The organism is uncultured Helicobacter sp. (assembly GCF_910577135.1).
GTDB classification, from domain to species: Bacteria; Campylobacterota; Campylobacteria; order Campylobacterales; family Helicobacteraceae; genus Helicobacter_C; species Helicobacter_C mastomyrinus.
The window spans coordinates 1-184,955 of the sequence record NZ_CAJTLL010000002.1; the positions used below are offsets into that span (position 1 = coordinate 1).

At 39.0% G+C, this 184,955-nt stretch carries 184 protein-coding genes, 3 tRNA genes and 1 pseudogene; 106 read left to right on the plus strand and 82 right to left on the minus strand.

What is annotated here, in order from left to right:
* The 5 genes from QZ289_RS00960 to accB all read right to left on the minus strand — a co-directional run.
* Positions 1 to 1,356: cache domain-containing protein (locus tag QZ289_RS00960; protein WP_295698156.1), on the minus strand; the 1,356-nt coding region annotated here is incomplete at its 3' end.
* 64 nt (positions 1,357 to 1,420) lie between these two features.
* Positions 1,421 to 2,587 (minus strand): UDP-4-amino-4,6-dideoxy-N-acetyl-beta-L-altrosamine transaminase, encoded by a 1,167-nt coding sequence (gene pseC, locus QZ289_RS00965; RefSeq protein WP_295698159.1) that lies wholly within the window; start codon positions 2,585 to 2,587, stop codon positions 1,421 to 1,423.
* Between the two features lie 5 nt (positions 2,588 to 2,592).
* A complete protein-coding gene (locus QZ289_RS00970) occupies positions 2,593 to 3,285 on the minus strand; it encodes a hypothetical protein (RefSeq protein WP_295698162.1) in 693 nt (230 codons plus the stop codon).
* Between the two features lie 47 nt (positions 3,286 to 3,332).
* Positions 3,333 to 4,697: an acetyl-CoA carboxylase biotin carboxylase subunit gene (locus QZ289_RS00975; protein WP_295698165.1), complete on the minus strand. Its 1,365-nt coding sequence runs from the start codon at positions 4,695 to 4,697 to the stop codon at positions 3,333 to 3,335.
* Between the two features lie 9 nt (positions 4,698 to 4,706).
* Positions 4,707 to 5,180, minus strand: coding sequence for an acetyl-CoA carboxylase biotin carboxyl carrier protein (accB, locus tag QZ289_RS00980; RefSeq protein WP_295698167.1), 474 nt, complete (start codon positions 5,178 to 5,180; stop codon positions 4,707 to 4,709).
* A 96-nt stretch (positions 5,181 to 5,276) separates the two neighbouring features.
* Here accB and dcd point away from each other — a divergent pair, with 96 nt between their 5' ends.
* Positions 5,277 to 5,843, plus strand: a complete 567-nt coding sequence (gene dcd, locus QZ289_RS00985) for a dCTP deaminase (protein WP_295698169.1) — start codon at positions 5,277 to 5,279, stop codon at positions 5,841 to 5,843.
* 346 nt (positions 5,844 to 6,189) lie between these two features.
* Here dcd and QZ289_RS00990 read toward each other — a convergent pair whose 3' ends face one another.
* The 10 genes from QZ289_RS00990 to QZ289_RS01035 form a co-directional block, all read right to left on the minus strand.
* Positions 6,190 to 6,585 carry a GtrA family protein gene (locus QZ289_RS00990; RefSeq protein ID WP_295698172.1) on the minus strand — a complete coding sequence of 132 codons (396 nt, stop codon included), beginning with the start codon at positions 6,583 to 6,585 and terminating at the stop codon, positions 6,190 to 6,192.
* 23 nt (positions 6,586 to 6,608) lie between these two features.
* Entirely contained in the window at positions 6,609 to 8,150 is a 1,542-nt protein-coding gene (locus QZ289_RS00995) for a DUF6056 family protein (RefSeq protein ID WP_367260589.1), read from the minus strand.
* 697 nt (positions 8,151 to 8,847) lie between these two features.
* Positions 8,848 to 9,219, minus strand: a complete 372-nt coding sequence (locus QZ289_RS01000) for a hypothetical protein (protein ID WP_295698175.1) — start codon at positions 9,217 to 9,219, stop codon at positions 8,848 to 8,850.
* A complete protein-coding gene (locus QZ289_RS01005; RefSeq protein ID WP_295698178.1) occupies positions 9,219 to 10,952 on the minus strand; it encodes a hypothetical protein in 1,734 nt (577 codons plus the stop codon). The genes QZ289_RS01000 and QZ289_RS01005 overlap by 1 nt, the downstream gene beginning before the upstream one ends.
* 1 nt (position 10,953) lies before the next feature.
* Positions 10,954 to 11,706, minus strand: coding sequence for a glycosyltransferase family 2 protein (locus QZ289_RS01010; protein ID WP_366141164.1), 753 nt, complete (start codon positions 11,704 to 11,706; stop codon positions 10,954 to 10,956).
* Complete coding sequence (locus tag QZ289_RS01015; RefSeq protein WP_295698181.1) at positions 11,703 to 11,951, minus strand: glycosyltransferase; 249 nt, start codon at positions 11,949 to 11,951, stop codon at positions 11,703 to 11,705. The genes QZ289_RS01010 and QZ289_RS01015 overlap by 4 nt, the downstream gene beginning before the upstream one ends.
* A gap of 59 nt (positions 11,952 to 12,010) precedes the next feature.
* On the minus strand, positions 12,011 to 12,961 hold the full coding sequence (locus QZ289_RS01020) for a hypothetical protein (RefSeq protein WP_295698183.1): 951 nt from the start codon (positions 12,959 to 12,961) through the stop codon (positions 12,011 to 12,013).
* Positions 12,962 to 13,073: 112 nt separating this feature from the next.
* Positions 13,074 to 13,403, minus strand: a complete 330-nt coding sequence (locus QZ289_RS01025; RefSeq protein ID WP_295698186.1) for a hypothetical protein — start codon at positions 13,401 to 13,403, stop codon at positions 13,074 to 13,076.
* A 324-nt stretch (positions 13,404 to 13,727) separates the two neighbouring features.
* A complete protein-coding gene (locus QZ289_RS01030; protein ID WP_295698188.1) occupies positions 13,728 to 14,705 on the minus strand; it encodes a glycosyltransferase family 2 protein in 978 nt (325 codons plus the stop codon).
* Positions 14,706 to 14,976: 271 nt separating this feature from the next.
* A complete protein-coding gene (locus QZ289_RS01035; RefSeq protein WP_295698191.1) occupies positions 14,977 to 16,182 on the minus strand; it encodes an HD domain-containing protein in 1,206 nt (401 codons plus the stop codon).
* Between the two features lie 211 nt (positions 16,183 to 16,393).
* On the opposite strand from QZ289_RS01035, the gene QZ289_RS01040 reads away from it, so the two are divergent.
* The gene (locus QZ289_RS01040) at positions 16,394 to 16,978 is read left to right on the plus strand and encodes a hypothetical protein (protein ID WP_295698194.1); all 585 of its coding nucleotides are present in this window, start codon (positions 16,394 to 16,396) and stop codon (positions 16,976 to 16,978) included.
* Between the two features lie 256 nt (positions 16,979 to 17,234).
* On the opposite strand, the gene QZ289_RS01045 is transcribed toward QZ289_RS01040, so the two are convergent.
* The 6 genes from QZ289_RS01045 to tig are packed head-to-tail and all read right to left on the minus strand — an operon-like array spanning position 17,235 to position 22,720.
* Complete coding sequence (locus tag QZ289_RS01045) at positions 17,235 to 17,513, minus strand: metal-sensing transcriptional repressor (RefSeq protein WP_295698197.1); 279 nt, start codon at positions 17,511 to 17,513, stop codon at positions 17,235 to 17,237.
* 14 nt (positions 17,514 to 17,527) lie between these two features.
* The gene (locus tag QZ289_RS01050; RefSeq protein ID WP_295698199.1) at positions 17,528 to 19,063 is read right to left on the minus strand and encodes a YifB family Mg chelatase-like AAA ATPase; all 1,536 of its coding nucleotides are present in this window, start codon (positions 19,061 to 19,063) and stop codon (positions 17,528 to 17,530) included.
* A 2-nt stretch (positions 19,064 to 19,065) separates the two neighbouring features.
* On the minus strand, positions 19,066 to 19,593 hold the full coding sequence (gene def / locus QZ289_RS01055; RefSeq protein WP_295698202.1) for a peptide deformylase: 528 nt from the start codon (positions 19,591 to 19,593) through the stop codon (positions 19,066 to 19,068).
* Positions 19,556 to 20,728, minus strand: coding sequence for a diguanylate cyclase (locus QZ289_RS01060; RefSeq protein ID WP_295698204.1), 1,173 nt, complete (start codon positions 20,726 to 20,728; stop codon positions 19,556 to 19,558). Before QZ289_RS01060 ends, def begins: the two co-directional genes overlap by 38 nt.
* A gap of 28 nt (positions 20,729 to 20,756) precedes the next feature.
* Complete coding sequence (gene clpP / locus QZ289_RS01065; RefSeq protein WP_295698207.1) at positions 20,757 to 21,347, minus strand: ATP-dependent Clp endopeptidase proteolytic subunit ClpP; 591 nt, start codon at positions 21,345 to 21,347, stop codon at positions 20,757 to 20,759.
* The gene (gene tig, locus QZ289_RS01070) at positions 21,347 to 22,720 is read right to left on the minus strand and encodes a trigger factor (protein ID WP_295698209.1); all 1,374 of its coding nucleotides are present in this window, start codon (positions 22,718 to 22,720) and stop codon (positions 21,347 to 21,349) included. The genes clpP and tig overlap by 1 nt, the downstream gene beginning before the upstream one ends.
* A gap of 73 nt (positions 22,721 to 22,793) precedes the next feature.
* On the opposite strand from tig, the gene fliI reads away from it, so the two are divergent.
* From fliI to QZ289_RS01085, 3 genes are all read left to right on the plus strand, one after another.
* Positions 22,794 to 24,173, plus strand: coding sequence for a flagellar protein export ATPase FliI (gene fliI, locus QZ289_RS01075; protein WP_295698212.1), 1,380 nt, complete (start codon positions 22,794 to 22,796; stop codon positions 24,171 to 24,173).
* Positions 24,174 to 24,310: 137 nt separating this feature from the next.
* Positions 24,311 to 25,477: a NifS family cysteine desulfurase gene (locus tag QZ289_RS01080; protein ID WP_295698215.1), complete on the plus strand. Its 1,167-nt coding sequence runs from the start codon at positions 24,311 to 24,313 to the stop codon at positions 25,475 to 25,477.
* A gap of 23 nt (positions 25,478 to 25,500) precedes the next feature.
* Positions 25,501 to 26,481 (plus strand): iron-sulfur cluster assembly scaffold protein, encoded by a 981-nt coding sequence (locus QZ289_RS01085; RefSeq protein ID WP_295698218.1) that lies wholly within the window; start codon positions 25,501 to 25,503, stop codon positions 26,479 to 26,481.
* Between the two features lie 671 nt (positions 26,482 to 27,152).
* Here the strand turns inward: QZ289_RS01085 and QZ289_RS01090 are convergent.
* Positions 27,153 to 28,994, minus strand: coding sequence for a menaquinone biosynthesis decarboxylase (locus tag QZ289_RS01090; protein ID WP_295698221.1), 1,842 nt, complete (start codon positions 28,992 to 28,994; stop codon positions 27,153 to 27,155).
* A gap of 84 nt (positions 28,995 to 29,078) precedes the next feature.
* A complete protein-coding gene (locus QZ289_RS01095) occupies positions 29,079 to 29,600 on the minus strand; it encodes a hypothetical protein (RefSeq protein ID WP_295698224.1) in 522 nt (173 codons plus the stop codon).
* Between the two features lie 250 nt (positions 29,601 to 29,850).
* On the opposite strand from QZ289_RS01095, the gene QZ289_RS01100 reads away from it, so the two are divergent.
* Positions 29,851 to 31,944: an RNA degradosome polyphosphate kinase gene (locus QZ289_RS01100; RefSeq protein WP_295698226.1), complete on the plus strand. Its 2,094-nt coding sequence runs from the start codon at positions 29,851 to 29,853 to the stop codon at positions 31,942 to 31,944.
* Positions 31,945 to 31,975: 31 nt separating this feature from the next.
* Here the strand turns inward: QZ289_RS01100 and QZ289_RS01105 are convergent.
* Positions 31,976 to 32,052, minus strand: a tRNA-Arg gene (locus QZ289_RS01105).
* 146 nt (positions 32,053 to 32,198) lie between these two features.
* On the opposite strand from QZ289_RS01105, the gene gap reads away from it, so the two are divergent.
* Positions 32,199 to 33,203, plus strand: a complete 1,005-nt coding sequence (gap, locus tag QZ289_RS01110) for a type I glyceraldehyde-3-phosphate dehydrogenase (protein WP_295698229.1) — start codon at positions 32,199 to 32,201, stop codon at positions 33,201 to 33,203.
* 10 nt (positions 33,204 to 33,213) lie between these two features.
* A complete protein-coding gene (locus QZ289_RS01115; RefSeq protein ID WP_295698232.1) occupies positions 33,214 to 34,470 on the plus strand; it encodes a glucose-6-phosphate isomerase in 1,257 nt (418 codons plus the stop codon).
* Between the two features lie 123 nt (positions 34,471 to 34,593).
* On the opposite strand, the gene der is transcribed toward QZ289_RS01115, so the two are convergent.
* Positions 34,594 to 36,069, minus strand: coding sequence for a ribosome biogenesis GTPase Der (gene der, locus QZ289_RS01120; protein WP_295698600.1), 1,476 nt, complete (start codon positions 36,067 to 36,069; stop codon positions 34,594 to 34,596).
* 125 nt (positions 36,070 to 36,194) lie between these two features.
* Here der and QZ289_RS01125 point away from each other — a divergent pair, with 125 nt between their 5' ends.
* From QZ289_RS01125 to QZ289_RS01135, 3 genes are all read left to right on the plus strand, one after another.
* On the plus strand, positions 36,195 to 36,791 hold the full coding sequence (locus QZ289_RS01125; protein ID WP_295698235.1) for a hypothetical protein: 597 nt from the start codon (positions 36,195 to 36,197) through the stop codon (positions 36,789 to 36,791).
* A 63-nt stretch (positions 36,792 to 36,854) separates the two neighbouring features.
* Positions 36,855 to 37,784, plus strand: coding sequence for a ribose-phosphate pyrophosphokinase (locus QZ289_RS01130; RefSeq protein WP_295698237.1), 930 nt, complete (start codon positions 36,855 to 36,857; stop codon positions 37,782 to 37,784).
* Positions 37,785 to 37,791: 7 nt separating this feature from the next.
* Positions 37,792 to 38,478 (plus strand): sulfite exporter TauE/SafE family protein, encoded by a 687-nt coding sequence (locus tag QZ289_RS01135; RefSeq protein WP_295698240.1) that lies wholly within the window; start codon positions 37,792 to 37,794, stop codon positions 38,476 to 38,478.
* Positions 38,479 to 38,774: 296 nt separating this feature from the next.
* Here QZ289_RS01135 and QZ289_RS01140 read toward each other — a convergent pair whose 3' ends face one another.
* The 9 genes from QZ289_RS01140 to rplI form a co-directional block, all read right to left on the minus strand.
* On the minus strand, positions 38,775 to 38,918 hold the full coding sequence (locus QZ289_RS01140; RefSeq protein WP_295698242.1) for a hypothetical protein: 144 nt from the start codon (positions 38,916 to 38,918) through the stop codon (positions 38,775 to 38,777).
* A 275-nt stretch (positions 38,919 to 39,193) separates the two neighbouring features.
* Positions 39,194 to 39,502, minus strand: coding sequence for a hypothetical protein (locus QZ289_RS01145; protein WP_295698245.1), 309 nt, complete (start codon positions 39,500 to 39,502; stop codon positions 39,194 to 39,196).
* Between the two features lie 59 nt (positions 39,503 to 39,561).
* Positions 39,562 to 39,843 (minus strand): hypothetical protein, encoded by a 282-nt coding sequence (locus tag QZ289_RS01150; RefSeq protein WP_295698247.1) that lies wholly within the window; start codon positions 39,841 to 39,843, stop codon positions 39,562 to 39,564.
* Between the two features lie 12 nt (positions 39,844 to 39,855).
* On the minus strand, positions 39,856 to 40,029 hold the full coding sequence (locus tag QZ289_RS01155) for a hypothetical protein (RefSeq protein ID WP_295698250.1): 174 nt from the start codon (positions 40,027 to 40,029) through the stop codon (positions 39,856 to 39,858).
* A 235-nt stretch (positions 40,030 to 40,264) separates the two neighbouring features.
* Positions 40,265 to 41,275, minus strand: a complete 1,011-nt coding sequence (locus tag QZ289_RS01160) for a L,D-transpeptidase family protein (RefSeq protein WP_295698253.1) — start codon at positions 41,273 to 41,275, stop codon at positions 40,265 to 40,267.
* Positions 41,276 to 41,298: 23 nt separating this feature from the next.
* Positions 41,299 to 42,204, minus strand: a complete 906-nt coding sequence (gene era, locus QZ289_RS01165; RefSeq protein ID WP_295698255.1) for a GTPase Era — start codon at positions 42,202 to 42,204, stop codon at positions 41,299 to 41,301.
* A 17-nt stretch (positions 42,205 to 42,221) separates the two neighbouring features.
* On the minus strand, positions 42,222 to 43,550 hold the full coding sequence (gene hslU / locus QZ289_RS01170; RefSeq protein WP_295698257.1) for an HslU--HslV peptidase ATPase subunit: 1,329 nt from the start codon (positions 43,548 to 43,550) through the stop codon (positions 42,222 to 42,224).
* A gap of 4 nt (positions 43,551 to 43,554) precedes the next feature.
* Entirely contained in the window at positions 43,555 to 44,106 is a 552-nt protein-coding gene (gene hslV / locus QZ289_RS01175) for an ATP-dependent protease subunit HslV (protein ID WP_295698260.1), read from the minus strand.
* Positions 44,107 to 44,134: 28 nt separating this feature from the next.
* Positions 44,135 to 44,581 (minus strand): 50S ribosomal protein L9, encoded by a 447-nt coding sequence (rplI, locus tag QZ289_RS01180; RefSeq protein WP_295698262.1) that lies wholly within the window; start codon positions 44,579 to 44,581, stop codon positions 44,135 to 44,137.
* A gap of 57 nt (positions 44,582 to 44,638) precedes the next feature.
* Between rplI and QZ289_RS01185 the strand changes: the two genes are divergently transcribed.
* The 7 genes from QZ289_RS01185 to rplT all read left to right on the plus strand — a co-directional run bounded on the left by QZ289_RS01185 (position 44,639) and on the right by rplT (position 49,797).
* Positions 44,639 to 45,322, plus strand: a complete 684-nt coding sequence (locus QZ289_RS01185; protein ID WP_295698265.1) for a M48 family metallopeptidase — start codon at positions 44,639 to 44,641, stop codon at positions 45,320 to 45,322.
* A 550-nt stretch (positions 45,323 to 45,872) separates the two neighbouring features.
* Positions 45,873 to 46,247 carry a preprotein translocase subunit SecG gene (gene secG / locus QZ289_RS01190; protein WP_295698268.1) on the plus strand — a complete coding sequence of 125 codons (375 nt, stop codon included), beginning with the start codon at positions 45,873 to 45,875 and terminating at the stop codon, positions 46,245 to 46,247.
* Between the two features lie 9 nt (positions 46,248 to 46,256).
* Positions 46,257 to 46,814: a ribosome recycling factor gene (frr, locus tag QZ289_RS01195; protein WP_295698271.1), complete on the plus strand. Its 558-nt coding sequence runs from the start codon at positions 46,257 to 46,259 to the stop codon at positions 46,812 to 46,814.
* 2 nt (positions 46,815 to 46,816) lie between these two features.
* A complete protein-coding gene (gene thrS, locus QZ289_RS01200) occupies positions 46,817 to 48,631 on the plus strand; it encodes a threonine--tRNA ligase (protein WP_295698274.1) in 1,815 nt (604 codons plus the stop codon).
* Positions 48,628 to 49,152 (plus strand): translation initiation factor IF-3, encoded by a 525-nt coding sequence (gene infC, locus QZ289_RS01205; protein ID WP_295698277.1) that lies wholly within the window; start codon positions 48,628 to 48,630, stop codon positions 49,150 to 49,152. Before thrS ends, infC begins: the two co-directional genes overlap by 4 nt.
* Positions 49,153 to 49,172: 20 nt before the next feature.
* Positions 49,173 to 49,367 carry a 50S ribosomal protein L35 gene (gene rpmI, locus QZ289_RS01210; RefSeq protein ID WP_295698279.1) on the plus strand — a complete coding sequence of 65 codons (195 nt, stop codon included), beginning with the start codon at positions 49,173 to 49,175 and terminating at the stop codon, positions 49,365 to 49,367.
* A gap of 76 nt (positions 49,368 to 49,443) precedes the next feature.
* Positions 49,444 to 49,797, plus strand: coding sequence for a 50S ribosomal protein L20 (gene rplT, locus QZ289_RS01215; protein ID WP_295698281.1), 354 nt, complete (start codon positions 49,444 to 49,446; stop codon positions 49,795 to 49,797).
* Between the two features lie 291 nt (positions 49,798 to 50,088).
* Here the strand turns inward: rplT and QZ289_RS01220 are convergent, their stop codons facing one another.
* The 3 genes from QZ289_RS01220 to argB all read right to left on the minus strand — a co-directional run bounded on the left by QZ289_RS01220 (position 50,089) and on the right by argB (position 53,218).
* A complete protein-coding gene (locus QZ289_RS01220) occupies positions 50,089 to 51,759 on the minus strand; it encodes a hydrogenase small subunit (protein ID WP_295698284.1) in 1,671 nt (556 codons plus the stop codon).
* A gap of 80 nt (positions 51,760 to 51,839) precedes the next feature.
* On the minus strand, positions 51,840 to 52,349 hold the full coding sequence (locus tag QZ289_RS01225; protein WP_295698286.1) for a hypothetical protein: 510 nt from the start codon (positions 52,347 to 52,349) through the stop codon (positions 51,840 to 51,842).
* A gap of 2 nt (positions 52,350 to 52,351) precedes the next feature.
* Positions 52,352 to 53,218, minus strand: coding sequence for an acetylglutamate kinase (argB, locus tag QZ289_RS01230; protein WP_295698288.1), 867 nt, complete (start codon positions 53,216 to 53,218; stop codon positions 52,352 to 52,354).
* Positions 53,219 to 53,283: 65 nt separating this feature from the next.
* Here argB and QZ289_RS01235 point away from each other — a divergent pair, with 65 nt between their 5' ends.
* The 7 genes from QZ289_RS01235 to QZ289_RS01265 all read left to right on the plus strand — a co-directional run bounded on the left by QZ289_RS01235 (position 53,284) and on the right by QZ289_RS01265 (position 61,636).
* Positions 53,284 to 54,213 carry a D-2-hydroxyacid dehydrogenase gene (locus QZ289_RS01235; protein ID WP_295698290.1) on the plus strand — a complete coding sequence of 310 codons (930 nt, stop codon included), beginning with the start codon at positions 53,284 to 53,286 and terminating at the stop codon, positions 54,211 to 54,213.
* Positions 54,214 to 54,356: 143 nt separating this feature from the next.
* Positions 54,357 to 54,854 (plus strand): PAS domain-containing protein, encoded by a 498-nt coding sequence (locus QZ289_RS01240; protein WP_295698292.1) that lies wholly within the window; start codon positions 54,357 to 54,359, stop codon positions 54,852 to 54,854.
* Entirely contained in the window at positions 54,851 to 56,179 is a 1,329-nt protein-coding gene (locus tag QZ289_RS01245) for a methyl-accepting chemotaxis protein (RefSeq protein WP_295698294.1), read from the plus strand. The genes QZ289_RS01240 and QZ289_RS01245 overlap by 4 nt, the downstream gene beginning before the upstream one ends.
* 185 nt (positions 56,180 to 56,364) lie before the next feature.
* On the plus strand, positions 56,365 to 56,862 hold the full coding sequence (gene luxS / locus QZ289_RS01250; protein ID WP_295698297.1) for an S-ribosylhomocysteine lyase: 498 nt from the start codon (positions 56,365 to 56,367) through the stop codon (positions 56,860 to 56,862).
* A gap of 140 nt (positions 56,863 to 57,002) precedes the next feature.
* Positions 57,003 to 57,170: a hypothetical protein gene (locus tag QZ289_RS01255; protein WP_295698299.1), complete on the plus strand. Its 168-nt coding sequence runs from the start codon at positions 57,003 to 57,005 to the stop codon at positions 57,168 to 57,170.
* A 200-nt stretch (positions 57,171 to 57,370) separates the two neighbouring features.
* Positions 57,371 to 58,501 carry an efflux RND transporter periplasmic adaptor subunit gene (locus QZ289_RS01260; RefSeq protein ID WP_295698301.1) on the plus strand — a complete coding sequence of 377 codons (1,131 nt, stop codon included), beginning with the start codon at positions 57,371 to 57,373 and terminating at the stop codon, positions 58,499 to 58,501.
* A 9-nt stretch (positions 58,502 to 58,510) separates the two neighbouring features.
* Entirely contained in the window at positions 58,511 to 61,636 is a 3,126-nt protein-coding gene (locus tag QZ289_RS01265; RefSeq protein ID WP_295698304.1) for an efflux RND transporter permease subunit, read from the plus strand.
* Between the two features lie 639 nt (positions 61,637 to 62,275).
* Here QZ289_RS01265 and purH read toward each other — a convergent pair.
* Positions 62,276 to 63,811: a bifunctional phosphoribosylaminoimidazolecarboxamide formyltransferase/IMP cyclohydrolase gene (gene purH / locus QZ289_RS01270; protein WP_295698307.1), complete on the minus strand. Its 1,536-nt coding sequence runs from the start codon at positions 63,809 to 63,811 to the stop codon at positions 62,276 to 62,278.
* A gap of 63 nt (positions 63,812 to 63,874) precedes the next feature.
* On the opposite strand from purH, the gene QZ289_RS01275 reads away from it, so the two are divergent.
* The 4 genes from QZ289_RS01275 to trxB all read left to right on the plus strand — a co-directional run bounded on the left by QZ289_RS01275 (position 63,875) and on the right by trxB (position 66,655).
* Positions 63,875 to 64,777 carry a 3'-5' exonuclease gene (locus tag QZ289_RS01275; protein ID WP_295698309.1) on the plus strand — a complete coding sequence of 301 codons (903 nt, stop codon included), beginning with the start codon at positions 63,875 to 63,877 and terminating at the stop codon, positions 64,775 to 64,777.
* A complete protein-coding gene (locus QZ289_RS01280) occupies positions 64,770 to 65,006 on the plus strand; it encodes a hypothetical protein (RefSeq protein ID WP_295698313.1) in 237 nt (78 codons plus the stop codon). The genes QZ289_RS01275 and QZ289_RS01280 overlap by 8 nt, the downstream gene beginning before the upstream one ends.
* Positions 64,999 to 65,637, plus strand: a complete 639-nt coding sequence (hisH, locus tag QZ289_RS01285; protein ID WP_295698315.1) for an imidazole glycerol phosphate synthase subunit HisH — start codon at positions 64,999 to 65,001, stop codon at positions 65,635 to 65,637. Before QZ289_RS01280 ends, hisH begins: the two co-directional genes overlap by 8 nt.
* Before the next feature lie 82 nt (positions 65,638 to 65,719).
* Positions 65,720 to 66,655 (plus strand): thioredoxin-disulfide reductase, encoded by a 936-nt coding sequence (trxB, locus tag QZ289_RS01290; protein ID WP_295698318.1) that lies wholly within the window; start codon positions 65,720 to 65,722, stop codon positions 66,653 to 66,655.
* A gap of 288 nt (positions 66,656 to 66,943) precedes the next feature.
* On the opposite strand, the gene QZ289_RS01295 is transcribed toward trxB, so the two are convergent.
* Positions 66,944 to 68,323: an MATE family efflux transporter gene (locus QZ289_RS01295; RefSeq protein WP_295698320.1), complete on the minus strand. Its 1,380-nt coding sequence runs from the start codon at positions 68,321 to 68,323 to the stop codon at positions 66,944 to 66,946.
* Positions 68,320 to 69,039 carry a 3-deoxy-manno-octulosonate cytidylyltransferase gene (gene kdsB, locus QZ289_RS01300; RefSeq protein ID WP_295698323.1) on the minus strand — a complete coding sequence of 240 codons (720 nt, stop codon included), beginning with the start codon at positions 69,037 to 69,039 and terminating at the stop codon, positions 68,320 to 68,322. The genes QZ289_RS01295 and kdsB overlap by 4 nt, the downstream gene beginning before the upstream one ends.
* A 343-nt stretch (positions 69,040 to 69,382) precedes the next feature.
* On the opposite strand from kdsB, the gene dapB reads away from it, so the two are divergent.
* The 32 genes from dapB to QZ289_RS01460 all read left to right on the plus strand — a co-directional run bounded on the left by dapB (position 69,383) and on the right by QZ289_RS01460 (position 96,952).
* Positions 69,383 to 70,150 (plus strand): 4-hydroxy-tetrahydrodipicolinate reductase, encoded by a 768-nt coding sequence (gene dapB / locus QZ289_RS01305; RefSeq protein WP_295698325.1) that lies wholly within the window; start codon positions 69,383 to 69,385, stop codon positions 70,148 to 70,150.
* 852 nt (positions 70,151 to 71,002) lie between these two features.
* Complete coding sequence (gene purF / locus QZ289_RS01310; RefSeq protein WP_295698328.1) at positions 71,003 to 72,400, plus strand: amidophosphoribosyltransferase; 1,398 nt, start codon at positions 71,003 to 71,005, stop codon at positions 72,398 to 72,400.
* Positions 72,400 to 73,362 (plus strand): TIGR01212 family radical SAM protein, encoded by a 963-nt coding sequence (locus QZ289_RS01315; RefSeq protein ID WP_295698331.1) that lies wholly within the window; start codon positions 72,400 to 72,402, stop codon positions 73,360 to 73,362. Before purF ends, QZ289_RS01315 begins: the two co-directional genes overlap by 1 nt.
* Positions 73,363 to 73,468: 106 nt before the next feature.
* Positions 73,469 to 74,473 (plus strand): DNA polymerase III subunit delta, encoded by a 1,005-nt coding sequence (gene holA, locus QZ289_RS01320; protein ID WP_295698334.1) that lies wholly within the window; start codon positions 73,469 to 73,471, stop codon positions 74,471 to 74,473.
* Positions 74,474 to 74,549: 76 nt separating this feature from the next.
* Positions 74,550 to 74,972, plus strand: coding sequence for a 30S ribosomal protein S6 (gene rpsF, locus QZ289_RS01325; RefSeq protein ID WP_295698337.1), 423 nt, complete (start codon positions 74,550 to 74,552; stop codon positions 74,970 to 74,972).
* A 17-nt stretch (positions 74,973 to 74,989) separates the two neighbouring features.
* Entirely contained in the window at positions 74,990 to 75,481 is a 492-nt protein-coding gene (locus QZ289_RS01330) for a single-stranded DNA-binding protein (protein ID WP_295698339.1), read from the plus strand.
* A gap of 27 nt (positions 75,482 to 75,508) precedes the next feature.
* Entirely contained in the window at positions 75,509 to 75,763 is a 255-nt protein-coding gene (gene rpsR, locus QZ289_RS01335) for a 30S ribosomal protein S18 (RefSeq protein WP_034587961.1), read from the plus strand.
* Between the two features lie 114 nt (positions 75,764 to 75,877).
* Entirely contained in the window at positions 75,878 to 77,920 is a 2,043-nt protein-coding gene (locus QZ289_RS01340) for a hypothetical protein (protein ID WP_295698348.1), read from the plus strand.
* Positions 77,921 to 78,017: 97 nt separating this feature from the next.
* Positions 78,018 to 78,284 carry a hypothetical protein gene (locus QZ289_RS01345; RefSeq protein WP_295698351.1) on the plus strand — a complete coding sequence of 89 codons (267 nt, stop codon included), beginning with the start codon at positions 78,018 to 78,020 and terminating at the stop codon, positions 78,282 to 78,284.
* 1,512 nt (positions 78,285 to 79,796) lie between these two features.
* Positions 79,797 to 80,849 carry a GDP-L-fucose synthase gene (locus tag QZ289_RS01350; protein ID WP_295698353.1) on the plus strand — a complete coding sequence of 351 codons (1,053 nt, stop codon included), beginning with the start codon at positions 79,797 to 79,799 and terminating at the stop codon, positions 80,847 to 80,849.
* A gap of 21 nt (positions 80,850 to 80,870) precedes the next feature.
* Positions 80,871 to 81,665, plus strand: coding sequence for a glutamate 5-kinase (proB, locus tag QZ289_RS01355; protein WP_295698355.1), 795 nt, complete (start codon positions 80,871 to 80,873; stop codon positions 81,663 to 81,665).
* Positions 81,662 to 82,570, plus strand: coding sequence for a methionyl-tRNA formyltransferase (locus QZ289_RS01360; protein ID WP_295698358.1), 909 nt, complete (start codon positions 81,662 to 81,664; stop codon positions 82,568 to 82,570). The genes proB and QZ289_RS01360 overlap by 4 nt, the downstream gene beginning before the upstream one ends.
* Positions 82,564 to 83,295 (plus strand): biotin--[acetyl-CoA-carboxylase] ligase, encoded by a 732-nt coding sequence (locus tag QZ289_RS01365; protein ID WP_295698360.1) that lies wholly within the window; start codon positions 82,564 to 82,566, stop codon positions 83,293 to 83,295. Before QZ289_RS01360 ends, QZ289_RS01365 begins: the two co-directional genes overlap by 7 nt.
* A gap of 9 nt (positions 83,296 to 83,304) precedes the next feature.
* Entirely contained in the window at positions 83,305 to 84,090 is a 786-nt protein-coding gene (locus tag QZ289_RS01370; RefSeq protein ID WP_295698363.1) for a ParA family protein, read from the plus strand.
* Between the two features lie 5 nt (positions 84,091 to 84,095).
* Positions 84,096 to 84,959 carry a ParB/RepB/Spo0J family partition protein gene (locus QZ289_RS01375; protein WP_295698365.1) on the plus strand — a complete coding sequence of 288 codons (864 nt, stop codon included), beginning with the start codon at positions 84,096 to 84,098 and terminating at the stop codon, positions 84,957 to 84,959.
* 78 nt (positions 84,960 to 85,037) lie between these two features.
* Positions 85,038 to 85,463 (plus strand): FoF1 ATP synthase subunit B', encoded by a 426-nt coding sequence (locus QZ289_RS01380; RefSeq protein ID WP_295698367.1) that lies wholly within the window; start codon positions 85,038 to 85,040, stop codon positions 85,461 to 85,463.
* A 9-nt stretch (positions 85,464 to 85,472) separates the two neighbouring features.
* Entirely contained in the window at positions 85,473 to 85,988 is a 516-nt protein-coding gene (locus QZ289_RS01385) for a F0F1 ATP synthase subunit B (protein ID WP_295698370.1), read from the plus strand.
* Positions 85,988 to 86,512, plus strand: coding sequence for a F0F1 ATP synthase subunit delta (locus tag QZ289_RS01390; protein ID WP_295698373.1), 525 nt, complete (start codon positions 85,988 to 85,990; stop codon positions 86,510 to 86,512). The genes QZ289_RS01385 and QZ289_RS01390 overlap by 1 nt, the downstream gene beginning before the upstream one ends.
* Before the next feature lie 21 nt (positions 86,513 to 86,533).
* Positions 86,534 to 88,048 (plus strand): F0F1 ATP synthase subunit alpha, encoded by a 1,515-nt coding sequence (gene atpA / locus QZ289_RS01395; protein WP_295698376.1) that lies wholly within the window; start codon positions 86,534 to 86,536, stop codon positions 88,046 to 88,048.
* A gap of 14 nt (positions 88,049 to 88,062) precedes the next feature.
* Positions 88,063 to 88,956, plus strand: coding sequence for an ATP synthase F1 subunit gamma (gene atpG / locus QZ289_RS01400; protein ID WP_295698379.1), 894 nt, complete (start codon positions 88,063 to 88,065; stop codon positions 88,954 to 88,956).
* Between the two features lie 18 nt (positions 88,957 to 88,974).
* The gene (gene atpD, locus QZ289_RS01405) at positions 88,975 to 90,375 is read left to right on the plus strand and encodes a F0F1 ATP synthase subunit beta (protein ID WP_295698382.1); all 1,401 of its coding nucleotides are present in this window, start codon (positions 88,975 to 88,977) and stop codon (positions 90,373 to 90,375) included.
* 14 nt (positions 90,376 to 90,389) lie between these two features.
* Positions 90,390 to 90,794 carry an ATP synthase F1 subunit epsilon gene (atpC, locus tag QZ289_RS01410; RefSeq protein ID WP_295698385.1) on the plus strand — a complete coding sequence of 135 codons (405 nt, stop codon included), beginning with the start codon at positions 90,390 to 90,392 and terminating at the stop codon, positions 90,792 to 90,794.
* Positions 90,795 to 90,798: 4 nt separating this feature from the next.
* Positions 90,799 to 91,362 (plus strand): MotA/TolQ/ExbB proton channel family protein, encoded by a 564-nt coding sequence (locus tag QZ289_RS01415; RefSeq protein ID WP_295698388.1) that lies wholly within the window; start codon positions 90,799 to 90,801, stop codon positions 91,360 to 91,362.
* A gap of 3 nt (positions 91,363 to 91,365) precedes the next feature.
* Positions 91,366 to 91,767: a biopolymer transporter ExbD gene (locus QZ289_RS01420; protein ID WP_295698604.1), complete on the plus strand. Its 402-nt coding sequence runs from the start codon at positions 91,366 to 91,368 to the stop codon at positions 91,765 to 91,767.
* A 2-nt stretch (positions 91,768 to 91,769) separates the two neighbouring features.
* On the plus strand, positions 91,770 to 92,462 hold the full coding sequence (locus QZ289_RS01425) for an energy transducer TonB (protein WP_295698390.1): 693 nt from the start codon (positions 91,770 to 91,772) through the stop codon (positions 92,460 to 92,462).
* Between the two features lie 20 nt (positions 92,463 to 92,482).
* Positions 92,483 to 93,739, plus strand: coding sequence for a Tol-Pal system protein TolB (gene tolB / locus QZ289_RS01430; protein WP_295698393.1), 1,257 nt, complete (start codon positions 92,483 to 92,485; stop codon positions 93,737 to 93,739).
* 61 nt (positions 93,740 to 93,800) lie between these two features.
* The gene (locus QZ289_RS01435; protein WP_295698396.1) at positions 93,801 to 94,271 is read left to right on the plus strand and encodes an OmpA family protein; all 471 of its coding nucleotides are present in this window, start codon (positions 93,801 to 93,803) and stop codon (positions 94,269 to 94,271) included.
* 18 nt (positions 94,272 to 94,289) lie between these two features.
* Positions 94,290 to 95,159 (plus strand): hypothetical protein, encoded by an 870-nt coding sequence (locus QZ289_RS01440; RefSeq protein WP_295698398.1) that lies wholly within the window; start codon positions 94,290 to 94,292, stop codon positions 95,157 to 95,159.
* The gene (locus QZ289_RS01445) at positions 95,156 to 95,725 is read left to right on the plus strand and encodes a peptidylprolyl isomerase (RefSeq protein ID WP_295698400.1); all 570 of its coding nucleotides are present in this window, start codon (positions 95,156 to 95,158) and stop codon (positions 95,723 to 95,725) included. The genes QZ289_RS01440 and QZ289_RS01445 overlap by 4 nt, the downstream gene beginning before the upstream one ends.
* Before the next feature lie 38 nt (positions 95,726 to 95,763).
* A tRNA-Sec gene (locus QZ289_RS01450) sits at positions 95,764 to 95,862 on the plus strand.
* 28 nt (positions 95,863 to 95,890) lie between these two features.
* Entirely contained in the window at positions 95,891 to 96,157 is a 267-nt protein-coding gene (fliQ, locus tag QZ289_RS01455; RefSeq protein WP_295698401.1) for a flagellar biosynthesis protein FliQ, read from the plus strand.
* A 3-nt stretch (positions 96,158 to 96,160) separates the two neighbouring features.
* Positions 96,161 to 96,952 (plus strand): UDP-N-acetylmuramate dehydrogenase, encoded by a 792-nt coding sequence (locus QZ289_RS01460; protein WP_295698403.1) that lies wholly within the window; start codon positions 96,161 to 96,163, stop codon positions 96,950 to 96,952.
* A gap of 172 nt (positions 96,953 to 97,124) precedes the next feature.
* Here QZ289_RS01460 and QZ289_RS01465 read toward each other — a convergent pair whose 3' ends face one another.
* The 7 genes from QZ289_RS01465 to mltG all read right to left on the minus strand — a co-directional run bounded on the left by QZ289_RS01465 (position 97,125) and on the right by mltG (position 103,357).
* Positions 97,125 to 98,288: a metallophosphoesterase gene (locus tag QZ289_RS01465; RefSeq protein WP_295698405.1), complete on the minus strand. Its 1,164-nt coding sequence runs from the start codon at positions 98,286 to 98,288 to the stop codon at positions 97,125 to 97,127.
* 181 nt (positions 98,289 to 98,469) lie between these two features.
* Complete coding sequence (locus tag QZ289_RS01470) at positions 98,470 to 99,024, minus strand: 2-oxoacid:acceptor oxidoreductase family protein (protein WP_295698408.1); 555 nt, start codon at positions 99,022 to 99,024, stop codon at positions 98,470 to 98,472.
* Positions 99,021 to 99,860, minus strand: coding sequence for a 2-oxoglutarate ferredoxin oxidoreductase subunit beta (locus QZ289_RS01475; protein ID WP_295698411.1), 840 nt, complete (start codon positions 99,858 to 99,860; stop codon positions 99,021 to 99,023). The genes QZ289_RS01470 and QZ289_RS01475 overlap by 4 nt, the downstream gene beginning before the upstream one ends.
* Before the next feature lies 1 nt (position 99,861).
* Positions 99,862 to 100,986 (minus strand): 2-oxoglutarate synthase subunit alpha, encoded by a 1,125-nt coding sequence (locus tag QZ289_RS01480; RefSeq protein WP_295698413.1) that lies wholly within the window; start codon positions 100,984 to 100,986, stop codon positions 99,862 to 99,864.
* A gap of 14 nt (positions 100,987 to 101,000) precedes the next feature.
* The gene (locus QZ289_RS01485) at positions 101,001 to 101,312 is read right to left on the minus strand and encodes a 4Fe-4S binding protein (RefSeq protein WP_295698414.1); all 312 of its coding nucleotides are present in this window, start codon (positions 101,310 to 101,312) and stop codon (positions 101,001 to 101,003) included.
* Positions 101,313 to 101,350: 38 nt separating this feature from the next.
* A complete protein-coding gene (locus QZ289_RS01490) occupies positions 101,351 to 102,307 on the minus strand; it encodes a malate dehydrogenase (protein WP_295698418.1) in 957 nt (318 codons plus the stop codon).
* A 120-nt stretch (positions 102,308 to 102,427) separates the two neighbouring features.
* A complete protein-coding gene (mltG, locus tag QZ289_RS01495) occupies positions 102,428 to 103,357 on the minus strand; it encodes an endolytic transglycosylase MltG (protein ID WP_295698421.1) in 930 nt (309 codons plus the stop codon).
* Between mltG and QZ289_RS01500 the strand changes: the two genes are divergently transcribed.
* The 10 genes from QZ289_RS01500 (at position 103,305) to QZ289_RS01545 (ending at position 112,597) form a co-directional block, all read left to right on the plus strand.
* On the plus strand, positions 103,305 to 106,346 hold the full coding sequence (locus QZ289_RS01500; protein WP_295698422.1) for a DUF3971 domain-containing protein: 3,042 nt from the start codon (positions 103,305 to 103,307) through the stop codon (positions 106,344 to 106,346). The genes mltG and QZ289_RS01500 overlap by 53 nt on opposite strands.
* 430 nt (positions 106,347 to 106,776) lie before the next feature.
* A complete protein-coding gene (locus tag QZ289_RS01505) occupies positions 106,777 to 107,007 on the plus strand; it encodes a FeoA family protein (protein ID WP_295698425.1) in 231 nt (76 codons plus the stop codon).
* Between the two features lie 16 nt (positions 107,008 to 107,023).
* On the plus strand, positions 107,024 to 107,695 hold the full coding sequence (gene nth, locus QZ289_RS01510; RefSeq protein ID WP_295698427.1) for an endonuclease III: 672 nt from the start codon (positions 107,024 to 107,026) through the stop codon (positions 107,693 to 107,695).
* A 57-nt stretch (positions 107,696 to 107,752) separates the two neighbouring features.
* Entirely contained in the window at positions 107,753 to 108,157 is a 405-nt protein-coding gene (locus QZ289_RS01515; RefSeq protein WP_295698430.1) for a chemotaxis protein CheX, read from the plus strand.
* 20 nt (positions 108,158 to 108,177) lie between these two features.
* Entirely contained in the window at positions 108,178 to 108,534 is a 357-nt protein-coding gene (gene fliN / locus QZ289_RS01520) for a flagellar motor switch protein FliN (protein ID WP_295698433.1), read from the plus strand.
* A gap of 27 nt (positions 108,535 to 108,561) precedes the next feature.
* Positions 108,562 to 109,479: a flagellar biosynthetic protein FliO gene (locus tag QZ289_RS01525; RefSeq protein WP_295698435.1), complete on the plus strand. Its 918-nt coding sequence runs from the start codon at positions 108,562 to 108,564 to the stop codon at positions 109,477 to 109,479.
* Complete coding sequence (locus tag QZ289_RS01530) at positions 109,479 to 110,240, plus strand: energy transducer TonB (protein WP_295698437.1); 762 nt, start codon at positions 109,479 to 109,481, stop codon at positions 110,238 to 110,240. The genes QZ289_RS01525 and QZ289_RS01530 overlap by 1 nt, the downstream gene beginning before the upstream one ends.
* A 165-nt stretch (positions 110,241 to 110,405) precedes the next feature.
* Positions 110,406 to 110,576: a hypothetical protein gene (locus QZ289_RS01535; protein WP_295698439.1), complete on the plus strand. Its 171-nt coding sequence runs from the start codon at positions 110,406 to 110,408 to the stop codon at positions 110,574 to 110,576.
* A gap of 1,462 nt (positions 110,577 to 112,038) precedes the next feature.
* A complete protein-coding gene (locus QZ289_RS01540; protein WP_295698441.1) occupies positions 112,039 to 112,434 on the plus strand; it encodes a hypothetical protein in 396 nt (131 codons plus the stop codon).
* A gap of 13 nt (positions 112,435 to 112,447) precedes the next feature.
* Complete coding sequence (locus QZ289_RS01545) at positions 112,448 to 112,597, plus strand: hypothetical protein (protein ID WP_295698443.1); 150 nt, start codon at positions 112,448 to 112,450, stop codon at positions 112,595 to 112,597.
* 103 nt (positions 112,598 to 112,700) lie between these two features.
* Here QZ289_RS01545 and QZ289_RS01550 read toward each other — a convergent pair whose 3' ends face one another.
* Both QZ289_RS01550 and thiC read right to left on the minus strand, forming a co-directional pair.
* The gene (locus tag QZ289_RS01550) at positions 112,701 to 113,000 is read right to left on the minus strand and encodes a YciI family protein (RefSeq protein ID WP_295698446.1); all 300 of its coding nucleotides are present in this window, start codon (positions 112,998 to 113,000) and stop codon (positions 112,701 to 112,703) included.
* An 11-nt stretch (positions 113,001 to 113,011) separates the two neighbouring features.
* The gene (gene thiC / locus QZ289_RS01555) at positions 113,012 to 114,376 is read right to left on the minus strand and encodes a phosphomethylpyrimidine synthase ThiC (RefSeq protein ID WP_295698449.1); all 1,365 of its coding nucleotides are present in this window, start codon (positions 114,374 to 114,376) and stop codon (positions 113,012 to 113,014) included.
* Between the two features lie 192 nt (positions 114,377 to 114,568).
* On the opposite strand from thiC, the gene QZ289_RS01560 reads away from it, so the two are divergent.
* Genes QZ289_RS01560 through QZ289_RS01570 form a run of 3 tightly spaced genes read left to right on the plus strand, consistent with a single transcriptional unit; the run spans position 114,569 to position 117,182 of the window.
* Positions 114,569 to 115,771 (plus strand): bifunctional 2-C-methyl-D-erythritol 4-phosphate cytidylyltransferase/2-C-methyl-D-erythritol 2,4-cyclodiphosphate synthase, encoded by a 1,203-nt coding sequence (locus tag QZ289_RS01560; protein WP_295698606.1) that lies wholly within the window; start codon positions 114,569 to 114,571, stop codon positions 115,769 to 115,771.
* 28 nt (positions 115,772 to 115,799) lie between these two features.
* Positions 115,800 to 116,705, plus strand: coding sequence for a response regulator (locus QZ289_RS01565; RefSeq protein ID WP_295698451.1), 906 nt, complete (start codon positions 115,800 to 115,802; stop codon positions 116,703 to 116,705).
* Between the two features lie 3 nt (positions 116,706 to 116,708).
* On the plus strand, positions 116,709 to 117,182 hold the full coding sequence (locus QZ289_RS01570) for a phosphatidylglycerophosphatase A (RefSeq protein WP_295698453.1): 474 nt from the start codon (positions 116,709 to 116,711) through the stop codon (positions 117,180 to 117,182).
* Positions 117,183 to 117,789: 607 nt separating this feature from the next.
* Here the strand turns inward: QZ289_RS01570 and ruvB are convergent.
* From ruvB to QZ289_RS01620, 10 genes are read right to left on the minus strand one after another with little or no spacing between them, the layout of a single operon-like run.
* Positions 117,790 to 118,863 (minus strand): Holliday junction branch migration DNA helicase RuvB, encoded by a 1,074-nt coding sequence (ruvB, locus tag QZ289_RS01575; protein WP_295698456.1) that lies wholly within the window; start codon positions 118,861 to 118,863, stop codon positions 117,790 to 117,792.
* Positions 118,863 to 119,660, minus strand: coding sequence for a 3-methyl-2-oxobutanoate hydroxymethyltransferase (gene panB / locus QZ289_RS01580; RefSeq protein ID WP_295698457.1), 798 nt, complete (start codon positions 119,658 to 119,660; stop codon positions 118,863 to 118,865). Before panB ends, ruvB begins: the two co-directional genes overlap by 1 nt.
* Positions 119,661 to 119,685: 25 nt before the next feature.
* A complete protein-coding gene (locus tag QZ289_RS01585) occupies positions 119,686 to 120,027 on the minus strand; it encodes an SMR family transporter (protein ID WP_295698459.1) in 342 nt (113 codons plus the stop codon).
* Positions 120,020 to 120,388 carry a multidrug efflux SMR transporter gene (locus QZ289_RS01590; RefSeq protein ID WP_295698462.1) on the minus strand — a complete coding sequence of 123 codons (369 nt, stop codon included), beginning with the start codon at positions 120,386 to 120,388 and terminating at the stop codon, positions 120,020 to 120,022. Before QZ289_RS01590 ends, QZ289_RS01585 begins: the two co-directional genes overlap by 8 nt.
* Positions 120,385 to 121,284, minus strand: a complete 900-nt coding sequence (gene lgt, locus QZ289_RS01595; RefSeq protein ID WP_295698465.1) for a prolipoprotein diacylglyceryl transferase — start codon at positions 121,282 to 121,284, stop codon at positions 120,385 to 120,387. Before lgt ends, QZ289_RS01590 begins: the two co-directional genes overlap by 4 nt.
* 2 nt (positions 121,285 to 121,286) lie before the next feature.
* On the minus strand, positions 121,287 to 121,604 hold the full coding sequence (locus QZ289_RS01600) for a hypothetical protein (protein WP_295698467.1): 318 nt from the start codon (positions 121,602 to 121,604) through the stop codon (positions 121,287 to 121,289).
* Positions 121,605 to 121,628: 24 nt separating this feature from the next.
* Positions 121,629 to 122,105: a hypothetical protein gene (locus QZ289_RS01605; protein WP_295698470.1), complete on the minus strand. Its 477-nt coding sequence runs from the start codon at positions 122,103 to 122,105 to the stop codon at positions 121,629 to 121,631.
* Positions 122,106 to 123,704 (minus strand): methyl-accepting chemotaxis protein, encoded by a 1,599-nt coding sequence (locus tag QZ289_RS01610; protein ID WP_295698473.1) that lies wholly within the window; start codon positions 123,702 to 123,704, stop codon positions 122,106 to 122,108.
* A gap of 18 nt (positions 123,705 to 123,722) precedes the next feature.
* Positions 123,723 to 124,295: a Holliday junction branch migration protein RuvA gene (gene ruvA / locus QZ289_RS01615; protein WP_295698476.1), complete on the minus strand. Its 573-nt coding sequence runs from the start codon at positions 124,293 to 124,295 to the stop codon at positions 123,723 to 123,725.
* 3 nt (positions 124,296 to 124,298) lie between these two features.
* On the minus strand, positions 124,299 to 126,164 hold the full coding sequence (locus QZ289_RS01620; RefSeq protein WP_295698479.1) for a hypothetical protein: 1,866 nt from the start codon (positions 126,162 to 126,164) through the stop codon (positions 124,299 to 124,301).
* Positions 126,165 to 126,240: 76 nt separating this feature from the next.
* On the opposite strand from QZ289_RS01620, the gene murJ reads away from it, so the two are divergent.
* Both murJ and cysS read left to right on the plus strand, forming a co-directional pair.
* Complete coding sequence (gene murJ, locus QZ289_RS01625) at positions 126,241 to 127,725, plus strand: murein biosynthesis integral membrane protein MurJ (protein ID WP_295698482.1); 1,485 nt, start codon at positions 126,241 to 126,243, stop codon at positions 127,723 to 127,725.
* Entirely contained in the window at positions 127,725 to 129,185 is a 1,461-nt protein-coding gene (gene cysS / locus QZ289_RS01630) for a cysteine--tRNA ligase (protein ID WP_295698608.1), read from the plus strand. The genes murJ and cysS overlap by 1 nt, the downstream gene beginning before the upstream one ends.
* A 474-nt stretch (positions 129,186 to 129,659) precedes the next feature.
* Here cysS and truA read toward each other — a convergent pair whose 3' ends face one another.
* From truA to hisC, 12 genes are all read right to left on the minus strand, one after another.
* A complete protein-coding gene (truA, locus tag QZ289_RS01635) occupies positions 129,660 to 130,418 on the minus strand; it encodes a tRNA pseudouridine(38-40) synthase TruA (RefSeq protein ID WP_295698484.1) in 759 nt (252 codons plus the stop codon).
* Entirely contained in the window at positions 130,418 to 131,437 is a 1,020-nt protein-coding gene (locus QZ289_RS01640) for an LptF/LptG family permease (RefSeq protein WP_295698487.1), read from the minus strand. Before QZ289_RS01640 ends, truA begins: the two co-directional genes overlap by 1 nt.
* Positions 131,430 to 132,098, minus strand: coding sequence for a prepilin peptidase (locus QZ289_RS01645; protein WP_295698489.1), 669 nt, complete (start codon positions 132,096 to 132,098; stop codon positions 131,430 to 131,432). Before QZ289_RS01645 ends, QZ289_RS01640 begins: the two co-directional genes overlap by 8 nt.
* A gap of 2 nt (positions 132,099 to 132,100) precedes the next feature.
* Positions 132,101 to 132,736, minus strand: coding sequence for a protein-L-isoaspartate(D-aspartate) O-methyltransferase (locus tag QZ289_RS01650; protein ID WP_295698491.1), 636 nt, complete (start codon positions 132,734 to 132,736; stop codon positions 132,101 to 132,103).
* Positions 132,736 to 133,473: a carbon-nitrogen hydrolase family protein gene (locus QZ289_RS01655; protein WP_295698494.1), complete on the minus strand. Its 738-nt coding sequence runs from the start codon at positions 133,471 to 133,473 to the stop codon at positions 132,736 to 132,738. The genes QZ289_RS01650 and QZ289_RS01655 overlap by 1 nt, the downstream gene beginning before the upstream one ends.
* Positions 133,463 to 134,512 carry a ribonucleotide-diphosphate reductase subunit beta gene (locus QZ289_RS01660; protein WP_295698496.1) on the minus strand — a complete coding sequence of 350 codons (1,050 nt, stop codon included), beginning with the start codon at positions 134,510 to 134,512 and terminating at the stop codon, positions 133,463 to 133,465. The genes QZ289_RS01655 and QZ289_RS01660 overlap by 11 nt, the downstream gene beginning before the upstream one ends.
* A gap of 114 nt (positions 134,513 to 134,626) precedes the next feature.
* Positions 134,627 to 134,711 (minus strand) — tRNA-Leu (locus QZ289_RS01665).
* Positions 134,712 to 134,759: 48 nt separating this feature from the next.
* Positions 134,760 to 136,625, minus strand: a complete 1,866-nt coding sequence (dxs, locus tag QZ289_RS01670) for a 1-deoxy-D-xylulose-5-phosphate synthase (RefSeq protein WP_295698498.1) — start codon at positions 136,623 to 136,625, stop codon at positions 134,760 to 134,762.
* Between the two features lie 17 nt (positions 136,626 to 136,642).
* Positions 136,643 to 137,464, minus strand: a complete 822-nt coding sequence (gene fliH, locus QZ289_RS01675; protein WP_295698501.1) for a flagellar assembly protein FliH — start codon at positions 137,462 to 137,464, stop codon at positions 136,643 to 136,645.
* Positions 137,451 to 138,482 carry a flagellar motor switch protein FliG gene (gene fliG / locus QZ289_RS01680; protein ID WP_295698503.1) on the minus strand — a complete coding sequence of 344 codons (1,032 nt, stop codon included), beginning with the start codon at positions 138,480 to 138,482 and terminating at the stop codon, positions 137,451 to 137,453. Before fliG ends, fliH begins: the two co-directional genes overlap by 14 nt.
* Positions 138,483 to 138,497: 15 nt before the next feature.
* A complete protein-coding gene (fliF, locus tag QZ289_RS01685) occupies positions 138,498 to 140,210 on the minus strand; it encodes a flagellar basal-body MS-ring/collar protein FliF (protein WP_295698506.1) in 1,713 nt (570 codons plus the stop codon).
* An 8-nt stretch (positions 140,211 to 140,218) separates the two neighbouring features.
* A complete protein-coding gene (gene hisC / locus QZ289_RS01690; protein ID WP_295698509.1) occupies positions 140,219 to 141,334 on the minus strand; it encodes a histidinol-phosphate transaminase in 1,116 nt (371 codons plus the stop codon).
* A 638-nt stretch (positions 141,335 to 141,972) separates the two neighbouring features.
* Between hisC and QZ289_RS01695 the strand changes: the two genes are divergently transcribed.
* From QZ289_RS01695 to QZ289_RS01810, 26 genes and pseudogenes are all read left to right on the plus strand, one after another.
* Positions 141,973 to 143,391, plus strand: a complete 1,419-nt coding sequence (locus tag QZ289_RS01695) for a phosphomannomutase/phosphoglucomutase (RefSeq protein ID WP_295698511.1) — start codon at positions 141,973 to 141,975, stop codon at positions 143,389 to 143,391.
* 2 nt (positions 143,392 to 143,393) lie between these two features.
* Positions 143,394 to 144,425, plus strand: coding sequence for a dihydroorotase (gene pyrC, locus QZ289_RS01700; protein ID WP_295698512.1), 1,032 nt, complete (start codon positions 143,394 to 143,396; stop codon positions 144,423 to 144,425).
* Positions 144,415 to 145,290, plus strand: coding sequence for a glycosyltransferase family 2 protein (locus QZ289_RS01705; protein WP_295698514.1), 876 nt, complete (start codon positions 144,415 to 144,417; stop codon positions 145,288 to 145,290). The genes pyrC and QZ289_RS01705 overlap by 11 nt, the downstream gene beginning before the upstream one ends.
* 98 nt (positions 145,291 to 145,388) lie before the next feature.
* Positions 145,389 to 145,550 (plus strand): hypothetical protein, encoded by a 162-nt coding sequence (locus QZ289_RS01710; protein WP_295698517.1) that lies wholly within the window; start codon positions 145,389 to 145,391, stop codon positions 145,548 to 145,550.
* On the plus strand, positions 145,531 to 145,593 hold the full coding sequence (locus QZ289_RS10435; protein WP_363322767.1) for a hypothetical protein: 63 nt from the start codon (positions 145,531 to 145,533) through the stop codon (positions 145,591 to 145,593). The genes QZ289_RS01710 and QZ289_RS10435 overlap by 20 nt, the downstream gene beginning before the upstream one ends.
* A pseudogene (locus QZ289_RS10440) lies at positions 145,580 to 145,666 on the plus strand (hypothetical protein); the annotation flags it as partial. The gene QZ289_RS10435 and the pseudogene QZ289_RS10440, both read left to right, overlap by 14 nt.
* A gap of 33 nt (positions 145,667 to 145,699) precedes the next feature.
* Positions 145,700 to 145,885 carry a hypothetical protein gene (locus QZ289_RS01715; protein ID WP_295698520.1) on the plus strand — a complete coding sequence of 62 codons (186 nt, stop codon included), beginning with the start codon at positions 145,700 to 145,702 and terminating at the stop codon, positions 145,883 to 145,885.
* A gap of 2 nt (positions 145,886 to 145,887) precedes the next feature.
* A complete protein-coding gene (locus tag QZ289_RS01720) occupies positions 145,888 to 146,076 on the plus strand; it encodes a hypothetical protein (protein ID WP_295698522.1) in 189 nt (62 codons plus the stop codon).
* Complete coding sequence (locus tag QZ289_RS01725; RefSeq protein ID WP_295698525.1) at positions 146,063 to 146,380, plus strand: hypothetical protein; 318 nt, start codon at positions 146,063 to 146,065, stop codon at positions 146,378 to 146,380. The genes QZ289_RS01720 and QZ289_RS01725 overlap by 14 nt, the downstream gene beginning before the upstream one ends.
* Before the next feature lie 45 nt (positions 146,381 to 146,425).
* A complete protein-coding gene (locus tag QZ289_RS01730; RefSeq protein ID WP_295698528.1) occupies positions 146,426 to 146,881 on the plus strand; it encodes a hypothetical protein in 456 nt (151 codons plus the stop codon).
* Positions 146,871 to 148,331: a glycosyltransferase gene (locus QZ289_RS01735; RefSeq protein ID WP_295698530.1), complete on the plus strand. Its 1,461-nt coding sequence runs from the start codon at positions 146,871 to 146,873 to the stop codon at positions 148,329 to 148,331. Before QZ289_RS01730 ends, QZ289_RS01735 begins: the two co-directional genes overlap by 11 nt.
* Positions 148,217 to 149,314 (plus strand): glycosyltransferase family 2 protein, encoded by a 1,098-nt coding sequence (locus QZ289_RS01740; protein WP_295698533.1) that lies wholly within the window; start codon positions 148,217 to 148,219, stop codon positions 149,312 to 149,314. The genes QZ289_RS01735 and QZ289_RS01740 overlap by 115 nt, the downstream gene beginning before the upstream one ends.
* A 118-nt stretch (positions 149,315 to 149,432) precedes the next feature.
* Positions 149,433 to 150,617 carry a glycosyltransferase family 2 protein gene (locus tag QZ289_RS01745; RefSeq protein ID WP_295698535.1) on the plus strand — a complete coding sequence of 395 codons (1,185 nt, stop codon included), beginning with the start codon at positions 149,433 to 149,435 and terminating at the stop codon, positions 150,615 to 150,617.
* Positions 150,607 to 151,404, plus strand: coding sequence for a glycosyltransferase family 2 protein (locus tag QZ289_RS01750; protein ID WP_295698538.1), 798 nt, complete (start codon positions 150,607 to 150,609; stop codon positions 151,402 to 151,404). Before QZ289_RS01745 ends, QZ289_RS01750 begins: the two co-directional genes overlap by 11 nt.
* A gap of 170 nt (positions 151,405 to 151,574) precedes the next feature.
* Positions 151,575 to 152,756 (plus strand): glycosyltransferase, encoded by a 1,182-nt coding sequence (locus tag QZ289_RS01755; RefSeq protein ID WP_295698540.1) that lies wholly within the window; start codon positions 151,575 to 151,577, stop codon positions 152,754 to 152,756.
* A 381-nt stretch (positions 152,757 to 153,137) separates the two neighbouring features.
* Positions 153,138 to 154,130 carry an alpha/beta fold hydrolase gene (locus QZ289_RS01760; RefSeq protein WP_295698544.1) on the plus strand — a complete coding sequence of 331 codons (993 nt, stop codon included), beginning with the start codon at positions 153,138 to 153,140 and terminating at the stop codon, positions 154,128 to 154,130.
* A gap of 13 nt (positions 154,131 to 154,143) precedes the next feature.
* Positions 154,144 to 154,374 carry a hypothetical protein gene (locus tag QZ289_RS01765; RefSeq protein ID WP_295698545.1) on the plus strand — a complete coding sequence of 77 codons (231 nt, stop codon included), beginning with the start codon at positions 154,144 to 154,146 and terminating at the stop codon, positions 154,372 to 154,374.
* Between the two features lie 48 nt (positions 154,375 to 154,422).
* Positions 154,423 to 155,628, plus strand: a complete 1,206-nt coding sequence (locus tag QZ289_RS01770; protein ID WP_295698547.1) for an aspartate kinase — start codon at positions 154,423 to 154,425, stop codon at positions 155,626 to 155,628.
* A 21-nt stretch (positions 155,629 to 155,649) separates the two neighbouring features.
* Positions 155,650 to 156,195 (plus strand): HobA family DNA replication regulator, encoded by a 546-nt coding sequence (locus QZ289_RS01775; protein ID WP_295698549.1) that lies wholly within the window; start codon positions 155,650 to 155,652, stop codon positions 156,193 to 156,195.
* A 9-nt stretch (positions 156,196 to 156,204) separates the two neighbouring features.
* On the plus strand, positions 156,205 to 156,825 hold the full coding sequence (locus tag QZ289_RS01780; protein WP_295698551.1) for a DNA polymerase III subunit delta': 621 nt from the start codon (positions 156,205 to 156,207) through the stop codon (positions 156,823 to 156,825).
* On the plus strand, positions 156,822 to 157,952 hold the full coding sequence (gene folP, locus QZ289_RS01785; protein WP_295698553.1) for a dihydropteroate synthase: 1,131 nt from the start codon (positions 156,822 to 156,824) through the stop codon (positions 157,950 to 157,952). The genes QZ289_RS01780 and folP overlap by 4 nt, the downstream gene beginning before the upstream one ends.
* Complete coding sequence (locus tag QZ289_RS01790) at positions 157,949 to 158,935, plus strand: hypothetical protein (RefSeq protein ID WP_295698556.1); 987 nt, start codon at positions 157,949 to 157,951, stop codon at positions 158,933 to 158,935. The genes folP and QZ289_RS01790 overlap by 4 nt, the downstream gene beginning before the upstream one ends.
* Before the next feature lie 83 nt (positions 158,936 to 159,018).
* Positions 159,019 to 160,320 (plus strand): TolC family protein, encoded by a 1,302-nt coding sequence (locus QZ289_RS01795; RefSeq protein ID WP_295698559.1) that lies wholly within the window; start codon positions 159,019 to 159,021, stop codon positions 160,318 to 160,320.
* A gap of 32 nt (positions 160,321 to 160,352) precedes the next feature.
* Positions 160,353 to 161,405, plus strand: a complete 1,053-nt coding sequence (locus QZ289_RS01800) for an efflux RND transporter periplasmic adaptor subunit (protein WP_295698611.1) — start codon at positions 160,353 to 160,355, stop codon at positions 161,403 to 161,405.
* A complete protein-coding gene (locus QZ289_RS01805; RefSeq protein ID WP_295698561.1) occupies positions 161,405 to 164,467 on the plus strand; it encodes an efflux RND transporter permease subunit in 3,063 nt (1,020 codons plus the stop codon). Before QZ289_RS01800 ends, QZ289_RS01805 begins: the two co-directional genes overlap by 1 nt.
* A 532-nt stretch (positions 164,468 to 164,999) precedes the next feature.
* Positions 165,000 to 165,950 (plus strand): hypothetical protein, encoded by a 951-nt coding sequence (locus QZ289_RS01810; protein ID WP_295698565.1) that lies wholly within the window; start codon positions 165,000 to 165,002, stop codon positions 165,948 to 165,950.
* A gap of 125 nt (positions 165,951 to 166,075) precedes the next feature.
* Here QZ289_RS01810 and QZ289_RS01815 read toward each other — a convergent pair whose 3' ends face one another.
* Both QZ289_RS01815 and QZ289_RS01820 read right to left on the minus strand, forming a co-directional pair.
* The gene (locus tag QZ289_RS01815; protein WP_295698567.1) at positions 166,076 to 166,435 is read right to left on the minus strand and encodes a hypothetical protein; all 360 of its coding nucleotides are present in this window, start codon (positions 166,433 to 166,435) and stop codon (positions 166,076 to 166,078) included.
* A gap of 9 nt (positions 166,436 to 166,444) precedes the next feature.
* Positions 166,445 to 166,747 (minus strand): hypothetical protein, encoded by a 303-nt coding sequence (locus tag QZ289_RS01820; RefSeq protein ID WP_295698568.1) that lies wholly within the window; start codon positions 166,745 to 166,747, stop codon positions 166,445 to 166,447.
* Between the two features lie 638 nt (positions 166,748 to 167,385).
* On the opposite strand from QZ289_RS01820, the gene QZ289_RS01825 reads away from it, so the two are divergent.
* Both QZ289_RS01825 and QZ289_RS01830 read left to right on the plus strand, forming a co-directional pair.
* Positions 167,386 to 167,628: a hypothetical protein gene (locus QZ289_RS01825; protein ID WP_295698570.1), complete on the plus strand. Its 243-nt coding sequence runs from the start codon at positions 167,386 to 167,388 to the stop codon at positions 167,626 to 167,628.
* 43 nt (positions 167,629 to 167,671) lie between these two features.
* On the plus strand, positions 167,672 to 168,433 hold the full coding sequence (locus tag QZ289_RS01830) for a hypothetical protein (protein ID WP_295698573.1): 762 nt from the start codon (positions 167,672 to 167,674) through the stop codon (positions 168,431 to 168,433).
* An 85-nt stretch (positions 168,434 to 168,518) separates the two neighbouring features.
* Here QZ289_RS01830 and QZ289_RS01835 read toward each other — a convergent pair whose 3' ends face one another.
* From QZ289_RS01835 to QZ289_RS01845, 3 genes are read right to left on the minus strand one after another with little or no spacing between them, the layout of a single operon-like run.
* Positions 168,519 to 169,301 carry an ABC transporter ATP-binding protein gene (locus QZ289_RS01835; protein WP_295698575.1) on the minus strand — a complete coding sequence of 261 codons (783 nt, stop codon included), beginning with the start codon at positions 169,299 to 169,301 and terminating at the stop codon, positions 168,519 to 168,521.
* A 4-nt stretch (positions 169,302 to 169,305) separates the two neighbouring features.
* Entirely contained in the window at positions 169,306 to 170,295 is a 990-nt protein-coding gene (locus QZ289_RS01840) for an iron ABC transporter permease (RefSeq protein ID WP_295698578.1), read from the minus strand.
* Complete coding sequence (locus QZ289_RS01845) at positions 170,295 to 172,490, minus strand: TonB-dependent receptor (protein ID WP_295698581.1); 2,196 nt, start codon at positions 172,488 to 172,490, stop codon at positions 170,295 to 170,297. The genes QZ289_RS01840 and QZ289_RS01845 overlap by 1 nt, the downstream gene beginning before the upstream one ends.
* 110 nt (positions 172,491 to 172,600) lie before the next feature.
* Between QZ289_RS01845 and QZ289_RS01850 the strand changes: the two genes are divergently transcribed.
* Positions 172,601 to 174,085 (plus strand): hypothetical protein, encoded by a 1,485-nt coding sequence (locus QZ289_RS01850; RefSeq protein ID WP_295698583.1) that lies wholly within the window; start codon positions 172,601 to 172,603, stop codon positions 174,083 to 174,085.
* The gene (locus QZ289_RS01855; RefSeq protein WP_295698585.1) at positions 174,082 to 175,119 is read left to right on the plus strand and encodes an ABC transporter substrate-binding protein; all 1,038 of its coding nucleotides are present in this window, start codon (positions 174,082 to 174,084) and stop codon (positions 175,117 to 175,119) included. Before QZ289_RS01850 ends, QZ289_RS01855 begins: the two co-directional genes overlap by 4 nt.
* Positions 175,120 to 175,139: 20 nt before the next feature.
* Here the strand turns inward: QZ289_RS01855 and QZ289_RS01860 are convergent, their stop codons facing one another.
* The 6 genes from QZ289_RS01860 to QZ289_RS01885 all read right to left on the minus strand — a co-directional run bounded on the left by QZ289_RS01860 (position 175,140) and on the right by QZ289_RS01885 (position 184,222).
* Positions 175,140 to 177,557, minus strand: a complete 2,418-nt coding sequence (locus QZ289_RS01860) for a tetratricopeptide repeat protein (RefSeq protein WP_295698587.1) — start codon at positions 177,555 to 177,557, stop codon at positions 175,140 to 175,142.
* A gap of 9 nt (positions 177,558 to 177,566) precedes the next feature.
* Positions 177,567 to 178,835, minus strand: a complete 1,269-nt coding sequence (serS, locus tag QZ289_RS01865) for a serine--tRNA ligase (RefSeq protein WP_295698588.1) — start codon at positions 178,833 to 178,835, stop codon at positions 177,567 to 177,569.
* A gap of 187 nt (positions 178,836 to 179,022) precedes the next feature.
* Positions 179,023 to 179,715, minus strand: coding sequence for a Bax inhibitor-1/YccA family protein (locus tag QZ289_RS01870; protein WP_295698591.1), 693 nt, complete (start codon positions 179,713 to 179,715; stop codon positions 179,023 to 179,025).
* 100 nt (positions 179,716 to 179,815) lie between these two features.
* Complete coding sequence (locus tag QZ289_RS01875) at positions 179,816 to 180,721, minus strand: methylenetetrahydrofolate reductase (protein ID WP_295698593.1); 906 nt, start codon at positions 180,719 to 180,721, stop codon at positions 179,816 to 179,818.
* 32 nt (positions 180,722 to 180,753) lie between these two features.
* Entirely contained in the window at positions 180,754 to 183,012 is a 2,259-nt protein-coding gene (gene metE / locus QZ289_RS01880) for a 5-methyltetrahydropteroyltriglutamate--homocysteine S-methyltransferase (protein ID WP_295698595.1), read from the minus strand.
* A 655-nt stretch (positions 183,013 to 183,667) separates the two neighbouring features.
* Entirely contained in the window at positions 183,668 to 184,222 is a 555-nt protein-coding gene (locus QZ289_RS01885; protein WP_295698596.1) for a hypothetical protein, read from the minus strand.
* Positions 184,223 to 184,955: the final 733 nt, after the last annotated feature.

Below are 184,955 nucleotides of genomic sequence, written 5' to 3' on the forward strand. Positions count from 1 at the left end.
TTGTTGAATGACTTCTCCTGTTTTACCACTTACATTTTGCATAGATGAAGTAATCTCTTCTACAGCTTGAGCAGTTTGCTCTAAGCTACTTGCTTGAGAGTTAGTGAGATTTGTGAGATTATTCACTGCTTCTTGGAGACTTTGTGCTTCTTTACTTAATGTATGAGCAAAGTTTGCAGAAGTGGTAAGCATTTTTCTAATTTCTTCTCCTAGAGTATTTGTAACAACTTCTACTCGTCCTTTTGCATCTTTTACTTCTGTGGTGAAATCTAACTTGGTGTAGGTGTCAAAGACCCTATTAATCTCATGTAAATTTTTCCCCACACCTGTCATAAGAAGTGTTAAAAGATCATTAATGATATCTCTTAATTCATTAAGTTGAGGATTATTCCCTCTAAGCTCAATAAGATTTTCAGCATAACCCTCTTTTGCCCTACCTATAACTTGCGCAGATTCTGCAATAAGCTTTTGGTCGGCCTCTAAACCTGCAATAATCTGTTCCGCATTGCCTTTGATGACACGAGCCATTTGCGCAAATTCATCTTTGCCTTCAAGTGGAGCAAGCTCGATACGATCATTTTCTCGATTAAGATATTTAAAAAACGATAGCATATTATGTTGCAAAATCTGCACACTCTTCAATAACGAGCGGTAAAAAAGTACCGCTATAGGCACAAACACAATCAAGAAAACAACCAAACCACTTATTATGGCTTCTTTTAAAGTATGACTAATAAGATTCATAATCACTGATGAATGTTGCTGTGCGTAATCTCCCAATGTATCCACATAAACGCCAGTTGAAAGCCAAATATTTTGTGTGTTAGGAATAAGCCTTGCATAAGCAATTTTGGGTGCATTAGTAAGCGAACCATCAGGCAAAGGCTTTGAGAATACATAATATACAAATTTCCCTTCAGGTGTCTGCGTTTTGGCACTCTCAAACAATTCTTTTACATAATATACACCATTAATATCTTTAGTATCATGCAAAGATTTGCCAATCAAATCCTTTCGTGTAGGGTGAGCCACAGATACATATTCCTTATAGGCAAAGAAATAACCTGACTTGTCACTTTCAAAGCGAAAGTCTTCAATAGCTTCAGCGATAAGAGCGATTTGCTCCTCCTCTGGAAGTCCTTTAACGCGTGAGCCAAGAGAAATTGCTAATGCATCGGTGGAGAGCTTAATCTTCTGTTCTACTTCTATTTGAATAATTTGCTCTAAATACTCAGCACTATACGTAGTTAATTTCTTTTCATCAATAAGAATAAATACTATAAGTGCTGCAAAACTTAATATGGAGCCAATAACAAGGATTGCGATTTTTGTTTTGAGTGACAATCGTTTAAACATTCTTGAGCCTTCCAGTTTGATTCAATGCTACTATCCTACATCAAAAAACTTAATTTAAATGAAACTATCCGCGCTCACCACACACATTATTCACAATATCTACAATATTTTGTGCCTCTTGCATACTTAAAGCCTGATGACAGGGAATAGAGATTTGGGAGAGATAGAAGCTATCGGCACGAGGCAAAGTCATATCACCAAAAAGCTTTCTATAAAGGCTAAACTGATAAATAGGCTTGTAATGCACCTGCACCCCTAAACCGCGCTCTTGCAATGCTTGGAAAATATCTTCCTTTTGACACCACAAATGCGGATAGAGCAAAATAGGATACAAATGATGTGAGCTAACAATATGCGGGGGTATAGATATCACGCCAAAATGCCTACTATGCTTAAAAGATTCATTATACAATGTTGCAATTTGATGACGATAAGAAATAAAGCTATCAAGCTTTTTGAGCTGACTAAGCCCAAGAGCCGCACCAAGCTCACTTAGACGGAAATTCATACCCATAAGCACACAATCATAATTCCATAAAGATTTTTTCTCTACTCCGTGAGAAAGCAAAAGCCGCGCATAATGCGCCAACTCCTCATCATCAGTTAGCACAGCTCCACCCTCTGCGGTCGTAATAGGCTTTAACGCGTGAAAGCTAAAGATAGTCGCATTAGCAAGGCAACCTATGGGCTTACCATTATAGCTCCCTCCTAGTGAATGGGAACTATCGGCAAAAAGCAGGAGATTATGCTTATCCGCAAGAGTGCGCAAAGATTCTATCTCTACACTTTTGCCACCATAATCCACACTTACAATCGCCTTTATATACTGCCTTTTAGGGTGGGAATCTAAAAGATGAGAGAGAGCCTTTTCATCAATATTACCATCATCTTTTATATCGCAAAAAATAGGCTTAATGCCCCACTGTAACATCATATTAGTCGTGGCAACAAAACTTATAGGTGTGGTAACAAAATATATCTCCTCATTATGTTTTATATGCCTTGTGTCAAGCAAATGAGGGAAATATTTATACATAAACGCTCCATAGAGAGCATAGAGTGCAGATGTAGCAGAATTAAAACTAATAGCATATCGCGCTTGACATCTCTTGCTTAAAGCAGATTCAAAGGCTTTAGTTATCTCACCTTGCGTGAGATAAGAGGAATGCGCAGCAGCGCATAGCGCGTCTATGTCATCTTGCTCAATACATTGTGTGCTATAAGGTATCATCGAATCTAAGACAAAAGCTCTTGCACTCGCTGCTTGTCAAGCTTATCTGCATTATGAGATACGCTAAACAAAGAGCCTAATCGCTTTAGGAAAGAGCTATTCGTACCTTGGGCGTGTTTAGCCGCATTGCTGCCCGCAATTTTCTCCGTATTTCCCTCTGCTTGTTTTTGCAAAGTTTGAATAGCATCTTTAATCTGCTTTTGCTGTTCTTTCAATGTGTCATAAAATTTCTGCGCGTCAGCTTTAAGTAACCTCATATTAATTTTTGCTACATTAAAGATAACCCTACCCTCGCTATCCTTGATATTTTTAGCAAATACATTGCTTCCTTCAAATGTTGCATTTTTGAGAGTAGATTCTATATTTTTTTGCAATGTGACCATCTCTTGCTTTATATCATCTTGGTCTGTTTTATCAAAAGTTTCTTTGTATTCTTGTGAAAGTTTAGTGATTTTTTCTGCATCAGATTCTATAGAGTTGAGCGATTTTTGGGCAACTTGTAATTTTCCAATATCATTATTTGTGTCTTTAATTTTTTGCGCATATAGATTATTTTTTATATCGTTTGTATCCACGCCTTGAGTAGCTTTTGTATCCGAGCTATTCTTGTTGATATTTTGAGTTTGTTTTGTTTCTTGTGTAGCTTGTTTTTTGAGATCCTCTTTGTTGATTTGTTGCGTTGCATTAGTGATTTTCACACTCCACTCCTCTCTTAACTTGAACAATAAGGCTATAAGCCCTATTATTACTCCATATCAAGCATATTTTGTTCCAAATACTTAGTGTGGATATTTGAGGCAAGGAAATCTTGATTTTTCATCATTTTGATATGAAAGGGGATAGTTGTTTTAATCCCCTCAATACAAAATTCCTTTAACGCCCTGTGCATACGATTTATGGCTTGGGCTCTATCTTCTCCCCATACAATGAGCTTGCCAATCATAGAATCATAATGCATAGGCACGACATAGCCACCATAAGCGTGAGTATCAAGCCGCACATTCGCCCCACCGGGTGATACCCATTTAGTGATTTTACCCGGACACGGATAGAATCTCTCTGGATCCTCAGCTGTGATACGACATTCAATAGAATGACCTTTGAAACTAATGCTCTCTTGACTAGGGAGCTTCTCACCTTCTGCAATACGAATCATCCATTCCACCAAATCAAGTCCGCTTACCATTTCACTCACGGTATGCTCGACCTGCAGACGCGTATTCATTTCCATAAAATAGAAATCCTCATAATTAGCATCAAGCAAAAACTCAAATGTCCCCGCGCCCACGTATTTAATGTATTGCGCTGCTTTAACTGCCGTCTCTAAAAGCCTTTTGCGCACTTCAGGCTTAAGCACCACTGCAGGAGATTCCTCAATGAGCTTTTGCTGTCTGCGCTGTGCGGAACAATCGCGCTCACCAATATGCACGACATTGCCGTGCATATCTGCTAGAATCTGCACTTCAATATGCTTAGGATTGCGGATAAATTTCTCCATATAGATTGTGCCATCGCCAAAGGCACTTACTGCTTCAGATTCTGCTGCAAGATAGAGATTTTTAAGCATTTCTGGCTTTTCCACCACACGCATACCTCTACCACCACCACCAGCAGCCGCTTTTAAAATCACAGGATAGCCTATCTCTTCAGCTATCTTTTGCGCCTCTTTATAATCTTTCAATGCCCCATCGCTCCCTAAAATCACGGGCACACCTGCTTCTTTCATCACATCTTTTGCCTTTGATTTATCGCTCATTAGCACCATTACATCAGCCGTTGGTCCTATAAACTCAATGCTATGATGAGAGCAAATCTCCACAAAATTTTGATTCTCACTCAAAAAGCCATATCCGGGGAAAATCGCATCAACCTTAAGCAATTCAGCTGCACTCATAATCGCAGGAATATTGAGATAACTCTCACTTGATTTTTCCCCTCCCACGCAGATTTTCGCATCAGCCACATCAAGATAATGCACATCTTTATCCGCAGTTGAATAAATCGCTATGGCCTCCTTGCCCATTTCTTGGATTGTTCGAATGGCACGAAGCGCAATCTCTCCTCGATTTGCAATAAGAATCTTCTGTATATGTCTTTGCTTAGCACTCATTACACTGCCTTAGAGCTTTTCAACTTTAATAAGATTTGTGCTAAATTCCACAGGTTGTCCATCACTCACTTCAATAGCCACAATCTTACAATCAAATTCCGCTTCAATCTCATTCATAATTTTCATTGCCTCAATAATCCCTACAGTTTGTCCCTTTTTCACCATATCACCGACATTCACATAAGGTGCTGCACCTGGACTTGGTGAGCGATAGAATGTCCCCACCATCGGAGACGTGATAAAATGTCCTCCCGTATCTTTTGCTACACTTGGCGCAGCAGGGGCAGATTCTGCAACTGCAGGGGCAGAGATGGGGGCAACAAGTGGGGTTTGTGCGCTCACTTGGGGTAAAGCTGTAGTAGTGTATGTAGTAGCACCTGCCTTTTGGAGTTTTAGCTCAAAGCCCTCTTGCTTGAGGCTAAATTTCGCTATATCGCTATTATCAAAAAGCTCCATAATTTTTTTGATTTCTTGCAAATTCATTTTACACCTTTCCTCTTTTTGGTAAAAATTTAATCTGCTATAATAACACGATTTTTTTTAAAATTAACAAAAATTTATACAAAGTGAGGCTTAAGTATGGGTTTAAAGTCGGATTTATGGATTAAACAAATGAGCCAAAAGGGTATGATTGAGCCATTTTGTGAAAAGCAAATAGGTAAAAATATCGTAAGCTATGGGCTTTCAAGCTATGGATACGATATTCGCGTAGGTAGTGAATTTATGATTTTCACCAATATTGGCGCGACACTTGTTGATCCTAAGTCCTTTGATGAGCGCAATGTAGTGGAGGTGAATGCTCAAGAAGCAGGATTCTGTCTTGTCCCACCTAATTCCTTTGCGCTCGCTCGTACGATAGAATATTTTAGAATCCCGCGCAATGTGTTAGCCATCTGCTTGGGTAAAAGCACGTATGCGCGATGTGGGATTATCGTTAATGTTACGCCATTTGAGCCTGAATTTGAAGGGCATATCACCATTGAGATTTCAAACACCACACCCCTACCCGCAAAGATTTATGCCAATGAAGGTATCGCACAAGTGCTATTTTTAGAGGGTGATGAGCCTTGTGAGGTAAGCTACAAGGACAAAAAAGGCAAATATCAAGGACAAAGGGGCATTACCCTACCTAAGGTATTAAAATAGATTTTGATAAAATCCTGCCATTGTATCACTTTAACTAAAGCCATTACACACTCTCAAGGCAAACTCTCCACTTGCCGCTTTAAAATTATTCTTTCTGCGCTATTGTAGTTTTACCGCCGCGTAAGACTTTTATAGAGGCATTCGCACTTGTACTAATCTACACTTGCAAAAGCCCTGCGGAACGCCTGAAAAATAAAACTAAAGCTGTGGTTTCACCTTATTCTTACCCTTGCGGGATTTTACCAAGTGAGGTATATCCTCGAACCGACCTCTTTAAGCCCTTCTCCCTTATAGAAAAAGGAATAATATAATTTCTAATCCAGCTCACATACTACTACATAGGTTTTCAATCTTTACCGTCCGTATTAAATACCCAAAGCCTACTCATCATAAAACCTACGCATACATACACTGCTCCGCCAATGATTTGAGAAAGATAGGGGTTAATGTCTAAGATTCTATAAGCAGCACTCATTGCCATTAATTGCGCTATATACGCCACTCCCATAGCAAAGCCAAATCGAGGCAAATCACGCTTATGTGAGGCAGGGGAGGCAAATGTAAAAGTTTTATTCAAATAATAAGAGAGGATAAAGCCTAGCGCATAGCCGATAATATTCGCCACTTCAGGGATAATCCCTAGCCACAAAAATGCAAATATTGCACCATAGCCCACGCAGGTATTTATCACGCCAATACCAAGATACATAATACCCGATTTTTGCCACGAATGCCTACTCATTCACGCTCCAAATCTCTTTTTACTTATTCTACTCTAAAGGCTTTAACTCCAAAATAATGAGCATAGGTTGTATTAGGCCACTCATTAGGATTATCCCCGGGATTGCCCCAATCGCTATATTGAGCATAAAACGATGTGAAAGTAGAGGCTTTGACTATCACTTCATCTTTGCCTTCACGCTTTTGTGTGGCGATAGAATCTAGCATCACATTCCATTTCAAGCGTCCATCAATATATGCGCCCAAAACATACGCGCCATACACGCAAGTAATGGCTATTAGAGCCACCTGAATACCTCTAATAAGCCGCGCAGATGAGAGCATACGCATAAATTGCTGATATATGAATATCACCATCACCGCCATAACAAGTACATAGGCTAGTCGCGCCCTACTAGGAATACCCACCTGAATGGTCGTGCCTACCAAAAGGATATACACAACAAACGCGCTCAATAATTTCACAAAAAGGGCTTGCATATCTGCCTTACCCTGCTTGTGATAAAAATATATCATACATACATAAAATCCTAACAAGAAGGCAAAATACAAGATTCCAACATAATCATAAGTCTCAAAAAATGGAAAAAGCCGTATGTGGTTTTTCACCACAGGTAAGAAAACAGCGCAACCTATCACTACAAGGATAATTTTATATATTTTCATACCCGCCCTGTATCGCTCAAACAGCACAAGTGCGAGAGGAATGCAAAGCATATAAGGCGTGAGGGAGAAAAAGGCTCGATAGGTTTTGCTTAAATGCGTGATTTGCTCTCCTAAGCTCATAGAGAGGATATCGCCTAACGTATAGATAGAATTCCGTCCCAAAAGATCCCACCACACCGCGATTCTCGCAGCGTGTCCGGGGCTAAGATAGAGTGCTAACCACCCTAAACCCAAAGCCACAAATCCCACATAATACCACAGCGGCAAACGCACACACTTATAAAGTGCATAGATAAAGAATCCTATATGCACCACAAGTGCAGTAATGCCCACCATCTCGCTACCCATACCTGCGATGAAGCATAGCAACATCAATGCGAGAGCTTTAAGCAATTCCTTAGATATGCTTGAATCTTTAGACAAAGATTCACAAGCCATATACCGCGCCCAAAACAAACGATAAGGGATAAAGCTATATACTAACGCACAATACGCCCACAAGTAGTTTAAGCTCCCCACCGCCCATAAGAAAATAGAACCAAATGCCGAGCAATACATCACAATAAGCAGAAGAACACTGAGTATCACCACATCATCAAAGCTTTGCGGCAAACGCGCAAAAATAAAGATGAAAAATCCAAAGATAAATGCCACCGCCACAAATGTATTAAGAATCACAAAATACGCACTAGGGGCGATAGCACCAATATATGCTACCCGCAACATTTCAAAGATTCTGCCATTCCAATTCATATAGCTACGCCAAGCACCCTTTAAACCCTCTGCTGCCACCCCTAAATCATCGCTTTGTGTGGGGAAAAGCGCATTGAGTGCTAATAAGAATCCACTAAAAACACAAAAGTATAGAATTACGCTTTTATGCCCCCCCCCCCCCGCTATTTATTAACTGCTTCATATATACTCCTTTTGTGATATATTAATGACAAGTATATCATAGAATCACTTTGCCAATGTGGATTATCACTCCCTGCAAGCGTAATACGAAATGTCTATCCACACTTGCATACAACGTAGCATACGAGCGAAGCTCTTATCCTTTGGCAAATCCCATAAAGACAAAGTTAGCTTCTAAGGTTTGGATTCTCTAGTCTATCCCATGCCCTTGCTGTTGCGATGTAATCGCCGCATTCGCACGAAGTGCTAATCCACACTTGCAAAGGGTCTTGCTTTGCAGATATAAAATCTGCTTCGCGCCTAAAGTTATTAACTTGATGACTAAGACGTTGTCTTATTCATCAAGTTAGTTTTTAAGGTAAAGATTCTCTAATCTAATAGTGCATAACTCTCTTCTCACCCGCTTCGTGGTACGTAATATCGGGAAAAAGGAGGCAGTAGTGCCTCCGCAGATGCGGAGCCAGAAGCGGATTAAGCGAGGCTCTCCCCTTGATTGCCAAAAAGAAGTTTAGAATATAGAAAAAAAAGAAAATAAACTAGAGAATCTATATCCCATTATTCCTAAATTAAAGGAGAGTTTCAATTTTTACTGCCCCACCCCCTGTGCTAAGAGAGGTTGGGGGATTCACATTTGTATAAAACACTAATCCACACTTGCAAATAGTGCAATCATAAATAGAATCTATAGTATCTTATGTGTAGTCTTAGACTTCACAACCACGCTCTCTAAGCCTCCACTTTCATATAATGGAGAGACATCATAATGATTTAAAGCACATTTATGCTCCCTATCTGTAATCCACTCTATCGCGCCATAACTATCCACTAAATTCGGCAAATCTGCACAAGATTCTATAAACATCACTTGATGAGTTTTAGGCAGATACGGCACAATGAGCGAGACATAATAAGTAGAGCCTTTTATAAACGCCACCGCAGGGTATGAGAGCTTTTGATATGCCTCGCTTGATACGAATCGATGATGATTGAGAGCGTCTATTTTATGCTTATTTAAAGGTATAATGCTTCCTATGCACCACATAGCACAAAGCATTATACCCCCCCCCCCCCGAGCATTGGCAGAGTATATTTACGCAAATAGCAAGATACAAGATTATACATACTTGCCAAGCTATAAACAGGCAAAAGTAGCAAGATAGGGAAAATAGACATAATATAGCGCAAGTCCTTATAAGGCGCGATAAAAGTCACCACAAAAGCCCAAACAAACGCACAAAGCCCCAAAATCAAGGCAAGTGACATAGGAGGAAGCACCTTGTTGGAATCTTTCATATAGGCAAGAAGCGTAGCGCGGTATTTGATAATTTGAGCTAAAACAAGACATATCCCACAAAAACTTATGCATATCACACCATAAGAAAGCTGTGTGCTTAATATATCAAAGAAACGCTGCGTATTTGCCCCAAAATGCTGCGCCACGTAGTCCATATTGAGCTTATCACCCACTTCCTTGCCCCTCCCACCCGTAAATGCCAGAAAATAGCGCGGATACAAAAGTGTGCTTAAAAGCATTGTATATACAAAAGCCGTGATAAAAAATAGCTTGTCTTTATATACTCTTGCCCGATACGCCCATAAAGTCGCTAAGGCATATATCATCACCACAAATATAGTGGCAAAATATCCACTCAAAAGTAATAAAGCCGTCACGCTCGATAATATCAGCACTTCATAAGAAAGCAATCCCGCACAGATAATCACCGTACATCCTATTACATAGGCTAACGCAAGCATTGCATAGAGTTTAAAAGCAATATGCAGTGTATAAGGAATGCTCCCTAGTATCTCACCTGCTTGTATATTATGCTTTGTATCAAATATAAGATAGCGTGGATTCCCATCTATATGTATCGCAAGGGGCGTAAATGCATCATCTAAGGCACTCTCTAAATGTATAGAATCTAGCATTGGATTTATGACAATATAAGGGCTATGGTCGCGGAAAATATGGCTTGGAAAGAGCATTTTGCCCTTTATCTCATAGCCCAAATACTTAGTATCTGTATCCACTTTATGAGCCACGATTTGCGCATATCTCACCTTATGAGTAAAGCACTCTAAGCTCACACAAAAGCCTAAAACCACGATAATACAAGCACTCCATATCGCAATAGGCTTTTTTACCTTATGCTTATAATTCTCACATTGAAATAAAGACGTGTTAAACAATGGCTTTTTAAAAGATTGCAATATACGCAAAAGCACATAGCAAAAAAGCAGAAAGCTCATTTCCTGCAAAGCATAAAGTCTTATAAAAAGCGTATTGTTGATACTCGCAGGATTCCAAAATGCCAAGCACAAAAATACTAAGATGAAGTAACTCTCCCCAAATAGCCGCCTAGCCAACACAAAAGCACACGCAAAGCCACAGAGCAAAAATACAAAATTTAAGCCTACACCCCTATAAAATGTCTGCTTCAAGTCGGTATGTATAAAGCCTATATGCCACAGACGCAGAAGCGAATAGTAGAGGTTTGTATGCGGGTCATCGCGGTTATTTACCCACAATCTTTTGACATCATTTAACGCGCCTTTGAGCGTGCTATCATTCCACAGGCTCATTTCCTGCATTTGCTCGGCAGTATAGATTGTATATGTCTCAAAGTCCTTACCCCAGCCATATTCATTATATTCTGCTAAGACAATAGAGAGTATCTCGTCCATATGTGCTATGTCTTTGTATTGTAGATAATACACCCTCAAACCACACGCTACAAGCAAAATCGCCACTGCCCCAAGTATAAGAATCTTTGATTTGGCTATCACATCAATCCTTAGTATCCCTTGGCTGCTTTTCTATATAGATAGGGCGAGATTTCACCTGCTCGTAAATACGCGCTATGTATTCGCCAATAATCCCTAAAATGATGAGCTGCACCCCTCCCAAAAAGGCTATCCACGCCACAAGTGATGTCCAACCAGCCACAGCATTATGAAAAATCAATGTGCTAATAATGGCATAGCAGCCATAGCCTAAACTTAAAACACTCATCACAAGCCCAAGCACAAAGGCAATACGCAAAGGCATAGTGCTAAAGCTCACAAAGCCTTCAATGGCGTATTTAAACAATTTCCAAAAGCTCCAGCCACTACTACCTTGTGTGCGGGGGATATATTCATACGCTAAACCTACTCTTTTAAATCCCACCCATTCAAACATAGCCTTTGAGAATCGATGATACTCACTCATCTTTAAAAGCGCATTGACTACCTGCCTATCCATAAGACGAAAATCCCTCACGCCAGATTCTAAACGCACCGCGGAGATGAGATTACTTAGCATATAAAAACACTGACTTAGCTTCGCACGGATAAAGCCCTCTCCTGTGCGCGAAATACGTCTAGCATAAATCACATCAGCCTTTTTACTATGCCATTTTGCAAACATATCCTTTAGCATTGAAGGCGGGTCTTGCAAATCCACATCAATAAGCGCCACACAATCGCCACTACTCGCCTGTAAGCCAGCATATATGGCACTCTCTTTGCCAAAATTACGTGAAAAATCAATGATTTTTATTTCGCATTCAGCAGGGGGGGGGGGAGCAAAAAAGCATTATTTTGCAAATCGCTCTTCATATTTTGCAATGCACATAGCATAGATAGGGTAGAATCCGTGCTACCATCGTTAATAAAAATACATTCAAATGCACTTTGAGGATACGTCTTTATAATATCTGCAAACACTACAAAAATATGCTCACAAAATGCAGAGAGATTCTCTGCTTCATTATAGCAAGGACAAATAAGAGAGAGCTTTGCCACTTTTGCCTCCATTGTCTTTTATCTCTAAATACAAATGGGCGATTATAGCAAATTTTCTATCAAGGCACTCTTAGGACATAAAAATGCAGCGGCAATCCATAAGCATTATGTGAAAGTATCATATCACCCTTTAAGATTCCTAGATACAACAGAGCAGATTTAAGAAATGCTTTTAATCCCAAAGGCGGCACATTATAGCCATACTCCGCGCTAAAGAGTAGCTCATACTTCTTGCTTATCGCTTCTTTGGTGATATATTGTGAAGCATAGGGGGTAAGTATCACTATATCCCCACTTTGCTTAGGCATAGCCTCCATACTTTTAAACACACTCCGCTCGCCCTCTTTAGCAAATGCGTGAAAACGCTCATCGACTTCATCGCTTGAGAGCAAATCAAAATCCCTCGCCCCATAGTGCTCAAGCCACTTGCCAAAGCTATGATACACCTCTACATTACTCACTCTATCCACAGATTCTAAATAAATTCTTGTTTGGGGGTGCTTATGTGTGTAATCACTCACAAATGCCAATGTAGCCTGAAAATTTTGCGGGACAAACTTATAATGCGCCCATAAATAAACCCAAGTAAAGCAGGTATTCCCAACAAACATAATGCCACATAAAATAAAGAGAGTCTTCGCCCATTTATCCCGCCACCACAGCAAAAAACCAGCCCCTATAACAACTAAGCCAAAAATATATGCAGGAAGCACATAGTGATAGGAAACAATCCTAAGAATCGCATATTCAAGGAGTAAAATCGCACTGCCCCAAATACTCGCATCAAACAATGGATTAAGGGGAGATTTCTTTAGCAGCACGGCATAGATTCTATACAGAAAGCCGCCAAAGGTAATACCATACAAAAATGGCTCACTGCATATATTGGTAAAAAGTGCCTTTGCAAATACAAGCAGGGCATTATAGGGACTTTTTCCGTAAAATCCACTCTCACCTTTTTGTATTAAAACAACCACCATATACACAGCAAACCATATAATTGCACCCACTATCAGTCCATAATCAAAGATTTTTGTTTGAATCTTGCAAGATTTTTTGCCTTTATGCATACAACATAAATGTATAAAACCAAAGGCACAAAGAAATGCAAAAGCGCTCTCTTTATAATACATTGCTATTAGCACATAGCGCCCCAGAAATAAGCGCGATATTTACATATATCTTGCGATGATTGCCTAATACAAAGGCATAGCACATCAAAAATAGGCTCAAAAAGACAAATTCCATACGTTCAGGCACAAAAAGCCGAAGCCACGAGCTAATAAATGCAGGGGAAAGAAGCAATAAGATAAGCAATATATCCACGACATAATATATTTTAGAGGAGTTAATATCTGCAGATTCTGTTATCTCGCGTAAAAACACTCTTAAAGCATAGCGCAATGCAAAGATAACCACCCACACGCAAAGGGCATTGAATGTATAAAACACATAGGCACTCGTGCCAAATAGTAGGCTTAGAATGTTTAATCCTGCCCATCTAACGGATAGAATCTCCCTATGCTAGGCTGGATAAAAAATCCAATGGGTTGATCTACAAAAAGTGTGTGAAGCAAAGTATGGTCATCAATGACGCTAAATCCAGATTATGCCTATACTATAGACACACAAAGGCAATAAAGGCTATTTGCCAATAGAGTGGAGCTTTAGCTAATAGCTGCTGCCCCCACCCCCACGTTATGGGTCATTTGAGTATTCATTATAAGCTCCTTTAATCTAAAAAGTTAGGAATGTATCTCAAATTCCCTTAGAAACTTATTTATTGTTTGATGTGTTTTTTTGTGGATTGGCAATCTCTTCTATAAAGTATCGTGGGCGCCCCTTTGTCTCTGCATAGATTTTGCCCACATACTCGCCAATCACCCCTAAACTCAAAAGCTGAATCCCGCTAAAAAAGCATAGTAGAATAATCGTTGAAGCCCAGCCATACACTACCCCATCGGTAAAAAGCTTTACATAAAGCGCATATAGCCCTAGCCCTAAAGAGAGTATAAAAAATGCAATGCCTAGCATACTCACTATTCTTAAAGGCATTACACTAAAGCTTGTAATGCCATTCCACGCAAAAGAGAGCATTTTAAACAATGGATATTTACTCTCCCCCGCCAATCGCTCTAGCCTATCGTACTCCACCCTATCGCTTTTAAATCCTAGCAAAGGCACGATACCGCACAAAAATGAATTCCGCTCTTTAAAGCTTAAAAGTGCAGAAATCGCACGAGATGAGAGCAGCCGATAGTCGGCGTGATTATAGGTGATTTTCACCCCCATAAACGCCATAAGTTTATAGAATCCTAACGCGCTATATTTTTTAAAAAAGCTATCTTTATTGCGTGATTTTCTTACCCCCAAAACCACTTCCACCCCTCTCTTAGCCTTTTCTATAAATGTATCTATCACACTAATATCATCTTGCAAATCACAATCAATACTCAAGGCATAATCGCATTTATCAGCCACATATTCTAATCCGGCTAAAAGCGCATTTTGATGTCCGCAATTTCTTGAAAGCTTTATGCCACTACTTGCAATCAAACCATTTTGCTCCTGTGCAAGAGATTGGAGAATCTCCCAAGTCCTATCCTTGCTTCCATCATCGACAAAACATATAAAGCTATCTTTAGCAATCTCGCCCTTTTGGGCTAAAGATTCTAAAATCGTGCTCATCTCTGTGTGTGTTTGCCTAAGCACCGCCTCTTCATTATATGCGGGTATCACAACACAAAGGCGCATTACACGCTCCTCTGCGGAAGCAAAAATTGCAAAATAATAGAAAAAGAAAAAAGATAATAAAGTCAATAAAGTAGAGAATCTTACTATTTTTTAACGGGGGGGGGGGTGATGAAAGAAGTGGCAAAGATATAATATGTCATTTTATCTCCTTATATTTTTGCATATTTCTATACTATGCACTGCTAAAACCTTTTGCGCCATTTATTCCCACAAGCGCTTTATCACACAAGAGCGGATTGTAATGCCTCTATACTTAGAAACTACTAAATCTCTATACAAAATCCCTAAAGAGCTTACCCACATCGACATTTTGTATCACCCTATGGGCGCATTTATCATAGATTCCTGCCGCACCACTGACCAAATCATCGCTAGAGATTCCGTGACTGATAGAAATTTTTGCCTCTAAATACGCGCTTAGATTATCAAAAATCTTTAAGAACTCCCCATATATGCCATTGTATTCATTAAGGTTAAAATTCTCCATTAGCTCCTCGCCACTTGTAGCGTTGTGTGGGAAAGATTCTATGATATAACGATTAGCAAACTCATTTTGTGTAAAATATCGTATATCCTCTGCGATATTAGGCGGGACAATAGCAAGAATCTTCTTTTGCACCGCCTCTTCCTCTATTTCTTTAATCAGTTTATCAAGCCCCTTAACACTGCGTTTAATAGGCGAGATAATATCACGTGTGAGTATCTCAGGTAAATCGTGGAAAAGCCCGCAAAGGAAGTGGTTAATACGCATTTTTTCACAGCAGCCTATATCAAGGCTCACTAAATACGCACTCAAAGCCACTATAAGCGTATGCCCCAGAACCGAAGTAGCAGGGATTCTAGGCGTTTGACTCCAGCGCTTTTGGAATCTAAGCTGCCCAAACATAGCTATAAGCTCTCGCACATTTTCATAAAGCATAATCTGCTGCATACCCGCTAGATGATAATGCTCCTCCACCTCCTTATTTAGCTCATTTCTAATATGCTGCACATCATACATATAAGGATTAAAATGATAGATAATATCAAACTCCCATTTAGAAGCATAATAATGCGAGGCTTTGAGAATCTGCCTTTCGATATTGTCTTTTGAGCTTATCAAATACTCTTTCATCAAAGGGAAAAATTCATAATTGCTCAATTCATCTTGCAGCTGCGCATATACAAATTCCACTAGCTCCTTATTATGCGAGCGGCGGAGCTGATGAAACACAGGGGGCTTAATATCTGTCAAAACAATACGTTCAAAAAATTCAAAGCAAAATTGCAATATCAACCTTTCCCAGTCAATGCTCACGCCGCGATTTTCCTCATACTTTGCCAAAATATAGGCAATCACAATTTTATGCGCTTGTTTATCAAGCTCTACAAGCTCCACAGGCGTGGCTTGGTCATTCCATCGGCGGATACTTGCCGCCACAAAGATTCGCTTCAGCAATGCTGCACTTAAACGCGGGGCTTTGTATTGAGAATCCATAGCATTCCTTTATGCAGAAAGTAAAATATGGCAAAATAATACTTTTTTCTTAATAAAATTCAAAATATCCAATGGTTTTTTGATGCTTAAGTATCTAAAAACGTTTTACCTTAAATAATCTAGCAAGCAACTTAAGCACTATAAATTCTGTGCTAAATGCCTCTACAAATTTGTAAAATTTTGATAATCAAGGGATGATCACAACCTTTTAATGATAACTACAACAATACCACCGGGACACTCACGAACTTTAATAACCAAACAAACACTCAAGCCGGAAATATCACAAATACTGGCACTCTCACTACTGGCTCAAACTCCGGCAGCAGAACCACGCTCACCAATAGCACGAAACCAATATAAAGACATTACCAATAATGCCGGTGGAGATATACAGAATCTCAATAATAACAACACATTTTGCACGATTACGGGCGAAAATAATGAAGGGACAATCACAAATATCAGCAATACCACGAATGGAACCATAGATTCTATAAGTAACCAAGGACATATCAAAGATGGCACCAATGATGGACATATTAAAGGATTTGTAAATGCAAATCCTAATCCCCAAACAGATGAAGGCAAACTTGATACATTTACAAATAATAAACAAATAGATAGCTTTGATAATCAAGCTGGTTCTGTGGGAACATTTACTAATGCTCAAAATGCAACTGTAACTCAATTTACAAATAGTGCTCAAGGAAACATAGATACATTAAGCAATAATGGAACACTTGTAGGATTTACAAATGCTGTTAATGGGCAGATAGGTTTGGAGGAGATTTAAGAAAAAACTAAAGGCTTCTTCAGTTTATACGAGGCTAAATAGCCTTGAACGCTTTAACGCTTTCTTTTTTCTCTTTTCTCTCGTGTTCCTCATTACCAGAGATATCTTACCTTTATCTCCATTTTTAGAGACATTATTTTACACATTTCTTTTTTTAAGGCTTATGGATTGCCTAAAAGTTTCTTTAAGATTTTAAAATCTCTAGTCTATCATTTCTGCGCTGTTGTATTTCACCACCGCAAAGGCATAATAGAATCTAGCTCATTCGTGAAAAATGCTCAATAGCCTTAGCAAGCTCATGTAGGGTCTTATCAATATCGCCCTTTTCATCGCATATACTATCGCGCACACAATGATTGATATGCCCTTCAAGCACGATTTGCCCAACTTTATGTATCGCGCTCTTAGCCGCATTAAGCTGGATAAGCACATCAGGACAAGGCGCATTATCATTTATCATTTTATCGATACCATTAAGCTGTCCTATCACTTTTTTTAATCGTTTATGAATATCTTGTGTAGAGTGTTCAGGCATATAAACTCCTTCGATTAGATTCTGCGATAGCTAAGGGCTTCGAGTATATGCGATTTATTAATCTCCTTTGTCTTAGCTAAATCGGCAATCGTGCGTGCAAGTTTTTTGACTTTATTTTGCGCACGATGTGAGAGGGCATATCGCTCACTTGCTTGATGGAGTAGCTTTAGACACTCCCCATCAAGCCGACAAACGATATCAATATCCTTTTCCTCAAGCTTACCATTTAGTGCCACTTGCCCCCTTGCCTTTTGCATAGTGAAAGCATCAAAGACCATTTTTTGCATACTTTGGGAATCTAACCCTGTATTTACCTCGCTCTTATCCTCTTCATTCTCATTCATTTGTATAGAAATATCGATTCTATCAAGCAGGGGCTGGGATAATCGCGCACGATATGCGTTAATCTCCCTATCTTGACAGCGGCATTCTTTAGTTTTGCTTAACTGATTCCCGCAAGGGCAGGGATTCATCGCAGCGACAAACATAAAACTTGTATCATACTCAAGCTTAGAATGCACACGTGAGATAACAAGCTTATTATTCTCAAGCGGCTCACGCAAAGATTCTAAAATATCACGCTTAAAATGAGGCAATTCATCAAAAAACAAAATGCCATTATGCGCTAGGGCAATCTCTCCGGGCTTGGCTTCAAATTGTGTTGCTGAGCCTAGAATACTTGATTTGCTTGCGCTTTGATGGGGATTGCGAAAGGGGCGTAAGGGCGTGTATTGTGCGTTTTGCTTATTGAGCGCTTGGGATTTTACATTCTCTATCATCTCTTGCAGGGAGCTTGGAGGCAAGATATATAAAAGCCGCTTGGCAATCATACTCTTTCCACAGCCAGGTGAGCCTTCCATAATGAAATTATGGAATCCTGCAGCAGCGATAAGTGCAGCGCGTTTAGCGATATTTTGCCCCTTGACATCGCTAAAATCATATTCAAAACTATCATTATAATAATATTTTTCCCCTTCAATCTCCATAGACTTAAAGCCCTTAAATGTCTCTAAAGTGGGCTGCATATTATAAGATTCTAAGGGAGCAGATTCTGGATTATTGAGTATATCTATTGCTTCTTTTAGATGTGAGATAAAATAAAAGTCAAGATTAGGAATAGGGCTTAGCAAGTCCTTTGCCGTATAAGGCACAAACACCCTTGCATTAGGATACAAAAGCGCAATATCAAGCAAAAGCGGAAAAATAGAATCAAGATATTTTACGCTCCCATCAAGCCCAAGCTCGCCAAAGGCAAACCATTGTGTATTATCCTGTGAAGCTTTTTGCAATGCAAGAGCGATAGGCAAATCAAAATGCCCTCCGCTCTTTGGCATATCAGAGGGCGAGAGATTGACATTAATCTTAAAAGGAGAAAGGGTAATGCCGCTATTAGTGAGGGCAGATTGGACACGTTGCTTAGATTCTTGTATGGAGCTATGGACAAGCCCAGTAATATTAAATTGAGGCAGACCCTTTGTGTAGGAGGCTTCCACCTCAACGATTTTTGCACTTGTGCCAAAACTTGTAGCACTAAGGATTGTTTGAACCACTATTAATCCTTAGGATTTTTGCACTTCTTTAATGCTTGTTCAAATTTTTTACGTCTCAAAATAGGAAGCTTATCGACGAAAAGAATACCATTTAAATGGTCTATTTCGTGCTGAATCGCCACAGCAAGAAAGCCCTCTGCCTTTAGAATCTTGTCATTGCCATATCTATCTTTGTAAGCAATGGATACTTTATTAAAGCGTTTCACATTTTCAAAAAAATCAGGCACGGACAGACAGCCCTCCTCCCAATCTATGCTTTCTTCTTGCACTAAAAATGTGGGATTAATAATTTCTAGCAAATCCTCTTTATGTTGTAGATTATCTTCCTCGCGTGGAATATTGATGATAAGAATCTGCTTTGACACTCCTACTTGTATCGCGGCTAAACCTACGCCTTTACGCTCCATCATCGTATCATACATATCATCAAGGAATGTATGGAGCTTTTCATCAAAATCCTTTATAGGCGTGGATTTCTCTCGTAACTTAGGATTAGGATAAGTCAAAATCGCCAAGGTCGCCAAGATCATCTCCGGGTATTTCAAAATCATCTTCGGAATCCGAAGAAACATTTTTCTTAGATTGCTTTTGAGTGATTTTTAGTGTTTCACCCTCCTTTATTGCTTCTTGTAAATGCTCTTTTGCCTCTTCTAGTAATATATCAGGGGTTTTATTTACATCAAGTGTTACGCCGCCCATAACAATTTGTAATTGCAATTCCATATCACCAATAAAAATATTTGTTTCTTTACATCTTCTAATGACATCTTCGCATAATTGCACCGCTCCTTCAAGCTGCACATTTTTGAGCAACATACCAAAGCGCCCCTCACCCAAATAAGACACAATATCCTTCGCACCAATATTTTTAGAAACAATCTTAGCAATATTTTTAAAGGCTGTTATAAGCTTATTCTTGTCATTAAGTTGCCTTGCAAATTCTTTAGAAGGAGCAAAAACTATGACTGCACAATGTCTAGGAAACTCTCTGCCATTCTTACATTCTGTTTCGATAGCCTGCATTAAAAATGATCGCGTATATATACCTAATATCGTATCATACATAGCTCCATTTTTGGCTAGAGAAGATTTATTATACATATCACGATAAGCACGTGATACATAATCTGCTTCTTTGACAATTTGTTTGTGGAATCCCCTAATCTCATTTATAAGCACTTTGATGGCATTTTGTGCGCCAAGCGGATTTGTGATTTCCGTAATTTCTGCTAAGCGGTCTTTTGTGTTGCTTTCCATAGCAGACATATGCTTACATAACACCAGCAAATGCTCTAACACATTTTTCAATGTAGCAAAATTGTCATTAAATATTTTCTCAAGCGCAATCAAACGCGAATCGTGATTGCTGCTCTCAATCATCGCTCTAATTTTTTCCCTTATATCTTCGTCTTGCTCTTGCGAAAGCGTTTTCTCAAAATAGGCTTCAAAATTTTCAGGTAATGGTAAAATCGCATCTTTTTCTAAAGCTTCTAATGCCTGTTTAGAAATAGATGTGAGTTTTTGTGTTGTTTCAGCTAGATTGACAGGAGCGTTTCCACCTTGTTTTTGCTGACCTTTCTTCATAATTCCAAGCTCTGTATCATCAAGCCCCCCAAAAAAATCATTATTCCCAATATCTAAGTCTAATCCATTTAGATCCATCATAGCACCTCCATAAATACTGACCTATTCATCATTTTAAACTTTTGGTTAGAATCTCATCAACCAATCCATATTTTTTAGCTTCCTCACCACTCATAAAAAAATCGCGTTCTGTATCAAGACTGATCTTTTCAACACTTTGTCCTGTGTTTTGTGCCATAATCTCATTAAGTGTTTGCTTTAAACGCAAAATCTCCTTTGCCTGAATCTCAATATCCGTAGCCTGTCCTTGTGCACCACCTAAAGGCTGATGAATCATAATGCGTGAGTTTGGTAGGGAAAATCGCTTCCCCTTTGTGCCAGAGCTAAGGAGGAATGCCCCAGCAGACGCGGCCTGTCCAATGCAAATTGTGCTAATATCAGAGCGAATATAGTTCATCGTGTCATAAATGCTAAAGGCGCTTGTAATCACACCACCGGGTGAATTGATATAAAAATTAATATCTTTATCGGGGTCCTCTGCCTCTAAAAAAAGTAGTTGTGCGACAATAGAAGAGGCTACGTGGTCATTAATTTCACCACTCAACAAAATAATGCGGTCTTTAAGTAGACGTGAGTAAATATCATAACTACGCTCCCCTCGCCCTGTACGTTCAATCACATAGGGAATATAAACACTCATTATGAATCCTTTTTGGCTGTTTTAGACTTTGAGTGAGATTCTGTTGTGCTAGCCGAATCTGCCTTTTTTGCATTATTTTTTCCACTTTCAAATTTTTGGTCAAGTAAGTATTGTAGCACTCTATCCTCAATCATAGTCATTTTAATTGCAGGGACAAGATTATTTTTTTGATAATGCTCTAATACTGCGCGTGGGTCCTGCCCCATCATCATCGCTTCATAATAAATAGTTTGCAGCACTTCATTATCATCAATAATAATATTATATTTCTTTGCTAAAGCGTCCATAATAAAGGTAATTTGCACACTTTTTTGCGCTTCATCACGTTGGAGTTCGCGCTGCCTCTTTGCTTCCTCTTCATTATTTTTAAGTTTTTCAAAAGATTCTGGTGCAAGTTTAGAGAGAGTGTTTCTAAAGAGTATGTCCATCTCTTGCTCTACAATTAGTTCAGGTAAATCAAAGGATATATTTTTTAGCAATGCCCCTATAAGTTGCTCTTTTAATTCCTTATTATAAAGCTCATTTTTTTGCTCCATTTCAAGCTGTGCTTTTATGTCGCTTTTTAGTGTCTCAAGCGTAGCTTCCTCTCCGGCAATACTCTTAGCAAAGTCCTCATCAATTTTTACTTTATCTTTTTGCAGAATCTTATGCAAGCTTACCTCAAAACTCGCCTCCTTACCCGCTAAATGCGCAGCTTGATACTCTGCTGGAAATGTAACCTGTATCGTGCGTTTCTCACCCTTTTTCATACCAATAAGCGCGTCCTCAAATCCCGGAATAAATTGATTAGAACCAATAACAAGATTGAAGTTCTCTCCCTTGCCGCCATCAAATGCTTTTCCATCAATAAATCCTTCAAAATCAATATTTGCTGTATCATCTTTTTGTAATGCCCTATCCTCTACTATTTCGCTTAAAGGCGCGCGATTTTTGGCAATTTCTTCCAAACGCTCATCTATTTGTGCTTTCGTAATAACCTTTAACTTCACTTCAGGCACATATTCCTCGACCTTATCAAGCTCAAATGTAGGCATTATGCTTAATTTAATTTCAAGTTCTATATCACTTTCACCTTTATCAAATTTAGAAATTATAGGATTGCCAATAAGCGCATTTGGGGCGATGCCAAGCTCCTTGAGTGCAGATTCTAATATATCTTGTATTGCTGCTTGTTGTGCATCTTGCTCAACCTGCTCTTTATAGCGTGTTTTAATGACTTTTGCAGGGACCTTGCCCTTCCTAAATCCATCAATCTTGACACTCTTTGCAATCTTTTTAACAACTCCTTCCATTTTCGTCTCGAGCACCTTAAGTGCAATTTTACCATCAACAATGGCATTAGCGTTGTTTGTGCGTTTTGTTGTGAAATTCATTAGGCTTCCTTAATCAAATAAAAAAGTATAATTTGGTATTCTATAATAAAAAATCTTAAAAGTAGGTTTTATAATGCCATTATCTCAAATCAAGCAAAAGCTCCAAAACAATATCAATCTTTCCCCAAGCTATGGACATTTAGTAAAAGTAATGCAAAATATGCTTGTAGCCGATGGAGTAAAACCATCTGTGGGAGATATTGTCAAAATTCTTCCTTCTTATAATAATAAACATTTTTCAAAATCCAATAAAGCCCATCATAATAAGCCAATTAAACAGCATACTTCTCTGTCTCGCACTCACAGCTTGGGTATGGTTATAGCCATTGAGGGAGAGCATTTTTTTATCAGTCCTTTTTCATTTACCGAGGGGCATAAATGTGGCGATAGAGTGGAGATTCTTAATCCGGGCTTACAAATCCCTGTAGGAAAGCATATTTTAGGGAGGGTTGTGAATCCGCTAGGAGAGCCTATCGATGGTAAGGGTGCGCTTAATGCCACAGCCGCTACACCGCTTATGCGCTCCCCCATTGGTGCGCTCAAACGTGGCTTAATCGATGAGGTGTTTGAAGTGGGCGTAAAGTCTATTGATTCTATCCTCACTTGTGGTAAAGGGCAAAAAATGGGCATTTTTGCTGGTTCAGGTGTGGGAAAATCTACGCTTATGGGCATGATAGTGCGTGGTTCAAATGCACCAATTAAGGTTATTGCGCTCATTGGTGAGAGAGGCAGAGAAGTCCCTGAATTTATACACAAGAATCTTAATGATGATTTGACAAATACCATTCTTGTGGTGGCAACTAGCGATGATTCCCCGCTTATGCGTAAGTATGGCGCATTTAGCGCAATGGCAATAGCCGAGTATTTTAAATCTCAAGGCAATGATGTGCTTTTCATTATGGATTCTGTAACGCGCTTTGCTATGGCACAGCGTGAAATCGGCTTAGCCTTAGGAGAACCGCCAACAAGCAAGGGCTATCCACCATCTGTGCTGACATTATTGCCTCAACTGATGGAACGTGCGGGCAAGGAAGATGACATAGGCTCTATTACTGCATTTTTTACCGTGCTTGTGGAAGGCGATGACTTAAGCGATCCCATCGCAGACCAAAGCCGCTCTATACTTGATGGGCATATCGTGTTAAATCGCGATTTGACAGATATGGGGATTTACCCACCTATCAATATTCTTGCCTCTGCCTCACGTCTTATTAATGACATCATTACACCCGAACATTTGCAGGCTGTGCGGAAATTCAGGCGATTATACTCTCTCATTAAGGAAAATGAAGTGATTATCCGCATTGGAGCATATCAAAAGGGATCTGATGCGGAACTTGATGAAGCCATTAATAAACGTCCGTTAATGGAATCTTTTTTAAAGCAAGAAATGGACGAAAAATGGGATTTTACATCTTCCTTACAAGAACTTTTGCATATTATGGGTGAATAAATAAATTATTATCTTTATTATATCTTTCTATATACATTAAATTAATTATAAAATGATAAAATCTAGCGCTTTCTTAGCAAGGTTAAAATAAACTTTACTTTTTAATACGATGTCAAACACAAACCAGGAGTTAAAGTATGAAAAGAGTCTATTTAGACAATAACGCAACGACAATGCTTGACCCAAGCATAAAAGCGCTGATGGAACCATATTTTTGTGAAAAATTTGGGAATCCAAATAGCCTTCACAAATACGGCACGGAAACCCACCCAGCTATCGCACAAGCTATTGAGTATCTCTACAATGGCATTAATGCCGCTGATAATGATGATATTATCATTACAGGCTGCGCGACAGAATCTAATAATTGGGTGATTAAGGGCGTATATTTTGACAAAATATACAATAAGAACAAAAATCATATTGTTACCACAGAGGTGGAACACCCCGCTGTGCGTGCTACTTGTGCTTTCTTAGAAACGCTTGGCGTGGAGGTAACCTATCTGCCTATTAATCAAAATGGCACAATCACCGCAGAGCAAGTGCGCGAGGCATTAAGAGATGATACCGCGCTTGTAAGCATTATGTGGGCAAATAATGAAACTGGGCTAATCTTCCCTATTGAAGAGATAGGTGCGCTCTGCAAAGAAAAAGATGTGCTTTTCCACACAGACGCAGTGCAAGCTATTGGGAAGATTCCCGTTGATGTGCAAAAGGCACAGGTGGATTTCCTAAGCTTTAGCGCACATAAGTTCCACGGACCTAAGGGCGTTGGAGGATTATATATCCGCAAAAATGTAGAGCTCACACCACTTTTACACGGAGGGGAACATATGAGGGGCAGACGCTCAGGCACACTCAACGTCCCCTATATTGTTGGTATGGGCGAAGCGATGAGACTAGCTCATCAATTCCTTGATTTTGAACTCACAGAAGTGCGAAGACTTCGTGATAAGCTAGAGGACGCGCTTTTATCTATCCCTGATGTGTTTGTGGTAGGCACAAGGGAAAATCGTGTGCCAAACACTACACTTATTAGTGTGCGGGGCATTGAAGGCGAGGCTATGCTATGGGATTTAAACAAAGCAGGGATTGCTGCCTCCACCGGAAGCGCTTGTGCGAGTGAAGATTTAGAGGCAAATCCTGTGATGGTAGCTATCGGCGCAGATAAGGAATTAGCCCATACGGCAATTAGAATCTCCTTAAGCCGCTTTACCACCAATGAGGAGATTGACTACACCATAGAAGTCTTTAAAAAAGCTGTGGAAAGGCTAAGGGCAATTTCAAGCTCATATAACGCATAAAACAACAAAAAAAGGAAAACAAAATGGCAAAAAATGATTTAATCGGGGGCGCACTTTGGGACGCCTACTCAAACAAAGTAAGTGAGAGAATGGATAACCCCACACATTTGGGGGTTTTGACACAAAAGGACGCTGATGAGCGAGGCGCGAAACTTATCGTAGCTGATTATGGCGCAGAATCCTGTGGCGATGCAGTGCGACTGTATTGGCTCGTGGATAATGATGATAGAATCATTGACGCGAAATTTAAAAGCTTTGGCTGTGGGACAGCAATCGCAAGTAGCGATATGATGGTAGAACTTTGTCTTGGAAAAAAGGTGCAAGAAGCAGTGAAAATCACTAATCTTGATGTCGAACACGCCTTGCGTGATGACCCTGACACACCTGCTGTGCCGGGGCAAAAAATGCACTGCTCGGTGATGGCGTATGATGTGATTAAAAAAGCTGCGGGAATCTATCTAGGCAAGGATGCAGAAGACTTTGAAGATGAAATTATCGTATGTGAATGTGCCAGAGTTAGTCTCTCTACGATTAAAGAGGTGATTAAACTCAATGATTTAAAGAGTGTTGAGGAGATTACTAATTATACTAAGGCGGGGGCATTTTGCAAAAGCTGTGTCAAGCCTGGAGGACACGAGAAAAGGGAATATTATTTGGTAGATATTCTTGCTCAAGTGCGTGAGGAAATGGAAAGAGAAAGTCTCAAAAATGTCGTGCAAAAAGGCGCGGAGGGGAATCTAGCCTTCAAAGAAATGACTATGGTACAAAAAGTAAAGAGTATTGATAAAGTCATTGATGATAATATCCGCCCTATGCTGATGATGGACGGAGGCGATATGGAGATTTTAGACATTAAAGATACAAGCGATGGGCATATTGATGTGTATATCCGCTATTTGGGCGCGTGCAGTGGCTGCGCGAGTGGGGCTACCGGCACACTTTTTGCGATAGAATCTGTTCTCCAAGAACAGCTAGATTCTCACATACGAGTGCTACCCATATAAGCTAAAATTCAATTAAGCATAGAAACCCAGATTTTTATGCTTAATTCGCAAGCAAAAAGCCAATTTTATTACACAAAAATAAAAATAGAGCGGTAGCTTCATTCCTCTCCATTCACAGAGAATAACTCACTTTTAAGATAATCTTATTTGACCTCAAAAACAATCCATTATTAATACTCTTCCAATCTCTCCACAAAACACGAAGCTTGTGTCCTTTATATACTTTTAGAGATGAAAGAGAGAGGTAATCACTGCAAAAAGATAAACCCCCGCCTTCCTCTGCTTTTAAAGATATGTTCTTTCCCTTATCGCATACTTTTTTAAAGGTCTTTTATCTTTAACCTACTTAATAGATAAGAAGATGGATATATGCTAAAAACAAAGTAAAAAATGATGCCTTCATAAGGACAAAATATTCTTAAAATATCTTATCAAGCAATAGCCATTGCTAAAATTTAACTCCTTTAAACCAATCCGCTAGACAAAAATGAAACTTGATTGTTAAATCAATAATTCTTATCTTTAATGGATTTTTTAAGCATAGATAATTTAAAGAATCGCGAAATATATCCTTGCAGAACTTCCTTCCTTCTACCAAGAGTGTATGGCATTTTAGTACGCATCAAGAGATAAAACTGGCTCAAATCCCACAATAATATAACATTAAGAATCTAATCTAAGATTCTATATTTTTCTAAAAATGCCTCATTTGTATCATCAAGCAAACCTTTCTCTTGCAATCGTTTGATGACAGCGGGATTGCAATTTGTATCCATAGGCCATTCGCGTAAATGTCTATCGCACTTGCCCTTTTGTGTCGCATCGATAAACACAAGGCTACTAGCAATGAGTATATCTCGCTTGGCATCGATATTATTCACAATGCGCCAAGTGAGCATATAGGGGTTATCGAGGGCATTATTTATAGAATCTACAAAAATCACTATACTTAAATGTGATTGTAATGTCTCAAAATATGCCATATTTGCCTTAAGTGCGTTAAAAATATTATCTTTTTTATCCACGCTAACAATGCAAATAGGATTAGGCGTGTGTGTGAAATACTGCTTCAAACCCTTTGCATTTGGGAATAAATGTGCGCATTTTTGCCATAACTCCTCATCACTTAAAGCTTTAAAATGTGGTTTGCTCACGGGGGTAATCGCCTCAATGCCTAGCTTGCCTCCGTGCGCAAATGTGGGGCTTGAATGATCGAGTGCATCGCAGATTCCCTCTGTAATCAGTAATTTATCTGGTGCAAATCGCTCTAACACATAAGTGCCAAAGGATTCATAATCTGTTAAATCTGGAGCATTTTCATCAACAAAAATGGCGTGTTTTACAAAACTCATCTGCCCTACACCCCAAAAATTGTGCATAATCTGCTGTGCGTGGCTTGGATATTGAGGCTTGATTTTTGCAAAAATAAGATTATGAAAAACACCATTTTCTGGCATATGATAGTCAATCAAGCCGTGTGCAGTAGTTTGCAATAATGGCAAAAATACGCGCTCTGTCAAATAGCCCATATATTTATCTTCAAGCGGAGGTTTGCCAACGATTGTGGCAGGAAAAATAGGTTTTTTACGCATTGTGATTGCGCTCACTTCAAGCACAGGATAAGGCTCAATAGGCGTATAGAATCCTGTATGGTCGCCAAATGGTCCTTCATCACGCATTTGTGTAGTATCTACCCAACCCTCAATTACAATATCTACATCATTTGGCACAAAAAGTGGATTAGTAATGCAAGGACAAAGCACAGGTTTTTTTGCTCGTATGAAACCATAAAGCATAAGCTCAAAAATCCCCATAGGCAAGGGAGCTTGTCCGCACCAAATATACAGAGGATCACCCCCAAGTGCAATACTCACAGGCATTTTTTGTCCAGCTTGTTTGTATTGATGAAAGAAATGCTGTGAATCTTTGTGAATCTGCCAATGTAGTCCTAAATGCGTCTCATCATACACTTGCAAACGATACATTCCTAGATTTTTCTGTGTGCCTTGAAGATTCTGCGTATAGACTTGCCCCATAGTGATAAACGCCCCACCATCTTTCTCCCAAGTCGTAAGAACAGGCAAATCAAAAAGATTCAGATTCTCCATTTGCACGATCTCTTGGCATAAACCGCGTTTTTTGCTGTATTTGGGAAAGGCATAGCGCAAAGTATAGAGCTCTTTTAGCTTATTAAATAACTGCCCTATGCCCTTTGGCGGAGTGAATGCAAGGAGATTACGAATATCCTGTGCAATTTGCGGTATGGGCTTATCTAAAAGCAAATCAAGCCTTTTTTGTGAGCCAAAAACATTCATTAACACAGGTATATCAAATCTCTTGCCGCTTTTAGCACATATAGGATTTGTAAAAAGAAGCGCCTTACTTGTAGATTTTTTCACTTCAATATAAGCAAGTTGGGGGATTTCTAAATAAATATCAAGGGGCTCATCAATAATTTTTAACTCATTATGAGATTGCAAAAATACAATGAGTTTAGCAGAATCTAAAGCCATTCAATAGCTCCATAAAATTGAGTGGATTTGGATAAAAGTGTAGATTCTGTTTTTACAGAATCTACACAGAGGCGATTGCAAACTTTAGAAATGCAAGCCTATGAGTGCTTGAATCGTGTGCATTTTAGCCTTTACGTTGCCTATTTCAAACTCTGGATTTTGATAAGTATAAAGCACACCTAAAGAAACAGGGATAAAATCAATCTTTAGCTTCAATCCTGCATTATAAGAAATAGTATCCTTAAAAAGTCTATTAAAACTTGAATAATTCACACCCACATAAGGAGTAAGACGTGCAACAATTAGCCCGATATTGTATCCCGCAGATATGCCATATTGGAAATTCGTAAAGCTATCAGTTGTGCTTGTTTTTTTGTTATAATCATATTTTATTTGTGGAGCGACAACAAAATCAAATGCTCCAAGCCATATACGACCGAATGCACCATAATTAGTTATGTCTTGTTTTGCATCACCATAAGAGAGCTTTGTCTGTCCTGCAAGTAAGCCAATCTCTGGGCTAAACTCAAATCCCATAATACTTGCGGCAAACATTTGCATACTTAAAACAGCCGAACCTAAAAAGCCAAATACAATTTTTTTCATTATAATCTCCTTGCATTGAAAAATTAAGGCAGTATTATAATCAAAATATGTTAAAAAAATATAAGCCATAATAAAATGACTTCAGGCATCACTTACAATCAGCATAATTTTTGTATTTTTAGATATAAAAACTGAAACGATTTTGCCATAGCTTATAAAATTGCTTTGCATAATCGCAATGGCAAACATTGCTTTAAAGCAAATTAAGCTAGAATCTTAAAATATTTTAAGCATTAAGACAGGAGGCAGTATGACGATTAATGATTCCAAAATGTATTTCAATCGGGAGCTTTCGTGGCTTAAGTTTAATACACGTGTACTAAATGAGGCTAAAAATACAAATATTCCACTCTTAGAGCGTTTAAAATTTGTAGCTATTTATGGCACGAATCTTGATGAGTTCTATATGATACGTGTGGCGTTATTAACACGACTCTATGCGAGTGGTATTACCGAAGTGGGTGCAGATAAACTTACCCCTTTGCAGCAACTTAAAAGCATACGAGAACAGCTTGATAAAGAAAAGAATGTGCTTGAGGGCATTTTCAAAGAAATTCAAGATGGATTAGCAAAAGAGGGTATGCACATAAAACGTGTCTCTCAACTCAATGATGAGCAAAAAAAACAACTCCACGAGTATTTTATTAATTATCTCTACCCTGTTATCGTGCCTGTGGTGGTAGATGCTACTCACCCATTCCCGCATTTAAATAACCTTAGCTTTGCCATTGCTCTACAACTAAAAAGTTTGCATAATGGCAGCCTCAAATTTGCAATGGTGAGAATCTCACGCTTACTTTCACGATTTGTAGAGATTGAAAGCGGCATATTTGTCGCCATAGAGGACATTGTAGGGGAATTTGCAAGTGAATTATTTGGGGATTATGAGATTATGAATTATGTCCCCTTTAGAATCACGCGTAATGCGGATATGGAGATAGAAGAGGAGGAAGCTGATGACTTTATAGAATTAATGAGTGAGGGGCTAAAAACCCGGAGGAAGGGTGAAGTGGTGCGGCTTGAAGTAGGCACAGATAAAGATACAAGCCTGCTTGATTTTATCAATTCTCATTTAAAAGTAGATAGCAAAGATATTTATATGTATCGCATTCCGCTTAATCTTAGCGGACTTTGGGAACTTGTAGGAAGCAAGGCGTATGCACATCTTACTATTCCGCCTTTCAATCCTAAGACCTTACCCCCCCTTCACAGCAATGTAGAGATTCTCTCCACAATGGAAAATCACGATATTGTACTTTTTCACCCTTATGAGAGCTTTGACCCGGTGGTGAATTTTATCCAAAGTGCGGCAAAAGACCCCGATGTACTATCTATCCGTATGACGCTTTATCGCGTGGGGAAAAATTCGCCCATCGTCAAAGCCCTCATTCAAGCTGCGGAGAACAATAAGCAAGTAACTGCACTTGTGGAGCTTAAGGCGCGATTTGATGAGGAGAATAATCTCCATTGGGCACATTCTTTAGAATCTGCTGGAGCCCACGTAATCTATGGTGTGCCGGGCTTAAAGGTGCACGCTAAAATCGCCCTTGTGATTAAAAAAGTAGGCAATACCCTCAAAGAATATGTCCATCTTAGCACAGGTAATTACAATCCTAGCACGGCAAAAATCTATACGGATATTTCGCTCCTTACTTGCAATAGCGCATTTGCAAAAGATGCCATAAAACTTTTTCACTCCCTCTCCACAGGCTCGTGCTATCGCACAAAGCTTGATTGCTTGATGATTGCTCCCACACAGATTAAAACAAAAATCCTAGAACTTATAGAAAATGAGATAAAGGCTGGAACTGAAGGACGTATCATTATGAAATGTAATGCGTTTGTTGATGTAGATGTAATACGCGCTTTATATCGTGCCTCAATAGCAGGGGTTAAAATCGACCTTATTGTGCGGGGTGTGAGTGCATTGCGTCCGGGAATCAAGGGTGTGAGCGAGCATATCCGCGTCTTTTCTATTGTGGGTAAATACCTCGAACACGCTAGAATCTACTATTTTAAACACGATAAAGTTGGAATTTACTTTGCTTCGGCGGATATTATGCCTCGTAATCTCGAAAGACGCGTGGAGATTCTCACGCCAAGCCTTAACGTAGATATGAGCAAACGTCTAATGGAAATCTTGCAAATGCAGCTTAATGACAATGTGCAAATGTATGAATTACAAAGCAATGGCGAGTATCACAAAGTACCTCATACAGATAAGCCATTTAGCTCACAGCTCGCCTATGAAGAGTATGTAAATGCTATTTATGGGGATTCTGTGCGAAATGATGAAGTAAGCAAGGCAAAGAAACTTGCTAAAAGAATGCTTAAAGAAAGTTGATTCCATCATTAAAAATTGAGAGATGAAGGAGTGGTGTCCCCAATGCGATTCGAACGCATGACCTCACGATTAGGAATCGTGTGCTCTATCCTGCTGAGCTATGAGGACAGACATAGGCTTAATATAAGCTAAAAGTTGGCATTCTACACTTTTGCGTGAGATAAATCAAGTCAAAAAGTGCCAAATAGGCATTTTTGTGATAGAATATATGTTTTTGCTTAAAATCAATGTTGATACGAGATGAAGGAGAAACTATGGCGATTAAACTAGCGATTAATGGCACAGGACGCATTGGGCTAAGTGCAGCTAGAATCATTGGTGAGCGCGATGATGTAGAGCTTGTGGCTATCAATAGCACGGCAGATATGGATACATTGGTACATTTGCTGCGTTATGATTCTGTACACAGAATCTATAAAGACGTGCAAAAGCTTAATGATAGCACTTTGCGTATTGGCAAGAGTAAAAATGTCAAACTCTTAAGCAATAGAGACCCGCTCAAACTTGATTTTGGTGAGGCAGTGGGGCTTTTGGAATGCACGGGCAAGTTTAATGCACTTGAAAAATCAAGTGTGCATCTTAAAGGCAAGATTCAAAGAGTGATTATCTCTGCCCCTGCTGATAATACGCCGACTTTTGTCTATGGAGTTAATCATAAGGACTATGCGGGGGAAAAGGTGATTTCAAATGCCTCCTGCACGACAAATTGTCTTGCACCCATTGTAAAGGTGCTTGATAGTGCCTTTGGTATTGAAAATGGCTTAATGAGCACAATCCATAGCTACACAAACGACCAGAATCTCCTTGATGTGAAGCATAAAGACTTGCGAAGAGCGCGTGCGGCGGCTCTCAATATGATACCTACAAGCACAGGAGCGGCAAAGGCAATAGGGCTTGTATTACCTCATTTAGCGGGTAAGCTTAATGGCATTGCTGTGCGTGTGCCTACACCTGATGTGAGCTTGGTAGATTTAAGTGTGAATCTTAACAAAGAAGTAAGCAAAGAGGACATAAATGAAGCCTTTTATCAAGCACAAAGTGGGCAAAGCATGGAGGGTGCAATGAAAGGGCTTATTCTTGTTGATGATGAGCAGAGAGTATCAAGCGACTTTATCGGCTCAAATGCAAGTGCGATTATTATCCCTGACAAAAGTATAGCTATTGGGAAAAGTGCGAAGCTTCTCGCGTGGTATGATAATGAAATGGGCTACACACATCGCCTTGTGGATATGAGTGCCTTTGTATGCAAGAATCTCTAAGGCATAGCTTGTGCTTACATTTTCATCACATTTTAAAGACATAGCCCCTAGCAAAGAAGCACAAGATAGACTTTTTAATGCGATATTGCAAGAGAGGCAAATGCAAAAAAGTGGCTACTATAATTTGCCTTATGACAATCAAGCCCTTGAAGAAGCATATCAATATGTGCGTCAAAATGAAGCCTTTTTAGATACTATCGCTCATTTGGTGATTATCGGTGTGGGTGGCAGCTCTCTTGGGCTAAAAGCCATAGATTCTATGCTGAGGCATTTGCCTTGCAGGAAAAAGCTAGATTTGATATTTTTAGAGCATACTGACCCGCTGCATATTACCCAAAGCCTCGAACATATTAGCATTCAAAATGCCCTTTTTATCGTTATTTCTAAATCCGGCACGACTATTGAAAGCATATCATTGCTCAAATATATGCTTGATAGATATGAGATATTGCAAAATGCCCAAAACAAGGCGCATTTGTTTGTAATTACAGATAATCGCTCTCCGCTTGAATCTTGGGCAAAGCAGCACAATCTGCATTGCTTTCATATCCCCCCAAATGTTGGCGGGAGATTCTCTATTTTAAGCGCAGTAGGTATAGTACCTTTAGCAATTTTAGGCTTTGATGTTGAGGCACTTTTGCGCGGTGGGAGAAATATGGCAGATGATTTTTTTGAACGCAGGGCAGAGCATATCTTACATAAAGCCCTTGTATATGCTACATACAGAGAACAAATCCCTATGAATGTGCTTTTTTCATACTCAAGCTTTTTTGAACATTTCAATGCGTGGTATGTGCAGCTATGGGGGGAGAGCTTAGGGAAAATTAATGTCCATCACCAAAAGATAGGATTAACGCCCATCGCGCTTATTGGCAGTATCGATCAGCATTCATTTTTACAGCTTATCGTGCAGGGCAAAGCAGATAAAAGCGTTACATTCCTAAGCGTTAACCCCGCACATAACCTTATACCCTGCATCCCCTCGCTTGAGCTTACATTTTTAGAATCTACTGATTTTGTTAATGGTAAAAGCTTTGCGACCCTGCTTAACAATCAGCGCATTGCAACTATGCAGACCATAGCAAATGAGGGGATTCTTACCGATTGCATTGAGGTGATGAGATTATGCGAGGAGAGTATAGGAATGCTGATTATGTATTTTGAGCTACTCACTTCTTGTATGGGAATCCTCTTTGAAATCAATACCTACGACCAACCCGGTGTAGAATATGGCAAACAAAGGCTTAAAGCCCTGTTTGACGTATAAGTGAAATATTTTTCTAATACATAAGATAATGATTCTGCTAAAAATTAGCATTATTTGCAGATTTATTTTGCATTTCAAGAAAATATAATAGCAAACCAAATTAAGATAAAGATAATAAATAAGCTAAAACCTTGTGTTTTTATCGCCTCTTTGGTATCTTTTGGGTGTTTTGGAGGTTTTATCATCTTTATCCTCTTGCTTTGATTTCACACTAAGATACAAAGGCACTCCTGTGAAATCAAAATGCTCCCTTAGTATATTAATCAAATATCGTTTGTAGCTAAAGTGCAAACTCTTTGGGCGATTGCTTATAAGGGCTATTCGAGGGGGCTTTATATCATATTGTGTCGCGTAATAAATCTTTACCAATTTGCCGTGATCGCTTGGGATATGATGCGCACTTATCGCCCTAGCTATCACATCATTAAGTGTGCTTGTGGGGATTCTATAACAAAATCGCTCATAGACTTTAAGAATCTCCATTTTAAGTTTATCGATATTGCGCCCACTAAGCGCACTTAGAGTAATCACAGGCGCAAAGGACAAAAAGGGAAAGCGATGAGTAAAAGCTCTCTTTATCTCCTCAAAACTCGCATATTTTTTATCCCACTTATTAAGCACTATAATCACCCCTAACGCATATTTAGGGATAAGAGAGCTAATCTTTTCATCTAATTCTACAAATGGCTCACTTACATCAAGCACCAAAATAGCGATATGGCTTTGAGAGAGTATGGTATTTGTTCTAAGAAGTGCAAATTTTTCAATTCCTTCAATCTTCCCCGCCCTGCGAATCCCCGCCGTATCGACAAACCTTATACTTTTCCCCTCGATATGCATCTCATCATCGACAGGATCAATAGTCGTCCCAGCCACCTCGCTTACCACACTGCGCTCTTTGCCCACAAGTGCATTTAAAAGTGAGCTTTTACCGACATTCACTCGCCCGATAATACCCACGCAAATGCTTTCATTTACCTCACTTTGAGGCTCTTGCAAGATTCCTAAAAATTCCTCTAAACTCTCATCTATCTCACCTTGCTTAAATTGCTCCCTTAGCTGATTTTCTACGCTTTGCTCTTTACTAAGACAAAGTGTGTCAAAAATATTTTCAAGCAAAGATGTTATGCCTCGATTGTGCTGCACCGAGATAAAGCACATATCTTGTGTCCCAAATGCGTTAAAATCCCACGCTCTCTGCTTAATCTTGTCATTATCAACCTTATTTATCACAAGCATTAAGGGCTTTTTGTGCTTTTGCAATGTGCGGAAATAGGCTATATCATCATCTTGAGGGATAGTGCTTCCATCAACCATATAGAGTATCATATCCGCCTCTAAAGCTGCCTTTTGGGAATGCTCACTCACTTTTGCAAAAAGTCCTTGTGTCTTTTCAAGCCCACCCGTATCGATAATCTCCACTTCCACACCACTAATGCTAAAAGAAGCCTTTTTCACATCACGCGTCGTGCCACTTATGGCAGAGGTGATAGCTAACTGCTGCTTAATGAGACGATTAAAAAGTGAGCTTTTGCCGACATTTGGTTTGCCCACAATCGCAATGCTTTTCATTAATATGTCCTTATGACTTATGATAATACTCAATTCTTAAAGGATACATAGCAAACAAAATGTATTTTTAAGAATCCTTTAATCAAATATTTTTTATAACGATATGTTAGCTAAAGTTGGATTTACCTTGATAAGATTCACAAGGAGATACTATGAAAAAAAATTGTTTTATAGTCTGCTTTTTGCTTTTTTGCATCGTTATAGCCGATGATTTGGAAGATAATGCCAACAAAGCAAACGCTAAAGAAGTATTTGTAGATGAGGGTATAGCCTTTATACTCCATAAAAATGATGCACAATTTGCTATGTTTGGAAATTCTTACGTGCTTATACCTCTCTCACAAGCTCTTAAAAACTTCATCAGTCAGCAAAATTCTAAACTTAAAATACGCACCTTGCGTTCAGGAAATAATACGACACAAATTTACAGTCAAGGTAAAGAGATTCTTTTTTATTATTCAGGCATTAAAGGTGCTGATTTATACAATAAAATTGCGCCTAAAAATTTTAAACTTATCCCTCAAACACACATTGATGAAAGCAATCCTAGTGAAACCACTTATTTTTATAAAATTGAGGGTTTTGATAAAGCCATTCTCCACTCTCCCTGCCACATCGTGCAAAATAAACATTTTATTCAAGATAGGGCAAGGGGTGAAATGCTTATTAACCCTGATAGTGATATTAATCCCAAACTTGCTAGTCAAAAACCTATTGAACTCATTTTAAAATGCGAGATTTTAGACTAAATAAGCCAAATATAAAATGAGATTGCTTATAATGCAGTCCAAACTTCACTTCAAAGGCACTCTATGCGTGGATTCAAAATCTTTAGCGGTTCAGCCCATACGCTTTTTAGTAATGAACTTGCAAAATATCTTGATGTCAGTTTATCCAAAGCTACGATTAATCGCTTTAGCGATGGTGAGATTAATGTACAAATTGGTGAATCTGTGCGGGGAAAAGATGTTTTCATCATTCAGCCTACTTGTGCGCCCACAAATGATAACCTTATGGAGCTACTCATTATCACTGACGCATTAAGACGAAGTGGGGCAAATAGCATTAATGCAGTGATTCCATACTTTGGCTATGCAAGACAAGATAGGAAAGCCTCTCCTCGTGTGCCTATTAGCGCAAAACTTGTGGCAAACCTCATCGAACAAAGCGGCGTTCATCGCGTGATTACGATGGACTTACACGCGGGGCAAATTCAGGGATTCTTTGATATACCTGTGGATAATCTCTATGGTTCGATTGTATTCGCAGATTATTTACGTGCGAAATCTTTTAAGAATCCTATTATCGCTTCACCTGATATTGGGGGTGTGGCAAGGGCACGATATTTTGCCGATAGGATGGGTATGGATTTGGTGATTGTGGATAAAAAGCGCGAGAGGGCAAATGAAAGCGAAGTAATGAACATCATCGGCGATGTGCAAGGCAAAGATGTGATACTTGTCGATGATATGATTGATACCGCTGGGACGATGTGTAAGGCAGCTGATATGCTGAAATCACGTGGGGCAAATAGCGTGATGGCTCTAGGCACTCACCCTGTACTTAGTGGTCCAGCATTTGAGAGAATTGCTAAAAGTGCACTTGATGAAGTGGTGGTTACAAACTCCATTCCCTTGCGTATCACTCACACTAAGGTCAAGGTTCTTAGCGTTGCCCCGCTTTTTGCAGAAGTAATTCGCAGAATCTACCATAACGAAAGCGTTAATTCACTCTTTATTTAAACAACAAATGGAACATATAGAAATTCTCACGCTCATAAGCATTGCATTTTTTGCTTCACTCGGGCACTGCGTGGGTATGTGTGGAGGAATCGTCTTAGCCTTTAGCGCACTCTATGCCCCCGCACAAAATACGACAAAATATGTCTTTCTCTCTCAAATCCCTCTCCAACTCCTCTATCATAGCGGCAAAATCACTACTTATTGTGTGCTGGGCTTTATCGCTGGGAGTTTGGGTTATTTAAGCGCACCAAATGAGACAATAAAATATGCTATTTTGCTCGTAGTGGGAATCTTGCTCGTGCTAGGTGGCTTGGGGATAGCACAATTTATACCTATTAAGCACTATTCTTTTAAGATTCCATTTTCTAGGAAAGTGCTTCATTTTATGCAAAATCTCCTCACCCAAGGCTCAAAATGGCGGTTATATATGCTTGGCTTATGCAATGGCTTACTGCCTTGCGGGATTGTATATTACTTCCTACTCACTGCCGCAGTAGCCGGAAATGGCATAAATGGCGCAATAGTAATGGGGATTTTTGGCGTGTGTGCGATGCCCTCACTCTTTATCTTAGGACTTGTGAGCGCGAGTGCGCAACGCAAACGGACTCTTTTTTTGCGTTTAAGCGGCATAGGTATGGTAATATTAGGATTCTATGAAATATATAAGGCACTCAAGGTATTTTATACTTTGTAGTTTTACTCATCTTTACTGACAGAAAAAACAAATCGTATAGCACACCCACTTCTTGAAGCATAACTTAGGGAGTGAGACAGCATTGAATGATTTATAGAATAGAGCAAGATTGTATATCGCCAAATCAATCTCTTGTTGATTATTAGGCTACCCACTTTTACACTTAAGCTCCTCTATCTTGTAGAGAAAGAAAAGTAAAATACATACCAAAACTATATTTGATAAATAAACTCAAAAATAGACAAACTTGATGCTCTTTATTGCTCATAAGCCTTTAAGCTGTGTTTTTGCTCCTTTTAATCTACCTTGCCCGAGCCAAGCACAGATACAGATTTAACACATAAAATCTTAGCAAGTTTAAGCAAAGCAGGGATTTGTGCTTCCTTTATCGCCTTTTCTAGCTTTTCACTCTCTGCCTTATCACCGCTCACAAGCAGCACAGTACTCTCACCTTTTTGCTATTATCTACAGCTACGGCGACATATTTCAAACTCTCATCAATCTCATATTTTTCACAAGTTTTGCTACCTCCTCCTTAATCTCCCAAAGGCTTACCATTTCGCCGACCACTTTTGCAAATCGCGAGTATCTATCCACGCCCTGCCAAGCGTAGGCAGTATCTCACATTGTAAAGTCCACATAGTAAAAGGGAGTTCAAAGACCTTAGCTTCTACACGTTCTACAACAAATAAAAACAGATATGCCGCATCAATGCCTAAAACAGCAGCATACCGATATTTTGGATAAAGTTATTTCCCGTTAGAATCTTCCCAAGCTCTCCCTCTTTAGCGTGGCATTGTATCAGTGCATTAAATGACGCAATAAACAAAGCCCCACCCATACTAAATAAGAAAATTATAATCACATAAGGCGCAAGTGAAGAGGAACTTAAAAGTAGCATACCTATCAAGCACACAAGTGCTCCACTAAGAGGGATAAACTCTGTTTCAGTATAATGCTTTAAGAATCGCCCTGCGATGACAGAGCCTATAATAATCCCAAAGCCCGAGCAGCCAATAATCATTTACACCTTAAAGGTATCAAGCTTTAAACATATCGCTTTCACATAGGCAGGGAAAGAAGCTAAAAGCAGTTCAAAAAAGACCAAAGATGAGATTTAAGTGAATCTCCTTTAAAATATGCCTCTCTATCAAAAGTCTTTTGCGTAGGTTGGGTTAATGTAAGCAAACGATCACATAAAAACACCTCAAACACCACATATAATATTAAGATAAAGCCAAGTGGTGCAACACTCTGTAATATATCGCCCTTTTGTGCTAAGAATCCTAACCCGCTTGAGGCAAACATTACTTCAAAAAATAATGAAAAGCAGCTCATACCCGCTAAAATCACTACTGCTTGCATAGCGCCATTGCCCTACACAAGCAAATCTTTACCCACCAAATCCTTAATAAAACCATATTTTGCAGGAGCATAAATAGCCGATTGTGCTGCCATAAGCAAAGTAGCCATAAACACCAGCCAAAAGAAGTAAAAACATAATGTAATCACAATACTTGGCAACAGCCCGACCCAAGCGCATAAACGCATAACGATATTTTTAGGAATTTATCCGCTATAAATCTTGATGGAGTAAAAAGAAAGATAAGAGGGAAAAAAATAAAGGTATTGATAATACTTTATAAGAAGTGTTAATTCGCTACCATCATATACTTATAAAATGTATTTTGAATGGGAATCTTATGTCCCAAATCCATGAAAACATAAAGCCTGTAATTTTCTCTAATTGAGATATCTTTATCTTTACGCAATTATCAAATTATGCTTATCGCTCACTTAGAATCTTTATTTTGCCATTTTCGACAACTACATACATATCTTTTTTGCCTAGGGAGTTAAAGCTTGGTTTGCCATTCAATGTTGCCTTATAATCTTGGATAAAACTTATGCGATACATATTGCGGTGTCCTTCATTAGGGTAGATGGATACATTGATGTTAGAAATACGGATAGTTTTTGTCTCATTTTTTTCAAATACATTCTTTTTGTGTTCACTAAATGTGCGGAAACTCATACCATCAGGACGATAAAAATCCTTTTCATCATAGAAACTAAGATAACTTGCCAAATCACCTTTTTGCCAAACATCTTTCCATCGATAGAGGCTTGAAAGCACGAGGGCGAGTTCATCTATACTAGCGGGTTTGAAGGTATCTTCATAGGTGATAAGCATTGTTTTTCGCCAATCAATGAGATTATCATATTTTTTCAGTAATTCATTATCAATAGCTATACAGCCCCGAGTATTTAACTCTTCTCTATCACCATTAAGTGGTAAGCCGTGTATCCATATCCCACCACCGGTTTTTTTGAGCGATTTATCATATACATTTGGATAGCTTGTAGAGAATGCAAGAGGTCCGTAATATTGGTTTAAGCCTGTTAAACGCGCGTCCAAGTCATACGAGCCTATGGGCGTTGTCAAATCACCCTCTTTTTTCTTATTGCCCTTGCCCTTTGCCACAAGTGCGCTTGAGTTACCCAGTTCCTTAAGCTTAGAATCTGTGAGTTCATAAAGTGCTAGTGATGGCGCAGATTTATTAGAAATAAATAAAAATTGCAAATCCTCAAAATAGCCATATTCTGTTGCGGTGTTTTTCAAATACTCTGCCCAATACTCCTTATTGAGCAAATAACCCTCAAGTTTGGCTTCTACCGCGCTTATGCCGTTTTGCTTATATTCATTGACTAATCCTACAAGCTGCGCATCAAGCCCATATAGATTCCCTAAACTGAAAATAGTTGCGCAGCAAAGCCACTTTTTTATGCCATTCATTGCTTCTTTTCCTTTAATTTCTTTCATATAAAATCATACCCTATTTTTTTTAATACATCTTTTTGCTTACTCCAGCCTTTATATACCACCACATCAAGCTTTAAGAAAATTTTTTTACCGCTAAAAAGCTGCATTTTTTGCCTTGCGTTTATGCCTAGACGTTTGATCCCACTGCCTCCCTTGCCAATCACCATAGCCTTTTGCTTTTCTCTTTCTACGATGATATGCGCATTGATTCTATCCTGTGTCTCTCCCTCATCAAAATGTTTTATCATCACATCAGCCTCATAGGGAATCTCATCGCTCATTTTTTCAAACAAACTCTCACGTATCATCTCTTTATAAATCTCCCTTAATGTGCTTGGAGAGAGTAGCTCCTCATCATAATAAAAAGGCGAATGTGGCAAATGCAGGGCGATATGACGGAAGAGCTGCTCCTTATCAAATGGCTTTTTCACACTAATAGGGAAGAGTGCTAGAAAATGCTTGCTATATGCCTGATAAGCAGCAATTTTTCGTAAAAGCTCATCTTTGCTGCAAGTATCTGTCTTTGTCAAAAGCAAAATATGCGCTATGTCCTCACTTAAAGATAAAAATTTCTCATAATGTGCCACATCATCGCTCACAGGTGCGAGATAAAGGGCTATGTCACAATCCCCCATAGCTTTGAGTGCTTGTGAAAGCATATATTGATTGAGCAGTCTTTCCTTATGATGAATCCCGGGTGTATCGACAAAGATTATCTGTGCTTGTAATGGAGGATAAGGCACGATGATTTGCATTTGTTTGCGTGTGGCATTTGCCTTATGCGATACAAGGGCGATTCTCTCTCCCAAGAGATGATTAAGAAGCGTAGATTTGCCCGCATTTGGCCGCCCAAGAACAGCTACAAATCCCGCACGTGTAGTAATATTTGCCTGCGTATTCATTGTCTTATTAAAGATTCTTAAAGAATATAACGTGCTAAATCTACATTTTCTACCAAATCTGCTAACGCCTCCCGCACCATTTCCGCATTTACCTCTATTTCCTTACCTTGATACTCATCTACATTAAAGCTAATATCCTCTAAGACGTGCTCAATAGTCGTATGTAGACGTCTTGCGCCAATATCTTCGGTGCGCTGATTAGCATTATGCGATAAACGGGCAAGTTCCCTAATGGCTTCATCGCTAAATTCAAGCCGAATATTCTCTGTCTCTAGCAAGAGTTGATATTGTCGCAAAAGAGAGCTTTTAGTTTGGGTAAGAATTTGATAGAGGCTTTCCTCATCAAGTGTGCTTAGTTCCACGCGTAAAGGGAATCTCCCCTGTAATTCCGGGATTAAATCACTTGGTTTGCTTACGTGAAACGCCCCTGCAGCGATAAACAAAATATAATCCGTCTTTATCTGTCCATATTTTGTATTGACTACACTGCCCTCAACAATAGGGAGTAAATCCCGCTGCACACCCTCTTTGCTAGGATCCTGCCTTGAGCTATCTTTGTTGCTTATTGCCACCTTGTCAATCTCATCGATAAAGATTACACCATTTTGCTCTGCACGTCTTAAGCCCTCCGCGCGAATGCTCTCCGCATCTAGCACAGATTCTGTAGCTTCATACATCAGGGCTTCTTTAGCCTCTCTCACGCTCATTTCTTTTTTGATTTTATCTTGCGTAACATTCAGCACCTTAAAGATAGATTCTTGCACTTTTATCATATCTGGCGGGAGATTATCATCGCCCATTGGAGCTTTCTTACTTATATCAATTTCAATCATCAAATCATCCACTTCACCCTTAATCACTTTTTGCTTCATTTTTGCAAAGCTTATTTCGTATTCATTTTTCTTGGCTTCACTCGCTCCGCTTGGCAATGGTGGCAAAAGCTTTTGCGTGATTTTTTCGATGATGTAATCATTGATTTGCGCTTGAGCCTTTTGCCTATGCTCATTCTCTACAAGATTCACACTCGCTAGGACCAAATCTCTTACCATAGATTCTACATCTCTCCCCACAAAGCCCACTTCAGTATATTTACTTGCCTCCACTTTGACAAAGGGTAAACCCATCATTTTTGCCATACGTCTGGCAATCTCTGTTTTACCCACACCCGTTGAGCCAATCATAAGGATATTTTTGGGCGTGATTTCCTCCTGCACTTCCTTATCAAGCTGCATACGTCTGTAACGATTCCTTAGAGCGATAGCCACCGCTTTTTTTGCCTCATTCTGCCCGATAATATAGCTATCAAGATATGCCACTATCTCTTTGGGCGTCATATTTTCTTTCATTATCTCACTCCGCTGGTAATTCTAGAATCTTAATATTTGTATTGGTATAAATACATAATTCCCCCGCAATACGCAAAGAATGCTCTACTATATCCTTAGGTGGTAACTCACTATGTGAATCTAGCGCACGTGCTGCACTCAAGGCATAGTTCCCCCCACTGCCAATAGCCGCTATTTTGCCATCTTCTGGCTCTACGACATCGCCTGTGCCACTTAAAATATAGATATGCTCCTTATTTAGCACTATCATCATTGCTTCAAGCTTACGCAAAAACTTATCCCTACGCCATTCCTTGCTAAATTCTAGCACACTCCGCACTAAATCGCCCTTACGCCCATCTAAGATACGCTCAAAGTTATCAAAGAGGCTAAAGGCATCAGCTGTGCTTCCTGCAAATCCGCTTAGAATCTGCCCGTTGTAGAGAGTGCGGATTTTTGTCGCATTGCTTTTTAAGACACAATTCCCAAAGGTAACCTGTCCATCTCCGCCAATAATCGCATATTGTTTGCCTTGATATTCACCCCTGTAACCAAGTATCGTTGTTGCTTCAAACATTCTCTATCCTTCATTTGCGCTTTAAGTGCTATTTAAGTGCTTCTACTACAATTTTAAAAGTGGCATTAATGCCGTGCCCTAGTTTCGCGCACACCTCAAATTCTCCTGTGTGCTTAATGGATTGAGGGATTTCAATATGCTTTTTATCGATATGAATCTTATGTGTGCTGAGTGCAGCAATGATTTCATCTTTTGTAATCGAGCCAAAGAGCGCATTATTCGCACCTACTTTTTTATGGATAATAGGTTTTAGAGACGTTAAACTCTGCTTTAACTGCTCCATTTGAGCGATTTCTAACGCTTCTAATTCTTGCTGTCTTTTCACCTGTGCTTTATATTTGTTAATCACCTCGTGCGTGGCGTGCTGCGCCTTGCCCTTAGCGATAAGAAAATTTTGCCCATAGCCATCTTTTACCTCTACTACCTCACCCTTTTTACCAAGCCCTTGGACATTTTCTAAGAGTAGCACTTTCATATTTTCTCCATATTTGGGTTATAATATCAAAAAATTATAGCTAAAAGTGGCAATATTATGTTAAAAGCGTTGCAAAAATCCTATCCTATCGCCTCTGCGATATATATTGAGCATAAAAAGATTGCTTATCCACGTATTGTAATCAAAGCGGATTTATCGCTATTTGTGCGTGTGCCGCTGCATTTTTCACACGCACAAATTGAATCTTTTATCTATGCGTATCATAAATGGATAGAATCTACCCTCCATAAACTTCACACACGCCATCTTGCCTTGCAATCCACTTTGTGCATACATTATCATCAAATCCCCATTTTTGGGGTGTGGCAGGATATAAACGCGCTTTTTGATACCCTCCGCACACCTCAAAGACAGCTTAAAGATATGCTAAGTGCATATATTATGCCTAAAGTAGCAGAATATGCCGCCTTAATGAGCTTAACATATCATTCTATCAAAATCACTTCTGCTACTTCACGTTTTGGGAGCTGCACTTATGATAATCGCTTGTTTTTTTCTCTTATGTTGATTTTTGCTCCAAAACATCTTATTGATTATGTCATCATACACGAACTCGCTCACATCACGCATAAAAACCACTCGCGTGATTTTTGGCATTTAGTGCATAGCTTTTGCCCTAATGCAAAATCCCTCCGCAGCTCCTTACGACAAGAAGCGAGAATCTACCCCCTACTTTTGCAAAAAATTGCTGATTTTACCTCACCTTATCAGCAAAATTAGATATTTAAAATCTTAAGTTTTAGGAAATTTTGAAAAAAGAGTTTTGCTTTTATCCTTGGTTATGGAATATTTTCAAGGTGAGGAATAAGCGATATTTGCGAACACAACTCATACTTTACTACATCTGTTTCTAGGCTCTATATTGCATTAATTTAAATATTGGGATTTAGCAATGAGCCAAGCTTAATAGATTCTCTAATGGCTTCTACGCTCTCATCAACGTGTTTTGCCACTACTTGCAAGTTAGGTAAAATACCATTTGTTAGATTGCTTGCTCGCTTTACATTTACAGCATTGACTGGAATAAGCTAGGATCTAGCAAGGCTACTCTCCTTGTTTTCTTGATACTTTTCCATAATATCAAGCTAAGCGAGAATCGCTTGCGCTTCTTTAGGTATTAAGAAAATATACAAATATACAAAGATTATCCATGGAATATTAAATTCTTAACAAAGCCTCACTTAAAGTTCTACAATCACAAGTTTGTTATAAGAATGTTTTGCTATAATCTTGCGCTTATTTTATGAATTACCTTGTTTATGGAGCAATTATGGCAAATGCTTTTTTTGTGATTCAAATTGTTTTAGCGGTGCTTATTACGATTGTAGTGCTTTTACAAAAAAGCTCAAGTATCGGGCTTGGCGCATATAGTGGCAGCAATGAATCTGTATTTGGAGCAAAGGGTCCTGCTGGGTTTTTAGCTAAATTTACAATGTTTCTAGGATTACTTTTTGTGCTAAACACCATCATGCTTAGCTATACTTACAATAAACAAAGCCAAAAGAGTGTGCTTGATAGCCTACCAAATGATACGCTTCTCGCCCCACCTGCAGCTAAACCTGATGACAAAAGCGCATTTATCGTAGATCAAAATGCCGCCCCATCTGCGCCATTACTCGCCCCAACACAAGATTCAAAACATTAAAGGAGCATTATGCTTAATGAGATTTATAACCATGCTAAATCCCATATGGATAAAACCATAGAATCGCTTCGCAGGGATTTTGCCACATTACGTAGTGGCAAGGTGAGTGTGAATATCCTCGATAATATTCGCATAGATTATTATGGCACTCCTACACCGCTTAACCAAGTAGGCTCTGTTATCGCTCAAGATGCCACTACCATTATCATTACTCCTTGGGAGAAGCCTTTACTAAAAGACATTGAAAAGGCTATCCAAGAGGCAAATATCGGTGTAAATCCAAATAGTGATAGCGAATGTGTCAAATTATTTTTCCCCCCTATGAGCAAGGAGCAGCGCATAGAAATCGCAAAAAATGCTAAATCTATGGGAGAAAAGGCAAAAGTCGCCATTCGCAACATTCGACAAGATGCCAATAATCACATCAAAAAACTTGAAAAAGACAAAGATATTACAGAGGATGAAAGCAAAAAAGCGCTTGAAGAGATTCAAAAACATACTGATGAGTTTGTCAAAAAATGCGATGAAATGGTGAAACACAAAGAAGAAGAGATAATGAAAGTATAAATATGAGTGAAGTTATAGGGTTCAAACACAAAGAAAACATTTATGACATCTGCACCGCTAAGGAATTAGGCATTAGTGGCAATGCAATACATTTTGACAATTCTAACGAATCTTTAGAAATTATCCGCCACTCCTGCGCCCATCTTATGGCTCAAGCCATCAAATCACTCTATCCTGAAGCGCAATTTTTCGTAGGACCTGTGGTTGATGAGGGATTTTATTATGATTTTAAGGTAGATAGCAAGATTGGTGAGGAGGATTTAGCACGTATTGAATCTGCTATGCGTGAGCTTGCCAAAAAAGCCTATCCTATTACTAAAACCACGCTCCCACGTGCACAGGTGGAGAAGAGATTTGCCAATGATGAGCTAAAACGTGCTGTAATGAGCCGCATTACAAGCGATGAGTTGAGCATTTACGCACAGGGGGATTTTGAAGATTTATGCAGGGGACCACACTTGCCAAATACTGCGCTTTTAGAGCATTTTAAACTCACAAAAATAGCAGGAGCATATTTAGGCGGCGATGAAAAGGCGCAAATGCTTACACGTATTTATGGAATCGCCTTTGCTGATAAGGCATCATTAAAAACTTATCTCTACCAACTCGAAGAGGCGAAAAAGCGCGACCATCGCAAACTCGGGCAAGAAATGGAACTTTTTACCTTTGATGAGGAAATCGGCGCGGGACTGCCTATTTGGCTACCTAAGGGAGCAAGATTACGTAAAAATATTGAGAATCTCCTCACAAAAGCCCTTATTGAGCGTGGCTATGAGCCTGTTAGAGGACCAGAGATTCTAAAAAGTGCCGTTTGGAAAACAAGCGGACATTATGCAAATTATGGCGAAAATATGTATTTTACAACTATTGATGATGTGGAATATGGCATTAAGCCTATGAATTGCGTGGGGCATATCAAAGTTTATCAAAGTGCTTTAAGGAGCTATCGCGATTTGCCTTTAAGATTCTATGAATATGGTATCGTCCATCGCCACGAAAAAAGCGGTGTATTACACGGATTACTCCGTGTGCGTGAATTTACACAAGATGACGCACATATTTTTTGCAAAACAGAGCAAATTTGCGCCGAAGTCAATGACATCATCGCCTTTTGCAAAAGCATTATAAACGCCTTTAATTTCAGCTATGAAATGGAGCTTGCTACTCGACCAGAAAAATCCATAGGAGATGAGAAGGTGTGGGAGAGTGCAACACAAGCGCTTAAAGATGCATTAGAGCAAAATCACATCGCATATCGTATTGATGAGGGTGGCGGGGCATTCTATGGGCCAAAGATTGATATCAAAATCACTGATGCCATTGGCAGAAAATGGCAATGCGGGACAATACAAATTGATATGAATCTGCCAGAGCGTTTCAAGCTTAGCTATACTAATGAGCATAATGAACAAGTGCAGCCTGTAATGATTCACCGCGCTTTGCTTGGCTCATTTGAGCGATTTGTCGCTATTTTGACAGAGCATTTTAGCGGTGAGTTTCCACTTTTTATTGCGCCCACACAGGTGATTCTTATCCCTATTGGCGATGCACAGCTTGAATATGCTAAGATATTGCGACATAAGATTCTTGCTCAAAGTGAAGCTTATGCTGAAATCATCGATAAAAATGAGAGTTTGGGTAAAAAAGTGAGACTTGCTGAAAAACAGCGAGTGCCGCTTATTGTTGTCATTGGAGCAAAGGAAGTGGAAAGCAAAGTGCTTGCGATTCGAGATAGGAGGGAGAAAACACAATATGAACTCCCAGAAGAGGCGTTTATCGCTATGTTGCAAACAAAAATAAGAGAGGTTAGTTTTTGAACAAAGAAGAAACATTGCTAAATGAAGAAATAGACTTTAAAGAAGTGCGCTGTATAGGCGATGATGGGCAGGTGTATGGGATTATATCTTCCGCAGAGGCATTGAATCTTGCTAATCAAGCAGGGCTTGATTTAGTGTTAATCTCTCCCAATGCTAAACCGCCTGTGTGCAAGATTATGGATTATGGCAAATATCGCTATCAAGCCGAAAAAAAGCAAAAAGAAGCGCGTAAAAAGCAAAAACAAATCGAAATTAAAGAAATCAAGCTTTCAACGCAAATCGCGCAAAATGATATTAATTACAAAGTCAAGCACGCCATTGAATTTTTAGAATCTGGCAAACACGTGAGGTTTAAAGTATTCCTCAAGCAGCGTGAGTTGGGCATTCCCCAAGCGGGTATGGATACCCTACATAAAGTCGCAGCAATGCTTGAAGACATCGCCATAGCAGAAAAAGAGCCAAAGCTAGAGGGCAAATACCTCAATGTGCTTTATGTGCCAAAGAAAAAAGACAAACATTAATCTTATGAAAGGAGAAAATAATGCCAAAGATGAAAACAAATCGCGGTGCAGCTAAACGTTTCAAGTTCAAAAAAAATGCTTTCAAACGTGGTAGTGCATTCAAAAGTCATATTCTGACTAAGAAATCACCCAAACGTAAAGCTAACCTTAATGCACCAAAATATGTTCACAGCACAAATGTTGATTCTGTAAAAAGCCTACTTTGTATGGCTTAAGAATCCCACTCCCCATCATATAAATATGGGAAAGAGAAGCGAAAGCTTACACCTCAATTAAGGTAAAGGAGATAAAATGAGAGTTAAAACAGGTGTTGTTCGACGAAGAAGACATAAGAAGATTTTAAAACTTGCTCGGGGCTTTTACAGCGGCAGACGCAAACATTTTAGAAAGGCAAAAGAGCAGTTAGAACGCAGTATGTGCTATGCTTTCCGCGATAGGAAGCAAAAGAAGCGCAATTTTAGACAATTATGGATTACGCGTATTAATGCGGCGTGTAAAATGAATGGTATTAGTTACTCGCGCTTTATGTATGCTCTTAAATGCGCCAATATCGACCTTGATAGGAAGATACTTGCAGATATGGCGATGAATGACATCAACGCATTTAACGCTATTGTGGCAAATGTGAAAGATAAAATCAAGTAAAATTATGTCATAAGGTCTGCTTTTTGCACCTTATGACATAAATCACTATGACTCGTTATTATAATTTTGCTACTACATAGCATTACAAATAACACTAGGTGCTATCTGCCATCTTTATCTCCATCTAAAATCCCAATCTGAATCAAAGATTACCTTTTTATTAAAATGCTTTAGCGATTGCATTTCTATCACAAAGTATTTTTCCCTAAAACAATAGCTTCCCAAAATGCCTAAATACGCCTATGGCTAAGATTATTTTATCCATCAAGTGAGTTTTTAAGATTTATATCATTAAACCACTTCAAGCCATTGGGGTAAATAGGTATAGAATCTATCTTGGATAAGGATATGATGAGCCATATCACCTTTGAATGCCACCTGCCCTATGTTATGGGCTTTAGCAAGGGTAGTAAGAGCGGTAGATAGAATCTCACACATTGAGCTTACTGCGCCATAGGCTACCCCCTCGATTTCTAATCCTCCTAAAAGGTAGCACAAAGGCAGTCGCAAAGATTTATCAATATCGATTTGACACATTTGTGTGCCGCTTAGTTTCATATCGAGTTTGCTTATATGGGGGAAAAGATAACTTTGCGCAATGTGGAGCATATCAAATGTGCTATGCGCTTTACCAAACATTTGCGCGATAAGGGGCAGAATATCACTCAAATTTTGTGAGAGTTCTAAAGGATTAGATTCTGTAATTTGGCATATATCTGCAAGATTCCTTGCTGTGCGCCATTTGCTGTAATTTTCTACAAGCCTTGCTCCAAGCTTATTTTTCCCACTAAGATGTGCTAAAAGTGTGGGAAAATGTGCCTGAAAGCTACAATCAAGCAGATTTTGCGGAATGGCAGAATCTGTGGTTTGTATGTAGATTTTTGTGGGGGCATTGCTTTGCCATTCCAAGATAAGTGTATTGCTATCTGTTTCATCATCAATATTGTGTATATGAGGGAGGTGTGAAAGGGTTTTACGCGTTGTGATATAAGCATTTACGTTATTTAAAGGCTCTTCAATACGCCCAAAGCTATCCCAAAAATTTGGCTCACTACACGCGATACAGCCGTGTCCTGCGCGCACAGGCCAACTTGTCTTTGCATTAAATTTCACTTTCGGGCAGTTATTAGCGACATAGGGTCCCTTGCAGCCGACCTTATAGAGACAATAGCCATCTTGCAAATGCGGGTCATCAAAGCTTTCTACAAAATCCCCCGATTCAAACTTTGCCTTTCTCTCGCACATATCGTGTAAATTCTTACCATAGCTCCATAAAGGGCGATTGAAATTATCAAGTTCAGGGAGTTCATCAAAGAGGATAAAATATATCAAAGATCCGATAATATTTGCTTCACTTGGGGGACAGCCGGGGATGTTCACTACCTTTTGAGATAAAAATGTATCTATGCCTACTGAAGATGTGGGATTGGGAAGAGCAGCTTGCACGCCACCAAAGCTACTACAAGTCCCTACGGCAAAGATTGCTTTTGCTTTACTTGCTACTTCTTTGCTCTCCATCTCTCCTGTAATGCTATCCGCCCCTGAAGTCATAAAATAAGCATTCTCATCAAGTGATACGCCACCCTCAATAACGAGAATAAAATCCTCATCTAATGTGTCGTGGAGAGATTTTTTTGCCCCAAAGCCTACCGCGCCCATAATGGTCTCGTGATACTCTAGGGAAATATATTCAAGTAATAAGGATTCTACACCGGGCTTATCTAATCGCAAAAAGCTCTCGCTACAGCCGGTACATTCTGCCATATGGAGCCATATTAGGCGAGTTGGTGGCTTGAGAGAAAGGATTTGGACGCATAATTCTATACATTCTTTGGGTATGCCAATGAGTGTGCAAATCTGCCCTATCCATTCCTTATTTACGATATATCGGGGTTCTTTATATTGAGATTGAATCTCACTCAGACGTTGCTCCAGCCGCTCAAGCATTTGAGTTTTATCCATACAATATTCCTTTATTGAGATGGCATTATTCTATCGTATATCTTTTGAGATATGAATAAAGGCGCGCTATGAAACTATTTTTATTGCTTCTTTATATTTATTAACTTTACACGAGATTTACTTGCAGGCTGCTCCATACAATACTTTTCTTGATATGTTAGAAGGCGCAGATTCTCTTTGCTGAGCTGATAGTCTTTATCAAACTTTTTACGCACAATTTGCTCAATTATATCGCGCTCATCTCCTGTATCATCTTGAAATAAATCAAGCACAAGTGCATAAAGCTGAATATTATTTGAGATACATTCAATCGCGTATTGCCTTTCTTGAAGGAAAAGTTGCTCATCTTTAGCATATTCTTTGAGCTTGATAACAATATGATTAAAAACGCGTTGCACAAGATGGGGTTTGAGATATTGTGCTAGTATCTTTGGTAGCTCATTAAGCAATGTCTCTAAACGCTCCTTTTGCATAAAAAGCAGCACAGGCAAAAGCGTGATAATATCCTCTGTATTCTTATCTACCGAACGAGATTCTAATTTGAGCCATAGACGTTCGAGCAATCCGTATTTATAAGATTCTAATGTCATTTTTACGCCTCTTGTATGGAGTCATAAATCTCTGTGCCAATGCCCTGTGTGGTGAAAAGCTCTAAAAGTAGCGAATGCTCCACGCGCCCATCGATAATATGTGCCTTTTGCACACCATTTTGCACACAATCCACACAGGCCTCAAGTTTGGGTATCATACCGCCGCTTATAACGCCCTGTGCTACAAGGCTTTGAATCTGTGAGGGCGTGAGTGAGGAAATAAGCTCTTTGTTATTATTCAAAACACCTGCAATATCGCTTAGGAAAATAATCTTTTGTGCCTTAAGTGCCTTAGCAATATGACAAGCGGCAATATCAGCATTGATATTATAGCCCAAATGCCCCGCACTCTCGCCTGTGGCAATAGGGGCAATCACAGGCACAAAGCCATCATTAATCACTTGCAATAAAAACTCCGGATTCACATTTGTAATCTCGCCTGTGTAGCCAAGTGCGCCATTATCCTTTGCTTGTGCTTGAAGTAAGTGTGCGTCCTTGCCACTCATACCCACTGCCTTTGCCCCGTGGAAGTTAAGAAAAGCTGTAAGCTCTTTATTAATCTCCCCGCTTAACACCATCTCCACCACGCGCATAGAATCTGCACAAGTGATACGATAGCCATCTTTAAAGCTACTTTGTATGCCTAGTGTATCGAGCATTTCATTAATACGTTTGCCCCCACCATGCACGATGACAGGCTTTAAGCCAAGCATATACATAATAACAATATCAAGGGCAAATTTTTCTTTGAGTTCAGGGCTGGTTTGTGCTGCACCGCCATATTTAATCACAATGATTTTGCCACGAAAGATTCGAATAAATGGAAGAGAATCTAGTAATATCTTCACAACCCTTGCATTTTTTTGCATAAAACTACCCTTGATAAAAATTAAAATGTGCTATTATACTCAAATTCTATATAAAAGGAACAGGTATGAAAATAGTAATACTTGATGCGGATACTCTAGGTGAATACGATTTAAGCGAGATAAAAACACTAGGCGAGGTAACAAGCTATGGCTTTAGCAAAAAAGATGAGGTGCTTACGCGCTGTAAAGATGCAGAAATAATCCTTACTAACAAGGTCGTGCTTGATGAGAGCATTCTCTCTGCTCTTCCTAGCCTTAAGCTTATTTGTATTACTGCCACAGGTATGAATAATGTCGATTTGGATTGTGCCGCTAAGAGGGGTATAGAAGTAAAAAATGTCGCAGGGTATTCTACAAGCGATGTCGCACAGCACACAATGAGTATGGTGCTGCACCTTTTAGCAAAGCTAAGTTATTATGATGAATACTGCAAAAGTGGGGAATGGGCTAAGAGCCCCATTTTTGTGCATATTAATGGCGGATTAAAAGAGCTAGAGAATCTGCAGTGGGGGATTATTGGCTTTGGGAGCATTGGGCAGAGGGTGGCATACCTCGCACAAGCCTTTGGTGCAAAAGTAAGCTATTATTCTACAAGTGGTAAAAATACGCAAAGTAGCTTTGAGCGCAAGGAACTCGATAAGATTCTCTCCCAGAGTGATATTGTCTCTATCCACGCTCCACTTAATCCTAGCACAAAAAATCTTATCAATCGCACAAATTTGCCTCTCTTAAAAGATGGAGCGATACTTATTAATGTCGGTCGTGGTGGGATTGTCAATGAGGAGGATATGGCTGCATTCCTTAAGGACAAGGATATGTATTTTGGCACTGATGTGCTAGAAGCAGAGCCAATGAGAGTAGGACACCCATTTTTAGATAAAAGCATTGCTACAAAGCTACTCATCACACCGCACGTAGCGTGGGCGTATGATAGGGCAAGAGAGCGATTGCTCGCGCTCACGGCAAAAAATATTCGCGATTTTTTAAATAAGTAAGTAAAATTTTAAGCTAAACATCAAAGTATTAATGAGAATTAAAACTAGATAAGATATTTTTTAATTAAACAAAACAAGGTATCATAGCAGAAATTAACTTTTTGGATAGATTTTGTTTGCTTGAGATGTTTAAAGGAGGTTGAATGAGCAAGGAGAAGTTAGTTAGTGGGTTTTTGGTATCAAAAACAGATACAAAAGGCAGGATAACTTATTGCAATCGAGCATTTATTGATATTTCAGGTTTTTTAGAAAGTGAGCTTTTGGGCAAGCCACACAATATAGTGCGACATACAGATATGCCCCGCACCATTTTTGCCTATCTTTGGAGAGAAATTTCATCAAAAAGAGAAGTAAATGTATATGTCAAGAATCTTGCTAAAGATGGGGGCTACTATTGGGTTTTTGCCAATGTAACACCCTCACTTGATATATTTGGGAACACTGTAGGCTATTATTCCGTGCGCAGAAAGCCTAGAAAAGAAGGGCTTGATGCTGCTGCGAAGCTCTATCAAAAGATTAAAGAGGCGGAATCTAATGGCGGTATAGAATCTGGCTTAAAGTTTTTCCATAAATACTTTGAGGACCTAGGAGAGAGCTATGAAAACTTTATCTTGCGTTTGCAAGTAGGAGGCAAGCAATGATAGTAGCTATTTTAAGCATTATATGTGTCCTATTATTAGGCTATATTTTTATTCTCAAAGCAAAAATAGCACGTGAGAAGGTATCCATAGAAAAGATTACGCGTCTTATTGATCAGGTGTTGAAAGGAAATTTTGAGCCACGTATAACCAATATTGGAAACACACGGCTATGTTACATCTCTAGAGGACTAAATGAGTTACTTGATAATTTGGAAACATTTCTTAGGGAAAATAATATTGTGATTCAAAAATCCTCTTCCATAGGCGAATATAGACCATTTTTGACCGGTGGTATTTTACCTAACTTGCAAGTAGTGGCAAAACACGTTGATGAGAGCGTAGAAGCCATTAGAGAATCTATCAAGCTGGGCTCATTTAGAGAAATAAATTTGACACTGAGCAATATCAACAACAACTTGAAACAGCAAAAATTTGTGCAAAAATCTTTCCACAAAAGCCTTTTGTATTTGCGTGATATTTCAAGCAAAATTACCTCTATGACAGCAAATTCCGAAGAGGGCTATAATAAAATAAGCACTTCAATGCAAGTCTTAGAAGATACACAGCAGCTTATAAGCGCAAATGATAATGCTGTGGGTGGGCTAAGTGAAAGAAGTCAAGAGATAAGCTCTATTATTGGTGTTATCAATGAAATAGCAGATCAAACAAATCTATTAGCCTTAAATGCCGCTATTGAAGCTGCACGTGCAGGAGAGCACGGACGGGGCTTTGCGGTGGTAGCTGATGAGGTGAGAAAACTCGCAGAAAAAACACAACATGCCACAAAAAATATATGGACACAAGTCAATCTCTTCCAGCAAACGACTAATGAAATTTATGAAAATTCTCAAAAAATGCTTGACCAAATGAATGAGTTTAGCGCTATGATTGGGGGATTTGAATCTATGTTTAAAGACATCAGTCAAACTTCAATGCAAATTGATCGTTCTGCAAAAACTATTAGTGCCCGCTTGAATGGCAATAGCTTGATGGTTGATCACATTATTTTCAAAAGCGATGCATACGATAAGGTATTGAAAGAAGAAGATAGCACAGCATTAGCAGATGGTATTAAAGAGATTTTCTCGCAATGGTATGAGACACGAGGCAATCCAAACTATGCAGGCACAAAAGCATTAGAGAATATTGTTAATTTCCATAATGAGCTTATTAAGGCAGCAGAAATTGGCGTAGAAAATGCACAGAGTTGCTATGGTCAAGAATGTCAAATCACCTGCGTAGAATCTTTTAGAACAATGGAAAAAATGAGTGATTTGCTCTTTGCAGAAATTGATAATCTAGCTAAAACTTGGGAAAAAGAATAGGTTACCATTTTTTGTTGGTAAAGATTATATGTTTTAGGCTTTATTAGCCACTTTAATAAAGCCTTTAATTTGCACGTATTTATTTAATCCCATTAAAAATATGGTAAATAGTTGCATATACAACTATTTACAAAATCACATTACAATTCCCATCTTTAGAGCAAAAACCACAAAAAGGAGTTTTTATGCCATTACTTGATAGCTTTAAGGTCGATCATACGCGTATGCCAGCTCCAGCAGTGCGTTTGGCAAAGAGTATGCAAACGCCAAAGGGCGATGTTATTAGCGTTTTTGATTTGCGTTTTACTCGCCCAAATTGCGAGATTCTAAGCGAAAAGGGAATCCACACAATGGAGCATTTGATAGCCGGATTTATGCGTGAGCATTTGAATACTTCACGAGTAGAGATTATTGATATCTCACCAATGGGCTGTCGCACAGGATTCTATATGAGTGTGATAGGTGCACCAAGTGAATATGATGTCAAAGATGCGTGGGAATCGAGTATGCGTGATGTATTGCGCATACGTGATGAAAAAGATATCCCTGAACTGAATATTTATCAATGCGGCACTGCCAAAATGCACTCTCTCAAAGAAGCACAAGAAATTGCTCAAAATGTGCTTGATAGAGGTGTAGGGGTAATGAATACCCAAGAGCTACTTTTAAAAGATTTTGCATAATTAGTACAAGGTAATACCTTATAAGGTGAAATCTTCTCTCGCTGCTCATATATTTATTTTTTACAATAAATATGATATGGAGAGAAGCCTGACTTTTACACCTCCTATAGGTTTTACATTGCGTCTTAAAGCTTTTTTAATTGAGAATCCATACAGACCCGCTTGATAAACCAAAGCAAATGCGGTTTTATCCTAGCGGGATTTGTCCTTTTGCAAAGGGCTGTATGGCGGCAAAGCGTGGACTCACACTCCGCGCAAATATTAACTACGCAGTGGTGAAGCCACCATCGCGCAGGAATGATGGATGAGAGATTGTATACCTTTAAACTCACTTGATAAATCCCGCAAAGGGTAAAATTAAGCAAAGCACAGTTTTAAGTGTATTCTTTAGGCGTTAGCAGAGGCTTACCTCTGTAACAAGACCTTTATAGCGGCTTTAACCGCAACAGCAAAGGAATAATAGACTAAGGAGTCTATTATTCAAGATTATGCTTATTAAGGAGACATAATGCGAGTAATACCCATATCATTAAATATTATTCCCATATTTCTAGTTCTTGGTATTTTTGTAGGTTGCAAAGATTCTCAGCAATCAAGACAAGCATCGGTATTAAAGGTCAAGACACAGACTATTGCCTATAAAAATACAAATCTAAACTTTGAATATCCAGCAAGATTAAAAAGTGTGCAAAGTGCAGGAGTATATGCACGAGTGCAAGGCACACTTTTAGCAAAAAACTTTAAAGAAGGGGATATTGTCAAAGAGGGACAATTGCTTTTTAAAATAGATCCCGCTCGTTATCAAGCAAAAGTCGATCAAGCAAAGGCTCAAAGGCAATCTGCAGAGGCAAATTTCATTAAGGCAAACCGTGATTGGCAACGTGTGGAAAAACTCTATAAACAAGGCGTTTATACCATTGACCAATATGACACTTCACGTGCGAACTTCCTCTCCGCTCAAGCCAATGTTGCAAGCACACAAGCAGCCCTTGATGATGTAAATATCGATTTGGGCTACACAGATGTGATAGCGACTATTAGCGGACGGATTGGTATGCGTAGCTATGATGTGGGGAATCTTGTCGGTGGAAGTGGTCAAGATGTGCTTACAACCATTACGCAACTTAGCCCTATATATGCGGAATTTTCCATTCCCAATACGGATTATTATCTGATGCGCGGCTTAGAAAATAGCCGCATACAAGTGGAATATGTGCTTAATAATGGGCGTGTGTATGACAAGATAGGCAAACTTGATTTCGTCGATAGTGTGCTTGATCCACAAACTTCTGCTATTAAAGCACGCTCAATCGTAGATAATGAAGATTATAAGCTTTTACCTAATGAGTTTGTAAGAGTGCGTCTTAAGGGGTTTGAAGCACAAAATGCCATTACTATACCAGAAAGCGCACTTTTGCAAGATACGCAAGGAAGTTATGTTTATGTTATCAAAGATGGCAAAGCAAAAATAGCTCGTGTGAGCTTAGGGCAAAGAGTTGATACGCATATATTGGTTAATAGCGGTCTCAAAGAAGGTGATGTTTTGATACTCAATCAACTCTCTAAAATTCGCGATGATAGCCCAGTAACTCCTGATAGCGATTCTCAAAGCGGCACAGAAAATAACGCACAAAATTAGGAGCATAATATGTCAAAATTTTGTATCAATCGTCCTATTTTTGCAATGGTCATATCCATTGTTATTACACTTGTTGGGGCTATTTGCATTACTATTCTACCTGTCGAGGAATATCCACAAGTAGTGCCAAATGAAATTATGGTGCAAGCCACTTATAGTGGTGCAAGTGCTGAGGTAGTGGCAAATACAGTAGCCAGTATCCTAGAGGATAGTATTAATGGTGTGGAAGGAATGCTTTATATGAAATCCTCTTCCACTTCAAGTGGGGTAATGAATCTTAGTGTATTTTTTGCCAACGATACTGATGCAGATATGGCACTTATTAATGTAAATAACCGCGTTCAAACCGCCCTCACACAACTCCCAACAGATGTACAGAGAGTGGGTGTTACTGTGAGGAAACGCTCTTCTACTTTACTGCAAGTATATGCGGTATTTTCGGATAATCCTGCACACGATATTACTTATGTGGCAAATTATACAATTTTAAATATTATTAATGAACTCAAACGCGTTCAGGGTGTGGGTGATGTAGCTGTTTTTGGCTCGAGGGATTATTCTATGCGCATTTGGCTTGATATTGATAAATTATCACAAAATAATCTTACGCCTGCAGAAGTGGCACAGGTACTTTCTGAACAAAATGCGCAATTTGCGGTAGGTTCATTTGGTAAAGAGCCCGTAAGAGGCGATATTGCCTTTACTTATTCTATTACCACACAGGGGAGATTTGTTAGCGCAGAGGAGTTTGGGAATATCATTGTGCGCTCAAATGCTGATGGCTCAGCATTGCGTTTAAAAGATGTGGCAACAGTAGAGCTAGGAGCAAAAGATTATAGTGTAAGCCCACTTTTTAATGGCAGAAATGCCCAAGCTTTTGGTATTGCCCTTCAGGCTGGAGCAAATGCACTTGAAGTAGCCGAAGGTGTTGAAAAAAAGATGCTAGAGCTATCAAAAAGCTTTCCTAGTGGAATGCAATATAAGATTGCTAATGATAATACAAAATTTGTGAAAATCTCTATTAAAGAAGTGGTGAAGACATTTATCGAGGCTATTGTGCTGGTAGTAATTATTATGTATTTTTTCTTGCAAAATTTCCGTGCAACTATTATCCCTGTGATAGCTATTCCTGTATCGATTATTGGGGCTTTTGCAGGTATATATGCGTTAGGATTCTCAATCAATCTTCTTACACTTTTTGGGCTTATTTTAGCTATCGGTATTGTGGTTGATGATGCCATCATTGTCATTGAAAATGTGGAGAGAATCTTACACAATGAGAGAGATGAGAATGGTGAAAAATATTCTGTCAAGGCAGCTACGCTAAAGGCTATGGGGGAGATTCAAGGACCTGTTGTCGCTATTGTGCTAGTGCTTTGCTCGGTGTTTATTCCTGTGGCATTTATCGGTGGCTTTAGTGGAGCGATTTACAAACAATTTGCCATAACCATTGTAATTTCGGTGATTATTTCAGGGTTTGTAGCACTTACCCTTACCCCCGCACTTTGCGTATCAATCTTGAAAGCTAAGGAGCCTAAGCCTTTTTATCTTGTGCGAAGATTCAATGAATTTTTTGATTGGCTAACACATAAGTTTGGCGAACAAATTGGCAAGGCATTACGGCGCGGTTCGTTGCTTTTGTTATGTTTTGTAGGTATTTTGGGGGTTACTTGGGGATTACTTGCTAAACTGCCTACCGGACTTGTACCAAGTGAAGACAAAGGCATAGTGATGAGCTTTATTCAGCTACCACCAGCTGCCTCACTATCCCGCACAATAGAAGAAGGTAGAAAAGCCTTGGCTTTCCTAGAACAAGAACATGGAGTAGAACAAAACTTCCTTATTGCTGGTTTTGATATGCTTGCAAGTGCTGCACGTTCTTCAGGTGCGGTTATTTTTACCTCATTGAAAGATTGGAGCGAGCGCAAAGAGAGCGCATTTGAAATTGCACAAAAAACAATGGGTGCTTTTAATGCTAGTCTTGACGCCTTTAGCTTATCAACGACGCCTCCAGCTATTATGGGATTATCAACAGTTGGCGGCTTTGAGCTGTATATACAAGATAGAAGTGGGGGCACCATTAGAGATTTGGAGAAATATGCTAGCTTATTTGTAGCCGAAGCAAATAAACGAGATGAACTTGTGGGTGTAAGAAGCCTCTTTAGCGCAGATATTCCACAATATTACTTGCAGCTTGATAGAGAGAGGGCAAAGGCTATGAATGTTAATATCAATGATGTTTTCACAACCTTGCAAAGCACACTTGGGCAATATTATGTCAATGATTTTAATCTCTATGGCAAAACCTATCAAGTCAATGTGCAAGCTTTGAGTAATTTTAGAGAAATACCTGAAGATTTAAGCCATATTTTTGTGAAATCAGGTAATGGCGACCTAATTCCCATAAGCGCGCTTGTAAGATCTGAGCGTGTGATTGGTCCTGATATTGTGGATAGATTTAATCTCTTTACAAGTGCAAAAATTATTGGTAACCCCGATGAAAGCAAGGGATATTCAAGTGGTGCTGCATTAAGGGCAGTTGAAGAAGTGGCAAAAGAGGTGCTGCCTGATGGCTATACCATCGCATATAGTGGCACAAGCTATCAAGAGAAAAATGCAAGTGGCACAGGCACAATCGCCTTTGTTTGTGGGCTTATTTTTGTCTTTTTGATTCTATGTGCGCAATATGAGCGGTGGCTTATGCCTCTCTCTGTGCTAAGCGCAGTGCCTTTTGCAGTTTTTGGTGCGGCAGCAGCTACGGCATTGCGTGGGTTGAGTAATGATATATATTTTCAGGTAGGGCTTGTTATGCTTATTGCCCTATCGGCTAAAAATGCGATTTTGATTGTGGAGTTTGCACAGCATTTACACGAAAAAGAAGGTAAAGGCATTATAGAATCTGCCATAGGTGCGGCAAAATTGCGATTCCGCCCTATCATTATGACTTCACTTGCTTTTAGTATTGGGGTATTGCCCCTAGCCCTAAGCACAGGGGCAGGAAGCGCAGCTAGACACGCTATCGGCACGGGTGTGATTGGCGGTATGATGGCAGCGACATTTATCGCCGTATTCTTTATTCCGCTCTTTTGGAGCTATATCGCACGCCTCTCTCATTGGTTGAAGAATAGAAAATGAGATAAATTAGATATTAAAACATTTATGTCAATTTTAATATATAGCTTCATAAGGCAATTAAGCACAAGGTGCTATGCCTTATGATAATAAAGCAAGAGAATATATGTTTTTATTCTAGCTGTTGTATTTCACACTATATGAGTTGAGTATTTGTTAGGATTTTTTGTATCTTATGAAGCTTTGATATGATACACAAGAACTTTGTTGCACGTTTTGGTTCTCCTATCCTACTTTCGCGTGCCATCTCTCCTACTTTTTTATTATATTCATACCCTCTATTTGCCTTAATCTAACAGATTCTTCATATCCTCATTCCCAAAAATCTTGCAAAAATAGACAATCCACACAAATAGCAATCACACCACAGAAATTAAAAACTAAACTTAAATCCATCTTTATAAATTATTTATAGACTATGATTTATCAATAATAATGGCTAAAAAACAGACTCGCATATGTAGTGATATAAAATGCAAGAACTTAAATTGTTTCCTGTATTTAGATTTCTATTTGTGTAGTTCTCTACGCTATTATAAAACTGCTGCGTAGTCTTATAAATGCAATTAGCCTCCTTTAACCAAGTTATCTTGCTTCTCAAGTCAGTTTCAAGGATATAGTTTCTATAAACTCATCCCTTATTTAATGCAAAAAGTGCCGTGTGTGCGTGAAATACATACTTATACCATATTCATCACAGGCTTTAATCACCTCATCATCTCTTATGCTCCCACCGGGCTGGATAATCGCGCTCACGCCATATTGATGAGCTATATCCACACTATCACGGAATGGAAAGAATGCTTCAGAAGCGCATACGCAGCCTTGCAAGTTTAGATTCATATCCTTTGCCTTTGCCATTGCCGCCCTTGTAGCATCAACGCGGCTTGTCATACCCATACCAATACCTACTAGCGCACCATCTTTGACATAACTCACGCAGTTTGATTTAGTAAGGGCTGCGATAATATAAGCGATTTTTAAATCCGCCTTTTGTGCTTTGCTTGCTGCCTTAGTACTCACAAGTTGGGCAGAATCTACCTCATCATCTCTTACCACATCGCTTTCTTGTAGCAATAATCCGCCCTGTATGTGCTTAAAATCATAGTTATCGTGTGGCAGGCTAAGAAAGGCATTATTTTGCGTGAAAATCTTTGTGCGCTTTTTACTTTCAAAAATATGAAGCGCCTCATCGGTTATATCCCCGGCTATTAGCACCTCTACAAAGATTTTGTTTATCTCTTCGGCTAAAGCCTTATCTATCACGCCATTGATAGCCACCACACCACCATAGGCGCTTATGCTATCACACGCAAGGGCTGCTTTATAAGATTCTAAAAGTGTATCTTTAAGCGCGAAACCGCAAGGATTGCCGTGCTTAATGATACACACGGCTTTTGCTTCATCCTCAAAGCTCGTGGCGATTTTGAGCGCGGCATTCATATCATTAAGGTTATTGAAACTTGGCTCACCTTTTTTGATGATAAAATGCTCGTGCCAAAAGCCATTAAACCCATATAATGCGCCCTTTTGATGAGGATTTTCCCCATAGCGCGTTTGCATAATCTTTTGCCCCTCTATAAACACTTTCTCCCCAAAGCCATCATTAAAACGCTTATTCATATAGTTAGCTATCATACTATCATAGGCAGCGGTATGCTCATAGGCTTTAATCATCATTTGCTGCCTTAGAGCGAGCGAGTTTGCGCCATTACGTAAAGATTCTATCACTTTTGCATAATCATTTTTATCTGTTATGACTAGCACGTGGGCGTGGTTTTTCGCCGCGGCACGCACAAGTGTAGGACCGCCGATGTCGATATTCTCTATAATCTCGCTAAAATCTACTGTGCGCTCAATGGTTTGTTTAAAAGGATAGAGATTCACACATACAATATCGATAGGCTCTATATCGTTATCTTGCGCACTTTGCACATCATCTTTATTATCTCGTCGGTAGAGTATCCCCCCGGCAATCTTTGGATGCAAGGTTTTTACACGTCCATCAAACATCTCTTTACTCTGTGTGTATTCGCCCACATCAATAGCGTTGATACCCGCTTTCTCTAGGAGTTTGAGTGTCCCACCTGTGCTAAGAATCTTATATCCTAAAGCACATAAATCCCGCGCAAATCCCTCAATACCCTCTTTATCACTCACGCTCAACAACGCATACATCTTTTGTCCTTATTTGGTAAATTTTGATAATATTGTACCCATATTTTGTAAGAAGGCAGCTAAATGATATGCGTCTTTGATATTGAGAGTATCCCTGATTTTCATCTTTTGCGCGATAGCTTTGGCTTTGAAGGCTCGCCTTTGCAAATCGCACAATCTGCCGCAGAGGAGCAATATGCAAAAAATGGCAGCTCCTTTCTTTCCCTTTGCTTTCATCGTGTTATTAGCATTGGTAGCGTGATATGCGATGATTTTGGACGATTTGTGAAGGTAGGGCATTTTGGCACACATTTTTTAGAATCGCTCCCCCATTCATTAGATTCCATAGATTTCTTAAGCAGTGATTTTTTAGACACATTAGAAAAGACACTTTTAAATGAGTTTTGGACATTTTTTAATAAAAACAATCCAAGACTTGTGAGCTTTAATGGACGGGGCTTTGACATACCTACAATGCTTTTACGTGCTATGCGTTATGACATTAATGCGTGGGCGTATTACGAGCAGGATAATCCTACACATAACAAAAGTAAATGGGAGAATTACCGCCAACGATATAGCGAAGTCTTCCATACCGATTTGCTTGATAGTTTGGGGAATTTTGGCGTGGTGCGCTCCTTAAAGCTTGATAATATATGTAAAATGCTTGGTTTAGTGGGGAAATATGATATGAGCGGAGAGCAGGTCTTTGACACCTATATCAACGCTCAAAGTGCTAAAGATAAGCTCACCGCACTTGAGACTATTAACCACTACTGCCATAGCGATGTGCTAAATACCTATTGGCTTTATCTCAAATACGAACTACTAAAGGGGCATATTATAGAATCTGATTATTATCATATACTGCAGGAGTTTTTAGCCAATTTTCCTGCTAATAAGCCTTATTCACAGGTTTTTAAAGATACATTAGAGCGGCACATCACTAAATATACGCAAGATTCTACAAAGGATAGTGATGGATAGCCCATATATGAGTAAAAATGGTGAAATCACCTCTAAAGCACAGCTGATTACAGAGATAGAATCTTTACTGAATGCTATCCCTGCAAAATCCCACACTACACTCTCACGTGTGGTAATGGATAGCCTCTCCTGCCCTGATTTAGAATCTATCCGCGATAACCTCATAGCAAAAAGCCACGATACCATAGCAGAAAATAAACAATGGCTTTTGGGATTAGCCAATGATTAAAATAGGTATTATTAACTATGGTGTGGGGAATCTAGGCAGCGTACAGAATGCCTTTGCGCGTATTAGCTCATTTAGCGATGTGGCTTTGTTTAATGTGTGTATAGAATCTACACCCGATAGGCTAAAGAAATATGATAAGCTTTTACTACCCGGTGTAGGGGCGTTTGGCAATGCTATGGCGCATTTGAAACACACAGGGCTTGATGAGGCGATTATTGATTTTGCACGGAGTGGGAAGCATTTGCTAGGGATTTGTTTAGGGTTACAGCTACTTTTTGAGAGAAGTTTCGAATTTGGCGAACACAAGGGGCTTGGGCTATTAGAGGGTGAAGTCGTGGGCTTTAGCAATATCGCACCGCTTAAGATTCCGCATATTGGCTGGAATAGCTGCCACTTCACCTATCAAGCGCGAGATTCTAAGCTATTTTGCGGTATAAATGATAAGAGCTTTTTGTATTTCATCCATAGTTTTCATATTAAGGCAAGGGAGGAGGATATTTTAGCTTATTGTGATTATGGCTATCCTTTTGGTGCTATTGTTAATCAAGAGAATCTCTTTGGGATTCAGCCTCACCCTGAAAAAAGCCATAATGTAGGCTTAAAATTGCTTGCAAATTTTATTAATTTATGAGAAAATAATGCAGTATTTACCTTTCAATATTAAATTAATAAGTTTTAATAATGGAAAATTTTTATAACTTATAGGAGAAAAGATGATTAATTTAGCAATTATTGGTGGGGGTCCTGCTGGACTTAGTGCGGGATTATATGCGACACGTGGCGGAATTAAAAATGTAGTGCTTTTTGAGAAAGGAATGCCCGGTGGGCAAATCACAGGGAGCAGTGAAATAGAAAATTATCCGGGTGTAAAGGAAGTAGTAAGTGGTATGGACTTTATGCAGCCGTGGCAAGAACAGTGCTTCCGCTTTGGATTACAACATCAAATGAGCGAAGTAGTGCGTGTGAGTAAAGAGGGAGATATATTTCATATCCATCTCTCCAGTGGCAAGGTAGAGGAAGCAAAGGCGGTGATTTTCGCCGCTGGTGGTAGCCCCAAAAAAGCTAATTTGAAGGGTGAAAGTGAATTTTGGGGGAAAGGGATTAGCACTTGTGCTACTTGCGATGGATTTTTCTACAAAGACCAAGAGGTTGTCGTGCTAGGCGGTGGCGATACGGCGCTTGAAGAGGCAGTATATCTTAGCCGTATTTGCTCCAAGGTACATTTAGTGCATAGGAGAAATGAGTTTCGCGCCGCACCTACTACGATAGAGCACGTAAAGAAAAACGATAAGATTCGCATTATCACCCCTGCCATCGTTGAGGAGATTAAGGGAGATTCATCAGGCGTTACAAGTGTGCTTATCAAACATACAGATTCAGGGGAAAATGAGGACATACCCGTGATGGGAATCTTTATCTTTGTGGGCTACGATGTGAATACAGCCACTTTAAAACAAGAGAATGGTTCAATGCTCTGTGAATGCGATGAATACGGAAGCATTAAAGTGGATTTATCAATGAGGACAAGTGTAGAAGGACTTTTTGCTGCAGGAGATGTGCGCACACAGGCTTCTAAACAAGTCGTATGTGCCGCCGCAGATGGTGCAACAGCAGCATTACAAGCCATTGCCTATTTAGAGCATAAATAACATTTGATTTCTAATCAAATGGGATTAGAATACTGGGGTAAGTGAATATACTGCGGAATAGAAGCGAGGACTATTTCGCATTTTGTTCTGCAAACTAAGCTTTTATCTTCGCCAACGATAAAGCAAATATTTACAAATTCGAGCCAATCTGCAGTATTTGCTTACCCCTAAAACACCAAAGCATTAATCCAATATTTGTAAAATATTCGCTTAGAATTCGTGCATATACCTTTGCCTCTATAACGTATGACAACAGCATAATACACAAAAATCTAAGTCTTTGGGCTGTTATGAACCACGTTTCAAAACTAATGCTCCACGATACATCTCATACACCACCACGCCAAGCACTACAATGCTTGAACACGCCAAAGAAAGCGGATAGGAAAGCCACACGCCAAACACTCCATAATAATGCGACAGCACAAAAAGAAAAATGATTACAAAAACAAAGTTATAGGAAATGGTGATAATAAATGAGCTTTTAGGGCGTTGAATAGACTGAAAAAATATCGCACTCACTATATTGACACCTAAAAATATATAACCGATAAAATACACTCGCATCGCTTCAAGCGTAGGCTCAAGGATACTCTCTTGCCCCTCTTTAAGGAAAAGCCGCACCAAATGTGAATCTACACTCATAAACAAGCCATACACCACCACGCCCATAATTGTGGCAAAAATCACACCAAAGGCATAAATACCTTTCACGCGCCTCATCGCCCCCGCCCCGTAGTTATAACTTGCAATAGGCTGAATCCCCTGCGAACAAGAAATCAAAATCGTAATACACACCACCCCCACATACATAATAATGCTATATGTGGCAAGATAGCTCACGCGTATATCCTCCGTATCTGCCAAAGCCTTTAGTGTGTGGTTAAACACGACCATCACAAACGCTACGCTAAGTTCAGCTATGCTTTGAGGCACGCCATTTTTCATTGAAGCAAACACCGCATTGATATGGAATCTTTTCACCAAATAAATGCGCCCTTTTTTACGCACAAAGTGGCTAAGTAGGATAAGCATACCCAAGCTATGCCCTAAAATCGTAGCTAAAGCAGAGCCAAATATGCCCCACTCAAGGACAAAAAGAAAAATATAATTCAAAACAATATTAGAAACAGAGCCTACAATCATTGCTACCATCGCTAAAACAGGGCGTTTGTCATTAATGGCAAAAACATCAAGCAAAGGGTGCAGCACGATAATCACAGAGCCTAGAAAAATCACCTGTAAATATTCCACCACATAGGGCAGCACTCGCTCACTCGCCCCAAGCGCGATAGATATTTGCTCGACATAGATAAAGAGTATTCCGCCAATGATAAGAGAGGAACTCATAGCAAAGTAAAACACGGAGCTAAACATCAGCCTCGCGCGATGATCTTGCCCCTTGCCTAAAAAATATGCTGCTATGGAAGCCGCCCCCATACCAAAAAGCAGCTCAAAGGCAATCAGCACAGGAAATACAGGCCAACACAGCCCAATAGCAGCCAATGCGTCCTCGCCCAGCTTCTTACCTACAAAGATTCCATCAAATGTAGAATATGTAGAAAGCGCGAGCATAGCGCACAAATTAGGGATAAAGAAATAAAAAAAGAGACGATAGATAGAATCTTTACTTAAATTAATCTTCTCATTAACGCTTATCACACTCATACAAACCGCTCCAAAATCCTTTTATAGTCTGCTTGTGTGTCAATGCCTATACTTTGTGTCTCCACTATGGCTAAGGCAATAACTTTGCGATGATACAAAGCTCTTAACTGCTCTAATTTCTCAATCTCTTCCAGTGGACTTTTAGGCAGGGTGCAAAATGTCTTTAGACTTTTAGCACTATATCCATAAATCCCCAAATGCCCTAAATATAGGATATTTGCTAATGTTTCACAATCCTTATCGCGGCAAAATGGAATAGGAGCGCGGGAGAAATATATCGCCTCATTATGAGCATTTAGCACGACTTTGACAAGATTAGCATCTCCTATATCATCCTCATTTATCACCTTTGCCAATGTCCCCATAAAAGGCTTTTTATGCTCCATTAAATGCCGCAATGTCTCTATCACATTATGCTCTAAAAATGGCTCATCAGCTTGGATATTAATCACCACCTCATCATCGGCTAATCCTAGCTTTATTGCTGCTTCCGCACATCTATCCGTACCGCTACTATGAGCTTTATCAGTTATCACACATTCTATCTTATGTGCCCTACATACAGATTCAATTTGCGCATCATCACAAGCGACCACCACATCATCTATTTGCTTTGCATTGAGTGCTGTCTGCACCACCATAGGCAGCCCATTTATATCACATAGCACCTTTTTTGGGAATCTTGTAGATTCTAGCCGCGCAGGGATTATTATCATCAAATCCTCCTTTGGGTAAAATAAGCAAGATTCTAGCTAAAATCTTTCAATCAAATAAATGCTTTTGCTTTCTCTTATAACCTCCACTTACCTATGTTTTTTATCCCTATACGCAAGTTATTTAAAATCTCTGTGCTCATTTTGTTGTTCAAAGCCATAAACTCTCACTAGTCAAAAATCTTATATTACAAATTTGCAATACTAAGATTTATTGCCAAAAAAGATTAAAATTTTTGTTATTTTTTATTCACCTAAGAGATATTTTTGTAGAATTGCTTATTGTTAAATATAAATGATAAAAATATTTATGATCTAAAATTTAGAGATTTGAAAAGGAGTATTTATGCTAAAAGTAGGGATTTTTGGAGCGACTGGGCGCGTGGGGCGGCTACTTATTGAAGAGATTTTAAATCATAAACATTTCGCTCTCTCAAGCGTGTATGTCCGCAATGAATTACAATATTCACTCCCCTCTAGCACTATGGTTACGCGTGATTTTGCCATATTTGTGCAATCAAGTGATGTGGTTATTGATTTTTCCTCTCCAGAGGCTACAAAAACCTTGCTTGAGGCAGCTATTGCTGCTCCTACGCCACTTGTCATAGGCACAACGGGACTTGATAGTGATACACAGCATTTACTTGAGGAAGCCTCGCACACAATGCCTATTTTGTATGCAACCAATATGAGTAAGGGCGTGGCGGTGCTAAATAAGATTGTAGGACTTGTGGCAAATACGCTCAAAGAAAGCGATATAGAAATTTGTGAGATTCATCATCGACATAAAAAAGATGCTCCTTCCGGGACAGCTTTAACTCTCGCTCAAACCTGTGCTAGCGCGCGCAATCTTAAGCTTAGCGATGTACGTATCAGCGGACGCAATGGTATGATAGGCGAGAGAAGCAAAGATGAAATTGCCGTGATGAGTTTGCGTGGGGGTGATGTGAGCGGACGACATACGGTGGGATTCTATCTTGATGGCGAATATTTAGAACTCACACATAATGCGACTTCACGGCTTACTTTTGCTAAGGGGGCGCTTGATATGGCAGGATGGATAGTGCGACAGGAAAATGGCTTGTATAGTATTCAAGATGCTCTTTGTCTGTGAGATGATTTACCATTGTTACGCTATTTGCAAGTGTGGATTGGCACTTCGTGTAAATACATTTCACGTCGCATAATCTTACGCACTTAAGATAAAGCCTTTCGTGTGCGCCTAAAGGATTAGGGTTAAACTAAAGCTAAAGTCTTATTATTCAATTCATTTTGGTAGCCTCATATACCTTTGCTATTGTGTCAATCTATGTTTGAAAAAATTCTTGTAAAGCAAAAAAACACAATAAAACAAACAGTAAAAATTTTATTTCCTCTCAAGTAAAATGCTCATCTCATTCCCCTACCCCCTCTTAGCCACAGGTAGCAAAAAATCTTACTGAGATTCTAAGATGTAATATGGGTTAGCATTTTGCATAAATGCGAAGCTAGTTTGTTAGATTACCTACTCGCTCCCCTTGTATTATTTGTAGATATATCCCCATTCCACACAAAAAGAGCAAGCACTTTGTTTTAAAGGGGAATACAAGATAAATGCAACCTTTACATACAGACAGAAAAAAGAATGCTTTGCTTATTAAAGGGATAACTCTCTTCTTTAATTGAGTGAAGGTAAGGTAGTCTCTACCAAAAAAGGAACAGAAAGTGATGCGGTTATTCCAGAGGGGGGGGGGGAAGCGATAAAAAAGTGAAAAACAGGAACAGCCCTAGCTTCCCTCTCTCTTTATATATAGGGGAAAGTTGTCTCCTCTAGTCTCTCATATAACAAACTCAATATCTACAAATGTATCACACACAAGGCAAGTTTTAAAAGGTAAAGAATCCTAAAAGTTTTATAAAATCGCGTGTTAGCTTTGTTTCTATACAATCACATACCAAAAACACAAAGTAAGGACAAACTTTAGGTATGGAAAGTTGGAATGAAGAATGTGCTGTGGTGGGCGTGTATAATGTCAATAATGCGAGTGTTTTAAGCTATTATTCACTTTTTGCAATGCAGCACAGAGGACAAGAAGCAAGTGGAATCGCCGCAAGTAATGGCACAAAAATCACTACAATCAAAAATACAGGGCTTGTAACAAAGATTTTCACTCAAAGGCAATTAGACAAACTACAAGGGCGCTCGAGCATAGGGCATAATCGTTATTCGACTGCAGGGGAAGATTCCATCAATGATGCCCAACCTATCTTTGCTCGATATGAGCTAGGGGAAATGGCTATCGTTCATAATGGGAATCTTACCAATGCAAAAGCTGTGCGTAAAAAGCTTATTGAAAATGGAGCAATTTTCCAAAGCCACCTTGATACCGAAAATCTCATACATCTTATCGCACAGAGTAAAAAACAATCTCTTACAGATAGAATCATTGACGCCCTAAAATGCGTTGATGGGGCGTATTGCTTTATATTTCTCTCTCGCACAAAAATGTTTGCTATCCGCGACCGTTATGGATTGCGCCCTTTGAGCTTGGGGAAGATTCAAAACGAGGATGGCAGCACAGGCTATGTAGTAGCAAGTGAGAGCTGTGCGTTTGATTTGATTGGGGCGGAGTTTGTGCGCGAGATTAAGGCGGGGGAAATGCTGATTTTTGATGGGGCGTATGCGCTCAAAGATACGCAGCCTAAAAGCATTCAAGTTTTTGAGCCAAATCCTCACCCTTGCGTATTTGAACACGTCTATTTTGCTCGTCCAGATAGCAATATCTTTGGTAGCAATGTCTATAAGGCGCGCAAACAAATGGGTATTGAGCTTGCTAGGGAGCATAAGATTAAAGCGGATATGGTAATCCCTGTGCCAGATTCTGGCGTGGCAGCGGCACTTGGGTATAGTAAGCAAAGTGGCATTGACTTTGAGCTAGGCATTATCCGTAATCACTATGTGGGGCGGACATTTATCGAGCCCACACAGCAGGAGAGGGAGCTGAAAGTGCGGCTCAAGCTTAATCCTATTAGAGAGCTGATTGCAGATAAAGATATTATTGTGATTGATGATTCTGTCGTGCGTGGGACGACAAGTAGGCAGATTATTAGAATCTTGCGTCAGGCAGGGGCACGGAAGATTCACTTACTTATTAGTTCTCCACCTACTATATCGCCCTGCTTTTATGGTGTGGATACGCCGCATAAAGAGCAGCTAATATGCGCAAATAAGAGTATTGAAGATGTGCGTAAATACATTGGGGCGGATTCTCTAGGATTTCTCTCTATTGAGGGCTTAGTGCGAAGTATAGGGGGGGAGAACAAATCGTGGTGCAAGGCGTGTTTTGATGAAAACTATATTGATGAATACACTAGGGGCTTGTGATGCGGCTTATACTAAGCGTAGGGCGGTATTTTAAAAGACGTTTTGGCACAAGGGTGCGGAAAATCCCTATATCTCTGCAAGGCTTTACCTGCCCTAATATCGATGGGAGCTTGGCAAAGGGCGGGTGCATATATTGCGATAATGAAAGCTTCTCTCCAAGCCTCATAAAGATAAATAAAGGCTCTCAAGTAAAGATGAATTTCTCCCTTAACTCCAATCCACTTTTGCCCAAGCAGCTTAAGCAACTAGAGGAGCAATTCTTTTGGCACGCGGAATTTCATCAAAGAAAATTTGGCATAAGTAAGTATATGGTATATTTTCAGTCTTATACAAATACTTATGCGCCCTTTGAGACGCTTAAGACTCTCTATGATAAAGCATTGAGTTTGCCCAATGTCGTGGGGCTGAGCATAGGCACACGTATTGATTGTGTGCAGGATTCACTCCTTGAGCTTTTGGGCGAGTATGTCAAAAAAGGTAAAGAGATTTGGCTAGAATATGGGATACAATCTGTGTATGATAAGACTTTAGAAATTACCAATCGCGCCCACAGCATTGCTCTGGCTAAAGAAATGTTTGCTAAGACACGAGCAAAGGGTGTGAAAGTCTGTGCGCACTTAATCTATGGCTTACCGGGTGAGACGCCAGATATGATGCTACACTCACTTGATAGCGTGCTAGAATGGGGGATTGATAGCATTAAGATTCACCCCCTGTATGTGGTGAGCGGCACTCGCCTTGCTCAGCTTTACAAAAATGGCGAGTATGAGCCTATTAGTATTGAGACTTTTAGCGATTTGATTGTCAAATCTTTGCAGAGGATTCCCCCTAATATTGTCGTGCAGAGAATCAGCGCGGGGGCACACGATGATACACTCCTTGCACCTATGTGGTGCTTTGATAAAAATATTCAAATGCGCTATATCCGCGATAGGCTAAGGGCAGTAGGGATAGAGTATTAAAACAAGGAATGAGCCTATACACAAGCCCTTTAAGCAAAAAACACATTATAATGATTAAACAAGCTAGTTTATAATTTAGCCTCATAATAAGGCAAAAAGGATTGCTATGTATAAATCACAGCTTGATTCACTCCTTAAGGCTTCAAAAGCCCCACGCATAAGCTTTTTATATGGTGATAGCTTTTTGGTAGAGTATTATAGTAGGCTTATCGCCTCTGCTCTTATGTGTGAGGAAAAAAATGTGTTTTACTTTGATGAATACAATGCCACACAAATAAACGCTCTCCTTTCACAAAGCTCACTTTTTGGCACACGCTCACTTGTGGTGCTTAAAATCAATGATAAAATAAATAAAAAAGATATTGAACTTTTTTTGCAATCTCTTTTTCATAATACACAAAATGCCCTTATTATCGAGTATTATCAAGGCTCAAAGTCCCCAGCAGATTATGCTAAAAATTCCAAAATATATGCTGGATATTTTAAGCACCCTAAAATGCCCAAAGATGACATTATAGAAGTGCGCTTTTACGAGCAGACTTTACACGAATGTATGGATTTTATGCGGCAAAAAGCTAAAACAATGTCTCTAAAAGCGAGTGATAAGGTGCTTCACCAAATCCTTAGCCTTCAAAATAATGACATTGCCCTTTCTTTGAATGAACTAGAAAAATTTGTTATTTATACTGATGGTAGGGAAATTGAGCCAAGTGATGTGAATCTGCTTTGCGATGGGGTGGCAAGCTTTAGCATAAGCGAACTATGCCACACTCTAATGGAAAAAAAGCCTTTTGTGGAAATGCTGCATAGCATTTATGAGGAAGGCGTGAATGAAATTGCGATGATCAGCGAGATTCAAAGATTCTTCTATCAACTCTTTTTATTTTATGCATTTATTAAGGCTAATGGTAGAGCAGATGAAAGAGAAATCCTAGGTTATGCCCCACCAAAACATATAGTAGAGCCATTAGTGCGGCATTGCATTCGCTTTAAAGAAAATGAGTATATTGCCATTTTTGAGCTCCTCTCTGCGTGGCGATATGAAGTGAGTAAGGGCAAATCTAAGCAGTCTATGAGTGCTTTAATCAAAATTCAAGAATTAATAAGATAGAATCCGTGCTTCTAACCCTTGCTCTTTTATGCTAGATTCTAGCGCGGAAAGGGCGACTACACCAAAAGGAGAAAGAATGAAATTTTATGAGACGATGTTTATCCTCAAACCTACGCTTGTAGAAGAGGAAATCAAAACACGTATTGATTTTTTTAAAGAAGTCATTACAAAAAATGGCGGTGAGATTGAAACCTGCCTTGATATGGGAACGCGCAATCTTGCTTATGAGATTAAAAAGAATAAACGTGGATACTATTTTGTCATCTACTTCAAGGCACAACCAACCCTAATTAGAGAGCTTGAGCGAAATTATCGCATTAATGAAGAGATTTTGCGCTTTCTTGTAGTGAAATATGAGAATAAAAAAGAGCAAAATGCGTGGCAAAAGCTCGTAGATAGGGCAAATAACAAGCCTGAAGCAAAAAAAGAGCTTAAAGCCTCTAAGGCTAAAAAAGAAGAGACAGCAGAGGCACAGGAGCAAGATTCTCAAGAATCGTAAGCAAACAAGGGAATGAGATGTATAACAAAGTGATTATGATGGGGAATCTTACGCGAGATGTGGAATTGCGATATTTGCCTAGTGGAAGCGCTCTAGCGACTATTGGCTTAGCGAGCAATCGCCGATTCAAAAAGCAAGATGGCAATATGGGTGATGAAGTATGCTTTGTCGATGTGAAGCTTTTTGGTCGTAGTGCAGAAGTGGCGAATCAATACTTGCGTAAGGGCAGCAAGGTGCTGATTGAAGGACGATTAAGCTTTGAAAGTTGGAATGACCAAAGTGGTGCAAAACGAAGCAAACATACGATTATTGCTGAAAGTATGCAAATGCTAGATTCTAAATCTGCAAGTGAGAATAGCGGCTACGCCCCCTCATCATATAATCAACCCAATCAACCTATGCAGTCTGCACAACCTCAAGCACAGAGCTATGGTGGGAATGCAGGAGTAGAGAACTACCCCCAAAATATCCCTGAAATCAATATTGATGAAGATGAAATACCCTTCTAGTTTTCACACATTTTACAAGGAGCAATGATGGAAAAGAAAAAATACTCAAAACGATACTGCCGATATACCGAGGCTAAACTTGAATTTATCGATTACAAAGATGTGGAAATGCTTAAGCATTCATTGTCTGAACGATACAAAATTATGCCAAGACGTCTTACAGGCAACACAAAGCGATGGCAAGAACGCGTAGAAGTAGCCATCAAACGTGCTAGACATATGGCACTTATTCCTTATATCGTGGATAGAAAAAAGGTTGTCGAGAATCCTTTTAAAATCTAAGTATTTCAATGGGCGCTAGTATACCGATACTTAAGCCCTTTTGTCATTACAAGCGTTAGTGAAGTAATCCATAAGTGATATTTTCTAAGGGTATGGAATTCTAAAGGATAGAAAATGTGGGGTAAAAAGCTCTTTATTCCCTTTATCTTATGCTTTATTGCCATATTGGGAATCTTTATATGGGCGTTTGATGCAGACAGGATAAGCCAAGAAGTGCTTGACTTATTTCCGCGGAATGAGAGCAAGGCACTCATTGAAGCGCATAGATATTTTGCAAGCTCCAAATACATACCTGTAGCTATTGAGGGAGAATCTACGCAGGAGGTACTAGAGGAGATAAAGGCATATCTTTTGGCTATGCCTCATATCACTTCTGTGATAGCAGAGGAAATTCCGCTCTCTTATCAGCTTTATGACTTTCTATCGCATAATGAGAAATATCTCCTCGCCCACGCACATATAGATTCGCAACCATCTTCCACAGATTCAAAAGATGCAAATGAGCAAAGCCCAGATTCACTCTCTGCACAAAGCGCAGCGATTTACGCACCGCTTTTATCATCTTTTACCCCCTCACCCGATGAGGCAAAGCCTATTTACGCAGGAGATAGGGGCTTAATGCTCCTTGCGGAGATAGATAGCCTCGAAGACAGTGCCCTTAAAGATACCCTAGCGCACTTTAAAGAGCTAAAAACACATTACCCTTCTATACATTATTTTTCCACAGATTTTATGCGCGTAGAGAATCTAGGCTTAATTTTGCAAGAAGTGAATTTCCTCTTAGGCTTTGCCTCGCTTGTGTTTATTATCTTATATTTTGTGATTATCCGCATACCTCTTTTGACATTCAACACAATTTTTACACTCATTTTTGCAAATACGATTGCCATTTTGCTCACACTATGCGTGTATCCAAAGGTTACCATTATGGCTTTAAGTTTCGGTATGGGGATTTCAAACATCGCTATTGATTATATGATGCACCATCATTTCTTTGGGCTATACACTCACGCTCCCTCTTATGCAAAGCATTCACCCTTAGCACGTCCAGCCTTCAATCGCCCTGTGTTTTATGGGTATTTCACGACGATGATTGGCTTTGGGGTATGCTTATTTATCCCCTTTCCACTTTTGGCTCAACTCGCGCTCTATGCGATGATTTCACTCACTATCTCCTATGTGAGTTTTGCCTTTATTTATCCACGCATAGGCTTTAAGCCCCCTCGCCTTTTTGATAGCATTGCTAGACTTAGGAAGCCCTGTGTGCCAAGCATAGTGTTTTTAACTCTAGCCTGTGTAGGCTTTATCTTTGCATTTAGCACATTGAAGCTTGATTTTGACCTCTCCAAGCTTGATTATCAAAACAAGTCTATGCTTGATGAACGTGCCTTTTTTGCGAATATTGAGGATAAAGATGAAGTCAAAGTGCTGCTATTTTCGCAAGAAAGTGATGGGCTTATGCTCTTTACACGTGGGCTGCTTGAGCATATAGGTGCGGTGAAATTTTATGCTAATGCAGGTAAATCGCCATTAGAGCAATACTATTACCTCGCCTCTATGTCAAAGGCGCAATTTGCGACAATGCGGGCACTTTTTGATGAACTTAAAACGCAAGGGATTCTATCACCACTTATCGCACAGTTATGGAATCCTGCAGAGATAGCAAAAATTACAGAATCTCGCATAAACTTTGATGAACGACCCTTGCAGGACATTATGGATAGTTTAGCAGATAGTATTTATCAGCCTATGCTGATTGTGCTAGGTATCGCGCTTATGGCAATGCTATGTGTGTTAGCCTTTAGTGTGCGTGGGGCGTTTATAAGCGCAGTGGGCTTCGTGCTTTTTCCCTTGAGTATGGCATTAAGCGTTGTGGCAAGCCATAGTGAGTTTAATATGATGCACCTTTTTGCCTTGCTGATTTTAGTAGTAGTAAGCGTGGATTATGGTATTTATGCGATTAAAGAGGGTGAAAGCCCACGCACAACACACGCGATTTTATTTTCCGCATTGACTACGGGAGTGAGCTTTGGGATTCTCATCACTTCGCACACAAAGGCGCTTAATTCCTTTGGGGAGGTCATATTCGCCGGTATGGGCTGCATACTAATCCTGCTTTTATATAATACTTCCTATCAGCAAACAACAAAAGATTAGTAGCAAAATTAAGAAAAAGACAAAAAGGACAAATAAGCAGAGCAGAAGTCGAGCAGGATAGACAGACGTATATAAATCTCAATATAAAATGAGCAGTTTGTCATTTATAGAAAATGGGATTATAGCTGCCACGAGGACAAATATAGCAATAACGCGCAGTTTGATTGACAATATTTCATACAAGATATTTGGAGTGCGCGTAAAGTCTTTGCCAATCGCCCTCAAGTATAAATGGATTATTCATCGCTCATCTCCTTACGGGTATGCAAAAGGTTGTTATCTTGACATTCGCCCTACAAAGAATCACTTTGGCACAAGCTTTTTAAATACTAACTGGGGGGGGGGCAACATATATTCAAGCTAATGCGACCCTCTTAGAAAATATAGCAGATAATTCTATGGGCTCTCTTTATGTGCTTTATGGTAGTGGAGCATTTCGGCTTGGGGTGATAGCGACCCTATCGAGCCAGACGCGTGAAAAAAGGCATTAAAAGCTTTTTCAAAGAATGCTAGTATTTTAGTGTATCTGTGGGGCAAGCGGATAGGATATGCTTTAACGCACATCGGGTATTCAAGCCACAAACCATTATCGGTACTTTAGACCAAATCGATATTGTAGAAATGAACTCTATCTCCAACGAGCTTACTACAATTGAATATATCACGCATAAAAATGGCAAAAACACATATTGATGAGAATCCTGCATTCTTTACCTGATAAAATCCAAAACTAGGGCTATGCAGGGCTATTTAAGTTTATAAAAAGATAAACTTTCTAAAACTTATAATCTTTGCTTTCGTAAATGAGATATGCCTCCTCATCTGCATAAAACTAAAGAGAGTTTGCTCAATTGCCTCTCTCTTAAATACTACTATGGAAAACGATGTATCGCTCAAATCAAGCCACCCTACAGACTACCCTCCCCCTCTTTAAAATTTTAGACTAGAGAATCTCTACCTTAAAAACTAACTTGATGAATAAGACAACGTCTTAGTCATAAGTGCGTCCTTTTGTCCTCAAGGGCTATCGCCCTTTGCGAGATTAAATCCCTTCGGGATTGAATGGTGCGAAGCAGATTTTATATCTGCAAAGCAAGACCCTTTGCAAGTGTGGATTAGCACTTCGTGCGAATACGGCGATTACATCGCAACAGCAAGGGCATAATAGACTAGAGAATCTCTACCTTAGAAGCTAACTTGATAACCAACCAAAGTGCGATTATAAGTGTATCCTTCAGGCGCGAAGTGGAGATTTGACTGCACACGAAACAGCACTACGCGGTAGCTTTAGCTACAACAGCGCCACCATAATACATTACAAGAATCTATACATAATCTTTGAAGCCCAAAACAAACAAAGATGGAGAAAGTGAGTAATGAAGCAGTGTTTCTAAGGGAGTAGCTCCCTTAGGAGTGCCTGCCTTTTAAAAAATAAAAGGAGGTTGCAATGAGTAAGATTGTAAAAATCTTGGTTAAAAGATTGCTATCACGCCCATTAATACTCAAGTGCTTTTTACTTGTAGCTTATAGAGTGTCACCGCAGTCATTATGTAATCGGGTTTTACTTAGATTTTCTTCTTGCTGTAGTTTGGTAATACGATACAAAGATGTATACCCACCAAAAAAAGAGGGGGTACCCCGCCCCCACATACTCTCTTTTTAATCTCGCATTGAATCCGCCTTGCCTTAATCACACCAACGCGAGATTCTTTATAAACATTGCTTTATTAAAATTGTAGATTTTTTATGTTTTTCTTTTTTTTGTTTTATCAAACACCCATCTACACGTTTAAAAACGAGTTAAGTTATACAAATGAAATAAAAACTTAGATAAGTTAAGTATAATACATATTTCACATAAAGACAAGGACATACTATGCACAAGGATTCTAGAATCTATATTGCAGGACACAAAGGATTAGTAGGCTCAAGCATTTATGACTTGCTTCAATCTCAAGGCTATACCCATCTCTTAACACAAACACGCAAAGAATGTGATTTGCTCTCATCTTATGATGTGGAGGAGTTTTTTAGCAAAACTCGCCCTGAATATGTTTTTTTATGTGCAGCAAAGGTGGGAGGTATCTCTGCAAACAATACTTATCGTGCAGATTTTATCTATGAAAATCTTGCCATTCAAAACAACATTATTTTCAATGCTTATAAATATGGTGTCAAGAAGCTCCTTTTTCTAGGCAGTTCTTGTATCTATCCTAAAAACGCACCTCAACCGATGAAAGAAGATGCCCTCCTCACAAGTGAGCTTGAATACACCAATGAGCCATACGCAATCGCTAAAATTGCTGGATTAAAAATGTGTGAAAGTTTTGCGCTGCAGTATGGCTGTGATTTCATCTCTGTAATGCCTACGAATCTATATGGCAATAATGATAATTTTGACCTAGAAACCTCACACGTGCTTCCCGCACTCCTGCGTAAGATTCACTTAGCTAAGCTTCTTTATCTTGGGCAAATAGAGCAGGTAGAATATGATGTGAGCTTACAGGGCAAGGCATTGGAGGATTATCTTAGCTCTTATCATATTAGTAGCAAGAGTGTAGCTATATGGGGTAGTGGCAAACCTCGCAGAGAGTTTCTCCACGTGCAGGATATGGCAGAAGCCTGTGTGTTTGTAATGAATAATGTATCTTTTGGTGCTCATCTCTCATCCCATACATCGCAAATCCGCAATACCCATATAAATATTGGCTATGGCACAGATATTAGCATTATCGAGCTTGCTTATCTCATCAAGGAGATTGTAGGATTTGAAGGTCAGCTTGTGTTTGATAGCTCAAAGCCCGATGGCACATACCAAAAACTAATAGATTCTAGTAAGCTCCATCAGCTTGGCTGGAGGGCAAAAATCTCTCTTAAAGAGGGTATACGGAGCGTTTATGAACACTATCTTCATACGCATACCTTATAGATTCTGCTTAAGGAGTATGATATGCAAAAAACACGGATAGTCCTTAAAGTGGGGAGTTCCAATCTCTCTAATGGCAAAATTATCGACAAAGCCCAAATCAAAGCATTAGCGCAGATTATTTATGAACTAAGAGAATGCTTTGATGTGATTTTGGTAAGCTCTGGTGCGATGGCAAGTGGCTACACAGCATTGCAAATTGATAAAAACATTATGCACAACAAACAAGCTCTTGCAAGTATCGGGCAGCCGCTATTAATGGAATCTTACCGCGAGGCTTTTAGGGAATACAACATCTATGTGGCGCAGCTACTTTTGGTATGGCGGGATTTTGATTCTCGCAAACATACTGCCTTTGCGCAAAATACGATTGATACATTGTTAGCACATAATGTCCTGCCTATTATCAATGAAAATGATACGATTGCCACAGATGAAATGATTTTTGGCGATAATGATAGACTAGGTGCGTATGTGGCGCATTATTTTGGGGCGAAACTACTTGTCATCCTAAGTGATATTGATGGCTATTTTGATAAGAATCCTCATCAGCACACAGACGCAAAGATTATCCCTATTGTGCATTCTATTCCGCAAGAGGCATTGCAGGAAAGTCATTCACCCCATGCGGGTTTTGCCACAGGGGGAATTGTTACAAAACTTTTAGCCGCAGATTTTTTACTTGGGCACAAGGGTATGATGTTTTTAAGCAATGGGCGCAAACTAGATGTGTTAAGAGACTTTCTTTTACATCATAATCATCGCTGTGGGACACTTTTCTGCCCTGCAGAGATTCAAAACATAGAGGGAATCTTGTGAAAATTGTATGTGCGGGAACACCGGAATTTGCCACAGATATTTTTCTGCTCATAAGCAAACATCATAAAATACTTGCGCTTATTTGTCAGCCTGATAAGCCCTTTGGACGCAAAGGAGAGTTAAAAGCCCCGCATACAAAAGCAATTTTTGCCCCTATGGGTATGGAAATCCTGCAGCCTACATATATTGATGATGCTTTTAGTGAGTATATTAAGAGTTTAAAACCTGATATAATCCTTGTAGTAGCGTATGGGAAGATACTCCCACAGCATTTTTTAGACATCGCGCCTTGCATTAATATCCACGCTTCTATTCTGCCCTCTTGGCGTGGGGCAAGTCCTTTGCAACAAATGATTCTCTCTCAAATGCCTTATTTTGGTGTAAGTGCTATGTATATGAATGAAAGGCTCGATAGTGGGGAGATTCTAGGCATATCTTATGTAGAAAATACACAACAAAATATTATTGAGCTTTCACAACAACTTGCATTTCACGGGGCAAATCTCGCCCTCTATGTCCTTAAACATCTACAATCCATTGAGCCGCTTAAGCAAATTGACGCAGATTCAAGCTATTGCGCTAAGATTAAAAAATCTTGCGGTTGCGTGCAGCTTGATTCTGCGCTTGATGTGTATTGTGCGTATTTAGCATATTGCGTATGGCCCCATATCTTCATACAAAGTGCAAATGGCTATACACTCAAATTCTTTGATATAAGTCTTGAAGAATCTACACAAACACACAAAGTCGGTGAAATACTGCATATAGAATCTACATATATTATAGTAGGTTGCGCACGTGGAAGTTTGCGCATAGGGAGCGTGCAACAAGAGGGGAAAAATAAACTTCAATCCCCGCTTTATCTACGTGGCAAACATCTTAAAGTAGGTGATGTGCTATGCTAGATGAAATAAAACAAAAGCCTTGTTTTGATGAGACATTCATTACCACCCTAAAAACAAATATATACCATTTTGATACACTGCCCTCTACGCAAACTTATGCCATTGAGGCGCTTAAAACTCATTCGCTCACAGCACCATTTTGCATTCACGCTACACATCAAAGCGATGGCATAGGAAGTAGAGGTAATCAATGGGAGAGTATGTCAAATGCACTTTTATTTTCTTTTGCCCTGCCCCTTAAAAATCTCCCACAGGACTTAAGGATAGAATCTAGCTCTATTTTTTTTGGTGTGATAATGCGGGAATTTCTCGCTTCGCTTGGCTCACAGGTATGGCTCAAATATCCTAATGATTTATATATAGGGCAGCATAAAATAGGGGGGATTCTCACACAAAAAGTAAATGATTGCCTTGTGTGTGGCATAGGGATTAATATCTACCCTACTTTAGAATCTCCGCAATCACCACATCAGCACAATTATGCCACTTTAGAAGAACCCATAAGCCAAAATATACAGCCTGTGCGCTTTTTAGAGCGTTTTTTTGAGAGCTTTAAAAAATTTATATTATGGAAGCAGATTTTTAGTATTTATAAGTTAGAATTTCACAAAAATAACTCTTTCTTTTTTCATCTTGATGAGAAAAAGATTTGTTTAAAAGATACTATTCTCAATGAGGACGGGTCTTTAAGCATTAATGGACACAAAATTTATAGTTTACGATAAGGAGAGATGATGTGCAAAATCATAACTATAGCTAATCAAAAAGGCGGTGTGGGTAAAACGACAACAACGGTTAATCTCGCAGCTTTCTTAGCCTCTGCAAACAAACGTGTGCTTGTGATTGATTATGATCCACAAGCTAACGCAACTACGAGCTTTGGTATCCGCCGCAATAAGATAGAATCCGATATTTATCACGTGCTTACAGGCTCAAAAAAACTCTCTCAAATTATATTAAAAACAGATATTCCCAATCTTGACATTGCGCCCTCAAATATTGGTTTGGCAGGTATTGAAAAAGAGTTTTATAACAAAAACAATGCAAAAGGACGCGAATTGCTTTTAAGTAAAAAAATCGAAGAGATAAAAGAGCAATATGATTTTATCATTATTGATTCTCCTCCTGCACTTGGTTCTCTTACCGTTAATGCACTTGCAGCAGCAGATTCTGTTATCGTGCCTATACAATGTGAATTTTTCGCTCTTGAGGGATTGGCACAGCTGCTTAATACAGTCAAGCTTATTAAAGATACGATTAATCCAAAACTTAGCATTCACGGCTTTTTGCCTACGATGTATTCAGGGCAGCACAATCTCTCAAGACAAGTTTTTGATGAGTTAAAAGAGCATTTCAGCAAAGAACTATTCAAATATGATGATGACTTTATCATTGTGCCTCGCAGTGTTAAACTCGCAGAATCGCCAAGTTTTGGCAAACCTATTATGCTCTATGATAACCGATCTAATGGAAGTGTAGCGTATGAAAATCTTGCACGTGCAATCTTGCAAGGAGCATAAAAATAATGGCTAAAAAAAAGCTAGCGATGGGGAGGGGACTGGGGGCGATACTTTCCGAAACGGCGGAAGCATACGAGCAAAACTTAAGTGATAATTCATCACTCGTATTAGAGCTTGATGTGGATATTATTAAGCCAAATCCCTATCAGCCGCGCAAAACCTTCAATCTCCAAGCCCTACAAGAACTTTCGGAATCTATTAAAGAGCACGGATTATTACAACCTGTTGTTGTGTATGATAATGGCGATGGAGATTATATTCTTATCGCTGGGGAACGCAGACTCAGGGCGTCAAAACTCGCTGGTTTAAACAATATTAAAGCAATTATCGCTGAAATAGATTTCAAACGTATGCGTGAGTTAGCTATTATCGAAAATATCCAACGTGAGGAGCTCAACCCTATTGAGCTTGCCTTATCTTATCAAGAGTTGCTTCAAGAATATGGCATTACACACGAGGAGCTTTCTAAACGTATCGGCAAATCACGTACGCAAATCACAAACACCTTACGCTTATTGCAACTAAGTGAGGAAGTGCAGCAAATGCTTATTGAAGACAAAATCTCGCAAGGACACGCTAAAATGCTTGTTACCCTCGATGAGGGAGAACAAAAGCTTATAGTGGATTCTATCATTGGGCAGAAACTCAATGTGCGTGATACCGAAATACTTATTAAAAATATTAAAAATAAGGGTAAAAAGCGTATCAAAAAAGAACATATAGGCAATATCAATACCCAGCTTCTCCAAGCATTACAGGATAGTTTTAAAATATTAGGAATTCAAGCACATATTAATACATCAAAAATCACACTTTCCTTTGAGAATGATGCGGAAGTTACCGCCCTGATAAAAAAAATATCAAAATGATATGTGCTTTAAGGTTTAATATATTTTAACTTGTTAAAATACTTGCGGTTTTCATAGAATATAAATCAAGGAGAGCAAATGAGTATCACCCTCAACCCCTACCTTATGCTACTCGTTTTTATTACTTTTATAGTCCTAATCTATTTACTAAATCAGTGGCTTTTTAAGCCTATGTTTATCTTTATGAATGATCGGGATAGCTTTATCGAACGTGAAATCTCAAGCACTCAAGGGCATAGACATGACATTGAACAAATTGAAGGAGAAATTCAAAAAACCATTAGCACAGCGCGTAAAGAGGCAGCATATATTTTAGAAACAGCGACAAAAGAAGCAAAAGCTACTTATGAAGAAAAAATTAATGCAAAAAAAGCCGAGCATGAAAGCAAGCTTGCGCAATATAAGAAAGAATTAGAAGAACAAAAATCGCAGCTTTATGCAGAACTACTTGAACAACTTCCTGCTTTTAAAACAGCATTAAATACAAAGCTTAAGCAAATTTAGGGGGATATAATGAAAAAGACTTTATGTGCAATTATATTTTTAGTTCTGCCTTCTTTTCTCCTTGCTTCTGTGAGCATTGAACAGAGCGATTTTGTCGAACGTGTGATTAACTTTGTGATCTTTATAGCAATTTTATGGTATTTTGCTTTTGATCCCATTAAGGGGATTTTTATCAATAGAAAAAATGCTATTGCTGCTCGTCTTCAAGAAGCCCAAGACAACCTCCAAAAAGCAAAGCAAGAAAAGGAAGCGGCTCTAAAGGCTTTAGAAGAGAGTAAAGAAAAAGCTAAAGATATTATTACCGCTGCTAAGCAAGAGGCTTACTTGGTTGAACAAAAATATAATGAACAAATCAAAAAAGATATAGAGACACTCAAATATGCTCTAGAATTAAATATTGAATTTGAACAAAGAAAAGCCATACAAGAAAGTGTAAATAAACTACTTGATGAGCTTATAAAAAGTAATGATATTGCTCTCAACAAAGAAGAATATATCAATATCATTACAAAAAGGATTTCATAATGCTGTATATTATCGCTAAAAAATACACACAAGCGCTTATGGATTCAGATGTAAATCTCGATGAAACACTCCATATTCTTAAAGGTTTCTCTCTTGCGCTAAAAGAGAAAAAATATGCAGATATTATTGTCTCGCCATTTCTAAGCAAAGCTCAAAAGGAGCAGCTTCTGCTAGACAATATAGGCAAAATAGATACAAAACTCGAAAATTTCTTTCGTCTTTTGGCAGAGGCGGATAGAATCTTACTTATTCCATATATTAGCAATGAACTTGAAAAACGCTTACTTGCACGCAAAAAAGAATATGCGGCTACACTCACAAGTAAAGAGGAGCTTGATACTAAAACGCTAGAAAAGATTCAAATTGCTTTAGCCAAAAAGCTCGGTGTCAAGTTAAGCATCAAGCAAAAATTAAGTGGGGTTGAAGGCATTAAACTAAGTGTTGAGGATTTAGGTATGGAAGTATCTTTTTCCAAAGAACGTTTTAGTAGTAATTTGAAACATCATATCCTCAAAGCACTTTAATTTAATTTAAAAGGAGAACCAGTGGCAACAAAAATTAAAGCAGAAGAGATTAGCTCGATTATCAAAGAGAGAATTGAAAGTTTTAATATCAATATTGATATTAGTGAAACAGGTAAGGTCATTGCTTATGCCGATGGAGTGGCAAAAGTTTATGGACTTAATAATGTAATGTATTATGAAATGGTAGAGTTTGATACAGGCGATACGGGTATTGCTTTTAATCTTGAAGAAAGTAGTGTGGGTGTTGTGGTGCTTGGCTCTGGACGCACTATCAAGGAGGGAACTTCTGTTAAACGTCTTAAAAAACTAATGAAAGTGCCTGTAGGCGATGCGGTAGTTGGACGTGTTATTAATACGCTGGGAGAACCGCTTGATGGCAAGGGAGCTGTGGAAGCAAACGAATACCGCTTTGTAGAAGAAAAAGCACCTGGCATTATGGCACGTAAGTCTGTGCATCAGCCACTTCAAACAGGGCTAAAAGCTATTGATGCTCTCGTGCCAATCGGCAGAGGGCAAAGAGAGCTTATCATCGGGGATAGGCAAACAGGAAAAACAACAGTTGCTATAGATACTATTATCAACCAAAAGGGTCAAGATGTTGTTTGTATTTATGTCGCTGTGGGACAAAAAGAATCTACGGTTGCTCAAGTTGTACGCAAACTTGAAGAACACGGCGCTATGGAATATACCGTTGTAGTAAATGCTCCTGCATCATTCTCTGCTGCTATGCAGTTTCTTGCACCTTATACAGGTGTAACCATTGGTGAATATTTTAGAGATAATGCGCGGCATGCACTCATTATTTATGATGATTTGAGTAAACACGCTGTAGCATATCGAGAAATGTCGCTTATCTTAAGACGCCCACCCGGACGCGAAGCATTCCCCGGTGATGTGTTCTATCTCCACTCTCGTTTACTTGAAAGAGCTGCAAAACTTAATGATGAACTAGGAGCAGGATCTCTCACTGCATTACCTATTATTGAGACACAAGCAGGGGATGTGGCTGCTTATATTCCAACCAATGTAATTTCCATTACCGATGGACAAATCTTCCTTGAAACAGACTTATTTAATTCTGGTATCCGCCCTGCTATTAATGTGGGCTTATCTGTTTCGCGCGTGGGTGGTGCAGCACAAATTAAAGCTACAAAACAAGTAGCAGGGACACTTCGCCTTGATTTAGCTCAATATAGAGAACTTCAAGCATTTTCACAATTTGCTTCTGACCTTGATGAAGCAAGTCGCAGACAACTTGAGAGAGGGCAAAGAATGGTAGAGATTCTTAAACAACCTCCCTATTCTCCTCTTGCCATAGAAAAGCAAGTGATTATTATTTATGCAGGTGCTAACGGATTCCTTGATAATATTCCTGCTAACAGAGTGGTTGCATTCGAAACAGAGCTATATCCATTCCTTGAGGCAAAGTATCCTAAAATCCTTGAAGATATTAGCGCAAAAAAGGCACTCGATAAAGATATTGAAGTTGAATTAAGCAGGGCCCTTGAAGAATTTAAAGCAAACTTCGGGGCATAATAAAGGAGTAAGTTATGGGAGGCAACCTTAAAGATATAAGGAAACAAATCACAAGCGTTAAAAATACGCAAAAGACAACTAAGGCAATGAAGCTTGTCTCTAGCTCTAAACTCAAAAAAGCTGAAGAATTAGCAAGACGCTCTAAAGCTTATGTGAAGCAGCTTGATGCAATTTTCAACGACATAATAGCAAGGATTCAATTACGTGGGCTTGATAGTATCAATAGCCCCTATTTTGCAAAATCAAAAGATCGTCAAATCAAAAAGCTTGATATTATTTTTATTACAGCCGATAAAGGTCTATGCGGCGGATTTAATACCACTACTATTAAAGAGGTTATGCGACTTATGGAATCATACAAGCAGCAAGGTGTCAAAGTGCGACTAAGAGGTATTGGTAAAAAAGGGATTTCTTTTTTTGCCTTCAATGATATTGAAGTCCTTGACAAAATCGTAGGTTTAAGCTCAATGCCTACTTTTGAAAAGGCTGAATCTTTCATTAATGGCGTAGTTGAAGATTTTTTAAATGATGCAACAGACGAAGTCATAATTGTGCATAATGGTTTTAAAAATATGATTTCTCAAGAGCTAGAAACATATGCCATTTTGCCCTTGACTATCAACACTCAAGAAATTACCCAATCTTCTATACTGAACATTGAGCCAGAAGATGAGGAAGATGTGATACTTGATGAGCTTGCAAAAAAATACATTCAATACAATATGTATTATGCTCTTGTAGATTCACTAGCAGCTGAACATAGTGCGAGAATCCAAGCTATGGACGCTGCGACAAATAATGCAGGAGATTTGGTCAAAAGCCTCACAATTTCACTCAATAAAGCACGGCAAGAAGCTATTACAACAGAACTTGTTGAAATTAATGCTGGTGTTGAAGCCATTAAATAAACTTACAAAGGAGATTAAATGCAAGGTAAAATTACACAAGTAATGGGTCCCGTGGTAGATGTCGAGTTCGACTCTTATCTACCGATGATTAATGAAGCCATTGATGTTGTTTTCAACATTGAAAGCAAAGAGCATAAGCTTGTCTTAGAGGTTGCCGCACACCTTGGGGATAATCGTGTCCGCACAATTGCTATGGATATGACAGAGGGGCTTACACGCGGACAGGAAGTGAAAGCTCGTGGAAAAATGATAGAAGTGCCTGTGGGAGAAGCAGTGCTAGGTAGAATCTTTAATGTTACAGGCGATATTATTGATGGTGGTGAACCTCTTAATAGCGATCTTAAATGGGGAATCCACAGAGAAGCACCGACATTTGAGCAGCAAAGCACACGAACAGAAATGTTTGAAACAGGCATTAAGGTAGTTGATTTGCTCGCACCTTATTCTAAGGGCGGTAAAGTTGGCTTATTTGGTGGTGCTGGTGTGGGTAAGACTGTCGTTATTATGGAGCTTATTCATAATGTGGCTTATAAGCATAGTGGCTATTCTGTGTTTGCTGGTGTTGGTGAGCGCACAAGAGAGGGAAATGACCTCTATAACGAAATGAAAGAAGGTGGCGTTTTGGACAAAGTGGCACTTTGCTACGGACAAATGAATGAGCCGCCGGGTGCAAGAAACCGCATTGCTTTCACAGGTTTGACAATGGCAGAATATTTCCGAGATGAAAAAGGACTTGATGTGCTTATGTTTATTGATAATATTTTCCGCTATGCCCAGTCTGGTTCCGAAATGTCAGCACTCCTTGGGCGGATTCCATCAGCGGTGGGCTATCAGCCTACACTTGCAGGGGAAATGGGTAAATTACAAGAGCGTATTACCTCTACTAAAAAAGGCTCAATCACATCAGTTCAAGCTGTGTATGTCCCAGCCGATGACTTGACTGACCCAGCTCCTGCATCTGTGTTTTCACATCTTGATGCAACAACGGTGCTAAATAGAAAAATATCCGAAAAGGGTATTTATCCTGCTGTGGATCCCCTTGATTCTACTTCTAGAATCCTTGACCCTCAAGTGGTAGGAGAGGAGCATTATAAAATTGCTACAGGCATTCAGCAAGTGCTACAAAAATATAAAGACTTACAGGATATTATCGCTATTTTGGGAATGGACGAACTCTCTGAAGAAGATAAGCAAATCGTGGATAGAGCAAGAAAGATTGAAAAATTCCTCTCTCAACCATTCTTTGTGGCAGAAATCTTCACAGGTAGTCCAGGTAAATACGTAACGCTTGAAGAGACATTAGAAGGCTTTAAGGGTATTTTAGAGGGTAAATATGATGATATTCCTGAAAATGCGTTTTATATGGTAGGTAATATTCAAGAAGTCTTGGAAAAGGCTCAAAAACTCAAAAGTGCATAGGGGATAAAATAGAAATGGAACATCTCACATTAAACATTGTAACTCCCTATGGGAGTATCTATAATGATGAAGTCAAGTATGTCATCATACCCGGTAGCGAGGGAGAATTTGGCGTTTATCCCGGACACTGCAATCTTCTCTCTTTGCTCAAGGTTGGAGTTATAGAATTCGAAAGTATGGATGGCGATAAGGGGCTTATAGCAATTGATTGGGGACACGCACAAATCTCTACCAAGGAAGCAGGCACTGATGTAAAAATCATTGCTGATGGTGCAGTAGCCATTGCTGGTAATACAGAAACTGAAATTGCTTCAGCTATTGATGAAACAAAAATGCTTCTAGAAAAAGCCTCAAATGACCGCACACTAGTTAGTATCGTCGTTTCACGTATTGAAAATATAGCTAAAAATAGAATCTAACAATATGGATACGATCAAAACTTTCTTTGAAGAAAGCACAATAACAACAATTATTGTGCTTGCGTGGCTTTCGCTTTACTTTCTTGCTACACTTTGGATTTACATCTACAAAACTTTTAGTCTTAATGATTGGCTTTCAGCAGAAAAATATCATCTTGATATGCTTTTAGCTAAAAGTATTCTTGTGCCAAAAAATACATTTATCAACGCTTTACTTGAAGCAAATGATGGGCGTATTACGCGAGAAATTTTGCAAATATGGAAACTTAAGGCAACGCAAAAAGCAACTTCTTCTCTTGTATTCTTAAATGTTATTGCCTCTACTGCCCCATTTATAGGTTTATTTGGCACGGTCGTGGAGATTCTAGAAACATTTAGTGTGCTTGGCGGAGGGAATGTTTCCTTTGATGTGATAGCTCCTGTGATTTCTAAAGCCTTAGTAGCTACTGCTGCAGGGATTCTTGTAGCCATTCCAGCTTATTCATTTGCCCTACTTCTTAAACGCAAGTCTTATCACATTATCACCTGCATTCAAATGCAAATTGACCTTATGCTCTCTCACAAGTAGGCTATTATGCACGATGATTTTGATTGGGAAGAAAAGCCAGAGCTTAATATTACACCCCTTGTGGATATTATGCTTGTGCTTTTAGCTATTCTTATGGTGAGCACACCCACTATTACCTATCAAGAAGACATCACGCTTCCCAAAGGCTCAAAAACAAAAAAGATAGCTAAAGATTCTATGCTTGAAATTCGCATAAGCGCAAATAGAAAAATCCACATACGCGACAAAGTATATGAGTTTAAAAATTTTGCAGATAGTTTTATACTTTTTAGTAAAAGTTTTGATAAGGATACAAATGTTTTTATCCGTGCCGATAAGAATCTCAAATATGAAGATATAATCTATATTCTCAAAACTGCCAAAGAAGCTGGGTTTCTTAAAGTATCTCTTATTACTAGTAGCTAACAATGAATAATACTCTCTTATTTATCACTAGCGGTATTATTTCTTTTTGTATATATTTTCTTATCCTTGTTTCGCTTATTTTTACTTTCTTTTATTCTAATCCCACACATTATTCTTCTCTTAGAGAATCTGCCATTTCACTTAATGCTATTAGTATCGAAGCTATCATTGATGATAAACCCACACCAAGTGAAAGTAAAACACCAACCCTTAACAATCCTCTAGCTGGTTCAGGCATTAAGGATATGTTTGATAAAATCGATAGTAATGTGCCCTCGCAAAATGCGCCCATAGGGGATAATAGAGAAAAAATAGAACAAAATGCTAAAGTTGAAAAAATCAAAGAATTACAATCAAGCGCAGAAACACTACAAAATAAGCTTAACGCCCTAAGTAATCTGACCATAAGCACCAATAGCGCGCAAAACGATGGGGAATATGATGAATGGTATGCACAAATTGAAAAAATAATGCTGCAACAATGGCAAAAAACATTTTATGTCGAAGAAAAATTGCAAGCCTTAGTGCATATTAGCATTGCAGACAATGGCAATTTTAGTTATAAAATTGTAAAATACTCTGGCAATGCAGTTTTTGACGATTCACTTAAAAGTATGCTTGAGGAATGCACACATTTACACTTTCCTCCCCACCCAAAGGGCAAAAAGGAAATTGCCACAACTTTTAAAAATTAGATTTGCATAAAAGGAGTCCTATGAGAATTATCGTTTTGTTTTTATTGTTAAGCTTCAAGTGCCTTGCTATTGATGCAACCTTAGAGATTGTGAAAAACACAAACAAAATTCCCTACATTATCGTTGAAAGACTAGATACTGATAATGCCGATTTTGGCGCAAAGATTCTTAAAATGCTTGTTGCAGATTTAAAAGTAAGCGGACATTTTCAAGTTCAAGATGGGGGTGTAAAAAAGCCTGCAGATATTAATTACAAAGAATATGCCGAACAAAAAGTTGATTTGCTTGCACAATTTAAGGTAAGCAAATCTTCCAATAACCTAACAGCTACTCTTTTTCTTTATGATATCAACACTTCAAAACTCGCATATACCAAAGATTATAGAGAAAATGAACTCAAACGTTTTCCTTTCATTGCTCATTCTATGGCGATTGACGCAAACAGTTATATTCAAGCACCAAGCATCCAGTGGATGCAACGTCTTGTAGTGCTTTCTCAATACAACACTCCAGGTAGCAGTGAAATTCTCATCGCTGATTATACACTCACCTATCAAAAAATAATTGTCAAAGATGGCTTAAATATTTTCCCCAAATGGACAGATTCTAAGCAAGAGAGCATCTATTATACCAAATATCTTGAAGTGCCCACTATTGTAAAGCATGATCTCGCTACCGGACATATTGAGCAACTTGTAGGGAGCGAGGGCGTAGCTATGGTATCTGATGTGAGCAAAAATGGAGAGAATCTTATCCTTAGTCTCTCGCCCAATGGGCTTTCGGATTTGTATCTCTATAATACCAAAACCAAAAATTTACGCCGTCTAACAAACTATTCGGGTATTGACGTTGATGGTAAATTTATCAATAATGAAAAGGAAATCATTTTTGTCTCCGATAGACTTGGTTATCCTAACATCTTTGTAATGCGTCTTGATGGAGGAGGAATAGAGCAGGTTGTTCTGCACGGACGTAATAATAGCGCTGTTAGTTCCAATGGTCATTATGCCGTCTATACAAGCCGAGAAACAAATAATGAGTTTGGTAGCAATACTTTTAATCTCTATCTTATTTCACTTGCTCCGGGTTCAAACTATATCCGCCGCCTCACAGCAAGTGGAAAAAATCAAATGCCCAAATATTCGAGTGATGGGGGGAGCATTATGTATTTAAAGCACTACAAAGCTCAAAGTGCACTAGGGATTATTCGCGTGGATTACAACACAAACTACTTTTTTCCTCTTAGCAAAATGAAAATCCAAGCTTTCGATTGGTAAAAGCTATATATTTACTTTTGTAGCTTAAAATAATTTTCATATCATTTTTTAAGGAGTTAAGATGAAAAAATATCTTGCAATAGGCGTTTTGGCTGCTCTTATTTCGGTTGGTTGTTCAGAGCCAGAAGCAGCTGATACAGGAAGCGGAACATCTGCTAGTAGTGGCTCAGATAACTTTGTAGATTTAGCCGCTGGAACTGCTGAAGGTTATGCAAAAGTATTGTTTGATTTTGATAAATATGATATTCGTGCAGATATGGAAGAACGCGTTACAAATAGCGCTACTGCACTTAAAAACACAGGCGCAAAAGTAGTACTTGAAGGGCACACTGACTCTTATGGTTCAGATGCATATAACTACGCACTTGGCACAAAAAGAGCAAATGCTGTCAAAAACGCACTTACTGCGCGTGGCGTAAATGCTTCTCAAATTAAAACCGTAAGTTATGGTGAAAGTAAGCCTACTTGCACAGTTGATACTCCGCAATGTAATCAAGAAAATAGACGCGTTGAATTTAAACTTTCTAAATAATGCTAGGGGAGGCACGGATTGATAAAGCGTTATATCATTCTGCCTTTTATTGCCTTATCCCTTAGTGCAAATGAACCCTCTGCTTTTGAAAAGCAGAGCGGTGCTACAAAAAACGATATCAAAACCTTACAGAATCTTCTCTCCCGGCTTCAGCAAAAAGTTGATAGTGTTAGTCAAACTCAAGAGGGTATTTCTAGTCTTTATGAATCCCAAAGTGCAAAGCTACAGCAACAAGTCATTCAAATAACCCAAACCACAAAAGATATTGAATCCTTAAAAGCACAAATTGAACTTTTAGGACAGCTCAAATCACAAATTGACACCAATACGCGCGAGATTCAAACACTCAAAACTCATCTCAAAGAGGTCAATGAGAGTCTCACAGCACTTAATCAAACTATTCTTAAAGAACTAAAGCAACTAAGCAATACGTCTACACAAAATCAGCCTCCTGCAGCGAAAAACACTCCTACTAAACCTGCCACTACAACACCTAGCTTCACTAAAGATAAAACAAAAAAAGCAGAAATTTTTACTCAAGCACAGACTCTATTTAAAAAAGCTGAACATGAGGCTGCTAGGATACGTTTTGAATGGCTTATCCAAATTAATCACAAAAAAGCAGAAAGCTACTTTTATTTAGGTGAAATTTCTTTTGCAAATAAAGCCTATAATACCGCCATCAAACACTACAAGGAAAGTGTGTTGCTTGATGACAAATCTTCTTATATGCCTACACTTTTACTTCATACGGCTCAATCTTTCAACGCTATCAAAGATACAAAAAACTATAATAAGTTTTTAGATTCTTTGATAAACCATTACTCCACAAGTAAAGAGGCACAAGAAGCTGAAAAACTTAAAAATCAAAACAAGGAAAAGAAATGATTACACAAAATAAAATGGTAAGTATCGAATATGAAGTGTTAAATCACGCCGATAATACTCTGCTTGATTCCAATAAAGGTGGTTCACCCCTTGAATTTCTTATTGGTTCAGGGCAAGTAATTAGCGGACTTGAAAATGCTCTTATGGGTGCAAAAATAGGTGATAATATCAAGGCTACTATTGAGCCTAAAGATGCTTATGGTGAATACCAAAGCGATTTTGTGCAAGAAGTGCCAAAAGAGCAATTTGAAGGCATTGAGCTAAAAGCAGGTATGACGCTTTTTGGACAAGGCGAAGATGGGCAAACCGTGCAAGTAAGCGTAAAAGACTTTAATGATAAAGTAGTAATTATTGATTACAATCATCCTCTTGCAGGGAAAACATTGCAATTTGATGTGAAGATTCTTGATGTGCGTGAAGCCACAGAAATGGAGATATTGCAAGGCGGAGCTGGCGGAGGCTGTGGCTGCGGTAGCGGAGGTGGCCACGGGGGAGGAGGCTGCTGTGGTGGAGGTGGACATGCACACGGCGAACATAATGGCGGAGGCTGTGGCTGCGGTCATTAATGCCATTTAGAATCTAGCAATAGCTAGATTCTAATATAGGGAGGGCAAATATTTCTGGTGAATATCTTGGGCTTCAAACCCATTGAAAGGCTAGGTGTCTAGTCTTTGGGGAGTTCGATTCTCTCGCCTTCCTGCCAAATGCTAATTTATTTATGAGGATTCGATATGGAAGCACAACTTATGGCACTTGCAGTTCAAACTTATAAACTCACTCTTATTCTTTCGCTTCCAATGCTTTTAGCAGGGCTCATCGTGGGGCTACTTGTGAGTATTTTTCAAGCTACCACACAAATTAATGAAATGACACTCACCTTTGTGCCAAAAATCCTTGCTGTTGTCGCTGTAATTATATTTGCAATGCCGTGGATGGTAAATATGATTACAGATTATACTCGTATGCTTTTTACAATGATTTCTAGCATTAATTTTTAGTTTATGCACACTAGAGTTATCAATTTTGCTACCTACTCAAGCCTAAGGATTGGCTCACCCCTTGAAGTCCATCTCATACAAACTCCCCAAGATGCACTTTATGCATTTTCTCATAATATGCTACTTATTGGTAAAGCAAACAATCTCCTCATCTCCCCTCACGCAGCAAATCTTGCTATGCTTGATGAAAATTTCTCCTATCTCACAGAGGAAGAGACATATATCGAAGTAGGCGGTGCATATAGCTCAAATGGTATTTTCCGCTATTTTAAATCTCATAATCTCATGGGAGTAGAGTTTCTCCAAGCCTTACCGGGTAGTTTAGGAGGGCTTATCAAAATGAATGCAGGAATGAAAGCCTATGAAATCGCCCAAAATCTTATGGAGATTAATGTCAATGGCACGTGGCATAAAACCTCGCATTTTCCTATGATGTATCGTAATAGCGGCATAGAGGGCGTTATCCTCGCTGCAAGATTCCATAAGATTGAAGGGTTTAATCACACACTTCTAGCGCAATGCAATGCCCTGCGCAAACACCACCCTAAAGAGCCAAGCTGTGGCAGCTGCTTTAAGAATCCTAAAGGTGATTATGCTGGCAGACTTTTAGAATCTGTAGGCTTAAAGGGGTATGCTATTGGCGATGCTGCCTTTAGCGATAAGCACGCAAATTTCCTTATCAACAAAGGCAAGGCGACTTTTGATGACGCCCTAGCCCTTATCGCCCTTGCTAAGAGGCGCGTATTTGAATCAAGCGGCATTATACTTGAATGTGAAGTGCAGATTTTGCAATGAGGTGAGGGATTTATTATTTCTACGCTGTTTCGATGTAAATCGCTGCGTAGTCTTGTTCGCGTGGAATGAATCCACGCTTCACGCCATTCAATCCCATACACCCGTAAGCGTTTATCCACACCCGCAAAAGGGATTTAATCTCACAGTAGCAAAGGCATAGTAGAATAGAATTTTAATGAGGGGGTTGCAATTCAAGTAATGTAATCTCACGCTCACTGCCTATACGCATAGGGGGTCCCCAGAATCCTGTGCCTTGCGAGACATACACTTTTGTTTGGTGGAGATTCTCTAACGTGTGTAAGCCAGAGATAAAAGGCTGCTGCAAAAGCATAGCAAGAGAGAAGGGGAAGATTTGCCCTCCGTGCGTATGTCCGCTCACTACTAAATCCACATTATCATAAGGGGCTTTAAGATAGCTAATCACCTTTGGTTGATGTGAAAGCAGTATGGTGGGAAGGCTAGGGTCAATATCTGCAAATGTGGCTTCAATATTGGGTTTTAAATATTCCACATTACCACGCCACCCCATGAAGTCAGCTATCCCTGCAATATTGAACGTATTATCAAATGTGTAGCTTTGATTGATAAGTATATGGAATCCTAAGGATTTAAGCTTAGCAAGGATATTTTCTACATCGTGAAAATATTCGTGATTCCCCAATACATAGAAAATCCCGTCATTTGCCTTGAGATTGGCTAACTCATCTACGGCTTTTTCCACATTTTTAAGCGGTGCATCTACAATATCGCCTGTGAGGAAAATCATATCCGCTTCAAGTGCGTTTGTCATCTCTACAATTTGCTTAACTTTACTCTCCTCCATTAACCCACCGATATGCACATCGCTTAGCACAGCTATTTTAAAGCTCGTGCTAAGCCCTTCAATTTGTATGACTTTATGGACAATATCAGGCTTTCTTGTACCATTATAAGTGCCAAAAACAAGCATAATGAGGCTTAAAATAAAAATACCAACCTTTGCCCTATGCCTCCAGCGAGAACGTGCGGATTTTGTGCGTAGGGTCATAATGATAAGAGAGCAGCATTGATATAAAAAGGCAGCCATCGCAAATAAAAAGGTAATGCCTAAACAAAGTGAAAGCAGGAAGTAAATGGCCTGTGGCACATTGGCGCTATCGCGTAAAAAGAGATAGGCAATGCAGTAAAGGGTATTCAAACAAGTAAAGACTTTCCATACCAAACGTGCAAAGGGCTTAATAGAAAGCGATTTAAGTAATGCTTTATAAATGTAGATATGAAGCACGATGAATACAAGTGAGCCTACAAAGGGGAAAATGGCATTTTGCATTTGCGCAAATTGAGGTATATCCTGCATATATGTTCCTCACACAGAAAGTTTAAGCACAGCCACACAAAGCAATGCTATGATAATATAAATAATCCCTTTAAGTTTTGGTTAATCTTTAAATCCACTTACAAGCATAGCAAATCCCCGTAGATTCCTTTAATAAAGGATACCCTATAAAGGGCAATGAGTATATGGGGCAATAATAACCTTAAGCGTTTAGAGCTTCTTTGGCGTATTTTTCACCTAGTTCAAAAGCCTTTTTGTTTGCCTCCTGCACTTTAGCAGGGACTTTTTCTATCATCGTCTCAAAGACTAAATCCCTATCTACGCATTGAGTGAAAGCCGTAGTAATAGCAAGGGCTACGACAGATTGGGTTACGACATTACCTACTTCTTCTTTGGCAATGGTGATAATGGGGATTTCATAAATCTTAAACTTCTTTTTGTCCTCTTCACTAGGGCGCACGAGATTTGGTTCTACAACAATCACACCACCCTCTTTCACGCCACTCTTAAAGGAATCATAGCTCACTTGAGCGGTGGAAAGCATAAATTCAATTTCCCCTTCATTGGCATAAGGATAGAGAATCTCCTCATCACTTAGCAAAATATCCACCTTTGTGGGTCCTCCACGCACTTGGCTTGTGTAAGTAGCTGCTTTAACACCATAGCCCTTGTCTTTAATCTGGGCTTCAGCGAGAATCTCACCCGCTAGGAGAACACCTTGCCCTCCTACTCCTGTAAATCGTAATTGATGCATCATTTTGTGCTTCCTCCTTTGGCTTTAGCTTGAGCTTTTGCAATCACGCCATCATAGGCTTGTGTGTATTCTATTCTGTCTGTTTCGTGTTTTAGCACACCTGTGGGAAATTTACCCACGCGCTCTTCGGGCGGGAGTGTGTCAAATTTATTTTTAGAAACAATGCGAGATTCTATCCATTTGAGCATTGAAGTCGCTTCTCCCATTTTGTTTTTTCGCCCTAGGTTAATGTGGCAGTTGCTATGAATATCAAAGAAGCTAAAGCCCTTATGTGTGAATCCCTCCATAAGCACCTTTTCAAGCTTCTTAGGATTAAGCACACTCTCTCTTGCGACAAAACTCGCTCCTGCTGCGCTTGCCACCTCGCAAGGGTCAAAGTTAGGGTCAATATTGCCATATTGAGCCGTAACTGTCCAAAAATCCTTTGGTGTAGTAGGGGAAGTTTGAGAATTAGTAAGCCCATAAATAAAGTTGTTAATCATCACAAGATTCAAATCCATATTGCGTCTGCAAGCGTGAATGGTGTGATTACCCCCAATTGCCATAGAATCCCCATCACCAGAGATGACAATCACCTTTTTATCAGGATTAGCAAGTTTAATGCCTGTGGCATACGCCATTGTCCTCCCGTGTGTAGTATGCACGGTATTACAATTCACATACGAACTAAACCGCCCAGAGCAGCCAATACCGCTTACGATACATACATCATTCATATTCCACCCAAGCGCGTCAATGGCACGTATAACACTTTTAAGAATCACGCCATCTCCACAGCCCCAACACCAAAGTGTAGGCATTTTATCCATTCGCAAATATTCTTCGTAATTAAAAGCCATCTTACATCTCCTTGATTTTTGTGATAATCTCTGTGGGTGAGATACTGCGCCCATTTGCCTTGCCCAAGAAAGTAACATCTCTTTGCATAATACGCTCAATCTCTTGCTTATACTGCCCTTTGTTTAGCTCAATAACAAGAATCTTTTTGAACTTCTCACCCAGTGCTTTAAGCTGCTTAGCAGGGCTAGGCCAAAGCGTAATGGGGCGGAATAGCCCTACTTTAATGCCATTTTTACGCAAGTTGGCAATAGCCTCTTTGACAGAGAGAGAAACAGAACCATAAGCGATAATCACAATCTCTGCATCATCAAGCTGAAATTCCTCATATTCAACAATATCATCTATATGAGATTCTATTTTGTTAAAGAGTCGATCGATGAGGTTTTGAGAGAGTTTTTCATCTTCAGTGGGGAATCCACTTCCGCCGTGATGAAGCCCTGTAATATGGTATTTGTAGCCTTTAAAAAATGGATTAAGAATAGCAGCTTCATCTTGGGGTACTGCATAGGGCTGATAATCCTTAGGGTCGCCTGTGAATACTCTGCGATTATAGATAGTTGGCTCAATGTCCTTAAAATCCGGAATAAGCGTTTTACCATGCATATGCCCGATAGTCTCATCAAGGAGCAAAAATATAGGGGTCATATATTTTTCGGCTAAATTAAAAGCGCGGATAGTTTGCGTATAGGCTTCTTGGAGATTCCCAACAGCAATAGCAACAGAGCAGAAATCTCCGTGGCTTGGCGATTTAGCCTGATTTATATCACCTTGTGATACACGTGTGGGTAATCCCGTAGAGGGTCCTCCACGCATTACATCAACAACAACAAGCGGAATCTCCGCCATAAAGCCATAACCAATTTGCTCAGATTTGAGTGAAATGCCCGGTCCAGATGTGGCTGTCATAGCCTTTACACCAGTCATTGAGGCGCCTAAAGCCACAGCAATACCGCTGATTTCATCTTCCATTTGAATGAATTTCCCCCCGATTTTTGGCAACTCCACGCTCATTTCGTGAGCGATTTCACTTGATGGCGTAATAGGATACCCGCCAAAAAACCGACAACCAGATTCTATCGCAGCGAGTGCGACAAGCTCATTTCCTCCTGTAATTAACTCACGCATATTCTCTCCTTATATTATATTGCCATAAATTTATTTTCTTTGATTTTTGCCGCTCTCTCTTGCGCTTCTTTGCTGACTTTAGCAAATGTAAATTCTGTCTTGTCAGCGACAAAAATAGCAAAATCTGGGCAATGTAGCTCACATTCCCTACAGCCAATACAACTTTCTGGATATGCTACGGAGATTATCTTGCCTAAAATTTTGTGTTCGTCCTTTCTCATACCTAACACTCCGCTTGGGCAAAGCGATACACATACATCACACGCCTTACAACGTGTCTCATCAATCCATACCGGCACATTTTGCGGTGCTTTTTTAATTCCCATTTTCCCTTCCTTTCTTTTGTTTAAGATTAACGCGTATCTTAGATTCCCTCTTTTAACAATCCGTTATTTTTAAGAATCTCAACTTGTTTTTTAACACCCTGTGCGGAAATACTTAACATTTCCTGCTCTTGCTTATTAAGTGATAATTCTACAATATGCTTTACTCCTTTTTTGCCAAGTTTGATCGGAAGCCCGATATAAATATCTTTTATACCATATTCTCCCTCTGTATATACGCTACATACGAGTGTATCATCATTAGATGTAGCAAGATGCTCAAGTATTTTCACCACCCCACTAGCAGGAGCAAAATAGGCACTTCCTTTTTGGTAGCAACTGACAATTTTCGCACCACCCTGTTTTGTTTCCTTTAATACAGATTCGCGCATAGCCGGAGTGAGTATTTCATCAAGACTTTTGCCATCACACATAGAGTGTCGCAACAGCGGCAACATCTCATCATTATGTGCGCCTATCACAAAAGATTCAATATGTTTATTGAAGTCATCAAGAATCGCTTTGCTCTCATAAGCAAGTCTAGCCCCATCAAGTAGTCCTGCCATACCAAAAACACGGCTTTTATCAAATCCGCTCCATTGCTTTGCCACAAGACACATTACATCAAGTGGATTGGATACAACAATAAGCATTGCAGATGGTGCTACTCTAGCGATATTTTGGGCAATCTCTTGCATAATGTGAGCATTTTTAAGCAACAAATCATCACGACTCATATCTGGTGTGCGTGGGAATCCCGCACTGATAATAACAACTTCACAATCTGCAAGCTCTTCATAAGATTCGCAACCCTTAACACACACAGGAATATCAAACATCGCTGCAGCTTGAGATATATCAAGTCCAACGCCCTTACAATGAAGAGAATCAATACTAAAAAGAAGGAATGTTTTTGCAACTTGTCGCATTGCACCTAAAAACGCGATATGAGAGCCGACATTGCCAGAACCACCTACAATACCAACCTTATTGAACATCTATTCCTTCTTTCCCTAAAAGACAAAAATTTGTTTTGTTTTATTATAGAAACATAAAAGTTAAACAAAAATTTTAACTTGCTAACTATGAAACAATTTAACTTAAAAGCAAATTAAAAATTAAAAATGGCTTCGATGTTCTTCATAAGTTTTACTAAATTTATGTGTGCCTGTGTTTCTATCTCGCACAAAATAGAGATAATCTACTTGCGCGGGGTTAAAAACTGCCTCAATAGCCTGTAAGCTGACACTTCCTGCAGGATAGGGTGGCACACCTTTGTATTTATAAGTATTATAAGGGCTTGTATCATTGCGGATTCGCTCGGGTGTTACTTTACTATGTGAATACTGCCCGTAATTAAGAGAGCCATCCATCTGTAAGGGCATATTTTTTTTCAAACGATTAAAGACTACGGCAGCTACAAGGGGCATTTCTTCATTATTTGCTGCTTCTTTTTGTACCACAGAAGCGATTGCCACTTTTTGAAACCATTCTTTTTGATTATATGCTCCAAGGAGTTTAATGGCATTCTGCTCGTGTTTTTTTATAGAAGTTTCATAAAGAGTGAGCATCATCTCATCTTCATTCATACCGATAGGCAGCTGATAGGTATCGGGGAAAATCACGCCATCAGGATATGGAAAATACTTGTCGTAGGCTGTTTGTAGCTCACCAATGGAGAGATTAAAAGTCTGTGCTAAAACGCGGATAAAAAAATACATCGTCTCACCCGGAATCAAAGTAACTTCCTTTGTCGCAGCCTTTGAGCTAACAAGAGCCTTAAAAAAAGCACCCTTAGGCAATATCTCATTTTTCATATCAACGAATCCACTTTGAGGCTGTCCTAAAAAATGGATAAAAAGCGTATCGAGCTTATTGAAATGCCCTCCATTGTCATTTAAGTATGCTATAATCTTATTCAGTGAGCCTTTAGGCAGATTTAGTATTCGTTCAGTTTGCACGGGTTGAAGCAAATAAAATAAAACGGTTATAGCAATGATAAAAATAAAATCTAAAAATATTGCAAGTATTTTTGTTTTTTTGGGCATTGTACTTACACTCTCTGTAATGGGATATAAGATTCTCTCCAATGGTGTCTATAGTCCTTCACTCACGCTTGGAAAGATTCAGATTGATGGATTGTATCTTAGATTAAATAACAAGCTGATTTTGAGTATTAATGAAATCAATCTCTCAGCATTGCAAGCCTCTCAGGCATTAGAAGAGGAAGATGAAGAAGATGATATAAATGCTGATGAGGTGCTTACTTGGATTAAGCGATTTTTATTTGTGCTTTCATACTTTGAACAAATTGATATAGAAAATATTGTTTTAAATGATAATCATAAACGCAGTGTGCATTATGACGGGGTGGAATATAGCATTAACACGCCAAAGGTTCTAGCAAAATTTGCAGTTGAAAACGATAGTAAAGCAACACAATTGCATATTACACAGCTTGAAATTATTCGATTTGGCATACAAATACAAGGCAACCTTTCTTATCAAGGTGTAAAAAAAACTCTTGAGATGGATATAGCTATTTCGCCTAAAGAACACACTAATGATGTAGAGCAGCCTACTCTCTATATACGTGCCATTACAGATTTTTATAAGATTGATTTGGAGGCTTCATCATCACATCTTTATAATCTTGAAAGCATTAAGCCCTTTATCACAAAGCTCAAAAATAAGACACTCAATGATTGGCTTTTTAAAAATGTGCATTATGATGTGTTAAAACTTCACGCTTTGCGGTTTCAAAGCACATTTGATAAATATTTTTTTACCAAACTTCAAAAAACACTCGAGCTTGATTTAGCTATAGAATCTCCTAAAATATATCTTGCTCCTCATCTTCAGCCTATTACAGCTACACGTATAATCGTATATATGCGTGATGAGAACTTGCATTTTTTACCCAAAGAACCATTTTTTGCAAATACTAACCTAGAGGATTCTAGCGTTACAATCAGCAATATCTTTACACAACCGCTTGGGGTTAAAATCTCTATTGCTTCACAAAATGCAGCCCTTAGCGATGAGCTAGCCAAACTTTTAGAAGTATATGATGTGAAGCTTCCTATAAGAAGTGTAGATTCTACCCTAAATGTTAAACTTGATATCGATGTGCAAAATAACAAAAAAGGCACAAATGTATGGCTCAATGGCAATATTGGTGCTCCACATACAACTTTAGTTCTAGGGAATCAAAGGCTTATACTCCATAATTTACAGCTTGTCTTGGCACATAAAGCCACTCAAGGATATATACAGATTCTCAATACCAAAGTTGATTATGCTAAAAGCATACAGGGGACATTGAATGTGTTATGGAATCTGCAAGATTCTACATTAAATGGAAATTTTTTAATCGATAAGTTTGCGCTTAATTCTACTGCATTTACCCACAATATAGAGACGCTTAAAATTCCCGAAGGAAGCGATGAACTGACACAGCGGATTATTCAAGCTATTTATGAAGATTCTAAAAAAGGTATGAGTGAGGATATTTTACACATTGATGCCAATGAACTTAAAAAAATTACATTTACAGGCAATCTTGGTGGGGAACATAAAAATATCACTCTGCCTGATTTTGGACTCAATATAAATATAGGCGATAGCAGTATATTTGAATTAAGCGATATAGCTAAGATATATCGTTATTCGCCTATGTTACGCTTTTTTGAAATCCCTAAGGGCTATATAAAAATACAAACCAAAGATTTTGAAACATTTGCCATAAATGGAGAGGTAGAGGATCTAAAATATCCCCTTTATGATAAAACAGGAAAAAAACTAAGCCATTATGTACTTGAAGGCGTGATTAACCCAAAGGGCATATTTATTGGCTCACAGGATAAAAAATTTCGTTTTATTAAAGAGGGCAATATTGTCAAACTCATATTAGATGGCTATAACTTACGTATCGATGAGGTGTTTTCAAGCTCTGTCCCTCTCCTTGCTCAAATCAATCAAGAAAATGAAGTAAAAGAATCGCTCACGCCAGAGCAAAGACAGGAGCAAGAAGCATTTTTAAGGGCTAAGCAATCTTATGAGCAGAAAAATAATATCTCCCCTCATATTACCTATGTCGAAGCAGCTAATATGGACTTTTATTTACAAGATTATATGATTCCATCAGACTTCGCATCTATAGCTATACGCGATGGTGTGATACGTGCGGATATTACCTATGGTAATGGTGTGGCAAATGTCGATATGGCATATTCTCAGGCTAATTTACGACTAAGTAACTTTAGCGATAAATTTCTTAATCAAGTATGGCAGAGAGATATTTTTAGCGGAGGGCTTTTTAACTTTAAGGGTGTTTATAATGATGGAGCATTAAAAGGGCAAATTAGTGTGCAGAATACAACATATAACGATTTATCTATTGTGCAAAATATCTTAGCGCTCATTGATACTATTCCAGCATTGCTTACTTTTAGAAAGCCCGGACTTGGTGCTAATGGCTATGAAATCAAAAAAGGCACAATAGATTTTATGATTAATAATGAATTTTTGGTGCTTGAGAATATCGATTTAGTAGGTAGCTCTATTGACGTAGAGGGCGGTGGATTGGTAAAGCTTAATACAAAAGAATTAGATGTAGTACTTAAGGCTTCTACACTCAAAAGACTAGCAGATATTATTGATAAGATTCCACTTTTTGATTATGTGATTTTGGGAGATGATGGGAAATTTGCCACAGGGATTGTAATGAAGGGCACATTAGATAACCCTAAGAGCGAAGTGAGTGTGGCAGAGGATATTTTATTTAGCCCATTTGAAATGGTAGGGAGAATCTTAAAGCCTGTGGATAATTTTTTAGGTAATCTTTCAAATGCGCTCGAATCAGGCGTAGAATCCCTACCCGTACCGGAAAAAGAACGAAGTATAAATATACCCGATACACCTATGGAACCTGAACAAGATTCTCAAAAAATAGATACACAACAGCCAGCTTTAGAGGAAAAAGAGTTAGATTCCTTATTGAATGAACCCAATCTACCACAAGAAGAGGAAGAATAGGACAAGCTGTTTTTGGATAGAATCCATTATGCCTTTGCTATTGTGCGAATCGCACCGCATTCGCACGGGGTGCTAATCCACACTTGTAAAAAGGGGTCGTAAGATTACCCGCAATTACCCCTAATAAATGGCAAAGCCGCAAGGACAAAGTAAAACTTCCTGTAAAACTAAGGCTTTGCCTTAGTTTTACTTTGTAGGATTTCATCATGCGCACAAAGTATTCGTTGGATACCCTCCCGCTCGACACTTGCAAACTCATTTTCTAAGGCATAGAATCTCTAATCTATCCTATTTTCTTTTTTCTATAAAATAATGTGGGGGTGGGGACGAGAGAGATATCCAACAAGCCAACCTCGCATACCAGTAAAATTATGTAGTAGCGATAACCACAATAGTGTAAAATACGATAAAAATATGTAAAGGATATACTATGACACTCTATGATTGTGCATTGGGAAGTAAATGCAGGATTCTTGATTGCAAAACACAAGATGAAGCCTTAAGAGATAGATTTATCTCTTTTGGGATTACAAAAGATAAAGTATGTCAGGTGCTAAGCCATTCTATTGGGCGTTTAGCAGTGGCAGTGCTGATTGAAGGCACACGGGTGGCTTTGCGAGACAATGAGGCAAAAATGATTATTGTTGAGCCACTTAAGTAATGCTAGGGGTTATGTAATGGCAGATTCTAAAACAAAAGCAACATTTAAAAAATGCAAGAAAAAAGATGTGCAGACTATCAAAGCACTCTTTTTAGAGCATTATGCTAATGCAAAAACAGAGCTTGTGTATCATAATTTATATGAATTACTTGTTTGCGTAATGCTTTCAGCTCAATGCACCGATAAACGTGTGAATCTCGTTACCCCTGCACTTTTTGCAGCATTTCCTAATGTAGAGAGCTTAGCAAAGGCGGATATAGAAGAGATAAAAGCACTGATTAAATCTGTTTCGTTTTTTAACAATAAAGCAAAACATCTTAAGGCAATGGCAAATCAGGTGATGAATGAATTTAATGGGGCGATTCCTACGACACAAACAGAGCTAAAGAGTCTTGCAGGTGTGGGGCAAAAGACAGCCAATGTCGTGCTAATAGAATTTTTAGAACAAAATTATATGGCGGTAGATACGCACGTATTCCGTGTGTCTCATCGCTTGGGCTTAAGCGGGGCAAAAAGTGCAAAGCAAACAGAAGAAGAACTCACACTTTTGTTTCAAACACACCTTGCTACGCTTCATCAAGCATTTGTGCTGTTTGGGCGATATACGTGCAAAGCATTAAAACCGATGTGTGAAGAATGTTTTGTGAGTGCATTTTGTCAAAACAAATCAAACTTCAAGCCCGCTTGAGACAAAATATTATATAATACATAACATTTCATTTTACGACATTAAAGGTGGTAAGCAATGGATATTATTCATAATAGTTTTTTTGATGTTGTGCAAAATAGCATTAGTAAGACACCTCGCGATTCTATTATGCCGCTTAAAAAGGGATATTTAAGCAAAATTAGTATGCTTGGGACACATAATGATGTATTTTTGATTTTCAACAAAGCCTTTTTACGACTTTTTTGTGCTGCGTTTTTGAGTGATGAGAATCCTGATGAGCAAACACTTGAAGATATGGCAAAGGAACTAGCCAATCTTGTTGTAGGGAGAGCAAAAGTGATGACACAAGAGGTGGGAAAGAATTTTAATATCTCTACGCCTGATTATTTAGGACATCGTCTAATTAAAAATTATGATAAGGGGCTACATTTTCGATTAGGAGCAGGACGATGCAGTATTTATATGCGGCGAACATATTAAACAGAAGATAAGGAGTTGCAATGGCGGGAGAAAGCATTTTAGATAAACAACGTATCCATACAGCTAAGGAAATAGAGCTCGCTACATATCTTGAAGATATGATGAAAAATTATAGTGGGCTTTTAGATATGGGGGTGTTATTCAATGCTGAACTTGGCAATGCAAAAATTTCTTTAGGAGAGATTTTACGTTTTGAGAAAGGCTCTATTATCGATCTTGGGAAACCTGCAGGTGAAAGCATAGAGATTTTTGTAAATGGTCGTATGGTGGGTAAAGGCGAAGTGATGGTATATGAGCGCAATCTTGCCATTCGTATTAATGAGATTTTAGATTCAAATGCCATTGTATATTATCTCACACGTGAGTTTCAAGTGTAGATTCAAAAAATAAGCAAGGATATTACTATGAAATGGCATATTGTATTTTTATGTTATATATGTATGATACAAATGCTCTATGCAGATATAGAAGTGCGTAATATCGAGCTAAAACAGAAGGGTGAGACATTAGAGATTTTTCTCAACCTTTCTAGTGTATATGAGAAGTCTCCATATCTTACCCAACAAGATGGCTATAAGGGCGTAATCTTCCCAAATCTAGGGGCAAAAGCATATAATGAAAGTTTTAAGAATTTTTTTATAACCCAAGTGCAGATTTTTAATATACAAGAAAGCCTCTATATACTTGGTGTAGGCGATACACGATTTATTGATGTAAATGTAAGTAAAACGCCTCATATTTTAAAAATTGTTTTTCAAAGAGTTACTCCTCCTCCAAGCGAGATTGATAAACTACTGCAAACATCTTATTCATCACAGATTCCAAATATCAATATAATCCAGCAGCCTATTACCCCTACACCTCCGATCTTAGACATAAAAACTGATAGTCTAATGAATATACTACCCTTCAAAAATGATTTAGGGCTCGATACGTGGCGGTATGTAGCTGTGCTTGGAGTAATGGCTTTTTTAGTGTTAATATTATGGATAGTCAAACGCTATGTCGTGCATAAAAAACAATTTAGTAGCTATTTTGATACCCTTGCGTATAAAAAAGATGTATTTGATCCAACAAAGATAGAGGTTATCTCCCAAAAGCATATAGATTCTAAAAATAGAATCCTCACCATACAATCAAATGGTTATCGTTATCTAATACTCATTGGAGCGACAAGCACGACACTTATTGATCGTTATCTTATTCCTCAAAACATCACTCACGAGGAAAAGTCACGTTTTGATGATCAATTTGCCAAACTCTTAGAACAAAAGCAAGAGCGGCTTTCTAAGTATCTTCACAATAAGAGCGATAAGCTATAATGGCGCAAACATACCCTATCATCTTGCGGTATAGGCATTCACATTTGTGGTTATGGCTGCTCATTTCTGCCATTATACATATACTTATACTGATTTTACTCTTTGTGCGCTTTGAATCTATGCAGTTTAAGAAAGGCGCATCGCAAAATCCACATATGAAAGTGGCGGGATTCCAAATTCTAGGAGGGAATGAATACCCCCAAGAATCTCAAGAACCCAATATGCCATCTCCCGCACCTTCTGCTTCTCCATCTGCAAAATCACAAATAAATAAGCAAATGGGGAAAAACTTTGACTTACGATCTTTAAGCCTTTATGATGGTAAGAGCAGAACACCACAAGATAACACTGTTAGCACATCAAGCCATATCAAAGCTCTAGCAAAATTCCCAAGAGTGGATCATATCACCAAAAGAGATATTGAAGATCTTTATGGAGAGGAATTTGGGGATTATGGAATAGCTGAGCAAGAGTTTTTAGTGAATAATTTACGAGATATAGGGCGCATTACGCAGCGGTATTTGCAATATCCACCAAGTGCTGCGCGGCTAGGGCAACAGGGCGTAAGTGCAGTGGAGTTTTACCTCCACCCTAATGGCGATATTAGCGGATTAAAAGTGATTGTCTCGAGTGAATATATGCTTTTAGATCGCAATAGTGAGCGCACGATTGAAATTGCCTATAAGGATTACCCACACCCAAGCACAAAAACCAAAATCCGCATTTTTGTAACCTATGGATTATATTATTATGGATACTAAATTGCTTATTTGCCAATATATAACACATATTGATACATAAATATTAAGTGGCTAAATAGCGAAAATTTCATAAAAACCCTTTTTATTTTTGACACTCTCTTTTGGTTTAATTTTAACGCAAAAGGAAAGAGCATAAAAAGGATTCTATTAAGTGGAGCAGTAGTAATGCTCTTAGCAGGTTGTAGAGAGGATAAACTCGCACGAGAAGATATTGTATGTGTATTTGATAATGCTTATAATAGGGATTTTGGTGGCACAACCCCAACACAAGAGAGCGTGTTTAGTTGCACCAATAAAGCAGGAGGAAAGGATAAGCGATGTCTTAGAAGTAGATAAAAGTGATAAAGACAGGAAAGATATAAATAAAGTCTATTTTAAAGATGGGTTAAGTACAAAATACAAAAGAGGAAGCTCTCTTTGAAAATAGTAAATTTTCTAAAGGAGTGGTAAATGGCAAAGAAGAATATGCAAATTATACTACATATGCAATCAAAAACATTGTTCCCAAAAATAATTTTATGGCAAGGGAATCTCTTGCCATAAAATTCCTATGAGTAAATAACTTCCAATTTCCCTATATTTTACGCTATAACCCCTCAACAATACTAAAAGAGCATTACTTACCATAGGCTTATTATTATCCATAAGCATAAATACCATTAAGGCAAACTTACCTGTTATAGATATAGGCTCTATCGCTCAATCTATTTTGCAATATTCGCAAATGGTGCAAGAATTTGTCAAATATGAAGCAGAATTAAGAGCTTTGGGCATAGGATCCAGGGAGAGTAGGCAGTATTTTACAAGGTTTAGATGATATAGGTAGAGACCTTACAAGCGACATTGATAGCCTTAATAAAGAGCCAAATGAATTTACAAAGATACTTGAAAACGAGTGAGATTGTCAAAGCACCTCAAAGATTCTTGCGGTTGATAGCTGCATAATAAGCTAGAGTTTTAAATATACACAAGGAGTGAGAAATGAATAAATATATAATTATGGGGGGGGGGGTATTAGCTATCTGTAGTCTTGTCTTTGTGTCATTGTTTTTTGTAGTAGTATGCCACTAATGAGTGGTGATGATGTGAATTTCTACGCACAAACTTCTTTTAGGTAAAGATGTCTGGCACGGGCTTGATACAAATAACGGACGTTTTTTCTCTTGCGGGGTTTAATTTAAATCTCATTACATATTTTTCTACAAATCCTTATGCTCTTATGATAGGCAATGCTCTTGTATCCTTTCTTATTGCTTGGTGTTTTTATCATTTAGCCTCTTGTATAGGATTATCGGGGTATTGGGTACTTACAAGCTTTATGGCTATAGTTTTAAATGTAAGCTTTGTCAAAATGATGACGCAAACGCTCTTTATGCTACTTTTTTCTGCACCTATTAAGCTTTAGAATCCTCGCAAACAAAGCAATCTGCAAGTGTTTATATCTTTATAGCATTACTGTGTGCTAATACTCGTATTTACCTGAAAGAAGTCTCCTTTATCCTTATTGGTGGATTTGGATTTTCTATTGCACACTAAGCTTCTATACTAAGAAGCTAAGCAGATTAGAGCTTATTTTTACTTGTTTATATATGCTAAGTGCGGTAATATTTTTAACTCTATCTGTATATTACAGGCTTTGCTCAAAGCAGTTATGCCCAAATGGGGGGGGGGTGTTTTCTCCATTACGCAGCTTGATGGTATTACTTTTTGCCTTTCCTTTTGTAGACATATTGCTTCCGCTTATGTGTGTTTATAGAATCTACCACATAGTCCGTAGGGGCGATAGCATAGCAGTATTTTGGATAGCATACTTGGCATTGCTTTATGTTATGTTGTAGCATTTTTTATTTTAGGTATGGCAAGTTTTCACTACTTTGTCCCTGCAAATGTGCTAAAGTGCTTATATATGCTCTTTTTCTGGAATCTCTACAAAGAACATATATTGCATAGTATCATCACAAAGTGTATTCACACGCTATGTGCTCTTATTTTTGTTCTTAATGTATTACCCCAAAGCTTACATTATTATAGTTTTAATAAGATTCAAATGCACAATTACGAAGTGGCATTGCATTTTTTACCGACTATGCTACTACATCAGCACAAAAACCAAAAGTGCATTTCTATGGATTTTATGATAGTGGATATAATCAGTGGGCGTATGCAGCCTATTATACACTTTTATCTCTATTGAAGGGGAGATAGAATTGAAGCCACAAAAAGCGCTATCTCTGCTTTTTGTGGCTTTGGGTGATGTGTTTATTGATGATAAAATAGCAAATACATCGCTCTCACAATATGAAATTCTCTTTGAAAGTAAACATTATAGCTCTATATACCCCATTACAATCTTATGAGCTTAGGAGCATATCTTTTGCAATACATAGGTATAAGCCATACTCTAAGCAATAAGGGCAATATCTTTAGGCTGCCTCAGCAGGTTTATGTTCTTAAAGTTTCTTAGTCTTGTAAAAAATCTTTTAGAATCTCCGCGTGAAGCACGACTTCGAATGTGAGAATCTCATATTGCGCGAGATTGTGCCGCGTAAAAGGGTCATTTTGAGAAAAGGTTATTGCCTCATCTTTACTTGCAAATTTACCGATGATAATCCCGCCATCTTTTGGGATTCTAGGACCTGAAGCAAGTAAAAAGCCCTTTTCATAGCCCATTTTAAGATAAGTGCGATGTTCATCTAATCGCTTAAGGATTTCCTCAAATGGCTGTGTATAATGCACGAGACAGACAAAAAGCTGTGGCATATTTTCTCCTTTTATTGATTTGAAGCTAGGGGTGGCTTTTCGCCCTCTTTATAGTTTTTGAAAATATCTTGGGTGATTTTATAGCTGCAAAATTTTGGTCCACACATAGAGCAAAATTCCGCGTCTTTAAACACTTCTTGGGGCAATGCCTCATCGTGAAATTCTCTCGCTCTCTCCCCATCTAATGCTAATTCAAATTGTCTATTCCAATCAAAGCTATACCTTGCATCACTCATCGCATCATCTCTATCTCTTGCACCCACTCTGCCTCTTGCAATATCTGCGGCGTGTGCAGCAATTTTATAAGCGATAATGCCCTCTCGCACATCATTTGCATTAGGTAGTCCCAAATGCTCCTTTGGCGTTACATAACAAAGCATTGCCACGCCCTTCCACGCAGCTACACACGCCCCAATTGCACTTGCGATATGGTCATACCCCGCAGCAATATCTGTAACAAGCGGTCCTAGCACATAGAAAGGTGCCTCATTGCAAAATTGCTTTTGCAATTCCACATTGCGTTCAATTTGATTAAGCGGGACGTGTCCGGGTCCTTCTATCATCACCTGCACGTCAGCATTATAGGCTCTTTGTGCAAGTTCGCCTAGCACTTTTAGCTCGGCAAATTGCGCTTCATCACTCGCATCAGCCAAGCAGCCCGGACGCAGAGAATCCCCCAAAGAGAGACTCACATCATATTCTTGACAGATTTTTAGAATCTCATCAAAATATTCATAGAAAGGATTCTGTTTATGATAATGCAACATCCACGAAGCCATCAAGCTCCCTCCACGACTGACAATACCCATTTTGCGTTTTGCTACAAAAGGCATATGCTCTAGCAAAAACCCACAATGAATCGTAAAGTAGCTCACTCCTTGCCTCGCTTGTTTTCGCAGCACTTCTAGCATAGTGTCAATATCAAGCTTTAATACATCATTTTGCACATCATGCAAGATTTGATACATCGGCACTGTGCCAATAGGCACACTTGAAGATTTGATAATCGCCTCTCTAATCTTATCCAAATCCCCACCAGTGCTTAAGTCCATCACCGTGTCCGCACCATATTTGATGGCTGTTTGTAGCTTTGCCACCTCATCATCAATATCCTCTACAATCTGTGAAGAGCCTATATTTGCGTTAATCTTCGTGCGTGTGGCTATGCCAATCCCCATAGGCACAAGATTTCTGTGATTAATATTTGCAGGGATTATGAGCCGCCCACGTGCGACTTCTTTGCGGATTAGCTCTGCCTCTAGATTCTCAATATTTGCAATATAATGCATTTCCTCTGTAATAATGCCATTTTTTGCGTAATAGAGCTGTGTGGGAATGCTATCCTTAGTGCGTTTTTGCACCCATTGCGCTCTCATATAAAACCTTTATTATGAAGTAAATTTGTTTGTTAAAGTATGGTGTTATACTAATGAAACTTACAAAATATTAAAGAAATTCTTTAAAAAAAGTTAAACAATATGGAAATTTAAGTAACAATTTTTAGTTTATTTTTTATTTTCTAGTGTTAAAATAATATCTTTACTTTGAATAAATCTATTTAGGAATTTATCTTGGATTGGGAAAAAGTTTCACTCATTATGATGGCAGCGGGCGATTCTACGCGGTTTTGCAAGGATTTATCTTGTAAAAAACAGTGGCTTCGCATAGATGAAGAGCCATTATGGCTTGTGGCTACTCGCAAAATACTGCACTATGCTTTTCATCAAGTGTTTATTACTGCCTCACCTGCGGATTATGCGTATATGTGCAGTATGTGTCCTAAACATATAGAAGCAAAAAGTCGATTCTCTATACCTTGCAATATCGTGCAGGGAGGAAATACACGTACACAATCATTGCGTAATGCCTTGCAATGCGTCGATACACCTTTTGTTTTGGTAAGCGATGTCGCACGATGGAATACCCTTGAAGGTTTGCTTGATATGATGGAAAATGAGATAAACCAAGATTCTACAATAGATTGCGTTGTGCCATTTTTGCGCGTGGCTGATACGACTTTTTATCAAGGTGATTACCTTAAAAGAGAGGATATAAAGCTAATCCAAACGCCGCAGTTAAGCAAGGTTAGCATTTTGAGAGAAGCGCTAAAAGATGAAAATAAAGACTTTAGTGATGAGAGTTCAGCGATTCACGCTTTAGGTGGCAAAGTCGCCTTTGTAGAGGGCAGCCCATTGATGAATAAAATTACCTTTGGCAGCGATTTATCCTTTCATATTGCTAAACTCGCACCCCCTAGTTCAAAAACATTTGTAGGACAGGGCATTGATGTGCATATGTTTGAAGATTCTAAACCTATGTGGCTAGGGGGTATAAAGATAGAATCTCCCTTTGGCTTTAAAGCACATAGTGATGGAGATGTTGTCTTACACGCACTTTGTGATGCGATTTTGGGTGCGATTGGTGGAGGTGATATAGGACAGTGGTTTCCCGATACAGATATGGCGTATAAGGGGGCAGATTCTAAAATACTTTTAAAGCAAATTTATACCTTTGCTCAAAGTGTGGGGTATGAGCTACATAATGCAGATATAAGTATTATGGCGCAGATTCCAAAACTCGCTCCCTATAAAGAATCTATGCGTCAATGTATAGCAGATATTTTGCAAGTGCCTCATAGCCGCATTAATATCAAGGCGACCACGACAGAGGGCTTAGGTTTTGTAGGGCGTAAAGAGGGTGTATGCGCTCAAGCACAAGTAAGTATGGGATTTGTCCATTGGGGGCATTTTGTATTAAAGGAGGAATTATGAATAAAATCTATCATAAAGAGGAGTGCGTATGAAAGTGTTAATTATTGAAAATGAAATTTACTTGGCACAAAGCATTGCTAATAAGTTAAGCGATTCTCGTTTGGAGTATATCATAGCCCATTCACTCAAAGAGGTGCAAAAAGACCATTATGATGTGATTCTCGCGTCATTTGGCACCATTAATGAAGGCTATACTGAACTCAGCAAGGCATATTCACAGGCGATTATTATTTTGATGATTGCATATATCAATGATGATACAGTGATTAAGCCATTGCGTAATGGCGTTACAGACTATATTGTGAAGCCTTTTATTGTAGATGAATTGATACGCAAGATTACACATTATAGAACCTATCGAGAGATCAATGAAGAGATTGGATTTTATAGAAATTATTTTAGTTTCATTGAGCGTGAGCTAGGCACACCAGAGCTATTTTTATACAATCCTCCTTTTGTGATTAAGAGCAATGCCCAACGAGGGGCAGATATTTATGCTATGCGATACGCACGGGAAAAACATATACAATTTCATTTTTATTCCCTTAAAGAAGAGATGTGGAAAAGTATTTTTCGTGTGCCACCAAAGAAAAACGAAATCTATTACATTACCAATCTTGAAGAGCTCAAAAAGAGTGAGCGAAAGGACTTTTTAGAAGTAGCCCTCAAATACAATGTAATTGTCTCTATTGTCTCGGGTGAAAAAATTGCCTTTCCTCAAGTGATTGATATCACCCGTCAGACCAACAATATGGAGCTAGGCGGGGAGATTCTCTCTGTAAAAGAATATGAAAAACTCATTATTAGCAAATACGAAAATCGCTATCCTGATATTGAACTAGCCAAAAAGCTTGGTATGAGTCGCAAGAGCCTATGGGAGAAACGTAAGAAATATGGCATTATCCGCAAAAACAAAAGCACTCCCCAAGCCTAAACAATGAAAAACCATAAGCTTATCAAAGATTTGTTTTTAAGCCTTTTTTATAGTGGCTATTCTCCTAAGGCTCCTGGAACGGCAGGAAGCGCACTTGCTACGATACTAGGTGCGCCCATTTTGTATTATTCGCAAGAGAGTTTGTTTTTACTTAGTGTTTTCATAGGGCTTGTGGCAATCAAGCATATTGATTTATATGAAGAGCGCACGAATACACACGATGATAAAAGTATAGTGATTGATGAGCTAGTGGGCGTATGGATTGCTATGTCAATGATTGGATTTGGGCTAATAGAGATTCTTGCGGCTTTTGTGCTATTTAGAATCTTTGATGTTTATAAGCCCTCACTCATTGGTAGAATTGATAGAGAATGCAAAGGAGGGCTAGGTGTAGTGGGTGATGATGCCCTAGCTGGCGTATTAGCAGGCATTACGGGTATTTTATTATTTTTGCTTATAGAAAAACTATCTTTTTGATACAAATAAGCATATCCAAAGCTTACAATTTAAAGCAAAAGTCCCTATGCAGCTCCTAAAAGGAAGAAGTACATTTAAAATCTTAAGCCATAGGAAAGACTATAGGATAACTCGCATAATATCTACCACAAGAGATAGGCTTATTTCATTGTTTAAAAAGGTATATACAGGTAGTTATCACTACCCTCTACTCTATACCTGTAAAATCCCTTAATTTTTGTCTCAATAAACAAACTTGTGTTTTTTTGAGTAAAAGTCTCTATCTATGCCTTTGCTGTTATGACATAATCGCCGCAAAGGTCTTACTTCGCGTGGAATGAAACCACAACCGCAAGGTCTGCTCGGCAATATATGTCTCACTCCCCCTTATATATCCCCCCCCCCTCTACGATGCTTTAAGAGGTTAGCATTATCGTGCGATTTATTTTATGCAAGTGAGGATATACCTCACTTGTGGGGAAAATAGAGAATCTATACTATTTATTCTTTTGCCACCGCACCTTACTAAAAACTACGTTTTTGCCGCATTTACATTATGTATTAACGCACACTTACAACATTTCTTGGCTTATGGTAAAACCGCGAGCTATAAAAGCATTTCAAAATCTCAAAACAATGTTTTTTGCGTAATTGATGGAATCTGCAAAAGCTCATAAGTCTTAGCAGTAGCCACTCGTCCCTTTGCTGTGCGTTCTAAATACGCATTGACCAGCAAATAAGGCTCTATTACATCTTCAATAGTCGCCTCATCTTCACTCATAGCTGCTGCGATGGTATTTAGCCCTATGGGTTTGCCTTGAGCCTGTGCTAAAATACGCAAATAGCGTAAATCTAGCTCATCAAAGCCTAGCTCATTGACCCCAAGCTCATTAAGCGCATATCGCACACATTCAAGGCTAATCTCTCCCTCTTTAGCATAGATTCCCACCTCGGCGAAATCCCTTACCCTACGCAATAATCGCAAAGCAATGCGAGGTGTGCCTCTTGAACGTCTGGCTATCTCATTTGCACCATCTTGTGAAAGTGCTTTTTTGAGTTTTTTTGCGGCGATACAAAGGATACGTGCAAGTTCCTCTACCTCATAAAATTGCAATCGAAAGCTCATACCAAATCTATCGCGCAAAGGATTTGAAAGCATACCTGCACGTGTTGTTGCACCAATAAGCGTAAAAGGGGCAATATCAAGTTTTATAGTTTGTGCAGCAGGTCCAGAGCCAATGATTATATCAAGGCGAAAGTCTTCCATTGCCGGGTAGAGAATCTCCTCAATCGCAGGGCTTAAGCGATGAATCTCATCAATAAATAAAATGTCATTTTCATTAAGATTGGTTAAAATCGCCGCTAAATCACCGGCTTTTTCAATCATAGGTGCGGCACTCACCTTGATACTACTTCCCATTTGATGAGCGATGATATGGCTTAGTGTCGTCTTACCTAGTCCGGGTGGTCCAAAAAACAAAATATGATCCAAGCACTCACCACGTTTCTTACTCGCTTCAATGGCAATTTTGAGATTCTTTTTGATCTTTTCTTGTCCAATATATTCTTCCCATACGCTTGGACGCAAAGAGGATTCTTGTGTGGCTTCAAAGTTAAACTTCTCTACCTCAACGATACGATTTGTCTCTCGCGTATCACTTTTACTTTGAATCTCTGTCTTTTCAAGGGCAATTTTTTCCATTATGAGTAACTCTCCCCATCGCTTGGGAAGGCTAAAGATTTTACATCATTAGCATACGCTTTTATAGCCGTTTTGAGCATTGCCTTGCCATCGCAGTAGCGGCGCACGAACTTAGGCCTAAAGCTATCAAAAAATCCAAACGCATCACTCCATACGAGAATCTGTCCATCACATTCTACCCCCGCGCCAATGCCTATGGTAGGAATCTTTAAGGCTTCTGTAATCGCACTTCCACAAGGCTTACTCACACCCTCAATGAGGATTCCAAACGCACCGACTTCCTGCATAGCTAAAGCTGTTTCTACCAACTCTGTGCTTTGTGCGCTATCTTTACCCTTGACTTTGAATCCTCCATCAAAGCGCATAAATTGCGGCTTTAACCCGATATGTGCCATCACTGCAAACCCTTCATCGCATAATGCCTTGATGATAGGGAGTTTTTCCATACTTACTTCAAGTTTAATAGCATCTGTGGAGGTGTGTTTATAGAATCTTAGCGCGTTTTTGAGAGCTACTTTTGCAGTGGTATAGCTCCCAAAGGGCATATCCGCGATGGCAAAAGAATGCTTAATGCCTCTGCACACGGCTTTTGTGTGATAAATCATCTCTTGCATACTTAAGCTTAAAGTATCACTCTGCCCTCCAAAGCTCATATTAAGACTATCCCCTACTAAAATCACATCAACTTCCCCATCAAAAATACTCGCCATCAATGCATCATAAGCCGTAATAGCTGTGATTTTCTCCACACCCTTTTTTGCCTTTAGCGCAGTAAGGCTTAATTTCTCATCAAGCATTCTCTCCTCCTTTCAATTCCACACTCTAAGATTCACAATGCAATAATACCACGCCACATACTACCATAACAATGCCTATATATCCTAGAGTGCTTAATCGCTCTTTAAATAATATATAGCCTCCTAATGTCGTGCCAATAATACCTATCGCGCCCCAAGTCGCATAAGCTACGCTTAAAGGCAAAACTTCTATGCTAATGGCTAAAACGCTAAAAGCAGCCCATACCATTAAAATACACATTGTAGTATAGCCCTTATGTGTAAAGCCTTGCGATTTTTTCAAAAGCAAATTTGCCCCAATATCAAGCAACGCAGCGATTAAGACACAAAGCAAAGCAAGTAATTTGCGATTAAGTAAGTCACTCATCATTTTCCTTTTTGTAAGAATCTGTACTTTTTATCTCTGCGTAATTAATGAGTAAAATCCCGCTAAGAGCAAGTAAAATCCCTAATTTTTCATAGAGTGAGAGTGTCTCGCCAAAGTAAAAAATCCCTATGAGTGCCACACATATCCCGCCAAGCACTTCCCAAATTGCATAGGCTACGCTGATAGAGAGGCGTTTGAGTGAAAGTGCCATAAAATAATAAGAGAGGACAAGCAGCACATACATACCTATAATGCCCAAGATTCTATATCCCTCCGTGAGAGTGCCTTTAAGCAAAGTTGTAGCTAATACTTCAGCCAAAACCGCACAAAGAAGCAATACGTAGGCTCTTTTTAAACTCATTTTTGCCTTCTTTGTTTGCTATGTTTGCGCTGCTTTATGCCTTGAGGCAATGGCGGGAGAGAGGGCTTTTGTATGTATATAAGAAGCAAAAGTAAGCCACTTATAGTTAGCATCACGAGGCTTAAAATCTGCCCCATTGATAAGCCAAACGCATAATAGCCCATCTGCACATCTGCCTCTCTAAAATACTCACACACAAATCGCGCGATAGCATAAAGTGCCGCATAAGCCACAAGAAGCAAACCGGGCTTCTTTATGAAACGTAGCAAACATATAAGGATAACAAAGACTACAATCCCCTCGCTAAAGGCTTCAAAAAGCTGACTAGGATAGCGTAACTCTCCATTGACAAGTATGCCTATGCTTTTCCCAAAGCTCCCCTCTGACACGAGGCGTCCAAACAACTCGTGATTAAAGAAATTTCCCAAACGTCCAAACACATAGCCTAATGGAATAGAAATAGCGGAGAGGTCCATAAATACCCAAAAAGGCTGTTTTTTAAGATAGCAAAATAAAATCGCTGCTATCACAAAGCCACTTACCGCGCCGTGATAACTAATCCCGCTAATCCCTACAAACACCCCATCAACATAGGGATTAAACATCTGCCAAGGCTGCATGAGGTATTCCCACCGCTGCGGTGAATAAATCAACACATAACCGATACGTCCACCTAAAATCACACCCACTTCCACCCAAATAAAAAAGCTATCAAGATTCTCTTGTGTAACAGGAAAGCGCTCATTGCGATATTTTACAAAAGCTTTTGCGATAAAAAGTGCAATGAGCATAGCACTCACATACATAATGCCATACCAATGCACACTTATGCCCCCTAATTCAAAGGCAATAGGGTCTATATAATCATAGATTCTATTCCACACACTATATTCCAAACCTATTCCTCCATAATCTTAATTTTAAATTCATCGACCATATCTACCTCCTCAAAGAGCATAAACAATCGCAAATCATCAACAACAATTTCAATCTGCATTTTATCGACATCTCTTAATTTAAATAAATATCCAAACATATAAGAACTTAGCGGATAAGCTCCGACAAAATAAATACGTAATATATTATCCTCTGTTACAAATTGTGGAATAAGATTCTCAAGCTCAATTTTAAAGGTCAAAAACGCATCATAACTCTTTAGTTTTCCTACGCTTCGTATCACTCGTAAATCATTGATAGTCTCAATATTTAACGCCATCTCTATCCTTTGTGCGAAAATATATTATAGCAAAGCTTCTTTGTAAGAGATTAAACCAGGCTTTTCTAGTGGAAAGCGAATTTTTACTTCAGCCATAGATTTGCTATGATGTATTTTTGTCCGCCATTGTGCTTTATAAAATCGCATTATACGCTTCCCCCTACCCCCAATTACCCTTTGTATGGGTGTTTTGACAAAATGATAGCAAGGCTTAAAAGGATATGAAAATATAATCAATATATGCGTAGCCCTTATATAAAGCGTGCAAGATATAAAAAATTGCTTATGAGTGATATATGATGGTGCCTTATCCCTAGTAAAAAGGTGCATTTTATCTATACGTATAATGTGGTGCTCGATGATATTATGCAGACTCTCGCACAATACAAGTTCAAAACTATCCACACAAGTAACATAAGGTTTCAAACGAGATTCTATCCACAGAAGAAAGGAAGGGATAGCCCCAAAATGCGCTTTAAAATCTATATAATACATTCGCATTTAGGCTCTAAACTTCATAATAGCATTATTGAGTTCCTTTACTTTTTGGGACATATCATTGGCTACTTTTTGGACATTATGCCCCACACTTTGGGTAGATTCTGAAGATTTGACAATCTCTTGCATCATCTCCGCAAGTTCTTTGGTGCTTTGAGCAATGGATATATTAATATCTTTAAGACAAATGGAATTTTGCTTTGTCGTATCAAGCTTTTTATGTGTGTGATGTGCTTCATCAATAAGCGGCGCTGTCTTATCTGCAATATGAGCCATATCTTTTGTTGTCTCTTTAATTGTCTCTCCTACATTATCAACGCTCTGGGTTACAAGATTCACATTTGTAGCAATTTCACTAAGAGATTTCTGTGTTCGCTCGGCTAACCTCCTTACCTCATCAGCCACCACCGCAAAGCCTCGCCCGTGCTCTCCTGCACGAGCTGCCTCGATAGCGGCATTAAGGGCTAAGAGATTGGTTTGGTCGGCTATATCACTAATGATAGAAAGCACCGATTTGATTTGCTCTGTATGCTCTATAAGCTCCTCAACACTTCCTAAAATCCCCTGCTGATTTTGAGCAGAGAGGGTAATAAGGTTAATAGAATCTTGCAAGTTCTTTACAAATTCATCTAAAATTGCTTCTGTTTGGGCTATATCATCTCCGGTAGCATTGGCAATTTCTTCAGCATTATTTAGTTTTTCGCTGACGCTATGGGCTAAAGCATTGACTTTATCAACAAGCTCAAATTGCTCATCAGCATTCTTTGACAGCACATTTGACATATCAAGCAGTCCACTGCAAGTTTGCATATTCTCTTCGCTCACGCGCTTACTCACAGAAATAGTCTCTTGAATGGTTTGAATAAATTTATTCACATAGCCTGAGGTAATACCCACCTCATCATTACTCTTAATAGCAATACGTTTGGTTAAATCTCCGCTTCCACCTTCAGTAAGCTCCTTTGCCATATCTCGCAAACGATTAAGAGGCTTTATAAGCTCTTTTTCAAAAAATATATACAATCCTAAGAGCATTAACACTCCCGCTACAATCATTGTAAGTAAAAGATAGTTCTCGCTTACTTCAATTTGCTCATAAAAGCTTTCTGTGGAAATTTTTAGCTCAAGAACACCTAACACATCACCTTCTCGCAATATACCATCTTGATGGCAGGTCATACACGATTCATCAGCGATTAATGGCTTTAAGAGCGCTACTTTATGTGTATTGCCTTCATATACTTCTGCAAATTGGGCTGTTTTGTTGGCAAATACCTCCATCACTTTTGGGTCATCACTTACATTATCTGCCATACCAAACAAATCAATCACATTTTGAGATTTATGAATCTTAAGATGAAGCACGCCGGGTATCTTACTTGCATTAGCAAGTCCCGCATCAATCATTTCTCTCGTGCCTATATTCATACTCATACGCACTGTTTGAAAGATAGAATCTCCAAGCATTTGCGCACTTCTCTTACCTTCTTTGACAGCCATATTTTGATAGCCTAAAGAAATAATGCCATAGAGCACGCTAAAACAAATAATAATGAATATCAGCAGTGTAAAAAGCACTTTAGAGCGAAATGTTTGCAGCATTCTAAAACCTTTTTTGACTTAAGCTAATCGTTTAAGAGCCTCCCTGACAGCCTCACTCACGCTAGAGGCATTCACACTCTCAAGCACCTTATTAATCTCACTTTCTTTGAATCCAAGTGAGCGCAACGCCAAAAAGGCTTCGTGCTTGAGAGTGCTTTGCTGATTCTGTAATAATTCTGCAAAAAATCCTGCCACATCTACCATAATCTTCCCCGCACCCTTTTGCCCAATACCAGGTACTTTTTTGAGTGCGTCAATATCTTTATTGGCAATAATATTAGCAAAATGCGCAGGGGTATAGGTAGAGAGTATAGCTAATGCCACCTTTGGACCCACGCCATTTATTTTAATTAAACGCTCAAAAGTTTTTCGCTCCGTTTCTTCCATAAAGCCAAAAAGCAAATGCGCGTCCTCGCGTATAATGTGTGCACAGATAATTTTTACTTCTTTTTGCGGATTGTTTTCTATCTCTGCCCTTAATGCAGAAGTGGCATTAAGAGACATTTGCACCCCATAAATTACCCCTCCTACATCAATTTCAACAAACATTGGCTCCAATTTATACACAACACCCCTTAACCCAACAATCACTTTCTACTCCTTAATGTCTTCATACTCATCACGTGGTATTTTTTGCAACTTAAGTTGTTCTTTATTAATACCTATATATGTCTCCTCACCATCATTAATAAGTAGCATATCCTTTGCTTCAGGGAAAAAGCTTTCATAAGTGATTTCATTTTCTTTCTGCCAAGGCACATCAAGCATAATAATGGCATTCTGCGTTTGCTTATCAAGTTTCTCTAAATGAGCATTGAGCTTTTTGCTCTCCTCTTGCAAAACAAGTAGTCTATCTTTCAAATATTTTGTGCGACGTAGCAATACCACATATTGCGCCACACTTTCAGTGATATTACGCTCATTAGGCTTACGATTACGTTTATTTTCCTCCATAATAACCTTAATCTTTTCCACCACAGGCTTTGTTTTACGCACAAGGGCTAAGTCTTTATTCAACACATTCAAAATGGTATTCATTGATTGAATATTTTCCTTAATGCGAGCATTAATATGCTGCATTCCTTCTTTTTCTTTTGAAGAAGCTCGAGAAGAAATCATAAAACGATTTTCACCACCACTCATATTTTTAATATGCACTTGATGAGATAGAGTAATTTTAGTATGTGAATGGAGATTATTAATCTCTACCTCCCTAGCCATTACATTCCCTCCATTAGCCTGCTCAATAAATATCTTTTGAGCATCTACTTCACCTAATTCTAAACGATTAATATGGATTTTCTCCCCAATAGCCAAACCCTTGTGCATATCAATACTGATTTCATCAGCCTTTATGGTAGCACTTTGATGGGTTTGTCCATTAATCTCTACCTTTTTTGCTATCACCTTTGCATTTTCTGCAACACTCCCATAGATTTTAACCTCTTCTGCCTCGAGCACTATACCCGCACCTATAGCATCAACATTAGAATCTGTACAAGCCACTTCTACTATAAAACCTTTTTTATCCCCTCCAAGCAATGAACCATTTTTACGCAAACTTACTTCAGGGAAGTTAAAATCCGTAAGGATTCTTAGCTCTCCTTCCCCTACGGCGACATAGCCATCTTGTAAGGCATAATACGCTATTGCCTCTTGTGTATCCTCACTTCTAAAATCACTTTCTTTGAATCGTAGTTTCACTTCTGGTATCCCAGCCTCTTGCTTTTTTACATGGATATATTCTCCTTTAAGATTACGTCCACTCATACCTTCTTGTGCTTTCATACTTAAACCCACTAAATCACCACTTTTTGCCGCATATGAGGCAAATTCTAACCGCTGCTCGTGTGAGGCATTCCATTCATCTTCAAGGACAAATTTAAACGCACAATCCACATTTGGGATAAACCCTCCTGCTTTTGCAATTACTATACGTCGCGTAGATTCTATCTTGCCACTAATAGAGAGAGAATTGAGCAATTCTTTAAGGGATTGGATTTCTTCTTGGGTATCCTTGTCAAAAAGCCTTATGATAATATGCTGGCGAATCTTCTCTCGTGTGATTTGTGCATATAATTCATTAAAAAATGCATCATCATCACACACTTCTAAACCCGCCTTAAGCTCCAAGCTTAATTCATAGCATTCGCTATCCATATGCAGCGCAACAAATGGGGCTAAATCACCCTCTTTAATCCCACGCAAGACAATGTCATACACTTGCCTAATCTCAAAGGTATTGTCATTATATTGTGCTTCATTTCCCAGAATCTTCGTGCATTCCTCTTTAGAGAGCATATTAAAGTCTTTCTTTTTCTCGCCACGATAGAGTGTGTTAATATGTAATATATCAAAGCTTACCATTTGCTCTTCAATCGCATAGGTATCGCATATTTTTTTAAGCTCAACATTGACATCAGTGCAGGCTTTTATAGAAACTGGTTCAAAGAGTTGCATAAAACACCCCATAGCTTAAAATTTGTCTATTATAGCTATAATTCTACAACTTTTCATCTTTAAAACAAGGTAAAATGTGATTAAAAAGGCATTTTTAACAAATAGCAGCGGGATTTTACTCTCTCGAATTGCCGGATTAGTGCGGGATTTATGCACAGCGAAAATACTGGGGGCAGGTGTATATAGTGATATTTTCTTTGCTGCTTTTAAGCTTCCTAATCTCTTTAGACGAGTTTTTGGTGAGGGGGCTTTCACACAGAGTTTTTTGCCTAATTTTATCCATAGTCGCAGGAAAGGAATGTTTGCCCTCATTACATTTCTTATTTTTGCATTCTTTATACTTATTCTTTCTATGTTTGTGATGTGCTTTAGTGGATTTTTTACCAAACTCCTCGCCTATGGCTTTGATGAGGCGACTATAAACCTCGCTAAACCCATCGTAGCCATTAATTTTTGGTATTTAGAGCTTGTTTTTATCGTTACTTTCCTCTCCTCACTTTTGCAATACAAAAATTGCTTTTGGGTCAATGCCTATAACACCGCACTTTTAAATCTCTCAATGATAGCCGCCCTATTTTTAGCCCACGATAAAGATTCTATGCAGGTGGTGTATCTACTAAGCTATGGCGTGATATGTGGCGGGATAGCGCAGATTCTTTTACATTTTTATCCGCTTTATCGCTTAAGATTTTTTAAGCTCTTATGGGTAGGCGTGATTGAATTCTGGCAATGGTTTAGCGCCAAAGAGACAGATTCTAAGATAAAAGTGCGGATTGCTCAAGCAAAGCAAGATTTAAAAAGTTTTTTTAAACAATTTTTTCCTGCTATGCTAGGTAGCTCCACTGCACAACTTGCCTCTTTTACAGACACACTGCTTGCCTCATTTCTTGCTGCGGGGAGCATTAGCTCACTTTATTATGCAAACAGAATCTTCCAATTCCCCCTAGCCATCTTTGCCATAGCCATATCCACCGCACTTTTCCCCCTCATCGCAAAAGCGATTAAAAATCAGCAAAACGCACAAGCCCTTAAAGCACTAAAAAAATCATTTTGGTTTTTGTTTATTGTGCTTTGTATGTGCGTGGTTGGGGGCATTTGGCTAAGTCCTGAAATCATTAGCCTCTTATACCAATGGGGGCAGTTTAGCGCGGAAAACACGCTCATTGTATCGCAAGTTTTTAGCGCATATATGATTGGCTTAGTGCCTTTTGGTTTGAGCAGAATCTTCTCTCTGTGGCTTTATTCCTATCAAATGCAAGGCAAAGCTGCAAAAATTTCAGCCATATCTTTGCTGTGTGGTGTTGGATTTTCACTTATCCTTATGCACCCCTTTGGTGCGATGGGCTTGGCATTAAGCGGGAGTTTGAGCGGCTTTGTGCTTTTTATTCTTACCATTAGAATCTTTGGCTTCAAGCGATTCTTGGATATAATAAACCACAAAAAAGCGTGGCTACTCCTTATTGGCATTATCAGTATAGAATCTTTACTTTTATATTGGCTCAAGCCCTATGTGAATGATTTTGTGCAGACATTTCATATTTTTGTGAGGAATTTAGTATGATTACCCTTTTTGATAGCGCGAAAAAGCAAAAAGTCTCTTTTGAGCCTATATGTGAAAATCAAGTGCGACTTTATGTATGCGGTCCCACGGTTTATGATGATGCACATTTAGGGCACGCGCGAAGCTCCATAGCCTTTGATTTGTGGCGGAGGTTGTTTATCTTTCTAGGCTTTGAAGTGATTTTTGTTAAAAACTTTACTGATATCGATGACAAAATCATTAAAAAATCCCTCCAAAGCGGTATGAGTGTAAATGAACTCAGTCAAAAATATATCCATTCATATCTTAAAGATATGGAGGCACTGGGCGTTTTACGTGCGGATATAGAGCCAAAAGCCACGGAAAATCTCCCTCAAATATGTGAAATGATAGAATCCTTACTTGCTAAAGGCTATGCATACACAGGAGAACATAATGATGTATATCTAAGCATTCATAAAGATTCGCTTTATGGCTCACTCTCCCACCGCAGCGAAGATTCACACAATCAAAGTCGTATCCAAAACGCACAAGATAAGCTAGAGATTAATGACTTTGCATTATGGAAAGGCTACAAGGGCGAAGATGATATTGCCTATGAAAGCACTCTAGGCAATGGGCGTCCAGGGTGGCATATAGAATGCTCGGCGATGGTTGAAAGATATCTTGCCTATAAAGACAAGCCCTATGCGATTGATATTCACGCCGGTGGAGCGGACTTGCTTTTTCCACATCACGAGAATGAAGCCTCGCAAACACGCTGCGCCACAGGGCGAGAGATTGCTAAATATTGGCTGCACAATGGCTTTGTCAATATCAATGGCGAGAAAATGAGCAAATCACTTGGCAATAGCTTTTTTATCAAAGACGCGCTCAAAACCTATGATGGCGAGATTCTGCGCAATTATCTTTTAGGGGTGCATTATCGCTTGGCACTCAATTTTAACGAAGAGGATTTATTGCAAAGCAAAAAGCGATTAGACAAGATCTATCGCTTAAAAAAACGTATAGAATCTGCTCATCCAAACACAGAGGGTAATCACACAGAGGATTTAAGCCATCTCTCTAGGCTTAAAACCATCACAAAAGATGCCGATAAAGCCTTTTTACACTCACTCATTGGGGCATTAAGCGATGATTATAATATTTCAAAGGCACTTAGCATTATTGAAGATATGCTCTCTCATAGCAATGATATGCTTGATAAGAATCCAAAGGACAAAGCCCAAAAGCAAATCATTAGGGCAAATCTTGCGTGCGTGGAGTTTTTACTAGGATTAGGTGGCAAGGTGGCACAAAGCTACTTCCAACTTGGGCTTGATGAAGCGACAAAAGCACATATAGAATCACAAATCGCCAAGCGTCTTGAAGCCAAAAAGGCAAAAGACTATGCCTTAGCTGATACAATCCGCGATGAGCTAAAGAATCAAGGTATTGAGATTATGGATACCCCCTCTGGCTGTATATGGGAGAAGGTGTAGATAAAGGATAGATGAAGATTCTCTATTTTATTATCCCTTTGCTATTGCGATGTAATCGCCGCATTTGCTCGGAGTGCTAATCCAAACTTGCAAAAGGTCTTGAACATAAAGAGCTAAGCCTTTTATTTCCACCTGAGGGATAAAGCAAAACTCCAATTTCGCCTTGTTTTGCCCTTGCGGGATTTCATCAAGTGAGATTCTAAGGTTTAGAATCTATTATGCCCTTGCTGTTGCACTTTGTGCCGCAAGGGTCTTGCAACTCAAAGCAAAGCTTTTTGTTGCGCCTAAAGGACGCACTTATCATCGCACTTCATTTGGTTATCAAGTGGGTTTTTAAGGTTTAGAATCCTAAGTCTATCTATAACCCCTACTCATATTTACCCATTGTAAAAGACGATAATATAAAAATATTTTTTTCTCAAGCCTTATTAGCATAACAACTTATAATATCTAATCTACACAAACTACATATTCTCACAAACCTAAAGAGTGTGAGCAAAGTTCATCATACCCCACACCGCAAAGATATAAGCCTTGTGGTGAGATGGGGTAAGCATAATGCTGCTTTTGTGCTAAAAGCTGCTCTTGCAAGTGTTGCATACTCATCTCTCCTCTACTCACGCTTAAAGCCGCGCCTACCATAAGCCGCACTTGTGAACGCAAAAATCCATTCCCCCGCACATACACGACATCTATGCTCTTATAGCGATAATATTTTATATCAAAGATAGTCCGCACATTACTTTGTGTAAAAGAGCCATTTTTTTTAAAATACAAAAAGTTGTGCTCCCCTTTAAAACAATGCAAAGCAGCGATAAAACGTGCCATATCGCCTATTTTTTGATGTGTCACATAAGATGAGGCAAAAGGAGGAGGAAAAGTGGGAGAGAGTAAAAAACGATATGCCCTCCATTTGGCATCAAAGCGAGGGTGGAAATGATGAGGCACTCTTTTAAGTGAGCGTATCATAATATGCGGATAAAGCTTTGCATTTAAAAGTGAGAGCAAGAAGGCAGATTCATATCGATGCAAATGTGAGCTTTTGAAGCTAATCACCTGCCCTGTGGAATGCACACCCTTATCTGTGCGTGAAGCCCCTAGAATCTCCCCGCTAATCCCTACACGTCCTAAACCCTCTTGCAATGCACCCAACACACTTTTTTTATGCTTTTGCAAGGCAAATCCGCTAAATGCGCTCCCATCATAAGCTATCACGGCTTTATAAGTGTGCATTAATAAAACTTAGCAATAAACTTTTTATACAAAAAAAAGCCCAAAGCAAACCACACAAGTGGTATCAATACCATACCTGTAAGTGGAAAATGCTCTGAGGCAATATATACAGCAATAAAATAAATTGCTACTGAAGCAATAACATAAAAATATGATTTATTAGAGCTAAAGCGAGGATTAGCAATACCAAAGAGTGGAACAAAAAAAAGTGAAACCAAAGGAAAAAATGATACAGTAATAGCTTGAGTAAGCTTACGCGATTTTTGAGTAGTGTTAGAATAAAACGCATCGTGCCAATACTCAAATAAATCATAGCCCCTAAGTTGTGGTTCTCCCACATTTTGCCGCACACTCATCTCCTCATAATCGACTCTTTTAATCTCTTCAGGAGCGGCAAAATATGCGCTGCCTTGCGTTAAATGAAGTTCAAAAAGCCCTTGATTATTACTTGTCTTACCCGATTGCGCGATAATAAAAGTATCACCCTCAAAACCATTTTCAGAAAATAAAATAAGATTCTTATACATACGATTTTGCACGCTATCGACATACACAAGCCAATTTCCTAGCTTTTGCCCAAATTCACCGGGCTTGATATTTACATCAATATCTGCTCTTTTTTTTGCCACAAAGTTTTTAGAAGCGCTATTGGCAAGGGGCAACATAACTAAAGAGAATATAAGTAGAATCATAGTAGCAAGGAGCGTAATGGGCAAAAAAAATCTCACTATATCTAAAGGTTTGCTCCCAAGCGAAAAACACACCATCAGCTCATATTCATATGCTAAACGCGATATGCCAAGCACCACAGAAGCAAAGAAAGTAATAGGGATAATAAAAAATAAACTGCTAGGTATGAGATATAAAAATAATGTGCCCAAATCCAAAAAGCTCATTTTCACCACATAGGTGCGTCCTGCGATATCAATCAAAAGCACCACAGAAGCAATAAAAAGCAGCACAAAGAAAAATGGAAAAAAAATCTGTGCAAAAGATGTGAATAGGTAACGTTTAAGCATAGAGTAAATCCCCATAAGAGAGCCACAGCATTTGCATTATCGTGCCTACAAAGATAAAAAAGCAAAAAGGAAGCTTAAGATGAATAAGATTCCTTTTATACCATATCGCCAAAAATAGTGCATACACTAGAGCAACTATACTTCCTAAGAATACGCTCACAAAAGCACTTAATGCACCAAAAGCAATACCCAAAGCACTTAGCACAACAATATCAGCCTCCCCAATAATATCCTTATGCATAAAAGATTGATAAAGAATCTTAAGGGTAAAAAACACACCCCCCACACCAAAGCCTAGTAGCACCCTTTGCATAAAGCTTTCATACACAATACTGCTTTCTAAAAATGCATACACAACACATACAAGCAATAGCGAAAAATTCAACATATCAGGCAATGCAAGGCATTTAATATCAATCAATCCTAATAGCAACAAAAACATCAATATCACATACGAAGCACCTATATCCTGCCACACAAGAACAAAAAAAGAACACACACACAGCACAAAAAAGCAGATTCTATAATACCACGATGAAAAGACAAATGACAAAAGAGTCCGATATTGTGCCTGATAGTCGATATAAAGAGCCATTAGCACTACCCCAACAAATCCATAGCATAAAGAAAGAGCTATAAATATGGGTATTGCCTCTATCATAGCTACCTCACAACACCATCTTTTACATCAACGAAAAGACATTCTCCCAAACATTCAGCACTGCCCAAAACACCATTATGTTTTCTAAAACGTTTAACTATCTGTTTGCCACCCTCCAAAACAGGAGCAACTAGCACTCCACCATCTTCAAGCTGGTCGATTATCATCTGTGGAATGGCACTAGCACAAGCTGAAAATAAAATCGCATCAAAAGGCGCATATTCTGCCCAACCCCTCTGTCCATCATCAAGTTTGATGAAAATATTATGCACTTGCAATGCCTGAAATCTCTGTCTAGCTTGTGAAAGTAGCTTATCAATACGTTCGATACTAAATACACGGCGAAACAAATAAGAAAGCACCATCGCCTGATAACCGCTTCCACAGCCAATTTCTAATACAGAATCTCCACCATTAGGAGCAAGATACTCTGTCATTTGCGCTACTGTGAGCGGAGAACTGATATATTGAGATTCTGCCATAGGAAGAGGCTTAATGTCATAAGCTAGATGCTGTGCAAATCCTGTGGGAATAAACCTTTCCCTATCAACAGCACAAATTGCTGTAGCGACTTTTGGCGAGAGAGGGAAAATCTTTTGAATCTCATTGCACATTGCTCGAGCAGCAAATTTATACATTAATTTATCTTTATATTGGTATTGATATATTTTCTCATACGTGAAGTCTCACTAATATCGACTTCACACGCCACAAATGGCTTCTTGTCATTTTTATACACAATGCCATAAGGTGTGATAATCGCGCTTCCCTTTGCCATTACATCATTAGCACTATTGCTTGCCATTACAAAAGCTTGATTGGCTATTGCTAAAGCTGTGGAGAGCACTTCAAAGTGATTTTTACGTGCTTTAGCCCATTGCGCAGAAACAAATATAATATCTGCTCCTTTTATCTGCTCCCATAGCTCTATAAAACGCAATTCAAAGCAAATGAGAGCCGCACATTTGATACCATCAATCTCAAAAATGCTTATCTCTTCTTTATCCCCCGGGCTAAAATGCAGTTGCTCATCACCGAGCAAAAAAAGCTTATTCTTGCTTTGCTTATGTATCATCTCACCCTTATGAAATACCTTGAGATTATTGAAAAATTTTTTATTTTTCTCCTCAATCATTGTTATAACCAATGTATTTTTATATTTTGCACTGCATTCCAAAAGCCGCTCGGTAGCAAGCTTTGAAAATGTGCTTGCCTCACTCATTTTTTGATAAGCAAATCCGCTTAGCACCACTTCAGGCGCGCAAACAATCGCGTCCTTACCACATTGAGCTACAAACTCTTCTACATATTTAAGATTCTCTATAAAGTCCTGCCCTGTCTTCATCTGCATACAATATAATTTCTTAGAAATCATCAAAATTAATGCTCCCTTTTGAATAGTTTGTTACCTTAGCTTCGAAAAAGTTTGTCTTTTGATCATTGAAGTTAGCAAACTGATCTACCCATTTAATAGGATTCTTAGAATGATAAATAGGCTCAAAACCTACTGCTTTAAGACGAGTATCAGCTAAAAACTGGATATATTCACGTATAATATCTGCAGTTAATCCTAGAATCTGCCCTTGTGTGATATATTCACCCCAGCTTGATTCTATATCCACAGCTTTTTTAAACATCTCTATGACCTCTTCTTCAAGCGCGGGGGTAAATAAATGCCCCTCCTCCTTGCGCAAAGCATTAATCATATTTTGAAATAAAAGCAAATGCGTTACCTCATCGCGTTGGATAAATCGTATCATTTGTGCAGAACCTAGCATTTTCCCGCTTCGCGCTAATGTATAAAAATATGAAAACCCACTATAAAAATAAATCCCCTCTAAAATTTGATTAGCAAACATCGCTTTGAGTAAATTCAGCTCATTTGGATTCTTGGCTAACTCAATATATACATTTGCGATATTATCATTCTTGCTTCTAAGCTGCATATCCACACGCCACATATCATAAATCTCCTCCGTGTTTGCCGAGATAGATTCTACCATTACCGCATAACTTTGAGAATGCAAAGCCTCCTCATAAGCTTGCCGCACGAGGATAAGATTAATCTCTGGGCTTGTGATATAGGGATTAACATTATCAATTAAATTATTTGTCTGTAATGAATCCATAAAAATAAGTTGCGCCAATGCCCTATCATAGCCGAGCTTCTCTTGTGCGGTTAACCCACCATTGTAATCACGTTTGTCCGGATTCATATTCACTTCTTCAGGAAACCAAGTATTAGCAAGCATTACTTTCCATAGGTTATAAGCCCACTGATATTTGATTTTATTAAGTTCAAACATACTTGTAGGATTACCGCCAAAGATACGCCTTTCATTCACACTCTCTGTAGATTCAGGGTTATAAATAAGCTTACGTGCAATAGGCTGAAGAGCTTGTGCTTTATTCATTGAAATAACCTTTAAAAGAAGAAAAATAGAGCTACAATTCTATTTATTTCAGGCTTAAATTCTAATTTGAAAAGCAAATTGAAATGAGAAATTTAAAAATATAGAGAGAAGCGATGGTGCGGGAAAGAGGACTTGAACCTCCACGCCTTGCGGCGCCAGATCCTAAGTCTGGTGCGTCTGCCAATTTCGCCATTCCCGCAAGAAGATAGAAACAAAGTGTGGATTTTACTTATTTAATCTTTAAACTTTACTTAGAATCTAGCCATTGCGTGATAGCTAGAGTAAGTTCTGCTGTGCCTAAGCCCAATGTAGATTCTATAATATCACTCTTGCCGTGTGGGACAAACTCATCTTTTATCTCAAAACTTTTAAGTGATATGCCCTGTATGTTTTCATCAGCGATACATTCTAAAATCGTGCTACCAACTCCACCCATATAATAGCTATCGCTAAACACACACACGTGCTTGTGATTTGCAAGTAATTGAACTAATGTTTGCCTATCAAGGGGCTTTACAAAACGCAAATCTAGCAAACTTGGCTTATAGCCCTCTTTTTGCAATGCTTTGCATACTTGATATGCCCTCCCCACACCATTACCATAGCCTATAAGCAAGAGATTTTCCCCATCTATTAACAACTCCGCCTTCCCTAGCACAAAACTACTTGCGCTAAAAATCCCATCATCAAGCACAAATTTACCACGTGGATAGCGAAAGGCGCAAGGCGAGGTATTATGGTGATAGGCAAAATCCACAGCCCTTTGCAAACTTGCATTATCACGTGGAGCAAACAGCACCATATTGGGGATAGGACGCAAATATGCAATATCAAAAAGCCCCTGGTGTGTCTCGCCATCTTCACCTACAATCCCTGCCCTATCGATACAAAACCGCACAGGTAAGCCTAAAATCCCTACATCATGGATTATTTGGTCATAGGCTCGTTGCAAAAATGTAGAATATATCGCTACAAAGGGCTTAAAGCCCTCTTTTGCCATTGCCGCCATTGAGGTAACCGCGTGAGCCTCACAAATGGCTACATCGATAAATCTTTTTGAATCTTTTTCTATAAGCTTATCTAGTCCTGTGCCACTTGGCATAGCAGCAGTTACACCCACGACTTTTTCATCACTCATATAAGTTGCTAAAGATTGGGCAAATATCTCTGTGGGCGATGTATTTGCCGCTTTTTTAAGCAAACAGCCTGTGCTGATATCAAAGGGACCTACTCCGTGCCATTGCTCAAACCGCCCTTCTGCAACATCATATCCCTTGCCCTTTAGTGTTTGTGCGTGGATAATCACAGGCTTATTCATATCCTTAGCCTTTTGTAAAGTAGTAAGGATAAGCTCCATATTATGCCCATCAATAGGACCAATATAATCTAGCCCTAATTCCTCAAATAAGATTCCCGGAGTAATAAGTTTAAGCGATTCTTCAAATCGTTTAGCCAAATAAGTAGCAGAATCTGGCATTTTAGTGAGGATTTTCTTTATGCTTTGGCGCGTTTTTTGATACAAAGGAGAGGTAAGAATCTGCGAGAGATAATTACTGATTGCCCCAATAGGCTTAGAGATACTCATTTCATTATCATTAAGGATAATTACCATCGGGTATTTCTTATCCCCTAGCTCGTTTAGTGCTTCATATACAAGCCCCGCGCTCATTGAGCCATCGCCTATCATCACAACAGGCATTTTCGTATTTGCACCCAAACTCCTTGCTCTCCCTACTCCCACAGCTAGAGAGATAGAAGTTGAGCTATGTCCTGCGATGAAATAATCACTTGAAGATTCTCTAGGATTGCAAAATCCGCTTATCCCGCCAAATTGTCTTAAGGTATCAAAGTCTTCCCACCTACCTGTAAGGAGCTTATGCGCGTAAGCCTGATGAGATACATCAAAGATAAAGGGGTGTTCTCTCACATCAAAAATTGTGTGCATACCCACAATCAAATCCACCGCCCCAAGTGTCGAACTCAAATGCCCTCCATTAGAGCTTACCACCTCTAAGATTCTCTGCCTTAAAGAAGCAGCAAGTAATTCAAGTTGGACAACAGAGAGAGTATTTAACTCTTCAAAAGCATAGCTTTTAACCAATTCATAAGTCATATAGCCCCTCACTCTCTTTAATCGTGCATATTTTCAAGCACAGATTGCTTAAGATTCTTATATCGAGACATAATCGTGCCATCGATATTACCGCTATCGCTCACAATCACCACACCTCCCAATGATACGGCATTATCGGCGATAATCTCCACCTTTGCATTATCCTTTAGCTGCTCTTTAAGAAAGATATAATCATTAGGATTAACTTTAATTTTAATATTTGTCGCATCCATAATAGAGTTTAGCAGTTCTTTAGTGAGATTTAAAGCTATCTTTTGGGAATTTTCACTCACTTCATTAATGAGCACTTCTTTAGCAATATCTACCGAAATCGCGCTTAATTCCTTTTCTAAATCCTCTAAATGCTTTTGGCTTGATTTTAAGGCATCTTCAAGGGTAATAATAGAATCTACTAAAATCTTTTTTTGGGCATTCACTTCAGCAAATAAATCTTCTTTTGCCTTCTCCTCTGCTTCTCTATATCCATCTTTATAGCCCTCATCTCGGGCATTTGCCACACGCTGCTCACTCTCTACTTGGAGCTTTTCAAACTGAATTTGTAGCTTTGCTAAAGAGCCGGAGAGTTCATCAGTTTTTTGCAAAAGCCGCTCCACAAGCTCTTGCTCTAAGGTTGCAATTTTTTGCACACTTGTTTCTATGGTATTTTGAATCTCATCTTGATTATGTTTGAGAGTAGAATCTTCTATATTAGCATTCTGATTTGTATCCCTGCCTACCTCAATCATATCAGATGTAATAGTCTTAAATTCATACTTCTTAATATTATGATTCTTAAGTCGCTCTTGACCAATGATATTCTCTTGATTAAGCAATGACATCGTCTTGCTCTCCTAATTGAATTAAGCCCTGTTCTGAGAGGGTTTGCACCACTTCTACGATTTTTCTTTGTGCCGCTTCCACATCTCGAACCTTCACAGCACCCAAAAATTGCATTTCCTCCATAAACGCCTCACTCGCACGTTGAGACATATTCCCCATAAACTTTTGCTTGAGATCATCAGCAGCCGATTTAAGCGCAAGCGTAAGATCCTTTTTATCCGCAATTTTAAGAATCTCTCTAATAGCATTATTATCAAGCTTGCTAATGTCTTCAAAGGTAAACATCATCTCTTTAATTTCAATAGCAAGCTGCTCGTCGATTTGCTCGATATGCGCAATTGTCGCTTTTGCTGCCTTTTGTCCTAAGCGGTTAAAGATTTCTGCCACAGAGCGAGTGCCACCCACTTCAACCTTGTAGCTTGTAAGAGATTCTAGCTTGTTCTCAAGCACCGCACTCACGCGTTTAACCACACTTGGGGAAATGTCCCCAAGATTTGCCATACGAATAGCCACTTCAGCACGCAAGTCATCAGCAAAATATCCCAATGTCTCTGCAGCACCACTTGCATCCATATGAGCCAAAATAAGCGCAATAGTTTGAGGGTGTTCGTTAATAATAAAATCTGCAAGCTGTTGAGGGCGAATCTTGGAAAGATAGGCAAAATTCTTTTGAGACTGCATTGTCTTGGCGAGTTTGTCTAAAATCGCTTTTGCCGCTTCTGGTCCTAAAGCCTTCATCAATAAGTCACGTGCGTAGTCCATACCACCGGAATTGATATATTGATTAGATTGGAAAATCACATAAAATTCTTCTAAGACAGCTGCACCAATGGTCTTATCTATACCGCTTAATTGGGCGATTTGCTTACTTACTTCAGTAATAGCATCAATATCAAGATGATGAAAAATCTCCGAAGTAATGTCATCACCTAATTGCACAAGTAAAATGGCGATTTTCTCTGACATAGATAGCTCATCATATTGTGCTCTTTGACGGGGGCTAAGTGTAATTGCCATATCTACTCCTCTTGCTTATTTTTGCCCGATACCTTCACTCATATCAAGCTCGTCTCTAATCAATGTTTGAAACAATGCTGCAATTTCTTGCGGACGCTCTAAAATCACATTGCGCATTTTCTCAAGTAACACTTCATACTTGATGTTATCTTCATCAAAGCTTGAGCTAATACCAAGCTGGTCTTCCACACGCTTACGCAATTCACTGAATCTATTGACATCATCTTCATCATCATCAATTTGCATAAGCGATTCTATATCGTCATCTTCTTCCTCTTGCACTTCTAACATACGTTCTGCAAATGGTGCAACGATTTTTTTATAGAATATGAATATAATAACCGCAACAATAACATATTTAAGCAAAGGCATAAATGGGCTTAAATATCGCTCTAAATTATTTGCAAATACTTCCCACTTATCTTTTGGATGATAGTGAAGCTGTGTCATTTTAAAAGGCATATTAATCACTTCTACTTGGTCGCCTCGTGCCTCATTATAACCAATAGCTTTTTTAATCCCTTCTAAAAATTTGTCCATATCTTCTTGTGGGCGAGGAGTATATTCTAATGTAGGCTCACCATCTTCACCTATCACTTCTTTATACGTGCCATCAATCATCACAGAAGCACTCACACGTTTCAATACTCCATATTGTTCTTTAATATCACTTACAGTTTTGCCTATTTCATTATTAACAACAACTTCACTTTCTTTCTCCCACTCCATCATTTCATCATCTTTAAGCCCTTGCACTGGACCAATATTACTTACCACACCGGGCACACCGCCAATTTGAGGCGGACGGAATCCTTTGCGTTCCTTCTCATACTCTCTCGTGCTACGGACAACAGGATTATCATCAAATCTTTCCTGTGTGGATTTGCGCACACTGAAATCAAAGTCCATTGTTACCTGCGCTTGTACTCCATCGCCTACACTTGGCTGTAAAAACTTAATAATTTTTGCTTCTAAAGCATTTTCTGCATTCTGCTGGAATTTTCTTTGAAACGCTGCCTGCTTAGCTATTGCATTTTGTTGAGTTGCTTCATTATCCTCACCTAATAGCTCACTATCTTGATTGATGATTTTTACAGCCTCTGGTGTGAGCCGCTCTACTGCCGCACTCACAAGATGTTTAATCCCTATAACCTGCTCAGGAGACAGAAACATATTATCACGAACAGTAACCTTCACCGAAGCTGATGGTGGATGTCCTCCTTGCACGAAGAGCGATTCCTTAGGCATAGAAATATTGACAATCGCCTTTTCAATAGGATTAAGACTCTCAATCGTCTTTGCAAGCTCATTTTGTTTAGCGATAAGATATTTCATATCTTGCGTGAAAGGTGTTTCTCCTACACTATTTTCAAGCAAAATATCAAAACCTACATTCTTGCTTGTTTTAGGCAATCCAATAGAACCCATAGCAATCCGCTGCTCATAGACTCTATCTTTTGGCACAAGGATAACGCTATCATTTGGAATCTTATAGGGAATCTTCTCTTGCTGTAATTTTTGAAGGATTGTCGCACTATCCTCTGGATCTAGATTACTAAAAAGCACTTCATAATTTTCATATTCATTTCTTGTCTGCACAGGGAAAAGTATGAGATAAGTTAAAAAACCAATAATCACAACAAGAGTAGTAAGAATAATAATACGCTGCTTTTTATTAAGTTTGTTTAAAACTCGCGTTACTTGTTCAAAAATTAGTTTTAAATCCACAATTGCCCCTAGTTATGAGCTTTTAAGTATGTTTGTATCATCTCAAGGACACGTGTATTTTGCCACTGCATACCAATAGTAATACGAAAAGCACTTAACCCATACGAATGCAAATCACGCACAATTACACCCTTTTGCAGCAGCCATTGGCATAAATGTGTAGATTCTATATCTTTATGCGAAAATGTGATGAAATTCCCATAAGAAGGGATAAAGTCTATCCCATTTTCTTCTGCAAATTGTTCATATCGCAACATTTCTGTAGCATTAGATTCTATACACTGCCTTACAAACACATCATCTTCTAGGGCGGCAATAGCAGCGCACAAGCTTAGAGTCGTGATATTAAATGGCGGACGCACCTTATAGAGCATAGAAATAATAGATTTATTTGCAATTCCATATCCTACACGCATACCACCCAACCCATACGCCTTAGAAAATGTCCCTAGATAAATCACATTGCTAAAACGTGCGATAAGCGCAGCTGGTTCAAAGGCTTTTACACTATCTTTGAATCTTGCAAATTCTTGATACGCCCCATCAATCACCACAAGCGTATCTTTATCGATTTTACCGATAAAGTCCTCTACTGCCTGTGCGTCTAAACACTCACCTAAAGGATTATTTGGCACACAGAGAAATATAGCACTCACTCTTTTACCTTGAGCCCTTGCCACATTATAAAGCTGCATAAACTCATCTAAATTATGCGCATCACTAGGAGTTTTGCAAATCTCCACACCTACAAGTTTTGCATACACTTCATACATTGCAAAAGTCGTCTTTGCCATTAGCACACAAGCATTTGTGTGATCCAAAGCCTGCATACAAAAATCGATGATTTGATCACTCCCCGCACCAATAATAATCTCTTTTGAGTCTATATTAAAGCGTGAAGTAAGAGCTGCTTTTAGCGCATACATAGAATCATCAGGATATAAATATGCCTTAGAGGCATTTTGCTCTAAAATTTTTATAACTTTAGGCGATGTGCCATAGGGATTTTCATTACTTCCTAACTTAATCACATCTTCTTGTTTAATGCCATATTCACGCATTACAAGCTCAATAGGCTTCCCTGCCTCATAAGTTATAACTTGCTCTAATGTCTTCCTAAACACACCCTTTCCCTCGCGTTTAAATAACTTTTAATTTTTTAGATTTGAAATCGCTCATTCTATCTCAAAAGACTTAAAGATTCTATTAAACCTATGCTATTACACTTTGTGCCACACAGTCCTATAATAGGGGAGTAAAACCTCTATATATGCCTAAATAACGCACTTATAACTAAAGCTAATGTTTCATTCAATCATATTGCTTTCTTTGCTGTTGCACTTAAGCGCTACATCCGCACGAAATATTCGAGGATATGCTTCTCACTCCCCTTAAATATATCGCTCGCCGGATTACCCTTCATCCCCTACACCGCTTTAAGTAGTTTGCACTTCGTGTGATTTAATTTTATATGAGTGAGGATATGCCTCACTCATGGGGAAAATAAAGAATCTTTAGTCTATTATGGCTACGCTGTTGTAGCTAAAGCTACCACGTATTCTTGCTTCGCGCCTGAACTTATTAACTTATTAGGTAGTGTAGCTACTCATAAGTTAAATTTTAAGGTAAGGTATAGATTCGCTCATCCATTATCACTACGCTTACGCCTTATAAGGATTCTTTCCCATTCCCCAATCCTTAAAGCTTACCCTTTTAATAAATTTGATACAATGGCGCATCGATTCCACACACAAGGCATAATATGCAGCACATTTTTCGCGAGTATGATATACGAGGCATTTTTGGAGAGGATTTAACACACGAGATAGTTTTTGGCATAGGGCAGCTGCTTGGGGCATATATTATAGAATCTAAGCTCTCCCCATCAATACATATCGGCTATGACGCACGGACACACTCACCTACACTTTTTACGTGGCTCAGTGAGGGCTTTAGGGCAGCGGGGATTGAAGTCTATATGCTTGGGCTTATACCCACACCTGTGGCATATTTTGCCACTTTTAACACCATCAACTCTATCACTTGTCCGCATTCTGTGATGATTACAGGCTCACACAACCCCCCACAATACAATGGCTTTAAAATCACCATTAATCGCGCACCCTTTTACGGAGAGCAAATCCGCGCACTAGGGGCAAAATTAGCACATATACTCCCTCATATCTCTCTCCCTAAAGATACAAACTCCCCGCAAATAGTGCAAATTAACGCAAAGGAAGCCTATATTCATTATTTAAGTGAGCATTTTGCCCATCTTAAAGACTTCCCCTACCCTGTCGTGTATGATTGTGGCAATGGCGTGGCAGGCGTGGCGATTACACAAATTTTAGAAAATCTTAATATCCGCTACACACCGCTATTTTTTGAGCCAGATGGCACATTTCCTAATCACCATCCAGACCCAAGCGAAGAGGAAAATCTTACCCAGCTCAAAGCAAAAATGGCACAAGAAGAGATCCCCATCGGTATAGCCTTTGATGGCGATGCGGATAGACTAGCCTTGCTTACAAGCGATTATCATTATAAGGGCGATGAATTAGCGATTTTGTTTGCCAGAGAGATGAAGGCACGATTTTTAAGCCCTATTGTCATTGGCGAGGTGAAATGCTCTCAAGTGATGTATGATGAGATTAATAAAATCGGCAAAGCGGTGATGTATAAAACCGGGCACAGCAATCTCAAAGTAAAGCTAAAAGAGCTAAACGCCCATCTTGCCGCAGAGATGAGCGGACATTTGTTTTTTAATGATAGATATTTTGGCTATGATGATGCCATTTATGCCTCATTTAGAGCTTTAGAACTATTTTTGCATTACACGCCGCAGGAGCTAGAATCTCAAATGGCGCACTTGCCTAAACTTTATAGCACTGATGAAGAGAAAATTCCCACCACCGAGGAGCAAAAGTTCACTCTTATCGAGGGGCTAAAAAATGTGCTAAAAAATCCACCTAAAGACTTTCCACCGCTTAAAGCCATTATTGATATTGATGGATTGCGCGTTGTGTTTGAAAATGGCTGGGGATTAGTAAGAGCGAGCAATACCACACCCGTGCTTGTTACGCGATTTGAAGCCACAAGCAAAGAAAATTGTGAGCTATACAAAACTAAACTTCTTGCCCTGCTCACAAATCAGCAACTAGCAAACCAACAAAAAGGATAAATATGCCCCCTAGCCTCATACTTCACAATCCTATGGATATGCACCTGCACTTACGTGAGGGCGATATGCTTGCCTCTGTCCTACCCTTTAGTGCACAGCCCTTTAGTGCCGCAGTGGTAATGCCTAATCTCAAAACACCCATTACCACCACTGCTCTAGCCCTTGCCTATAAAGAGCAAATTACCGCACTTAATCCCCACTTCACGCCATTAATGACTATCTTTCTCACGCCCGAGCTAGATAAAGCAGAGCTTATGAGGGCAAAAGCTGCAGGCATTAAGATTCTAAAACTCTATCCCAAAGGGGCGACCACACAGAGTGAAGGCGGTGTGAAAGATATACTTTGTGAGAAGACATTAGAAATTTTTGCTCTTGCAGAGGAGCTAGGCTTTATCCTCTCTATACACGGGGAAAGCAATGGATTCTGTATGGAGAGGGAGGCTGAATTTTTGCCCATTTTTGCTCATATCGCGCAAAATTTCCCTAAAATGCGCGTGATTATCGAGCATATGAGCGATAGGCGCAGTCTTGAATGTATTGAAAAGTATGATAATCTCTACGGCACACTTACCTATCATCATATCAGTATGAATCTTGATGATGTATGCGGGGGAATGCTTAACCCTCATCATTTTTGCAAGCCTATGCTAAAGACAAAAAAAGACCAAGAAGCTCTCCTCTCTGCTGCATTGAGCGCACATAGGAAAATCAGTTTTGGCAGTGATAGCGCACCGCATTTAGAGAGCGCAAAACTTAGTTCAAAAGCAGCTGCGGGGATATTCTCTTCTCCTATTGTGCTTCCAGCATTAGCAGCACTTTTTGAATCTCATAATGCTCTAGATTCCCTCCAAACCTTTCTTAGCGATAGAGCCATAGAAAATTATGGCTTAAGTGATTTTGTGCCTAAAGCCATTACATTAGAAAAAGCTCCTTATGATGTGCCTTGTGCCATTGATAGCCCATTGGGACGCATTATCCCTTTACGTGCAGGAGAGAGCCTTTTATGGCGCATTAAGGCAGATGATGAGTGCTAATCTGCCTTGTGTGAGTATTATTACCATTGTTTATAATGATAGAGAACATATCAAAGATACAATGGATTCAGTTATCAGCCAAGATTATCCTATGATTGAATATATTATCATCGATGGAGCAAGCACTGATGGCACAAAAGCATTTATAGAATCTTATATTGCCTCTATGTGTGATATAACGCTTAAAGATACACAAAGATTCTATATGGAAGCCACCCATCGCACAAAAGCGCATTTCACCTTTAAATTCCTAAGCCAAAAGGATAAGGGAATCTATGATGCGATGAATAAGGGTATTGATTTAGCCACGGGAGAGTGGTGTAACTTTATGAATTGTGGGGATAGATTCTACGCACACACCACTATAAGAGAGCTTTTTGAACGCTACTTATTAGACAGCGGGGGGGGGGCATATAATATTATCTATGGCGATACACACATCATCTATGATAATTCCCACTCAAAAATCCTTTATGCACATAATACTTCCCACAAATATCACCATCGCTTTATTCATCAATCCGCCTTTATTGCTACTTCATTAATGAAACGCTTTAAATACGACACAAGTTTCCAAATCGCAGGAGATACGGACTTTTTCACCAAAGCCTATAATGCCAAATATACATTTATCCACATTCCTGTGATTGTCTCAAGCTTTGAAGTCATAGGGATAAGCTCACAGCTCTCTATGCAGATGTTTAAGGAGGATTGCAAAATCGGCTATAAATACAATCGCCTTTTCCCTGTGTTTCTCACCCTCAAATACATTTTTTATATTATCCCTAGGGTATGTATCCGCAATGCAGTCCCCACAAGATTCCGCAATCGTGCGAGAATCTTGTTCAGCAAAAGACATAGCTAAGTTTATGTGGCACTCGCGCAACTTGCTATTCCTAAGGTATGCTATAATCTTTGCTTTAAGATTCCTTAACCTACCCTAGAAAATAAGTAGGAGAGATGATGAAAGAAATAAAAATCCATTTTTGTGATTTTGGCGATATGGAGGGGATTGCTAAAAAGATTATCAATATCTTATCCTCGCATTTTGATGTGATACTTGATAGCAAGAATCCCGAAGTATCTCTTTTACTCTGTGTTTGGCGTGGAGCATATCCATTATGATTGTGTGAGGATTTTCTACACAGGAGAAAATCCTCACACCTAATTTTAATATATGCGACTATGCCATTGGGTTTGAGCATATTCAATTCCTTGACCGCTATATACGCTATCCACTCTATCTCTTTTATGAAGCAGATTTTGAAAAAGCCTTGCATAAACACGAAAACATATCTTCAAAAACGCTTCAAAACAAAACACGATTTTGCAATTTCATCGTCAGCAATGGTAGGGCTGACCCCTTGCGAGAAGCTACATTCCGCGCACTCAATGCTTATAAAAAGGTAGATTCAGCAGGAAAATACCTCAATAAATATCGGCGGAGCAATCAAAGATAAATTTGCCTTTCAACAGCAATGCCTTTTTTCACTTTGTTTTGAAAACTACCCCGGGCTACCTCACTGAAAAGCTTACCCAAGCTGCTGCCGCGCAAACTATCCCTATTTATTGGGGCGATACGCATTTGCAAGGCAATATAGAATCTAGCGGGGGGGGGGGTAAATACAAAAGCTCTTGTGTATGCGCATAATTTTCACAACACCCAATCCCTCATAGAATATATACGCCATATTGATACTAATGATGAAGCCAAGCTTAATATGCTTAAAGAACCACTTTTTTTAGACGCAGGGCATAAGGCATACTTTGATAAGACATTGCAAACATTCCTTCTCTCCATTATGGAGCAATCCTATGAAAAATCCTTTAGAAGAGGCAGAGCCTGCTTAAGACTATTTGAAGAGCAAAGGTACAAAAATTATATGCGCGTGCTTGGGATATTTAAAAAGGCAAAGCAACACTTAGCTGCCCTTAAATCTTATAAGTTTATATAAAACTTTTGCTATAATCTCCCCTTTATTTCACTTGCAAGGTTTGATATGACTACCACGCCAATAAGTGCCATTTATGGCGATACACTTTTTTATATCAGCGAACAGCACAGCAAGATTCCACATATTAAAAGTAATCCCGCGTATCGTATGCCCTTTTGCCACCAAAGTGTATTTGTTAAAACCTCACTCCTAAAGAAATATCATTTTGATACAAGCTTTAAAATCTGTGCAGACAATGCCTTTTTCACAAAGATATACAATCAAGGAAGCCGTTTTTACTATGTTGATATGATTGTGAGTGTTTATAATATCTATGGCATAAGCTCTAAGCCAAGTTGGCAATTTTTCAAAGAAGAATTACGTATCATCTCTGCGCACAATCCATATCATATTCCTATTTTTATCTGCAAATACGCATTGTGTCTCATAAAATATACCATCAAAATGCTTTTACCCACAGCCATATCGCATAAGATTCAAAGTATCTACCATGCTAAATAACCCCCTTATCTCTATCATTATCCCTGTGTATAATGTCGGAGCATATATTGAGCGATGTTTGCGCTCTTGTATCAATCAAACTCTATATGATATTGAAATCATTATTGTAGATGATTGCGGGAGTGATGATTCTATACATATTGCTACCCAGTATGCCCTATTGGATAAGAGAATCCGCATTGTCCATAATCCGTGTAATCTAGGACTATTCGCCGCGCGTATCACAGGAGAGAGGATAGCCAAAGGACGATATATACTGCCTGTTGATGGAGATGATTATATCAGCCTCCATACTTGCAAAATACTCTACAAAACACTTTATACTATCACAAACGCGCCCATTAAAGCCCTAAAGCTTATAAAAAATGAACGGGGGGGGGGGCATAAGATGAATACCCCCATTATCTCGCTTATTATCCCTGTGTATAATGTCCGTCCATATATATCGCGTTGCTTAGAATCCTGCATTAACCAAAGCCTAAAAGAGATTGAAATCATTATCGTAGATGATTGCGGGAGTGATGGCGCAATGGAGATTATCAAAGCTTATGCGACATTAGATTCTCGCATTAAAATTATTCATAATCCACAGAATCTAGGGACTTTTGCTGCACGTATCAAAGGGGCAAAAGAAGCAAGGGGGTTGTATCTTAGCTTTATTGATGCTGATGATTATATAGACTTATATACCTGTGAAAAAGCCTATCAAAGAATCTTGCAAGAGGCTCAATGCACCTCTTACTCCCCTCAAAATATACAATCCTATGCCCCCTACCCCCTGCAAGATTCTCTCCCTGATATTGTCTTTTTTGGTATGCGCTTTGAACCAAGAACCTTTAGGCGTGTTAGTCCTCCTGTGATTACAAAGACACTCTACGAAGAGGAGGTGCTTAGTGAAGTCTTCGCCCATTGTGCCACACCTCCGTGGCACATATGTGCGAAGCTTTATAAAGCTTCGCACATAGTGCACGTCATCGATTTTATCGTAGCACATATGGGCGAGAATCCTCGCCTTACTATGGCAGAAGATGTGTTAAAAAGCTTTTGGCTATGTGCTTTAGCACAAAAAAGCATAGGCATTAAAGATAAACTCTATATCTATTGTGATAGCGCTGCCTCTATCACACGTAAGACCGACATTGCCACACGTGATAAAAAAATCGCTGATATTTCCTGCGTGATTAATGAGTTAAAAAAACTTAACCAAATACCGATTCTCAAAGCAAATCCTGCCTTTATCCCCGCACAAACCCACGCAATCAATATCCTAAAAAGTGTGCGAGAATTAGAATATCGCTATGATGGGCTATTAGCTAATGGGGGGGGGGGTATAAGATGCTTAATTCCCTACCTCAAAGCCTGCATTCGCTCTCTTGCCTTTCATCGCAAATGGCAAACCTATGTGAGAATCCTAGCAGCCCTCCTCACACTGGGCAAAATCAAACTCTAAGCAAAATCTCTATCATTATCCCTGTATATAATGTGCAAAGTTATATATCGCGTTGCTTAGAATCCTGCATTAACCAAAGCCTAAAAGAGATTGAAATCATTATCGTAGATGATTGCGGGAGTGATGATTCTATACATATTGCTACCCAGTATGCCCTATTGGATAAGAGAATCCGCATTGTCCATAATCCGTGTAATTTAGGCACTTTTCACGCTAGGGCAAGGGGTATCCTAGAGGCAAAAGGTGAGTATTGTATGTTTGCCGATCCTGATGATTATCTGGCTCTAAATGCCTGTGAAGTAGCCTACCATACGATAGAAGAAAAACAAGTAGATATAGTGCATTTTGGCATAGACTATAAGCCTAGAGAGCTTAAGCGCATTAAGCCCATCGTGCATAAAGGAAGGCTTGAGGGTGAGGCTATGCGCTACTTTTTAAGTGCGGGGAATAATACACAAAGCCTTTGTGATAAAATCTACCCAAAAAAGATTTTACTCCAAGCCCTGAAATCCTGTGAGTTTGCCCCTCCGCTCAATATGCTTGAAGATGGGCTACTCGTGCTAGTAGCAAGTCTGCACTCTCATAGCTATTATGGAATCTCCCAAAGCCTCTATACCTATTGCCATAACCCCCAATCCATCACTAAAGACAAAAGCCCAAAGCGATTAGCGCAAAAGCAATATTTTTTAGACAAGCTTTTGCATATCACTTCACATTTATGCATACTCTACCCCCATCATCACGCACTTATTTACAAGTATCAACGCAAAGTCGCCTCCACATTAATGATAGAAAGCAGGGATTTTAGCTCCTTTGAACTCTATGCCTCTATGCAAATTCTTAACAAACACGGCTTTAGCAAAACTTGCGATATCCCCCCTTATGTGAAAAGCACTATCCTATCGCTTCTCTATGCTTTCAGGTGGCAAAACTGCGTTCGTCTTTTTGTCTTTATCTGCAGCTTTGGCAAATGGCGGTTATAAAACAAATATTAAGTAATCCTACTTTATAATCCTATCCTCATCTTATCTTCTTAAGGATCTTTATCTTATGTCAGCAAATCCCATCACGCTACATTGCCTTATGTAGAAAAGGGCAGATATGTCGCCTAGAATCTCCCTTATTATCCCTACCTACAATGCCAAAGATTATATAGCCATCTGCTTAGAATCTTGTATAAACCAAAGCTTTAGGGATATTGAGATACTTATTATCGATGATTGCGGGAATGATGGGGCAATAGATATTGCAAAATCCTACGCTAAGCGCGATTCTCGCATTAGAATTATCCGCAATTCTCAAAATCTAGGCACTTTTGCTGCACGCATTGAGGGTATCAAACACGCCAAAGGAGCATATATCTGCTTTATAGATGCTGATGATTATATAGAATCTAAAATGTGTGAAGTCCTAGAGCAAACACTATTAGCGCACAAAGAGCCTGATATAATCCACTTTAATATACACTATAAGGGCAATAAAAAGACTTCGCTTCTGGCAAATGCTGCACATAAACTACGCTATATCCTGCCTATTGGGCTCTATCTCAAGCCATTAAGCAATACAAACATTGCTTATAATTTTTTCCTCAAAAACTATCATTTTCCTAAATTCACACTTTGGGATAAATGCTTCAAAAGCACTCTATTAAAGCAGACTCTACCACTTATACAAACCTATATCCCGCTAAAGCTTATTATGGCAGAGGATATGTTGCATTTTTTTATCATCAGCCTCTTGGCTAAAAGCTATGTGGGTATCAACGCACGACTCTATGTGTATTGCCTCAATCATATCTCTATCACGCAAAATAAAGCCAAAGTAGAGAAAAAAATCCTTGATATGCGCCATATTATCCAAGCTCTACATACTCTTGCAAAAGAGCTTGTAGCGCATAATCCTCTCGCACCTAAAATTGCCAAAATAATGGGGAACAATCTCGGCTCACTTATGATTTTAGAATCTCGCTTTTACACTCCGCAACACTATGGAATGAATAATAAAATAAACAGGGGGGGGGGCAAAGCAAACATCGCTCCTAGATATAATACGTACTCATCTATCACCCCTTGTAGAGCAAAACCTTATTGCTCCCTTAAAGCCTCTGCCATTTTACACAGGCATTTGTTCGCCCTATATGCTTTGCTGCATACTATCCTTGCAGTATTGGAATCGCTGCCTTACTTATATCCGTCTAAGTGTATATATCCTAAGCTTTACACATATCAAGCTCTAAGCACCCCTACCCCTCATTTTATTCTCTTAAGGCAGTCAAATGCCGCCTAGAATCTCCCTTATTACCACTGCTTTTAATGCTGCTTCTAGCATATCCTATACACTCGATTCTGTGCTATCGCAAAAATATAATGATTTTGAGCATATTATTATTGATGCTAAAAGTAGCGATGAGACCTTGCAAATTATAGAATCTTACCGCCCACGTTATGAAAAAAGGGGCTTGTCCCTCATAGTCATAAGCCAAAGCGATAAGGGTATATATGATGGTATGAATAAGGGCTTGAAATACGCTAATGGCGATATTATAGGCTTTCTTAATGCTGATGACTTTTTTGCTTCAAATGATGTCTTAGACTTTATCGCTTGGGGATTTGACAGACCCGATAATGTGCAAATTATTTATGCTAATATCACATATATTAATGCACACCATAAGCCCCTGCGCCCCCTTAAAGGCAAACCATTTAGCCGCCTTGGCTTTATGTGTGGATTCCACCCGCCCCACCCTAGCTTTTATGCTAAAAAGCGACTTTATGAGCAGTATGGCAATTTCAATCTCAAGTTCAATATTGCTGCAGATTATGAGCTTATGCTGCGGTTTTTATATAAATATGCGCTAAAGAGCTTTTATATCGATAAATGCTTTGTAAAAATGCGCGTTGGCGGGGCTTCAAATGTGAGTTTAAAAAATATATTTAAAGCAAACTTGCAATGCGCCCAAGCGTGGAGGGAAAACCACCTAAGCACCCTGCCACTTTTTATCTTGCTTAAGCCACTCACTAAGCTTAAAGATAGACTAATTATGCTCTTTAGAAGCAACGGGGGGGGGGGATAGAGTAGGATTTATTGCCCTTTGGTATTTTACTTTCTATCGTTCATTTTTATCGATTTTTTCTCCCTCTCTTTTTTCTCAACTCGCACATCCTTACTTTGCCCTATTATCGCTTTTCTCTTATCCACTAGGTGTTTTCACACCCGTTGCCAAAAGCCCTTTAAGGCTGCAATATGCCTAGATTTTATCTTTTGGGGGCTTGCGATTGCCCTAATCCTAGTGCGATAAGCAAGGCTCAAATCACACTTTGGGAAAAGCAAGGCATTATCACCTATCTAGGGGAAGCCCACGATGTCAGGGAATTTATAGAATCTAGCTCTTGTATTGTGCTGCCAAGCTATAAAGAAGGTGTTCCGCGTGTATTGTTAGAGGCTATGAGTATGGGGAAACCCATCATTAGCACTAATGTCCCGGGCTGTAAAGAATGTATCGCTCCACCGCTTAAAGTCTATAAAAACCTCCTTATAGGGCAAAATGGCATACTTATCCCGCCTAAAAATACTCAAGCCCTCATAACAGCTATGAATCTCCTCACCCCCACACGTATAAAAGAAATGGGTAAAAGGGGGAGAGACTTTGTCAAAAAACGTTTTGATATACATAGAATTATCTCACATTATCTTTGCACCACAGCCCATATTATGAATGATAAGCCGCCCAAAGCCAACTCACAAGATTCTAAACCTATCCTTGCCTTTGTGAGTAATACCTCCTATGCGATGTATAACTTCCGCTTACAAGTCCTAAAATCCCTGAAAGATAGAGGCTTTGACATACACATCATCGCCCCTTTTGATACAAGCACCCCCAAGCTACAAAATGAGGGCTTTACTACACATCATTTCTCTATAGATTCTCGCTCACTTAATCCTCTCAAAGATATACGCACCCTCTATCACCTCACCCATACTTTACGTGCACTTAAGCCTCAAATAGTCTTTAACTACACGATTAAACCCGCTATTTATAGCTCTATGCTTTGCAATACTCTAAAGATTCCCAATATTGCTATTATCACAGGGCTAGGCTATGCCTTTATCGAGGGTGGCATAGGCAAGAAAATACTGCATTCCATCGTGTGTAAAATGTATCGCTCTGCCCTCAAAAAGACATATCAAGTATGGTTTTTAAATACTGATGATATGCAGGAGTTTTTAAACCATTCTCTTATCAAGCAATCTCAAGCCTTTTTGCTTGATAGCGAGGGGGTGGATTGCCAATACTTTACTTCCTCACAATGCACCAAAAATAAGCAAGATTCTAAAGAAATGGTGTTTTTACTCATAGCGCGAATGCTGTGGGATAAAGGTGTAGGTGAATTTGCAGAAGCAGCAAAGATAATGCAGGATAAATAATAGACTAGAGATTCTAACCTTAGAATCTCACTTGATAACCAAACGAAGTGCGGTTATCAAGTGTATCCTTTTGTCCTCAAGGGCTATCGCCCTTTGCGAGATTAAATCCCTTCGGGATTGAATGGTGCGAAGCAGATTTTATATCTGCAAAGCAAGATCCTTGCGGCGATTACATCGCAACAGCAAGGGCATAATAGACTAGAGAATCTCTACCTTTTAAAACTCACTTTGCAAGTGTGGAGTGAGAAGATAATCCAGCGAACACTTCGTGCGTATGATAACCAAATCAAATAAGGCAAGTTGAATAGGTTTAGATTCTATAATCCCACCAATATTACAATTAAGAGAAATATTTCCAAACATCATTTTCAAGGAGCAGCAATGCAAGATATAATCATACAAAACAATCAAACTTTCATCTCAAATAAAGACAATCTTAGAATATTTTATGATGTGTATATGCCCTCTCACAGCTTAGAATCGCCTATCGTGGTGCAAATTGCGCACGGTATGGTGGAGCATAAAGGGCGATATGAATGGGTAGGCACACATTTAGCAAAGGCAGGTTATGTAGTGGTGATCAATGACCACAGGGCGCACGGGAAAAGCATAGATTCTACTTGTGCGTGGGGCGATATAGGCAAGAGCACTCAAAGCAAAAGCACTCAAGAGACACAAGGAAAGCAAAGCGGTATGCACTATGCAATAGATGATATGCATCAGCTTACATTGATTACAAAAGAGCGATTTAAACCTAGCAAATATGTGCTGCTGGGGCATTCTATGGGTTCTTTGCTTTCACGTGGATATATCAAGGCTTATTTATACGAGCTAGATGCCTTGATACTTTCAGGTTCTCCTGCATATAATCCGCTTGTGGGCTTAGGCAAGGCTTTAGCACAGATTCTATACAAATGCAAACTCCACACTTGGGGCAAACATTTCATCAATTCCCTCTCTTTTGGCAGATTCAATAAGCCATTTTTGCATAATAAAGATGAGGATTGCGCTAAGGGCGGATTTGCGTGGCTGTGCCGTGATAAAGATGTTATAGCAGCGTATAGAGCGGATAACGCGTGTAGCTTTGTTTTCAGCCTGCAAAGCTTTATCGCGCTTTTTGAGCTTATGCAGGAAGTGCATATCACGCACAATCTTAAAGGGGAGCATTTCCCTATATTGATTATAAGCGGGAATTGCGATAGTTGCGGGGATTTTGGCAGAGGAGTGGAAAAAATTGCCAAACAATATCAAAAAAGCGGTTTTGATGTGGAGCTAAAGCTTTATGGCGGTGCAAGGCACGAGATTTTAAATGAAATTAATAAAAAACAAGTGCTTACTGACATTATAGGCTTTATACAAAAGACTTTGAGCTAAGTCAAGGCAATATATGAGCTTAAGCAATGTCTATCTTTCCACTTACATCATTTTAAGGATAAGCTTTTTTTACCAAAAAAAGGGGGCGGTATTTTTGCTTGTTATCCTCGATTGGTATTTTGTTCCTGCAAACATACATCCCTGCAAGATTACTTCACCTATCTTAGAGATAAGCAAAATCTTGCTTACACTCGCAAAGCTAAGAGGTAATGAAACAAGGGGATATAGCAATATAGAATCTTAAGCAAGAAGATTCTATGATTAGGGCTTTATTTTACTTCAAGGTATAGATATGCTTATTGTGCAAAAATATGGCGGCACAAGTATGGGGGATTGTGATAGAATCCGCAATGTCGCCCAACGTGTCATTCAAAGCAAAGTACAGGGAAATACTCTTGTGATTGTTGTATCTGCGATGAGCGGAGAGACTGATAGACTTATTGGCTTTGCACAGCACTTTACGCCCCTCCCAAACACAAAAGAAATGGATATGCTTTTAAGCTCTGGAGAGCGCATTACAGCTGCACTTCTTGCTATTGCCCTAGAATCTATGGGGGTGAAAGCTATTTCCTTAAGCGGCAGAGGGGCGGGGATTATAACCGATAATTTTCACACAAAAGCACGTATTGAATATATCGACACAACAAAAATCTTTCACTTTCTTAATGAAGGCTATGTCGTGGTTGTAGCAGGATTCCAAGGTATCTCTACCAATGGTGAGGTAACCACACTAGGACGTGGCGGGAGTGATCTCTCTGCTGTGGCATTAGCCGGTGCGCTCAATGCTGATAAGTGTGAGATTTATAGCGATGTTGATGGTGTTTATACCACAGACCCACGCATTGTCAAAGAGGCAAGAAAGTTAGAAAAAATTAGCTATGATGAAATGCTAGAGCTTGCCTCTATGGGCGCAAAAGTCTTGCTTAATCGCTCTGTGGAATTAGCAAAAAAGCTTAATGTTAAGCTACTTTGTGCGAGTTCATTTACCCAAAGCGAAGGCACACTTATCACTAAAGAGGAGGATATAATGGAAAAACCTATTGTAAGTGGCGTAGCACTCGATAAGAATCAAGCACGAGTAAGTCTTGCTGATGTGCTAGACCGCCCGGGTATTGCCGCAGATATTTTTGGGCTTTTGGCAGATAATAATATTAATGTTGATATGATTGTCCAAACTATTGGACGTGATGGTAAGACAGATATTGACTTCACTATCCCCAAAACAGAAATAAGTCTAGTGCAGCAAGTTTTAGAGAAATTCAAAGATGATTTTGGCAATATCGAATATGATAACAATATTGCGAAAGTCTCTATTGTGGGTGTAGGTATGAAGTCCCATTCAGGAGTGGCAAGCACGGCTTTTAAGGCATTGGCAGAGGATAATATCAATATTATGATGATAAGCACGAGCGAAATTAAGATTTCTATGATTATTAGTATCGAATTTGCCCAAGAAGCCGTAAGAAAACTCCATAGTGTATATAAACTTGAGCAGTGATTGATACCCAAAAGGGCAAATATGCAAAACATTAACGATTGGCTTTTAGATACCATACGTGAAGATGAAAAAAAAGGTGTGATGTGTGGCTGGATAGAGGAAAAGCGATTTTTATTTTTGCGTGATATGGCACGTGTCATTTCACATATTATGAATGGTGGTAGCCTCATTGTCCTCACAGATGAAGCCCGCAAGTGGTTTGGTGAATACATTATCCAACATATCAATCAACCACACAAAGGACGACCATTTTTCCCTATTATTCAAATTAAACATTTGCACGATATGATAGATTCTAATGCACAAGGTGATGTGAGAGGATTTAAACTCATTAGTAATATGCTTGATATGATGTATGCAAATTATAGATTCTGGTATATTGGCAAAAAAAATATGCGCGCAAGCTTTGCCAAAAGCTATGGTGATGGGTGGTATTGGATATTTGATGAAAATGATATGTTTAGCCCTACTGATGAGCATTTAGATTATAAGCTTATTAGTCTTTTTAAACTCTTTGACAGAGCGATTCTAGCGGCTATGCTGAATAAAATTTCACTTGATATATAAGGGGCTTCAATGATAGGACTTATCCATATCACACCCCTTATGGACGAGCTCATAGAGGATCTTATAAACAATCGCGACCCGCAATATTACAAGATTTTTAGGGAAGAAGATTTAAAAATTGATATTGCCAAAGAAATAATCGCACAAAGCTATCTCACTTATGAGCAGGAAATGCTTATTGTCATTGCTGCAAATAAATACAATATCGCCGCACAAAACGCGCTTTTAAAAATTATTGAAGAGCCACCAGAGAAAGTGCAATTTATCATCATCGCTAAAAATAAAAATGCCCTTATCCCCACTATCCGCTCTCGTATGCGTCTTATAGTACATAAACACAAGGCATTTATCCCACCCTTTGAGCTCGATGTCAAAAAGCTAAGCTTAGAATCTATCTATACATTTTGTAAGCAAAACGATAGTGCTAATCACAGCAAGGAGGCTATTAAACTGCGGATTCAATCTTTGCTTTTTGCCCTTTTTGAGGCAAAGATTACACTCACACAAAAAGAGCTTTCTTTGTTTGATAAAGCCATAGCGCTTAATCAAAACGACGCCACAGAGAAGCAAAACTACATCTTTTTGCCCCTCCTGCTTAGAATCTACCAAAAACAAAAGGGTAAAAAATGATAGTCAAAAGGCTAAATATTGCCTCCATTCCACAAGCGATACAATCCATGGGAACAGACACTATGGGACAAAAGATTATGAGTAAAAAGGCGCAGATTCTTGCCTTTGAGATACGCAATTTAAGCTTTGAAGCGGCAAATATCCTTAAGCAAGAAGCTTTAAGTGTAGGTGGGGAATGCGCCACACCAAGAGGCACTATCACACATAAAGGAGAGCATATCGCCCTGCTTTTTGGCACACAAGCCCAATTTGCAAAATTACTCCCTAAACTCGCCCTGCAGCCCTTTGGACTAAAATCACTTAAAAAGACATTAGAATCCCATTTACGTCCATTCCATCATACGCCTGAAATAATGGCGATTGTGAATGTTACGCCTGATAGCTTTTATGCTGCCTCAAGGCAAAGTCCGCAAAGCGCAATACACAGAATCTGCTCACTTTTAGAAAAGGATATAACTTATATTGATGTTGGTGCGGCAAGCTCCCGCCCGGGGAGTGAATTGCTAGATTCACAAGAGGAGATAGCCCGTCTTAAGCCTGTGGTAGAATATATTGTCTCCCATCATCTCTATGATAAAAAATGCTTTAGTATAGATACTTATAATCCCAAAACCGCTGATTACGCCCTTTGCAATGGATTTAGCATCATTAATGATGTGAGTGGATTTAGCCATAATGATATGGCAAAAATTTGCGCTAAGCATAAAGCTAGGGCGATTTTAATGCACACTAAAGGCACACCTAAAATAATGCAGAATCTTACTCATACCTACACGCATTTATTTGATGAGATAGATAGATTTTTTATCGATAAAATCGCTACTTTTAAAGACGCGGGTGTGGAGGATATAGTCCTTGATATTGGATTTGGATTTGCTAAAAATAAGGAGCAAAATCTCGCTCTTATCAAACATTTATCACATTTTTTACATTTTGGACTGCCCTTGCTTGTAGGGGCTAGTCGTAAAAATACCATAGGAGAAATCACAGGCAAAGAAGCAGAAGAGAGACTTTCAGGCACACTTGCCCTGCATTTATATGCCCTACAAAATGGGGCAAGTATCTTACGTGCGCACGATGAAGACGCGCATATTGATATGTTAAAAATACATAAGGCAATGCAATGAATATACGAGGTGATATAACGCTCATCAAGGCATTTTTACTGCGACACGGACATACCGAGCAGGAATTAGAGAATCTTGAACGTGATGAGATGATAAACCTCTATGAGAAGGACACCCGCACACAGACATTAAACTTCTTACACTTTATAGACGAAGATTCTTATGCTGTAAAAAGCACACTTGATGAGGCGGATATTGGGGATCTTAAAACGCAAGTGCGTGAAAATGCGGATAATACTTTTATGCTGATTGAACTCATAAGAGAAGGCTTTAATCACTTTAGCTATAGCGATATTGCTGATATTTTAACTATGAATGTAAAAAATATATCTGTGCATAAATTACAGAGAATCTTGCGTATTGCTTATCGTGAATTTCAAGAAACACTTTTAGATCAAATCGCTAAACACCTCAAAGGAATGCCTATTGAAGAATATAAAACTATATTAAATTTTTATGAAAAAAACCGCGATGACATCGCACGATTAAAAAAAACTATTGCTGAACTCACCGATGAAACAAAACGACGGCAAATTGTGGATATGGCGCGTTTAAAACTGCTTGTTGTAAAAGATTTTATGCCAAAAAATATTTTTAATGAAACCTACAAAGAGTATTTAAACAATATCCCCGAGAAACTTAATCTTGTAGCTGAAATCCGCCAACTCACGGGTATGTACTCTAAAAATTACCTCAAAAATATCCCTTATGAAGAACTTGAAATCTTAAAAGAGAGAATCCTTGAAGATAAAAGACGAGATGAACGTGATCAAAAAGTCTATGCCCAATATATTCAAATGCTTGAAGAATCTATGTATGGGAGCGATGAGCAGGAATTTAGCAGTGCCTGTATTAAGATTATCACAACCTCTAACCAAGCCCAACTGGCTATGGTTATGGATTACCTCAGTGCAAAAAATCCTGTGTTTCTTAACCGGTTTGATAGTCTTCTACGGGATTTTAAAAAGAATCTTAAGCATTAAAACAAAAAGACAAGGATATTATTATGCAATTAAAAGCATATTCTTACAATACGCTTTGGCAACCAAAACAAGGATAACAAATAATGAAATATATCTGTGCCCTTATGCTCTCTCTTAGTATAGCATTGGGGGATTCTGAATTTGTAGATTTCAATAGGCTTGAAGAGGAATTTCATATCCATAAGCCCACAATTAAGCAGGATATGAGTATTGATGAATTTATTGAACGCATAGAGCAAAACTCTACTTATCTTGCTAAATCCCGTGCGATGGCGCAAAGTCTCCTTTATGAAGGGAAGGCAAATCGTGCGTGGAATAGCCCCTATATTGACGCGGAAGTTACTCGTGTAAAATCCCCAGCTGGTGGCACACAGCCTGAAAGTCTTATTTTATTTATGCTTGCTCCACGATTGCCGTGGGTGAGCTACACTCTCTCTCAAAGCTATCAAAACAAAATTCTAAGGCAAGAAAAATCCTATGAGCTAACCAAGCGTCTCGCCCTCATTAGTGCAAAACGTCTCTACCTAGACTATCTAGTCCTGAATGAGCAGCATCAAATCTACACCACACGTTATGAAAATGCCAAAAACCAGCTTAAAATCTCGCAAGTGCAATATGAAGCAGGACGTATCAGCAAAGCCCAATATCTCTTTTTCAAAAGCGATTTTCTCTCTACCAAAGTCGCACTCAAAACCTCTTACACAGAAATGCTTAACACCCTTAATGCTCTTAAAGTCATACTTGGCATCACAACTCAAGATAGCGACTTACACATTAATGGCTTAGACTTTGCATTCTTACATTCAATTGATACTCCCTATCTTGAAAAAAATTTAAAAGAAAATCTCTATTTGGATATTATTGCCCTTGATATTAAAGACTATCAATATAGTGCCAAAATCGCCTCGCAAAGCCGATTTGATAGCTTTGAAATCGGGGGTGGGATTAACACAAGTGAAACAAGCAATGGTGTGGTGTTTAAAATCAAAGTTCCCCTACCACTTACGACTAAATACGGCAATCAAAAAGCTATGTATCTTGCCTTGCAAAGCGGCGCTATACGTGAGAGCGAAATCTTAAAGGATTCACTATTAATGAATGCAAAATCCTATCTCGAACAGCTTGATGTGAAACAAGAAATCATCGCTTTAGCTAAAGATGATGAAAATAATCGTGCAGAACTCAGTGAAACCTCACGTATTGGCTATGAAGCGGGGAAAATCAGCGCATTTGAATATCTAAGTGTTAAAAATGAGCATTTAGACGCGATGATAGCTACCACACAGGCAAAACGTGATTACATATCTACACTTGCCAAACTAGAAGAGACATTAAGCTCCGTGCTGAATCTCCCTCTAACCTCATCTACAAAGGAAAAATCGTGAAAAAAACTCTATGGTTTGCTCCCTTCATCTTTATGCAATTTGCCCTCTGCTTTGAAGAGATTGTCATTTCACTTGAGGAAATTAGCAAAAATGGTATTAAAATGATTCCCCTTAATCAAGCCTTTAACACCAAGGGTGTGCCATTTAACGCTCTCATTGACTTTGATGATAAAAGCTCTACCACACAAAGCTCAAGTTTTGAAACCATTGTTGTAAATATCTACAAACGTGAGGGCGAACTCGTCCAAAAAGGAGATTTAATCTGTGATATTAGCTCAAATGAGCTAAGTGCACTCTTTTTTGAGCTTACCAATACGCAGGAGCGATTAAAAATTGCCGCTGAAAATGAAGCTAAAGACAAATCGCTTTATAAAGCAGGAGTGATCTCCAAGCGCGAATATCAATTAAGCTATCTTACAATGAATGAATTGCGCTTAAAACTTAATGAGATTAAATCAAAGCTTGATTTACTCGGCATCGACCCTAACTTTATCAAAAATGGCTCTCAAGGCAAATACGGCTTCCCTGTGGTGGCAAAGGCTTCAGGGATTCTATCCGTGGCTCCAAAGCAAAGCGGTGAGAAAATCGAAGCCTTTACCCCTTATGTGAGAATCTCAAAAAATACCGATAATATGAGCAATAATCTCCTAGGACGTATTAAAATCCCCCTCCACCTCTCGCATCATATCCAAAAAGGTGCTCCTGTCTTTGATGATAATGGCAACAGAATCGGTGAGATTGAAACCTTATCCGTGGTGATAGATAAAATCTCAAATACCATTCTTGCTACGGCAAATATCCGCAATACCAATCTCAAAGTGGGTGAAATGCTAGAGGTATATATCGATGGATTACTGCCTAAGGGGACGATTCTCATCCCTTCATCGGCTGTTATCAAAAATGGCAATGACTACCTTGTGTTTGTCCAAAGTGCTAAGGGCTTTAAACCTACCAAAATAGAAGTCGTTGAAGAGCGCGATAGTAGCTTTGTGATTAACCCTAAAGGATTAACTAATCAAAACAAGATTGCCACAGGCAATATCATTAGTCTTAAAGGCATAATGGACGGACTTGGGAGAGAGTAATGCTATCTAAAATTATTGAATCTGCCCTCCGCCAACGTATGATTGTTATCTTGAGTGCAATTATGCTTTTTATATTTGGTGTGTATTCATTTTTTACCATTCCCATTGATGCTTTCCCTGATGTCTCCTCCACACAGGTAAAAATCGTCCTCAAAGCCCCGGGTATGGCGCCAGAAGAGGTAGAAAATCGCGTTGTGCGTCCTTTAGAGCTAGAATTACTTGGTTTGCCTAATCAAAAGAGTTTGCGCAGCCTCTCAAAATACGGCATTGCCGATATTACTATTGATTTTAATGATGGCACAGATATTTATCTCGCGCGTAATATGGTCAATGAAAAGCTCTCTACCACTATGGGCGATTTGCCCTCAGGCGTAAGCGGCAGCTTAGTCCCTATTGTAACGCCACTAAGCGATATGTTTATGTTCACTCTTGAAAGCGATGGCTCTATAAGCGAGGTGCAAAAGCGCCAACTCCTTGATTTCACTATTCGCCCGGCATTGCGCAATATCAAAGGCGTGGCGGATATTAACCGCTTAGGCGGGTATGCTAAGGCGATTGTAGTCGTGCCAGATTTTGATGATATGGCACGACTTGGGATCACTATTAGCAATTTAGAAGAAGTACTTGATGCGAATCTCAAAAATGATGGCGCTGGGCGGGTATCACGCGATGAGGAGAGCTTTATTGTGAAGATTCAAACAGGCGCGATGGATATCCAGCAAATCAAAAGTATCCCTATTATTACAAAATATGGCTATACGCAGATAGGTAACTTTTGCGATGTGGTAGAGCATCATATGACACGCCTTGGGCTCACTACCATTGATGGCAAGGGTGAGACCACACAAGGCTTAGTGCTATCGCTTAAAGGGGCAAATTCACGTGATGCGATTAAAGATATAAAAGTCAAAATGGAGGAGTTAAAAGCAGAATTACCAGAGAATCTAGAAATGCGTGTATTCTATGACCGCTCAGAGCTGACACAAAAAGCTGTGAATAATGTGATTAAAACACTTGCAGAGGCTATTATTTTGATTGTGGTTTTGCTCTTTTTGTTTCTAGGAGATGTCCGCGCAGCTGTGGCTGTGAGCGTTATCCTGCCTCTTGCTATTGCTGTGGCTTTTGTGATGATGCGCTATTATGGCATTTCGGCAAATCTTATGAGTCTTGGGGGTTTAGCTATTGCAGTGGGAATCTTGGTAGATTCTGCTGTGGTTACCGTTGAAAATGCCTTTGAAAAACTAAGTTTAGCTAAAAACTCACATAAGCTCCACACGATTTATCGCGCCTGTAAGGAAATCTCCGTATCTGTTTTTAGCGGAATCCTTATTATCATCGTCTTTTTTGTCCCTATTCTCACTCTTGAGGGGTTAGAGGGCAAGTTCTTTGTCCCACTTGCTCAAACGATTGTATTTGCCCTGCTTGGCTCACTCATACTCTCTATGACCGTTATTCCTGTAATTAGCTCATTTGTGTTAAAAGCCACATCACATCACGAAACCAAAGTTACACAATTCTTTCATAGAATCTACGCTCCTATGCTGCATTTTGCCCTCACAAAGACAAAAATTTTGCTTTGTGGAGCGGCAGGCTTCCTTATTTTAAGCTTCTCTCTCTTCCCATTTATAGGAAGTGCCTTTATGCCTACCCTGCAAGAAGGCAATTTAGTACTCAATATTGAATCTAGCCCCTCTATCTCGCTAGAGCAAAGCCGCGATATGATGTTACTTATACAAAAAGAATTGCTAGAGAGGGTGTCAGAGATTAAAAGCGTTGTAACACGCACAGGTGCTGATGAAGTGGGGCTAGACCCTGCAGGATTCAACCAAAGCGATGCGTTTATATCCTTTAAACCTAAAGAGCAATGGCAAGCAAAAAATATGGAGGAGATAGAGGATAAAATCCGCGATGTAGTGAGTGATTTTAAGGGTATGAATATTGCCCTTGTGCAGCCTATTGATATGAGGATTTCCGAAATGCTTACCGGTGTTCGGGGTGATTTAGCCATCAAAATCTTTGGCTTAGAGATTGAAAAGCTCAACGAGCTAAGCACACAAATTGTAAATGTTCTCAAAAACATTCAAGGCTCGGCTGAAGTCTTCACCACACTTAATAAAGGGGTAAATTATCTTTATGTAACGCCCCAGCACTCCGTAATGGCAAGCACAGGTATTTCAAGCGATGAGCTTACCAAATTTATGCGCTCTAGCCTTGAGGGCATTATTGTTACATATATCCCACAGGGCTTTGCAAGAATCCCCGTTATCATTCGTCAAGATGCCGATATTGCCTCGGATATTACCAAGCTTAAAAGCCTGCAAATGAGTTCATTAGATGGGAATCCTGTGCCTATTAGCTCGGTAGCAAACATTAAAGAAGTCGATGGACCCGTGCAGATTCAAAGGGAGCAGTCTAAGCGCTATAGTGTCGTGCGAAGCAATGTGATAGGGCGCGATTTGGGCGGGTTTGTCGAGGAAGCAAAGCAAAAAATTGCCGCACAAGTAGAGCTGCCAGAGGGTTACTCTATTGTCTATGGAGGGCAGTTTGAGAATCAACAGCGCGCTAATAAACGATTCTCTACCGTTATTCCACTTAGTATTTTAGCTATATTTTTCATTCTCTTTTTTACCCTTAAATCCGTCTCTCTCTCTTTGCTGATTTTGCTCAATATTCCCTTTGCCGTTACTGGTGGGCTTATCTCACTCTTTTTATCGGGGGAATATATTTCTGTCCCTGCTTCTGTGGGCTTTATCGCACTTTTTGGTATTGCCGTTCTCAATGGCGTAGTGATGGTGGGCTATTTCTTGCAACTACTTAAAGAGGGATATAGCCTTGATGATACGATTGTAATTGGGGCAAAGCGGCGATTACGTCCGGTGCTAATGACGGCATTTATCGCAGGATTTGGGCTTGTGCCTATGCTGCTCTCTTCTGGTGTGGGAAGCGAAGTGCAAAAACCCCTAGCTATTGTCGTTCTAGGTGGGCTTGTAACTTCCTCAATACTCACATTGCTTATCCTCCCACCACTCTTTAGAATAGTCGTGCGCAAAATTGGCATATAGCCTCCTTATGCTTTGTAGGGATTCTATATAATAATGCAAATAAAATTGTGTTTGTTTGCATTGAAATATTGATGGTTTTTGTTTGATTTTTTACAAACACTACTTTGTTGAGATTCTTTTTCTATTAAGGGGGAGGGGCTTAAATTTGCAAGTGTGGATTAGTGTTTCACACAAATGCGAAGTCGCTCCCTCCCCCTTAAAAATCCCCCACCCCGACAACGCTTTAAGAGGAGGCACTATCGTGCAATTAATTTTATACAAGTGAGGATATACCTCACTTGTGAATAAGCAATTTTAAAATCTTGTTTGTGCCAAAAACGATGGGTTGTTTTTTTGATATTTAAATATCTCAAAAAATATTTTTACTTTAATGCTTTTAATATCTTTTATCGCAAAAAGATGTAGTCCGCATATCTCACTAAAAAATAGAGGAAGCTATCCCTCTCCTTGATTATATTTCTTATTTTATAAAAATTTTAGTATATTAATACATATTAAAGAACAGCATTACTTTAAAAACCAAGGATAAAGTATGGCACTTAGCATATTAGAACGTCTGCTTATCATTTATGAGCGCTCCAACTTTAGCGTTTCACGTTTTGCGCAAATTATTGGTAAAGACAGACGCACACTCACTTCATGGATTGACAAAAGCGTGAACAAAGAGCCTTCAAAAGATGTGCTAGATAGTATTACGCATTTTTTCCGCTATCCCCAACGTATTTGGGATAAAGATTGCGATAATGAGGAGTTTTTCGCATTGCTAACACAGATTCCAAAAAGTGAGATTAGAATCATCGACAAAGGCTATGAAGGAAGTCTAGAGTATATTTTAGACAAAGAATCTAAGCGCCGCTTTGTGATACACCCGCGTTTCCCCTCCCCTGCTTATCGCGATAAAGTCGTTACCTTTCCTTATAAATTCGGGCATTCCGCACACGCCGCACATTTACGACAAATGCGCTACGAGCTAATGCTAGAACATAGCTTTGTAAGCACAGAGTGGTATAGTATAGAATCCTTGCTTCGCTTTACATTCTCCCCCATTGGTAATATTTACAGCATTAAGGAGCGATTGGCTATTTTGGAGCTTATGCTGGAAAGCTTTGAGGATAACTACAATAAAAGTTTGTATTTGTTTGATTCGTATAGCACAAAAATCTTTGGCGTAGATACGATTTATCTCTCTTTGCACCCTAACGAATCCTTGATGTTTTTTAAAATGCCTATAGATTCTATGATTGTAGAGATTAGCAATAAACCCCTCGTGCATAGAATCCACAAGCATTTTACGTCCCCTTCACACGCCCCAAAGCACATTCCTAAAGACTATGCGCCGCAGATTCTTAAAATATGTATAGAATGCCTAGCTAATAAGCAAGATATGATAGCATTTTGCAAACTCATCGCGCACAATTCGCCCTATACGCCACTTTTTTTAAGCAGTATTGCTAAAGATATGCACCATCTCTTTGAGGCATAAGCCTAAGCAAGACAAATCACATTATTGTTAAAAGCAGCAATCAACCCATAGCTTAAAGATTATCTCTATGGATTATGCTTGTAGAATGATAGAATCTCACCCAAAGGAGCAAGATTCTATAAGAATTAGAATTGATAGTCAAAGGCAAAATATAAAATAGCCGGTATCTTGATGCTGTGCGTAACATCAAGGTTAACATAAGTACCCCAGGGTTCTGTGGGGCGTGTGGCATTTGTAGAAGTAGAGGCAACCCACTTAACATAATCTATTGGCGAGAGTTTCACCCCTAGCTCCAAAGAAGCTTTTTGTGAGAGCTGTTTAATCACACCAAAATTCACAAAATAAGGCTGTGTAGTATGCTTGTCAAATTTTTTAATCAATGAAGCAAAATCGCCAAAGCTAAAGCCATAACCCCCACCGACAAACACTCCCCACGCATTAGGTTTATTGCTAAAAAAGAGCATATAATCAATATTAGCAACCACTTGAGTATTTTACGCCTTATAGTCAATGGCTGTGTAGCTTCCAGAATGCAAGATGGCGTAGAATCTTGACCCTTGTCTTTGGCTAAACATAGCATTATAGCCCACACGTAAGCCATAGAGGAAGTCATAACTCGTTGTATTATCAATATCTTTACCTTCGTCTTCAGGGACTTGAAAATCAATGCCATAAAACCCGCCATAATAATGATTTTCTATCGTGTATCCATTAAGGCAGCTCCCAAGCATACCGCCAATAAATAAGCCACTCTCCTTCGCACCCAATGTGCCAACACACAACAAACTTAATAACATAAATATTTTTTCATTCTCTCTCCTTATGTGAAATCTTATGCAAGAATCTTGCTAAGCCTTGCTGGTATGAGAGTACATCAAATTTGTTTTTTTTTTTTTTTGATTAAGAGGAGGCTAATATATGTCATCTTAGCCTATATTGTTACTACTTTACACATAAATAAGCTGCATTAGGGAATACGATGAGTTTTAGCAAAATATAGTATAAAGATTCTGTATCTGTTTGCTTACACTTTAGTATAAAAAATTGCACAAAGTGGAGATTTGACTTCACACGAAGCTACAATAGCAAAGGCGTAATAGAATAAGCCTAAAGGGTAGAGAGGTAATCTCTATTTTAGAATATTTTTCATTTTACTTAAATGAATTGGCTTACTCTTTTGTTCTCTAGATTGTTTTGAGTTTTGCAAACTCTCGCTAATGCAAAAAGAATGTATTAATCTTTATAATGATAAGCAGAAATAATCACCCCACAAGCCCACAAACAAAGAAAAAAGCAATAATCAATCAAAACAAATCGCTTTATAAATTATGAGAGAAAAAATATTTTACAAAACTTTAAGTTGCAAAACGTAATGATTAAACCATTTATTTCGTCATTTTTGGAATAGCAATAACTTTTTCTATGGAGGTGAATTATGAAAAAGATAGCTTTAGGTTTTTTAGTTCTAGGACTTACTTCATTAAGCGCAATAGAATCTGCGCAAAAAAGTGAGCAAAATATTAACTTAACACAAGAGGATATGAAAGCGCTCTTCATATCCCATAATGTCAATGCTATTGTGCTAACCCAAGAGGAAATGCACAATACCCAAGGACAGGGCTTTCTTGCTTCTCTTGGTGTGGGATTTCTTGTTGATGGGTTACAACTGCATTTTTAAGGGAAATTGTAACGATTGGTATGTAAGCGTTAGGCTTTAAGCTATGGGTAAAACCCTTTTTGTCTTCTTGCTTCTTGTAGGCAATGCTCTTGCCTACACCTGCAATACAAGTTATTGTGATGATGACCGCCTAGGTATAGGTGCACATTATAGCAGCCTTAAATCTCCATTGTCTCAAGCGCACAACACAGGTGCTTATCTTTCTATATATTCTGGATATCATTGGCAAAGATTGTATTTGGCTGTTGATACTCTAGTGGGTTTTACACGTCCTATCTTTACATCTTATGCCGACTCTAGCACTCACAAAGAGAGTAAAGCCTATTTCTTTAGCTCTGTGGCAGCACATATTGGGTTAAAACTTGACGAGAGAGATAGGCTCTTTTTTATTTATCTTGCACCACGAATTGAGGGCTATCGTTTTAGCCAGTATGAAAAGGGAGGATTTACAGCGGGCTATGTATCTGTAGGTCCTTCTCTATTTAATCGCACCACTCTTACAGAGCGTTTAGCATTTGAGGCAAATTTAGGCATAGCTCCATTTGTTGCTAGACGTTATATGGGTGAAGACTTTGAATCTATGGCACCTAGCCTTGATGGAAGCTATAGAATCGACGCTTCTATTGGGCTACTCTTCAAACGTAGTAGCCCTTATAGTAAGAGGACAGATTTTTATGTGCGTCTTAATGGCACATTACTCAATAATAAGTCCTATATACATTCCTCTTCTCTTACACAACCCGCAAGTAAGGATTATGCACTTATGCTAGAGTGCGGTATGGTGCTTGAAAATCTCTTCCGCTAATATCCTCCAAGGATAAGAGTTTAATTCACTTTCTCTTACCCATCCTGCCTTAAATTTTACAAGATTCCAAAGATTATAATCCACACTAGATTCTTAACACATATTCATCTTGCTGTAGGCTTAAGTGGAGGCGCACATTATATAGGGCACTTAGAGCAGATTCGCTTAAAAGTGCTTTTGCGTCTCCAAAGGTCGCATTTGTAGAGCTATGAAAGCTATCATCGATTTTGTGGAGTAAAATTGCCTTATGTGAGAGAAATCGCGCGTGAGAGGGAAAATGTGTGTTTAAAATCACGCTTACGCCATTTTGGGAGCATTGCTTGAGAGTATCGCATATTGTCTTTTGATTGAAAAAATCAAGGTTAGATTCAGGCTCATCTAAAATCAATACGCGAGGCTTTTTGACTAACGCACGGGCGAAAAGCACCATTTGCAGCTCTCCGCCACTTAAGGCTAGGCACCACTTTTGCGCTAAATGAGATAGCTTCAGCTCATCTAACATCGCTAGAGAATCTTCAAAGTGCTTTGCCTTAGGCTTAATACCCACAAAAGGATTACACTCAAGAGCCACCATATCAAGCACTTTCATGTCAAAGCTATAAGTCTTTGCCTGTGGCACATAGGAGATAATCTTCCACATCTCCTTGTGTGTATAATGCCCTAAAGCCTTACCCATAAGCAGACTTTCCCCCGCGCTCCATTTGAGCAGCCCTACCATACATTTGAGCAATGTCGTCTTTCCCGCACCATTGCGCCCTAGAATGCTTAACACCTCTCCCTCCTGCAGAGTGCAGTTAATGTTTCTTAGAATCTCCTGCTTTTTGCCCTTGTAGATTCTATAAAATGAGGCATTATCAATCCTAAGCATATTATTAGCTCCTTTTACTTTTACGCAAGATGTAGATAAAAAATGGCGCACCAAAAAGCGAAGTAAGGATAGAGATGGGAATCTGTGAAGCAGACATCGTGCGCGAGAATGTATCCACCACAACTAAAAATAACGCCCCTATAAACAAACTCAAAGGCACAATCTTGCTTGTATCATTGCCTACTATAAGCCTTGCGATATGTGGCACAAGCAGCCCTATCCAGCCTATCACACCACATACACTAATCGCACAGGCAACAATCATCGTGCTTGCAAATATGCTTAAAACGCGCAAGAGAGGTAGATTCACACCTAGAGAAATCGCCTCATCATCTTGCAGCATTAAGAGATTAAGCTTCCAGCGCAAGATAAAAATTACGCCTATCCCCAGCATAATACCCACTAAACTCCATATCACATACGTATCTAGCGAAGTATCTAATGAGCCTAAAAGCCAATAAGTAATGCTAGGCAAAGTATCCTGCGGGTCAGCTACATATTTGCAAATGCCAATCAAGCTTTGAAACAACGCGCCGATGATAATCCCGCTTAGAATCATACTTGTAGTTTCATAGGGCATATTTTTGTTATAGCCTATCAGCACGACTAAGGCTAAAGAAGCTAAGCCAAAGATAAAGCCTACAAAGCTAATATAGCCTATACTTAACCCTAGCAGCAGCCCAAGCACCGCGCCAAAGCTCACTCCGCTTGTAACGCCCAAAATATCAGGCGTGGCTAGAGGATTCCTAAACAGACTTTGAAATGCCACTCCCGCCGCACTAAGCCCCGCTCCTATGACAATGGCTAAAATAATGCGAGGCAGACGAAAGGAGAAGATAATATTACTCTGTGTCTCATCGCCTTGTCCTACAAGGCAATATAGCACATCAATAAAGGAGATATTATATCGCCCCACACTTAAGCAAAAACTCCCCACAAGCGCAATAATAAGAATCTCGCCACTATATAACACCAAAGGCTTAACAAGATTCATTAGTAATTCCAAATATATTTCACAAATACATTTCTACCGGGCTCAACAAGCGGATTGGTAAGCGCGATATTATGATTTATGCTTTGCACCACCACAGGATTGCGCCCTATACTATCAAAGAGATTACTCACCCCTACTAAAAGCTCCATATCTTGCGCCCTCGCGCTAAAGCCCCCTAGCTTTAATCCCACATAGATATCACTCATCGTATAAGCCGTAGTCTTGCGCTCTTCACCCACATCTATGCGCGTTTTTGTTCCATAGGCTCTTTGCGTCCAGTGTAAATGCCATTTGCGGAAGTTTAAATCAAAAGAAACCTGCCCATAAAGTGGTGCAAGATAGGCAATAGGCTTTTTATCAGTGATATTTTGCCCATAGTTATACGCTCCTGCATAACGTATCACAAACACATCATCAAAAAAGCTATGTCTGCCCTCTAGCTCCGCTCCGGTGATATATGCTCGTCCCACATTCTCATAGCGATACAAATTTGTAACATTTGTAATGTTAGCATTTTGATAGGTGCTAAGGGTCAGCATATCTTGATAGTAAGTAAAGAATCCTATTAATGAGACAAAGTGATTATCACTTTGGATTCTAAAGCCAAATTCCGCGCTTTGTGAATACTCTGGTTTAATGAGCGGATTTGCTAATGTAAGCGAAGAGTTGCCTCCGGGAGTGGTTTGCATACGAGTGCCTGCGGCTGGGGCTTTGAAATTATGCGAGATATTGATCACATTGCTCACATAATCATTAAAAAATAGCACAGAGCCAAGCGCACCTGTGATTGCGCCATTGTGGATAATGCTATTTTCATCTAAGAGTTTTGCGGATTCTATATAACTAGCTTGATTGTTCCCTCCTGCAATCTGTGTATTTTCCGTGCTTGAGCGGGTTTTGGAAATAGTGCTTAGCACATAATCCCCGCGCAAAGAGGCAGAGAGTATCCAATTATTTGTCGCGCTATAATCATCTTTTGCAAAGATGGCAAAGTCTGTGCTGGTGCTGGGACGATTGGTCGTATTGGCAGCACCGCTCCCAAGATTAATCTGTCGCACTTGTGTGGGTGAGATAGTACTTTCAAACTCCACGCCATAAGCGAGACTATGCTTCCCTATCACACTATTATAGATAAGCCTTCCGCCAAAATAATTATTATCATAAACTTTTTGGTGGATATTTGCGCCATTATTAAATGCACTGCGATTATTCCAAATATCCGTATCCCAATGGCGATAGTACAAATAACTCTCCATAGAATCTGCAAAGCTTAGATTATAAGACTTCGCGCCAATGCGGAGATAATATTCACTTATAGGATTTTCGCTCATATAGATTCCATAAGAGCTTCCCGGAGCTGCGCCATAACCTCCTGCGCGATGAGATTCTATCCTTGTGATACGCCCTTGTGTGTAATAACGTGTGGCATTCTTTGTATAGCCGATGTTAAAATCTATGCCATAGTAGTTAAAAGATGAGTTTTTCGCCTTGTTGCTGCCATTTTCGGTGATGGGTGTGCTGTAATCACTCGCAGTCTTTGCTCCAAAGCCAATAAGCATATCCCAGCCTCCGCCTAATATCTCTGCCCTCCCGCCAAAGAGATTATTCACACTACCATACTCTAAAGCTCGGATTCTCGCTGTGGCTTTGAAAGACTCGCCCCCGATATTGTAATTTGACGTGCGAGAGCGGAAGTTAATCACGCCATTTTGCGCATCACTCCCCCAAAGTGAGCTAGCCGCACCGCGCAAAACTTCTATACTCTCAAAAGCATAAGGATCTAGGGTATTAAACTCTAAAGTAGAGCGTCCAGAGAAGCGCACTCCATCAATCATTATGATGGAGCGTTGATTATTACTATTTTGCCCACGGAATGTAATCTGCCCATTAATCCCACCAGAGCGGGAATACAAAATGCCCGGGACATTTTCTAGCACACTTTGGATATTACCCGTGCTCGATTCTAGCAATGTATTGCTATCAACAATACTGATTTGCTTACTTTGAAACTCTAGTGGCAACTCACTTGAAGAGACTTGCGCCTTGATAACAGACTTTTCAAGTTTCACATTTTGTATATTTTCATTCTCATTACTGATTTTTGAATCTTGCATATTATTCTCTTGTGTAAAACCAAATGTGCAAAAAAGTAAAGTAGCATAGATATATGTAAAATTGGGAATTGTGGCTTTCATTATGCGTCCTTTTAAGTAAAAATTAAAATTAAGAGCGGTTATTGTATTGAAAAAGAAAAAAAACGCAATAGAATTTCCAAGATTCTTAAAACAACACAAAAGGAGAAAAAATGGGTGCGATGATAGATTCCTGTAATGCAGAGGAAAACCACAAATTAGAGGCTTTTTATCAACATAAAGAACTCAATGCTTTTGGCAAAATTGCCTATATTGACACAGGGAGCTTGAAAAGCCAAAGTTTGAGTGAGCATTTCTTGTATCGGCATATTTTAGAATATGTGAATCTCTATGAAGATTTTAAAGATATAAATTTGCTTGAGTTTTGCTCTATTGTGCTGCCTATCGGGATTGATGAATATTTTTTGAGCCTCTTTAGAGATAAGATTTTACATTATTTGCAATCTGGTGGCGTGGTGCTGTCATTTATGAGCGATTTTGAGCGCATTTTACCCCATAGCAGTGGCTATATACAAAGTGCTATGCCTATCGTTAAGCGAGTGGTGAAGTTTGAGAAAAGCCAAAGTGCAAATATCATTTTTGAAGGTGTGAGGAAGTATGATATAAACTACCGCATGGGCGTTAAGGGCTTTTTCAATCGTGGGTATTTTGATGTGAGTGAGCTGCCTGATAGTATCGAGTGGATATTAAGCGATAATGAGGGGCGATGTGTGGGCTATATCGATGCAGATTCTACCAATGGCGTGATGCTCCTAACCGCAAATGCGGATTTGCTAAGCTTTGGGCTATTTGATAACACCACAGCAAGAAAAATGGGGCTTAATCTCCTCAAATGGCTTTTGCAAACCTTGCAAAAAAAGGACTACAAAGCCCTAAGGCAAAAGGCAACACAATATCCAAATAACGATGATGTATCACGCATTCCTGTAGAATCTTATCTTAACTTTAAAGCAGATAAAAGTAAGCAAAGCCTCTCACGCCCAGAGCTTAAAAATGCCATTATCACAGGCGGAGGCTCGTTCCATCGGTATTTTTTCAGTAATAAAAATGCAAAATACGCGCATTTCTTTAGCAAACGTTGTCATTTTTTGCATTTAGATTCACTCAATTTCAATGATTTTGATTACATCGTCCTTGCTTCAAGATTGAATGTAAAATACCTTAACCCGCATAAACAAAAATTTTTAGACTATCTGCAAAATGGAGGGCATATCATCTCTTTTGGGGAGATTATGGGGGATTATCTGCCTAATGTAATATGGAAAGATTATGAAGTGAATTTCTGGTGGTGGCTCATTGATGGGGCGAATATGCCCTTATATGCGCTTGATGTCAATGGAGAAAAAACAGAGGAGAAAACCACTCAAGGATTATTTAGCAAAATCCCTGTGAGTGTGGCGAAATGGCATTGCCACGGGGCATTCTACCCACCTCAAAATGCCCAAAAGATTCTCATAAATGAACTTGATGAGAGCATTATCTATAAAGATACTTCATTTAAGGGAAACTTATATATCACTTCACTTGATCCTGAATTTCACTTAGGGCAGGGCTTTATGCCTACAACAGAGCCGTTTTTTGACGCCTTTATGCAATGGGTGGAGGAAGATATTTTACGCACAAAAGGGAATCTATGAAGTTTATTGCATATCTTGCTGCTTTAATGCTTTGCGCGAGTGCGTGGGCGGCATATCCCTATACACATATAGATGACAAAGGCTATAAGACTACTATCGCTAAAAAGCCCTCACGTATTGTCATCGTTGGAGGTATGTGGCCCCTGCCCTCTGTGATTATGCTCTTAGAACATAGTGCTAAAAGCATTGTGTATATGCCAAAGGCAAGTAAAAACGCGCTAAAAGCGTCCTTTATGCTAGAGCTTTTCCCCCAAATCGCGCATATCAAAGATGGAGAGAATGAAAATATAGAGGAGCTATTGCTCTTAAAGCCTGATTTGTTTATCTGCCATAATGCAAACACAAAGCTATGTCAAGCGATGAAAAAAAGTGGGATTCCCACCATAGAGGTAAGTGTGAGCGCGTGGGGATATGACTCATATCAAAGCATTAAAGGTTGGCTCACGCTTCTTGCGCCTATTTTAGACAAGGAGGAGGTGGCGGGACGATTTTTAGACTATACGCAGGGGATTCAAAAGCGGCTTGATGAGGCATTACAAGGAGAAAAAAACAAGCCTAGAGCCTTAATCATTCATCATTTTGATAATTATCAATCGTTTTCAGCGGGTGGAATCTTCGCTAACTCTTTGTTGCAAAATAGCGGAGCGGAAAATGTTTTGCAGGATAAGGGCATTGTGAAAATGACGCTTGAAGAGGCATATAGGCTTAATCCTGATATTATCTATCTTAATAATTTTAATACACTTTTGCCAAGTGATTTGCTTAATAATCCCCTCTGGCAGCCACTTCTTGCAGTGCAGAATAAAAGGGTGTATAAATTCCCTCTTGGCTCTTATCGTCCCTTTGCTCCTAGCTTAGATTTGCCTATTGTTTTATTATGGCTCTATCAGCATAATTACCCGCAATATGCAGATAACAAGGCACTTTTAGCCCAAACGCAGCAATTTTATAAAGATATTTTTGCCATCTCGCTTACACAAAGGCAAGCAGAAGCCATATTCACGCCTAAAAAGGCTGCTGGGGAGATAAAATAGTCTCCTCATAAGTATAGAAATTATGGAGATTGAAGCAAATTACTCGTATCAATCTCAAAATCAAAAAACTCGGATTCAAAATTACTATTGGCTATCTTATCATAATGCTGCACAGCAGCCTTCATATTTTTACCCTCTTGATAGAGTAAGCCCAAAGCATAACGTGCCTCAAAATTCGTAGCAGATTCTATCTTAGCAAGTTGCAACAATGCTACGGCATTCTCGTGGCGATTTGCCCCCATTGCAGCGATAGCAGCTAAAAAGCGCGTTTGAGAATCTACTTCGTGTAAATCGTCAAGCAATGAGTTATAAATCGCAAAGGCTTTTTCAAAATCATTACTATAAATATAAGATAAGCCCAAAGCCTGCAAAATACCATTACTCGTTTGTGTCTCTGCTATAACCTTTGCTTCTAATTCTTCTTGGACAGAGTGTAAAGAGCCTGTTACAAATCCGACATAAATATAAAGCTCCCTTGCAAGCGAGGGTCCATAATAAATAGAGCGCATATCTAATTTTTTTTCCTTATATATTGCATTCATTTGCAATGCGACATCTTTAAGATTTACACGAAATCGCTTACCTAGCTCATACATTGTATTCGCCACAACATCATTTGTATAGATTCTTTTCAAATATTCAAACGCACCCACCACCTGCTTTTCATTCATAGCATAAATACCATAAACTGCCTGAAGTGCGTAATAGATAGGTTTGCGCTCATAGGGGGCTTGCTTTTGCAAATCACTAAGCCAATCAAGCGAATCAAGGGGTGAATCGCTTGTATAGCGAAAGAGGGAGAGCAAAAATTGATATTCAACTTTATTAGTAACGTTCATATCTGCTAAATCGCTAGAGATTGAATGACTTAAGCGCGTGGTATCTCTATAAGTAAGCTCTGCACACATAAGTGCAAAAATCCCCGCGATAAGATTATTTGAATCCAAATGATAAGCACGAATAAAATGCAAATATGCATTGTCAAAATCACTCATTTGTGCATAGAGCAGCCCCACATTATAATGCAAAACAGAGTGATTAGGATAGGTTTTGAGCGAAGATTCCATAGATTTGAGGCTTTGACGTATATCTTGCCGTAGCGCTAACGTGCGTAAATCTTGAGCAATTGAGCGATTAATCTGTGAGACTTTCTGCCCCTCTTGCAATGTGCTTTTAGCATTTTGAATATTATTTGCGTGAGCATTAAGATTTCCATCATCTATAATATCAAGTGCCTTTTGTGCATCAAAAACCAAAAAGGGCGCATAATAAAACAAAATCTTATAACCTAGGATTTTATTATGCTCAAAGCGACGATTCCAAAAATTCTCTTGAGCGAGATTAATATCAAACAAATCATCGCGTAACTTTACCTTAATAGGATAGACATCAAACACCTTTGCGTCTTCCTCTTTTGCATTTAATCTATCCAAAATGAGTGCGCTCTCTTTGTAATTATTGTTTTTGAGTTCAATAAGCTGCAATGCCATTAACGCCTGTGGATCGCCTGCGTGTGAGGCAAGATACTCATAGAGATATTGCCGCGCTTGAGTGTATTCCCCAAGTCGCGCGTGTAAAAGTGCAATAGCAAAATTATCATCTTTATTCGCCACTTGCTTGAGTTGAGCAAGGGCATTATACTCATCACCAAAAATCAAAAATACCTCTGCAGCCATCTTTTTACTCTCATTTACATAACTTTTGCTGCTTGGGTTCAAAAAGGGTGAGAGGGATTCAAAATAGAATCCTTTGTAATATTCCAATAAGCCATACAAATAGGAGTAAAGGGGTTGATTAGCCACATAGAACAAATAGCTTGAGCTAATGCCTAAATAATATTCATACAAATTCATATTACCAAGCATATATGCGCTATATGCCGCATTAAAGGCGCTCACGCTAATGTCTTCTCCCACGTGAATAGCCCCATCAAATGAACGAATAGCCTGCTGATAATCCCCCTCTTTAAGCTTAATCACACCTAGGTTATAATATGCAATAGATTGTGAATACACAGCAATATTTTCAAACAAATGCAATGCCTCTAGCTTATCACCCTGCTCATAGAGAATATTTGCCTTTTTAATCATATTGCCTAGTTCCGCTCCATCGACTTCGGGACGCTTTTGCTCACTAAGGATAGGTGCTGGCTGAATAATCTTGCGTGAGATATTCTCTACATCTTGGGCTTTCTTAGGTGAACTTACGAGTATCAAAACGATGAGTAAAATAAGAAAAATAACTACCAACGCCCCAATAGCAATAAGCCCAAACAGCATTATTTTATTATTTTTTATCTCATCAATAAATGGCTGAAATTTCGTGTTTAAGTTTGTAAGTAAGCCTGTAGCTTTTGCTTGGGCTGGGTCATTGGCATTAGAATCTGGGGCATTATTGTTTTCTGTCCCATCATCAAGATTGATTACTTCATCTGCCATAACATACCCCTAGAGATACTTTTGCAACACTTCAGGGATAGCAATACTCCCATCAGCTTGTTGATAATTTTCCATAATCGCAATGAGAGTGCGCCCAACGGCTAAAGATGAGCCATTAAGCGTATGTGCGAGGGCATTTTTACCATTTTCTTTATAGCGAATCTTTGCCCTCCTTGCTTGAAAATCCCGCGTATTTGAAATAGAGCTAATCTCGCGATAGCAATTTTGCCCGGGTAGCCACACTTCAATATCAATCGTATTACTCGCGCTAAAACCCAAATCCCCGCCACAAAGCTGTACTAAGCGATAAGGGAGATGAAGCGCACTTAAAATCCCACCTGCTGTTTGCACCATTTTTTCCTGCATTGCTTCACTTTGGCTAGGGTGCGTGATAGCTACAAGCTCTACCTTATCAAATTGATGCTGCCTTATCATACCCCTTGTGTCACGTCCCGCGCTTCCCGCCTCTTTGCGAAAGCAGGGCGTATGCGCAGTAAGCATAATAGGGAGATTCTCACTTGGGATAATGCTATCTTGGTAGAGATTGGCAAGCGTGATTTCCGCTGTGGAGATGAGATACAAATCATTTTCACTCTCCTCATCGTCAAATTGAGAATCCACCTTAAACATATCGTTTTCAAACTTAGGCAACTGCCCTGTGCCAAAGAGTGCTCGGGCATTGACAATCACAGGCGTTACCACAGATTCAAATCCGGCTTTTTCATTATAGTCTAGCATAAAATTAATCAACGCTCGATTGAGCCTAGCTCCCATACCTCGCAGCACGGAAAAGCGGCTTTTAGCAAGTTTCACACCAGATTCAAAATCTATCCAACCATTCGCCACGCCTAGCTCCCAATGCTCTTTAGGAGTAAAGTCAAAGCTCTTAGGAGTAAGAATGCGTCTTAACTCTACATTATCATTTTCATCTTCTCCCATAGGAGTGGCACTATCAGGCAAATTAGGGATAGTGTAGAGAAAATCTTGCAGTTTTGCCTCTATGGCGTTAAGCGTGGATTCTCTTTCGCTGATGGCAATTTTATTACTATCAAGGGCTGCTTTTAGCTCACTTACATCTTTTTGCTCTCTTTTATATGTGCCAAAGAGTTTGGAGGTTTTATTTTGAAAGGCTTGGAGATTCTCAAGCTCTTGTTTGCAGGTTTTATACTCAATAGTAATATTTTTTAGCTCATTGAGCAATTCTTTGCTTACTTTTTTAATACTAAGCTTTTGACTAATTACTTCAAAATCATTCACCAACGCCTTTGTATCAATCATAGCTTTCCTTCGCTTACAAATTCATCACTTTTAATCTATCACATATGGTAGTCAAAAAGCATTTTTTATTCCCAAAGGGATATATAAAGCACCTTATATAATAAAGTAAGTATTATCGAGAGTTTATAGCTAAGCTTAAGAAAAAGAAGAGAGGAAGCGCTATACTGGGAGAATTCTCCCAGTATATTTAATCTCTATTGGTAAGACCAATGAGTGAAAGTAAAGATACAAAAATATTATAGAAATCAAGATACAAGCTGATAGCCGCATCAACAGGGCTTGTGTATAAACCACGGATAATATTTTGTGTATCATAAGCAACATATACGCTAAAGAGTATCGCTGCCGCGCTTGAGATAAGCACTTGAAACATAGAGCTGCCAAGGAAAATATTAACGATTGAGCAAACGGCAACAACGATTAATGCAATAAAAAGCATTTTACCCATATTAGCCAAATCTTTGCGTGTTTTGATACCAAAAATGCTCATCACACCAAATATGATAGTACTCATCGCAAATGCCATAGCCACCGCACCTGCGCCTGCCTTGAGTGCTACCATAGCTACAAGAGGCGTAATAGCCAAACCTGTAAGTGTTGTAAAGATAAAGAGCATAGCGATGTTTAAGCCCGGTTTAGAGCGAGAAAACATCAAGCCAAAGAGAGCTGCGATTTCAGCGATGAAAATAACCATACGATTTTCAAACACCATTTGAAGATTCATAAAACCTACCATCGCCCCAATAAACGCAAAAAACAAACTTGCAGCAAAAAAGATGTAAGTTGTTTTCACAAACCTTACCAATGCACTATCATGAGCGGCAACACTCTCTGCTGAAGCGTGTGTATTGCTCATATAATTTCTGTCATAAAGTCCCATCATTTCTCCTTTTGTTAAAAATGAATGGCGCATTATGCCACATTTTTGCTAATAGCCTAAAAGATAAATGACAAACTTCTAAATTGCCTTGTTTTATACCTCAACCTCGCACAAACGCCTTAAACAAACTCGGTTTAGCACTCATAAAGTGGAATTTATTATGTAGAGTTTTTAGTGCATTAAAGAGATTTAAAGAAATGTCTAAGCCTACCTTTTTCTCCTCCTCTACACCCACATTATGCGCCTTTTCAAGCTTTTGCACCCATTCATTAGGAATATACACCCCGGGCAATTTATCACGCAAAAAAATTGCCCCCTTGTAGCTCATCACCGGAAAAAATCCAAGTATGAGCGCACAAGCAGTGCCTTGCTGTGCGTTATACCTTTCTAAATGTGTGAGCAGAAACTCCGCTGCCTCTAGTGAATATACCGGTTGGGTAAAAAGCGCATAAACTTGAGAAGCGCTTAGCTTTTTATGAATCTTATTAATAAGACTTTGAGGATTATTTGCATAGGCGTTGATGACTTGAAAATTATAGATTCTATCTACGCTCTCTTTGAGCATTTTGCCATTTATCGCTTTACCTGCATTTAGCCCATCGATGATAGAGCCAAGCTTCAAGGCATTATCCTCAAATACCCCCTTTGCCTCCGCACAATCCCCAAGCTTAATATTATCGCCCGTGAGTGTTAGAAAGGTGCGCAAACCAAATTCATTAGCGGCTAAAAGATCGCCGCAAAGGGCAATAGAGTTCCTATCACGCATAGCAAGCGTGCAGATGACTACCTTATTAAATTTTTGCTGTAATTTGATAGAGCTTAGAATCGATGACGGCTTCAATCGCGCTAGAGGCGAATCTGTGCAAACAAAGGCATCAACACCTTGCGTGTCTTGCAGCTGCTCTATAAGCTGCGTGCCAAGCCTAGCACTTAGACTTGGCGAGATTTCTAAGCTTAAAAAAGACTGCCTAGATTGAATCTTTTCTATCACAGATTCTACATTCATCTCTGCCCCTTGCTGTGTTTCAAAAGCGGATTCTACAAGCTAGAGCGCACTTTTTTCACGGCTTCAACGATATTAGCTAAGCTAGGCTTAACTTCCTCCCATTTTCTTGTCTTAAGCCCGCAATCGGGATTTACCCATAATTGCTCTTTAGGTAGCACTTCAAGCAAGGCTTTGATTTGCGCCTCTAGCTCTACGACACTTGGGATTCTAGGGCTGTGTATATCATATACGCCCGGTCCTACTTCGTGTGTATAGCCCACCTCTTTAAAGATTCTAAGGAGTTTATTGCCACTTCGCGCTGTCTCAATACTTATCACATCAGCATCAAGGGCTTCAATGGTTTTAATAATATCATTAAAATCGCTATAACACATATGCGTGTGAATCTGCGTTTCTGCCGCTGCTATGGCAGTAGAGGTTTTAAAACACTCTAGCGCCCAATCCTCGTATGCTTTGATATTTTCCCCTCTCAAAGGATAGCCTTCTTTAAACGCCGCCTCATCAACTTGTATGATTTTAATCCCTGCTTTTTGCAAATCATCAATCTCATCAGCGATACAAAGCGCGATTTGCTCACATACTTCACTTCGTGGCAGATCATCGCGCACAAAACTCCAGTTAAGAATCGTAACAGGACCTGTGAGCATACCCTTCATTACCTTGCTTGTGAGGCTTTGAGCAAAGCTTATCCAATCAATTGTCATAGGTTTAGGACGATGAATATCCCCAAAAATGATAGGTGGCTTCACGCAGCGGCTTCCATAGCTTTGCACCCACGCATTAGCACTAAATGTAAAGCCATCTAGCTGCTCACCAAAGTATTCCACCATATCATTGCGCTCTGGCTCTCCGTGCACAAGTACATCAATGCCTATCTCCTCTTGGAATTTCACACAATCCTTGATATAAGTTTTTATGCCCTCCTCATATTGTGCCTTAGTGATTTCACCTTTTTTATATCCTTGACGCAATGTGCGAATCTCACTTGTTTGAGGGAATGAGCCAATAGTCGTAGTAGGCAAAATAGGGAAGTTAAAATGCGCTTTTTGAATCTTAATGCGCTCTGCAAAAGATTCTTTGCGTTGCTTTTGTGTGTAGTTTTTTACACGTTGACGGATAGCCGCGTTATTAGTTTTAGTAGAATTTTTACGCAAGAGATTAATGCGCTTATTTTCTTGCAAAAATGCCTCCTCATTCCCGCCCTTAAAGGCATTCTCTAAAACGCAGATTTCTTGTATTTTCTCACACGCAAAGCTAAGCCAAGAGAGAATCTCTGCCTCTATCTTATCCTCGCCCTCTTTGCTAAAAGGCACATGTAAGAGTGAGCAAGACGCACTCACCACGATACGCTCCTTAGGGACAATGCGGCTTATAGAATCTAAAAGGGCAAGTTTAGATTCTAAATCTGCCACCCAAATATTGCGCCCATCAATCACCCCCGCATACAGCACCTTATCGCTTTTAGCAATAGATTCTAAACTCTCTATATTCTTTGCTCCTGCGATAAAGTCAAGCCCTATGCCATAGATATTGGTTTTTAGCAGAATCTCAGTTAGCTCGTTGCTATGCTCAAAAAATGTGCTTACAACCGCCTTAATGCCCTTTTGCGTGATGTTATTATACATACACTCAATCGCACTTCCCCCTTGAGAACACTCCAAGCCAAAGATACCCGCATTAAAGCCTTTAACAAAAATAGGCTCACTAAATTCCACCAAAACTTGTGAATCAAGCGTGGCAATTTGCTCAATTAAGTCAAAATACGCGCTTTTTAGCTTTTTAAATACCGCTTGTGGCTCGCCCTTGATAATCTTACTCAAAGCAAAAAATGTGAAAACGCCAATGAGCTGAATCTTTGGATTATAGCCCAACGCCTTTGCTTCTTTGTATTGCGCGATAATGCTAGTCGCATCGGCTTTATACTCATCATCAATGCTAAGCTCTGGCACAACATAATGATAGTTTGTGTTAAACCATTTTGTCATTTCACAAGCCACGCCATCTTTATGTCCTCGCGCCATCGCAAAATACCCCTCTAAACCGCTTAAGTGCTTAAATCTCGCTGGTTTGCACCCAAGCGCATAGGCTAAATCCAATACATTATCATAAAAGCTAAAATCATTTACACACACATAATCAAGCCCTTTTTGCAGCTCCCAATGCTTAGCACGGAGTGTTTTTGCTACTGAATCTAATTCCTGCTGACTACACTTCCCGCCCCAAAAGCTCTCCAACGCCTTTTTTAACTCTCTATTTTTCCCAATACGTGGGAATCCTAAAATGCTACTCATATAACTCCTTTTTGAATTTTTTTGTATTTTTACCAAAAATTTATAAATACAATATGTAATTTAAATTTTTTGTTTATAGATTTACGGCTTTTATTGCTTGTAAATACATCTATATACCTAAAAATAGGGATTCTAAAGTAGGATACAAAAAGTAGCATTACAATATGTAATTTAAATTTTGCGTTTGAAAGCAAAAAATGACAAAACATTGCAAAGTCAATATGGAGATATCCAAAGTATAGAATTTATTTTCTACACTGTTGTAGCTAAGCTGCTATTTTCTTTATCAAGTAAAGTTTTATCGAACAAATCCTTAGCAACGGCAAGGGTAGTTGAAATAAATAGTGTGTAGGTCAAGCCTACTACGAGTATTAAAGCATAATGTAAAAAAGCGGGGGGGGGCTTACAATCATTTATGTTGCCCATTCCCCACGAAGAGGAATACGCGCCGTGGCAATATAACAGCGCGATAATTAAAAACTAAGCTAGAATACATACGAATAACCCAATGTGCCTAAAACATTTGTGAAAGATGTGTTAGCACCTGCATCAGTTTGCACATTAGTATAATCTATAGGCAATATTTCGGCAAGGACTTCAAAGCGATGTTTACCTACACTTAAAAACACTCCTGCATTAATTAATGGACCAGTTTTTATACCATCTTGTCCAGAAAAATTGTCTTTATACATAAGCACAGCATATCCAAGCCCACACCGATCAAACCAAGACTACTTGTTTTATCTTCTCCAATGCTCATACCTACCATAGCATCAATGTTTAAAGCAACTAAGATGAAAGTTTGTGTGGCGAGTTCAGCATTAGCACCCTTACTTGAAGCAAATCCATTACCTGAATTCACATTAAGATAAGCGCGAAATCCTGATTGCGGGCTAAGGAACTTTTGATAACCTCCCATAAGCCCTGCAGTTGCAGCAAACGAACTAATACTATCGCTACTTCCTGTTGTGCTATTGCTATAAGGTAATCCTCCTCCAAGACTTGTACCCACAAGAAATCCTGTTTTTTCATCTGTACTCTTTTTATTGATGGACTCTTGGTGCTTTTTGATGATTTCTTTTGCCTTTTGATAATCTGTCCATTGAGATTTTTCATTCCCACTCTCGCTTTTTTCATCCTCCTCATTAGCTAATGCCGCTGTATGTAAGCAGCAAAGCAACAGCAAACCTATTTTTAACCAATCCTTCATTTTTTACTCCTTTTTTTTTAGAATGGAAAGAACATTGTATCATTTTTTTTGAAATCAATTTTTTTACATTTTATTGTCATTTATATTATTTTATATACTATTTTATACATTTTTAGTGAGATTATTGAATATTATTTTGAATTATATTATATTTTAAAATAATATAAATGATACTTTTTACAAAACAATTTCCACCCTATAAGCCCTCAACAACAGAATTTTCACCTCCTTAAATTTATGAAGATTAGATTCTCTATTTCCCTCTCTTAGGGGAATATATGTTTATCACCTATTCCCTCTTAGCCAAGAAAAAAAAGGGGGGGGGGGGCAGAAAAGCCTAAGCCGCAAAATCTACGGCTCTCTTTTATATGAGGGAGACTGGAAGGGAAAATTAAGAGGATAAAACTTCCATAATAAAGAAAAAAAAGGGACTTTTCTGTGGAAAGGGAAAGTTTTTGGATAAGATATGAAGATGCAAGGAGAAGCCACAAAAATACCCACAATTGAGAGCAACAAAAAATTCTTTTTGTAGAGGAAAATAAGTATTCACCTAAAATGCTTGTGCGCTTGTACTTACCTTAATCTTATAGAAAAATAAAAATAAGCAAAGATGGAAACTTAGTAAGTGATAATTTAAGATTTGAAGGTTAAAACTATGGCAGAGAGGAAGGGATTCGATAAATATTGTTTATAATTCCCTCATATAGGGATTAAGGTTTCTTTTGTCCCCAAT

Bases quoted from the DNA above. Each gene is read 5' to 3' on its own strand.
- pseC (WP_295698159.1), bottom strand. From the start codon at position 2,587: ATGATACCTTATAGCACACAATGTATTGAGCAAGATGACATAGACGCG.
- QZ289_RS00975 (WP_295698165.1), bottom strand. From the start codon at position 4,697: ATGAGTGCTAAGCAAAGACATATACAGAAGATTCTTATTGCAAATCGA.
- accB (WP_295698167.1), bottom strand. From the start codon at position 5,180: ATGAATTTGCAAGAAATCAAAAAAATTATGGAGCTTTTTGATAATAGC.
- dcd (WP_295698169.1), top strand. From the start codon at position 5,277: ATGGGTTTAAAGTCGGATTTATGGATTAAACAAATGAGCCAAAAGGGT.
- QZ289_RS00990 (WP_295698172.1), bottom strand. From the start codon at position 6,585: ATGAGTAGGCATTCGTGGCAAAAATCGGGTATTATGTATCTTGGTATT.
- QZ289_RS01000 (WP_295698175.1), bottom strand. From the start codon at position 9,219: ATGCTTTGTGCTATGTGGTGCATAGGAAGCATTATACCTTTAAATAAG.
- QZ289_RS01030 (WP_295698188.1), bottom strand. From the start codon at position 14,705: ATGCGCCTTTGTGTTGTGATACCCGCATATAATGAAGAGGCGGTGCTT.
- QZ289_RS01035 (WP_295698191.1), bottom strand. From the start codon at position 16,182: ATGGATTCTCAATACAAAGCCCCGCGTTTAAGTGCAGCATTGCTGAAG.
- QZ289_RS01040 (WP_295698194.1), top strand. From the start codon at position 16,394: ATGATAACTACAACAATACCACCGGGACACTCACGAACTTTAATAACC.
- QZ289_RS01045 (WP_295698197.1), bottom strand. From the start codon at position 17,513: ATGCCTGAACACTCTACACAAGATATTCATAAACGATTAAAAAAAGTG.
- def (WP_295698202.1), bottom strand. From the start codon at position 19,593: ATGATCTTGGCGACCTTGGCGATTTTGACTTATCCTAATCCTAAGTTA.
- QZ289_RS01060 (WP_295698204.1), bottom strand. From the start codon at position 20,728: ATGATGGATCTAAATGGATTAGACTTAGATATTGGGAATAATGATTTT.
- clpP (WP_295698207.1), bottom strand. From the start codon at position 21,347: ATGAGTGTTTATATTCCCTATGTGATTGAACGTACAGGGCGAGGGGAG.
- tig (WP_295698209.1), bottom strand. From the start codon at position 22,720: ATGAATTTCACAACAAAACGCACAAACAACGCTAATGCCATTGTTGAT.
- fliI (WP_295698212.1), top strand. From the start codon at position 22,794: ATGCCATTATCTCAAATCAAGCAAAAGCTCCAAAACAATATCAATCTT.
- QZ289_RS01080 (WP_295698215.1), top strand. From the start codon at position 24,311: ATGAAAAGAGTCTATTTAGACAATAACGCAACGACAATGCTTGACCCA.
- QZ289_RS01085 (WP_295698218.1), top strand. From the start codon at position 25,501: ATGGCAAAAAATGATTTAATCGGGGGCGCACTTTGGGACGCCTACTCA.
- QZ289_RS01090 (WP_295698221.1), bottom strand. From the start codon at position 28,994: ATGGCTTTAGATTCTGCTAAACTCATTGTATTTTTGCAATCTCATAAT.
- QZ289_RS01095 (WP_295698224.1), bottom strand. From the start codon at position 29,600: ATGAAAAAAATTGTATTTGGCTTTTTAGGTTCGGCTGTTTTAAGTATG.
- QZ289_RS01100 (WP_295698226.1), top strand. From the start codon at position 29,851: ATGACGATTAATGATTCCAAAATGTATTTCAATCGGGAGCTTTCGTGG.
- gap (WP_295698229.1), top strand. From the start codon at position 32,199: ATGGCGATTAAACTAGCGATTAATGGCACAGGACGCATTGGGCTAAGT.
- QZ289_RS01125 (WP_295698235.1), top strand. From the start codon at position 36,195: ATGAAAAAAAATTGTTTTATAGTCTGCTTTTTGCTTTTTTGCATCGTT.
- QZ289_RS01130 (WP_295698237.1), top strand. From the start codon at position 36,855: ATGCGTGGATTCAAAATCTTTAGCGGTTCAGCCCATACGCTTTTTAGT.
- QZ289_RS01135 (WP_295698240.1), top strand. From the start codon at position 37,792: ATGGAACATATAGAAATTCTCACGCTCATAAGCATTGCATTTTTTGCT.
- QZ289_RS01145 (WP_295698245.1), bottom strand. From the start codon at position 39,502: ATGATTATTGGCTGCTCGGGCTTTGGGATTATTATAGGCTCTGTCATC.
- QZ289_RS01150 (WP_295698247.1), bottom strand. From the start codon at position 39,843: ATGCAAGCAGTAGTGATTTTAGCGGGTATGAGCTGCTTTTCATTATTT.
- QZ289_RS01155 (WP_295698250.1), bottom strand. From the start codon at position 40,029: ATGCGTTTATGCGCTTGGGTCGGGCTGTTGCCAAGTATTGTGATTACA.
- QZ289_RS01160 (WP_295698253.1), bottom strand. From the start codon at position 41,275: ATGAATGGCATAAAAAAGTGGCTTTGCTGCGCAACTATTTTCAGTTTA.
- era (WP_295698255.1), bottom strand. From the start codon at position 42,204: ATGAATACGCAGGCAAATATTACTACACGTGCGGGATTTGTAGCTGTT.
- hslU (WP_295698257.1), bottom strand. From the start codon at position 43,550: ATGAAAGAAAATATGACGCCCAAAGAGATAGTGGCATATCTTGATAGC.
- hslV (WP_295698260.1), bottom strand. From the start codon at position 44,106: ATGTTTGAAGCAACAACGATACTTGGTTACAGGGGTGAATATCAAGGC.
- rplI (WP_295698262.1), bottom strand. From the start codon at position 44,581: ATGAAAGTGCTACTCTTAGAAAATGTCCAAGGGCTTGGTAAAAAGGGT.
- QZ289_RS01185 (WP_295698265.1), top strand. From the start codon at position 44,639: ATGTTAAAAGCGTTGCAAAAATCCTATCCTATCGCCTCTGCGATATAT.
- secG (WP_295698268.1), top strand. From the start codon at position 45,873: ATGGCAAATGCTTTTTTTGTGATTCAAATTGTTTTAGCGGTGCTTATT.
- frr (WP_295698271.1), top strand. From the start codon at position 46,257: ATGCTTAATGAGATTTATAACCATGCTAAATCCCATATGGATAAAACC.
- thrS (WP_295698274.1), top strand. From the start codon at position 46,817: ATGAGTGAAGTTATAGGGTTCAAACACAAAGAAAACATTTATGACATC.
- rpmI (WP_295698279.1), top strand. From the start codon at position 49,173: ATGCCAAAGATGAAAACAAATCGCGGTGCAGCTAAACGTTTCAAGTTC.
- rplT (WP_295698281.1), top strand. From the start codon at position 49,444: ATGAGAGTTAAAACAGGTGTTGTTCGACGAAGAAGACATAAGAAGATT.
- QZ289_RS01220 (WP_295698284.1), bottom strand. From the start codon at position 51,759: ATGGATAAAACTCAAATGCTTGAGCGGCTGGAGCAACGTCTGAGTGAG.
- QZ289_RS01225 (WP_295698286.1), bottom strand. From the start codon at position 52,349: ATGACATTAGAATCTTATAAATACGGATTGCTCGAACGTCTATGGCTC.
- argB (WP_295698288.1), bottom strand. From the start codon at position 53,218: ATGCAAAAAAATGCAAGGGTTGTGAAGATATTACTAGATTCTCTTCCA.
- QZ289_RS01235 (WP_295698290.1), top strand. From the start codon at position 53,284: ATGAAAATAGTAATACTTGATGCGGATACTCTAGGTGAATACGATTTA.
- QZ289_RS01240 (WP_295698292.1), top strand. From the start codon at position 54,357: ATGAGCAAGGAGAAGTTAGTTAGTGGGTTTTTGGTATCAAAAACAGAT.
- QZ289_RS01245 (WP_295698294.1), top strand. From the start codon at position 54,851: ATGATAGTAGCTATTTTAAGCATTATATGTGTCCTATTATTAGGCTAT.
- luxS (WP_295698297.1), top strand. From the start codon at position 56,365: ATGCCATTACTTGATAGCTTTAAGGTCGATCATACGCGTATGCCAGCT.
- QZ289_RS01260 (WP_295698301.1), top strand. From the start codon at position 57,371: ATGCGAGTAATACCCATATCATTAAATATTATTCCCATATTTCTAGTT.
- QZ289_RS01265 (WP_295698304.1), top strand. From the start codon at position 58,511: ATGTCAAAATTTTGTATCAATCGTCCTATTTTTGCAATGGTCATATCC.
- purH (WP_295698307.1), bottom strand. From the start codon at position 63,811: ATGTATGCGTTGTTGAGCGTGAGTGATAAAGAGGGTATTGAGGGATTT.
- QZ289_RS01275 (WP_295698309.1), top strand. From the start codon at position 63,875: ATGATATGCGTCTTTGATATTGAGAGTATCCCTGATTTTCATCTTTTG.
- QZ289_RS01280 (WP_295698313.1), top strand. From the start codon at position 64,770: ATGGATAGCCCATATATGAGTAAAAATGGTGAAATCACCTCTAAAGCA.
- hisH (WP_295698315.1), top strand. From the start codon at position 64,999: ATGATTAAAATAGGTATTATTAACTATGGTGTGGGGAATCTAGGCAGC.
- trxB (WP_295698318.1), top strand. From the start codon at position 65,720: ATGATTAATTTAGCAATTATTGGTGGGGGTCCTGCTGGACTTAGTGCG.
- QZ289_RS01295 (WP_295698320.1), bottom strand. From the start codon at position 68,323: ATGAGTGTGATAAGCGTTAATGAGAAGATTAATTTAAGTAAAGATTCT.
- kdsB (WP_295698323.1), bottom strand. From the start codon at position 69,039: ATGATAATAATCCCTGCGCGGCTAGAATCTACAAGATTCCCAAAAAAG.
- dapB (WP_295698325.1), top strand. From the start codon at position 69,383: ATGCTAAAAGTAGGGATTTTTGGAGCGACTGGGCGCGTGGGGCGGCTA.
- purF (WP_295698328.1), top strand. From the start codon at position 71,003: ATGGAAAGTTGGAATGAAGAATGTGCTGTGGTGGGCGTGTATAATGTC.
- QZ289_RS01315 (WP_295698331.1), top strand. From the start codon at position 72,400: ATGCGGCTTATACTAAGCGTAGGGCGGTATTTTAAAAGACGTTTTGGC.
- holA (WP_295698334.1), top strand. From the start codon at position 73,469: ATGTATAAATCACAGCTTGATTCACTCCTTAAGGCTTCAAAAGCCCCA.
- rpsF (WP_295698337.1), top strand. From the start codon at position 74,550: ATGAAATTTTATGAGACGATGTTTATCCTCAAACCTACGCTTGTAGAA.
- QZ289_RS01330 (WP_295698339.1), top strand. From the start codon at position 74,990: ATGTATAACAAAGTGATTATGATGGGGAATCTTACGCGAGATGTGGAA.
- rpsR (WP_034587961.1), top strand. From the start codon at position 75,509: ATGGAAAAGAAAAAATACTCAAAACGATACTGCCGATATACCGAGGCT.
- QZ289_RS01340 (WP_295698348.1), top strand. From the start codon at position 75,878: ATGTGGGGTAAAAAGCTCTTTATTCCCTTTATCTTATGCTTTATTGCC.
- QZ289_RS01350 (WP_295698353.1), top strand. From the start codon at position 79,797: ATGCACAAGGATTCTAGAATCTATATTGCAGGACACAAAGGATTAGTA.
- proB (WP_295698355.1), top strand. From the start codon at position 80,871: ATGCAAAAAACACGGATAGTCCTTAAAGTGGGGAGTTCCAATCTCTCT.
- QZ289_RS01365 (WP_295698360.1), top strand. From the start codon at position 82,564: ATGCTAGATGAAATAAAACAAAAGCCTTGTTTTGATGAGACATTCATT.
- QZ289_RS01370 (WP_295698363.1), top strand. From the start codon at position 83,305: ATGTGCAAAATCATAACTATAGCTAATCAAAAAGGCGGTGTGGGTAAA.
- QZ289_RS01375 (WP_295698365.1), top strand. From the start codon at position 84,096: ATGGCTAAAAAAAAGCTAGCGATGGGGAGGGGACTGGGGGCGATACTT.
- QZ289_RS01380 (WP_295698367.1), top strand. From the start codon at position 85,038: ATGAGTATCACCCTCAACCCCTACCTTATGCTACTCGTTTTTATTACT.
- QZ289_RS01385 (WP_295698370.1), top strand. From the start codon at position 85,473: ATGAAAAAGACTTTATGTGCAATTATATTTTTAGTTCTGCCTTCTTTT.
- QZ289_RS01390 (WP_295698373.1), top strand. From the start codon at position 85,988: ATGCTGTATATTATCGCTAAAAAATACACACAAGCGCTTATGGATTCA.
- atpG (WP_295698379.1), top strand. From the start codon at position 88,063: ATGGGAGGCAACCTTAAAGATATAAGGAAACAAATCACAAGCGTTAAA.
- atpD (WP_295698382.1), top strand. From the start codon at position 88,975: ATGCAAGGTAAAATTACACAAGTAATGGGTCCCGTGGTAGATGTCGAG.
- atpC (WP_295698385.1), top strand. From the start codon at position 90,390: ATGGAACATCTCACATTAAACATTGTAACTCCCTATGGGAGTATCTAT.
- QZ289_RS01415 (WP_295698388.1), top strand. From the start codon at position 90,799: ATGGATACGATCAAAACTTTCTTTGAAGAAAGCACAATAACAACAATT.
- QZ289_RS01425 (WP_295698390.1), top strand. From the start codon at position 91,770: ATGAATAATACTCTCTTATTTATCACTAGCGGTATTATTTCTTTTTGT.
- tolB (WP_295698393.1), top strand. From the start codon at position 92,483: ATGAGAATTATCGTTTTGTTTTTATTGTTAAGCTTCAAGTGCCTTGCT.
- QZ289_RS01435 (WP_295698396.1), top strand. From the start codon at position 93,801: ATGAAAAAATATCTTGCAATAGGCGTTTTGGCTGCTCTTATTTCGGTT.
- QZ289_RS01445 (WP_295698400.1), top strand. From the start codon at position 95,156: ATGATTACACAAAATAAAATGGTAAGTATCGAATATGAAGTGTTAAAT.
- fliQ (WP_295698401.1), top strand. From the start codon at position 95,891: ATGGAAGCACAACTTATGGCACTTGCAGTTCAAACTTATAAACTCACT.
- QZ289_RS01460 (WP_295698403.1), top strand. From the start codon at position 96,161: ATGCACACTAGAGTTATCAATTTTGCTACCTACTCAAGCCTAAGGATT.
- QZ289_RS01465 (WP_295698405.1), bottom strand. From the start codon at position 98,288: ATGCAGGATATACCTCAATTTGCGCAAATGCAAAATGCCATTTTCCCC.
- QZ289_RS01470 (WP_295698408.1), bottom strand. From the start codon at position 99,024: ATGATGCATCAATTACGATTTACAGGAGTAGGAGGGCAAGGTGTTCTC.
- QZ289_RS01475 (WP_295698411.1), bottom strand. From the start codon at position 99,860: ATGGCTTTTAATTACGAAGAATATTTGCGAATGGATAAAATGCCTACA.
- QZ289_RS01480 (WP_295698413.1), bottom strand. From the start codon at position 100,986: ATGCGTGAGTTAATTACAGGAGGAAATGAGCTTGTCGCACTCGCTGCG.
- QZ289_RS01485 (WP_295698414.1), bottom strand. From the start codon at position 101,312: ATGGGAATTAAAAAAGCACCGCAAAATGTGCCGGTATGGATTGATGAG.
- QZ289_RS01490 (WP_295698418.1), bottom strand. From the start codon at position 102,307: ATGTTCAATAAGGTTGGTATTGTAGGTGGTTCTGGCAATGTCGGCTCT.
- QZ289_RS01500 (WP_295698422.1), top strand. From the start codon at position 103,305: ATGATAAAAATAAAATCTAAAAATATTGCAAGTATTTTTGTTTTTTTG.
- mltG (WP_295698421.1), bottom strand. From the start codon at position 103,357: ATGCCCAAAAAAACAAAAATACTTGCAATATTTTTAGATTTTATTTTT.
- QZ289_RS01505 (WP_295698425.1), top strand. From the start codon at position 106,777: ATGACACTCTATGATTGTGCATTGGGAAGTAAATGCAGGATTCTTGAT.
- nth (WP_295698427.1), top strand. From the start codon at position 107,024: ATGGCAGATTCTAAAACAAAAGCAACATTTAAAAAATGCAAGAAAAAA.
- QZ289_RS01515 (WP_295698430.1), top strand. From the start codon at position 107,753: ATGGATATTATTCATAATAGTTTTTTTGATGTTGTGCAAAATAGCATT.
- fliN (WP_295698433.1), top strand. From the start codon at position 108,178: ATGGCGGGAGAAAGCATTTTAGATAAACAACGTATCCATACAGCTAAG.
- QZ289_RS01525 (WP_295698435.1), top strand. From the start codon at position 108,562: ATGAAATGGCATATTGTATTTTTATGTTATATATGTATGATACAAATG.
- QZ289_RS01530 (WP_295698437.1), top strand. From the start codon at position 109,479: ATGGCGCAAACATACCCTATCATCTTGCGGTATAGGCATTCACATTTG.
- QZ289_RS01535 (WP_295698439.1), top strand. From the start codon at position 110,406: ATGCTCTTAGCAGGTTGTAGAGAGGATAAACTCGCACGAGAAGATATT.
- QZ289_RS01550 (WP_295698446.1), bottom strand. From the start codon at position 113,000: ATGCCACAGCTTTTTGTCTGTCTCGTGCATTATACACAGCCATTTGAG.
- thiC (WP_295698449.1), bottom strand. From the start codon at position 114,376: ATGAGAGCGCAATGGGTGCAAAAACGCACTAAGGATAGCATTCCCACA.
- QZ289_RS01565 (WP_295698451.1), top strand. From the start codon at position 115,800: ATGAAAGTGTTAATTATTGAAAATGAAATTTACTTGGCACAAAGCATT.
- QZ289_RS01570 (WP_295698453.1), top strand. From the start codon at position 116,709: ATGAAAAACCATAAGCTTATCAAAGATTTGTTTTTAAGCCTTTTTTAT.
- ruvB (WP_295698456.1), bottom strand. From the start codon at position 118,863: ATGGAAAAAATTGCCCTTGAAAAGACAGAGATTCAAAGTAAAAGTGAT.
- panB (WP_295698457.1), bottom strand. From the start codon at position 119,660: ATGCTTGATGAGAAATTAAGCCTTACTGCGCTAAAGGCAAAAAAGGGT.
- QZ289_RS01585 (WP_295698459.1), bottom strand. From the start codon at position 120,027: ATGAGTGACTTACTTAATCGCAAATTACTTGCTTTGCTTTGTGTCTTA.
- QZ289_RS01590 (WP_295698462.1), bottom strand. From the start codon at position 120,388: ATGAGTTTAAAAAGAGCCTACGTATTGCTTCTTTGTGCGGTTTTGGCT.
- QZ289_RS01600 (WP_295698467.1), bottom strand. From the start codon at position 121,604: ATGGCGTTAAATATTGAGACTATCAATGATTTACGAGTGATACGAAGC.
- QZ289_RS01605 (WP_295698470.1), bottom strand. From the start codon at position 122,105: ATGCGAATGTATTATATAGATTTTAAAGCGCATTTTGGGGCTATCCCT.
- QZ289_RS01610 (WP_295698473.1), bottom strand. From the start codon at position 123,704: ATGCTGCAAACATTTCGCTCTAAAGTGCTTTTTACACTGCTGATATTC.
- QZ289_RS01620 (WP_295698479.1), bottom strand. From the start codon at position 126,164: ATGCAACTCTTTGAACCAGTTTCTATAAAAGCCTGCACTGATGTCAAT.
- truA (WP_295698484.1), bottom strand. From the start codon at position 130,418: ATGCACACTTATAAAGCCGTGATAGCTTATGATGGGAGCGCATTTAGC.
- QZ289_RS01640 (WP_295698487.1), bottom strand. From the start codon at position 131,437: ATGCTTAAACGTTACCTATTCACATCTTTTGCACAGATTTTTTTTCCA.
- QZ289_RS01645 (WP_295698489.1), bottom strand. From the start codon at position 132,098: ATGATAGAGGCAATACCCATATTTATAGCTCTTTCTTTATGCTATGGA.
- QZ289_RS01650 (WP_295698491.1), bottom strand. From the start codon at position 132,736: ATGTATAAATTTGCTGCTCGAGCAATGTGCAATGAGATTCAAAAGATT.
- QZ289_RS01655 (WP_295698494.1), bottom strand. From the start codon at position 133,473: ATGATTTCTAAGAAATTATATTGTATGCAGATGAAGACAGGGCAGGAC.
- QZ289_RS01660 (WP_295698496.1), bottom strand. From the start codon at position 134,512: ATGAATAAAGCACAAGCTCTTCAGCCTATTGCACGTAAGCTTATTTAT.
- dxs (WP_295698498.1), bottom strand. From the start codon at position 136,625: ATGACTTATGAATTGGTTAAAAGCTATGCTTTTGAAGAGTTAAATACT.
- fliH (WP_295698501.1), bottom strand. From the start codon at position 137,464: ATGTCATTGCTTAATCAAGAGAATATCATTGGTCAAGAGCGACTTAAG.
- fliG (WP_295698503.1), bottom strand. From the start codon at position 138,482: ATGGCAATTACACTTAGCCCCCGTCAAAGAGCACAATATGATGAGCTA.
- QZ289_RS01695 (WP_295698511.1), top strand. From the start codon at position 141,973: ATGCAGCACATTTTTCGCGAGTATGATATACGAGGCATTTTTGGAGAG.
- pyrC (WP_295698512.1), top strand. From the start codon at position 143,394: ATGCCCCCTAGCCTCATACTTCACAATCCTATGGATATGCACCTGCAC.
- QZ289_RS01705 (WP_295698514.1), top strand. From the start codon at position 144,415: ATGAGTGCTAATCTGCCTTGTGTGAGTATTATTACCATTGTTTATAAT.
- QZ289_RS01710 (WP_295698517.1), top strand. From the start codon at position 145,389: ATGAAAGAAATAAAAATCCATTTTTGTGATTTTGGCGATATGGAGGGG.
- QZ289_RS01730 (WP_295698528.1), top strand. From the start codon at position 146,426: ATGACTACCACGCCAATAAGTGCCATTTATGGCGATACACTTTTTTAT.
- QZ289_RS01735 (WP_295698530.1), top strand. From the start codon at position 146,871: ATGCTAAATAACCCCCTTATCTCTATCATTATCCCTGTGTATAATGTC.
- QZ289_RS01740 (WP_295698533.1), top strand. From the start codon at position 148,217: ATGCTTAATTCCCTACCTCAAAGCCTGCATTCGCTCTCTTGCCTTTCA.
- QZ289_RS01745 (WP_295698535.1), top strand. From the start codon at position 149,433: ATGTCGCCTAGAATCTCCCTTATTATCCCTACCTACAATGCCAAAGAT.
- QZ289_RS01750 (WP_295698538.1), top strand. From the start codon at position 150,607: ATGCCGCCTAGAATCTCCCTTATTACCACTGCTTTTAATGCTGCTTCT.
- QZ289_RS01755 (WP_295698540.1), top strand. From the start codon at position 151,575: ATGCCTAGATTTTATCTTTTGGGGGCTTGCGATTGCCCTAATCCTAGT.
- QZ289_RS01760 (WP_295698544.1), top strand. From the start codon at position 153,138: ATGCAAGATATAATCATACAAAACAATCAAACTTTCATCTCAAATAAA.
- QZ289_RS01765 (WP_295698545.1), top strand. From the start codon at position 154,144: ATGAGCTTAAGCAATGTCTATCTTTCCACTTACATCATTTTAAGGATA.
- QZ289_RS01770 (WP_295698547.1), top strand. From the start codon at position 154,423: ATGCTTATTGTGCAAAAATATGGCGGCACAAGTATGGGGGATTGTGAT.
- QZ289_RS01775 (WP_295698549.1), top strand. From the start codon at position 155,650: ATGCAAAACATTAACGATTGGCTTTTAGATACCATACGTGAAGATGAA.
- QZ289_RS01780 (WP_295698551.1), top strand. From the start codon at position 156,205: ATGATAGGACTTATCCATATCACACCCCTTATGGACGAGCTCATAGAG.
- folP (WP_295698553.1), top strand. From the start codon at position 156,822: ATGATAGTCAAAAGGCTAAATATTGCCTCCATTCCACAAGCGATACAA.
- QZ289_RS01790 (WP_295698556.1), top strand. From the start codon at position 157,949: ATGAATATACGAGGTGATATAACGCTCATCAAGGCATTTTTACTGCGA.
- QZ289_RS01795 (WP_295698559.1), top strand. From the start codon at position 159,019: ATGAAATATATCTGTGCCCTTATGCTCTCTCTTAGTATAGCATTGGGG.
- QZ289_RS01800 (WP_295698611.1), top strand. From the start codon at position 160,353: ATGCAATTTGCCCTCTGCTTTGAAGAGATTGTCATTTCACTTGAGGAA.
- QZ289_RS01805 (WP_295698561.1), top strand. From the start codon at position 161,405: ATGCTATCTAAAATTATTGAATCTGCCCTCCGCCAACGTATGATTGTT.
- QZ289_RS01810 (WP_295698565.1), top strand. From the start codon at position 165,000: ATGGCACTTAGCATATTAGAACGTCTGCTTATCATTTATGAGCGCTCC.
- QZ289_RS01820 (WP_295698568.1), bottom strand. From the start codon at position 166,747: ATGTTATTAAGTTTGTTGTGTGTTGGCACATTGGGTGCGAAGGAGAGT.
- QZ289_RS01825 (WP_295698570.1), top strand. From the start codon at position 167,386: ATGAAAAAGATAGCTTTAGGTTTTTTAGTTCTAGGACTTACTTCATTA.
- QZ289_RS01830 (WP_295698573.1), top strand. From the start codon at position 167,672: ATGGGTAAAACCCTTTTTGTCTTCTTGCTTCTTGTAGGCAATGCTCTT.
- QZ289_RS01835 (WP_295698575.1), bottom strand. From the start codon at position 169,301: ATGCTTAGGATTGATAATGCCTCATTTTATAGAATCTACAAGGGCAAA.
- QZ289_RS01840 (WP_295698578.1), bottom strand. From the start codon at position 170,295: ATGAATCTTGTTAAGCCTTTGGTGTTATATAGTGGCGAGATTCTTATT.
- QZ289_RS01845 (WP_295698581.1), bottom strand. From the start codon at position 172,490: ATGAAAGCCACAATTCCCAATTTTACATATATCTATGCTACTTTACTT.
- QZ289_RS01850 (WP_295698583.1), top strand. From the start codon at position 172,601: ATGGGTGCGATGATAGATTCCTGTAATGCAGAGGAAAACCACAAATTA.
- QZ289_RS01855 (WP_295698585.1), top strand. From the start codon at position 174,082: ATGAAGTTTATTGCATATCTTGCTGCTTTAATGCTTTGCGCGAGTGCG.
- QZ289_RS01860 (WP_295698587.1), bottom strand. From the start codon at position 177,557: ATGGCAGATGAAGTAATCAATCTTGATGATGGGACAGAAAACAATAAT.
- serS (WP_295698588.1), bottom strand. From the start codon at position 178,835: ATGATTGATACAAAGGCGTTGGTGAATGATTTTGAAGTAATTAGTCAA.
- QZ289_RS01870 (WP_295698591.1), bottom strand. From the start codon at position 179,715: ATGGGACTTTATGACAGAAATTATATGAGCAATACACACGCTTCAGCA.
- QZ289_RS01875 (WP_295698593.1), bottom strand. From the start codon at position 180,721: ATGAATGTAGAATCTGTGATAGAAAAGATTCAATCTAGGCAGTCTTTT.
- metE (WP_295698595.1), bottom strand. From the start codon at position 183,012: ATGAGTAGCATTTTAGGATTCCCACGTATTGGGAAAAATAGAGAGTTA.
- QZ289_RS01885 (WP_295698596.1), bottom strand. From the start codon at position 184,222: ATGAAGGATTGGTTAAAAATAGGTTTGCTGTTGCTTTGCTGCTTACAT.